This is a genomic window from Bacillus thuringiensis (assembly GCF_022095615.2).
Classification (GTDB): domain Bacteria; phylum Bacillota; class Bacilli; order Bacillales; family Bacillaceae_G; genus Bacillus_A; species Bacillus_A cereus_AG.
This window is the reverse complement of sequence record NZ_CP155560.1, coordinates 288,357-519,042: the sequence shown is the minus strand read 5'-3', so window position 1 is coordinate 519,042 and position 230,686 is coordinate 288,357. Positions and strand designations below refer to the sequence as shown.

The following is a 230,686-nucleotide window of genomic DNA, read 5'->3' as shown; positions in this document are numbered from 1 at the left end:
TATCAAAAAATGAAATTTCATTTTGTAAATATAGCGAATTTGCAATTTCGTTCGCTGCATTTAAAACAGCAGGTGTTGTACCACCAATTTTCCCGGATTCATATGCATAATGTAGGCAAGGGAATTTTTTGAAATTTGGTTTTTCAAAATGTAGGCTAGCTATCTCTAATAGGTTTAATTTTTTATAGTCTGATAGTAATCTAGTTGGATAATGAAACGCATATTGAATCGGTATTCTCATATCAGGGGCACCGAGCTGTGCCATGATAGAGCCATCTATAAATTCAACTAAAGAATGAATAATACTTTCTTTATGAATTAAAACATCAATTTTCTCATAAGGGATATCAAATAACCAACGTGCTTCCATGATTTCAAAGCCTTTGTTCATTAAAGTAGCTGAATCAATGGTTAGTTTTGCTCCCATTAACCAGTTGGGATGCTTTAAGGCATCTTTAGCTTGTAAGATTTCCATTTCCTCACGCGTTTTATCTCGAAATGCACCGCCTGAAGCAGTAACAATAAGCCTCTCGATTTCTTGAGTATTTTCCCCATTTAAACATTGAAAAATGGCAGAGTGCTCACTGTCTACTGGAATTAAGCGGCAGCCGTTTCGTTTCGCTAAATCTGTCACAATATGCCCTGCCGCAACTAATGTTTCTTTGTTCGCAATTGCTATATCTTTTTTCGCTTTTAATGCTTCAATTGTTGGAAGGAGACCAGAAACACCGACAACTGAAGATAATACAAGATTAGAATCAGGGTAAGTTGCAACTTCAATTAATCCATCTGTTCCATATGTGACTTTTGTGTCCTTCGAAATTCGCTTCCGAAGTGCATCTGCTAATTCTTTTGTGCTTACGCTTACAATTCGAGGGTGAAATGTATGTATTTGTTGTTCAAGAAGGTCAATATTGTGATTTGCTGTTAAACCAATAATTTTAAAATGTTCCGGATGAGAAGTGACTACATCTAATGCAGACGTACCAATTGAGCCAGTTGAACCAAGAATCGAAATATATTTTACCATGATAATTCCTCCAAAGTTGTATACTCCCTCTTTACACACCTATCCTACGATTCTATAGAAAGAATAGTGTATATTTCATTTTAGGCATTATATTATATTGAAATTTTATTCAATCTTTCCTGTGATTGACTATTAGTTCTAACAAACAGACCCTTATATAGGAAAAATGCCCCTATTATTACAATCATACCAATATAAACAGACATCATCGTAGGAATTAAGAATGCACCGACGATAATAGTCATTCTTGCAATTAAGTCCGCCCCAATATCTGATAGACTCGCAAAGGCTGAATATGATCCTCTCTTATCAGCCGGAATCATATTAGCTTGTTCTGCATTTCTAATTGGTGAGTAGACAAGTTCACCAACAGTAGCAATAAAGTTAAAAATAATTAGTACGTACCAGGTGTTTGCAGATGTAACTACCACATAACCTATCCCATAGAGCACAAGACCTAAAAGTAACGCTTTTTTTCCACTTAGATGATCTGTAAATTTATTTACAATAAATGTTAAACATACTACTAAAAGCATATTTTGTATGTTAAGAATACTTAGCATCCTCACTCCTACTATTTCAAAGTTCCCAATGCTTATTGGATTGAATGTTTCTGAAAGTCGTACACCAATATAACTGTTTAACGAAAACTCTGCTGCAAATATGCAGGTAGACCCTATGACAACTCTTAAAAATGCTCTATCTTGAATAGCAATTTTATAATTTTGAATTAGATCAAGTACTATATTTCCCTGCCTTTTTTCTAAGCACTCATTAACTTCTGCAACTAGCCAAATTTTATAAGCAATCGGTACTGTAGCAGAAACACAAGTCAGTAGTATAAACAACTCTTGTTGGTGATTAATGTATAAAAAACCACCTAATGCTGCACCAATTGCCATAGAAAGATTCATAAGCCAATAGTCAATTGTATAGACAGCCTTTCGATTTTCCGGTGTAGTTGAGTCTATGATGATAGCTTGCATGGATGGTCTCCCAAGACTGCTAGTTATAATAAAACCTACATAAGCGATTGCAAATAACCAAATTATCTTATTTGTAGGAAATAGGCTTAAAGTCATAAATAAAAACATTAAAGTACTAGAAAAAGAAGTTAATAATAAGATTTTCTTTCGTTGAAATCGATCTGAAATGTAACCTCCAATTAAATTTGAAAAAAAACTTAAAGTAACGGTTAAGATTAAAAATAACCCGGCCCATACTTTATTTATTTCTTGAGCAAAAAACAATGCCATGAAAGGCATTACTGCTGATGTGACAGCACGATTAAAAAACGATGTAATTAAGCGTACTTTTATATTTTGCTCAAAATCTTTCCAATTCATCGTATCTCCTCCCCTTGTCTAATGTTATATTAAACTAGACTTATCAAATTAAAAATGGACACCTTCAGAAAAACATGTCCACTTATAAAAGGAGATAGGAAAATGGATAAAAATTTACTGAATCTATGGCAATCATTTTCTTCAGGAAATATAAAAATACAAGACCTAGCAGATTTTTTAAATTTAAGTACAAAGCAAACAGTACGTTACCTACATAAATGGATGGATGAAGGTTGGCTGACTTTCATTTCTGGAAAAGGTAGAGGAAAGCCCTCCTCTCTCCAATGGTTGAAAAATATAGAACAAATCTATGAGTCACATGTAATGGAAATTATGGACCAACAGCCTGTTGAAAAAAGTAGTAAATATTTACTATATAATTGGTCTCCAAACAGCAAACTACGCTTGATGACTAAGTTTCATTCAAAATTTGGCTATATACATAATTCAGATGATAAATTAATTATTCCTAGAAGAAAGCCCTTTTTAACAACACATCCGCTCGAGGCTGCCGATGTACATAGTGCACATATTGTCGCGAACGTTTTCAATCGACTTGTTTATATGGATGAAAAGGGGAACATATTACCTGAAATAGCTCACAGTTGGGATTTAACTCAATCTACGCTTAGACTATATTTAAAAAAGTCTATAAAATTTCATGATGGATCCATCTTAACAGCGTCTGATGTGAAACTATGTCTCTCAAAATTACGCAGTCATACATACTATAAAGATTTATGGGCACCCATAGAAAAAATAGAAGTTGTTTCACCATTAATTATTGATATACATTATCCAAAGGGGTGTAGTTATTGTTTACAAATGTTATGCATGATAAATACAAGCATTTATAAAGAAAATAACGGTCAAATCATAGGAACTGGTGGTTTTTATATAGGAGAGAATAACCTGGAGAAAACATCATTAATAGCATTTCATGATTATTTTCAAGAAAGACCTTTGCTAGATATAGTAGAATTCATTCAGGTCCCCCTAGAATTTGATACTATTTATCAATCTTCCAAACACCATAAATGTAATTCTACCTTTCAAGTAGAAAGGAATTCAGGTTTTGGCGTTATAATTATGAATGCTTGGCGCGATTCTTCCATTCAGCACATAGAAGTTCGTAATTACTTACATTCGATTATCGCTAACAATATAAATCATATTCATGAATATGATTCTCAAAAAAAACCAAATATTAAAAGCTGTTTGAAAGACATAGATCATCAATTCAATATTCCAAAAAGAAAACGTCCCGAATTTAAAGAACCACTTATTATAAAAGCTACTCAGTATACAGAAGCGACAACAAAATGGTTAATGAATATCTTAGAAAAAGAAAATATACCTTTTCAAGTTAAATGGGTTCCATTTGAAAACTATCTTAAGGATGAAAAACTTAATGAACAAGTTGATCTTTTTATTCATGGTGAAGTATTCGAGATGAACCAAGAGATATCATTTTATTATTTTTTAACAGCTAGATATTCACCATTGGCTAAAGTCTTAAAAACAAATGAATCACTAAGAAAGCAACTATCTAAGTACAAGCATACACATTTTGAAAAGTGGGCTTTATTAAATAAGAATCTTGAAAAAGAACTGATAGAATCCTCTATCATGATTCCCTTATACTATGATACACGTCAAATTCCTTTTTCATCAGATTTAACGAATATTAAGATGAAATATTTTGGTTATGTGGATTTTTCTCAACTTTGGATAAGACCTTTAATTTAAAATAAAATCTCTTTTCTTCGGAGGGATGGTAACGTTATTTTCTAATTCCTATCCTATTTGCACAGAGATAATAAAGTCGTTACTTTTTATCTTGAATAGTAAGAGCCTTACTACAATTTGTGTGTAGTAAGGCCTTTTAAAGTTTCTTGAAAAATGCGAGTCGTTCTCTTAATAGTTATTTAGACCATTTTCCTTTAACCGCCACTGTTTCAATAATTTTTGTTTGGTTTGAATTTAAAACATCAGTAATTTTTCTATTTGTTTCTTTATGCGTGTATTCGAATACATACCATTGACAGACTTTTCCTAGGGTATATATATCCATTGATGGTGCAAGAATCACACCTTTTTCTACCTGTTCAGGTGCAAAAAAATCATAATCTTCCAATCCTTCAACTTTAACAGTTTTTACTTTTAGTTGATAGTATTCAGATTTTCAGCTTGATTTTTACTATTACAATTTGGGACATGGTTCTTCAGCCAATTTTCTAATAAATCTAGCTCTTTTAAGACCTTTGTATTCGTCTAAAGTTATATCTCTTATAATCGACCACGAACCAAGCCACATTGCTTCTCTAATATAACCATTCGGGATTTTAATTTGAGAAGTATCACAAGCATTCCTTCCACACATAACAAATAAAGCTTTATTGTAATCATCTTTATAATCTCTATTGAATTTATGATCTTTCATATATTGTTCAAATCCGCAATTACTACATTTAATTTGCACATTTCTCAGCCCCCTGACTTTTGTTGTTCCGCGTATCGTTTAATAGGTTTAATTAATAACTTTGGATGTGTTTGTCAGAAGAAAAGGATTTACATTGTTTGGTATTAGATCCAAGCTTACTAAGCCTACCATACCACCTCTCCCCTTCATTTATATAGATTTCGTTTACGATTTATATTTGTAATAATTAAATTTATGAAAAAATAAAGAGATGCCCTAGGACATCTCCTTATTTTTAATCATCTTATACATAACTTATCTAAATTTCCAACGTTTTTACTATCAAGGCTCTATTGTTATTTATTGACTTACTTTTACTACTTCCTTTAAATATTTTTGCATATTTTGATTTACTGCATAGACATAACATCCATTTATCCCTCGTGATAATAATACATAATAAATACGTTTAATATAGGCTGTTAACTCTTCATCATTTAAATCCGTCCCCTTAATAGGAAGGCCGTTTCGATCTTTATACTCTTTTGGATTGACGATGATTTTTGCTTTATTCAAATCATAGTCTCCATTTTCTTCACCTGTGTAATAACAATCAATTTCTGCTCCTAAAATCACACCAATATAATTTAAATCAGCACCCTGAGTAGTATGAATACATCCTATTTCCTCTACACTGTTTTTAAAATTAATCCAATCTTTTACCTTTGAGTTCCATATAAATGTATTACCTGTAACAGGATCTTTGATATCATATAGAGTCTTATCCTTTTGTGTAGCCCATTTCCAAGAATATCCTGAGACTACGCGACATAATTCATATTCTTTATTTAAAGATTTCATAGAATCATTTAATTCTGTAATAGAATCCATTACTTTAAAGTCATAACCCTGCAATAAGCCTTCTTCATAAACACCAACATTATTTGCTATTTGTAGATATTTACGCAGCCATGCTAGATATTGGTCTCCAGATTTCAAACGAAATTGTTTATGTAAGGGATGCCTCTTATAATTCACTGTCAACCGTTGAAATACATCTGTATCTATATCTGCAGGTCGAATTGTTTGGTATGGATCATAAACCACAGTTAAGTGATATGCATATGTTTCTATTAACGCCAACTCAGTTGTATAACCATTATCAGTGACTAAATGTTTTAAATCACGTGCTTGTTTACCAAAATATTGTTTCAGACGATGCGCTTCGTCCACAAAAACATATTTATATTTTGTACCCCTACTTTTTGCCTGCTTAATAAATTGTGAAGGTGACAGTACTGTAATACTTTGTAGACCTAGTTTGTTCATTAAACTCTTATATAAATTTAATGAGTGAGTTTGCGGAACAACAAGTGCTATATCTTCATAATTCAAGCCCTCTCGTGCTTTACCAGTTTCATTGTCATAAGCAAGCGCATATAAGATGTTTGTTAATACAATTGTTTTACCTGTACCTGGGTCCCCTGTAATCAAATGTCGACTATTTGATGTGGTAAGCATCGTATTAAAAATTTCTTTACAGACCTCAATTTGATTAGCCGATAGGTCTTTAAATGGTGAATATTTATAAATAAATTTATTATGTATCTCACCTAACTTCTCACTAGCTATCCCTTCTTCAATTAACTGATTCCAAATTGCCTGAAACATACTCTGAACATTTTCAATCCCGTTATAAGAATGAATCTTTTGGCCCCTTACTTTATTTAGTAAGTTAAATTTATCATCTGCAGATAGATATACAATTAACAATGTTTCAATATGCTTAATTGAACTTTCATTAAATAATTCACTTTTTATCACAATAACTTCATTGAATGTTTTACTTTCATCACTTATATGTGCAACAAAACGCTCATATATATCTGTGGACTTACCTACATATACATTTTTCTTATCTCTTTGAATATAGACTACTGGTACTCTATCAATTTCAAAGTCTTTCATACTGCCTTGCTCAAAATCTTTTCGCTTCTTCTTAATTATTTCAAATGAAGATAATTTTGCTGCAACTGATATCAATTAAATGACCCCCAATTTTTAAATTCAAGAATATTTGAGAATGATGAATATTGTATACCATTTGAATCCAATACACACATCCAATTCAAATTCCCATCCCTCTTCTTTTACATATTTATCTCAAAAAAACTGTAAAACGTTAATCGTTTTACAGTTCATTATATTTTTTATTTTTTCCAAATGCCTTTTCTACTGGATATTTCTCTGCATTCTTAAGTAGCTTAGCATGTACTGCCTCTTCTAAATTAATATTTAATTTATCACTTAACATCAGCAAATAAATCATTACATCCGCTATTTCTTCTTTTATTTCCTGCATTTTAGTTTCTGTTGCTTCTTCACTAGACTTCCATTGAAAAGTCTCAAGTAATTCTGCTGCCTCTAAATTTAATGAAATTGCCAGATCCTTTGCATTATGAAACTGACCCCAATTTCTCTCGTCTCGAAATTTTATTACTGCCTCTTGTAAATCTTGCATCACTATTAATCTCCTCTCTTTTTCATACTATCTTTTCAAAATAACACGCATTATAATATAGAACCTCAATTAATCCACCTTAATCCAGATATAATCGTCCTCATATTTAACATTTAATTTTAATCGGATTCCCTTCATATATTCCTCTAGTTGTTTTGAAAGGCTCTCATCACCAACTTGATCGTATCTATCCACATCTAAATATAACCTAAATACACTTCCATTCGTTAACTCAAATTCCCACTTTAGAAAGTTATGTAACATACTTTCCTTACTCATGTATTCATTTGCTTCCATATATTCTAGTAGCTCCTGTAAATTATAATATTCTAAGCTACTTTGCCTGAGATCATGACATTTTGGACAATATTCTCTATACCTATCTTGCAATTGCATAATCATTTCTGTACCACATTGACTACAGTTACTCATGTAACAATCTCCTTCAATTCTCTTATGTTCTTCATACAATTGAAATTATGAACTATACTATTTTGTTTTAAAAATATTCCTCTTATGCCACTTAAAGTATAATTTATTTTCTGGGCGAATTTCTACCTTTGCTTTGGGTTGTAATCCAAATATCAAATAATCTGTTTCTACTATTAATGGCGAAATATGCAATCGCCCTTGGCCATCAAATGTAATAAACCCTTTATCATACAAGGCATCATGATTACAGCAAAGTAACACACCATTATAAGAATTTAATCGCTCCATACTTGTGCTATCTTTCCATGGCTTTGAATGACTTGCTCTTAATAACTCTGGCAAATTTATTCCGCATAATGCACATTTTCCGTTCCATAGATCCATTAATGCTTTCCTGAATTTTTGCTGTCCAATTCGTATTGTAGCTTTTACCTCTGACTCCGTTTCAGATATCACAGGAATCAATGTATTATTTTCAGTCCTTCTTACCTCATCAACGGATAATTCTAATTGCTCATTTTTCTTCTCATAAATGTTTAAATCACTAATTAGTTCAATTAATTTGAGGGCTAATTCTTCATTACATGGATATAAATATCCTTGATTTCCTTTTGCATCTGATTGAAAAGGTGAATATTTAATTGGCAACAACTGCGATATCTCTTCAAATTTCTCACGTATATTAATTGGTTTTTCCAACTCATGATATTTTAAAGACACCAAATAGCCCTCATCATTCCATTGATCATGACTTTTCATAATCGACGGTTTATTCGATTCCTTACAATCTTCCTCAGCAATACTAACCGCTACAATATCCCCTTTTACATAATGAAAGATTCGATCTCCATTTTTTACATCCATCATTCTTTTCCATGAATGTGGTACATTACCGCCTCTATCCTTTTTAGGCGACCAAATAATTTCTAATTCTTTTTCCTCTTGATAAGTATGTCCTTGCATAACAATAAAATGATTCATATATTCTCTCCTAAGGCGTTAATTTACTACGCTGTATTCTAATTAATATAATACTAAAAAAACTCTTCTATGATTAGTAAATAGTCTGTTTAAGTGTATATTACTCATCTATCGTACATTTCTTAATTTATAAGACTTCCTCTCATGAAATTTACCTTTGCAATTCATAAATTAAATATATATCACAGAAATATCTACGAAGGCAGCACATATCCTATTATTAAATCACGTGATATAAGTTCTATTTCAATCCTAAACTATTCCCTCCTGTAACCACTAAAAAAACGTTGTAAATCCCTTTACTCAAAAATTGAATTTTTTCCAGCAGCAGAAACACCACCAAGTAATATGGCTTCCAGTTCTTTTTCTTACTGTGGATGTTTATTTAAAAATGATTCAATAATCTCATTATGTAGAGCCTTTTGTTCTATTACATACTCTCCATTAATTACATATCTTTCTCCAGTTGTTCTCACTTGGCCTTCTCCTCTTCTATAAAAGAATTATTAGGTTCTCTATAAATTTAGAGAACTCACTCTCCCCATGTACTTATAACTTTTGTCTCTTGTCTCTACTTAAGATCATCCTTAATGTGATTTCATATAGCTCTTTTCGTTAGATACTAAATGTTTTAATTCATCACTACACATTCCTTTTAAACAACCATATTTCTTTTTAGCTTAAAACCTACTTTATATACCCACTTAAACAAACCAAAAAGGACTCCTTTAAGTCGATTAATTGTGCATAGCAAAATAAGCTGTATACACTAATCGGCTCAAAGAAGCCCTTTCAAAATTGAAACAAGAACAAAACTTGCTTCTACAACTCAACCACAACACATAAGGTGTGGGAATAAAACGGAATCTAATAAACGAATAATATAATTATATATTACATAATAGAGTTATTTTTCTCAAGGATATTTCCTTAAAATATTCCTACAGTGCTTCTACGGTAGGAATATCAGCTGGTGCCCACTTTAAATGCTTTAAACCTTTATTACTCATCCATTTTAGCTCTGCATGCTCAAGAGCTTTAGGCTTACCTGCCAAGATCCTTGCTTTATATGTAGTAAGATGAACAATAATAGCTTTATACTCGTACTCGACTTCCTCTACCTTCTCATCTACAACAATTGTACATCCGAGCTCTTCTTTAATTTCACGAATTAATGCAGCTTGTGGCTCTTCTCCCTTGTTTATCTTACCACCTGGAAATTCCCAATAGTTCGGTAATGTCATTTTAGGAGAACGTAATGCACATAAAACTTCATTATTTTCATTAACAATTACCGCACCAACAACTGATATTTTTCTCTTCATACTTACTCACTCCCTTATACAGATTAATTAATACTTAATATCTTATATTAATTCATTTTTAAACACCAAATATTCCTTTTAATTTGTGATTAAACTAACAACTACAAAATCGCTTAAGAACGTTACGAAAATATATGGAACAAAACAATTCCAATTCTTACATCATCTCTTCAAAAGAGGATATTTGATATTTCACAAATATCAAGTATAGCCCTGAGGAGCGACCATTTTTTATTATTGTGTCGCAAAATGATCTTTCCATTTTCATTGTACCTAAATTAGCAGTAAAAACGTATTTTCTATTTTTCATTATAGAATTCATTTACTCTCTTTTCTACATAATGTGAACTGACTGTTCTTTTAATTTTAAAACTCAAGCTTTACTTTCGGTAAAGCATAAGAAAGATTATTATTTTAGTAATATATTTAATTTATGTATGCCGCCTATTTAGTTACATCTTTTTAACAGCTACCTTACCTTTCACTTTCTTATTTATACTTAAATCGTTTTCATCAGATGTATTATATATAGATAATAAATTCCCTCAAAAAATTTCTTTCTTTCTATAAAAACTTATATACATCTTTTTCTTTTCATGCTAATATACTAATATTGCAATTTTATTATTAACAATTTATAACAGGAGATGACAAGATGAAAGGACTTGAATTTTCAACTAGCTTATTATTCTTTTGGATAAAAGGTAGAGTAGACGTTGATAATCGGTTTGTAAAAACCAATTTATCAAACACATTATTAGGATTTATTCCTGCTGGTAAAGACCAACAAAACATTCCTCTAAAAAATATTTCTGGAGCTATGTTATCTACCAAGTATTTTTTCAAACCAATTATTTTAGGAATTCTGATCTTCTTATTTGGATTAGGTACATTGAGTGATAGTTTTATTGGTGGGTTAATTTTTCTACTAATAGGTATTGGAATTACAGGTAGCGGCATTCAAACAATTTTAAGAATTGAAAAAGCAGGAACACCTTATCATATTAGTGTCCCATTCTTTGAAAAAGAAAAAATGCAATTATTAAATGATATTATACACAACGCTTTAGCAGATGACACAGACAAAACAGATTTAAATTTATTCTTCGATAAAAAATCACAGTAAATATTATTATATTTAAAATAAAACCTTATAGCCGAATTATATTAATTAATTCGATTATAAGGTTTTTAAATTTATCTAATTAACAAATTTTTCTCATATGAATAGCCTGTACTTACTTATAATACAAAACGTTTTTTTATACGTAACAGTATATAAAAGCTGACACTTTACTATATAGAAATTAAATATAAGCTGCTTTAAAAGCTTGTTGGACAGCTTGTACTTCTGATGAATCTTTACCATACAGGAAACTTTTCACATACTATTAATCTAAAAGCCTAAGATTCCTACAATCTGACGAGCTTTAGCATTATCTATATAATAATGCATCTCTAATCCCTTTCTTTCTGCACGAAGTACAGTTCCCCTTAATTTTGATAAATGCTGTGAAACAGTAGATTGTGGGAGTCTTAATATTTCCGTTAATTGCGTAACATTACACATTTTATGGTGCATTAATTCATTTACAATTTGTAATCGAACCGGATGTGCCATTACTTTTAGAACATCTACGTCTTCTTCGCGGATTTCAGCTAAATCTCTATCAGTTACTACTGTTTTCATTTCGCATTCTCCTTTATTATTAATTTCTATTTTTCTTATTATCCTTATAAATAGTACTTATATATGATTACGATTTGTCCTGTTGAGAAAATATATTCTCTTCTTAAAACAAAAAGGACAACTATCCTAAAAACCGTTTTTTACATAACTTTGATCTATGATTAACACGCTTTACTAAGCAAAAGTACTTCTCCTATCCTTTGTTTAAAGCAAATAAAAAATTTTGCTTTTTCCTTCCCGTCCTGGAAAATTGATAAGCAGTATCCCCCATCTCACACTCTACAAAATAATCATTTTATTTCTCAACATGGATACCTGGAATTAAAATACCAAAAATGGTAATATGAAGTCACCTTCAGTTGTCAATTGTGTCCCTTTTTGAAAGGCCCTGTCTCTAATGACAAGGCCTTTTAAATTTTTTTAACCTAAAATATCCTTTTTATTTCGTTTTTTAGTTACCCCTAATAATATGTATCCCTCTTATAAGAAGGTCTATTTTTCTATGAAATTTGGCTTACGAATGCTAATTTATTCCCATTTAACTCTCTTTTATAGTAAAAATTAATCTTAGACACAATCTAATTAATAAACTGTGGTATAACGGGTATCGAAATTAAGTTTAATTTTAAATAAAAAGAAGAGTTAATTTTTTAATTAACTCTTCTTTTTTGCAATTTCCCGCTCATTACTAGCAATTAATTTACGAAAATGCTCTTCTCTATTTTCTTTTATAAACTTCATCATTTCTATTAGCCCTACCCAAATTAGCTCCTAGACGTAAATTTTTCATAATTTATTAAAATTCTACGCTACATGGTCAATATTTGTTTCTAACCAATTACTTACGTCTCCAATCACAAATAATAACTTCTCCTGTCAGTGTAAACCCTCGAAAAGGGTTAATTATTCACCAATATAAATGCGCCAGCCCTTATAATTAGCTGTTTGTCCCATTTTTATTTTATGTCCGCCTTTTTCAAACACATATTCCATATTTATATTTTTGACCAATTTATCAATCTCTTTGTCTAAATTTAAATCTGGGTATATCATAGTAATCCATCTTTTCGTCAATTCAATAGATGGTTTATGATTTTCGAAGCTAATAGCAAAATTATTACCGCCCTTTTCATCTATACTCAATGGTCCATACCAATCTTTATTTTCTTTTGCCATTTTAGATGAAGCTAAATGTAATACAGCACTTGTCTCCCAATACTTTATATCTAGATCATATTTCAAATTTATCTCATTAATGAGATCCTGCGCCTCTTTAGATATAGATTTACTATACACAGGAACAATATCAACCAACGATTTATCAAAAGTGAAATCATCTGTCACCATGGATCTCGGTATCCCCAACGGCATTACTTCAGGTTGTCCCGGCTTCTCTAACTTACGCATTGCATTATATAGAAACTGTGCATACTGCTCACGAGTTACTACTTTTTTAGGCTCAAATAAATTATCACCTGTGCCCACAGCAATTTTGTTCTCTTGTAGGGCACTAATCGCCTCAGTAGCCCAATAATTTTTTTCCACATCATTAAAAGTAGTAATAGATTGTTGCTTTAAATTAAATGTTTTTTGTAAAATTGCCGCTAATTGTTCACGAGTTAAAACATCATTTGGTCCAAATTCATTATCCCCATATCCATTCATAAGACCAGAACTGACAACAGCATAAATTTCTTTTTCAAACATAGTACCTTTTACATCTTTAAATTGATCTTCAAACCTATCACCTACAAGTAATGGCTGTAGATACACATAAAGCAGACGAGCTGCTTGTCCTCGCGTAATATTATCGCCTAATCCAAACATTCCATTTCCATAGCCAGCTATCATTTTTTTATCTTTTAGATGCATAATTGCATCATAAGACCAGTGATTTGCAGGAACATCTTTAAATACTGTATCTGCTTGTACATTCGCTAACGATGTTAATGTCGTCGTAGCAAGTGTAGCTCCTATTATAAGCATTTTTGTTAGTTTCATACTGTAATCCCCTTATTTCTATAATTTATTATTACAAATAATTTCATTTGCCTTATATAATTCATTTCCTAGCATATTAATATTAACATAAAATGCTATAATTGTTATATATTAATATACAATTAAATAATTCTCTTATACATTAATATTCTCTGTTCTACTTTCGGAATACCTCTGAACATGTATGTAAAAGATTTGTTGATAGTAAATAAAAAATTTGATAATAATCATTCATCTTTAATACCCCCTCCATACAAAAAATAAGAAGCCTCTTTTTGAGAGACTTCTTATTTTTAATACAAACGACATACATAGGCTAAATATACACAATAAAATTAGGATGCTGAACCTTATTGCACCTTTATTATAACATATAACCCTTATTTTTTGTTTAATAATTCCAAATTATACAACTTTATCAACAATTGAGTGTTTATTTACATACAATGAATGTACAATAAAAAAACAACAAAATATTCACTTATAGAACCAACGTATGTAAAAACCAGCTACCATCCCATTCATAGTTTTGAAAAGTTGTTCTCTCCTTCTATAAGAATACTTTAAACCTCGGATAGATCACCTCATATTGACATCTTATGTATGCAGAATTACATATCAATTTCAATTGAAAATCATTCTCATTGTAACTATAATGGTTTCAAGAAGTGATATTTTCACTTCCTTTTCAAATCTCACAATATATTAAAGGAGGAACTAGCATTATGAAAAAAGTTATTTTAGCAGGAGCATTAGGAATTGCAGTACTATCAGGTATGAACTTACCAGGAGCAGAGGCACCTAAAGCGAGTGCAGCAACTACAAATTTAGAAATTCAAGAAGTTACAAAATATTACTCTATGAGTTCCTATGAGGTTTCTCAAAAAGAATCATTTAATCTTAATAAAGGGGAAGAACTTACGGTCTTTGTACAAAATTCCGGGTTCCCAATTTCTTATACAGTCTTTGATGCAGATGATCAAGTAATTGGCACATATAATGCTAATTCACCATACGGTCGCGTATTCAAAGCACAAAAAGACGGTAATATTTCTGTTCAATTTCAAGCAGGAGTAAATTCTTCTTACATGAAGAAGATGAATTTCACAGCCAAATTTTCAGTGTCTAAATTTAACTAGCAGTAAAAATTTTCACTATCCTCTTTAAAGGCAAATTAAAAAGGTATATCCCTTTCATGGGATATACCTTTAACTTTAGTGAATTTTATATTGTCCTGATAACTGCTCTTGCGCCATACGAACTAAACGTTTTGTAATTTCTCCACCTACTGAACCATTTGCTCTTGCTGTTGAATCCGGTCCAAGAGTAACACCAAACTCCTGTGCAATTTCATATTTCATTTGTTCAATTGCACTTGCTGCAGCTGCTATTAAGATTTCGTTTGAATTATTATTTTCGCGAATTTGCATTTTTAAACACCTCCGTTGAATTTGGTAATATCATGCTCTATTTCCAACAAAATATGCAAAAAAATTATTCGTTTAGCTATTTTACATATATTACCTAAACTTCCCTCCCTTTTGTGGGAATAAATAAAGGTATATATCATACCCATACCGTGTCCTATCCTACTTACTCTTGAATTCCCCTATTAACTCCTGTAACTCTTGGGAGAGCCAATTCAAAGAATTTGCCAACTCTGCAATATCTTGTACATATAATTCTTGCTCTTTCATACTTATCTCTACATTACTACCGCTATTCACATATGTATTTGCAATGTATGATAATTCATTTACAATCTGAACAGTAGCTTGATTACCTTTTAAAATGTCACTTGAATTATTCGAAGTCTCTTTAATTTGATTTGTAACAGATTGTGCAGCTTCTGAAATCTTTTCAAAGAAAGCACCACTACTTTGAACAAGTGTTATTCCTGATTCTATTTCCTTTGAACCATTCTGTATGGATCTTACAGTCTCTTCTGTTTCAGCTTGGGTTTCACCAATTAATTTAGCTATATCCCTTGCAGATGCCTCGGTTCTTTCCGATAATATACGTACCTCATCCGCAACAACTGAAATTCCTTTCCCCATCTTTCCAGCACATGAGTCTTCAGTAGAAGCATTTAAAGCTAATAAATTTGCTTGATTTGAAATAGTTGTAATTACAGTAAGAATTTCATTAATTTCCTTAGATTTTGCTTCTAATGCATAAATACTAGAAGATACATCTTGAATTGAATCTCGGCTTCTTTTCATTTGATTCACAATTTGCTTAATCAAATCTTTTCCTTCTAAAGAATGCTGTTCCATTTCTTCTGAAGTATTCCTAACTTGTTCTGCAGCTCCTGTAATTTCTTTCAGCTTAATTTCCATTTCTTGAACAATTCCTAAACATTTTTGCACTACATATTCATGAGAATATGCTCCTAAATTTAATCCTGTAATAGCACTTGAAATTCCTTTAAAGGCTATGCTATTCTCTTTTGTACTTACCGACAATTCCTGTGAGGATGTTGAAACTTGTATGGCAGTCTGCCTTACTTTATCTATAATCCTATTAAACTTTTTAATAGTGTTATTGAAATAGATATTAGTTATCCCTATATCATCAGACCCTTCATTCAATTTAATACTTAAATCCCCATCACCAACTTTACGTAACCCTTCTTGTAAGTCCTTTAAAGGCGATAGAGATTTTCGTGAGATGAATATTTGAATTGTAATTGCGATTGTTAATGAAATGATTATAAATAGTAAACCATGCACTATAAATTCTTTCTTTGTAAGAGGAATAATAGAAGCGTCTAAATCCGCCGCAACAATTGCAATTATATTATTATCTTCATCTGTAATTGGCTCTAAAATTGTTACCCATGTACCTAGTACATCTTCATACACTTCTGTCATTTGTGCCTGTTTCGTTTTCATTACTTTGTCGTATGTCTTCTTCCAATGAGTAGGATGCTCATAATAGTCACCTGTTTTTACAGAACCTAGTTTTACAGAAACTGTATTTGCTAATTCTGTATCCAAAGCTACTAATTGTAATTCAGCTTTATCATTTAGTTTGGCTCCTGTAACATATGTTTGCCCGACACTTTTCATATCTTTTATAGCTTTATCTAATTGTTCCGTCAATTTTTCTGTCTTTACTTTTTGTGCTGAGGGGTCTTTTGCTACATCTCTTACTATTTCTAGATCTAATTGATTTATTATTGTATCTCCTGTTTCAAAAGACTGCCTTTCAAATATAGACATCATACTATTTTGAAACATGTTAAAGCTTAACAAGCCCATACTTCCCACAAGCGTTAGAATTATTAATACCGTTAGTAATACATTTTTCTGAAGCAACGATAGCTTATGCCAATATTTTTTCATTGATTTCACCTTTCTTATTTTCAACAATACAAAAACAAAGTAGTAACATATTAATAGGTTCTATTTATGTTATTAACTTAAACATTAAAATAGCATACTTGTCATTCAATCAAACGTTCCAATTTTTTTGTTTGATAGAGTTTCTTTCCTTTTATACTGATAGTTTCACTATAATTAAAGCGATAATTTAACTAATCTAAGAATTTATGTATATAAATACAAAAGGATGATACCATTGTAATCAACATAAAAATGCAGCTAATTTTCAACACCCTTTTATATAGCAGAACTAATGAAATAATAGTTATGACACTATTGAATAATAATGCTAAAGTTTAACTTCTATTTTTTGAAGCCGATTCTGATCTATTGTACAAATATCAGTTTCCCCATTTGCAATCTCATCTTTTATATATCCAGCTGATTTTGGAAATCTAATAGTAGGAAGACGTTTACCTTCTATTACTTCATCTTTTCCATTTGTACTGATACCTTCTAGATCCATTATGTTAAGTGTTAGTTTTAGACAAAGAAAAGAATTCTTAAGCTCTCATCTTTGGCCATCTTTATCTCGCACAACAAAAACAAACTGGAAAGTTCCTTCCAGTTTCCTATTTTATAACTATTTTCCTTATTTTTCTATAACATTTTAAAAAGTTAGCCTAAACCCTTTTAGCTTAATCCAATATATTTCTTCAATTATCTTAAAATCATCTGAAATAGCACAATCAGTAAATTCTTATTACGAAACTTATGTATTAATAAATACTAAAGGACATACTCCTAAAAAATAAGCCATGGATGTAATTGTAGTACGATTTTCATCAGTAATAAACGTACACATGTTAAACAAAAAAAGACTCAATTATTTATATGTCATTCCTTCTTTTAATATAAATCGACTGCTTTTTTCTTAAATTCTACTTCATCAGTGGTGCTAATTTTACTCATAGAAAACTCCCCTCCATAGTAAATAGGTTAATGTGTTCTCTTTATCCTATCTACTATAAGGGGAGTATAGCATAGCTTCTTTTTGTAAAAGGTCTAAGATTCTAGTGCAGTAATTAATTTCTGACGTTCTTTATCTCTAAAAATTTTAATTTCATGTTTAAACTCATAATTTCCTGCTTCAAATCTAACCCATTCCTTACTTGTCCAATATACAACATCTACATTCGCATCTAAAATTGCAGAACATATGTCTACTAATTCTTCCTCGTAAAATGGTGCTTCTTTCGCTAGTTCAAAAGCTAGTACTTTTGGATCCTTACTTTTAATTTGGAGTTCCCTTGAAGTTTGTCCTAGATACTGCCATGGAGAATCTAGGGATTGCACATAGAAATTTGGAGTTTCATTAAACTGTGATGGAGAATGCATTGTAGCAGCAAATGTAGGTTTACTCACTCCTATTGTTACGCCTAAAGCAATAGAACCAATAATAAGTTTTTTAATCATTTTTTCAGCCCCTTTAATTATTTTGGATATGCTTCATTTGTATACTACGTTTATGTTTGAGTAAATGAAGATGATTTGACATGATTCATCATTTTTCTCAAAAACTGTATATTAATTAATTGTTGTAAACTTACCGAAAACAAAAAAGTTTCCATAAGGAAACTTTTTGTTTTCGGTATACATTATATGTATAAAAATTAGTTTTAAAAATATTTACTTATTTGTTGATAAAATTGTATATGGCTATTGCTCCTACTATTATCTACATACATTTCATGCAAAGATTCACATCTACATGAACAAATTCATCTTATGACCGCTTTTCTTTTTACGAAATTAAGTAATTGTTTAAATAGCTGGTATAAATTACTTTCTTTCTCAGCTCTATTATTTTGTTCTTTCGCCTAAAATTCCAAAATCCCCATTACTTCTTTCGTAAATAGTTTAAAATCAGTTAAATGTTTTTCAATAATTTGACGAACAATATCTAAATTTACACTTTGATAATCATGAACAGCAATATTACGAAACCCAACCATCGCCTTTAACTTATTTGCTAGATCAGCGCTAAGTAATCCTGCTGTAACCAACAAATCAAAGGCTTCTCGACTAGATTGGGGTAGTCCTAATTTTTTCCCTGCAACAATATGCATCGCTAAATCAATACTCGCTTCACAAGCTCTTTGTATGTTCAATATTATTGAATCTTGTTTTGTAAAATCCTCTAAATTTTCAGGAGCATTTCCATACACATCTTGGATTCTTTTTATACAACGCTCTATTGTAGAAATTTTATTTAAAATAACCTCATTCTTCATATATTGAACCTCTTTTCTTTATATCATCAAATACTACCTGTCGTTCTTCATTCAATTTAGAATACATTTTTAAGGTTTTCATTTCAAAAACGACCTTACGTTTATCATCCGAACAAAATATTGTCTTTCCTGTATGTATAATCTGAGCTTGAAAAACTGTAGAAGCTTCGGATAAGTCAACTAAATCAACATCTCTATGAACAATGTTAGCTAACTCTTGTGCTAATAAAAAACGTTCATAGTTCCCTAAAGTTGCGTCACTTAAATAAGCTATATCAATATCACTATCTTCTCGTTCTCTGTTCTCAGCCATTGATCCAAACACAATTATCCAATAGGGATTCACCGTCTCTTGTAATTTTTCTATAATAGCTGTTTTCATGCTTTGAAAAATCATCTAATTAATCCCCCTTATTATACTTGAATTTTATTATATCATAACCAATCATAAATCCTTTAAACGACTACAAATCCTTAAACAAAATTAAGACTTTTTAGTACTTAACTCCTTACAAAATTTGAAGCTTATTTCTGACCTAAAATTATTATAATTCAGGAGTAGGTATATTGTAGCTTTGCTTCTTAAATAATTGTTAATAATCCCATACTTCGCCTGTTAAATGCCTTTTATATTTTGTCCTACAAAAGTAAAAGACTGACAATAACTGTCAGTCTCTTGCTTTTGCAACTCTAAAGAAATTTAGCCTATTTCCATATACATTCTAATAATTTGAGGATATATTGCTCTTATAAAGACTTATATATATTAATCCACTTTTAATTTTTCTTTCACCTTTGTAGGGAGTTCGTCTTTCTTAACCTCTTCCCAAGATTCCACACCTTTTTTTTCAGAGTAATATATACGTAAAAACGCTTCTTTACGAAGGTTTTTTAACGCTGTAAACTCCATTTCTTTCTCTTTACCATCTTTATCAAATCCAGATAATTTATATTCGTAAGTCGTATCCCCGTTTACATTTTTCTCTTTTAATTTTTCACCATCCTTGGTAATTTGCACATAATATGTATCTGTACCAAGACGGTTTAGGTTACAACCTGTTAATAATACTGTAAAGAAAACAAAAACACTACACATAAGCATAATTCGTTTCATATTATTCACCTCGCATCTCTTTTCACAAAAATTATATCCTAATCTTCTTAATGCAAAAATTCATTAACGTGACACTAACATTACGTTTTTGTAAGATACTAAAAAATTTCTAAACTATAACTAGACATCCAACGTATTTCAAGCTTCAATTTAAATTGTACATTTTCTAATAACCATTTTACTATGTAATATAAAAATCCTACCTTTATAAAGATAGGATTTTTATTTCATTAGATACTAATTTTTCATCTAAACCAGAAAGGTTAAACTCATTCCCCCTCACATACTCTTTAAATCGAGGTTCTCCTCTTCCATTTTTTTTAATCCTATTCTTAGTTGTTCTAACAATTGCGCAGGTGCGTTTTTAGGTGATCCAGTATTAAAAGGAGGTTGTGGATCATATTCCAAAATTAATTGAGCTGCTTTTCCTACTTCTTCTCCATATTCACATGCTACTAAATTTAGAGCCATATCAATACCTGCTGAAACACCAGCCGCTGTTATAATTTTATTATGATAAACTACCCTCTCCTCAGTTGGAATCGCTCCAAGAGAAGATAATAGCTCATAAGATCCCCAATGACTTGTAGCTTTTACACCATTTAATAAACCTGTAGCGCCTAATATTAAGGAACCATTACAAACCGTTGTAGTCCATTTCGTAGTTTTGTGTATTTGACGAATCCATTGTAAAGATTCTTTGTCATTCATAGGTGCCTTATAGCTAGGAGGACGACATCCAGGAATAACAAGAACATCAGCTGAGTGAATTTCAGAAAAGCTATAATCGGCATGCAAATAGCCCATCTTTGAATCAAGCTTAATCAATCCCTTTTTCTTTGCAACAAACTTAATTGTACTACTTGTTCCTGCAGCAAATACCTCATACGGCCCAATTGCATCTAATGCTGTAATTCCATCTTGAACTACCCCCACTTTCACTTCGTTTAGAAGTGAGGGATTCCTAAGTAAAAAGTTCTATCGAACTCTAATTGATTAGGCTAACCCCGCAATCCCTGCGGTTAGAAGTCTTATTGCTTCATTCTTTATATTGATACTTGCGTTAATATCCCTATCATGGTGTGTACGACAAGAAGGACAGTCCCATTTACGTAGGTTTAGATTTTTAACGTCTTTGTTTTGATATCCACAACAAGAGCATAATTGGCTGGAAGCAAATGTTTTCGATACGACAATGACTTGTTTGCCATACCATTTTGCTTTATATTCCAACATGGTTCGAAACTGTGACCAAGATACTTCACTAATTGCTTTTGCTAACTTACGATTTTTCAACATATTTGATACTTGCAAATCCTCTATACCGATAACATCGTGGTTTTTGATGATTTCAGTTGAGATTTTGTCTAAGTAATCTTTTCTAGCATTTGATATGTATTCATGAATTCTAGCTATTTTTACTCGTTGTTTATTCCAACGAGATGATCCTTTCATTCTTCTAGAAAGAACACGCTGTGCTTTCGCCAACTTATCTTCTAATAATCGGAAAAACTTCGGATTTTCATAGGGTTTTCCATCTGACAAAATAGCGAAATCTTTTAGTCCTACATCTATCCCAATGTAAGAATGAGTTTTCGGAAGTTCTTGTACTTCTGTTTCAACTAATAGTGACACAAAATATCTATCAGAAGGGTTTCGTCTAACTGTAGCATTTACAATACGTCCCGTTATTTCACGACTTTTGGCAAATCGAACAAGACCTAGTTTTGGCAATTTTATTTTGTTTCCTACAATGGCAATGTTTTCATTTGTTTGTTTTGTGATATAAGATTGTACGTTATTCTTCTTGGATTTGAAACGCGGGGCACTATTTTGTTTTTTGAAAAAGCGTGTATACGCATCCGCAAGGTTGCGAACAGACGACTGAATAGCGATACTATCCACTTCTTTGAGCCAAACAAACTCTTTCTTCATGGCAGGAAGTTTGGCAGAGCATGTACCATATGTTAAACCTTTTCCAGTTTCTTTATATGCGTGATCCCATAGGGATAGGAAATGATTGAATACAAAGCGAGAACAACCTATCGTTTTATTAATTAGAATTGCTTGTGCATGATTTGGATAGATACGAAACTTAAAGGCTTTATTAATTATCATTTGATTCACCTCCATTTCGGTATATGAATATTATAAACCAAACGTACATTCGATGGATAGTGAAGTAACACTTTATGTATGTCGAACAATTAAGATGGCTTCCTGCCATCTCTTGTTCGAAGCCAATTCATCTCCCACCTACTCACTTCGCGTTCTTTGAGGAAGGAGTCTTCTTGGCTAAAATGATAAATAGGATATGAATTCAACTTACTATTGAATTCATATCCTTTGTTCTTACTAAACTACTTTGTCGCATTATAGTGACGTCTTAAAAGTGCTAATTTCAAATTTACATATGTTAGAAATTCTTTTTAGTTCTATTAGAGATCAGTAATAATCCTGATATGATACATAAAATCGCCCAGAATAATGACCCCTCTTTCGCACCAGTGTTTGGTAATATAGGCTTTTCTTTTTTCAAAGATTCATCTTTTGATTGTTCCTTTGGATTATTTGAATCTTTTGGATCCATTGGAGCATTCGGTTCTTCCACCTTTTCATATACGTAAATGACCTCCGTTGATCCTTCTACATACTTACCTTTGGCGTTTTTCGGTTTTTCTATCAACTTGTAGCCTGGAATGTCTTTTGACTCTGTTTGATAATCGTTTCCGACTTTATCTGTTGTACTTATTCCCGGTATTATATCATTTCCATCCTTATCTACGTACTTCGTTACTACACTACCTTCTACCTCTGGTTTTGGTTCTTCTATCTTTTCATATACGTAGATTACTTCTTGCGTTCCCTCTACATACTTACCTTCGGCGTTTTTTGGTTTTTCTACTAACTTATAGCCTGGGATCTCTTTATTTTCTGTTGTGTACTCTTTTCCAACCTTATCTGTCGTTGTATTACGTTGTGCGATTTCTTTTCCTTCTTTATCTACGTACTTCGTTACTACACTACCTTCTACCTCTGGTTTTGGTTCTTTTATCTTTTCATATACATAGATTACTTCTTGCGTTCCCTCTACATACTTACCTTCGGCGTTTTTTGGTTTTTCTACTAACTTGTAGCCTGGGATCTCTTTATTTTCTGTTGTATAGCCTTTCCCTACTTGATCCGTTGTTGTATTACGTTGTGCAATCTCTTTTCCTTCTTTATCTACGTACTTCGTTACTACACTACCTTCTACCTCTGGTTTTGGTTCTTCTATCTTTTCATATACGTAGATTACTTCTTGCGTTCCCTCTACATACTTACCTTCGGCGTTTTTTGGTTTTTCTACTAACTTATAGCCTGGGATCTCTTTATTTTCTGTTGTATAGCCTTTCCCTACTTGATCCGTTGTTGTATTACGTTGTGCGATTTCTTTTCCTTCTTTATCTACGTACTTCGTTACTACACTACCTTCTATTTCTGGTTTTGGTTTTTCTATCTTTTCATATACGTAGATTACTTCTTGCGTTCCCTCTACATACTTACCTTCGGCGTTTTTTGGTTTTTCTACTAACTTATATCCTGGGATCTCTTTATTTTCTGTTGTATAGCCTTTCCCTACTTGATCCGTTGTTGTATTACGTTGTGCGATTTCTTTTCCTTCTTTATCTACGTACTTCGTTACTACACTACCTTCTACCTCTGGTTTTGGTTCTTCTATCTTTTCATATACGTAGATTACTTCTTGCGTTCCCTCTACATACTTACCTTCGGCATTTTTCGGTTTTTCTACTAGCTTATATCCTGGAATTTCTTTATTTTCTGTTGTGTACTCTTTTCCAACCTTATCTGTCGTTGTATTACGTTGTGCGATTTCTTTTCCTTCTTTATCTACGTACTTCGTTACTACACTACCTTCTACCTCTGGTTTTGGTTCTTCTATCTTTTCATATACGTAGATTACTTCTTGCGTTCCCTCTACATACTTACCTTCGGCATTTTTCGGTTTTTCTACTAGCTTATATCCTGGAATTTCTTTATTTTCTGTTGTGTACTCTTTTCCAACCTTATCTGTCGTTGTATTACGTTGTACGATTTCTTTTCCTTCTTTATCTACGTACTTTGTTACTACACTACCTTCTACCTCTGGTTTTGGTTCTTCTATCTTTTCATATACGTAGATTACTTCTTGCGTTCCCTCTACATACTTACCTTCGGCATTTTTCGGTTTTTCTACTAGCTTATATCCTGGAATTTCCTTTGATTCTGTTTTGTAGTCTTTTCCTACTTGATCCGTTGTACTTGTTCCCGGAACTAACTCTTTTCCTTCTTTATCTACGTATTTCGTTACTACATTTCCTTCTACTTTTTCATATACATAGACTACTTCCATCGTTCCTTCTTCATATTTACCTTCGGCATTTTTCGGTTTTTCTACTAGCTTATATCCTGGAATGTCTTTTGACTCCGTTTTGTAGTCTTTTCCTACTTGATCCGTTGTACTCGTTCCTGGTACTAACTCTTTTCCTTCCTTATCTACGTACTTCGTTACTACGTTTCCTTCTACTTTTTCGTATACATAGATTACTTCCGTCGTTCCTTCTTCATATTTACCTTCGGCATTTTTCGGTTTTTCTACTAGCTTATATCCTGGAATGTCTTTTGACTCTGTTTTGTAGTCTTTTCCTACTTGATCCGTTGTACTTGTTCCTGGTACTAACTCTTTTCCTTCTTTATCTACGTACTTTGTTACCACGTTTCCTTCTACTTTTTCATATACATAAATTACTTCTGTTGTTCCTTCTTCATACTTACCTTCGGCATTTTTCGGTTTTTCTACTAACTTATATCCCGGAATGTCTTTTGACTCCGTTTTGTAGTCTTTTCCTACTTGATCCGTTGTACTTGTTCCCGGAACTAATTCTTTTCCTTCCTTATCTACGTACTTTGTTACCACGTTTCCTTCTACTTTTTCATATACATAAATTACTTCTGTTGTTCCTTCTTCATACTTACCTTCGGCATTTTTCGGTTTTTCTACTAACTTATATCCCGGAATGTCTTTTGACTCCGTTTTGTAGTCTTTTCCTACTTGATCCGTTGTACTTGTTCCCGGAACTAATTCTTTTCCTTCCTTATCTACGTACTTTGTTACCACGTTTCCTTCTACTTTTTCATATACATAAATTACTTCTGTTGTTCCTTCTTCATACTTACCTTCGGCATTTTTCGGTTTTTCTACTAACTTATATCCCGGAATGTCTTTTGACTCCGTTTTGTAGTCTTTTCCTACTTGATCCGTTGTACTTGTTCCCGGAACTAATTCTTTTCCTTCCTTATCTACGTACTTTGTTACCACGTTTCCTTCTACTTTTTCATATACGTAGATTACTTCCGTTGTTCCTTCTTCATACTTACCTTCGGCATTCTTTGGCTTTTCTACTAACTTATATCCTGGAATGTCTTTTGACTCTGTTTTGTAGTCTTTTCCTACTTGATCCGTTGTATTGGTTCCTGGAACTAACTCATTCCCATCCTTATCAACGTATTTCGTTATTACGCTTCCTTCTACTTTTTCATATACGTAGATTACTTCCGTTGTTCCTTCTTCATACTTACCTTCGGCATTCTTTGGCTTTTCTACTAACTTATATCCTGGGATTTCTTTGTTTTCTGTTTTGTAGTCTTTTCCTACTTGATCCGTTGTACTCGTTCCTGGTACTAACTCGTTTCCATCCTTATCAACGTACTTCGTTACTACATTTCCTTCTTTTTTAGGCTCCACTTCAATCGATACTTTCGGTTTATGCGGATTCTCAGAATCTTCCAGATCCATCACGATTGCCATATTTTCAATCGTTCCCGCTTCTTCCATCGTTACTTTTGCTGTAAAAGTTACTATAGCTTCCCCTACACCTTTGATTTGTGGAACTGTTACTTTTAAACTATTTCCTTCTACTTCAGCTGCTACTTTCTTTCCATCCAACTGTATGCTTGATGCATCTAACTCTAAACCTTCTGGCAATGTATCTTCAATCACAACATTTTTTGCTGTTGTTTTATCTAATACATTTTTTGCGATAATTGTGTATGTTATTTTGTCTCCTGTTTTTACTAAGTTTTTATCCGCTAACTTTTCAGCTTCAATCTTTCCTGGTACACAATCAATCGCATTCGGATTAGGTGCCACCTTTATAGTTGGAATTTCAAACTTTTTATCACTGGACACCAGAAAACCTCCAGTAACCTCAGATCCATTTACATCAGGTTTTGTTTCTTTACTCTTATAAATAAGAGTATATTCACCTTCCGGTTGCTCCTCTAAATCCCAAATCAACTGGTTATTTTTCACAATCGGCTTAGTGCTCATACCATTCGGTCCTTCAACACGAATATCCATAACATCTAAATCACGATTAAAGTCTAAAACCATTTTATCCTTCTCGCTTTTAGTAACTGAGCTTACTGTTTGAATTAAACTTTTAGAAAACTCATCAATGTTATTTGATAGAACAAACCACTCTGGCTTTGTAGCCATGCTTTGAAGCGCTTGTCTTGATGCTGGTCCAACTTCACTTTCATACTTATCATAGTAATTATTTGGTGCTGATAGTGCTGCTTTATTTTCCCAAAAGGCCGTTACTAATTTATAGCCTTTACCCTTAATGTCATTTGCTATGTTAGTAACTTCATTCATTGCTCCTTTATAATCTTGATGATATTCTCCTGAATAAGCTTTTCCTGTCCAATCACTTACTGTATTAGATGTCTTATAAATGTATCCATCCAATTGAACATTCGCTACTCCATCCGTTACAAGTAAGAAAATTGTTTCTCTATCTGGATCATTTTCTCCTTTTTGCTGTTCATATTGCTGCATTGCAAACTGAAGACCACTTGCAGTTGGCGTACCACTAAATGGAGTAATATCATTAATTCCTTTTTTAGCTGAATCCATCCCACTATTCAAACCCGAATGTAAATTCGTTTTCACGCCAGGGCCGCTATTATTTAAGGTTCGACCATTTATTCCTTTGTATCCTTTATAATCTTGATAACTAGTTACCATTACTCTATCTGTCTTAGGATCTAGTTTATCTACTGTCTGTTCTAATGCACTTTTAACACTACCTATAGAATCTTTAAAACTTCCACTCGCATCCTGCACAATTACAAAATCTATTTTCTTTTTATGCAATGGCCATTGAAACTTTAAATGCCCTTCATGCTGTCTGTAACACATATTTTCTGTTTCATTTGTTTTTAGTGTATGGTCTATTCCCTCTACTGATTCAGCAAAAATATTAGATCCGGGTAACACCAACTGAATTAACAAACACAGTGCCATAAATATTGATAGATTTTTTTTCATACCCTACTCCCTTTTACTATTGTATATTCTAATATTCCTATGTTAAATTTTTAATCCTATTAGAATATCAAATTAAAAATATCTTCCTTTATTAATGAATTCTTCTCCTTTCTAATCTCACAAAACCGAACCGGTCGGTCTGGTTCGGTTATTATCATACAATAATTCCCCTTGTTTCTAAATGCTTTTTTATTATTTTATAAAAATTATGCAATATTAATAAAAATACGTATCATTTAAAATGTGTATTAATAACCGATGTACCAACGAATATACCAACACTTTCAGCACTTGCTTTTAACAACCACGTATATAATAATATGGAAGTAACATTCCATTTTATATCATGAGAGAAGCAATATACTCATGGCTTACTACATACTCATCATTTAGGATTAAACATATGTAGCAAAAATTAATACTAAAAACTTCTATTAAAATATAGAAAAATTTCTACAGAAGTGTAAAAATAATAATTCCGAATTTTCGATTTGAGAGGAAAATAAATTATGACTAAAGTTGATACAGTAAAAGAAAAAATAATCGAAACAGCTTTGTATCTATTCAATACGCAAGGAATTTCCCGTACATCCATTCAAGATATCATGGACGCTGCTTCTCTGCCTAAAGGCGCTATTTATCGCCGATTTAAAAGTAAAGATGAAATTGCATTGGCTGCATTTCATAAAGGTGGAGAAATCATATGGAAACATTTTTATGCGGCTATAGAAAATAAAGAGAATGTTATAGATAAAATCATCGCCATCTTCCTTGTATACCAAGATGCGGCAAACAATCCTCCAATAGCTGGTGGGTGTCCTTTACTTAATGTTGCAATTGAAAGTACAGATGTCTTCCCTGAATTACATGCTGCAGCTGCAAAAGGATATGATAATACAGTAGTACTAATGGAATCTCTTATTAAAGAAGGAATAGAAAAAAATGAATTTAAAGATGATATAGATGTTATATCACTTGCTTCTTTTCTTTCTTCTTCGATGGAGGGAGCAATTATGGCTAGTCGAGTATCAAAAGATAATGTACACCATCATCATTTTATAGAACAAATAAGACATCTTTTGAATTCATATGCTAATTAAGCCTGCTTAAATGGAGGTGCATTTTAAAGTAAAAAAGACACCATAAGGTGTCTTTTTTTAATATGTCCATTGTAATGACTAATTTGTTAGATGAAATAAAATATCCAAAGAAATACTTTCCTCTTCATTTACATAAAAGTACAATAGATAGACTCTTATGCTACAACACATATGAGCTTATTTCACTAGTATTGGTAGTAATCCGTACGGGCTCCAAAGCAGACTCTCAAAAGACTAAATCTCCCCCTAACGATAACAAAAAATAAAGATTTTGCAGTTTTTTTATAAATGTATCCTTCTAGATCAATGCACTCATTCCCCTTGATCCTCATTCTCTTCATCAATTAGTAAATATCTCGGGGAAAGCATTATCGTTCATTAGACCGTTAATACGTAGCTCTCGTATTTGAGATTTCGCCACAAGTAATCTTTTAAGTGTATGCATATTAGTTTTCACCTTTCGTGCAGAAACAGAATGATGTTACTTTAAGTTCTCTTTTTTCTTGGAGAGACATGAAAAGAAAGTCTTGCAGACTCCCCTTAAAGACAGGCTCCCCGTTCGAATATGCGATAATAGTTTTACTAAGATTTCTCATTGTACGCGCAGACATTAAGCTTTTCATTATTATTTACTCCCGTTTTCCATTCAGACTTTATAATAAACCCGTCTAATTTCTAGTTGGTTATATCTTCTGTTCCCCTTGTCTAGCCACACTTGCCCAGTGATTATGATGTTCTCAATCAGTGTAAGCCTTCGTATTTTCTCCTTATCAAGTAGCTCGGAATGGGTGATACCCATGTCCACTAGAAATTCTAAACGTTGGTTACTTGTGATAAATCCTTTCCTTTCAAGGACGTTAAGGCCTTCTAAAACTTTGTCCTACTCTTGCTTTATCATCCTAGGACTTGCTCTTTTCGAGCGAATCCTATATAAATACTTAGGTACTTCTCAACGACTTCCCCAAAAGCCTTACAAAGAATTTCCTCCGAGCCATCACCTTTAAAAAGCTTCCACACGTTATCTACATTACAAAATTCGATTTCCATTATTTATTTATTTATTTATTTATTTATTCTTTTAGATAGTTACTCGTTAACATTTTTAAGATATTCGGCTTTTGTTATCGTTCCAGTGGCGCTAATAGTCACCTCTAGTTGATCATGTCCGTTCAAGTAGATTTTCTTCATAGCTCCACCACTCATAGGTACGGTACTGTCAGTCCAAGGCATATGAGCATCATCAATCTCCGCAAATTTAACTCCTACTTTTGCATGTTTTAGCATGTCCTCACTAGCCCATCTATTAAGCTTATCGTCCGTTAGCTGTTTATATGTCTTAAGAGCTTCTTCACTCCATCCAGTAGTACCCTGATATGCTTTCTTTTTGCGTTCTGTTTGCTGCTCAACTTTGAGAGCTTCTTCTCTATCCTGATTAGATTCCTCTTCCACAGGGATTGATTGTGTTTCCTCCTCTTCAGCTTTCTCAAGAGGGCGCTCCTCAGGTGGGTTTTCCTTTGCATAGATTTCACTCTTCATCTTTGTGTTTTCCTCTTTGACTTCCTTATGCAGTTTCACTAGCTCATTATGTTTATCTACTAGTTCGTTATAATCGCTTTGTTCACGGGCAATAGCTCTGTCATATCTGTTATTGTGACAACTATTAAGTGTGAAGAAGATAAAAGCACAAGCGCCAATCTTAGCCCAGCTTTTCCCGTTGATTGATTTAACCTTTTCAGCGATTTTTAATTTGTCAAATTTCATTGTTGCTTTCCTCCAAGTTACTTATTTATTATTTATATATACATTTAGTTACATATATAGTATAGTGACCAGATGACTAGATGTCTATGATATTCATTTGGTCTTGAGATATAGTTTTTACTTTACTCAAGTAAGTGGCTCATCATAACTACTATGATATAGCCGAATGCAAACATGCTTGAGCTAACTACTACTGCTTGATTGATTTCACTTTTTCTCATTGCAGTGAGTGTTCAAATAACCCTTGCTCAACACAAAAAGATTCAAATTCCCTAAGAATTCCCTTATTAGACTTTATTGTGTGAAAACTTAAATTCTTAATCTCTCTATCATCTAAAAACTCCTTTATCGCAAATTTAAGCAACAAAAAATCCCCACTCTTTCTTCTATACAGAAAAAAGAATGAGGACCTACCTAGGGCAGATATTTAATAATGAGTTTTAAGACGCTTAAAAACTCATTATTCTTGATTGCGCGGTAGACGCTTTCTGAATTATTATAAACAACTAGTTATATATGATTCTTTTATACTGAATAGGAGGTATTTCTATTATTCTGGGAAAATGAAGTTAGAGTTTCCTTCACTATTATCGGAATCCTCTTTCGGGAACGTAATAGTAGAACCTTGATTCCCTTTATTTATTTCTTGCTCCTCAGGAAATACAATGGAAGAATCATTACCTACGTTTGGTGAAAAACCAAGTTTAGATAAAATGGCTTTTAAATCAGGTAAAACACCAATTTTATCATTAATTGGATCATTAGATTTCGTTCCGGTACTAGAATCACTTAAAATATCCCTAAGCTGGCTTGGTGTATATACTTTTCCCTGATTATTTTTTGCAATTCCTTGAATTGATGCAGCAGCACCAGCAATAATAGGTGATGCACTAGATGTTCCACTAAAGCTAGATGTATATAAATTTGTTGTAAATTCACTTGGTTTAGCATCTGTTGTATCTACTGCATTCCCCCATCCATACACATCTACCCTACTACCATAATTAGAGAAATATGAACGTTTATGAGGAACCCTTGCAGAAGCTGCCCCAACCATAATTGCCCCTGAATCTTTAAAATCAGGACTATTACGATTGAGAACTTGTTTACCATTACGGTCTCTAAATTGATCTAAATCGTTTCCGCCGTTTGCACCTGCTTCAATAATAATAATTCCTTTATTTGCTCCCATACGAATTGCATCAAATATATCCGGTTTTACTTCTACAGGAAGATAGTTCTTATCTCCATATCCATCATAAGTAGCTTGGGCTTCTAATAAAAGGATATCTCCAGCTTGCATATTGTTAACTGCACTTAAGATCGCATCAGCTGTATTGTACCTACCATTATCTCTAATCTGAGATACAACCTTTACCTTAGCTTTTGGTGCAATCCCAATTCCACCTATGTTATTATCTTCTGCCGAAACAATCCCTAAGACTGAGGTACCATGATCATGGTGTTCACTCTTATTCTGTCCGGATATCAATTCAATCTTTTGATTCACTAAATCCTCATGACTAAATAACCAGCCATACTCCATGTCTACAAAAGTAGTTCCTTTTCCATCTCCACCTTTTATGCTCCAGGCATAAGGTGCATTAATTCCTAATGGTGCTGGTTCAAGGTAACCTTGTCTTGTAAGTCTAGGTTCATCATATGGATTAACAGATAAATTTGGTAAACGCTCTTCTGGTGGCGCCTCTTCTTCCTGTAAATACGCCGTTTCAACAAGAGATAATTTTTCAATTTTTGTAAGTAATGCTTGTACATCTATATTATCTTGAGTTTCTACAATATAATAGTTTAGCAAATTAGAAGAAATTTGATCGGAATCTTTTATTTCTTTACCTAGATTTTTAATTTCTTTAGGATTTAAAGAACTAAAAAGTCGATTTATAGTTACATTTGGGTATTCAGCTAAAATTCTAATTAATTCAGGATCTTGTTTTTCTTCTTTAATGAATTTTTCTATTCCATCCTGATATGGTAAATTCGCTTCATTTTTAAATTTTAAAATTAATTGTTTAGTAGCTTGCTTATGTACAGTAGAATTCAATTGCTTATTTGAATAATTGTAAGTAGCTGCGTAGGCAACTTCTGATTTTTCACTTGGAAGTATACCGCCTACTCCATTAAATGCTGTTAATGCAATTGAAGAAACTAGAATTCCCTTAAAAATTTTCAAAACGTGCACCTCTTCTTATCAATATATAATTATAAAAAAATGTATATTACCTAACTTCTTTTTATCAAAACGTTTTATATGTAGGACTGTATTTTCAACTCCATTCATTCTTTAATATTTTTTTATACATCATAAATACAACTAATTCATACCAACAATTTTATTCATTCAGCTGCATTACTGTAACAAGTATAGTTACACCTTTGCGAAATAGTCAACCTTAAATGCAATTTTGCATGTAAAATCATACATACTTCTATTAACTTGTCCCCAATTATTTCAAAAAAAGTTGGGCTTCTATCATTTTGAGTAATTGCATATATGTAATATAAAACATATAAGGAGGTTAAAATGTGGTAATCTCAAGACAAGATTCCTGGACTGATGATAACGATTTACTTCTCGCATCAACAGTACTTCAGAATGTTCGTAACGGTGGAACACAGTTAGCTGCATTCAAAGAAGTAGCAAAACTACTAGCTAGAACACCCGCAGCTTGTGGATTTCGTTGGAATTCATATGTGAGAAAACAATATCAAGAAGAAATACAACAAGCAAAAAAAGAGCGAAAAGCGGGAAACAACATTCCCTTCTCTCCACCAGAAAAAGAAACAAACTCTTTACCTATTACATTAGATGACATTATTCTCTTTCTACAAAATTATAAAGATGTGAATGAATTGACAAAGTTACAAAATCAAATCGAAGATTTAGAAGCTGAGAATCAATCCCTTCTACAACGTTTAACTATGTATGAAGATGAGTATCGTATGTTACTGAACCATATCGATAAGACAAGAAATTTAATTGTAGTGGATTAAACAGCATAACTATATCGAGTTTCAAGTAGAACCTTTACCCTACAAAATCACTAATTATAAAGAAAATTCAGATTATTATAATTGGTAATAAGTAAAATACACATACATAATGTATGTGTATTTTTAATTTGACTATTATTAAGAGAAATACTTAGCCTATATTACATCTTTTCTAATATTTCTTGTCTTTCACACCATTTAGTTAGCTTTTCTAATGCTTTTTTAGATAAACGTTTTGTTTTATGATTACAAAATCTCGATAATGTAGACGGAGAAATACTAATTTCATCTGCTATTTCACGAATGCTTACCTTTTTTTCATTGTGTACTTTCAGTATTTGGTCACGAATCTTTTTCTCTATTTGCTCGACCGATTCTACTGTCTTCTTTATCTCTTTAACAACTGTTACTTCAGGTAATTGTTCCTGAGGTTCTTCTATGCTCTTCTTTCCAATTACCCTATCCATTGATTGCAGCATTTCCTCAGGTGGTAAAATCGTTATTCCTAAGTTAGTGTAATAATTTTTAAACCAATTACGTTTTCCAATTTGTTGTTCATCAAGTGGATCACTATACTCCCAATGAGAGATTACTTTTTCATTTTCTAAATCCATTAAAACATTTTCTAACTGTTCTCTAATACGATTTGGCTTCCAATCTTTTGGGATATCCATTACTGCTAGCAGCCCTTTGTCCCCACCTATAGAATATGGCTTTTTCAATGATGAATACATTTGTCTAATTCTCCATTGCCATGTTAAGTATCGAATTAACCTTTTATGATATTTATGTCTATAGCTATTGTATTCAAGTGCTTTTTTAGACAATAATGCTGTTGTATTATTTGATCCGTATAAGTAATTGGTTAAAAAGCTGCCTGGCTTAATACGACAAGATTCAATGCCCATATATTCATTTGTAACACTATGTCTCCACAATACAACCGAATCTAATACAAATAATCGTTTAACAACCTCACGCTTTAATTCTAGTCGTTCCCCTTCATCTTCACGGTCATTTAATACTACGACTTCATTTTCATCATTTAAATAGATAAAAATACTTGCTAAAGCCGCAATTCTTTTTGCTATTTTAATTTTATCTTCAGCTCGATAATATTCTTTATTTTTAACGACTGTCTTTGGAATATTGCACATTTCTAAAACTTGCTCATATGAAAAATCAATAAACTCATCTGGAGATTTTGCTTCGTTGATCCACTGTATTGTAATTGCATCTAAACAATCTGCTGTTAAATCATCCATATTACTCATTACATCATCAACAAGGGTATTCCATCGGGCAGCCTCTTCAATATTTGTAAGTCTTAAATCCTCGTCTTTATGTGAAGAAAGTTGAGCCATCCCATTAGAAGATTTCGTTTCAATAGGATATTGTAAAACTTTGGTATTGTCATCCTCTTCAAATTGATTCTTTGCAATACCATCTCTTAATTTATAATAAACAGCAGAGTTATTTACCTCGTAATAATCCTCATGGTTCACTATATTTGTCTGATCGATATTTTGATCATTTTCTAATATTACGGAATTTGAAGGTGCTACATTCTGAAATTCTTTTTCTATAAATCCGTCAATTTCTGTATATATTTCTTCCTTATAAGAATCAATTTTCGCATAAATTTGTAACAATGTAATACCGGACTCTTGCTTTTTCTCTAACCACGATACTAATGCAGTAAATGATGAAGAAGCATAATTTGAGGTTAGTACTTTATTATTATTGCTTTCAACATCTTTAAAGTATGCATTCCACTTATTCCACAATGGCTCATTCGTTTTATAAATTGGCTCAGAGATTAGCAATGCATCTCGAAACATTTGTATTAAGTTATCCACTTTATATTCCTCCCTAAACCATGGATCACAACAAAGTAGTTTTCATCATAAAAATATTTACTACTATTATATTTAATTTATTGTAACAGATATTTATAAAGTTTGCGCTTTGCTTTCCTTAACTCTTCAACTTGCAACATGTCTGCTCTTTCCTTTACCTTTTCTCCTTTACCTGTATTCTTTTTGCGCTTTGCTTTCCTTAACTCTTCAACTTGCAACATCTTTGCTCTTTCTTTTACCTTTTCCCCTTTACCTGTATTCTTTTTGCGCTTTGCTTTCCTTAGCTCTTCAACTTGCAACACGTTTGCTCTTTCCTTTACCTTTTCTCCTTTACTTGCATCTCTTTTGCGCTTTGCTTTCCTTAACTCTTCAACTTGCAACATCTTTGCTCTTTCCTTTACCTTTTCTCCTTTACTTGCATCTCTTTTGCGTTTTGTTTTCCTTAACTCTTCAATTTGCAACATGTCTGCTCTTTCTTTTACCTTTTCTTTTTTACTTGCATTCCTTTTGCGCTTTGCTTTCCTTAACTCTTCAACTTGCAACATCTTTGCTCTTTCCTTTACCTTTTCTCCTTTACTTGCATCTCTTTTGCGTTTTGTTTTCCTTAACTCTTCAATTTGCAACATGTCTGCTCTTTCTTTTACCTTTTCTTTTTTACTTGCATTCCTTTTGCGCTTTGCTTTCCTTAACTCTTCAACTTGCAACATCTTTGCTCTTTCCTTTACCTTTTCTCCTTTACTTGCATCTCTTTTGCGTTTTGTTTTCCTTAACTCTTCAATTTGCAACATGTCTGCTCTTTCTTTTACCTTTTCTTTTTTACTTGCATTCCTTTTACGCTTTGCTCTCCTTAACTCTTCAACTTGCAACATCTTTGCTCTTTCCTTTACCTTTTCTCCTTTACTTGCATCTCTTTTGCGTTTTGTTTTCCTTAACTCTTCAATTTGCAACATGTCTGCTCTTTCTTTTACCTTTTCTTTTTTACTTGCATTCCTTTTGCGCTTTGCTTTCCTTAACTCTTCAACTTGCAACACGTTTGCACTTTTCTCTCCCCTTACTCTTCAACTTGCAACATGTTTGCGCTTTTCTCTCCCTTTACTCTTCAACTTGCAACATGTTTGCGGTATCCTTTCCCTTTAATCTTCAACTTGCAACAGTATGATTTATTTCTCAAGTTAGTAAATTACATACAAAATCATGCTATTCTCTAAATTTCTAAGTGATTTTATTATATTTGCAGCAAGTTATGCCTCAAACATGCAACATGTTTGCGGTATCCTCACCCTAACTTTTTTAACACTTTCACTCTAATCCCTTATATATCAACAGGTTAGAGGGTTTTTTACTAATTCGTATACATATAACTTAACTTGCAACACGTTTGCGGTATCCTTTCCCTTATTTTTCACATAATATGCAACACTGTTTGCGGTATTCTTTCCCTATTCCAATTCATATAACTCTAATAAAACCTTTAAAATCAATAATAATCGGCATAATTTATAATTGATTAGTATACTTCTTAACTTGCAACACGTTTGCGGTATCCTTTCCCTATCTTATTTATCACTTCAACTCAATTTCCTTATATATCAAGGGGTTAGATGTATTTTTACTTACTCATACACACATAATTCAACTTGCAACACGTTTGCGGTATCCTTAACACAAAAAAAAATAATAAAATCCTCCAATCCCTTGGTACGCTTGGCTTTATAGGCTGTTGCAAGTTGCTATTTTTCTTCTTAAAGGAGCACCTTTCGTCAATTTTCGATTTGCTATAATCAAAATTGGTATATTTTATAGTATTCTGGCATACATATCGAATTTTGCAGAACGGAGGTGAAAAAGATGGGGAAATCATTTATTATTCAAAATCAACGTAGCTTAAATGGAGAAAAGACAAACGCAGTTTTAGTCACACTAAAATCTTGGCAAAAATTTGTGGAAACATTTGAGGAGAAGTACTACAGCTATAAAGATACCTATTTAGAAGATATTCTGCAGCACATGACATACGAAGAACGTATTGCTGACGTAGAAGGCTTTGTCGAAAAAGCCAAGCCATCTTTTTCACGTCGCACAATGTCTGCAATTGAAGAAAAAACAGGAAGAAAACATAAATTATACGGTATTACGAATGCTGATCTTGAAGTATTCTTATACCTACATAAAAAATGCTATACAAATGGCGTCATTCCAAATGTAACAATACATATGATGTGGGAAGATTACAAGCAATATAAAGAAGAATTTGCTTATATCCAACACTCTCAATTCTATATTGCATTAAAGAAATTAAACTTACATAACATTATCTCCATTGAAAACGGAGTAGATGGCCGATATACAATCAAGCTGACTCATTTTATGAATGAGGAAACAAAAAAAGCAAATCCATACGTATATATTAGTCCTATTGTATTTACAAAGGCTTTCTTTAAGCTATCTGTAGCAGCTAAGAAACTATTCTTAGACATTGCTATGCAACAACATACAGAAACAACTTTAAAACGTTCTTTGGACAAGCAGGACGAAAGAGGAAATAAAACACACTTTGGCGGGATGTATCGTTTCTTACATAAAAAATATCCGCATCAAATCCGCGCGGTTATTGAAGAATTAACAACTGCTTTACCATGTACGGGGAATCCCCTATTCAAAATTTGTAAAATGCAAAAAGGGGTAAAGCATACAAAACGATATACAACCTTATATCTATCTATCCATTCGGACTTCCTATGTACGAAAGAAGCTGGTGAAGAACAGCACAGAGATCCATTTACACCAAAAGCTACCTATGCTCGTAAAGCGAAATTCATCGAATCAGTTCTACAAGAAATGAATATTGGTGAACTGTCTTCAGACATGAATAAGTTCATTCATGTCTTAAAGCATACTTGTCATCGTCAAATTCGCAGTGTCATTCGTGGGCTTCGTGATATGGTTGATCGAAAAGAAGGATATCCAACAAAAATTGTATATACATTGAAAAAACTATTACATCAAACATCTCAATATCAAATCCTTGATACTGCAGCGAAAGAAGGTATCTACCCTCTTATTGCGCAACACATACCAAAAGAGAGAAATAGTGAACGTGAGCAAGCTGTCTTTAATTTTGGTCTACATTATTCTATGTACTCTCTTCATAACATTAAGAAGATGTTTAAAAATGTACATGCACTACTGAAACAGAAGTTTGCGGTACCAGTGACGGAAGAGTCTTATCACCGTAATTATCTAAAATACCAGGAAGAAACGTTATTTAGAAAATATGCATATGATCAGGGAGTAAATCTTCATGCATATATCGCTTTAGAAATTGAAATGCGTGAAAAACTAAAAGTTCGTGGTCATAAAGACCGTACTATCCCAAGTGATGTGCGTGAATGGTTTATCGAAGCAATTGATAAACTCCCACAAGAGCAGCTGCGTGTGATTGAGCTACCAAAACAGTTTAATTTACTAGAGTTTATGCGTACCTTCGAACGTTTAGTACGTGCTGGTGTAACAATAACAGCTCCAAATCAGGTGCTAAACGCAATGGAAATAAAATAATAGCAACAAGCTCTCTATTTTTGAAAAAGTCAAAAGTGGAGGGCTATTCGTGTTTGTTTTATTTCCCCTCCTTTTATACTACTCTATTTATAAATACAAAATCCGAAGGACTTCATGTAAAATGGAGTCTTTTTTTATACATTTCTATACAAAACCTCTTCTATGTATAGAAGAATCTCCACACTACAAATTGAAAATCCTTCCTGTGCTCTAAAAAACACCATTTTATATCTACAAAAAATCAGAAGAATATTTATAAAAACAGTGGATATGAGGACAATTATGATCAAATGTGAATAATATTTTCCCAATATCCTTGATAATACTAAGGTGATTAATTTCATCTAATAAAAATCACCAATAATAATGTGAGTTATGTGTAAATGCTGAGTTATGTTAACAAATAGCTACATTATCTGAACAAAATGTGGATAATTGGACGCTAGATGCTGCTCTATTTACCAAAATAAAGAAATTAAACCCTATATCCATGGCTGAATAAATATAATGTGATTTGTATCTATTTCTTTCCGATTTCATGTAGAAACATATAATTTTCTTTCTGCTTTTTTGTAGAATTGAAAGTCTAATAAACACTGAATCTACGAATACATTTTCTACTATTTATGATATTTTACGTTCTAACATCAAATTTTCCCTTGTGGGAGTAAGTCTTTTCCCTATTTTTGATAGCCTATAAAAGTTTTATCTTTATTTCTTTTTAATATATAAGATATATATTTATAATAGATTTTATTATTACTAGTATGCTTGTTAATAAGATGTCAGACCTAATTGAAAATATTTGTTAATTCAGTTATAATAATAGTAATTTAATGTATCATTACCCACATACTAAAGGACAAACCTACGTATCCCTACCAGGGCGAGGTTTGTCCTTTTTTCATTTTAGTAAACAATTAATATTGGGAGGATCAAACATGGCTGTACTAAAAGATACAACGTATATAGAAACGAATACGTATAACGAGATTAAATTTTTCAAGGGGATTATCTGGGGATTAGTCTTTGTAATGCCTTTTTGGAGTATTATAATAGTCGTATTCATTTGGCTTTGTAAATAATAATCAACATATCAAAAAAGCAAAAAGCGGTAGCAGGTCTTCTCCCTACTTTCTGTTATAATATCCCCCTCTTAGTATGGATAGAAACGCTTGTATAATAAATTTAGTAGTAAACTATGGGTTGTCCTTACAAGAGCTTGTATCGCTTAATATGAGCCATATACAGTTTGCTAGAAACACTTTAATTGTTCCAGGAGAAAATGGTATGGCTAGATCTGTCTCTTTAACGGAAGAGAATACAATGCAATTATATAAATATTATAAAACGATTCCAGAACCGATAAGATCTCGACAATAGACAGATAATCCTTTGTTCATAGCATTTGATTTTAATTGGGGAACATATCGATGGGTCTATGAAAATGATGTACCAAAGGTATTATCCGAGGTTGCTGTGCAAAAAATGATACGATTTGAAGTAAAACGTGCATTCCTCTGGCCTTCAAGTGCTTCATATATTTGATTTATCTCTAAATTGCACATAAATTGAAATAGCTTATAGTCATGATGTGATTCCTCAAATATTGGCTCAGCCTTTGTAAGCAGAAACATGTAATGCCTAGTATTTATAAACATTGCGAATTGGATAGTTTTAAATGTCATCATAACAAAAGAAGGAGACATCAAAATATGCCTCCTTTACGCCCCCTTTTATATTTAATTTAGAAACCTAATCCCACTTAGCTTATACTCTTCTCTAACTCTTGTTACTAAATACTCACCTACAAATATGAATTTTGGATGAATACAGTAAAAGTTAGTTACCCTGTTTCTATTTTTCTTATCTCTATGAATTTATTCAAAAAAAGACATTGAACCATGTCGTTCAATGCCTTCTCTCTTCTTACATATTTGTGTACTCGAAGTACAATTTCTCCGGTTTTCCATACTTATTAATTTCATCCTGATATACAGCAGCTAATTGTTGTGACATCTCAATACTCTCCATATAGGACAATGAAGTAACTGCTTCTATTTTTTCTTTAATGCTATTAGGAATAACTGAATAAGATAATCTATCCATCTTACTCCCTAATTTAGTTTCTGTAGCAGCCTCGTAATAAATCTCAGTAATTATAACTTCATTATCATCTGGATCGTACATATACCCTCGGTTAACTGTAATCATATTATATGACTCCTCTCTGGTTTACAAATCCTAATCTTTAGTGTTTTTAGCATTGCAATAAATACCCTATTTCTATATACATTCTCTAGTTTTTAATTTTTATATTCCACTCTTTATCTAGTTTACTATGAATTAGAAATTAATCTCTTTTTTTATGTCAAATTCAAAAATCCTTAACAATAATAAGAAACGCTGTAAACCTAGTGGTGTTATTCACATTATTTTTTATTTGTATTACCTGTGTGCTTAACTTTTAAACATTTAGGTACCTTACACACTCGCAGACCTGATATATTGCTGTTAAAAAAAGACCCATTGTTTTTAGGTTATTATGAGTACTAATAACTCTCATATTCTTTTTCTTATGCCATACTTTGTAAAATTCCATATACTCTCTCCTCTAAATGAAACAAAAAAGCAAAATAGATGAACTTTTTTATTTCGCATATTATTAGCCCCGAAGGTCTATGTACAAGTGATTCGAAACTTAAAGACAACACAAAAAGGGCTTCTTTAAGTCGATTAAAAATGTGCATAGCAAAATAAGCTATAAATACACTAATCGGCTCAAAGAAGCCCTTTCAAAAATGAAACAAGACGTAACTTGCTTCTACAACTCAACCACAACATATAGGGTGTGGGAATAAACGGAATCAATTAAACAATAAATATAAGTTTATATTAATCTATTTTTATATGATATTCAATTGTTTTTAATAGAATGAAGACAAGAAGGGACCTTCTATGCATTTGTTATATGTATTAATAATAGCTCCCTTGTTTCCTCTGCTGAAAATCCCCTCTTATTTTCAGTTCTTGGTATTAGTCCATGTACTGCATTTCAAAATAAAGTTTTTCTGGCTTTTGATTTTGGTCTAAATAACAAAGTATTTCTGGAATGGTTTGTTCTTCTACTTCCATACTTTCCATATAAGACATACTTTCATTTTCTTGAACTTTTTTAAAAATGGAAGTAGGTAGTTTGTCTGCAGCAAACACACTCATTTTACTTCCTAGCTTTTGGTCAGATGCAGCGTTGTAGAAAATTTCGTTCACAATGACCTCATTATCATCTGGATCGTACATGAACCCTCTTTGTATACGTAGCAAAGTAGTGCTCCCTTCTTATGTATTCCTTCAATAAAAAGACGATATTTATATATATTGCTATTCCGGAAGAAGGTTTCAAAGAATATTATTTCTTAAAATCCGCACTTTGTATAGAGGTAGATACAGAATAATTGGTTTTCTTAAGGTATTTTTAAATATTTCATTCTTTAAAAAACAAAGTTAAACCCACCACATCTGTGAAGAATTTTCTTCAATTAAAATAGATTGAAGATTTTTTGTTGCACGTTTAAAACCTTCTTGAATAGACATGAGTGGGTCTTCGTGTTCAATACTTACAACATAATCATATCCATATGTACGAAGTGCACTCATCATTTGCGACCATTCTTCTAAGCTGTGGCCACAACCAACAGAACGGAACGTCCAAGATCTTGTTTTCACCTTACCATAGGGCTGCATATCTGTTAATCCATACATATTTACATTCTCTTGGTCAATGTAAGTGTCTTTTGCATGAAAGTGATAAATCGCATCTTCTTTCATCAATAACTTAATAGCAGCGACAGGGTCAATTCCTTGCCACCATAAATGACTAGGATCTAAGTTGGCACCTATCGCATTACATGTCTCTTCACGTAGTTTTAGTAATGTATATGGCGTATGTATTAAGAAACCACCATGAAGTTCTAAACCAATTTTCACACCATGTTCTTTTGCAAATTCACCAACTTGTTTCCAATAAGGAATGAGCTTTTCTTCCCATTGCCATTTTAAAATATCGTTGTATTCATTTGGCCATGGTGCAACAGGCCAATTCGGGTATTTTGCGTTTTCATGGTCTCCTGCTACGCCTGAAAAACAATTCACAACAGGTACGTCTAGTAGTGAAGCTAGTTGAATGGTTTTTAACAATGTTTCATGGGATTCTTTTGCAAAAGCAGTATCCGGGGATAAAGGATTTCCGTGACAACTAAAAGCGCTAATGATTAAATCTCTTTTTTGTACATGTTCTATATATGTGCTTCTGGCTTGTTCGCTTTCTAATAATAAATCTAAGTTACAGTGCGATCCTCCAGGATAACATCCTGTACCAATTTCTACAGCATTCAAACCGGCCGTTTGTACATAATTTAGCATTTCTTCAAACTCCATATGAGAAAAAAGTGTTGTAAATACTCCTAATTTCATTTATCTTCCCGTCCTTTCTACATGTGTGTTACTACTCTCGTAAATTGCATCAATAATTTGTGATACTTGCAGCGATTCCTCAGGTTTTACAATTAATTCCTCGTTGTATAAGCAAGCTTTTATAAAGTTTTCTGCTTGCAAAATTCCAGGATCACTGTTAGATCCTATCCAAATGGGTTCACTATTTAATAGCATATTATGTTTTGTTGTATATAATTCGATTGGAAAAACATTCATTCCACCGTTTACTCCGGAGATACTTACTTGTTCTTCATCATTTTTAATATTTGCTGCCCAAGAAGTTTCAAATATTAATGATGCTCCATTTTCAAACTTTATGTATGCGGTAACATGATCATCAACTTCAAATGTTTTATAATCATATTTCCCCCACATGTTTATTTGATTTGGTAGCTTACTAACTGCATTATAGACACTACCAATGACTTCTGTTTGTTTTGGATTTCCAATTAACCATAGTGCTAAATCAAGAAGATGACAGCCGTAATCTATTAAACTTCCTCCACCTTGTAATTCTTTATTTGTGAAAACGCCCCATCCTGGCACTTTCCGGCGACGGAGTGCTTTTACACGAACAACAAGAGGCGTTCCAATCTCATCTATCATTATTTTTTTTGCAACTTGTGACTCCTTCATGTAGCGGTAATGATAAGCGATAGCAAGTTTTTTACCGCTGTTTTTTGCAGATTCTATCATTTGTTCACATTCTGTCGTCGTTAAAGCCATCGGTTTTTCACATAATACATGTTTCCCTGCTTGTAATGCTGCGATAGAAATCTCAGAATGAAACTTATTTGGTGTACAAATACAAACAGCGTCAACTTCTTTAAAGACTTCTTCATATGTTTTAAATACATAGGGAACGTTATATGTCTTAGCGATTTGTTGTGCGCGTTTTATGCTTCTATCGTGTATAGCCGTAATCGTACAATATTCATGTAATTTTACAAATGCAGGGATATGGCGATTTTGTGCAATTCCCCCTGCCCCTATTATTCCAATGCGTAGTTTTATCATGTCTTCCCCTTTTCTCATAATGGAATTGTAACAATCTTTTTTGTTTCACTTGATTGTATGGCTGCTAAAATGACTTCTAACGATTTCATTCCATCTACACCATTAATTAATGGTTCCTTATCAGATAGGATAGACACTACAAATTGCTCAATCACATGTGAATTACTTTGGCCAACTGTGGCGTTTGATTGAATTTTATTAAGCTCATATTTTACAACTTCCCCAATTTTATATTGGATAATGAGTGAGTTAGTTGGGTCATCTTCTAGTCGAAGAGTTGCCTTTTCTCCATAAATAATTGTTGAATTATCTTCTTTGCTAACGTAAGACCAACTTGCTGCAAGTGTTCCGATAATACCACTTTCGCTTTTTAATATGCATATAGCACAATCATCTACATTCGAAAATGTTTTCGCGCTTGTCTCAACAAAGGCACCAACCTCTGTAATTTCTTCATTAAGAATATACCGAATTAAATCCGCTTTATGTACACCTAAATCACCCATTGCACCAAGAAAAGCCTCCTCTTTTTTAAAGAACCAGCTCTCTTTTCCATCTACACTCCAATTTTCAGGACCACTATGACCAAACGCTGTACGAAAGCTATATATTTTGCCGATTGCACCACTTTTAATCAATTGTTTTGCTTTTTGATGAGAAGCAACAAAACGCTGGTTATGGCCAATCATTAACTTTTTACCGCTTTTTTCAGCAGCTCGAATCATCATTTCCGCGTCTGCTTTTGACGTTGCCATTGGCTTTTCACATAGCACATGGATACCTGCTTGTAATGCAGCGATAGAAATTGATGCATGTAAATGATTTGGTGTACATACACTCACTGCATCTAACTCTTCACAATTGATAAGCTCGTTATAGTCAGTGTACATATTTACACCATAATTATTGGCAATCTTTTTTGCACGTTTTTTATTACTATCACAAACAGCCACAATCTGTACATATGGGTTTACTTCATATTCTGGTAAATGACGATGCTGCGCGATGCTTCCACATCCAATAATACCTACCTTTAAAATATTCAAGATCATATCCTCCTTTTGCTTGATTTGAAATTATTATAGAAATTTTTTGATTGAAAAAATATGCTATATATCGTTATGTTTTTATCAAATGTTGCCCTTTTTTATAAGAAATAAGAAAACTTTTGATAAAAGTGTTATATTGCTAACAAGGAGGTGTAAACGACTATGACAGAAGGGAATTGTAATAAACATACTGAAGCAATTGAAGAAAAGGTCATTTATCAAAATCCATTACTATTTTTAAAGGTATGGGACATTGTTATGGAAACTTCTTATTATGATCAAATCGAGAGGGCGCCTTGGCATTATCATGAAGAGATTGAGTTTTTAGCAATTATAGAAGGATATTGAGGCATACAAAGTAAAGATAAGTATATTGTTCTTGGCCCTGGAGATGTTTTTATTTTAGGGAAATCTGAGTTGCATCGGTCACATAAACCTTCTGCAGATTCTTTACACTACGTTGTGTTCCAAGTGAATTTAAAACAACACTTTGACCGAAGCATTATACAATATTTACATTGCTTTTCAGAACGAACTAAATCCTTAAATGAGTTAAACTATATTTTTGAACAAAATGAAGTAGTAAAACATGAAGCTTATGCTCTTATTATAGAAATTTTTACAGAATCAAAAAAGAAAATAAACGGATATGAAATCGCTATTAGTGTTGCTATTAAGAAATTACTCTTAATACTATTAAGAAACGACAAACATAACATTTTAAATTATAGTGAACAAGACGATTTGGCTCGTTTAAAACCAGTACTTGATTATGTAGAAGATCATTTAGGAGAAAAGATAACCGTAACCAAAGCATGCGCTTTAATAAATTTAAGCTATCATTATTTCATAAAATACTTTAAAAGAATTATGGGTATTTCTTTTTTTGATTATGTGAATTATAAGCGCATCAAACAAGCAGAAAGTTTATTAATAACAAGCGACCTTAGTATTACAGATGTTGGATGTGAAGTTGGAATTGCAAACATGTCACAGTTTTATAAGTTGTTTAAAAAAGAGAATAACTGTTTACCAAAGGAGTTTAAGCAGCGAATACAAAGCAGTAAACAAGCCACCCTTAAAAAAAATAATAGCTTGTAAGGGTGGCCTATTGTGTTGCGAATAGCTTTGTATTTAATTGTTTAATCTCCCCTTCTGCGAGAGGCTGATAAAAAGCATGCTGTAACCCTTCTGAATGTAATGCTTCTCCTATACAGAGCAATACTTTACCGGGGATTAAATCAAGCAGTAGTTCATTATTAATTTGCTTTGCTTGTTTTTCAGTAGAAACATAAATTATTAAGATTGTAGGGTTATTCCCAAATCCCTGCACAATAACATCTTTTCCTGATTCTACAAAAGTTTTCCATCTAGCAATTATTCGTTTTAATCGATCCTTTTTATCAGATAACAAGGTGGAGTATACAACAAAATTAATTTTACAATCTTCTCCGCTGTTTATTATAAAACTTAAAGGAGGGGTAAAAACCCCTTTACTAATGGATGGATGCATAATATGCCCTAAAAAGGATGGAGTGTAGCGTAAGTGACAAAGTAAGTCTATATCATGCCAATAACGCATGTGAACGTATTTACCATGATTATCAAGCCTCTCTGGAGCAAAGAAGAACATATTTCCTTGCCAGTATTTTAAGAGTTTATAACCATTATTGGATAACGTATATGTTTCTTCGCAGATTTCTATATCAAGAATTTCTACTTGCCATTTTTCAATCAATCGATAATAAAGTAACCCTTGAAGAGCATTTATAATTTTTTTCCGCGAAAATTTATTTTTGAATAGATATAATAAATGATTAAACCGAACCGATGTATGAACACCGATGAAATTGAGTATAGTATACTGTTCCTCTGTTAAACGCTGCTTGAACTTAACTAATTCGTCATAAGATTGGAATACATAGGTTTTATCCAAATCATGTACCCGATATATTTGATATCCTTGTGCATCCTCACTTGATAAATGAGGAATAGAAGGGATATAGGTAGACAATGGTTTTTCTACTGTACGCATAGTCATTCATTAAAATTGGTAAATTGACGAATTAGATTTTTTACTTTGGCCCTGCGGATAATTCAAAATACGAACAGTTCCTCTACGTTTTTTCGGATTAATATTTAGCAGCTCACACGTAACAATTGTTTGATTAATTGCATCCTCTGGAGTTGGATTAGCAAGATTACGGCTCTTTAACCCTTTAAATTGAATACCAGGTGCAACTTCTACAAAAATACCAGCAATTGCATCTACACCTACAATCTTACCTACAAAGCGGTCACGGCGTTTGTTTAGTTCTAATAGCTTGTCCATCGGATCTGTTTCTAATATTTTTTTATTTCCACTAAACTCATAGCGACCATTTTTTTCTACCACTTTAGCAATAACAAGTTCTATAACATCACCAATAATAATATCTTCCGGACGAACGAATGAATGGGACCATTGCGAGTATCGCACTCCTACTGTTACGCCATGAATTTCAACTAAGACCGTTTGTGCAGATGGGATATGCCCTGAAACGGTTCCTGTGTATACTTTATTTCCTTCTCGCGCTGTTACTTCTTCATATAATCTTTTTTGAAGTGCTACCTCCCCTGCTGTGATAGATACAACAGCAAAGTTTCCTTCCTCAGTTTTTTGAAAGTGTTCAATAATAACAGGCTTTGTTCTACCCACAAGCCATTGAGGATTTTTAGGAATGTTTATACCTGCCTCTGTAATTGGGCAATATGCTGTTGTATGAGTACCAATTTGCATTGTAAGCACTTGTATACGCTCAGACTTTCCGTTTTTAGCCGGGAATAGCTTTTCGGATACGACTGTAATCAAACCTTTTCCTACAGTACGCTCACGTTTCATACGGGCTAATTCCTCTAGTTCATGATCACGTACTCGCTCAAATTGATTAAAGTTTGTTTCTAACACTGTGTCACCTTGTGGGTTCACTGATTCAAAAGCCATTCCTAGTTCTTCTACAGTTGGAGTGTTTGTCTTATCTTCTGCCATTATATTTTCCTCCTAGAACGTAAAAAAGGACACACCTGTACCATTGGGATGGTACGTAAGGTGTGTCCTTCACGTAAATTATGTTTTATTTATATAGTTGTTAATACAAATATAATGGTGTTTCTGCTCAAATGCAAGAATAATTTTAAAATCATAAGTTTGCTATAGGTTGAATCAAAATCTAGAATGCAGTCTTACTAGGGGTACCGCCAGCATCTCGGAAAACTCCCACGCTAAGAGCATGCAAAATTTTATACAGTTTTTCGGCAAATCCAGTAACAAACTAGCATCCTAAAACCGGGCTAGAATAGGAATGTATAAAAAAATGTATAGATCCATAGAACAAAAAAAGAAGGTTCCCTTGTGAGAGTAGTGTTTCTCTTTTTCTTTGCTACCGATAATGAGACGTTATGTTAACCCAGCATGTATGAAATATACATAAATAAATCAACGAAAATCCATAAAACCCTTTCCAAAGACATGATAATATTTTGTTATGGGAGGGAGAGAAGAAACATGGCTGATTATGTAAAAGAATTAAGGGGATTTATAGGTACAAGGCCAATTATTGTAGCTGGTTCTACAATAATTGTCTTTAATGAAAAACAAGAGTTATTGCTTCAACACCGTTCCGATACAAACGATTGGGGTTTACCGGGAGGGGCAATGGAATTAGGAGAATCTTTTGAAGAAGTAGCTAAACGAGAACTCTATGAAGAAACAGGTTTGCTAGCTGAAAGTTTTGAACTAATAGATATTCTCTCTGGCGAAGATTTTTATTACAAATATCCACATGGAGATGAAGTATACAACATTATTGGTCTGTATAAAGCAAAAGGAATTACAGGTAATTTAAATATGGAAGATGGAGAAAGTATTGATTTAAAATATTTTCCTTTGAAAAACCTCCCTATTTTGCTTGAGGGTAGAGCTAAAATCATAATTGAAAAGTACTTCAAAGAATTCTAGATACATTTACTTCCGCTTTCGATAATTATGTAAATAAGCTGTCCATATGGACAGCTTATTGTATTTTTTGCTTAGCGTGGTTTTTTTTCTGAAATGCTGGCGATACCCTTACTAGATTTAATTTGAGGGTTACCAACTATTAATCAAAGAAATTGTTCAATTCTTTACTCATTACGTTCGACGTTTTTTGCTTTGGTTTCTCAATTTTATTAAGCAGCGACTGTGTAGTATTATTCATATTTTCTTGCTGAGCTTTTAAGTGCTCTTCGCGTTCTTTGTAACTCATACGTTTATATTCTGGTTGCTTCTCATTATTTCTTGAATTAACTTCCCTATTTTTTTCTAGGTTTTTATGAACAGTGATACTAATAGATTCATAAACTTTTGCTACATCTTCATCTAGCTTATTTACGTGGGTATGATTAAGCGTTTCTTCAATTGGAACCGTGTTGATTTCTACATGTGTTTCATCTGGCACTGATATTGTAACTGGAATTGAAGCAGATTCTATACTTGTTTCTGCAGTTCCTATCATTGTAGCGGTAAGTTCAGCAGATGGGAATTCTTCTAGTAGTGGTTCAGTCTTATCAGGAATCTCGGAATAAATAATGGAATCTTTATCACAATCTTGCTCTAACATACTAATGGATAATTCTTTATTCAGTTCTGCTACCTCAATGTTTATTTCATGGCATTCGTACATAGGAGGTAATTCTATATCTATGATTTCCCCAATATCTTCTTTCATGACTGGTCCGTTTATTTCAGTGCTTATACTCTCTATATGTGTTTCTTCTGCTATAACAGGCAGTTCACCATTTCGTTTTAGAGCTTCTATTAATCTCGATGCACGTGTATAACTAATTTTAAATGTGTCTTGTAGTACAGATATAGAGGCACTCCCCGATTCTTTCACAAAACTTAAAACATTGTCGTATAGAATATCCTTAAAGAAGCTAGCCTCCTCTTGTACGGTTCCTTGGTGTTCGCTTCTAATCGCTACTTCCTGTGAAATTGTATTATTAGATGAATGAGTAGTATTAACAATTGTTTCTTCTGACATTCTACTATTATTTGAAATTAATACTTTACGAGGTCCATCCCCAGTGTAAGAACTTACAACTTGATTTTGTTCTAATTTCTCAACACATTGCATAGCCTTCATATAGCCAATCTTGAATTTTCTTTGAAGAAGAGATGGCGAGACTTGTTGTGATTCAATAATAAATTCTTTAATATCTTCATACAACTTATTTTCAGCTTCATCATCAGCATTTCCATGCTGGTTCATAGCTGCGGGATCATTAGATAAGGTTTCATTTTGAGACTTGTGTTCCTTATAATCCTCTATTGATACAATGTGTTGATGCTCCCCGTTTGTTTCCATGGAGTTGTTCTGTTCAATCTCAACTTCTCGGATAGGCGGTAACGGTTGTATTGTCTTCATGTTCTCCGCATCTACCTGCTTTATAGGATTTGCTTTTGCAATAGATTCATTAATAAGACGAAGACGTTCATTTTCCCAATATCGTCCTATCTCTTCATCTACCTGTGTAATAGCTTGAGCAAATTCTTCTTTTGGTACAAAGTTACTCGTAATTTGTTGTACGGGTTGGACATGATTGTCTTGTACAATACGAGCAGCACAAATGAATGCACCTTGTGCCATGATATCTCCTGGTGACATAACAACTTCTTTTGTTTTTTGGTAGGTTGATCCTAATCGACTAACAGGATTCTCTTGCATAGGAGAAATACCCTGTTCGGATTCTGCCTCTTTAAATTCCTCTTTTTCACCAAACATATCAGAGAAAATTTTTGCATCATATGGTGTTACATCTCCAAATATCATTTTGTTACGGAACGAACCTAGTAAAGTAAACATGTATTGCTCTGTGAAGTCGAGAGCTAATTGGGAAAGTGTTTGGCTAGCAATTGTTAGAATTACTTTATATTTACGAGATTGTGCAGGGAATTCTTTAAACGGCCGCACAACATAATCCGGGAACTCATCGACAATTATGTGATGGTAAGGTGAAACGTTTGGTTCTCTCCGGAATACCGCATTCTGCATACTCAGCAATACAAATTTTCCTAATACATTTGAAAGGTCTGCTAATTCCCCTTTCGCAGTATTAACAAGTAGAATGCCACCTTGCTCTAAATGGACATCAAAATCAAAATTAGATTTTCCGAATAAAACACGTCTTATTAAAACGTTAGATGCTAAATCTTTTAAGATGTTGCGTAAACCTTTTACATATTCTTCTTCCCTGTCATAATGCATCGGTTGTCCGCGGTATTTTCCTGATTTATAAACCGCTGGTTCCCCTTGAAAATCCATTTTTTCACGAATGGTATTATCAAACCATTCATCAATACCTTTTATAATTTTATATTCATTTTTTTGATCACGTGAAGCTTCTCCACCTTGAACAAAATCATATAGCTTCTCGACCTGTACCTTTAATAATTTATGCATACGGTGAACACGTTCTACATCGTCATACATCTCAATCAAATCGTCGAAGGTGACATCTTTTTGCGGGTTATGAAGCTTTAATAAATAGATATGTTGTTTAAGGTGGTTACGTTGAGCTTGTTCAAAGAATGCGTTGTTAGATTCAGACAAGCCTTGAATAACCATTGCGAAAACCTCTGCTACTTTATCAACTGGTCCCCGCAGAATGTTTATATTTTTGGTATGAGGATTAGTTGGATCAATGTAATAAACGGAGCTTGATGGAACCTTATGTGCTTGTACCAATTTAAATACTTTTTGACACAAATCATTACTGGGTTCAATAACAGTGACACCATTTAAAAATGTTCCTTTTACGTCTTCTGTATCATAATCATTCTTTTTATACGCAGTTTCAAACTTATTTATGAAACGCACCATCCAGTGCAAATCTTGATTTATCATAGGAATAATTAAACTTGATGTTTTACCAGAACCAATTGGACCAATAATGATACCATTTAACGTCCTATCTTTCCCCTTAATTCGCACCATTTCTTTATGCTCAATATGCGGTCCAATTTCTACATCAGGATATATTTGTTCTTCTTGGCTATTAAACCATTTTTGTAACTTGTGATTTTTATACTCGTATTTTTGTACCCACTTTAATATTTCTTCTCGGTAACGGACAATATGGCCACTATACCAAAGTGTAAATAAAATCATAAATACTGAAGGTAAAAACACAAAAATCATAGTAAGTGTGTGAAAATTTCCTGTTAAAACATGACCTAAGGCCTCATACTCACCAAAATTTAAATGCTTTGATTTATCCGTAAGATATGGAATAACCTTTGCATGGATCGGAGCAGTTGCAAACCATAAAAATTGAATATCAACCGCAATATGAGAAGCAATCAAAATTATTATTTTCCCATTTTTTATATGCAAAGCAGGAATACGGCTGTAAAACCTAAAGCTGAACTCTCCTAATAGTAAAGAAAAGAACATTAAAAAGAGCGGTATATATGTAATTTCTATAGGATAAGACGGTGGTTCAAATGCATAGTAAAGTAGTTTTATGTAGTTTACTAAACCGAACCCAAATGAAAGAATAAACCCGCTAATTAAACCAATTGTAGTAAATAGAGGTAATCGTTGTTTAAATGTCTCCATATAGGTTCACCTACCTCTTACAGATATAATTGAGCTTTATGATGGAGTGTAAATCGATTATTGAATTCTTGTTTAAATTGTTCTTTTGATTTTTCTAAAAAGAATTTCGCTGCATCTTCGGTTTGTTTTAGATATAAATCAATGCTATTTCTTTCGCATAGTTGCTCGTACTCTTCTTGTGAAAGTACCGCAATATTTACTTCTATTTTTTTATTCGTTGCCGTTTCAATTATTACATCATACCAAAAGTAATTCGGTTTTCCTGGGATTTGGATATCTTGTAGAGAAACACTAAACGTTGCCCCCTCTTCTGTCATATGTTTTAGGACAAGTTCTGGATTCTTAAATGCTTCTCTTGCAGAGAGCACTCCTCCATTCGTTGTTGATGCAAATTGTAAATTCATTATTATTTTCCACCTTTCTCCATATAAAAAAAGACAAGCGACACCCACTGTAAAAACAGCGTGTGTCGCTTGCCTTAATTTCATATGTTCTGATTTGATTGTAATTTTTATTATATGTTCAATCGCTATTCTAACACCTTAAAAAATAGAAATCAATAAAATTGTATAGAAGTATATAAAAAATAATGGATTAATATAATTCTACAAGTTTACGTCTCTTTGGATGAATGTTATTTGCAGTACGTGCCATGATCTGTTCATTCGTGTCTATAGTGATACTCTCATTTTGTAAGGATAGTAGTAGTACGTTGTTATAAGTGTTCATTAAAAGAATATCTCTAGGTTTCTCACGTTTCGGATAAATAACAACAAGTGGAACGCCTTCATCCCCTTCTTTTCTTGAAAATACGACATCGTCTAGTCTAGCAATCATCCTGTAATCATTTTCATTTCCGAAAATAAAGAAGAAATCTTGGACCACATCTTTATCTCTCCTATACGTTCGTCGAAGTCCCCCATCTATTGGTTCTTTAAACGCTTGTACCTTTTCAACAAATGCGTAACGCCAATCGGCATCCCCTACTGTACGTTGAGATAAAGATAAAAGAATATCTTGTTCGAAGTTTTGATTATCATCTTTTTCAAGGATGATATCTGAAATTATATCTCCAGCATTTTTAAGTGAGCAGACGTGTACATGTAGATTGGTTTGATTCATTAAAATTTCATGATATTTCCGCATAGAAAATAATAGATTTTTCATCCGCACGTATGGTGGTTCAGCATCTTCTGCAAGGAACATAGTTTTGTCGTACATAACAAAAACAACGGTTATATTTTCATTCGTTTTTTGTGCGAAGTCTATGTACTTACCCACTTTTTCAACTAAGGTAGTATTTGTTTCTTTACACATATCCATCTCGATATAGATATTTTTACCTTGATATGAAATATGTTCATCAGGAATCAAAGGCAACTGGTCATCCTCAATTTTCATATTTTGTTTCTGGTAAAAAGAACGAATATCCATTTTATATAATAATTCATTGGTTTGATTTTTCTTTGTAGTCGCTAGAAGAGTACGCATAATGACTTCGCGTGAACATACTGTGTGAAAAGAAGTTGCTCGTGAGTACCTTCTTTTGGACCTTTTTTTGGGAATTCTCCCTATCCCCATTAAAAATTCAATTGTTTTTTCTTTTAAGGAAAATAAGGCACGTTTCGTAATGCTGTCATCCCTTTTATCTATTTTTTTAGTTAGCATAGCCCCGTATTGTGAGTATCGGTCAAGTTTTGTAAATATGCTAGCTTCAGAACATTCTCTTTCCTCAAATGCACTATATAACATTGTGATTTGTCGTGTTGTAAGAGCTCTTTTGTAATATAAAACTGTTAACATAAAAACATCGGCTTCTTTTAAGTGAAAATGTTTTTTGGTACCTGGTCGTTTATATTTATACACTTCTCCGTTCAAAGTATACACCTCTTATATTGAATTAGACTTAAATTAAATAATTATCATTTTTAATATACTATTACATTGATATGGTTGTTGTAAAATAAGAAAACATGAATAAGAGGTTTTGCTTTTCAGAGATACCCTATTTTGTACACCAGAGTTGGGATGGTAACTACTATTATAAATCTATTAAAAATTATGGCTGTATATGGATCTATTAAATCTTTCATGTTGTTAGGCCGATATACTACTAGACATCTAACAATAGTTATGATGAAATTTTGTTATAAAAATAATGTTTTGACGTCCTAACATTTATTAGATAGGAATAATAACATTTTGATTGATTACAACTATTCAAGAATTATAAAGAGGAGTTTTCTCTATATTTACTTAGAAAGTAAACTCTTTGTTGAAGTGCCCTCTCCTACTTTTGTTACTGATTCATTGTAAAAATTCAACTTATTCTTTTAGGTAATTTTTATCTTATTATACTTATTAATTTATTTAGACAAAAAAATAATGAGTGTTTCTACATAATTGTTGGTACGTTAAAAATGTGTCTACATGTGCTTAACATGAAGGTTCCATTCACATGAAATCAATTAGTTGTTAATTTTATGTGAAGTTCTAATTGCTATCATTATTCGTACTAAATTAATAAAACTTTTAGTGTAATGTAAGTATCACCTTGATGTTAATAAGTTAAGGATTTTCTGTTAATAATCTAATTTACATAAAAATTTCTTTTTTCATAGCAGTGATGCATTTTTTTAGCATAATACTATTAGAATGTCTTAGTTTAAGAGATTATTCACAGGGATTTTAAGAACTATTGCATCAGTCATCTTAACCTTTAATCCTCTTTTTAACATGTTAATTATAATTTGAGATGATCTCTGTTGTTCATATGAAATTAACAGCCGCTCCTAATGGCTTTCTAAGAATGACTGAAATTGACAAGGAATTGAATTTTAATGAGGCACAGAGTAAATTTTTTCTGTCAACAGATACATTCACGTGAACTAACAAGTAATAGATAAAGAACAGTGCATTAACATAACATTTACAATTGTCATCCTTATAAGAGATGAATCCCTTCAAAACAACTAAGTAATAAAAAAACTTTATGAAATCTTCTTAGTAACATATATATACGCAAGTATGACGTTTATTGTTTGAATATTGAATATTTTTCACGTGATTTATATAAGTTGTATAAATAAAGTTTATATATAAAACTTATATGAGAAGCTTACAAAAAAATAATAGAATATTACGTTGTAAATAAAATTTTATTTATCTTTGTTATAAAGGCGTTTATATATACGACCTATATATAAGATTTATATATAAGTCGTATATAATTAATTGTGAGTTTCATGTTAATAAAAACGAGTGATTTATCCTGTGTTTTTATCAGTTTTTTTTATAGTATTTTATTACCCGTAATTAAAATGTAAATTACATGAAATTTAAGATTGATATAACATATATACACGTTATATATACGCTGTATATATAAACCCTTATAAAACATAGATTCTTTATGATTTAATAGATATAAGGCTTATATATAAGTCCTATATATAAGTTTTATTTATAATGACTTGATATACAACGTGTAATGATGTACTATATTTCTAGGAATAATTAACCAATGCTTTAAGGGGGGGACAACTTGAACGAGGTTTTAAGTGAAAAATATCAAACAATCAAGTTTGCAGATGAAGTAGTAAACATGTTTGCTGATATACTTGAACAAGATGAGATACTCTACAGTGTATTTCTATACATAGGAAACGTAGTAAATAAACAATTTCAAGAGACAAAGTACATGAGAGGCATATCGATTAATGAAATAGTGGAAAATGTAGTTATTGATAGGAGAGTAAAGAAGAAAAAAGGTAAATCCTATTCATTAGAAGTTGAACGCACGAATATATCTAGACGTTCAGCAGAAATAAGTGTGAGTACGCTATCATCAATGTCTTTAATCTATGAAAAGACTATGCATCCATATAAATTTTTAATCTCGACTTATAGAGGGCAACAAGTACTTATTGAGTTAGGGAAAAGAAAAAAGGTAAATAAGGAGAGATAAAATAATGGCAAAAAACTTCTTGAAAAATGAAGTAGCAGTCAAAATGACAATGGTTGGATTTGGTCAAGCTGGTACTAGAATGGTAGATAAATTTGCGGAATATACACATACAGATGGCACAGCAGTATATAATTGCTTAGCACTAAATAGTAATGATGGAGATCTAGCTGAATTAAAAAATGTACCAAAAAGTAATCAAGTTTCACTTAAATTAGGTGGTTTAGGTAAAAACCCTGAACGTGCGGTAAAAGTTCTTGATTCAAATGAGGAAGCAAAAGATAAATTAAAAGAATTTATTACTGAACGTGTAAGACCTTCTGATGAACTTGTTCTATTCTTTGCGGGTTTAGGTGGAGGAACAGGAACTTCTACAATCATTAAAGCTATTGAAGAATTTTCGGCTTTTCATAACAAACCAGTAATCAGACAAGAATTACAAAAAGTTGCGCAGCAATATCCAATGTCTGAAATCAAAGCAAATCAAGCAAAGTTTGCTAGAATTGCATTTGAAAATGCTATTGAGCGCAAAGATTTTATTAAAATGGGGATTGTTGTAACACTTCCCGTACGAGCAGATGGGCCGGATGTATTACGACAAGTAAATAAATTTTCACAGGAGATTTGGAAATTAGCAAATGATAAATCCAAAGGTATAGCCTTTGTAGTATTTGCTGATAACCAGCACTTCTACGATGAATTTAAGGGATTAAATGAAAATGAGAAAAAAGGTATCGCCAATTCACGGGATTATGCAAATCAACGCATTAGTGAAATTATTCATGAGCTAAATACCGCTGCCAATGGATCTGGTACATCTGTAATACTCGATTCTCAAGACTTTAAGCGTATTTTACTTGAGAAAACGGGCTGTTTAGTAATTAATAAGGTTTCACGTAATATGAACCAGATAGAAAATAGCCATGCAATTATCGAGATGTTCCAAGAATCATTAAGAGGTAGCTCTTTCCATCCCCCAATTGATTTGATGAAGAAGAATAACGATGGTTCTGTAGAAGCGTCAAAAGTACATCATTTTGGTATGCTTGCTATCTTAGATGAGCAAAAAAATATTAATGATTCCTTTATGGATGATGCAAAGGTAGAAGTTTCAAATAATCTCCCAATAAACGGTACAGTGTTTAATGGATATTTGGTAAGTAAAAATGATTTCTTAGGAAGTGTATATACGTTCTATAAAACTGATGCATTACCATCGAGATTATCTAAAGGTTTAGTTGAAGAATTTAATGAGTTTAAAGAAAGACAAAGCCAAATTCAGTTTACTAAGTCTCAAATTAGTACTATCGAAAGTATTGATGAGGATGAGGATTTAGGCTTTGCATTTGGAGATTTTATCGATATGGGTAGTGACGAAGAAAATAATAATGCTGGAGCAAATGAAGAAGAAGATTTAGCAGATTTTCTAGATCCTGATAAGATGTTTGGTACTACAAAATAATAAAAAGTCTGGACTAAGCTCCAGACTTTTTTATTATTCCACAGAATTCATAAGAGATTTTATATAATCAATTATATTATCCTGTATATACTGTTCAATGAAGAGTTGTTTTTTACCCAAATCTTCCTCTTTTTTAAACCATCCTACCTTTCTAGTACGTTCCTCTTCAGCTTTACTATTCCACAGGCCTTCAGCCTGCTTTCTTAACTCCTGACGTGCCCTATGCTCAATAATGAAATTATCAAGTCTATCTTGGCGCTGACGTAATTTTATGGTTTCTGCATCTTCGGGTTGTGGTAACTGTTTAAGTATACTGTCTACCCTCTCTTCGTAACGAGACTCAATATGTTTTATTTTTTCTTCTAACTGTTTAGCTACCATTTTTTCAATGATTTCTGCAGTGGCCTGAAGGTTTAATTCAGTAGACACTTCATTTGATTGATTTTCTGGTGATACAGGTCTTAAATCGAATTGGTGTGGTAATAGGTCAATAATTGCATCTAAAGACCATTTCTCATCCCTTTTTTGCTTAATAAATAGAGCAATTTCAAGATCTAATGTATTATAAAGTTTTTCATTTGTATTTTGGGTTCTTAACGTTTCGTGGAGCCCTTTTTCCTCTAAAATATTGAACCAATTATAAACAGTATTGTGATGACGTCCAACTAGTTTAGAGAATTCAGTTATTCGCCATGCCTTTTCAAAAATATTATCATCTAATATGTCATCATCGTTAATTTGATGGTCATGTGATTCGCTTTTTTGTTCAATCATTGTAACAACCTCCTTAAAAATCAGCTCATGAACACTCAATTTGAAATTAACATGTGGACTGAAATTAACATGTTAGGTAGTATTTCGCTAATATGTATGCAAATCCCTATGTATTCAGTAACTCACATGAAATATAAAATTAACATGTAATCGAATATTTGTTAACAGAACATTACCTATCTAAATAGTATACGCTGGACTTGTTGATACTATTGTCACCCTAAAGTATATAAATGGCAATGTTCTATCAATGGATAACACTATCTTTTATGTTAGCAAGATTACTGATAGTTGCCATGAGATTAACAAAATACGTTACTTAATACTAATGATAAGGAAATATAGGTATTTTGTAAACAAGTTATGAGGAGATAATCAATGATAGTGCGGAAAAATCAACTAATGTAAGCTAGGGAATTTAAATAATAATGTATAATAGCTAGAAAAAAAGGTAATAATATAACCAAATTAGCAATATTTGTCCTTATAAAATACTGCTAGGAATATAGGATTAGAATTAATGTGAATCGACTTTAAGGTTTAATGCCTACTCTATGTCACGATCAATAGGATATTTACGTGTATTTTAATAGTGTATGGAATATTTAAGATAGATTTATGTCACCGTGTTAACACTCGCGATTTTCAAACAATCACAAGCTGTTATTTGTTTAATTTTCAACAAGACAGCTGTTGTTAAAGGTTGAAATCACTCATTTTGGATGAAATTTCACCCTTACTGACATTAATATAAGATGTGACATTGACATAGAACTGGTTTTTGGTGGATAAATATCAATGTCTTGTCAACTGAACCATCATTAGCTATCGTTGTATTGGTGATGTTCTTATGTATATGGAATCAAATATAAGAAAGACTCATCCAAATTAACCGAATAAGCCTTTTAACACCTCTTTAATAATGCTTAATTTAGCGGATGAACGAACATATAATTAATTATTGACTGATTCTGTTACAAAGATCTAAACTTCTATTATTAACATGAGATCGATATTTAAACACATTACTATAGTTCATTGTCAATTTCATGTCAACCAAACGAATAAAATGTAAATGCGGTAGTTGTATATAGGTTATTGATAACTTGAACTTTTTACATGGTTAGAAGTTCAAGTTACAGAATTAATAGCTATTGGCAATACCCTATTATAAATTGTTTTTAATAGAGCTATTAATGAGTATTTGTACTTATTGCGTTGCAGTTGTTGATATGAAATTAACATATCACTTTAAGTTACGGCATTACATGTCAATATCAGCTTATATGTCAATGTGAGTGTGTGTTGTGAAGAAGATGTTTTTTGTTTATAAAACATCGATAACAGAGATAACGTAGCTTTGAGAATTCAATCGTTTATAAACAATGTGGTATTTTGTAGAAAAGCTTCAGGTCTCTTGAAATGGTATAAGTAGTACGCTATAAGGCTTGATTTACATGTAAAAGTTAGCTTAAATGAAAGTGGCGAGGATCTGAATGTATAATTCCTCAAATCTATACTCCTATCGTTAACATGAGATTGATATTAAAACACCTTACTAGAACCTAATGTCAATTTCATGTCAACCATAGTAATGAAATATTAATACGATAGTTTCATATAAAGTATTGATAGATGGAACTGTGTACATATGATTAGAAGTTTTATATCTTGTGATAAGTATTTAAGTAATTAATAAATAAATAAATAAATTTATTTATTAGAAGATCGAGTTACAGAATTGATAGCTATTAAAAAAGTGTTTTCCTATAGGGTTGTTAATAGATATTTATAGTTAATGTACCTAGTGTATTGATATGAAATTAACATTTATGGTAGGTTTTATGATTGCATGTCAATGTCAGTTGATATGTCAATGTGAGTGCGTGTTTCAAAGGGGGATTTTCTTATTCAAATGACATCAATAATAGGGATAATGTAGTTTTGAAAGTTCAAATGGTATATAAACATCTTGGTATTTTGTACACAAGCTCCAGGCCTCTTGTAGTAATCATTTAAATAAGTAATGCATTAAATGATTTGAATGACATGTGAAAGTTAGTTTAAATGAAAGTGACAAGAATCTGAATGTATAATTGCTTGATTTCGTGTGTATAATTAACATGTAAACAATGATTGGTTGGATCTGTTGCAAATATCTGCACTACTATTATTAACATAAAATTGAATTTAAATACTTTACTATATTCTATTGTTAACTTCATGTTAACCAAAAGGATAAAATGTTAATGTGATAGTTTATTAATAGATTGAGATTTGCATTTGATTAGAAGTTTTATATTTAGTTAATAAGCAATTAATTTATTAAATGTTTATATTACAGCATTAATAGCTATGAATAATATTACCGTTAAAACGTATTTTTAAATTATTAATGAGTATTTGTATTTATTGCATGAAAACTGTTGATATAAAATTAACATTTCTTTTCGGTTTTCGTTCGACATATCAATGTCAGTTGATATGTCGATGTGAGTTTAGGGTGCGAAAAGGGGTTTTCTTGTTCATACGACATCAATAACAGAGATAATGGAGTTTCAAAAGTTGAATAATATATAAAGATTATAGTGTTTTTTACGAAAGCTCGAGATCTCTTGGAGTAATCTTTTGAATATAGTGGTCTGTTAAGAGAATTTATTGAAATGTAATAGTTTTTCTACATGAAGATGATAAAAATCTAAATGTATATTGCTATTAACAGATGGTTATTTAAAATTTATTCTATTAAGAAGTGTATCTTATAAGATATTAATGATATCTAATATATACTTATTCTATTAAAATGTTGATATGAAATTAACAATTCTCCTTGGATTTTTCTTTACATATTAATGTCGGTTTATATATGAATGTGAGTGTACTTAATAAAATAAGCTTTTTATTGTTTACATAATATTAATATGGAGACGATTGTATGTTAAGTAGTTTTAAAAAAATAATCGTAAATAAAATTACGAGATTTTGTTATAATAATTGCAGATTTTTAGTAAATAATCTTCTGTACATTGTATTATTTTAAAAATTGTTTGATTAATATAGAAGTTTGTGTAATTAACTGTATTTTTGAGTTTAGATACATGGAAGTATAGAGAAAGAGGAATAGTTATATGTGCACAAGAATGCAATAAAGCTATTGACTTTTAAAAATTATAGCTTTATTCTTATGTGTGAATGACAATTATTCAAGATTAATATACAAATTAATAGATTTAATTTCTAGCTAAACGGACACACCGAAGGCACATAACCTGCCATTGGTGTGTCTTTTTTTGTATATATAACATTTGAGAGGGAGAATCCAGGCTATGAATGAAATTATAAACCTGAGTAAAAAGAGATTTACAAAGTATTGTGAGGATAATACAACATTTGAGGAAAGTATTAATCGAATGATTAATCATTACTTTTTGCAGTTAGGTAATAGAACGAATATCTTACAAGAAAGAGAATTTAATAACGAAGTTGAAGAACAAAAATTTAAAAATAATGTAAAACGTTTTGAAACTTTATTCCCAGCAGCAGCTAAGAATGCGTTTTTAAAAGGGTATCAACTTTGCCTAGAGTTTATACATCATCCTGAAACACAAATTCCAGACACTTTATATACTGATCCTAACTTTATAAAAGATATTCCTTTTGCCTTAGCAAATGCATCTGAATTTGAATTATACGAGATCATTCGAACTGATGAAACACAGGAGTTCTGTGTGTTTGCCGTACGAACATATGAGGGGATTCATCCATTACTAGAACAAGTATTCTGTGAAATCGCATTCGCTGGTGCTGAATGTGCTTTTGAACATGAGCGATTGGAAAAAGGTTTTGAATTAGAAAAAGGTGATATTACCTCGTTAACCAAAGCTCCTATAGATCGTCTTTTTGCTATTACGCCTTCAATTAACGGAGTTGTTGTGCATGTAGAAGAGAATTGTGAGATTTGGAATTTAAATTGGAATAGTAAAGTAACAATTGACGATCCTTTTATTGAGGTTGCTGAGGTTACATTTATTTATCAAACAAAGGATATTATTCAAAAAAATATTGAAGATGGTGTTTTATACTACAGCATTCTTTTTCTTGATACACCTTTACATGAGATACAAGATCGATTAGAAATACGAGTAAAACTAAATTCTGATTTTGGGGCTCCACGTCCAATGGAACAAGTTGAAATCGAGTATATTCTGAATGAGATTATTGGGAAGATTCATCTTCAGGCACAGATTCCAATTGAAAATATGATTTTAATCCAACGTTAGAGTTTGTAGGAGGTTAAGTATGTTGAAAAAAATCGTTTTAGCTATTAGTGATACTGTATATACGGCATATTTACGTGAGGATTTTACTGGTGCGGGATTTGAAGTAGCTGATAGTGATGTGATGCACATCAAGTATCTTGATGAAATTCTAGATATGGAACAACCCGATATTCTATGTATTAATGACAAACGATTAAATATTGATGCGGGACATGAGGAGAAACGTGAATTAATTATTTTACAGAAACTAAGAGATATTCGATTTAATCGGGATATTCGTATAGTGGTATTTACAGAACGTGAAAATGATGATGAGTTTTTGGCAAAACTGATTTATCTAGGTATCTATGACATTTTTAACTCTCGTAAAATTGATATTGATAATAAAGTAATCCCGCAGCTGCTACAGGAGTCGGATATTAAAAATGTAGCAGAAATTGTAGGAGCAAGTCAGGCACCACAACAAACAAAGTTGCCCGAAATTCCTGTTGATGAGGAAGAAGAGGAAGTATCAAGTGAATTAAAGAAAGGTGGCAACAATGAACCTTCCTCTAATTCCAACAAACTATTTAAAAACAAACAAAAGCGTAAGTCTGTTCCAGATGAGACGCCAAAAGCACCCATTATAAAAAAACAGTATAAATTGGCTTTTGAGCCGGTATATGAAAAACAAATAGGTATTGCTATTCCGAGAAGAACAATTGTTATTGCCAGCATGAACAGAAGAAGTGGTGCAACTTTTGTTTCACATCTTTTAACTGCTTACTTAAATGAACTACAGATTGATGTGAATTATATAGAGAATCTATATGATGATGGCTATACTTATCCTTTATTAAAGGGATATACAGAAGCACCAGAAAACTATCGTAGTGAATTTATGTTGCAGCGATATAAGGAGATGCTACAGAAGGAATCTGATATATTATCAATTCCAAAATGGAAGCAAGGAAGAATAAATTATATTGTAAAGAATCCTATAGTGGACCAAGAGCTGAAAAACGAGACAGAGCAGGACTTTGACCATTTTATTAAGGTTTTATTGGCTAACCAAGAAGCACCTATATCTATTATTGATGCGGGGTACGATTGGGATAAAGATTTATACCATGAAGTATGCGAAATGGCAGATTATATCTTCTTTGTAGCGGAACCAGATCTGCATCAATTGCTAAAGATAGCGCATCCCCTTACACAAAAAGAGAGAAAGCTCGTTTCTTACTTAGCTTTAGAGAAAACGAGAATCATTGGGAATAAGTTTTCTCCTGCACTTTTAAAGCATGAAGTAGTAGAGGAATGTTTAGGAGATAAGTTATTAACTGCTTTACTATCATATGAGATAGAAGATGTATTTGAATCTCAATTAAATAGTAGTACGTTGCTATCTAGTCGGAACTATTATAAAGAGCTTGAAGAAATAATGAAGGAACTAGCAGAACTATTGCTACCAAACCAATTGTTGAACCAAAAGAAAAGTTCCATTTTAAGTGGATTTCGTTTTCGGAAGTCTGAAAATTAAGGGGAGTGAAGAGAGATGCAAAAATTTATTATAGGTGCCGCCTCATTATTATTATTTGTTGGCTGTTTATTCTTAATGACAGATATGATTATTGGAGATACAACACACACAGATAATAAGTCTGCATTAGAACGCGCTGGAAGTACAGCAATGGATAAAGCCGTAAAAGTAGGTGTTCTACGAGCGCAAGAAGAAATTACTATTGAACCAGAAATCGCAAAGAAAGAATTTGAAAAGTCTTATAACCAAAATGCAACATTTAAAGATCCGGCATCAAAACGAGAGTTTTCTGTACATGCTGTACAAGAGCAACCTGCAATGATTGCGGTTGAAGGAGAAGCCGAAGCTGCTAGTTATACTAAACAATTTGATGAAAAGAAAGGCAGCATTAAGAGTAACGCAAAACACATATTTATTTATGAAGCGGATTCTGACAACAAGAAAGCTGGAGGAAACGTGAAATAAATAAGAAAAAGTAGGTGTGTAAGAAATGCAAAATACAGTAACAACAGCGCTTTTTCTAACGCTTTCTTTATTATTGATAACTCTTATACCAGAAGGTGTACTGTATGGAATGCAGTTAGTAAAGGCACATGATTTTGCTTCTAGTACAGTAGAGTTAGCAGAACAAACAGGTGGTTTTCAGTACACATATGAAGGGAAAAACGTAAATCTAATTCCTGATATAGAGAAGAAAATGAAAGAGCAGAATATGGATGGATGGAAATATGAATATACTAAAGGGCGCGTAGATCATAATCAGCCATTAAATTTTAAGATAAAAGCTGAACATCACTTCTTTATTTTTAAAATGATAGGGATTGATAGTGTGAAAGCGCCGATATGGGCTAACAAAGATGGAATGGGACAAATCTATTTCCGTTGAAAATACTAATATGTATAAAAAGTGGTAAAAAACTATACTGAAAAGTGTAGTTTTTTTGCCAGAAAAATATATCTAAAAATAAACATATAAAAATACTTTACAAGCCTATTTCTGTATGGTGATATTTTCCATATAGAACAGCGGTTATAAAAAAATATAAATTCGTTAATTTATATGTTAAAGTATCTGGATTTTATATTTAAATTCGGTACAATAAAGGAATCTATGAAAAAACTAATATATTTGGAGGAACTAACAATGGCAAACAAACTTTTAAAAACAGCAACAGCATTAACAATTATGGGTACATCATTACTAGGAGCAGGAGCTTTTACTGCTAAGGCTGATAACACAGACTCATTAAAATTCAATGATGTTCCAGCAAATCATTGGTCTACAAAAGCAATCTATGATCTAGCAAACCGTAAAGTAGTAGCAGGATACGGAAATAATGTTTTTGGATTTGGTGACAATGTAACTCGTGGACAAGTCGCTCGCATGATTTATGCATATGTAAAACCAGCAGATGCAGATGCTAGCTTCAAAAATCCATTCAACGATATTAAAGGACATATGTTTGAGAAGGAAATCTTAGCACTTGCTAAAGCTGGTCTAGTAAGTGGGTATGGTGAAGGGAAATATGGTCCAGATGATGTCTTAACTCGTGAACAAATGGCGCAAGTACTTACAAATGCTTTTAAATTTAAAGCTACTAAAACAACATCATTCACTGACGTGGATAAAAACTCGTGGGCATATAATGCAATTAATGCATTAGAAGAAAATAGCGTTACAATTGGTACAGGCGGTAAGATGTATTCACCCTATGCACATGTAACTCGTGAACAATATAGCCAGTTCTTATATAACTCTATTAATGCAGTAGAAAAAGAGACTAAGCCAGAAGTAAAGCCAGATCCAAAGCCTGAAACAAAACCAGAAGAAAAACCAGAGGTGAAGCCAGATCCAAAACCTGAAACGAAACCAGAAGTAAAGCCAGACCCAAAACCTGAAACGAAACCAGACATTTTAGATGAAAAACTAATATCAAATGAGTTCACTTTTAATAAAGAATGGTATGAATCTTCAAAGGTAGTTAATAACTCAAGCTCCATTCAAGCGCAATCTTTAATTAATGAAGTAAATAAAAAGTATAATACTAATTTAAAATACGCGGAAGTTGGTGGGGTTGTAAGATTGGTGGATAATGGAATGTACTTGCCAGAAGGTTCATTAAAAGCTCAATTTTATATTGTTCCAATAAATGAAGATAGTTTTAAAATTATTTTCTTAGATAATAATGATGCGACAGTAGCTTTGGCAATGAAATGGCCGACTCTATTAAAATCAGATCTAAATTTAGATGAAGAAATTCAAGAAACAGTCGAATCTCATGTAGTAAATACTTATGAAAAAGGAAAATATAAAGTTCGTATTGGAAACTCAACAGCTGATCACATGATGTATGTTCAAGTTGAGAGTAAGTAGTAGAATGCATATTGTTTCTTTTGGTAGATAATGACATATTTAAGTGTAATATAAAAATAATTAAATAATATTGAATTTACGTGAAGGACACACCTTACGTACCATCCCAACGGTACAGGTGTGTCCTTTTTGTGTTTAGGAGGAGAAATGTGATGAAATTGAGAAAAAAACTTATAATACTATGTACTTCTACTATTATAGGTATGCCTACTTTAGCTAATGCACAAAATAAGGATGTGCCATTTTATAATGGCAATGATAATACATTTTTAAGGTCTGGGGAGTTACAGATGCCAGGTAAATATTTTCGTGCTGGCAGTGAATATGCACCACCCGGTGTGGATTTATTGTATAGAGGTGACCTTCATTACCCAGCTGTATATAATGGTTCTTTTAACTTTGATAAGCCGCATGATAATCTGGTGAAAAATGAAGATCTTTCTGAACCTTATGTTCGAATCTCAAATGAAGGTTATTGGAATAGTGCAATTCCAGTAGGTGACCGCATGGTAACAGAAGTGGAACGAATGAATGAAACCATTATTTCTACAAAGTATTGGGGTAATCCTGAATTCGTATTGCATAATTTATTTTCGCACCCTATTAATAATGATGCCCTCCCAATAAATTATGGTATGTTCTATTGGATCCGTGATGTTGCCTATCTTTCTGGTGGATATGCAGGTGCAGGTGGAGTAAGTGGCATAAATAGATATAGTTTATGGTATGTGCGTACAAGTAAGCCTGAAATAAAAGATTTTAAAGTCTCTAGTGGTAAGAAGGATACACCTGTTAAGTTTATATTCAATGGTTTTGAGTATGTAAGTAAAGATAAGGGATATACTGAACGTGGTTCCAAACTTGATGCAGGTAACCCTTATTCTCATATAGCAGGGGAACGAAATCGTGTAAAATGGATGCTGGATATTACAAAAAGTGGAGAAAAAGTTCATCACCAAGAAAACTACTTGCGTTCAACACCACAAAAAGATAATCAAAAACCAAATGAAGGCGATGCAGCAAGATTTACAAAAGAAGATATAAGTTGGCAACCTCAGATGTGTGGTCGTTATACTGCAAAATTAAAAATTATTGATGGGGTTCAAAGGGATTCAAATGAGAAAACAGTTGATTTTATTGTAGATGGTAACTGTGGGACAGAGGTAACACCTAATCCAGATTCAGGTAATGAAGATGACTATAAATATAAAATTGATCTTTCGGCTGATCGAATTGAAGGAGAAACAGCACGAGAAGGAAAGAATATTAAAACAAGAGTAGATGTATCACGTGATAATTTTAAACCAGAACGTGACCAATATAGAGAAAAGGTAAATAATAATATTAATAAATCTCAGCAGGAAGTATATAGTTCTGAATCCGCTAGGGATAGTGCGCAGTCTAGTTTAAGCTATTGTCGTCGTAATCCAATTCATGAGAAAGACGAAGAAGGTCATGATTACTATATTGATAGAGACTGCTCTTGGGAAGAAAATAGATTAGACGATGCTGCAAGTAGGCTAGATACAGCAAGACAAAAACTAGAAAAAGAGAAGAACAAAATTAAAAAGTTAGATGCACTAGAAGTGAAATATGCAAATCCCGAAACAGTAGTCGTGCTAAAACATAACGGACAGGAAGTAGCATTAGAAAAGGTAAGATTAACAGAGGGAGAAAAGAAAACGTTGAATCTTGATTGGCAGCATAAAGGGAAAGGAACAATTCAAGCGGAAATTAACCCTGCTGGTAATCGTAAAGACATAGAAGAAACCACATACAAAAATAATTCAATTAAAACGGCTATCTATGCACCATCGCATGAAAATGGGATGTGCGGTGTAACTAGTGTAAAAGGTGTGGTAGAAACAGTAAGTGAACGTGTATCAAAAGAAGACACAGTGGGAGAAATGTATTATGAAACATTAAGTGGGAGTGTTGATAGTTTAGCACCATCTAAGCTCCATTCTGGGTATGGTTTTTCTTATGAAGTTAACGGAAAATACAAAAATGATTGGAATACCAATTATCCAGGTGTATTTACAAAAGCAACGGCACAGTATCCATTTGCAGATGAAGGACTAAAAACAACATATGATTTAGAGAGTGTCTCTAATAATGGCTTAACATCAAAATTCCTACCTAAAAATATGTATTTGTCTGAAGTAACAGGACATGTCTTTGATAGTAAAAGACCAACTAAGTCTTTATATTGGGATGGGAAGGAAAAAATTATTGATGGCCAACGCAAATGGTATGCGCCATTAAAAACGAAAGATGGAAAATATTCATTCAATGTTGAAACAAACCCAGCAGGTGTGAATGAAATGAGTTTGTGCCTGACAAATGAAGTGGAAATTAAAGGTGTTGCGTACGATGATTTTAAAAAGAGAAGGGTGCTTGCGGATCTTCCATTCCCTGTGCAAACACCAGGTTGGAATTGGGTTGGAAAGGAAAATATTATTGCTGATTTATCAAATTGGTACTATATGAAGAATAGAAATTAGTTAAATAGTATAGTATAATGACTTGAATCGACAAAAGTATATAATCCTTCTTGAACTAGTAGCTGAATGGATAAACCAAAGGCACACCCCTTAATGGGGTGTGCCTTTTTTCATAGAAAGGGGAAATTTGAGTGGATAAAAAGAAAAAGCGGCGTGTAAGACGAGTGATTTTTCTAGGAGTAATCGCAATGATTGTATCGTTATATATTGGAAATGAATTTCAGGATCGAAATGGTACAAGTTATGCACCTGCAAAGTATTTTGAAACAGGAACAAAATTGATTTCGTTTTAATAATAATGTCTTTTTAATCAACTATCGTGGATAAATCCTCATGACATGTACAATAGTTGATGTTATAATAAGTGTAGAAGTATTATAACAATAGTTTTAGCATAAACTAAAGAAGACGAGATGCTCCAACATCTCGCCTTATGTAACTGTTACCGCAAGGTGGCTAATTGCTAAAAAAGTTTATTTTTTCTTAGAACCGCCCTTCACACGCTTGCAGGCATTGTGGGTGGTTCTTTTCGTTTTTCGTCGCTTTTTTTGTGTTTTCTTCCAAGACGTTGATAGGTATTTACCTACTCGTTTTGAAAAACACAGCGACTTCTCTAGCAATTACTTTTAAAATTTCAATTGCTATAGTGAAAAGAATATCCGTTTGGTCACCGCCTTTCCCTATAAAATGAAAGAGAAAGGATAGCAACGGACCACCCTGAAATATTCAGTTACGTTAGATTACTTATACCATGTTTATGAGATGTTTTATAGCTTGAAAACCTTGATATGGCGACGTTTTAAGGATTTTTTATTTTTAAAATTAGAATTTTAGAATGGTAAAAATAATATTTTTTTAGAAATGATTGACATAAAATGCTATATATCATAATATTGAAATTGTAATATTAAAGAAATCAAATTCAACATTTTCATATAGACTTTAGATTAGCTAAAAGGACACACCTAAGGCGCATTATGCCATAGGTGTGTCCTTTTTTTGCGTTTAAAGGCTACATAAGGAGGAATACAAATATTGAAGCCATCTAAGTTTCAAAAGAAGAAGATTATAGCGGTAGGTTTAGCTACTGCAACAGTAGCGGGTATCTATGGATACAATCATTTCGCAGTAGAAAATGCGGTAAAACCAACCAAGATTGTTGTAGCCGCAAAGGATATACCTGCGCATACAGAGATTAAAGAAGACATGCTAGTGGAGCGAACATTACCTGGTGATGCGATTCCCCCAAATGTATTACGTGTAAATAAAAAAGATGTTGTAGGTAAGTGGACTAATGATGGGCAGCCAATCACAGAAAATAGCTATCTCTTTAAAAACAAAGTAGTAAAGAAAGAAGAGTTACCGGACTCTGCCATTTTAAATTTGAAAGATGGAGAAGTTGCTTTCCCGTTACTCGTTGATCTGGAAACAAGTTCAGGGAATAGTATTATTCCAAATACGTATGTGGACTTGTATTTCAAACAGGTTGTGAAAGAAGGAGACAATGAGAAAGTTGTATTCGGTGGCCTTTTCCAACGTGTACGTGTGACTGCTGCAAAAGATAGCAATACAGAAGATGCATTTGTGCTAGAAAAGAAAGAATCAAAAGAGGAACAAGAAGGGAAACAAAAGCCGAAGGTAACCCGCTTATATACATTGGCCGTTTCGCCAGAACAACTTCAATATCTAAACCGTGCAAAAACACTTGGAGATGTAATCCCTGTTGCAGTCGGGCAAAAGATTGAACAAACAGGGAAAGAGATACAACCAGCAGAAGGGTTCTCACAAATATCAGATCAGAAGAACATTTTAGATTATGTAGAGAAACATTCAACAAATCCTATTTCTAAAAATGTAAAAGAATATGTTGCACAGTATTTGAATGAATCCAAATAAGAAAGGGGTTATTAAGATGGAGGGGCAAGTAAGGGTAGTTGCCTTTTATGCGACAAACGAAAACGTAGGAAAAAGTACGTTAAGTATTGCAATGGCAAATGAGTTAGCACATTTAGGGAAAAAAGTACTTTATGTAGAAGCAGACCAAGTAAGGCCAAGTTTTGCAGTTGGAACCGGTCTTAGTCATGAGAGTAAAAACATCTTAGAGCTTGTTAGAAAAGAAAATGAATACAATCTCTCGCAGTATATTTGTACCAAGCAAGATTTGTTAGAGAAAAAAGGGAATCCAAGGTTGATGCAAAAATTGCACGATAAGATGGATTTTCTGGTATTTCCATCAGGTTATAGCGTAGTTCAATTCCCAGAGATTCAAAACAAAGAACTGTTTGTAACGACATTTATAGAATCGCTTGCAGATACAGAATACGATTATATCATTCTATCGGTACCAACTGAATTATCCGAGGTGCTGAGTTATCCAATCCTATATCAATCAGACCTTGTTGTTCATGTGTTAAATGGCAACCCTCGTGGTGCAATAGCAATTAAGAGAGAATTACAACTAATAGAAGAAGCAAAGCTAACAATGCCTCGTATGATTCATATTTTAAATATGGGAGATGAGGATTATGTAGAAGATATTGAAAAGCTTTCTTCCCGAAAAATTGAGGTGACAATTCCGTTTGACAGAGATCGTACGAGTTACGAATGGGGGATGCAATTTGGTTCCCCACAAATTAATACAAAGGTCCATCACATTATGGAAGCAGCTGGTCTTGATATCCCAACCCAGCATACATCCTCTATGAAAAAGGGTCTCTTTGGTTTAAGAAATTAAAAAGGAGGCAAGTAGTATGTGGGGCTATTTACAGGAAAAACAAGTCGCCTTAAAGCGAAATCGAGTTGATTTATATCACTTTGGTTATATGATTCGTTCCAAAACGGCTCGAAGGTTAGGAACAACTACAGCTCAACAAATTAAAGATATAACGGATGAAATTCGTGCGTTTTTAGTAAAAGACCATCGTAATATCTTAAGCGAATCCTTTATGAATAAAGAGAAGAGGAAAGCTGTAGAACAAATCATTAAAAGCTTTTTACTAAGCAATCAAGTCGTTGTTTCAGATGTACCTTCTGAACAGTTACTAAATATGGTGTGTGACGATATTGTTGGATTTGGGATTATAGAGACTTTGAAAGAGGATAAGGACGTAACCGATATTTATATAAATGGTACAAAAGAGATAATTTACGAAAAAATTGGGGAGGGAGAATGTACATTTCCTTACCGATTCGAAACGGAAGAAGAAGTCAAAGCTTTAGCCTACAAGATGGTAAACAGTACTTCAGAATCCTTAAATACAGCTAAACCCTATGTAGACTGCGTATTTCCCTATATACGTATCAATATTGCATTAGATGAACTTGGGGGATTGGGTACAACAATAACAATTCGTAAAAATGCTGATCATCTTCGTGCTTCTGAAGAGCGTATGTTATCTACGAATCAAGCAACAAAAGTAATGCTAGATTTCTTAGCTGCAGCTGTGAAAGCAAAAATGAATATTCTAGTGGCGGGAGCAACAGGTACAGGGAAGTCAGAGTTTATGAAATATCTTGCTTCTCATATTCCGAAAGGGAAGAAAAAGGAACGTACTCTGGTAGTAGAAGATAACCCTGAACTCTATTTACATCGCATATTTCCAGAACATCATTTTGTTCCGATGCAGTGCAGGGCATCCGAAGTAGAAGAGAATGCAATTGATTTTGATAGATTGTTAACGAATGCGTTACGTCAAGGGCCAAAGCGATTAATTGTAGGGGAATCAAGGGGAAAAGAAGCATTAAAAATGCTGAACTTCTTCCAAACAGGACACCCTGGCTTTACTTCTGTCCATGCAAGAAGTGCGAAAGAGGCAGTAAGACGTTTAATGCTCATGTGCCTGCAAAGTGGTGCGAACATTGATGCTAAATATTTATATGAATTAATTTCACAGACATTTGATGTGATTGTCTTTTTAGAGAAGAAAGATGATGGAAATCGCTACATTACAGAGGTGATTGAATTATTGGATTATCAAGATGATATACAGTTCAATCAACTTTCTCAGTTTATACCTATAGGTGAGGAATATGATGAAATGAATGAGAGAGTAGGAAAGATTCATGGAGATCATATCACTACAGCGACAATGTCGGCTGATATGGAAAGGAAGTTCCGTTCTTCTATTGTAAATCCAGCTCTTTACGCATCATTCCTTTCACAACAGGAGGTGCAGTATGTATAGTTTGTTGGCTTATGGATGCATGTTCTTAATCTTTATTAGTGTAGTATTGCTCGTTTTACTTTTTGCAAAATCAAAGGGTTCTGCTCTTTCTCAATTTGTACAAGAAAATGAGAAAGAAGAAAGGCGCTTGGAATTAAGGAATATCAAAGGGATGCGGATGTATCTTCCACAATCCGTTATCCAGGAAGCTCAAAAGTACGAGTGGAAATTGACGAAAAGCATGTACTGGGTATATACGATTCTGTCCGGAATGAGTATTGCAGCATTATTCTACTTCTCTTTTGGAAGAGATCCTTTTACACTGATTTCTGTTTTATGTGGATTTTTAGTTCCGAGATTTCTTCTCTATCGAAGAAAAAAACATTACTACTTGGTTGTCATTGACCGTCTTGCTATCTATATGAAGGCCGTAGCGAATGCACTTCAAATAAGTAATAACGCAAAACGTGTGTTACTTCAGGTGAAACCGATGATGCATGAAAGTATTCAAGACGAAATAGAAAAAGTTTCTCTTTTATTAGAAGGTGGAACAACGATGCACCGTGCATTTAGAGGGTTTAATGAAACTTTTAACTTTAGAGAATTGGTTTTCTTCCATGAAATGTTGGAAGTATCTAGTCAAGAAGGTGGAGCAAATTCGGTGCAAGTCTTACTAGATATTGCAGAAGATTTCGAAAAACAAAAGCTATACCTAGCAAGATTGCGTTCTAGCTTGTCGCAAGCGCAACGCGCCTTTGTACAGAACTGCTTAATAGTCATCGCCATGCCGATTGTTATTATGATGATGTCAAAAGAAGCATATGGATTTTTAGCAGGTTCTATGATGGGGAAAATCGCATTAGCAGTAAATATGTTTATTGTATTTTTCCTGGCAACTCGTGTAGAAAAGATTGCAAATTATAATCCGACAGAAAGGGGGGAATAAGATGGCTGCGTTTTTAAGTTTGGTCATATTTGTTGTCATGTATTGGGTATTCTCCACCTTTCTACAAAGTAAAAAAGATAGTGGGAGTGTACTTACTCATTATGTAGAGAATGCGAAGCGTATTGAAAAAAAGAATTTAAATCAAATGATGCTTGCTCCTTTCCGATCGTTATCATATAAGTATTTGATAGAAGAAAAGAAAGAGCAAATTCAGAAAAAATTAGAAGAAGCTGGTTTGGATACGAAACCAGAAGAATACTTGAAAATGAAGGTTGCGTATCCTATCATTTTTACTTCGGTTTTCTTGATATGTACAGTGTTTCATGATTACTACTTATTTAAAGTTGGCGTTTTAATTTCACCGCTGCTTTATTTCTATCCTGATTATCTATTAAAGAAAAGAAAAAAGCAGGCGATGGAAGCGAGAAGGTTCGAATTACCAGAGTATCTAATTCCGATGCTGCAGTTGTTAAAAACACATACAACATTAGACGCAGTAAAAAAGGCGCAGATATATGCCGGGAGACATCTTCGCCCGTATGTATCTACCCTTACAGCGGAATTAGAAATGTATGCGGGTTCGGATCAACCGTTTAGGAACTTCGCAGCAGCTTTAAATAGTCCAGAAGTAAATACCTTTACCATTGCGTTGCAACAGGCACAAAAAACGGACAAGGTACAAAGTCTTCGTATTATGGATGCACAAATTAAAATGATGCGTGAGTTAAAACATGAGAACTACAACCGCTTGATTCAAAACAAACCAATGGAAATGAATAAATTTAACGTTGCCGTTATTGGCTGTATTGTGATTTATCCAATGGTTATTGTTATTCAATCCTTAATGCAAGGATTTGCAAGTATATAAGAAGCTAGTACCCAAAATTGAATAAGAAGAGGAGTAATACACATGTTAACAAAAATGAAGAATTGGTTAAAAAACGAAGACTCACAATTATCATCAGAAAACGGTATGTTGATTGCCTTGGCGGTAATTATTGTATTAGTGATTGGCCCGTTTGTTTGGAAAGCAATTCAAGGCGGATATGACACAATTCTAGCTAGATTTACAAAAGCATCAAGCAATGCAGATGTGAATTCTTGGAACAAACAATAGAAGTTTTAAATTAATGATGTTTATTACGTACAGCTTAAATAAGTAGATAAGGGAGTTCTAATCATGTTAACAAAAATGAAAAATTGGTTAAAAAATGAAGATTCACAACTATCATCAGAAAACGGTATGTTAATTGCCCTAGCGGTCATTATCGTATTAGTGATTGGTCCATTTGTATGGAAAGCAATTCAAGGTGGCTATGATACAATTTTAGCTCGATTCACAAAAGCATCGAAAAATGCAGATGTGAATTCTTGGAACAACTGATGTGGAATTTAGATAAGTAATTTCTTATTTTTGTAGATTCTTAAAATCGATATATAAAGGAGATGAAATGCAATGTTAGCAAAAATGAAGAATTGGTTAAAAAATGAAGACTCACAATTATCATCAGAAAATGGTATGTTAATCGCCTTGGCTGTCATTATCGTATTAGTGATTGGTCCATTTGTATGGAAAGCAATTCAAGGTGGCTATGATACAATTTTAGCTCGATTCACAAAAGCATCAAAAAATGCAGATGTAGATTCTTGGAACTAAATTTAATTTCTTATGGTTGTAGGTAATGGGAGTCACGATTTAAGTGGCTCTTTCTATTCTAAAAAATATGGAGGGCTAATGATGAAATTTTGTAAAGTAATGATTCCTACATTGGCAACAATTGCACTAAGTATATCAGTAATAGGTACACCTGCAAGCGCAGCAACAACAGCTGAGACAAAACTAAATCAAAGTATAACGGGTGGTGAGCATATTATTGCGGTTACACCAATTAGTAACTTTAACTCCGTAACGCTAAGTGGAGAAACCCAAGTGACAAATGCCAATCCTGGAGTACTTACAGTGACAGATGCGACGGGTTCAGGAAATGGTTGGAGAATCAACGTAAAAGCAGATCAATTTAAAGTAAGTGGAGATGCAAAGTCAAATCGGACACTTCCAAAGGGTTCTTTAGTTTTAAATAGTGGTGGTGCTGCTATTACGAAAATTGGTGGGACAAGCTCACCTAATCCGGAGTTTAAAACAACTAACTTTATAATAGATACAGATAATCAGGTTACAATTTTAAGTGCGAAAAAAGATGAGGGTATGGGAAAGTATAACGTGAGTTTTAATGATAAGTCTAAGGTGTTAACTCTAAATCCACATAGTACATATGTAGAGATTAAGGCTGGTGCTACCTCATATGAGTCGAAACTTACCTATTCCATTATAATAGGCCCCTGATTAGAAATTATAATGCAGAAGAGATACATATTATAGATATGCTTCTCTTCTGTGTATAGAAAGAAGGTGCAATATGAATAGTTATGCTTATAAAATTTCTATGAGTATATTAGTGGGTATTGTGTTTACTTTGAGCTTATTCCTAAAACCTTTTCATCTTGTTTATGCAGAAGAAAAACAAGAAAGTCTACCATTTGATGTAAACATTCATGTTCCAGATAATCAATTAGGTGATATCAAAAACTATTTTAATTTGCATGTGAAAAAGAAACAGAACCAAACAGTGAAATTGGATGTACACAATAAAGCTAATACTCAAATTAAAGTGAATATAAAAGTGGCCAATGCTCTAACCTCTACAAATGGTGGTATTATGTATGTGTCAAATCGTGAGGTTTCACAAAGTACGTTAATGGATACAGATTTTTATATGGATCAGTATGTGCAAGCTCCTTCTACTGTTACTTTAGAAGGAAATCAAACCAAAACCATAGAGATACATGTGACGACACCTAATCAAGATGGAGTATTTTTAGGTGGATTATTATTTCAATTAGCGCAAGATATAAAATCACAGGGGCTTGAAAAAGATGGATTGAACTTCTCTGTACATAACAGGATTGAATACGCGGTGGCAATACAGCTGAATGTAGTTGAGACTGAAAATTCTGTTAATAATTTATCTATGAAGTTAAATGGCACAGCGATCGAATCATATCCAACACAACCGCAAGTACATGCACTTATTCAAAATACAAATGCAAATATCGTGAGGGATGTGGCAGTTTACTATAAAGTTTTATCTAAGGATAACGTTCTATTTCATGGGAATATTCCAGCGTTCAATGTTGCCCCGAAATCCAAGGTAGGATTGGCTATTCCATGGAAAGCGAAAGAATACAAAGATGGAAAGTATATGCTAAAAGTCACAATAAAAGAGAATGGTGTACCAAAACATATACAGAAGAATTCCAAATAACTGCTTCTCATGTGACCGAGTACGCGGAACAAACAGGTGAAGTAAAGGTATTACCGAAGTATTCTAATCAAACATATATGATAGTGGCTGGTGTTGTAATATTAATCATTTCAATATTTGTATTTGTATGGTGGAGAAAGAAGCATTCTACACAGTGAGAAGAACAAAAATCCTCATAAATACTAATAAAGTGAGGGAGAGGATAGGGTGAAACGGGTGAAGATTTTCACTTCGGTCATGCTTTTAACCGCTGCATGCTTATTTATAGGTATAAAAGATAACAATGTATTAGCTGATCAAGCAGTAAATAAGCAGAATGGTATTCCAACACTCACTGCAAGTGGGAAAGAGAATGAGGTCAAATTAGAATGGGCAATTGATATCTTAGATCAAGATGTACTATGGAAAATTGATTTTAATAATCCTAAAGATGTCAATTTAATGAATGGTTGGGGAGATTTTTATGGAGATGGGAATCAAAGTCTACAATCTGAGGTCTTTTATCCAAATGGTACAGATACCAGCGGGTACAAAGTATTTGATACAAAATTAGGAGGGAATCGAGTCTTATATCCCTATACTGTTAGAACAGATTCTATCGCTGTTTTTAAGAGGTTAAACGTCCCTAATAATGCTTATATTTCCGCTACTTTTAAAGCAAAGTCACAAGGGGTGGGGAAAATTAGCTTTTATGGTGATGGAAGTTGGGAAACAGGGAGAAAGTTTGATTATTACAACACTACTGTTTTAAAAGATGTCCCATCCGGTTCGAAAGAATTAGAAATTAGTAACACTTCTTTGTTTCCAGAGAGGGAACCAGGTACCAACATACCAAGGGATAGAAGACATATAACGTCGGATATAAACAAAGATGTGTATCAAGATTCGCCCATGATAGATAAGGTAATACCTTACCAGGATGGATCTGGAAAAGGGAAGTTAATATTAAATAGTCCTATTGTTACTCCGATGAAACAAGGAGACCGCTTAAAAACGAGAAAATGGGCAGCACCTATACAATTACCGAATAATCGTACGGTCACAAAGAATGATTTGAACAAAGAAATAAATGGATGGTCTACATTTAGTATGAATACTCAAGTTGCAAATAATCCTTTTTATATCACCGAGCAACGAGGCGTAACTTTTTATATGCTTGCCTATTCAGAAGGAATTACATATGTAGACGAGTTAAAAGTGGGATATGCATCAGAAGCAGAAGTATACCGAGGGAATCAGCAAATATATAAGGGTGGACTCTCTGATTATGTAGATAAAGAGGCAAGGGATCAGGCAACACCAACCGCACCTGAAGGTTTTCAAGTTGAAAATAGAGAGCTAAAGGAAACAAAAGTCACATTTGATTCCGCGAAAGATGAAGGAAGTACCTATCATTATAAAATTCGTGGAGTTGGTAGGAATGGCGTTTCAGACTTTTCTAAGGAGGTCCCTGCAACTGTAACAAGCGCAGTAAAGGGCTATGAATATGTAGTAAATGATAAACCGGATATATCACTTGATAATGTAAATGGTATTCAGTTCACAAGTCAGACTAGCATTCAGTTTCCGATGGATTATTCGAAACCACAATATGTACATATCCGAACGGTAGATAAAGCTGGGAATAAAAGTGCGACAAAGCATATTTCTAGCACACAAAAAGGACAGGTGGACATGCTCACTGTACCAAAAAGTGTTCAGTTCAGCCCGATTCAATTAAATGGAGAAAAACAAAATTCATTTGGCACATTAGGGAAACTCATGATACATGATAGTCGAAATCAAGCGGATGGATGGAGATTAATTATGACTATTTCGCCATTTACAGAGTCGAACATAGCAAAACAATTGCCAAAGGGTTCTCTATCCTTAAAAAATCAAGTGAGTGTAACAAAAGTAAAAGGCCTAGAGACAGGGAAGCCTATTGTACAGATTCCTAATATACCTATTGATAATGGGGCAGCACACACTATTATCCGTTCTTCGAAAGATGTAGCAATTGGAGAATATCAAGTCGATTTTGGGCAAAATGGATTACAACTGCAGTTAGATCCAGGGACAACTTACGTTGGGAAGAATAGGCAAGCCACTTATACTTCTACAGTCACTTGGTCTTTAGTGAGTGGACCGTAATAACAATCAAAACAGGGGAAAATAAGGAGAAAGAATTATGAGTATGTATGTAATAGGAATACTAATAGGATATATGGCCCTAAATGTATTTACTGATTTGAAATATAGAAAAACGAAAAATATATGGCATTTGCTATTTTTAATTGTAGGTATAGGGATCACGTATTTTGCTGGAATAAGAACAGGGAAAGAGATTGTGATTGTACTAGCCATGGCCTTAGCATGTGGTTTGTTGTTAGAGACATTTAAATTTTCTTCACCAGGTGATACAAAAATGATTATTGTTGTAGCTTTATATATTAGTAATGTAGTAAAAGAAACAGCTATCCTTACCGCTATTACATTAACAGCTTTCCATTTACTATTCTTTTGGATTGCTAGTGTGTATCGATTAATTAAAATTTTAGGGTTTGTAGGAGCATTTGAAGACCAATTGGAGCATGCTGCTTCTATATTTGGGGCAAAACTACCGAAAAAAGAAATACAGCTGATACAGAGTTTTCCAGGGGCTTGTTCTATTTTATTAGGAGCGATTGTGTATGTTGGTTTCACTATTTATCAAAACGGAGGTATGTTGGATTGAATAGTAGAATCATTCATCAAAGAGAAACGTATATTTATTTTACAATATTTTCACTAGTAGGGGTACTTATTACAAATATGTTTATTAATATGGTTTTTATACTAGCGTATCCGTTACTTATCGGATTAATTGTACAGGTTGTCCTGCTTCAGAAGATAAAAAAACCGTTTTATCGGAGCGGAAAAGAATTAACGGAACAGTTAAAACTAAAAAATATATTCCTAGTACAATCAAATATTTTAGGAGATGAAGAAGGAAAAGTCTATGAGGTGCATCAAATGCCTTTTACATTCTCGAATGGACTAATTAATAAAGAGAAGGGTTATAAGGTAGTAAAACAAGATTATGAAAGAAAAGTAAAAGAAGATTTAACGAAAATTGCAAAATGGCAAGTTACAACAAAAGCTAGACTTGTTACGACAACCCATTTTCGTTTATATACAATTTGGCAGAAAAATAGTACAGGCTATCAATTAAAAAAAATAGAGGATTGTATTGATCCATATGCCAAGATGAACAGTATACAATGGATGATTGCTTCATTCTGTACGACTGGTCGTATTAAGTACGATAAAAAACCAAAAGAGTGGGCAAGTTATGAATGGATTACTTTAAGGTAAATAAAAAATAGATGAAAAAACTAAATAGTTCAGTTATTGTGGGGAATTTATTAAAATGCTGTTTGTATTTGGCATATCTTTTAATGATTTAATAGGATTAATTATGCAGGTTCTCTTGCTACAGAAGATAAAAAAGCCATATTATAAATATAATAATAGCGTGTTTATTGGCGACATTCTGCCTAAATAATGTAGGATGTTCTAATAATATGGGGGCACTAAGCGATAAGTCTAAAATTGAACATCTATGGAGTTTAAATGCATTCAAAAAGCTTTTTACAAGCCTATGTAATAGTTTAAAGGAAACTGAAATGCTTAGTGCTAAAGGTCATAAAAAACAATTCATTTGGCTAATAACAGATGATGCAGATCAAAAGAAAAAATATAATACAATTACATCTGAATATGAATAATTAAAAGAAAAAATGGTCTAGATTTAGACCGTTTTTTTTGTAAATATTTTTCATAGAAATAACATCAAAGTGTGCGTTTTTCCCACTAGGAACACTTTAATTTTAATAATATGTATTGGAATTCCATTCGAATATTATTTTGTACATTGAGAAATACATTACACCTCTTTATTTAAACGCAAAAAAACTAGGGGGACTAGGCCTTTTTGACAGAATGAAAATGATTCAAAAAAGGACTTTTATAACGCGATATACGAATGTTTCATAAATGTATGGGAAAAGTGATGGAAATCGTAATTTGAATAAAAAAATGGCCTTTACTATTACGTAAAAGCCCCATGAACAGAGAAAAAAGTCATTTGTGAACCTATATGGGATTCACAATAAAATTTTAACACTTAAACATATAGTTGTCTATATCTCTTGAGTGCGATAAAACTGAACAAAAATTCTATTTTATTAGAAAAGGAGAATGAAAAATGAACTTAAAGGAATACGTCGTTTATAAGAGTGAATCATTCGTATGTCTCGGGACCATAAAGGAATGCGCTCAACATATGGACGTACTTCTTAAAACGGTTCGTTATTATACAATACCAGCTTATCAGAGGGAGTTAGCGAAGAGGAAGATTAGTATAAAAGGTTCATTTTGTATGTATTTGAAATACGAAAAGAGCACTTAATAAAGTGCTCTCGTGACGTGATTGATTTTATAATGACTATTTCAATTTATAAAGAAAGGAACACAGTACACTATATGTGCGTGTAGTCAATTGTGTTCGTTTTTTACAAACAAAGAGCAGCTAGCAAAAGCTAACTGCTCGATTCTCCAAGGGGAACAAGGAGAAAATCTAATGTCATATATATTATTGACGGAATATTAAGTTTTATTCAAGGGGGGACTAATTATGTAGGTTACACGAGAAGCCCTATTAGCGTCCAGGCTGTCCCAATCAGAATTAAAGTTTCGAATGTAATCCAAAACTTTCTTTTTTCGGGTTTTTGAAATTCTTTGATTACAGAAAATATGGCACTTATTCCTATAAGAGTGAAAATGACAATTCGGATTGTTTCAGTCATTTACATCACCACCTAAGATTTGAATAGTTTAATTATATATTAATTACCATTTTACGGAAACTTAATAACATAATCCTTTTAATAGAAAGTGAGGAATAACAAGGGGAATCAGAAAATGCGAAATGGCATTTGAAATTCTTATCAATCTAGTACATGAAATGTAGTAACGAGGCGGAGTGGATTCTATGAAGCCTTAAAAGTACAGTAGATTATGACGGTGTGTATAAGGGAGGAGCTATCGCATTTGAAGCAAAATCTACAGAGAATCCTACACAATTTGATTTAAAGAACATTGCATAGCAACAATTAGATTGCCTGGAGAAAGCAGACAAGATAGGAGCGATTTGTTTCTTCCTAATTGAATTTAGTTTAAATCGCCATATCAATATCTTACAAGTTCATTAAATAGCGGAAGTATTGAGCTAGCCTTACGGAGTATAAACGAGAAGGTTGAGGATACTCTTGAATTGGAAGAGGAACTTATCTTTTTATTTCTCTCTATTAGATAGGTTAACTATAGGAAATTCAATAAAACATATTTTTTGAATTATTTAATACAAGAATATATAATTAAATAGATGTATATTAACTAGTTAATAATGGGGAAAGAAAAATGAAGATAATATTTGATGTGGTTAAAGATAAAAATTTTGATTTTACTTTATTAGAAACAAAATTGCTAAAAACTTTTAAAGAAGTTGATAATGTAGCAATAGTTGAGAAGGTTGAAGATAAAATTTTTGAAAAAGGTGATGTACCAATCCATTTGGCGGAGATTACTATTAATGTTACAGGAAAGAATATCGGATATAGATCAGTTTCAGCTAGTATATTTATTGTGCTTGAAAGTCTATCAATGAAGTTATTCAATATTAATATTAGTATACATTAAGCATCCAATACGGGTGCTTTTTTCTTCGTTATATAAAAATTACACATTAAAAGTGAATTTTAAAAAATGGATATTTAGATTAAAGGGTCAATAAATAGGTAGAATCTAATTATTTGGTTCACATCTTAATCCAAGGGGTACAAATTCGATGCGACGTGAAAAGAATTTGTTGAAACAATGGAAGGCAGATTTACAAGCTATTCAAGAAGAAAAAAGGCTGAAGAATAAGGCAAAGAAAACGAATAAGAAATATAATATTCCTGGTAATACCGCTGACTTCATAAATAGCAAGAACACTTATTATAGAGAGAATAGGGTATGGAAGCAAAAAAATAAATAATGTTAGGATAAAGTAGTTTGATTAAGTTCATAGCAATTATCGTAGGATCTGCCGTAATCTGGGTGGCGTCTTGTTTGTAGTTAATGAAACATAAGGGGAAATAAAAAAGAGAGCTAATGCTACTTGAAGAGAAATCTCTAATCTAGCAATTTCGATACCAGCTACTGAAAGAACTAAAAAAGGTTATCCGTTTACAAACACAACGCAACTATCCGTGGTTACGCCTACTTTCTAGCAATCTACTATAGTATATGAATGTAACTATAATATGTAATTAAATCAATAGATTTAATAAAATTGATAGATTAGCCTATTTAAACAAAACAAACGAAAATAGAAAATAATAATGTCTCGTTATTTTGTCTAAACGTTGATAATTTAGATGATGCGGGAAAATGATGTGGAAAATCGTACCTTTAATCCATCTGGGAGTTAGTCTGAAATAGAATATATAAAACAATGATAGCTTTTAAATAGTATTAGGGAATGATTGATGAAATTAGTGGGATATGTAAGAGCTAATATAGGAGAGCAAGATTTAGAGTTGCAATTTAAAACGATAGAAACATATAGTTATACAAAAATATTCACTGGAAAATAACTTAAAAATTTTAAGGAAATATAAATTTATTGAAATTTTAATATGAATTCATTAATATGGAATTATATTTTTTGTTTAATTGATTCCGTTTATTCCCACACCTTTTTTGTGTTGTGGTTGAGTTGTAGAACAAGCTGCGTCTTGTTTCAATTTTGAAAGGGCTTCTTTGAGCCGATTAATGTATATAGCTTATTTTGCTATGCACATATTTAATCGACTTGAAGAAGCCTTTTTGTGTTGTTTTCAAGTCTGTATACTTTGATACAGCAATTAAGTTAGATAAGAAGAGAACAAATAAGTATTGGTCTACAAATCATGAGATGTTTGCTAGAGCATTTGAAGCATATGTAGAATCGGCTTTGCTAGATCAAGAACATAGAAACGATTATTTAGTTTGTGATACATATTCTTTTGTATATCCGTTAGGAGAACAAAGATAATATCTAAATAGAAGTATAAAGAGTTTAATGGAAGTATCTGTTCCATATATAATAAACACTATACAAGGAGTGGGGAAAAATGAATTATAACATTCAAAAAGGTCAATTTCGTTTAACAAGTGCTTATCCAAGAGGTAGCTGGTGGGAATTTTATCGTGTTACGTGTCCGATTTGTCATGATACAGGTAATTGCATGCTTCATGTTTCGCAAGAGAAGGTAGCATGTACCCGTGTAGAAAGCAAATGGGTCTATGGGAAAAATACGAGCAATCCAAGCTACATTCACTACATAAATGGAAAAAATGAGTATCAATTGCCTGAAGTGGATGAAGTTCAGGTTCATGATAGGAAAAGCAATATGGAATTAAATGTGTTTAATCGTAAGTTAATGGATTTCATACCATTACAAGAGCATCATCATACACATTTATTACGAGATAGAAAAATGACTGAAGAACAAATACAAGTACGTCAATATCGTTCTTTCTTAAAACAACAAATTGAGTTAGAAGAGGATAATACATATACGACAGTTTGGGAAAAGTTATTTAAACAGATTGGGAATAAAAATTACTGGCAGGGAATTCCGGGATTTTATGAGATGAAGAAAGGTCAGCTTTCTCTTCGTTTGATGTCAGGTTCTCCTGGTATAATGATTCCGTTTCGAAACCAGTACAATCAAATTGTTGGATGGCAAGTTCGTGTGGATGAAGTGAAAAACTCCGTTCATGTGAAATCGGCACCTACTGGAGTTCAAGCGGAATTAATCGAACAGCCTAATGTTGTAAAGATAACTAAAAATGGTGATTGTATCTTTGAAGGCGAACTAGAAGTGAGCAAAAAGGTAGAGATTCCATTTCATGAGGAACGAATTGTTGTAAAGATTCATAAAGGGCAAAAATATTTATGGCTCTCATCAGCAAACAAAAATCAAGGAACTGGTGCAGGTGGTAGTGAACATCCACTTCCTGTACATGTAGCGGTACCAAGCTCTCATTTAAAACACTGGAATTCTGGTGCCTTACATCAAACGAAATCAGTAATGATCACAGAGGGCCCCATGAAAGCTGATTTGATTGCTGATTTGATTCCAAAGAGATTTAATAAAGAGGAACTTTCTGAAGTAGGGACAACAGTTCTTGCGATTCCTGGTGTAAATGCATGGAGGATTGCTATGCCTGTATTAAAAGATGTGGGTGTAGAGAATGTGTATTTAGCATTTGATGCCGACTTGGTTGAGAATGAAAAAGTAAGAGCTGCCTTAATTGCTTTTGCGACAGAGTTAAAGAAAGAGGGCTATAACGTAATTATTGCAGCATGGAACCCAGCACAAGGGAAAGGTCTGGATGATGCGATGCAAGCTTCTTTCAAACCCATTTTCCGCACAATATAATAAATCGTAAGATTTTAGCAAGGGGATTTTTTATAATAGAAAGGTGTGTATTAAGTAGATGAATCTTATGCAACAATTAATGGATGTAGACAAAAAAGCTAGGGAACAAGAAAGAATGGAATTAATTCATAAATTTTATAATGAAGGGGTTTCTATTACGACGATTGCAAATGCGACAAATATGTGTGAAGAGGATATTTCATATATATTAAACAACTAGTAGCCATATTTGGTGAGGTGAATAGAAGGGGAAAAAGATAGAATTGTAATTCTATCTTTTTTTATTCCTTTAAATAAAATTTTTAAAAGTAGAAAGGTAGAGGGAAAATATGAGTGTATATGTAAAAAAGAATCTAGTGAATTTACGAATTGATTTTGCTTTTAAGCGCTTGTTTGGAGTAGAAGGAAACGAGGATATACTCATTGGTTTTCTTAATGCGATATTACAATCCTCTTTAGATGAGAAAATTATCTCTTTGCATTTAGATGATCCGCATCTTCCAAGGGAGCAAAAGGATGATAAATTATCTATTTTAGATTTGCGAGCTACCCTTAATAGTGGTATAAAATTAAATATAGAGATACAGGTTCGCGACAAAAAAGACATGATCGAGCGATCTTTGTTCTACTGGGCTGGCATGTATTATTCCCAAATGACTCAGGGGATGAAGTATACAGAATTAAGACCAACTATTTGCATTAATATAGTGGATTTCATTCTGTTTCCAGAAGAAGAAGACTTTCATAATGTCGGTGTAGTCATGAACAAAAAATCGGAGCACATAATTTCTGAGAATATGCAATTGCACTTTCTAGAGATTCCAAAAGTAATTCGAGAATGGCAAGAAGAACGAATGGATCCGTGGGATGCTATATTAGCACGTTGGCTACTATTATTTCCTGCATATGAAGATGATAAATTAACTACAATCCTGGAGGGAATCGCGATGGAAAAAGATCCAGTTTTGAAAAAGGCAATAGAGGATTGGGAGCGTCTAAGTAGCGATAAGGATTTTTTACGCTTATATGAGGCGAGAGAAAAGGCAATAAAAGATAGAATATCTGAAATAGAAACGGCAGAAGAAAAAGCTGCAAAAAAAGCCAGAGAAGAAGCCACAGAAGAAGCTACAATTGTAACTAAGATAGAGATAATTCACAATTTAATTAAAATGGGGTTGCCTATAGAACAAATTGCGAAAGCTGCTGATTTAAGTGTGGAAAAGGTTAATGAAATTTTAAAAAGTAAGTAGTATTGTGAGGAACATAAGAAGGTAACAAAAATTTCAGGAGAGATTGTAATAGAAAAAGAATCTATTTTCAAACAAGAAATAGAAGATTGGGAACGTTTAAGGAATAATAAGGGTTTTCTGCGTTACTATGAGGCAAAAGAAAAGGCGATTAAAGACAGAATATCTGAAATAGAAACAGCAGAAGAAAAAGCAAAGGAAAAAGTTAAAAAACAATTAGTCAAAAACATGATTAAAGTGGGAATATCTATAGAAAATGCTGCGGAAGCTGCTGGAATTAGTATAGAAGAGGTTAATGAGATTTTACAAAAATAAAGAGTAGATATAAGTAAAAAAAACAGGTGATTGTGACATACACACAATTACCTGTTTTTTTATGTTCTTTTCTCATAAATCAAAAGTATATTTATTGGCTACGCTATAATTAAAGGTAGATTTATTTTTTGAGGAGAAAGAATAATTATATTATACTTGTTAAGTATGTAATTTTTACATACTTATTTACTTAATTATTACTACATTATGCAGATGCTAGGGGTTATTATGAAAAAGAAAAAAGAAGCATAGTATATACATGTATATACGCTAAAGGACAAAACTACAAAATCTATAAAAATAGAAACATGGCGTTCATTTAAAGAAGAAAAGCAAGATGGTAGGAAGAACGTCTATCTGGCTTCTATTTTTGCTAAATATGTAAAGAAAGTCTTGTCTTTTTAATATTGTATCGCTATAATATAAAAGTAATAAGATTTTACAATAAAATATAAAATTAATCAGTTCGCATATAAGAGAAGACCTCAATATGCGCCATGTCCTTAGGGGACGTGTGCGTGTATTGGGGTCTTTTTGCGTTTTGCGAGCAAAAAACACCCGGAGGTGCAGGAATTATGTTGAATTGGTTGTCTGCAAAACTTATGACAACATCAGTAGGAGATTTCTTACTGGCAAAAGGTAGTTTTGAGAAGGGGCTTACTGGGCACACCAGTGGTGCAGATGCTACCACTGTACAAAAAAGCATGAATACCCTTGTAACAACACTAATTGGTTTTGGAGGAATTTGGGTAGCAGCTTGCGTTGTATTTGCGGCTATTAAACTATCTGGTGCACAAGGTAAAAACCCTGAAAACCGTACACAAGCCATGATTGGTTTAGCTTGTGCGGCAATTGGAGGCTTTGTCATGATCAAAGCATACGACATCGCTTCTTGGGTTACAAAAATTTAACATAAGAGTTTGTAAAAGCTCTCCTCTATTTGGGGAGAGCTTCTCTTATACAAGGGAGGAAACAAAATGAGAAAAGTAACTGTTCCTGTTGATATGACTTCGGAACAAAAAACACTATTAGGTGTGCTGAGCAAACGCCAATTGATTTATCTATTGGGTGGCGGAGCATCCCTTTATTTATATGTACCATTTTTATGGCGGCTATTTGCGCCTTTTAATGCGGCTGTAGCATTTTTTATTTGCTTAATTTTAGCAATACCAACAGTAGTAGTTGTAATAACGTTTGCTTTTATTTATAAAGAAAAACAACACATGTATTTAGATAAATTTTTACTTATCAAAATGCGTAGCCGTTCTGAAAAAGGAAATTGGAGAAAAGGGTACGAGCCAATTACATGGGTAAAGGAGAATTTATAGATGTTAGAAATGATATATTTTGCGGTGGTAGCCATTGTAGGATTTTTCTTTTATAGGAAAATGAATGGAAAACCGCTATTTAATATAAAGAAAAAGGGGAAAAGTCAGGGCGGTGTAGAGAAACGTACTGCTGAAAAAAATGGAAAGAAAAATAAAAAGAATACGCCTGCTACAGAGGAAATTGATGAGGATAATGTGGATTTCTTTAGTGCTTTTGTAGAAGACATTAAGGAAGTTGAAAATCATATGATTCGTTATCATGATGACACGTTTGTCCTAATCGCGGAGGCACACCCAGTAAACTATTACCTACTTTCAAATGCGGAACAAGAAGCGATTGATATCAAAATTGAATCATGGTTAACCACATTAGAATTTAATACGAAGGTATATATCCAAAGTAAGTTTGTAGATTTAACAGATCCTGTACGAAAAATGACAGAAACAATGAAAGGTGCGAAGGACCTTACACCAGAGACAGTACTTTATGGGCAAGAAGTTATCGACAACTTAGAGTATTGGCAACGTTCGCAGCCACGATATGAACAAAAGCGATATTTAATTTATCCATACAAAGTTGATATTAGTACGATTACAGCTGATACAGAGGAAGAATTGGAAGAAAAAATTGTAGATAAAGCGTTTAACGAATTATATCGTCGCTATAATGCTTCCCGAAATCTACTATCGAAAGCAAAAATTAGTGTAGAAATGTTAACGAAAGATAAATTAATAGAACTCTTATACGTAGCGTTTAACCGTCGTAAAGCGGTGAAAGCACGTTTCCAAGATTTAATTGAAAATGAGAACTTCTCTCTGTATTCAACAAGTGAAACAAATGAGAGAAAACTAGAGTTAATGAAGAAAGTTCTAGCGGAAGAAAAAGCTAAAAAATCAAATAATGGGGTGGCATAAGTATGAAATTGTTTGGAAAGAAGAAAAAAGAAAAAAAGAAATTAGAAGCTGAAAAGAATGATGAATTGGAACTAGAAGAGGAAGAGCACGAACAAGAAGAAGTTCCACCTCAATTAGACAATCAAACAACTGTGTTTGATGTCATTGCCCCAGAAGGAATGAAAATTGATGCAGAAGACTATGGGGTAATTAAGCAGTCTTTAGGAAGTAATACTTTCTTCCGTCCATTTTATATTCCACGTGATGGATACCCTCGTATGATGCAGACCAATTGGCTGAACATGTTAACTTCAGCTGGAGAGGTTGATGTCATGATTGATATTCATAAAGAGCCAAAAGCAAAAGCGATGCGATCGTTAGATATGCAGCTAACAATGTTACGTTCGAACCTTTCCTTCCAACGTACACGCGGAAATATTGACCAGGAAAAAGACTTAGATGCAAAAATTCAGGATACAAACAATCTAATGGATGAAATTCAATTTAATGAAAATGACTCCTATATGGTAAGTACGATGGCGGTTGCGTATGCTGATTCAAAGAAAGAATTAGATGTTTTATGTGAGTATATCGAAGATGAAATGCAAGCCTCTCACTTTAAAATAGCGAGTACTTGGAATCGTGTGAAGAGTGGCTTGAAAGCGGTTATGCCACTAGGTGCACCAAATACTCTGCAAGATACATACCGAAATATCGATAGACGTGCTTTATGTACATTTGCCCCCTTTGTATCAGGATCCGGAAGATTTAACGGTGGTATACCAATAGGAAAGAACAAAATTACTGGACAAGTAGAATTTTTAAATTCATTTGGTAACGCAGATTATCGTCCACCAAACTATAACATTGGTGTGACAGGGATTTCAGGTTCCGGTAAAAGTTTACTTTTAAAAATGAAGCTAGCTCGTGAAACATCACTTGCAGATACACATGCGATGATCATAGATCCAGAGGGAGAATTCGTAAAAATCACCAAACGACTAGGTGGCATTAACTTAAATATTTCACCTGAAAGTAATATCATTATTAATCCTTGTGCAATTGCAGTAACAGAACTTCAAATTACAGATAAAGATGAAGAACTAGAAGCACTTGAACAATACGATAAGAAAGAACTCGTAGAACGTGATGGCGTGAAGTATGTAAGATTTGTACCAATTTTAGAGAAAATCAATGAAATACTAGGATTCTTTGACATTATTATTCGCGGGCAAGACTTTGATCAACCTGGATTAAATGTATTCCAACGCACGATGCTAGAAGATGCGATTCGTGAAGTGTTTGAGAGACATGGTATTACTTCTCACCCTTCATCTTTATATACAGATGAAGTGAAGAAAGTAGATGGACAATTAATTCAGTCTCAAGTGAGAAAGCCAGAGCCAGAGTTAAAAGAAATTTACGATGTAATAGTAGAAAACCATGGAGATGATGTGAAAGCAGAAGAGTTAATTGCCGCGATTCGTCCGTTTTTACGTGATGGCTCAAAACCATTATTTGATGGGCAAAGTAATTTTGGACGCGGTGTAGAAACACAGTTAAATGAATCGCGTGTTGTTAACTTTAATATTAGTCATTTAGAAGAAGGGTTTTTAAAACCAATCGCCTTCCACGTTATTCTGAACTATATCTGGGAGCATTGGATTAAGAGTCCAGAACATGCAATCAAACGAAAAGTGTTATATGTGGATGAGATGTGGCAGTTTATCGACTATGAACAAACTGTTAATTTCTTAGAAAAAGTAGCACGTCGTTCACGTAAAAGAAATGCCGGTATGTGTTGGGCAAGTCAGGACTTTGTTCGTATTTTAGAAAATGTGAAAGCACGTGGTATCTTGCAATCTACTTTCTCTTATTTCTTCTTAGAGCAAAATAAGATTGATAAGAAAAAGATCCAAGAGAACTTTAACTTAACTGCTGGAGAGCTTGATATTATTCTCAACAATCCAGGAAAAGGTGAAGGGATTTTCCGTATAGGAGATAGTTCTGTTTGGATCCAAACAGATCCATCAGATAAAGAAATGATGTTCATTGAATCCAATGAAGCTGTACTACAAGAGCTTTTAAATAATATGAAGAAAGTACAAGGGTACGGAGGATAATAGCGTACCTTTGAAAAGGAAGGTGAAATTATGCTTGAGAAAATAGTAGAGTGGGTCGGAGGGCTCATTATTGTTTTGGTGAAGGCTTTTCTTAGTCCAGTGTATGCAACTATGGATCCGCTACCGGTTTTAGTGTTTGGAGGAGAGGGAAAAGAAGGAAAAGGGACAAACTTAGATTTCTTATTTTCGGGTGATTCTCTAACCAAGGTGTTAGACACAGGTATGCCTGTAATGTTTAAGCTTGTTGCCTTTTGTGTCCTTGTCAGTGTAGTTATTACGGCGGCAAAATACTCAGCAACGGCCATTAATCCAAATAATAGAACTGCATTAATAGAGTACGCGAAGGATTTGATGATCATTTCAATTTGCCTTTGGCATCTCGATTACTTTTATACACTCATATTTGAAATCAATTCATGGGTAATAATAGAATTCAGAGATGCTATCAATGGGGTAAGTGGAGGGAATTTCGACCCAGATAAGGGTACTAAATTTCTAGAACCTGGATTTGGTGGGGCTGGGCTTACCATTACTGAGCTGAGTTTGAAAGGTCATGAAAATGACTATATGTTTATTATATTTGGTTTGTTTGTAGAAGCTGGTCTCATCGTCTGGGCAAATTTTTACTATTTAATGCGAGCGGTGTCACTATACATTTTAATGTTAATGGGTCCTTTAATGGTAGGTATGTGGCTATTTCCACAAAAGAAACAACAGACATTATATTGGATACGAGAATTTATAGGAGCAGTGTTCATACAAGCAATTCATGCGATTACCTTATGGCTCATTATTTCTCTTATTGGATCAGCAAATAGTCCGTTAATCAAATTGTTTTTACTTGCCATGTTTATCCCAGTTGGTGAAATTGTGAAAAGTTTTATCGGCCTTAGTACCAATGCATCAGGTGGTATTCATAGAGCGGGTACGATGTTGGGTATGGGGGCTTTAGCAAGTGTGGCCGGACTGGTTAAAGGTGTTCGTGATGACTACCGTAATTCAAAAGTAAAACCAGATATTAAGGGGGATAAAGAAAAGACAAAAGAAGATGCTGATAACCCGAAAAATGCATTAGGAGCGAATTTAGGGACAGATTTAGGTACAACATCTCGTGCAGCTCGTATGTTAAAAGCAGGGCAAATTGGAAGTTCAATTGGTAAAGCGGCTGGTGGACTTGCAGGTATGGCAACAGGAGCTGGGCTTGGACCAGAAGGAATGGCAATAGGGACATTGGCTGGCAGTAAAGCGGGCGGATTTACTGGCGCGGTTGCTGGAAGATCTGCCGCTACATTGAGCGAAGGAGCTGTAGCTTTGGGAAAACGTATTGGTTCCAGTGTGAAGAATGGTATGAATACGTATAAAGGGTTAAATGGAGAACAATATCCAGAGTTAACAGATGAAGATATTGCACAAGACTTAGCAACGAAGGATTTTGAAAATTGGAAAGCGGATAATCCGGATTCTGCGGTTGCCAGTCGTTTGAAACAAGCATTTCCTGGCTCTTCGGATGCAGAGATTGCAAAAAAAGTAGCGAAAACAAATAGTGATCAAATGTCTCATTTCAAAAATCAGCGGAAACAAGATGTACAAAATATGAAGAAGAACGCTACACCATATGGAAATGCTAGAGATTTAGTCAACGCTGCGACTAACGCATTCCAAAAAGGATATGAGGCAGACCATAAAGATGCGTTTATGAGTCAATTACCAGAAAATATGTCAGCGGAAGAGAAAGAGAAAAAATGGAATGACCATCTGAACTCAAAAGTACAAGGATTTAGAAACCATGCAGAACAGGCTGCAACAAAAGCTGGTGCAATGCCAGTTGATGCAAAAGATAAGCAAGGGAATAATCTATTTGATAAGTCCTTTGTGAATAAGGATGCGTTTGCTTCTCAACTGGCATTTGGAAAAGTAGGAAAAGCAGTAGAGGGTGTGCAGGGAGAAACACTAGAAAGTGGCCATCAAAACATGGGACAGGTTGGTGCTCTTGTAGGGGCTTCCACTGCTGCATTTAAAAAGGCATATACTGAAGATCATAAGGCAGGATTTATGAAACAATTTCCTGCAGATGTACCACAACAAGAAAAAGAGGCTGCATGGAACAAACACTTGAGTCAAAAAGTGCAAGGATTTAAAAATCATGCACAGAAAGCTGCCGAACAAGCAGGGATTGTGCAACAAAAAGATGGGACTAGCTATGCTAATAAGGAAGCTTTTGCTTCTCAGTTATCGCAACAATTACAAAGCAATCCAAATATAAATGCAATGGGTGTATCTAGTGTTTCGGGCATTCAAAAAGCGGTAAATGGTGTGAAAACACATAGTTTAGCAAATGGATATGGAAACCAGAAACAAAAAGATGTAAGTAATGTGGGGAACTTAGTACAAGCATCTACAGAATCCTTTAAACAAGGTTATGCAGCAGAGAACAAAGCAAACTTTATGAAAAACTTGTCTCCAACTATGTCTCAAACGCAAAAAGTAGAAGCTTGGCAATCTCATTTAAGTGATAAAGGTAATGAATTTAAAGCAGTCGCTCAGCAAGCAGCGGTACAATCAGGAGCGATGCCTGTGCAGGCAAAAGATACAGGTGGTAAGAGTTTGCATGCGCAATCTTATATTAATAAGGGGGCATTTGCTTCTGAATTAACCAAAGGTCTACAAAATCATGCGACTCTTGGAACGGTAAGCCAACAAGTAAGTTCAGGGATTACAAGTTCTATTCAAGGAGTTAGATCTCACGGTGTTGCGACAGGTGGCGCAATTAATAAGGCTGTGTATGCAGCTACTCAAACACAAGCAAGTATGGCACGTGCAGGGAATTTGTCTACTTCTGAAATTGAACGTTCGTATGCAGACGCATCAGCTAGTGTAGCAAGTATTGCACAAAGTGCTGGCAAAATGTCTATCCCAACTTCAGCTGTGGGACGTATGACACAGCAAAGTACGAAGGTTGGCATGAGTGTGATGGAAGGTGTCAAACATTTTATGCCTACAAATGCACTAGAGAATGCTTCAAAAGCATACTTTAATGCGTCAGACAATGTTCAGCAAGCTGGTGGAAATGCAGTACAAAGAGTGATAAGCGGAACTGCAGCTGCTGTTCATACTTCATTAGGAGGTAACGCAGCAGAACGCCATTACAATGTGACAAAAGGATTAAGCTATGCAGCAGGTGTAATTGGTGGTACAGGTGCTTATCAAGCGACTGCACGTATGGTAAGTAAACATAATCCCTATAATAAAGCAGTTCAAACAGAAGCAAAAGAAATTCAAGAGATTCAGGGAATGGTCCCAACAATAACAGATGCTACTGGAAGACAATCAGTTGCTCAAGGTGCAATACGTCTTGTTACGACAAATAATAAATCATGGATTGAAGCGAAAGATTCCAGTGGAATGACACAAGTTGTATCTCGTTATGGTAGTGGAGATAGTAGCATTCGTTCGGGACAAGTGGTATATCAAGATTTAAATGTTTCAGATGGTCAATTAACACAGCATCGTAATGGTATGAAAGCAACGCCAGCGTATATTCAAGATTCTAGTGGCGGGAAAATTAGTATCAATCGTTCTATCAATATTAATCCAAATCAATTAGTAGGAAATCAAAATCAAAGACCTTTACAACAGAAACCAGTATTTAGTGAACCACCACTTACAGCGAATCATAAGGTAGACAATGGTCATTTCTATATGTCTGATTTGGACCAAGGTGGCTATCAAAATGTACAAATGGTTGTTGAAAGAAATCGTAGTTACATGGTTGCGACAACTACAGACGGTACAGTGTCACGTATTTCTCCGTACGGAAAAGGAGATACACGATTACAAGCAAACCAAAGGATTGAAAGAGTTTGTGAAGTGAAAGATAGCAGTATTAAGCCGAGAGAAGAAATCCTAGTAACTCAAACACATGAAGAAGTTGTACGTTCGGAGACAAATTTAAATTTATCAGAACATGATCCACAAAATCTGATTCCATTTGCGCCAAACCCTCGCTTAGCACAGCGAAAAAGAAGAAATAATGAAAATGGAAAGTATGGAGTGACAAGTCTATGAGTCAAAATCCTAACGATCCAAATGAACAGAAAAAAAGTAACCCTTTAAAAGATGTAGCTTCACACTTTATTAAGAAAAAAGGGATGCAAGCGCGCGGGAAAATGGTAAAAATGGCAGGTAAAGCAGGAAGGGCGGCAGCGAAAGCTGCTGCCAAACTGCTAAAAGCTGGTGTAGTGAAAATTGTCGGAGCTATCGTGGGAGCAGTAGGATTGCCTGTTGCTCTCATTATGGCTCTTATTATTACCGTGTGTGTTATTTTAGCATCTTTTGTACCATTTACCGATGATGAAAGTAAAACAGAAGAACAAGTGAAAAAGTATATGGAAATTTCAATGGCGCTAAACGTGGACTGGAAAGAGGTTGTCGCTTTTGACATGGCGCGATTTGATAATGATTTGACTGGTAAAGATCCTCACGATGCTATATCATATTTTTTGGATATCCAATATGAAGAATATACAGAAAAAGAGGTATGTGAGGCAGGACCGAATGGCCCTTGTGAAAAAAAGAAAAAGGAGATGCAAAAAAACAAATCTGAAAGTTATTCCGGACCAGATGTAAAAAAGATATTGGGAGATACAGATTTTAAGAAAAAAATAGATGAAATTAATGCCAGCGGAAGTAAAAAGGTAACAGTATCTTCTCACGGTTTAGAGAAAGCGATGGAACTTGCAAAATGTAGTGAGAGTCAAAAAGATCGTGCTCGTGAGATATTAGCTGCAGGGATGTTAGAAGGTCTATATGGACATCTTGCTCCTACTACTGGTGGATTTATTGGTGGTATGTGTGTTGGTAATGTGAGCCCTGGTGGAGAGCCTGTTAACCTTAATGCCAAAGTTACAGGATACCTTCCTAAAATTAAAGAAATGGCAGAAAAACATGGTGTAGCTCAATATGTTGGTATTTTGGCTGCCCAAATGATGCAGGAATCACAAGGAGAGGGAAGCGACCCGATGCAGGCTTCTGAGGGGCATTATGGAGACATGAGCACATCTTGTATAGGTGTAAAAGGGAATGCACGTGTAGGATGTATTAAAGATCCAAATATTTCTATTGAAGCAGGCGTACAAGAATTTAAAGATGTTTTAGGTCAGGCGAATGGAGATATAGCCCTAGCCTTACAATCTTATAATTTCGGGTCAGGATTCATTAGCTATGCATTAGCGAAGGGTGGTTATTCAGAAGAAACAGCCATTGAGTTCTCAAGAAGTAAGAATCATTTAAACCCAGCTGGTTGCTCCGATCCGAATAACTTCAGGACAAAGGTTAACGCATGCTACGGAGATTACACGTACGTTTCTAAAGTTTTGAAGTTTTACAAAGATTTAGGGTGTGTGGCAGACGCATCAGGCGAATGGATTTCTGATAAAGGTTGGAAATGGCCAACGAAATCAGGTCGTATTACAGATACGTTTGATGCAGTTCGTAAGGGAATACAACATAATGCTGTAGATATTGGGGCCATGACTACCGGAAAAGCTGGAGACCCAGTATGGTCGATGGAAGTAGGTATTGTAACAGCCCAAACAGGAAATGTAAATGGTGGTGGTCTAGGTGTTTATGTAGACCATGGAAATGGTATTGTATCTCGTTACTTACACTTAAATAAAATATTAGTTGCACCAGGAACCATGGTAACAAAAGGACAAATAATTGGGGAGATGGGCGGTTCTAATTATAGTAAAAAAACTGGTTTACTTGATATGAATGGATATGCTGTCCATTTAGATTTCCAAATTCGTATTAACGACCAACCAACGGATCCAATGAAATTCTTTAAGAAAAATGATGATCCAGGTCTATCATCTGGTGGTGCTCCTACAATGACAAATGCTAAACGACAAAAGGTATTGGAAGAAGCAAAAAAATGGGTTGGACAAGGAAAAGTGAGCTATGTATCCGGCGCTAGAAATCCAGCTGCAGGTACTGCAGATTGTTCTGGATTCACACAATATGTGTTTAAAACTAGTATAGGTGTCCAGCTAGGAGATTGGACAGGTGCTCAAATTGGACAAGGAAAACAGGTGCCAGATATCGGTCGTGCACAACCAGGAGATTTAATTTTCTATGAAAATCCTAACCATGTATCTATTTATTTAGGGAATCAGAAAATGATTCATATTGGTGATAATAAGGGTGTACAAATTACGGGTCTAAACTATACGGCAAGAGGACAACATATGTCGCAAATCCGTAATGTAATAGACTGATAAGGGATGTGAGTCGATGAAGAAAATAATCAACATTTTATCCAATATGCCTCGTAAGTACTTGGTCATATTAGGGATTATCGTACTAGTGGCAGGTGTTGCCACTTATAATACCATTCATGATTATATGCTGAAATCACAATCGCAAGAGGAAGAACAAGTAAATCAAGATGAAATCGAGATATTAGGAGATAAACCAAAGGGATTTGATACAAAAGAAGAAGAATATATTGCGAAAACAAAAACAGTTGAGGATTTACTACGAAAAATTTCTAATGGTAGTTATGATGTACCGTATTTATTTACAAAGGCTGGATTCGGTATTGAGCCAATGAAAATGACAAGTAATGAACGTATGCTTGCCGCAGAAGCTGTGCAAAGATATTTCCTAAATGGGGATAAGTTTTACAATGCACGTATTACCAAAATTGACCGCGGGAAAAAAGTAGATACATTTCATATAGAGGTTTTAATACAACAGGTAAACTTCTTGGAACCACGACAATTTAAAATTCAGGTAAATCAGTATGCGCAAATTCTAACGCCAATTGAACAAATACCACATGGACAAGAAGAAGTACCTGTGGATTAACTGAAAGATAAGGGTTGTGACTAGAAATCACAACCCTTATTAAAAAATATAAAGAGTACCTAAAAATATTTATTTAATATTCGAAATTTTCTAATATAATAAAGTCATGGTTAAATAAAATTTGTATATATTAGTGAAATGAAATAGATACGGAGGTAAAAAAATGCGATTACTATTCGGAACTGCAGCAAATTATTTTGCAGGATATTCTTCTGGAAGAGGTTCAGGACTTTTAGGGACTTTATTTGGATGGGCTTTATTAGTAGGTAGTGGATACCTGTTGATCACAAATTGGGATAGTATCACAGTTTGGATGCACAGTTTAGATATTGTAACAGGATTAGATGGTTATGAAGACATGAGCAATGGATTTATATTTATCTGCTTGCTTGTAAGTGGTTTCATTTTCATGTTATTGTTACCAGTCTTCGCAATTGTATTAATAGTGGGTGTGGTACTCCTGAATATTGTCATCTGTACAATTGTATTTTTAGTATCACCAAGTACATATAAAAAAAATAAAGATGTGGAGAGTGAATGGAGATGAGTACAATTCTTGTTTTAGGTGGTTCAAATGGTAGAACATTAGAGAAGTTAGCGAAAAAAAGAGATTGTCAGGTGATTTTTCACGATGGAAAAAATCAAGGTGGTGTAAAGAAAATGTTTCGTAGTGTCATAAAAAAATGTGATGTTATTGTAGTGCAGAAAGGTGCATGTGGCCATGTGTCTATTGATGTAGCAAAAGAATACGCAAAGAAGTATGATGTCCCGCTTTTATTTAATCAGGGGTTTGGAGGAACAGGCGCGTTAGAGATTAGGTTAAAACATTTGCAAGCAGCCTGAATACGTTTGATAGTACAGAAACATTTGTTTTATTATCATATAATCAATATATATATAATAAATAAGACGCCAAAAGTGAAAGGTGAATATAATAAAATGAATAATAGTAATTTACATAAATCAGGTTATATCATACTCATATATTTTATAATGACTCAATTTGTTGGAATAATAGGAGTACAATTGCTAGCGAAGACAGGCTGGTATGATATTCAGGGGAATCAACAGCAAGCAATTCAGCAACTGCTTGTTCATTGGGAACTAATAGGATTTTCACTCATATTAATATTCTTTTTTCTTATATATAAGAAAGAAGTGATGAATGATTCGAAGTTATCGATTAAATTTTCAAGAGTATCATTTGGTTGGATTTTAGTAGGAATAGTTGCAGTATTCTTAGCGCAGACAATTGGTAGTATTTTGGATGAAAGTATATTTCACTTAACTACACAATCAGTAAATACATCAAGTAATATTGAATCGGCAGCAATTTCTCCTCTTGCTCTTATATCAATTGTAATTCTTGCTCCGCTAGTTGAGGAGCTTGTATTTCGTTACGCGGCCATAAATATATTGAGCCGTAAATTTAATAAAATTGGGTGTATATTAGTTAGTTCCTTGTTTTTCTCAATCATGCATTTTGAATTTCCTTTTGTATTTGGATATTTTTTAATTGGAGTTGTACTTGCGGCAATATATGTACGTACTAATAGGTTACTAGTATCATTTGTCGTTCATGCTACTATGAACTTAATAATTGTTATACTTCAGATTTTTTGATAGAAAATTTGAAGTTAAGGAGAGAGTAACTTGGCGAAAAAAAGGCAATATTTTTAGAACGCGATGGAGTCATTAATCAAATACTTACAGATCGTGTTAGATTTGTAAATAAACCAGAAGATATTTTCCTGTTACCTGGTGTAGCTGACGCAATTGCTACATTTAATAGAAAGGGGTATACGGTCCTAGTCACGACAAATCAAGCGGGCGTCGGATTGGGTTATATGACTCAAGAAGAGCTCTTTGTGATTTGAACCATAACTTTGCCGTTCCGGCAAGGTTATGGTTCTTTTTGTTTGCGGCAAACTTATGCATCCAGAATCTGAAGAATATTCTTAATGTCGCTTTTAAAAAGTCACGATTTTTATAAAAAAGTTACAATGTTTTTGCCTTTTAATTAAAGAGTTCTGACTATACTTTATTTTAAAGCAACAATAATTCCTTGATAAATAGAATTATTGTAAAGTAATGATAATTAAATTATATATTATTTGAAAGTGATGAGAGGAAGTAGTAACAGGTATTTTTTCTTTTAGAGAGTCGGTGGGTGGTGCAAACCGATAGAAAGAACTTGTGAATCTGTCCTTGAGCGAAATGTGGAACACTTCAATGTGAAGTTAGTAATCGTTTCCGGTTAAAAACCGTTAATTTTTTAAGTGGAAAGCTTATATTTTCTATGCTTTCAACTAGGGTGGCAACGCGGGGTAACTCTCGTCCCTTTTATAGGGACGGGGGTTTTTTAGTGAAATTCCCTACCTTAAAAATTTAACGTGAACGAAGAAGATGGCATTATTCACTTATTAAAGGAGAGATAAGATGTGTGGAGGTAAAAATTAATTAGACTAATAGAAAATTAATAAACATGGTGATTTTTGGGGTTATTATTTCAATAAAATCATGAGGTTGGTATGTGAAAGGGGGCAACAATAACAAGTTGCTCCTTTTTTTAATAATTCTATGAACAATATTAATTTGTTTTCTGAAATATTTTTAGGGCATATAGAAAGAAATTTTAGAATTTTTGAAATTCCGAAATAGGAAACTAAACTTTCTATAATTGATAAATGTTACATTTGAATAAGAAACTATTAGCAGATCTAACATGTACACTTTATTTATGGGGATGACAGCATGCAAATCTAATGATTTAGCCAGCACAGCTGAAAAATCAAATGTGCAATAGAAAAAGGATATGCCAATGCCTGTAAAAGAAATTAATACAACAACTAATGCAGGATCCTTTAAATGTAGACTTAATATAGCTTTGAAATAAAGTCGTATCGTCTTATTCTTTTAATAATAAATTGGTAAGAAATGTAAAACTATAGGTAAGGAAGAGGGACATCTAAAGCATGCTCAACATAAATATGAACCTTGACATGTCAGTAAGTGTATTGTAGATTAAGTTAATTACTTAAACCATTAACCATATAACATTAGAGGGAAATAGTTACAGTAGATCTGGAGTTCTGCATTTGTACATGTTATAGAGTTATCTAAAATGTCATTTCAGATGGAACATATACTTTTAGTGACCAGTACAGTACAAGTAATCGAGACTTTAAACTATTTGCAGAGCACTTATTTTAAATTCGTATCTTGACAAGTTAATGGGGGTATAGTAGATTTGGTTAGTGGCTTAAATCATTAACCATATAACGAAGGGGGAAGTGGTAATAAAGGTATATATTCTCTGTATTTGTACAGGTAATAGAGTTAAATCAAATATCATTTCATTTAGAATATAAACTCTTATTGATCTAAACAATATAAGCAATTAAAACTTCAAACTACTTGTAGAGCACCTAAATCCAATGAGGATATTGACAAGTTGATGGGGATATTGTAGATTTGGTTAGTGACTCAAATCATTAACCATATAACAATGGGGGAAGGAAGTGCTCATGAGAACTGAGAAACCCGTATTTGCACAGGTTGCAGAGATGATTGAAAATGATATTTTATCTGGTACATATAACCCAGATGACTTAATTATTTCAACCACTCAGATTTCTAAGCTTCTCTCAGTAAACCCAACTACATCGGTAAAGGCTGTTAAGATTCTCGCAGATAAAGGAGTGCTCTATAAAAAGCGAGGAATTGGAATGGCAGTAACCAATGAGGCAAAGAAAATCATATTGGACGAGCGAAAAAAAGAGCTGTTAGATACGATACGACAATCGATGAAAATTGGTATATCACGAGAGGAAATAATTAAATTAGTAATGGAGGAAAACGATGATTAATTTATTCAATGTAACTAAAGATTATGGGAAAAATGAAGGGTTGCGGAATTTCTCCGTAACCTTGGATTCACCTGGTATTTACTGTTTGCTAGGTAAAAATGGGGCAGGAAAAACTACCTTTCTCAAATTAATTGCGGGTCACCATAATGCTAGTGCTGGTGAAGTCAGAGTTGAGGGGAACCTCGTAAATATGATGCGTATGCCAGAGCAAGTATATTTTGTTCCTAGTGATGCAGAACATTTTAATATGCGTATCAGGGACTTATTCAAGACTGCAAAAGAATTGCACAGTCAATTTGATCTCAATTTCGCAATTGAAATTGCGGAAAAATTCAAACTGGATTTAAACAAAAAGTATGAACAAACATCATTTGGAATGAAGGTTATGGTCAACACAATCCTTGGAATGGCTAGTAACAAGGCTGTAATTATTCTAGATGAACCAGTTTTAGGGTTTGATGCTATTACACGTAATAGTTTTTACGATTTATTACAAGTATGCAACGAACAGAAACCAAAAATTATTATTGTGTCCACACACTTAATTGATGAAATTTCTAAAGTTGCAGAAAAGCTTCTTATCATTGATAAAGGAGAACTGAAATTATATGCAGATACCACTGATATTGATGAGATGGCTTATTCTGTAACAGGTCCAGTTGATATCGTCGAACAGGTAACGAAAGGTCTAAATATTATTGGTAAAAAGAACGTGGGTGGATTTGTATCGCAATACATTTTTGACAAACCAATTGAGGATACAAATACAGTAATGATATCACCTTTGGGCTTACAAGATTTCTTCATCAGTCTTGTTGAAGAAGAATAAAAAGAATTTGATTGTGAAAATATAAAATTAGGAGGACTTAAGATGAATGCACTTGCTGTAGCAAAGCTAAATTTTAAGAAAGTAAAATTATCGTACGTTATTTTTATCGCAGCTATTGTCTTACAAATAATTAGTTACGTAATTAATGATTTATTAGGAACAACAAATAAAGGACAATTTTATTTAAGTTTTAGTTTTTACTCTTATATCATAATTTTAATGAGTGCGGTGCTCATTCCCGCTAAGAATTTCCGGAAAATTATGAATCTTAATGTAAAAAAGCTCGATTATATGAGAGGGATCCTTATAAATTATATTTGTTTCGCCCTTGTTATTTCGCTATTTACAGCGCTTTGCTATCTTTGTTTAGATAAACTATTACCTGTAGGTAATAATGGATTTGTAGCCAATCCATTTGGTGTTTTTGGTTGGGATAAAAATGGAGTTAGTATTGCCTTCATTCGTCAATTTGTATTTATTCTGATGGTTGCTTTGATTGTTCATACATTAACTACCATCCAAGGTACTTGGTATGGTTGGCTTACAGATATTATCATTGTAGCTATCATTTGTGTATTTACACCTATTGCTGCACTTCGAAAAGTATTAAGCTTGATATTTGAAACACTAATCTTTACTCCTAATGCAGTTATTCAAATAATAAGTTGTATTGTAGTATCTGTCATTGTCTATATATTATGTGTTTTGGTCGTAAGTCGGAAGAAGATTTAAATATTAATAAGTTATCATTTATTAAAGGATAGAGGCAGTAAAGGCGAAATGAGCATCCGTTATATTTTGCTGAGTATAAGTAAAATAGGACAGGATAGAAAATAAAAATACCCATCTTAACTATTATAGGCCGCTTTATACTCACTGAAATTACTAACTAGAGATTTAGTGGAGGGATTATTATGTTTACCAAGCGTATTGTGGCAAGTGCAATAATAATTTCACTTGCAGCTTGTGGTACAACGCCTGAAAAGCCGGATAAGAATTCACAGAACCAAAATGTTACGCAAGGCACAAAAAATTTTGATGAGAAGGATTTAAAAATAAAAAGTGCAGCCTATTTAGAGCAATTTCAGAAAAATGATTTTGATCAACTTTATAAAAATGGAACTCATGAAATGAATAGTAAATTACCTAAGGATGAGTTTGCCTCTAAATGGAATGCTTTAATATCTCAATTAGGACCTGCTCTAGATACAGAATCAGAAGTATTTAGTTCGAAAGATAAAAATGGAAAAGTGGCCATTACCACGGTACATCGTAAAAATAATTTGCAAACTACTTTTGTATATACAAAAGATGGGAAGGTAACCGACGTTCAAACTCAACTACAACCACTTATAGTTAAACCGGTGAAAGGGGAAAAATGGGAAGAATCTTCGATTAAAGTTGGTTACAATGAAAAAAAATTGAATGGGTTGTTAACTCTTCCAAAAGGAGTAGAAAAGCCGCCGGTTGCAATTTTGCTTCAGGGGTCTGGTCCCAATAATATGGATTCTATCATTGGTACGGGTCTTAATCGTCCTTTTGCGGATATTGCACACGGTCTTGCCGAAAATGGAATTGCTTCTATCCGCTATGACAAGCGCTCTTATGCATATCCAAATGATGTCTCTGACGTAGAAACAGAATATTTGTATGATGCTAAAGAGGCTGTGCGACTTGCTAAAGAAGATAAAAGAGTAGATAGTAGCAGAATTTATCTAATTGGACACAGTCAAGGTGGCCTATTGGGACCAAAAATAGCACAGGATAATCCAGAAATAAAAGGTTTTGTCTCAATGGCTGGTACCTTACGTCGTTTAGAGGATATAGTGTTGACACAGACTACATTGCGATTAGAACAAGAAAATCTATCGAACGAGCGTAAAAAAGAAGAACTGGACAATACAAAAGCGGGAGTAGATAAAATTAAAAAACTCAACTCCTCTGATAAGACAGAAGTTATACTTGGCTATCCGGCTAGCTATTGGAATAGTTTGAATAAAATTGATGGAGCAAGCATTGTTAAAAATCTTAGTATTCCAATGTTCATTATACAAGGTACAACTGATTTTCATGTCTTAGAAAAAGTAGATTATAAACTGTGGCAGGAAACACTTGAGGGTAAAGACAATGTTAGTTTCAAGGTGTATGCAGGACTGAGTCATTTGTTTATGCCAGGCGGTTCCGCAGATAAATTTGATGGTAGTATTTACAACAAACCAGCTCATGTAGATTCTCAAGTAATAAAGGATGTCTCAGGATGGATTAACGCTCAACATTAATTAAGTTAAAATGAGAGCGAAATATTATTCTCTTGCCAAGAAAAGTATGGATTCGGTCAAAATATAAATATTTTGGCCGAATTCCTAAGGTGAAGATTTATTCATTAAATCATAAAATCGTAAAAATGAAGATTAAATTATGTATTTATTTAGAAAGTGGTGTTACAAATCATGAAAAAAGTTTTTAAAAATGTCTTACCTTTCACTGTAGTTGTTAGCTCAGTATTAATTTTTACTTCTGCATGTACAAATGATGCTAGTTCTGATAAGAAAAATAGTTCAATAAAATATGAGGAAAAGAGCTATTCAATAGAAGCAGATAAGATTTCCAAAATATCTCTAGCTGCAATGGATCGAAGTGTCGATGTGGTAAAATCAAACGATAACGTGATTCATATTACGTATTTTGATAATGATAAAGAATCCTATGCGATAAGTGTTTCAGATGAAAAGAATTTAATTATGCAAGCCAATACCGATAAAGAATTGAAAGACTATGTGGGCCTTAATTCCGACAAAGCACATAGGAATATAAAGATATCAGTTCCGCGTGGTATTGAAAGTGGTATTGAAATAAAAACATCTAAAGGGGATATTAATCTTTCAGAAGTAAATATATCTGGTACTATCGATGCAAAAACTTCAAATGGAAAAATAAAAGCTTCTAATGTAGAAATTGAGAAAAGATTCAAATTGGAAACCAAAAATGACGATATAAATCTATCCAATGTTAAGGTGAAAGGTTCCGTTGATGCAACAGTTTCAAATGGTAACCTAGATATAGAAAAAGTTACAGTTGAAGATACATTAAAATTAAAATCAAAAAATGGTGGTATAAATGGAACTATAGTAGGATCGTATGATGTATTTAATATTGCGAGCCAAGCTTCTAAAGGTAAAAACAATCTACCAGAAAATAAAAGTGGTGGTGACAAAAAATTAGATGTCAATGCTAATAATGGAGACATAAACCTTAAATTTGTCCGTTAATCTTAAAATGGTTTTGGTGCAAAAACTCTAAAGCTCTTGCCAGTAATCTCCTAAACTTGGACATACTGATAGTATTACTCTAAAAAAGGTGTGTGATCGGTATGGAAAAGAGAAATTTGTTCAAATGGAAGCATTATCAGCCGGAACTAATCTTATTAACAGTATGGTGGTACCTAAGGTACAATTTGAGCTTCCGTAACTTGGTGGAAATGATGGAGGAAAGAGGATTATCCATTGCTCACACAACGATTATGCGCTGGGTTCATCAATATGGACCTCAACTAGAAGAGAAAGTACGACATCATCTAAAATCAACAAATGATTCATGGAGAGTCGATGAAACCTATATTAAAGTAAAAGGGCAATGGATGTATTTATATCGTGCCGTTGATTCAGAAGGGAATACCATTGATTTTTATCTAAGTAAATCAAGAGATAAACAAGCCGCCAAGTGTTTTTTCAAGAAAGCCCTGACTTTTTCGTACGTTTCTAAACCTCGCGTGATAACAATAGATAAGGACCCTGCCTATCCTGTAGCAATTCAAGCGTTGAAAGAAGAAAAACATATGCCTGAAGGCATAAAGCTAAGACAAGTTAGATATCTCAATAATATAGTGGAACAAGATCATCGTTTTATTAAGAAACGTGTGCATCCTATGTTGGGGTTTAAGTCATTTAAAACTGCAACTTCTATATTGAGTGGTGTTGAAGCCATGCATATGATTAAAAAAGAACAGATTGATTTACGGGACCAGTCTGTCCAAAATCAGAAAGAATTCATCCATCAATTGTTTGGGCTAACAGCATAAAATACAATTCCGCTCGAAATATATGCGTTATATTCTCTTTTATTTTATCTTTGCACCAGAACCAGAAAGATATACGAACAGTTGAACTTATTACAATGGTTCGAACCACATGCCTATAAAAAAGTTTTGTTAATATTAGAAAAGGAATTTAGCAAAGTAGATGTATTTAATGAAAATTAATCGAAAGGAATGTTTTTGAAAAAAACGAGCCAAGCAATAACCTATTATATTAGTGAAATACTAATCGATATAGGGGTACGGAAAATGAAGATTGCTGTATCGGAGTGGAAAGCATTAAAAAAAGAGACAAAGTTAAAGCTATTGCGCTATGCGATGTTAAAAAGTAAGTATAAGTATGCAAAATAAAAGCTCTTCATTTGCAAGAAGCAAACAAAGAGCAAAGTCATGAGTGACCGTCTAGGAAAGAAATTGGCAGGTTTCTTTTTTCTATATTTTAACATATAAAAAGTTGTAGAGAAAAGGGGCATGTAGAATGGAAGAAGGGCGTATTTCCTTTCAGCAAGGGTTTAAAGAATTTCTTATTATGATGGTCTGCTTTTGGTTCATTATGTTTCTCATGTATGGTGAAAGCCTGTTACAATAGAATGGAGTCGAAAGTCTAAATACCCTAAGGTAGCTCTCATAGGTGTACGATCTATGGGGGCTTTTTTAACAAGGAAATATAAAATTTCACGTATCATAATATTTAATAAAAAAAACAAACTAAAGAATCAATAGTCTACATTTAATTTTTGTACCTAATCAATCCGCTTAATGGATTCGGTCTCGTCTTTTTTGGATACTATTTTGTGTGAAATGGAGATATTATTTTTATTTTGGATAGATTTCTTGCGAAATATGTATCTATAGCCGTATTTCAATTAAAATGTGATACGATAGTTATATATTCGTTTTGCTTGTAAAAGGGGATGAGTGTCGATGAAAAACCACATAAAAGTAAATGGAAAAATCCTTCAAACAAATAAAAAATGGTCACATCTCAAGCAAAGACAAAGACAACATATTTCTAATTGGTTACGTAGAGAATATTCACAGTTTATAAAAACACATTATAGAAGACCTAAAAAGTATGAACATGATGAGATTCTCCATGAAGTGATGAATCAAATACAAGAACGTGAAATTTGGATTCCGTATAGTGAAATAAAAAGATACTATGTAAGCAATATAGGAAAATGGTTTAGAAAAATAGAAGATGAATGGGAAATACAAATGGACAACAAAGAGATGCAGCAAGCATTAAAAGAAAAGTAGATACAATTAGGGGGCGTATTTCATGTATAACTTACAAGAAGATATGTATGAATAATTAAAAGAAAGAAAAGGGGAAGTTACTGTATTTTTAATGAATGGCGTTCCAATACGTGGGCAGATCCTTGCAATGGATAAATTCACCGTTCTTATGATAGTTCATGGTAAGCAACAACTAGTCTACAAGCAAGCTATTTCCACAATTCTTAAGTAATTCTTGTTCTTTTTTCGAGGAAAGAGGAACTAACAAAAAAAAGAAGATTGAAATCAATCTTCTTTAGAAAAAGGAACAGATGACAGATTAGTACTCCAACTCATAATCAATTATAAATAAGGGTACATATATATTCAACCCGTTCTGAATTTTCTCAATATATTTGTCTTATTTTTAAATTATAATATAAGTAATTCTTTTAATTATTATATATTTGTTCTTTCCTGTTGCAGAACCCTTATAATAAGGGTTCTCTTTTTTGTATTATAAATTAACAAAAAGAAAGATAAGATCGGAGAGTAGGATCTTATCTTTTCACAAGGAGAAATATATTGTAAACTATCTTATTATTTATAATATTATATTCCGTGTTTTATTTCCATATATATTCCACGATTAACAATAATATCTATATTGGGGTACAGCCCATGCCCATCAAGCTAATCTTATATTAGTTTAATTTCACGCGAGATTTCTTCTTTTTTCTAAAGATCCCGTGTAAGTTTTTTAAAGAATTGCATATCAAATAAACCCTATTGGGTTTCGATTTTTTGAATTACGCTACATGATTATGAGACATGGAAAAGTTGTAGACGACGTCTAAGATATCAAAGACTGTTTTCTTCTCATACCTATGGGATTTTTGTCCGTTTTTCTGCAAAAGATTGAACAGCCGAAACAATATCTTTGTTAATTCTTGGGTGTCTTTTTGCAAAGATTGATAAATAAGTAAGAAATAATCTTTTATGATATAAGTTGCTTTATATTCGCTTAATTCTCGTTTCTTCTTGATGAGGAGTAGTTGGCGCATTTGAAACATGGTGGAGGAACAAAGAAGGATACTTATTAATTGTCCGTATAAGTGACATTCTAGTCTATCTAATTTTACAGAACTACATTTATGAATACGAAAAAATGTTTTCCATGTTTTAAAGATAAGTTCAATTTGCCATCGTAAGGAGTAAAAATCGTATACTTGCTCTTTTGGCAGATATTCCAATGGAATATTTGTAACGTAAAAGTTAATTGCACTAAGTCGTTTACTGCGTTCTTTATAGGTAATTTGCTTCTTATGTTCTTTAGAAGCTAAATCCTTTTGTCTACGCTTCATTTGCGTTTCAGTTAATTTATACATAATTAGTCTTGCCGGAAGCTTTTGATACATTCCAATATAGATTTCAGGAATTTCATATGTTTCACCTGACTGTAATTGGTCAATAAATTGCTCCATATCTAATTGGATGTACTCAGATTGCTTTTTTATGGTTCCATTTTGAAAGTATTCAGGTTCTTTATTCTTCTGATATATACGTGTATTAAGCTTTAATCGCGAAATAAAATAAGCATCACACTCGCTTATAGTATGTAAATCTTTTAAGTCGAAATATCCTAAATCACGTATACATACATCGTTCGGTTGAAGGGATGTTAAACAAGTAGAAGTATACGTTTTATCATTGTGTTTTCCGGATCCTACATGAACATGAAGAAATTGACCACTTAGTAAATCATACTCTAGTTGAATTTTTACTCCAGCACTTTGACCGCTACCACCTGAACCTTGATATGTAGAAGTGAATTTATCTGGAATTTGAAAATGGGTAGAATCCAAGATGCGGATACGTCGAAAATATTTTGTATACAAAGTTGGAATCTTGCTAGAAGCACAAAATTGTTGGTGAAGTAAATGTGCTAAGAGTTGTTGTAAAAACTGTACAGCTCGAGAATTAAAGCGTTGATTGAGTCCTTCTGGACTCATAGAAATACCTGTGTTAGCTTCTAATCGACTACATAGTTGTGTCAATGAAGTATTTGCTATGTTTTCGCCTAACCAAACACAAAGAGCTACTAAATCTTGCGCACGATATTTACTTTTTCTTTGAACAAATCCTATTTCTCTAGCTAATTGTTCTAGAGCACCAGGTGACATATATCGTTGTAACTTTTTAGAAAACAACTCTAATTTATCAAAAGTCGATAAGTTCATACTAAAAACGCTATCCTTTCCTATGTTTTTACAAAAAGAATAGCGTATTTTTTCATTTTAAGGAAATTTAGTTTTGTTAGCTTGATAGCGATGAGACGGTACCACAAGTTAAAGAATATGTTATTAAAAGTAAGAATTTCTTATTCATTTGAATATATCGGTAAAATATGGTAATATATCAATCTAGTTTAAAAGATGTAAGGGGGAAAAGGTATGCAAATACTATTAATTAGGCACGGGGAATCGGAAGCGGATATTTTAAACGTACATGAAGGAAGAGCAGATTTTGAATTAACGGAGATGGGTAGAAAACAAGTGAAAGGTTTAGTACATAAAGTGAAAAATGACTTTCCACCAGATTTTATATGGGCAAGTACATTAAAGAGGGCGCGAGAAACTGCTGAAACATTAGCGAAAGCAATTGGTTGTCCAGTGAAATTTGAAGAAGAATTAATGGAATTTAATAATGGTATACAGGCTGGCATGTCTTTCGAAGAAGCGAAAAAGTATCCAGAGCCAAAATTTCTTCATGATCGTTTTGAAAATGGGGAATCATTCATTGAGTTTCGAATGAGAATTGAAACGATATTTTCTAAAATTGTGACAGAAAATAAATATGAACGGATTGCAATTGTAGCTCATGGCGGGGTAATTACTAGTATATTACGTGCCTTTTTCCAAATGCCAATTAACATGGATTACTATTTTAAAGTAGGAGATACAGGGATTAGTATGATTGAACTTACGGATAAAGAAAAAGTAATTCATTTTATCAATGATACGAACCACTTAGAATGTATATAGTCGAAGATTCCATTATATAAAGTAAACGTCAAGTAACCCTAAAATATAGTACATCGTAAGTGTATTATATTTTAGGGTTACTTGACATTTGTTTCATTCATCATTTGAAGAAGATATAGTTGAAAAATCAAAAACACATTGGAAAATGGAATAACGTAGCAAATCTTTGTTAGAACTGGTAACGTAACAAAAACAACTCATTTTTTCGTTTTGGGGAAGAATGTATTTCTTAACTTGATGGCGATGGGGTGGTACCCCTAAATAATATTATTATCTAATACATAAGTATTAAAGGTTTGTTAAAATACATATTTTAATAAAGAAAAGACACCTAAGGTGCCTTCCTCTGACTTGAACCACTTTAATTTTAATAACATCATTTTACAATCACAAATATATCTTTAATCTTTCATATGATATTTTATCATTTTTTTCAGTTAAATGCATGAAACTGGTGAAAAATAGGTTACTTTTTGTAAATTCCTTTTCTCCATATCCATTCAATGGGACCATAGCGGAAATATTTACTCCAAATTTTGCTGAACATAATTTGCACAAAGACAATTAAAATCCCGAAGATACATAGTTGCCAGTAATATACCTGTGAGACATCTTTAAAGTACAACGAAAGAATGACAAGAGTTAGTATACTTTGGCTAATGTAATTCGTTAAAGCATACTTGCCTACGTTCATAAAGGGTTGCAGCCGCTCTATATATTTTTTATTCTCACAAACCCTAAGTAGAGTACAAATATAGAATATAGCTAGCGTTTTCCCTCCAAATAGAATCCATAGTTTAATATCCTGAGAGTAATAGACATCCATTTTTATAAAATAGTAGATAATAGGACAAGAGAGAAGACATGAAATGCATAACGAACTCCACTGGATAAATCTAATTTCCTTTATTAATTCCGGTACCCTTTTAAAAATATCTTTCTTACCAGCCCATAAACCGATTAAAAATAAGCCTATATATTCCGGAATTCCTATTAGTAACTGTTGGAATTCCTCGGTCATTAAAAAGAACAGACGAGCTTTTACTTGATGTGAATAATGTGTAAATAGATTTACAGTGTGATTGGTAGTGTGACCAGTAAACATATATTGATAGTAACTTGGTACTGCAGAAATAGAAGAACCTGCTTGTAAAAATAAAATAGCATGTAGTGTATAGCTAATAAGTAGGGCGATGCAGCCAAATATAAAAATAAGCTTTGTAGAACGCTTATAAAAGAACAATAGGACAAAGGCAGCTAAGGCATATGCGTGTAGAATATCTCCATACCATAGAAAGATAAAGTGGAGTAAACCAAAGAGTAGTAAGATACACAATCTACGGCTAAACAGCTTATACATTGAATAGCCTTTTACTTCAGCATTTTTTATAAAGATATAAAACCCTACTCCAAATAAGAACGCAAAAACAGTATAGAATTTTGCCTGTATAAACAAATCTATTAAAAAACGAATCCCTTTATCTGTATCGGAGTAACCGGCCTGGTTAAAGGGATCTAGTCCCGTCATAGTAGGTAGATTAGCAAATAGGATACATAGTATGGCTATACCCCTTATTATGTCTAAAGAATAAATACGGGCGTTTTGTTGCATGTAAATTCCCCTTTCTTACAAAGAAAAACGAGCACTATATTAACTAGCGTTCGAATTACGTCTCGCAAAGAATCCGTCATATGTAGCAGCTGACACTGCCCCTTCTAGGCGTTCAACTTCTTTACCTCTATTGTAAGCTACAATAACTGGAGTACCAGGAATGTCGAACTCTTGGAAGGCACTTTGATTTTCCGGCGTAGAGATATCAATGCGATAGATGGTTCTATCATGTTTATTTGACATACTATTGATATCTGGTGCAGCCTTTTTACAATAATGGCAGGTTGGTTGATAGTAATACGCAATAAATTCTTCATGGGATTGTATCTTTTGCTTTAATTCTTCTTTTGAAATATTTTTTATATTTTTTGATGCACTTTCTGCATCTACAGCAGATACAATTGTTTTTTCCGGTGTTACTATTTCTGTTTTGACTGATTCATTTTTAGTTAAAGTAAAGATCGTGATACCAATAACACATAAAGTTGTTATAACTGCTCCGATTTTGTAGATTTTTTTCATAGTAAATTCCTCCTTAAAGTAAAAAAAGGACAAACCTCGCCCGAGTTAACTGGGCGTAAGGTTTGTCCTTCACGCTACGTACAATAGAATATAAACAATGGTAATAAATTTTCTACTTATATTTTAACACAAAATCCATATAAAATACTATGCAAATGTTTAGGCGGAGAAACAAAAATCAAGAAGCCATTAACAATTTCACGTACCGCATGATTAATAAAATAGAATCCAAATAATAAATTTTATTTTATTAAATGGGGTCCCGCCAACCAAATGACATAAAACCCACGCTAATACATTTTATGGAAGGTGAAAAGCCGATTTTCCTACGTTAAGGAATTTCGGCTTTTATGCTTTATTTCGGAGTGGTCGTGATGATTCTAATGTAGTTGATTGCTTAAATTTAAATTTATATTCACCAAGGAAGGTGATATGTTCCCAGCCAAGCGGTGAAATATGATGTAACAGTTTTTCCCGCAAGACACCGTTCTCTTTTTTATCTTCTATCGCCTTGGTTAAATATACCGTATTCCATATACTAATGGTATTAATAATAATATTTAATGCACTAGCTCTTTGAAGTTGATCCTGCAGTGCACGTTCACGCAACTCTCCACGTTTTCAGAAAAAAATAGATCTAGCCAAAGAGTTCATAGCTTCACCTTTATTTAATCCACGATGAATTTTTCTCCTTAATGTTTCACTTGAGATGTAATCTAAGATGAAAATCGTTTTTTCAATCCTTCCCATCTCACGAAGTGTTGTAGCCAAACTATTTTGCCGAGCATAAGAACCAATCTTTCCCATAATAAGAGAAGCAGATACCGTACCCTTCCGAATAGAATGAGCTAATCGTAATACATCATCGTAATTTTTTTGAATAACATTTATATTGATTTGACCGCGCAATAATTTTTCTAATTGTGGAAAATCACTAGATTTTCCTATCGTGTAAAGCTTTGAGTCAGCTAAATCTCGTAAACGCGGTGCAAAATGAAAAATTGGTTAAAAGAAGGAATACTTTTGTACTTTAAAGAATTTTATACTTATCAAATATTTAATAAGTAAGGGGCTCACTGCCAGTTAATATAAGTTTTGCTACTAAAAAAAGAGGTAAATTAGAGTCGATAATGAAGAAAGAAACCAACTTTAACTCATCGTTGAAACCGAATGTACAAAGCAGAAATCTAGTTTCAGAAATTACACATTTTCCTAGTACCTACGTGATTTTTATTTTTGGTTTACTTATTTCTAGGATAGGTGATTCCCTTTATACGTTTGCGCTTCCTTGGATTGCTTATAAGTAAACTGGATCAGCAATAATTATGAGTTCGCTTTTTGCTATCTGCGTGTTACCTATTGTTTTATTTGGTCCAATCGTAGGAGTGGTAGTAGATCGCTTTGATCGGCGGAAATTAATGTGGGTTGCTGATCTAGGATGTATTATTTTAGTAGCCTTAATTCCTATCCTGTATAATTTGAGCATACTTCAACTCTGGCATCTATATGTTGTTTCTTTTATTTTAGCCGTACTATCGATGTTATTTGACGTAGCAACTATTACAGTAATTCCACAAATCGCAGGTCAATCGTTAACAAGAGCCAATTCCGCATACCAAATAGTTAACCAAATTGCTAGTTTAGCAGAACCCGCATTAGCCGGTATTATAATTGTTATAATAGGTGGGATTAATACCATCTCTTTTATAGCTACTCTAGTTGCTGTATTACTATTGCCGAAATCATAAAAGAAGAAACCTACAGATAGAGCAAAAACACTATTGCAAACTATAGGGAATGATATGAGAGAAGGGCTTAAATGGTTAATAAACGATCGTCTTAACATTGCTTTATCTCTTCAAGCAATGGTCGAAAACTTTGGTGCTAGCGCTGTATTAGGTGGGCTTATGTATTATTTACTTTCCACATTAAATCTATCTGCTGAAGAAAGTGGGATTAATTATACTTTAATTGGGTTAGGTGGTCTTTTAGGAAGTATCATTGTTATTCCACTTGAACAACGATTTCAGAGGGGAATCCTTATTCCAACCCTCCTTGCTGTGGGAGCAATTGGATTGATCTATGCAATATGGAGTGAATATTGGCTTGCGCCGGGCATTTCATTTGGTCTTGCTATGATTTGTAATATAGCCTGGAATATTATTGTAGCATCCGTCCAACAGGAAACAGTCCCCACCGATATGCAGGGAAGAGTTTTAGGGTTTTCACGTGTGCTTACTCGTTTGGCTATGCCATTAGGAGCACTAGTAGGTGGATTAATTTCCGATTTTAATCCGGTTGCAATATTTATTTTGGCATCAACTACAAAGGTCATTGAAGTTATTATCGCGCTGACTAGTCCTATTCGTAAACTATGAGCAAAAGTGTTTCTTCATTAATGACTTTCTAACTAATTAAAAACTAATAACGTGTATAATATATTTTTTCTTAATTTAATTATATAAGGATTATGTAATGTTAATTTTATATTAAAACACTTTTAATCAAAATATACACTTTTTTAAAAATTTTTGCTTTATTTAATACTATTTATTAACTTTAAAAGACCAAAGAACCTACCCACTTACCTACAATATAACCCATATAAATAAGCAGAGCTCCTGTTAAGATATAAAAACAAGATTTAAAATACATACTCTTTTCAATCGTATCACCAATTTGATGAAACATTTTTGACATAAAGAAAAAACCACCTTTTTAAAATTACTAGAGCACACAGAGATATTATCAGAAAATAACTAATTAACACAACACTTATTGGAATAATAATGTATAAAATAATAACAACGTTCACAAAAATTTAAAATTTATGAAATGAATTACTTTGCAGTTAATATTTAGAATTCAAAAGGTTTATTAGGTAAAAATACGTTATATTACAACTAATTTTTTATATGTATTAAACTTTCAAACCTGAGTGAAACCGATTTATTTAAAAAATATTTTGATTTTTACTGGATAAAAATTCCAATGGAGGCTCTAATGCAAATATATGATAAATTATATAGGATTAAACATACTTAATATAATGACCTATTAAGTAGTTACTCCAAATAGCTAATGTTGTATATAATTCACATCCCCACATAGTACTTATATACTTTTTAATAAAAAGATAATCTCTTTTAAAAAATTTCTTTTACTATTATACATTTAAGATTAAATTACCTATTGGTATCCTTTTTCTTCTCTCAACTACTCGATAGCCATTCAATAAGCAAAATTCTTATCAGTAGGGGGATAGCAAGAAGCTTTGAAACACGAAAAGACCACAAAGCTTTCTTAAGAATTTGCTTTATAGCCTTGTTGTCTTATGATTTATTAAGATAAACCTCAATTTTATTTCCTTCAGAATCCTGTTTTTAATATAACAATACCCAGTGGCTACATTCGGTATACTCGCAGGAATATTTAATACATTCCCCGCAAAATTTTCCTGAAATGATATAGTAATTTTTTTATATAAAAAAAAAGACGGTAAACCCGCCTTCTATATTTATTACCATTTAATATCAGATGATTTGTAAGCATAGTAGGCTTCTAAAGTTTTTTTGCCACTATGTAATTGTAAATCATATTCTCCAGCTCTAACTCCTTGTGAATAATTATTATTACTGTTCCATTCAAGTTCCTCACCCGGTTTAAGTTCTTTACCTTCTATATTGATTTTACTAGTTCCCTTATGTTTAAGGTTAACCGTTAAATTAGAATCACCTGTATTTTTAACATATACTTTAAGATGCCCATATCCTCCAGTAACATTGAATTTTACGTTCTCAATACCATCTTTTTCATATAGAGTATCTGATCCCATATCTTTTACCTCTGCACTAGCACCTGTAGGAAATGATAGTGCAGTAACTCCACCGACACCAAACGCTAAACCTAAAGAGAGTAATACTGGAAATAGTTTGTACTTTTTCATAAATTAATCCCCCTTATTTGCTTTATTTAATGCATCTCAAGTATAAACTGAATTACATAAAAACTTAATATTGGAATGTTGTTTTATCAATACAGTTCAGAATATTCTGTGTTATATTCCCTCTTAGGAAGAAGAACAAAGTTTGATTACCGCTTTTAAAAAGGAATATTGAAAGTAATAGTAGGCTTAATCCTTGTGTTTTACTCTTTACAAACTTGTCACAAAAATAGAAGAGAAGTATTGATATAATAAAAAAACAATTCAAATGAAGGCTTTAATTTAAGAAAAAGAATAATATTTATATAGCATACATGCAATAATGGAATGCAGTATAGATTATTATACAAGCATTTTCTTTATATATGCACACTATTTATATCATGAGTATTTCGCTCATTAGCATTACACTAAGTTAAATATATAAATAATACAATTTAATTGTAACAGTAATTTTTTTGAAATAATAGACTATTTTTGCATTTATTACATGATAACATTTAGATATAGAGTTAATAAATTGTTTTAATTCTAAAAAAACACATTTTTACAAAAAAACGGAGGTAATTTTAATGTTGAAAGAATCTTTATTAGTAAACACAAAAAATATGTCAGTAGAAGAACTTTCTTTTGATGAAACTCAAAAAATTGATGGCGGTGTAAATCCTTGGGTTGTTGCTGGAACTGTAGGTGGTGTAATTGCATTAGGAAATGAAGTGTATAAATTTGGTGGCGGAGTAGTAGATGGTTGGAAAGCTGCTGGGAAAAGAAAGAAAAAATAATTTTAAAATAGAATGGGGATACATTATGAATTTAGTAAATAATAACGTTGAAGTATTATCTGAAAAAGAATTTATGGAAATAAATGGTGGAGGTAGAGATTTATCTACAGATGTTGGTAAAGCAGTTGGATGGGGATTGAAAATATGGGATGAAATGAGTAGAAGTTCTTGGGAAACTTGTAAAAAGCGTGGAATTACATCCCGTAAAGATTGTTAATTAGTGTATTTTTTGTATTTTTATTGATAAAAAAAACTTCCTATTCAGGAAGTTTTTTTATCAATACATTATTAATTTTTACTGTATTTATCATTTAATTTATTTTTATTAGTTATAAAATAGCCTAAAATAGATCCGAAGTATAAAGTACCTCCAAAAGTTGAAAGGTTAAATTTCTTATTTACTAATAGTTCTGCTAAGAAAGTAGTTAATAGTAATATGGTTAACAATATTACTATATATTTTCTTTTGAAAAAAAAGCTTAAAACATTGTCAATTATAGGATTCATTATTTAACACCATTTCCTTTTAGATTTTATAACAAAAAAGTAACATAAAAATTCAAAAGAATCTATGTTTTTTTATATTAAAGAATAAAGTAAATAATTTTTATTTGTTTTTAAGGAATGATTTTTATTTTTAAATGAATGTTTATTATTTATAATTTTAAGGTGGAAAGTTATGAGTAAATTTCCTTTTATTATGCAACATGATTTAAAAGATTGCGGTCCAGCATGTCTTGCTATGATCTCTAGACATTATGGACTTTCTATATCTATTTCTAAAATTAGAGAAATAGCGGGTACAGATTTACAAGGTACGAATGTGCAAGGTCTTTTAGAGTCAGCTGAGAGATTAGGATTTGATACAAAGGGAGTTAGAGTAAAGGAATTAAACGCTTTATATGAATTACCTCTACCAGCTATTGCACATGTTAATATGCCAGGTGGCTTATTACATTATGTAGTTATTTATAAAATAAATAAAAAGAAAGTATATGTTTCTGATCCAGCTAAGGGTCTTGTTATTTATTCTTTAGAAGATTTCAGTAAGATTTGGACCGGGGTTTTGGTATTACTTATTCCTGGTCAAAAATTTAAAAAAGGAAAAACATCACAAGGAAATTTGGTGAGGTTTTTATCCTTGTTAAAATTACAGAAAAAATTATTATTCTCTGTGTTTTTTGCTTCGATTTTTTTTAATATATTTGGTTTATTAGGAGCATTTTATTTTAAATTTTTAATAGATGATATTGTAACTAATCAGTTACTTCAGACATTACATGTTGTGTCTATTGGGGTTATTGTACTATATGTTTTTAAAGTGTTAATTTCTTATTTTAGAACTCATTTGATTTTATATTTGAGTAGACGAATTGATGTTCAATTAATGCTTGGATATTATCGTCATGTAGTAGGATTACCTATGAATTTTTTTGAGACAAGAAAAGTAGGAGAAATTATTTCTCGTTTTATGGATGCAGGTAAGATACGTGATGCATTATCGACGATAACAGTGACATTAATGATTGATACCTTGATGGTTACACTTGGAGCGATTTTGTTATATATACATAGTCCGATTTTATTTGGGGTTACGCTTTTACTAGTTCCTTTTTATATAATTATTATTTTGTTATTCCACAAGCCATATCAAAATATTAATTATGAGGAAATGGAGAGCAATGCTAAATTAACATCTTATTTGGTAGAGTCTTTAAATGGAATTTCTACTGTGAAATCTTATAATGCTGAAAAAGAAGTGTTTTTTCAAACAGAAAGTCATTTTGTTAATTTATTAAAACATGTATTTAAAAGAGGAATGTTATCTAATTTACAAGGTTCTATTAAATTGGGGCTTGAATTAATTGGGGGTACAGTGATTCTTTGGATTGGCGCTATACAAGTTTTAGAAGGAAATATGACTATTGGTGAATTAATTACATATAATGCACTTTTAGCATATTTTTTAGATCCAATTGAGAACTTAATAGGAATTCAACCTACTATGCAGTCGGCATTAGTTGCAGGGGAAAGATTAAATGAAGTTTTTGATTTAGAGTTAGAAAAATCTGAGAAAGAATTTAATAAAGTTTCTATTAAAAAGTTATCCGGTAATATTAAATGTTCTAATGTTACATTTCGTTATGGTACTAGAAAAAATATTTTAAATGGTATTAGTTTTTCAATTGATTCTGGAAGTCAAATAGCTTTTGTTGGAGAAAGTGGTTCTGGAAAAACGACTATTTCAAAGTTATTAATGGGATTTTATGATTCGAGGGAAGGCGAAATTCATTATGATGATTATCATATCAGAGAAATTAATAAAACATCATTGAGAGATCGTATCTCATATGTTTCTCAAGAATCATTTTTCTTTAGTGGATCAATTTATGATAATTTACGATTTGGATTAGATAATAAAGTTACATTAGAAGAAATTATAAAAGTATGTAAAGATGCAGCGATTCATGATTTTATTAGTGAATTACCGTTACGCTATGATACTTTGTTAGAAGAAAATGCATCGAATTTATCAGGTGGTCAAAGACAGCGTTTAGCAATTGCAAGATCTTTATTGAAAAATCCGGATATTTTAATTTTAGATGAAGCGACAAGTAATTTAGATTCTACAACTGAGAAATTGATTACTGATATGTTAAAAGAATTAAGGCATAAAGGAATTACAGTAATTATGATTGCTCATAGATTAAGTACAATTCAACATGCAAATAAGATTTTTGTTATGGAAAAGGGAATGGTAATAGAAGAAGGTTCTCATGAAGAATTGTTATTTATTAAAGGTGAATATTATCGTCTATGGAAAAATCAAACGATTCATGCTGAACATATAGATTCACAACTTCATGTAATGCGAGGAAATCAATATGAATAAAATATATTCTTTTGATCAGTTATCAGATAGTGTTGAACTATTAGAAAAAAAACCTCCTCGTGTTATAAGTTGGTTATTAGGTTTTCTTTCTTTAATTTTTATAGTTTTTTTTATTTGGGCGTATTTTAGCAAAATAGATATTGTTAGTAAGGGTACAGCAATTGTACAAGGTAAATTTGAAGTAAGTGTAATGCGAAATCAATCGGCTGGTATTGTTGAAACGGTTCTAGTTCGTTCTGGTGATGAAGTAAAAAAAGGAGACACTTTAGTTCAATTAAAAAACAGAGAATTGGAATACAAACAGAATCAATTTGATCAAGTTGTTAAAAATTTAGAACAACAAAAAAAGATGTTGGAAGAATTAAAGAGAAGTATTCAATTAAAAAAACCTATATTTTCTAATGAAGTAGATGAAAAGGTAAAAACTGAGTATAAAGCTTACGAAGAGGGTTATCAGTCTTTACAAAATGAAAAAGAGAACGAGATAAAAACATTGGATCATAGTAAAATTTCTAATGAGCAAGATGATGTTTTACAAGGATTAATTTTTGAAAAAGAAAATAATCAGAGAGAAATTGAATCTTTGATTAGACAAAAAGGAAAAGAGAATATTCTTAATGAAAAAAAAGAATTGTTGAATGATGAAATAGTATTACTTCAATCTCAAAAAGATAATTTAGTAAAGAGAATAGAACAGAGGTCATCATTTTTAGAAAGTGAAAGAAAGAAAGTTGAAGAAATTAAAAAAGGTAAACAGGATCAAAAAAAATATGGATTAAGTCAATATAAAGAAAATACTATTGTTTCAGTTAATCAACGTATTCAAACTTTAGAACAAAGTATTTTTGAAAAAAAACAAGAGGTTGATAGTGCTAATATTCAAGGAGAGACTATGAGTATTAAAGCTTTAAAAGATGGTATTGTACAATTACCTGTAGTTTTACAATCAGGTGATTTAGTTGATTCAGGCCAAGAAATCATTTCTATTGTTCCGAAGGAAAATGAGAAAAAGATAAAGATGTTATTGTCGGCACAAGAAATAAAAGGAGTTAAAAAGGGTGATACAGTACAATATTCTTTTCAATTAAAGAAAACAGATAAACAGGTAGGGAAAGTTACTTATGTTTCTGTAAATCCTATTTTTGATAAAACTTCAAAATCTTATATGTATGAAATAGAAGCAACGATTGAAATAGATGATTTAGGTGAATTGCATACAGGTATGATTGGAAGAGGATCTGTAATTGTAGGTGAAGAACGAGCTTGGAAATTTATATTAAAAAAATTTGATTTTATTTCTAATTAGTTAAAAATAAAATTAGTAATTTATGATAAAAATTTGTATGAATTATATGGATACAAACTGTAAAACGGAAAAAACATAATTGGAGGTTTTTATTTATTATTGTAGGTAATTATCGTTATAAAACGAATAGGAAATTACAAGACATAGGGTAATAAAATATCTTTAAAAAATAAACATACTAGAGCGCGCCCACCTCGCTAACAAGCTAACAAAATAATATCCCTTTAAGTTAAAAATACGCTATTCTTTCTGTATAGTTATAGGAAAGGATGGCGTATTTTTTGCTTTATGGATAATAAAAAATTAAATTGATAGGGATTTGTTTTGACTCCCAGTACACCAATTAATCAAAAATAAAATAATTCTTCAAATTTTTTATCTAGTGCTATACAAAGTACTAATGCTAACTTTGCAGTTGGACAAAATTGTCCTGTTTCAATAGAACTAATTGTTTGCCTAGATACTCCTACCATTTCAGCTAATTCACCCTGTGATATTTTTTTCTCAGCTCTTGCTACTTTCAAACGATTTTGCAGTACTAATTCATCTTTCAATTATCATCCCTCCAGAAAGAAAGCTATGGCACTTGCAATTGTACTCATTATTGCTAGGATGCTTGCAATAAGAAATTTTTGTGCTTTCAATTTTTTAAACTTATAAAAACTTGTACTAGCTATATAACCAGAAAAAATTGAAATTAATTCGTAACTTTTAATACCATGCATCAATTTCCAAGAACCAAAAAATAGGACTAAAACAAGCACAGCTATTAAACCGTAACTAGATGAATCTAATTCTATAAGTTCTTTACGTTCATCTCTCCCCATTTTTTTGTATTTTCTTAATATCTCTTCTTTTTGCATTATTAGTAACCACCCCTTATTAATTATATTTTTATTGTACAGTTTTATTATCATTATGACAAGTTAACTTGTCATAATGATAATAAAACTTGTCTTCGAGGTGCATAGTAATACAATTTGTATAGATATAAAATTTTCATTCTGGGGGTAATTAAGAATCTTAGCTTGATAGCGATGTGGTGCTACCCCATCGCTATCAAGCTAAGATTATGCAAAGTCAATTTTAGGCGAGATTGTTTCTTTTTTCTAAAGGGCAAGTGTAGGTGATTAAAAGATTTGCATACGAAATAACCCCTAACGGGTTTCATTTTTTGAATTAAGCGGCTTGATTATCAGACATGGTACAATTGTAAACAACACCTAATATATCAAAGACCGTTTTTTTCTCATATCGATGAGATTTCCGCCCGTTTTGCTGTAGGAGATTGAACAGGCGAAGTAACACCTTTGATAGCTCTTGGGTGTTTTTTTGTATAGTTTGGAATAAAAGAAGAAAATAGTCTTTGATCATATATATGGCTTTATACTCACTAAGCTCTCGTTTTTTCTTCATTAGGAGCAATTGTCGCATTTGAAACATGATAGAAGAACAGAGTAGAATGGCAATCAATTGACCATATAAATGGCACTCCAATCGTTCTGGTTTTATCTTTTTACAATGATGAATTTGAAAGAATGACTTCCACGTTTTAAATAAAATTTCGATTTGCCAACGTAAAGAATACCAATCATGTACTTGTCCCGTCGGGACAATATCTGTTGAGGTGTTTGTCATATATACATTGAGACCACTGAGTCGTTTACTACGAGGAGAATACTCCATTCCTATCTTTTTTTCTCTTACAGCTTGATCTTGTAATCGTTTTTGTTGCTGTTGTTTTGTTAATCGATGAACAATTACACGAGCTGACACTTTATCAATCATTCCTACATAAGCATCAGCTATTTCACATGTTTGTCTTGGTTGAAGGGAGTTCATTAACGTCTCCATATCTATCTGTATATACTCTGTACCTTTCTTAATTCTTCCATCTTGAAAATAATCAGGGGTAGGATTTTTTTGATAAATACGTGTATTCGACTTGATACGAGAGATATAGTAGGCCTCTTTATCTTGTATATATTGAAGGTCTTTTAAATGAAAATAACCTAAATCTCGGATACATAAATCATTCGCTGTCACAGTTGGAGCACACAGAGAGCCGTAAGTGCGATCACTGGACCTGTATGAATATGAAGGAACTGTCCACTTAACAAATCATACTCAAGTTGAATTTTTATCCCAGCTGTATGGCTGCTTTATTAAATCGTTGGTTCAGTCCCTCGGGACTGATGAGCACTTCTGTCGAGGCTTCTAAACAGCTAGATAACTGAGTTAAAGACGTCGTAGCGATATTTTGGTTCATCCATACACATAAAGCGACTAAATCTTTTGCTTGGTACTTACTGGTTCGTTGTACGAAACCAACATCTCGAGCAAGATTCCGTAAGGTATTTGGAGATAAAAAACGTTGAATCTCTTGAGCAAATAGTTGTAATTCATCAGACACAGAAACAGACATAAAAAACGCCATCCTTTCCTATAATTCTACAGAAAGAATAGCGTTTTTTTCTTTTTATGGATACATTTTTTTAGCCCAATAGCGATGTGGTGTTACCTCAAATATAATTATTTTATTTGAAGGTCTCTTTTAAAATTTTTATCAAATCTTTTCATAGGTTGATATACAAGGACGTGTAATGATAAACCTATCACGGCAGTAATGTTCAAAATAATACTTATAATCATTAAAGACCATTCTATAACTGGAGAAAAGTATCCGTTCGTGCTTAATGTAGAAGAACTGATACCTAGTAGTAAAATCACTATTAGTAAAGGTAAGTTTTTAACCAATTTGAATCCCCCTTTTAAATATAATATCTTTATATCATTATATCACGCTAGATTATGTAATTAATATAAGATAGTTATCTATGAGAATTTAACGTATTTTCTCTTTTTTGGGGTGACCTACTTCTTTAGCTTGATAGCGATGTGGCGGTAGCCCATAAAGAAAAGACCCCCTTATAAGAGTATCTTTTCCGATAGTTTTTTAGCAGAAGCAAGAAGCTATAATCTTAGCTACATATGCAGATCAACATACGCAGTTAAATTTTGCAGGTTTATCATTCTTAGTTATGATTATCCCTGCTTATATCCATGGTACAGAATCGCTGGTAAGTCCTATGTGGTTAGTCATTAGCTTCCTCTTAGTAGTAATCGGGGAACTTTGCTTATCACCAGTAGGTTTATCCATTACAACAAAATTAGCACCAGCTGCTTTCTCTGCTCAAACAATGAGCTTATGGTTCTTAACTAGTGCTGCTGCACAAGCAATAAATGCTCAACTTGTTCGTTTATATAAGCCAGAAACCGAGATTATTTATTTTGGTGTAATTGGAGGATTATCGATCCTATTAAGTGTCGTGCTATATTTTATCAGACCTAAAATCAAAGAACTTATGAAAGGTATCAACTAAAAAAGATGTGCCACAAGAGTGTTGTATAAAACTCTTGTGTGCACACCTTTTTTAGTATTTGATAGCACCATTCCCTAAAAATTTACCTTTATAAACAATAAAATTAAAGTTAGGGCATGTATGAAACATTTAAGTAATAATCGTTCTATTTTTATATAAAATTATTATACTTATAAGCTTGCGAAATATACTTTTAAATAATGCGTCTGTTCGTTCATTACAAATTATATAAATGTATATAAATTGTAAGTCATATGTCCAATTATTCCTGGAATTATTGAGTTAGTTTTCTTATAGAGTAAACCATAAATTATACCCATTAGAGTTGTAAAAATAATGAATACAAAATCATAGTTATGAGCTAAACCAAATAATAAACTGGATATTATCAACCCAGCAAAAAAAGAATACTTGATTTCTAAAAATCTGAGAATAATTCCACGATATAGAAGTTCTTCTAAAAGAGGTCCGATTAATACATGTGTTGATATAGCAATTATGTATATGCTAAAAGATTGTTCGGATAATGTGTCTATGCCTAGATTTGTTGCTTGTATATTTGCTGAATCACTCGAGATGAGACTTGTTGTTGTACCGAATAAAACAACAAATATATTTGCAATCAATATAGATACATATGTCCTACCGCGATTTAATGATTTAATATTAAGTGTAGATAATATTAGATTATAAAAAAAATCTCGTGTGAAAATGTAATAAATGGAAAACGAAAGTATAGAAAGGGTTAATGAAAAAATTTTCGTTATTTCTAAACTGTCATTATTATCAAAAAAATGTTCAGTAAAATGTAATGAGAATACTATTTTTAATAATAATCCAAAAAGAAATGGTGCAAACATCGATATTAGTAGCGTTCCTAAAATAAATTGTTTCAATGAAGTCAGATTTTGATTGTGTAAATTAGTCATAGATGTTGAGTCCTTTATATCTATTTTTTTAGGTTTTAAGAAATTTTATGAACAAAAAAATTATGTTATGAATGTTCATTTTGAATTTTAAGTTATAGTTTTATTATAACTTAAGGTTTTTAAAAATAAAAAAATTTAATATTATATTGTATTAAAATTTCCTTCCAGGTGCACCGTGTTTATATTGACTGATAAAATAGCTTCTTTAAAAGCGCAAACAAATAGTATTGAAAAGCTTATTAAACAGCGAAAAGAAACTTTAGAATATGAAAGAAAAAAAGTGGATGTTACAAAAAAAGGAAAGGAAGAGAAAAAAAAGAATGCTTTAAATCGCTATAAAGAAGATGCTGTTATTTCCATAAATCAGCGCATTCAATCTTTAGAACAAGAGGTGTTCATTAACAAACAAATGAAAACATTGCCGTTGTAGGGAACAAAATAAAGTTTCCGAAACTAGGCCTTGTTCGATTTGCCAAAAGTCGTGAAGTAGAGGGACGTATTGTAAATGCGACTGTCCTTCTTGTCGTACACACCATGATAGGGATATTAACGCAAGTATTAATATAAAGAATGAAGCAATAAGGCTTCTAACCGCAAGGACTGTGGGGGTAGTTCAATTCTTTACTTATTCTCACTTATCTCTTTATTCACCATTTCTAACAGCTGCATTGGAATGTTAAAATGATTTTGTGCGAGATGAAGTTCGGTTAGCTTTTCTTCCTCATTTGATTTTAATTCGCGTACTTCGTGATGAAGAGCTTCCATTTTCAAATCTAATTCGGTCGCAACTGTAGCGGCTTCTTTTAATTCTGAGGTGAGTCTTTCAGGAACTGTATTGTTATATTTATAGTAGATTTTGTGTTCCAAACTTGCCCAAAAGTCCATGGCAATCGTCCTAATCTGTATCTCTACATAAACTCTTTCTTCTCTGTCTGACATATATACTGGTACTTTCACGATTAAGTGTAGGCTTTGATAACCGTTTGATTTTGGCTCTTTTATATAATCCTTACATTCAATAACCTCAATATCCTTTTGATTGCAAAGCATCTCACTCAGACGGTAAATATCCGATCTAAATGAACAAGTAATTCGAATACCTGCAATATCTTTCACTTGATCCTTTATTGCTAGAAAAGATAACTCGATGTTTTTTCTTAATACTTTATTAAAAATACCTTCGGGAGATTTTAAGCGTGAAGTTGTATGTTCGATTGGATTGTAATCGTGAATATGCTGAAACTCCTCTTTTAAAATATTTATTTTCGTATTCATTTCATCCAAAGCAAATTTATAGGCCAGCATAAATCTTCTCAATTTCGCTTTTATTGCATTCAATTTATTTATCTGGATAGATTTATTCATAGTTATATTCATTCCTTTCGTTCACGGCACAAAATGGAAGGGGATTCATTCGCATTGTGCTTTTTTTTATATTCCTAAATTACAGACATATCAGAAAACTACAAATCATGTGGAGGTGAGTGATCACCCTATTGCAGGATGATCATATAGTTATAAGAGTAGATTACTTTCCTAAGTACAAATAAATCGCTTAGAGCACTGCAGATTTATCTTTAATAAAACAACTCGTTTGTAGTTGGGCAATCAGCCTCTGCTGACTATCTCAGTACATCTTACAAAGGATCTCGGTATGGCTTTAAAAAGGAAACTTCCTGAACTGAAACCTTTGATTGAGGGGCACCTAGCTTTGTATAAAAAATCCACCGCGCATCTAGTAAAACGTGAAATCATAATAAAACAAGTAGCTAAAGATTTTAGACTTTCTCCACTCTTTCGTAACTTGAAGCTTACATACTAACAATTATCTTTATCTCAAATACGTGAGATTATGCTATTAATGGAGTAAAGTCGAGATACGTGTAAAAACTATTCATTCCTGTTCGGTAATCATAGCAAAGATTTGAATGGGCCAATTTTGGGGGCTGTGTAGCGATGGAAGCAAATCCCGCAATGAGCATTTTAAACGGACTATAATAAAAAGCGGACATTTAGTTGGTTGTATCTAAATAAAAAAGGTCATCAAGAATAAAAAAACACTAATCTTACATAAGATTAGTGTTTTTTTATTGTATTTTCCTCTTTTTTTGGGGGATGAGTGCCGGCTAATCTTGTGGGGGTAAAACGCCACGGATTTAACGTAACTTTATATAGTGTAAATGTTTCTTATTCGATAAATCCAGGCAATTGTACCTTCCAGATTTATGTAATGGTTTTTAAATCCACACCAATTCAAACTTCTTTATTACTTGATTTAAAAAGTATATACAACTTCTTGGCAAGAAATTGTGGTGTATACGGCATGTCCCTATGTAACCACTTTACAATTGTTCCAATTAAAGCTGAAGAACCGTACCAAATAACAATATCTTTTGGAATGTCTTTAGTAACGAGAAAGGGGTGACTTTCTGTTCTCTCTGTTATTTTGTCTGAAAGTGTATTTAACAAACGTTCTGTAAAAATCGGTGTTCGCCTAGAACCAAGAACTACTTTATAGAATTTAGCATTGTCAGCAATGTACTCAAGTAGGTCTACGAGTTTTAACCATTCTATATCCTCAGAGGAATCTGAGAGGTTTTCCGTGCTAATCAATACCTTCTCAATATCCTCGACCATTTCCTGTGCCATTTTCTCCAACATGTCATGAATATCGCGATAATGGAGATAGAACGTAACACGATTAATTGTCGCACGTTCTGCAATTTTATTAACTGTTATTTTGCTAATTTCCATCTCTTGTAGAAGATCTATTAAAGCCTCTTTTATTAACTGGCGTGTACGAATGATTCGAGGGTCTACACGGGACTTTGGATGGTTTGTCATATCTAATCACCTTTCCTATTAATTAGAAATTTACAATATTCTAAGTTCTGTCTATTATCTTAGACTTTATTAACAGAAAGCATAAGAAGTGATAACTAATAGACATTTATTAAGAAATTGTCTGTTGTCATAATAATCTATAATAATGTAATTTATATAGTGTAAATTATTCAACACTTTGTAAAAAAAGTCTATGTTAAAATTAGAAAGGATATGAAAAAATTGCATAATCAGACTAAAACAGTCCCAAATTCGATAAAAAAAGGACCTATTATGTTCATTATGATTTTAGGTGCTTTTCTTGCAACCTTAAACCAAACACTCATGAGTGTCGCTACTCCTGAACTTATGGTTGAATTTAAGATTTCGGCTACAACAGCCCAGTGGTTAACAACCGGTTACATGCTAGTAAACGGCGTCTTGATTCCTATTACCGCTTATTTAATGCAACGGTTTACCACACGTGAACTCTTTCAAACTTCGATGTTTATATTTCTAGCTGGAACCATTGTTTCAGCTGTAGCAACAGGATTTCCTGTCTTGTTAACTGGACGTATGATTCAGGCAGCCGGTGCAGGAATCATTATGCCATTGCTTACGCATGTTATTTTGACCATCTTCCCTCGCGAAAAGAGAGGAGCAGCTATGGGAATGGTGGGACTTGCCGTCATTTTTGCGCCAGCAATTGGTCCTACAATTGCCGGGTACATTATTGATAACTATAAATGGGAAACGATGTTTTACGGAATGATTCCATTTGCTATCCTTGTTATTGTACTCGGATTCATTTATCTCCGAAATGTATCCGACCGAATTAAGACAAAACTTAATATCCTAAGTGTTATTCTCTCTACCATTGGTTTCGGTGCATTAATTTATGGTTTCAGCCAGGCCGGAAGCCTTGGCTGGTCAGATATAGAGGTAGCAGGTACGATTACTGTTGGTATTTTAGCCCTTGTCCTCTTTTCATGGAAGGAATTAAGATCACAAAATCCATTGCTTGACTTACGTGTATTTAAATATAATATGTTTTCTTTAACAACAATCATTAATATCGCAATTACTATGGTTATGTATGCAGATATGATGTTACTTCCGTTATATCTCCAAAATATGCGTGGTTTCACAGCCATTGAGTCGGGTCTTCTGCTTCTTCCAGGTGCGCTGGTCATGGGATTCCTTATGCCGGTTACCGGTAAGCTATTCGATCGCTTTGGTGCGAAATGGTTAGCTATTACTGGAATGACAATTACCATTATTACAACAATGGGTTTTATCAACTTGACGGAGTCCACTAGTTATATCTATTTGATTCTCATGTCAACAGGGCGTCGCATTGGTATGGCCTTAATGATGATGCCGATTCAGACTGCTGGTCTAAATCAATTGCCACAACGGTTAAATGCACATGGAACAGCAATAAGTAATACGATTCGTCAAGTTGCCGGTGCTGTCGGTACTTCGCTTCTCGTGACAGTGATGACGAGCCGTACGAAATCACATCTGCAGGATATGGTTCCTACCGCAGCAGCTAAAGGAATGAATCAAAAAGAGCTTGTTACAGAAGCCTCTATACAAGGGATTAATGACGCTTACCTTGTCATCATTGGAATTGGTATCATCGGATTAATACTTTCCTTCTTTATAAAGAAAGTTAAACAAGCTTCTGAATTAGAATCTAATATTTCCGCAGAGATGGTAACTACAGAGAAATTAAAAATAAATTAAAACCATTTGAATCTTCGAATCAAAAAAAAGAAATTTATACCAACGGTTAGTCATCTTATTTGGAGTAAATCGCTTCTATCTTATGCTGGCTAAGAATGAGATGTACTCCAAATATGACTATTTATAGATTGATTTATACAATTTGTATTTTTAAGGAGGAATATCAGTGAAAAAAGAGGTAATTGCAATTCAAGAAATCCCTAATTTCCAGACACGTACTGAAGAATTTTTCCCTTTAAAGTGGTATAAAGAAATGCTTTACAATCATTCTGTTTATTTTCACGAGGAAACGAATACATGGAATGTGTTTAAGTATGAAGATGTTAAGCAGGTATTAACCAATTATGAATTCTTTTCAAGTCAAGGGCCTAGAAGCGGTATTTTTGTCGGTGATAATAAAAATCAAAAAGACACTTCACCTATAACAATGATTACGTTCCTTGATCCTCCTGACCATCGAAAAGTACGATCTTTATTGGCAGCAGCTTTCACGCCCCGCAGTTTAAAAGAGTGGGAACCCCGTATTCAACAAATTGCAACGGAGCTTGTAGAAAACATACAAGAACATTCTACGATTAATATTGTGGACGCTTTGGCATCCCCTTTACCTGCTCTAGTAATAGGCGATTTATTTGGCGTACCTGCACAAGGTCAAGGTCAGTTTAAAAATTGGGTTGATATTTTGTTCCAACCATACAACAAAGAACGGTTAGAAGCCCTTGAACAACAAAAACAAAAGGCAGCGAAAGAATATTATGAATATCTTTATCCTATTGTAGTTCACAAGCGTTCGAACCTTTGTGATGATATTATCTCTGATTTGATTCGAGCTGAAGTAGATGGGGAAAAACTTACGGATAATGAGATTGTACAAACAACTATGTTACTCTTAGGGGCAGGTATTGAAACAACTAGTCACGCAATAGCCAATACATTCTATTCATTGCTTTATGATGACAAGTCATTATATGAAAAACTAAGAAAGGATATAGGTCTAGTCCCTAAAGCCGTTGAAGAAATGCTTCGATATCGCTTTCATATTTCAAAAAGGGATCGTACGGTCAAAAAAGATAATAATCTATTAGGGATTGAGTTAAAAAAAGGTGACGTAGTCATTGCTTGGATGAGTGCATCCAATATGGATGAAAACATGTATAGCGATCCTTTTTCTATAGATATTCATCGCTCAAATAATAAAAAGCACTTAACTTTCGGAAGTGGTCCACATTTTTGTTTAGGTGCACCCCTTGCACGATTAGAAATGAAAATTGTATTAGAGGTATTCTTACAAAGGTTTTCTTGTATCGAACCAGTTGAAGGATTTGAATTAGAAAAAAACCTAACTGCTTCTGCTACGGGACAGTCCTTGACTTATCTACCAATGAAAGTTAATGGGATTCACTCTTACTATTGATTAAAGGCACGAAATATAAAAGAAGAGACACTGTATAGTGTCTCTTCTTTTATGTTGATATAGCTCTAAAGAAAATGTAGTGATTAATCAAAGATTGTTGGATGCTTCTTGGTTAATTTTATTATAACATTAATCTGATTGTTTATATATAAAGATTTACATTTGTTTTTTCGAATGATACTTTTTTGTTTTATGCACAACAAGAATATTGAAAAAGGGCTGATAAGAATATCAAACCCTATTTAATATGTATAATTATTTCACTGCCTCTTTTAATTCTTTTCCAGCCTTAAAAGCAGGTATGTTTAGAAACAAAAAAAGACACTCTCAAGAGTGTCTTTTTTTATCAACCAGCCGTCGTAACTACCACCATAGACCATATGAATCCCTTTTTTGAATAATAGGAGAAAAAATAGAGGTCGCACATGTAAGTGTACGTTAATGAATACACCTTACTGTATGTTTTTACGGATTAAATGAGCAGGTCCTTTTGAAAATAAAGAAAAGACATCCTTGTCTTCCTGCCACTATTAACAAATTACATATTTTTTCGAAAAACAATTAATTTAACTATAACAATAATAAGATTATTTAATATAATGTATTAATCCTAACAGAAGGGAGGAATAACCATGCAATTAGTTTGTTTCCAAGTAGTAAGTGGACAATACTTCTTAGTTGTAGAAGGTATCCAAATTCCTGTACCAATTCCAACGTTTGCTGCAGCTCTATTAATTGGTTTAGGAGTAATCCCGCTTTGTTCATAGTTTAAGGAGTTTCAAACAGTTCCACCTTTTAATCGGTAAACCCCTAAGTGTATGAATGCTTGGGGGTTTTTTATAATAAAAAAAGACACCTTAAGGTGCCTTCCTCCGACTTGAACCACGTTCATTTAGTATAAACTTATCCGTATTATCCCTTTGTTATACGTGTAAACACATACTATAAAACAGAATCATCTATATACATTAGATTGTTAGTTTACAAAATACAAGAGATTTGAGATCAGTATTAGAGTAACGCCACATCTTCTGTAATGATTGATATGTTACGCCTTTCAAAAGAATCTGCTTTATAGAATGTATCCACAATTTATATTTTACTACATGTAATATTTATTTGGTGTATTTTATACGACTATGTATAATTGCATAAAGTTTTGAAAAAATGAGAGTATAATTTGGTATTGTGTCATAAAGATAAGGCCCGCCTATAATCGTAGGTGAGCCTTATCTTTATGACTATCTCATTGCACAAAAGGGAATTTATATTAACATAATAGCATATTCTTGGTGTTCTTATATTGAGAAAAAAGAAAAGACACCCAAAGGTGCCTTTTCCAATAGTATTTTAGCAGAAACAAGAAGCCCCAATGATGATTAATAAAATAAATAATACAACTAATAAAGCGAAGCCTCCAGCAAAACCGCCACCGCCGCAACTACCGCAGCTACCACCGTAACTCATATTAATCTCTCCTTTTAGTAAGAGGCGAAAAAAATGAAGTCACTCATGTATTTTAATGGATTCTCTTTATCTTATGTTTTTAAGAGTTAATTGAGCAGGTCCTTTTAGGTAGATAAGATTTAGTTTTCCAATCTAAAGAAATTTTGTATCAACTCTTTGTGAATATATCATAATATCTGATTGATTTATTATGCATTATTACATATTTTTTTACCCTCCTCTATTTTTAGTTTGATAAAATATAATCCTAATATTACCAAAATTTAAATAAATATTTCTACATATTCAAAATATTTACATAATTAACAAAGATGATACAGTTAAGTTGTAAGCTATAAAAACTATTAAAGGGGGATTTATTATGTTCAAGAAATTAGTAGTAGGAGTATTAGCAACTGGTATTGCATTAACAGGAGGAATTGGGGCAGCTTCAGCTGATACGCAAAAAGCTGTGAGCTCTCCGAAGCAAGCAACATGTTCAATTCCTTATGAGTATTCTAATGGTAAATTCAAAAGAACTCTTTATTACTCAAATGGAGTATATGCTAATAGTTTTAATGAAAATGTTTGTGGCGGGACGATTACGTGGTATTTAAAACATGTTCAAAATGGAGTTGCTTTTTACGAAGGTAATTTAAAATAGTAGATTTTTTGAACCTCATTTATTGAGGTTCTTTTATTTTTGGTTTTCAAATTGATTCTCCATAAAAAAAGAATTCAGTAAAACTCTGAATTCTTCTACATGTATTTTTATTTTTTAATCCATTTAGAAATAATAGGATAATGAAAGTCTTTTTCTTGTAGCACATATAAAATTCCTTTTATAGGTCCGAAAATTAACAAAAGAAGCAGTATTAGATATAAGGGAGCTATTCCGAAAATAATCAAAGCGTTGTTTGAAGCAAAGTCTAAATTAGATAAAGCTAACATTAAGATTCTTATTACGAAAAGATTCCAAACCATTGTAATTATCCAAATGAATAGTTGGTAAAAAACAGCTTCAAGAATATTTTTTCGAATGTCTTGTGATTTGCATAGGAAATAAAAAATCAATGGTATATAAAAAATTGTGACACTAAAGAAAATAAGAATAAAAACAGACAATACGGTAAGAAAATGCATAATTAATTTTATGTTTTTTTCTTGAGTTAGGATCATTAAGGTCCTCCTATATGTATGAGATTTGTTGTGCCTATTAAAATATGTGTCGTAGATAATTATAACATAAGAATTAATTGTAATAGGATACTGCATCGAAAGGGACACATATTAAATTAAACAAAAGCGTTATTTGAAAACAAGAATCCCTAGAGTTAGGGCTCTAGGGATTCTTGTTTTGGTATTCTCACATGGTTCTTCAAAAAGAATAGAACATACTGAAGATAACATGTAAATGTTTCATAAATGTATCAAAAAAGTGAACAAAATTGCGATTGCAGAAGAAGCAGAAATGAAGTTTCTAATACGTAAGTACGTGAAAGGTATTATTTTCAGTGGATAAAATGTGTATGGGGCACCTAATCATTATTTTATCGGAGGAAAAGAGTATGTTATGAACTTGGTTGAATAAAAAATGAAAATTTTATTTTTAGAGTGAAACTAAACAAAAACGCTATGTTATTAGAAGAGGGGAATGAAAGATGGACAAGAAAAAACGGATTGAAATTGTAAATAAACTTATCAATTACTTAGCGAATTATGAGAAAGATTTCTTTCAAACTAAAAATAAAATAGATCATTTTCATCATGATGGTAGAAATCTATGGTTCGTTGATGGATGTACAAATGTTGAGATGCGTATAATACGAAATTCATATAAGAATAAAAAGCAATGTCAGTACTTCTCGAGAGGTGGGACAATGTGGGGATTAGTTAGAGATTTCACGGATTTTATATTTGGTAATGATAATTCGGATGGCATAAATGGTTATGACGGATTGTACTGTACACATTGGGGATGGCCAGAGGAAGAATTGAAAAAGATGCGTGATTATGCAAGGGAAATTGGTTAATTAAAATCTTAATAAAAACGTTATTTTAATTGAAAGAGCATCCAACCTTTATTTAAAGGCTCTTTGATTTTAACTTCAGATGTGTCTCTAATTGAATAGTTATCACGAAAATTTACAACAGCAGAAACTTTTTGCTTTTTATTATCTGCCACATGTCCGTATAGGTGGATTTCATGTGTTCTATATTCTTCTGAAGGCTCAATTTTTTTAATTATAATATCAAGATCCTTTTCTTTTTTAAAGTAACCGATAGTTACTAGTTCAGTAGTTTTACTTACTTCCGGCCATTCTTCACTGTATTCTTTTGGAACGAATTGAGATGAAACAAAGTGTATAAATAAAATAGGGATAGTAATAAAAGCTATACATACAATGCCATAACGCATTAAGGAATTTCTCATAAAATGTCACCTACTAATGATTTTTTGTTTAATTAAGTTAACAATCTATAGGTTAAACCAATATTATTCAAGTAACCATGCATTTAGGTGACACCAACCTTACAAATTTGTAAGTTTTATTAAAAAAATAGCTTAATAGAAAGTCGAATAAAATAGTTGTTTAAAACTGGTCATGAAAAAGAGCACTATCGAAAGTGCTCTTAGAAAATCTAGTTTATATTCTGTTTTGAGCTACGATTTTAATATTCTCTGGTGGAATGATATCTTGAATTTTTTCTTTTAAATCTACGTGGACCATTTCTTCAAGATGCTCAAGTGAAACTTCATAGTTTATGCATTCCGCAGTTGCGATGTTTAATAAAGAATAATTTTCCTTCTTTTTAACAACAAGATATTGTGATTGATCTGTAATTACAATACATCCTTGTTGAATGCCTAATTTACGATTATCTTCAAAAGTCATAAATATATCTCCTAACACTTTTCTGATAGGAATTGTACTACAGAAAAATGTTAGTGTCTAGTTAGTCTTATGTAAGAAATACAGTCAAACAAAAGCGTAATTTAATAGAATTTTGATAAAAAGCGATTATCATTAAATCGCGCAATGATAATCGCTTATGTACTGATAAGCTATTCAGTTATTTGAAATATAGTTTCATCAGGTTTGGAGAATCCATACAATTTTCTTGCGAACTTTAAAATACCTTCTTCACTCTCTGTTAAAGTTTTAATATCGTTTTCAAAATAGCGTCCTATAAGTTCTACTTCAGATAATCTTTTCTTTTCTTTATTAAGTGTAATTTGTTTTTCTTGAATCATTTGTTCTTGCTTATAAATGCAGATTTGAATGGAAATAACCATAGGTAGCATAAAAGCAAGTGCTAAGAAAAGACGACGTCTTAGCTTTTTATTCGTTTGTTGCTTCTTATTAGGATTAATTTGTTGTTTTGAGATTGATTGTTGAGGGGGTAAATTTGGGACAATCCCCATATTAATGCCTCCATTACTTATGTATAGAATTTAAATTGCTAAAAGTATTATATATGCAAAATAGATAATTTTGAACCTATTTGGATAAAGAAAGGTTTTATGAAATTTAAATAAAATAGTTATTTGAAAAAAGACCTCTTACGGAAAGATAAGAGGTCATCAAAAAGATGTTGTATTTGAAACACGTGATGTTTCACAAAGTAATCATAACGTTCATTAATATATTACGTATATATAATATTGAGAACGAAATGAATAAAAGTATATAAAATCCTTATATAAAATTAAAAAAGCCCTAGAGGACTAGGACTAAGATTGAAGTATCATCTTTAAAGTGAAAGTAAAAAGAATGATATGAGGTTAGTTTAACATAAATCTTTAAATTAGGAAATAACGATATTAATAGGATAGTTAATTTAAATAAAAAAGAGCCCTGCATAAGGGATGCAGAGCTTCATAAGGTAGAGTTATGTCGTACTCACAAGGGATTTTAACATGAATGTTGTGGTAAACATACTGGTAAATGTATCTAATTTATTTAGAGCTGCTATTTTATAAAAAAAGAGAAGCCTTTAATCAGGTCGCTCCTCTTAATGCCAATATACAATAACTCTTCCATTATAATGTATGGGCGTAAAATATTTAATAATTATCTTTATGGTAAAAATTTCATTTTGTCATAAATAAAAAGGCAGTTGTTTCCGCAACCACCTTTTTAAAAAACAGAGCAACTTTTTCAGAAATAAGATATGAATGATTTCTGAAAAGGTTATAGGATATAATCCCATTTTTATAATTCAAGTGACGAGCTTAATTCATAAGAAAGGAATGACTATATTATATGAAAACTTATCTAAAGGGGTTACATATAAAAGAGCAGCTAGCAAAAACTAACTGCTCCATACAAGGAGATACAGAGAAAACTAAATTGATTTTGGCGTACAGCCTATCAACATTATGGACATAATATTCGGTTTTATTCGAAGGAATGTATGTTTTATAAATTAGATTATGATAGTCGATATTCTCCATATTGACCAGAAAAGAACCATGAATTCTAGTAAAATTCCAAGTGTTCTTTTCCTAGTTTTTTGAAATTCTTTTACTAAATAGCCAACAGCACAAATTGCTAGAAGAATGAAAAGAATAAGTTCTAGTGTAACTGGCATTTGATTTACTCCTAATCTCGTATTTTAATTTAGTATATAACGATTATAAGATGTTTTTGTGGTTAATGGTGAAAAATTAAACAAAACTATCTCTATATGAAAAAAGGCCCTGATGTCTCCAACAGAACCTCTTCTAAAATGGCAAAGAGTAACTCTTACCTTACTCTTTGTTTATATACTACAGAAGTGTTAATGAAAATCCAAGTCTCCTTATGTTGAGAAATAAAGAAGAATCGGTTTAAAGAATTTTATCATTGTTATAAATAAAGGAGCAGTTAGCCAAAACTAACTGCTCGGCTGGTTCTCCAAAAGGGGGAAAGGAGAAAGGTTAGGGACTTCATTAAATGAGTTATGGCCATCGCCTATCTATATTATTGACGAAATATTAAGTTTTATTCTAGCGAACCTAAAAAGAGCACCTTTAAAAAGTGCTCTTTAAGGGAAAAGTGAGATGTTAAAAAGTAAATTAGGGTTTTTTACTTCGAGATAATATATGACCATTTCATCATAATGTGACGATGAATCACAAAAGAGCAGCTAGCAAAAGCTAACTGCTCGGTTCTCCAAGGGGGAACAAGGAGAAAGTAACTTAATGGGTTGTCTACATTATTGACGGAATATTGAGTTTTATTCAGAAGAAAATTTAAAAGTTTTCGTTTGAACCTATTCTATATCCCACAAACAAAATAAGTGCTAAAAACAAAGACAATGAAAAATGCTAGTAGAATCATCGCTTTCCAATTATTTATCTTAGAGAATCTTACCAAAATAACAAAAAAAGTTCCTATTGTTAAGGATAGTAAAATAAATAAAAGAGGAAAAGATCCTGAATTTATAGGTATATTCATTTTAGGTGACCATACTTCAAGATATAAAAAGAATAAGCCGATACAAATGAGTGAAAAAATAAAGTACCGTAGAGCTATATTATGTTTCATAGGTTTCTCCTTTGTTATCGAAATATTTATATTAAATTTTAATGGGAAGTATAAGAAAAAGCTAGTGTTTATAAATTAGAATGGATTTTTTAACAAAATAATCCTTTTAATAGAAAGTGAGGAAATAACAATGGGCTTAGGAAACAGAGGAATGCATTTTGAGAATCTTATCAATTTATCGAATGAAAATGTATCAACGAAAGGGAATGGAGCTTACAAACAAGCGTGCAACTCCTGTAAAGGTTTTAAAAAGTGCTGGTGGACGAGTATTAAATGGATTCTATGAAGCTAAGAATACAGTAGACTATGGCGGCGTGTATAAAGGACGAGCAGTAGCATTTGAAGCGAAATCAACGCAAAGTCTTACACGATTCGATTTAAGTAACATTGCACAGCACCAATTAGATTAACTGGAGAAATCAGAAAAGATGGGGGCAATTTGTTTTTTCCTTATTGAGTTTAGCGTGGACAAGTCAGTATTCGTGGTACCACTATCAGTCATTCAATCTTACGTAAGAATGTCGCAATAGCCAAAAGGCTGTATTAAAAGAAATTGATGAAATTATTGATGAAATTAATGCAGAAGATTATTTTAAAAATTAAGGATCCATAACGGTTGTTTTTTTTTTGTTATATAGAAATTACACATTAAACATATTTTATAAGTCCTAGGTATAAAGATAATTGATAATCATACAATGATAGGGAAGGGTCTTTTCTAACGTGTTAGTTACCTCAAAGTATATGTATCTTTTGGCGCCTGGGCGAGGGTGCTTTTTTTATTGCACACTATGATAAGGACAAGCATATATTAAAGTGTAGGACAAGTTCACTCACGTGTATCCTATTTCAATACTCATAGAAAACCCCTTATCACATTAGGAGCACCCAGTCATTGGATGCTCTTTTAAAATTATCTTATTCATATCGAAAATGTTTTAACATACAATAAGGTGAGAGTAGGCAAAAGAGTCAACGATACTCTAATAATTCGAAAGAGCGTCCATTGCAGGCGCTCTTTTATTTTGAATAAAATGGACATTTGGTTTAAACGAGTATATAAATAGGAAGAATCTAATTATTTGATTCACATTTAAACCAAGGTGTACAAATTCGATGTGACGTGAAAAGGATTTGGTGAAACAATGGAAGGCGGATTTACAAGCTATTCAAGAAGAGAAAAGGCTGAAGAAGCAGGCTAAGAAAAAGAATAAGAAATATAGCATTCCTGGTAATACAGCTGACTTCATGAATGGCAAGAATACTTATCGTAAAGAGAACGGGGTATGGAAGCAAAGAAATAAGTAATGTGAAGATAAATAAATTTATAGCAATTATTGTAGGCGCTACCGTGATCTGGGTGGCGTCTTGTTTGTTGTTAAGGAAAGAAAACAGCCAAAGAAATGGACAAAGAATCCTTACTTTCTACAATTTTATGGAGAAATATGTAGCTGGAACAGTATTTTGATTTAAATATGATACGATAGTTATATGGTAAGAAGGATTAGAAGGGAAATATATATACATAGGGGGCATTTTTCATGTATTACTTACAAGAAGATACGTATGAACAATTAAAAGAGAAAAAAGGGGATATCACTATATTTTTAAAGAGTGGCGTTCCCATACGTGGGCAAATCCTTTCAATGGATAAATTTACTGTTCTTATGATAGTTCATGGTAAGCAACAACTAGTCTACAAACAAGCTATTTCAACAATTCTTAAGTGATTCTTGTTCTTTTTTTCAAGGGAAGAGGACCAAACACAAAAAAAGAAGATTGAGATCAATCTTCTTTAGAAAAAGGAACAGATGACAGATTACTACTCCAACTCTTAATCAATTATAAATTACCGTATAGGAATATTCAATTCGTTCTGAACTTTCTCAATATATTTGTCTTATTTTTAAATTATAATATAAGTAATTCTTTTTATAATTATATATTTGTTCTTTCCTGTTGCAGCATCCTCGTTATAGGGATGCTCTTTTTTATATTACGAATTCAAAAATAAAAAATCTAAACTTTCATGCAAGCGATCCTATTCTAATTAATTTATGTTCTTTAATTCTTCTATACATTTTTGAACAAGTGTGACTGCTTGACTCATAGTAGGACCACAGCCAAATGCTGCAGTTACACCAATGCTTTCTAGGATTTCTTGTTCAGAAGCTCCTTGATCGATACATCCCTTTGTATGATATATAATACAATACTCATCCTGAGAATAAAGACTAATACCTAATGCAATCAATTGTTTTTGCTTTTTTGCTAGTGCACCCTCTTTAAAGCACTCTTCCGTAAATGAATTAAATTGTTCAGCAAGCTTCGGCATCTTCTCAGCAAATACTCCCAAACCATATTTATACTGAAGTAGTGCATCTTCTGTTGAATTTCTACCTTTATGTTCCATTTTATATTCAACTCCATATCCATCATGTATTAAACACAGATTAGTATGGGCCTAAACAGTTTTGATTACTCATAATCAGTAAAAGAAGACAGGTTGCAAAGAAAATTGAATGATATTTTTCTTCAATTTCTATTGCTGTAATGAACCCGAAATACTTATTCATGAAAACTCCACATAATTTTACTAAAAAGAAAAATACTAATATTTGTTTCAATGCTTTACTTCAAAGCATTGAAGCAAATTTACTAACTATGATACAAGGAGGCAACACTTTGGACATTCGTGAAGGATTAATTCCAACAGCTCTAGGTACAGCAGTGACAGCTGCAGGTTATGCTCTTAAACAAACTCGTGGAACTAATAAAATGATTGCAAATACAGTATTTGGTTTTGGTTTAGCTCACGTCGTTTTAGGTGTAATTGATCTTGTTGAACATCGTCGTTAGAACGAAAGGCAAGCATTGATATATGCTTGCCTTTTTAGTAGTGCATTTATTATTCATTTTTCAAAGTATGTTTGTATGATGTAATCATTATCAATGAAATTAAATAGCTACACTACATGTAAATTAGAAAGTAAAACTTTGCGCAATGAATTTTATGAAATGAGATGGTGATAGAATGGAATTTTCTTCTGAAAGTAATACGTATCATGCTGGTGACATTGTCTATATTTTTTACAGAAATCCTCATACTCAAGACGTAGCTAATATACAAGCTGCAGCAGTTGTAAATAATCCTGAAAGGCCTAATGAATTAGCACTGTTTCTTTACGAAACGTATTATCCACTAACAAATGAGATGGCTGTATATGCTACCGAAGATGAGGCAAACCAAGCGTACACTTACTATTATGGTGATATTTCAGAGGGGATGTTGGAATGAATAAGCCATTTATGCCTAAGCTCGTATATTTTGAACCTAAAGCATTAGATTATCCTTTGGGGAAAGATCTGTTTGAGAAATTTTCAAAGATGGATGTTGAAATTCGACATACTACTTCCCATAATCAAGTAAGAGATTTGCCAGGCGATAATGATTTCCAAAAGTATCGAGTAGCAAAATCTACGCTTGTTGTTGGTGTTAGAAAAACACTGAAATTTGATACTTCCAAGCCTTCAGCAGAGTATGCAATTCCTTTTGCAACGGGATGTATGGGACATTGTCATTATTGTTATTTGCAAACAACGATGGGAAGTAAGCCTTATATACGAACGTATGTAAATGTTGAAGAAATTTTAGATGCTGCTGACAAATATATGAAGGAGCGTGCACCTGAAATAACAAGATTTGAAGCGTCGTGTACTTCAGATATTGTAGGAATCGATTATTTAACGCATACCCTAAAAAGGGCTATTGAGCATTTTGGAGAATCTGAATATGGGAAATTGAGATTTGTTACGAAATTTCACCATGTAGATCATTTACTTGATGCTAAACATAATGGAAAAACAAGATTTCGCTTTAGTGTAAACGCTGATTATGTAATTAAAAACTTTGAGCCAGGAACATCTCCCCTAGCAAAACGAATTGAGGCAGCAGGAAAAGTAGCTAGAGCAGGATATCCACTTGGTTTCATTGTAGCGCCTATATATCTTCATGAAGGCTGGCAGGATGGATACTATCATATGTTTGAACGTCTAAATGCTGAATTACCTCTTGACGCTCTGGATGATATTACATTTGAATTTATTCAACATCGTTTTACAAAGCCAGCTAAGAGAGTGATTGAAAAAAACTATCCGATGACAAAATTAGAATTAGATGAAGAGAAAAGAAGATATAAATGGGGGAAATATGGAATTGGAAAATACATTTATCAAAAAGAAGAAGAAGAGGATATAAAAAATCATCTGTATTCTTATATGAAACAGTTCTTTCCTAATGCAAAGTTAGAATATTTTACATAAAAAGAGAAGAACAATGTTTTTTTCTTCACCAATCTAAGAAATTACTCCCTCAAAAAAAGAAAAAATAGATTCTTAACCAAAAGTTCGTCTTATTATGAACCAAACCAAAAAGGTTAAACAGAAAAATTAAGCTGTTATTTGAATATGAGTCCGGTATTGTACCGGGCTTATTTCTTTCAACTTTGCTTTAATTTTATTGTGATTATAACATAATTATCTAATTCTAGTTCGAAATGTTCCATATTCTCAAATTTTTCAAGTTTATGATTTATTTGTTATACAAATTTTTAATGTAGTTGTAGAAATTTCAAAAACACATTCAAATATACTCTCTTCGAGGCCTGGAGATGTACATCCCCCCCCTAAAATCTGTTATTATATCTATGTACTGCATATAATATAAATTTATTAATATGCAGTTTAAATAATATATTTTCTATAAATGGAAGGGGATATAATATGTTAACTGAATTGCAAAAAAAATTTTTCTCAAAATTAAAAATTAAGCAAAAAGAAAATGTAGAATTTGAAGATTTGCATGCAATTCTTTTACAAATGGGGCACTTATTACCGTATGAAAACATAGACATCATGGAAGGAAACATGCAAGATTTTTCTAGGAATAATATTGAAGAAAAACTCCTTTTAAAGAATCGTGGTGGATTATGCTATGAGATTAATTCTTTATTATATTATTTTTTGTGCGATTGTGGATTTACTGTGTATCGAGTAGCTGGAACTCTATATGATTCAAAAATAAGAAAATGGAGCCCTGATGATGGACATGTACTTATCGTTTTACAGCACAAAAATGAAAACTATATAATAGATGCTGGTTTTGCAGCCTATCTTCCTTTACATCCTGTTCCTTTTGATGGTGACAGTGTAACTTCTGTGACGGGGGAATATCGTATTCGTAAAAAAAACACAGAGAAAGGGACCTATGTATTTGAAATGAAAAAAGGAGAGAATGGAGAAACTTCTCATTTTCTTGATTCAGATCTTACTGATACCTGGTCGATTGGTTACGCTTTTTATCTAGACACAATTAATGAAAAGAAAGTTAATGATATACAAAATATGGTTATAGAGCATCCAGAATCACCAGTAAATAAGGGGACTATTATTTGCAAACTAATTGAACACGGTCATATTGCACTTACTACGCAAAGTTTTACAGAAACACAACATGGAAATAAATCTAAAAGGGAAATAACAGAGAAACAATACTATCAGATACTTAAAGATAAATTTAATATTTTTTAGACAAACAATATATAGGGGTACCGCCACACATCCATCAACTTAACGTATATTTTTATACAAAATGCGGTCTTTCCACGTAGTTTTTTTATTATCTTTTATAGATGTTATAAAAGTAGACACATCAAATAAAACCCTGACGGGTTTTAAATTTTTCACTATGCTACCTGATCGGCAGAAGTGGTATACTCATACACAACACCTAAAATATCAAAGACTGTTTTTTTCTCATATCTGTGAGATTTTCGTCCGTTTCGCTGTAGGAGGTTAAACAGACGAAGGAGAATCTTTGATAATTCTTGGGTGTTTTTATGTAGTGCTTGATGAAAAAGTAAGAAATAATCTTTAATTATGTACATCGCTTTATATTCACTTAGTTCTTTCTGTTTCTTACGTAACAGGAGTTCTCTCTTTTTAAACATAGTAGAAGAACATAATAGGATACTAATGAGTTGTCCATAAAGTTGGCATTCTAATCGCTCTTGTTTAATAGATTTACAACGATGAATTTGAAACCAAGATTTCCATATTTTAAATAACAGCTCAATTTGCCAACGCAGTGAATATAAATCATAGATTTTCTCTTTCGGTACCCATTCCGTAGGAATGTTTGTCATATATACCGTAATTCCTTGTAAAAGTTTCGTACGCTCAGTATATGTAATCCCTTTTTTCTTTTCACGAATAGCTCGATCATGTAGACGTTTCTGTTTTTGCTCCTCTGTACATCTATAAACCACAATGCGAGTGGGTAGTTTGTCTTTGCTCCCTACATATACATCGTGTAATTCATACACTTGGCCAGGTTGTAATTGGTTCATGATGTCTTCCAAATGAATTTGTATATATACCGGTCTCAATTGAGCAGGTTTTGTTTTAAATACCACTGTTTCGAATTCTTTTCTATATATTTTAGTTGGTAATTTAAGATGTGATAAATAATACCCTTCCTTATCTTGGCTCGATTTAAAGTCTTGTAAACGAAAATACCCTAAGTCACGAATATATAGTTCATTCTTTTGTGTCATGTCCATTCGATTCGCCCCATATGCCTGATCACTTCGTTTTCCTGGTCCAATTTTCACATCAGAAAACTCTCCACTCAATAAGTCATACTCTAATTGAATTTTCACACCAGCTGTATGACTACAGCCTCCGGCACCAGGATAAGTAGCTGCGAATCGATCTGGAACTTGAAAGGTTGTAGAATCAAGGATGCGAATCCGCTCAAAGTAAGCAGAAAGAGAATGAGAAATTGTAGATGATCCTCCAATTTTAGCTTGTAGAAGTGTAGTAAATACATTTCGAAAGAAGGCTACAGAAGCCGAGTTAAATCGTCGATTCAGTCCCTCAGGACTTAATAAAATTCCTGTTGAAGTTTCTAATTGATTACAAAGTTGAGTAAGAGAGGTTGTAGCGATTTGTTGATTTAACCATACACACAAAGATAAAAAATGGTGCCCATGGCACTTACGTTTTCGTTTCATTCCACCTGCTTCTATAGCTAATTGATTAAGTGTAGCGGGAGACATATATCGATATAACTCTTCGGCAAATAAAGACAGCTCTTGTTTTTGATGCATATTCATAAAAAGCACGTCACCCTTTCTCATTAACATAAGAGAATAGTAACGTGCTTTTAAGTTTAAGAATAGTCTAAATCCTTAAGTTGCTGGATATGTATGGTGACCCCCCATAGCCAAAGAAGTAAGAAGATATTTAGAAGTGCAACAAATTTTGAGGAAGTGCTTGTGAACCGTATCATAAATAAATGAGGTTTTGTATGTTCGATTTTTAAATAATACCCAAGAAGGAGTGGATTGCAGTTATAGTAATACTCTATTTTTTGTATTTTCTATAATAGACAATTTTTTTAAAAAACAGAATTATCTTGACAGTTATTGAATGGATTGATAAGGTTATAAAAAAATATTTCTTATCCAGAGAGGTGGAGGGACTGGCCTTATGAAACCTCAGCAACAGGTCTGCTTAAGTAGACACTGTGCTAATTCCAGCGGGTGAAAATCCTGATAGATGAGAGCTTCCGTTTTTATTTGTCAGTAGCGCCCTCTTTTTTAGAGTGCGTTTTTGTTTTTTCTGGATAGTAACTAAAGGAGAGTAGAAATGGAGAACAAAAATGGGCAAGGATTTCAAAGGAAAATGCAAGCACGTCATTTAGTCATGCTATCACTTGGTGGCGTGATTGGAACTGGCTTATTCTTAAGCCCAGGTTACACTATTCAACAAGTTGGCCCATTTGGAACAATTCTATCCTATCTGATTGGTGCGCTAGTGGTTTATCTAGTTATGCTATGTTTAGGAGAGCTTTCCGTACATATGCCTGAAACGGGCGCATTTCATAGTTATGCAGTTAAATACATTGGACCGGGTACAGGGTATACAGTAGCCTGGTTGTACTGGTTAACTTGGACTGTTGCTTTAGGTTCTGAATTTACAGCCGCAGGATTACTTATGAAGCGATGGTTTCCATCGATTAATGTTTGGGTATGGAGTGCTCTTTTTGCCATCTTGATCTTTGTAATAAATGTCCTGACTGTTAAATTTTTCGCCGAATCCGAATTTTGGTTTTCATCGATAAAGGTTATAGCTATTGTGATTTTTATTGTTTTAGGAGTAGCGGCAATGCTAGGGTTTCTTCCGATGACTCATTCAAAAGCAGCACCATTCTTTTCTAATTATACAAGTGGAGGTTTATTTCCCCATGGTGCTACGGCCATTATAATGACCATGCTTGCGGTTAATTTTTCTTTTTCGGGAACAGAATTAATAGGCATTGCAGCTGGAGAAACAGCGAACCCGGAAAAAATGATACCGAAGGCCATTCGAACTACTCTGTGGAGATTGATCATCTTTTTTGTAGGAACGATTGTTGTTTTATCTGCGTTATTGCCTATTTCCAATGCAGGGGTATTAGAGAGCCCTTTTGTTGCAGTACTAGAACGAATTGGGGTGCCATATTCAGCTGACATAATGAATTTCGTTATCTTAACAGCCATTTTATCTGCGGCAAACTCAGGCCTTTATGCCTCTTCTAGAATGCTTTGGTCGCTTGCTAATAAGAATATGATATCCCCGATTTTTGGAAAAATGACGAAGCAAGGTGTTCCAATCAACGCCGTCATTTTCAGCATGGTGGGTGGAGCTTTGGCTTTGCTCTCAAGTATTGTGGCACCAGATACTGTCTATATCGTACTTGTTTCCATTTCCGGTCTAGCAGTAGTTGTAGTTTGGATGAGTATTAGTGCTTCCCAGTTCCTATTTCGCAGACAATTTTTGAAAGAAGGAAATTCTGAAAAGGACTTGATTTATCGCACACCACTATATCCATTAGTACCAATTGCTTCTTTTATCCTTTGTCTGGCATCGTGTATTGGAATTGCATTCGATCCAACACAGAGAATTGCCATATATTGCGGCATACCGTTTATTTTGTTTTGCTATGGAAGTTATTATCTAACAAAAAATCTAAAAAAGAAGGGCGTAGATTATGTCGAACAAAATCAACCCAATTGATGATATTTTATCCCAACATTCCATTATGCTTCTTGACGGAGCATTAGCTACAGAATTGGAGGCGCATGGATGTAATTTGGGCAATCCCCTTTGGTCGTCAAGTGTGTTACTAGAAAATCCGGAACTAATTTATCAGGTTCATTCAGACTATTTTCGTGCTGGAGCGGACTGTGCCATAACAGCAAGCTATCAAGCTACTATTAGTGGTTTTTCCACGCGTGGAATACAAGAACAGGAAGCTTTGGAATTAATTAAGAAAACGGTGTTACTTGCAAGAAGGGCAAGAGATGATTTTTGGAAGGAAAATAAGCAAACGAATAGGCCTAAACCATTGGTTGTTGCATCAGTTGGGCCGTACGGGGCTTACCTTGCAGATGGTTCAGAGTATGTAGGCAACTATGGTGTGACAGATAAAACATTAGCAGACTTTCACCGTTCGAGAATGTCTGCGTTAATCGAAGCAGGTGCAGATCTATTGGCATTTGAAACGATCCCTTCCCTGCAAGAAGCAAGAGTATTAGATACATTATTGCGTGAGTTTCCAGAAACATATGCGTGGCTTTCCTTTTCGCTAAAAAATGAGAAAGAGATTAGTGAAGGTATGAAACTCGTGGAGTGTGCACGAGCTTTTGAGAAAAGTGAACAAATTGTAGCGATAGGTATCAATTGTGCGCCAGTAACTGTTGTGACTGGTGCAATCCAAGAGTTGAGGGCAAACACCAAAAAACCGATTATTGTTTATCCAAACTCTGGTGAAACTTATAATCCAGAAACAAAAACATGGCATGATCATGAACAATGTAACGCGTTGGATATTCAATCTGAAGAATGGTACCAAGCAGGTGCACGTTTAATAGGTGGATGCTGCAGAACGACACCTTATCACATTGAGCGGATATCGAACAAGTGGCGTTCTTCCGAGTTTTTCTATTCGAACGAAGCAAAATAGTAATGTAATGGATGATAATCTATCTTTGTGTGTATTTTCATGATTTAGCTTGTTCAGGAATCTACAGTTACGTCTAGTGGCACAAAATGTCTTTTCAGAGACACAAATGTGGATGGTAGCCTCGGGAATCCAGTGGACTTTTGGGTACCTTAGGTATGGAGAGGAATCAGGGAAAATAAAAACCGCTAGTTTAATAGATATGGTAAATAACATGCTGAATTTTTTAATGAAGATGTAGTTGATCCAATTGAAGGTGAAGGGGACCATTTATTCGTAATTAAAGTTAACGAAGAGATTAATTTAGTTATTCAAAAAATAGTTCAATAACTATATGAAAATTTGTTGTGGTAAAAATCCTTGTTGTAGTAGTAAATATGGTCATATTGTTGTAAAAAAGGATAGATGTAAACAGGTATACTCTCCTATTCATCTATCCTTTCTTTTTTACCTTATAAAATGTGTGACATTATATTCAATCGTATAAATATAGGATTTCATTACTATTTCCTTGACTTTTAATAAAACGATAGTGTTTATTTGGTATGCGTATTATTAAAAGTATTCTTCTATTTTAGGAATGCTTTACCCCACAAAATGAAAGTACACTTTGTTTCCATTCTTAAGTTGATGGATGTGGGGTACCGCTACATCGCCATCAAGCTAAGATTTTAGAGCACTCCCAAATTGAACTACCCCCATTTTTACTTCGTTTAGAAGTGAAAGTGGGGGTAGTTCAATGTATCTATATGACATATTCAATGAAAATAAACAAAATCTATATCGTATAAAAATTTTATTTTATTTAGAAAATAAAATATACTAGACCATAAATCAACTTATAGAATGAGGTATAAAACATTGAATAAACGACATATGTTTATAGGTGCTGCAATGAGCAGTATTTTATTATTATCTGCATGTGGTAATTCAGATACTCTTGTTACATCTAAATCAGGAAATTTAACACAAGAAGAATTTAATAAAAAGTTAAAAGAGACAGCAGGAAAACCTGTTTTACAACAAGTAATGTTAGACAAGATTTTATTAGATAAATATAAAGTTTCAGACGATGAAGCGAAGAAAAAGGTTGAAGAATTAAAAAAACAAATGGGCGATAATTTTAAAGCCTATTTAACACAAGCTGGTGCTAAAGATGAAGAGGAACTTAAAACGAAAATAAAAACGCAAATAGCCTTTGAAAAAGCTGTTAAAGCTTCAGTTACGGAAAAAGAAATGAAAGATTACTATAAACCAAAATTAAAGGCAAGTCATATTTTGGTAAAAGATGAGAAAGCAGCGAAAGAAATAAAAGAAAAACTAAATAATGGAGAAGATTTTGCAGCATTAGCAAAACAATATTCAGAAGATCCAGGTTCAAAAGAAAAAGGTGGAGAATTACCTGAGTTTGGTCCAGGTGAAATGGATTCTAAATTTGAAGAAGCTGCTTATAAATTAGAAGCTGGACAAGTAAGTGATCCAATAAAATCTTCTTATGGTTACCATATTATTAAATTAACAGAGAAAAAAGAGTTAAAACCTTTTGATGAAGAAAAAGATAATATTCGTAAGGAATTGGAACAGAAGCGTTCACAAGATCAACAATGGCAACAACAATTCTTTAAAGATTTATTCAAGAAAGCAGATATAAAAATAACAGATAAAGATTTAAAAGATACTTTTAAAGAATTTGAAAAGTAAAGCTATGTACAAAAAAAATAACCCCTAGGGGTTATTTTTTTTGTACATAGCATTAAACTAATGAAATAAAATCTACTTACTTGCCTTAAAAATAAGTAGGATTATTTATTTCATTGTTATTATAACATTTTATATCTCAATTATTTACTTGTATAAAAACTAGCTATAGCATTGTCATATTTATATAGAATAAGTGATTTTTCTACATGGCAATCAAGCTACGTAAATATAACTACCCCCAGGATGAAATTTTGTGCTAACTTGTAATAAAAAACTCTTTTTTTGTAATTTTAAATTCTTTAGATGATGGCAATGGGGTATTGCCATCATCTAAGAAAAAAACACGCTAAGAGTATGAAAAATGCATAAATCTATAGAACAAAAAAAGAGGTTCCCTTGTGAGATTAGGGTTCTACATATTTCTTTGCTACAGATAATGAGACGTTTGTCTACAAATCTTGTATAGATTATCCATAAAAAACTTTAAAACTATTACTAACTCAAGTCATGATCTTCATTGGTATATTTATATGTTTTGTTTCCGTATAACACTTTATTTGGATTTACAACAATGATTAAAACCGCAACTATAAAATAAAAAATTGCATTGTACATGATTAATTCAATTAATTGACCATTTAATATGCCTATAAAAAAATTAAAGAAAAAGTGGGTGATAATTGGAATAATCAAATTGCGATTTAAATTATAAAATGTTGTCATGATTATAGTAGTAGATATAATTGCAATCATAAAAAATAAAATATATTTGATTAAATTAAAGCCTGTAAAACCTGTAGTAAACCATATAGGCAAATGCCACATTCCCCACCAAAACCCGATAATTATTGAAGATTTTAATGGAGAATACTTTTTTTGAAGTTCCATTAGTGCAAAACCTCTCCAACCTAGTTCTTCTCCTAAAGGTCCGGACACAATAGTTTTAATAAAGTAATAAATTAACACACCCCATGAAGTTCTATTAAAAATTGAATCTGCTTCACTGTTAATTGACACGAGAAACAACATCGTCAAAAATATAATTACTTGAATCGTACTTACAGTAAGAACTATAGGTAACTTAATTTTATTTTTAAATCTATCTTTTACGAATTGAATGAAACTCTGACCAGGATAGAGTTTCTTAAATAGCAAGATAAAAGCAAAGGTGGAAGACCAAGCTGATATACATAGCACTACATCAAAAATCCAAAATGGAAAATCTAATAACTTTATAATTCCTACAAGAAGAAACAATGGCCAAAAAATAATGTTGGTTAATAAAATAAAACTTACCACTGGTTTTTTTAGTTTTGCATCTCCATTCACATAGAACCCCACCTTTATTTGAATTTTTATAATTTACTTTTCAGTATATCATTAAAATAACGCCAAATTTCCTTTCTATTATAGCTGTATTTTTTGAAAATATTACTAGTTAATTCACAATTCCTATCTCTTGTTAGATCCTTTACTACTTTTTATAGATGGTATCGATGGAGCTTGTTCAAAAATAAAGCAAAAAATGCGCAACTGTCGCATTGGATGTTTAATAAGTGATCGTTAGTACTATTATATTTAGCAATATTATAGATATCCCCCATTATAATAACGATAAAATATTGACTAGCGGATTTATTATCGTTATTAAATTTCAAATGGGAGATATTTATTAAGAGGATAAGGGGGAGAATAATGTTGAAAAATAGTAAAAATATATTATTATTTGTTCTATGTTTGGCGGTTCTTAGAGGTTGTTTTACAAGAGAGGGAACGATTGTTGGTGGTAAAGTTCATGGGGGATCAAATAGTATAGATGGGAAGTATAAAAAGTTCACTGGTTTTGCAATTCAAGATATGAATGTGAGAAAAGGCGAAAGCTGGATTTTCTCTTTTGATGATAAAGCTAAGCAAGGAACCATAAAAGCTTATGTTCTAGATTCAAATGATAATACATTACTGGAAGTTACTAGTGGAAAAGGTAAAAATAATATTAAAGTATCTAAAGATGACACATATAAGGTTAAAATTATAACAGAAGAACATGGAGGGGAATTTAGAATATCATAGAAAAAAGAAAAATAGCTAGGTTAATAATGAGAGGACTATTATTTTGTTCTTAGGATTTGAAGGGTTTCCAAAAAAAAATGGGAAGAAGAAAAGCTTTAGAAAGCAAAATAAGCTGATAAACATTTATTTGGAAAATGAATTAACTTCGCATAAAAAAAGAAAATTCGAATTGCTAGCGGAATTATAAAACAATAGAAGTACCCCAATATTTGGGGTGATTTCGAATTCTTAAGTTGATGGGTATGGAGGTGCCATATCATAAATTTCTACGGCGATACTTTAAGTTTTAAAAAATAACAATACTGGAGATATAAAAGAAGAAATGAACAAAGAAACAATTGACCAGTTTATAGGAGACATTCGCAAAAACTCTCCAATTATAAGTATGCAGTTAGTGCATTAATCTTATAATGTATAAAAGACACTTTATAAAGTGTCTTTTATACATTGACATACTATGAAAGAAAATGTAGTGATTAATCATAATGTGTTGGTTACTTCTTGGTTAATCCTAGTATAACATTGAAACAGAAAATTTTAAATATATTTATATATATATATAGATTTTCTTATATTCATGCATATCTCTCATCATCTTCTTTTCGTTTTCATAATTTGTTATTCTGATTTGTAATAACGATAATGAGTTAGTCAATTAAAATCAAATAAAGATTATAAAAAGAACCATGGGAAATAATATTAATTATAGGTTCTCTTTAAAGGAGGATATGATGGATCTTTTAATTAAAGAATTAGAAGTAAATGATTTAGACAATTTACAAGAAATTGATGATAGTTTTATAGTGAATTCTCGTTTAATTCTTTCTCTTTCAAAAGTAAATAAAAAGATAGAATATACAGTTGAAGACGTTTCAACTTATGAGGAAGGCTATTTACATAATCAATATGATGTTGAATTAGCATACACTTAATAGTTATTCAAAAAAACTGTGCACAAAAACTTGCATTATAACAAGTTTTTGGCACAGTTTTTTTATTTTATGCCTTTCATTAAAACCTGAATCTTTGGGGCCATAAAATATAAAACTACACTTAAAATGATTGAAAGGCCACCAATTGCACCGAAATAAATAATTTCTGTTTCAGGATTATATAATCGAACTAGTTGAGCATTTATAGCTTGTGCAGCCGCACTAGTTAAGAACCACAGACTCATCGTTTGAGCAGAGAAGGCAGCTGGTGCTAATTTGGTTGTAATTGATAAACCTACAGGTGATAAACAAAGTTCCCCGATTACTACTAATAGGAAGCTAATCGCTAACCACATAGGGCTTACAAGGGATTCTGTACCATGGATATATGCAGGGATAATCATAACTAAGAAAGATAAACCAGCAAATAATAAACCAATAGCAAATTTATTAGCCGTACTTGGTTGACGTGAATTAAGCTTTACCCATAACCAAGCGAATACCGGTGCTAACAAAACAATATAAATAGGGTTTAATGATTGAAACCATGAAGATTGAAGTTCCACCCCGGCCAACTTTAATTGAGTACGCTGATCAGCATATGAAGCTAAAATGATAGCACCTTGTTCTTGAATGGCCCAAAACATTGTAGCAGCGATAAATAATGGTATGTAAGCAATTAAACGAGACTTTTCAATTTTTGTAGTTTTCGGGCTACGATACATAAAAATAAAGTAACAAGTTGGAATGAGAATACCTAAGATACTTACTAATAAAGTGAATCGATTAATAGTTAAAATACCTGTTGGTATCGTTAAAATACAAAATAGTACTATAGCTAATGTACCAATACTAAACTGTATAATAACTTTTTTTCTTTCGATGTCTGTTAAAGGATTTGGTACTTGTGTTCCTGCTAAACCAAGATTTTTCTTTTTTGTAAGAACAAAAATAATTAAGCCTAATAGCATACCAATTGCAGCAACACCAAAACCTAGGTGGAAGTTATACTTTTGACCAAGTGTCCCTATAATAAAAGGAGATAAAAGAGCTCCTAAATTAATACCCATATAGAAAATACTGAAACCTGAGTCACGTCGAGTATCTGTCTCACTATATAAATCACCAACAATGCTAGATACATTAGGTTTTAATAAACCTGTACCAAGTACTAAAAACACCATAGATATGAATAAAGTACTTATAGTTCCTGGTAGTGCTAAAATCAGGTGACCTATCATAATTAAAACTCCACCCCAAAAAATCGTTCTACTTGAACCTAATAGACGATCTGCAATCCAGCCACCAATAATGCCAGACATGTAAACGAGAGATCCATAGATGGCCATAATTGACGCTGCGGTCGCATGATCCATCCCTAAACCACCTTGTGAGATTGAATAATACATATAGTAAAGTAATATTGCTCTCATCCCATAGTAAGAGAATCGCTCCCAAAACTCTGTAAAGAATAGGGTAAACAGCCCCTTAGGGTGTCCGAAAAAACCGCTTTGCGGAACAGTACGAATAATATCACTTTTACTAAGCTTCTCCATATGAATGCACTCCTTATATTTAAATATAACAATACTAAATTAGTATAAATCAATAATTAGAAAATTAAAATAAAAATTCACTTAGTTAATTATTAGAATTTTTATAAAAAACAAATTTTGTGTTGATTTTAATTTGGGTTTTATTTATATTATTTAATAAAGATATAATGATAGTGTATAAATATTAATACAAAATGTAGGAGGATTTATATATTGTTAATGAAAGAAGTTGCTATAGAAGATATTTATCAGGAAATATTAGATGGAAAAAGAAATAAATTTCCTCCAAATACATGGAAAGAAGATAAAGATAATAAAATGGCGCGGAGGGTAATAACTTATTTACTTAACAGTATTTTAAAATGGAATAAGGAAGACATAAGAATAAACTGGAACACAAAATTAATTGTTAAGTATAGGCTACGAGGATTACTCAAACATAGGTATGAAAATAGCCCTTTTAAAGCAATTAATGATTTGTATCCAAATCAGTTCAAAGAATGGGAATTTGGTATGACTCCTTTAAATTTTTGGACTAAAGAAAAAGCATTAACAATTTTGAAATGGATTATTGAGGAAAAAGAGGGCCTTTCACAAGAAAAAATCTTAGGAGTATACGGGAAAAAATGGTTGGAAAAAAATAAGCTTAGTGCACCTCTGGCTATGTATTGGAATAGTAGCCCGTATGCAATGATTAATGATCTTTATCCAAGGCGTTTTAAAGAATGGGAATTTGGTATGACTCCTAATAACTTCTGGACTAAAGAAAAAGCATTAGAAGCATTGAAATGGACCATTGAAGAAAAAGAGAGATTAACTCCTAAACAATTGCTTGATATATACAATATAAAATGGTTAAAAACCCATGGATTAGCATCAGTATGTCAACTGTTTTGGGGGAATAGTCCGTTTAGAATGATTAATGATTTGTATAGAGACCGTTTTAAAGAATGGGAGTTTAGAGTTACTCCTGTTGGATATTGGTCTAAACGTAAAGCATTGGAGGCGTTAAGGTGGACTATTGAAGAGAAAGAAAAATTGGATGAAAAACAGCTATTAAAAGTATTTAATCAAAAATGGCTAATAAAACAAAAATTATGGACACCGTTAAAACGATATTGGAAAGGAAGTCCATATGAAATGCTTATTGCCCTATATCCAAATCGTTTCTCAAAAAATATGTTAAAAGGATATATGTGAACTACCCGCCACTTAACGTCCTAATGGATTGTTTGAAGTGGGGCTTCTCGGTTAGTCGTTACTTTTGATAGCTAACGAATTCGTCCTAAGACAACCGAGCTAACTCCCTCGTTCCAAAGGTTATTTTATTGCTATCTATGCCAACGCTAATAGGCGTATTGCTTCATTTTTGATATTGATAGCTGCGTTATAATCTCTATCGAGATTTACACCACATATACAAGAATACACTCGCTCAGACAATGACATGTTTTTCACATTTCCACAACTGCTACATGTTTTTGTAGAAGGAAACCATTTGTCTATTTTCACAAGTTGTTTGCCTTGTTCGTGTAGTTTATAAGCTAAAAAAGAAGTGAACATACCCCAACTATTGTCAGCGACACTTTTTCCAAAATGAAGTGCTTGCGACATGCCTTTCATATTTAGATCTTCAATAGCTACAACATCAAAATGAGTAGCTAACTCTTTAGACTTATGATGAAGGAAGTTCTTACGCTGGTTCGCTACTTTTTCATGTAACTTAGCTACACGGATACGTTGTTTATTCCAACGAATAGAACCTTTTGTTCTTCTTGATAATACTCGTTGTGCTTTTGCTAATCGGTCTAACATTTCACGATAGAACTGAGGATAATTGGCTCTCTCATCCTCAGAACTAACGTATAATTGATCCATCGCAAAGTCTAATCCAACAACTGTTTCTACTTCTTTTTGTACAATCTCTTTTTCGTATTCAGTCAAGATAGACACATAGTATTTACCAGTAGGTGTCATAGAAATCGTACATGACTTGATTACATGGTCTTATGGTATTTCTCTATGCTGATTGATATGTACCATTTTCAGTTTTGGCAATTTAATATGACCGTTAAGCAACATAATATTTCCGTTCACTACATTCGTTGTATAAGACTTTCTGTCTTTTTTGCTTTTGAATGTTGGGAAGTCATTTTGACCACGAAAGAAATTCTTATAGGCAGTTTGCAAGTTTAGTTGAGCATTTGCCAATGCTAATGAATCAACTTCTTTTAACCACTCAAATTCTCCTTTGTATTTCGCAGGAGTGGGAAGCTTTTGTTTCTTGAGTTGTTCCTTATCATCTTTGTATTTTTCGTACACTTCTTTTCGTTCAGCTAACATTCTATTATACACGAAACGTACACAACCGAAGGTTTTACGCATAAGATATGCTTGTTCTTCTGTTGGATACAAACGGAATTTATATGCTTTATTCTGCTTTGTCATATCATTTCACCTCACTTTTCACCTTGATTTTCAATATATTTTTTTACTACGTCTATTGATGAACCACCAGTAGTTAGTAAGCAAAAACTTCTTGACCAAAACATCTCTTTCCATAGTTTTTTTCTCACTTGTGGAAAGTCTCTCTTGATGAGTCGAGAGCTTGCACTTTTATAAGCATTGATGAATTTTGTCATTTCTGTATTAGGGTGTGCCTTGAACATAATATGAACATGATCTATATCATGATTCCATTCAACTAATGTAATGTTATAGCTTTCAGATAGTCGAACAAACATATCTTTTGCATAGTCTGACATATCATTATCAAATACATTTCTTCTGTATTTCACGACCAATACAAGGTGATAGTACAATGAGAATACTGAATGATTATTACTATCTAATTTCATTAATATACCAACCTTTATCATTTATAAGACTGATTATATCAGAGGCAACATAAAACGCAAAACGCAAAACGCAAAACCTTTTGGCTACGCCAAACCGAAATTCATCTCCCACCTACCGTTGGTCTACGCCCTTCACACGCTTGAGGAAAGAGAATTCTTTCGGGGAATTCGTTAAAAGTAAAGATTAAATTAATAATTATTAAGAAAGTTTATGATTTAACATGCAGTTATTAATTTGGAGAAAGACACCTTAAAGGTGTCTTTTCTTTATGCATAAAAAATAAAATATCACTTAGTGTAAAAAAATCAAAATGCTACAGGGAATTCTATTAATAATTAAATAAAATTATTCATCCATTGTTCAATCTCTTTTCCTATTAGAACCAAATTTTAGCTAATTGAGATACTCCTTTTATTATCTCTTCTTCACATAAATCACCAAATCCAAGTTGAATATGCGGATATTCTGGTAAATATTCTGAGAAATATTTTGAGCAAGGATAAACAATAATACCGTGATCATGTGCTCTTTGAATTAGCATTTTTTCACTCATTTTTGTTTTCACTTCAATAATAACGAAAATGCCGGAGCTACCACCTTTAATCTTGACATATTCCTTAAAGTGCTTTGATAATTCCTTATTTAATAGATTCATTTTACGTTTATACAAAGCTTTCATCTTTCTTAAGTGCGAGTACCAATATCCTTCATCCATAAAAGTTGCCAATGTTTGCTGATGAATAGATGAGGATGTTTGTTCAAGTAAAGGGAGTATCTTTTTATATTCATGTATTAGCCGCTTAGGCAAAACCATATAACTGACACGGATAGAGGGAAGGAGTGCCTTTGAAAAAGTTCCTAAATAAACCACCCTATCATTGGAATCTAAGCTTTGAAGAGACGGTATAGGTTGATGGATATATCGAAATTCACTATCATAATCATCCTCAATAATATAGCCTTCCACCTTTTTTGCCCAATCAAGTAACTTTAGTCTTTCATTGACAGGAATGGTCACTCCATAAGGAAAGTGGTGAGTAGGAGTGACATATAAAAGTCTAGAAGGCGATTTTAAAAGAAGATCGACTTGAATGCCCCGTTTTTTTACAGGAATTGGATCAATACTAAATGATTGAAGAACAAAAAGTTCCCTTGCCACGTCATACCCAGGATCTTCTACTGCCATAAAATGATATTCTGTCTTTAGCATCAGTGACGAAAGTAATAACAAATATTGTGTACTACTACCAATAATAATTTGTTCTGCAGAAGTATTCACTCCTCTTGATTGAAATAAGTAATCTGCTAGTGCTTTCCTTAATTTAATGTCGCCTTGTTTTTCTCCGTATGAAAACATGCTAGAGTCTTTAATAATTTTGTTTGTAATCATTCTCCATTTTTTCAAAGGGAAGTTTTCTTGATCCACTGTCCCAATCTTAAAATCAATAGTTTTCATGGCAGTATGATTTGTTTCATGATGCAGTTCTCTGATAGGTTCAAAATTTAGTGTTTCATCCGATATAATAGCCTCTACAAAAAAACCTTTTTTGTTTTCACTTCGAATATATCCTTCTGATTGCAGTTGTTCATAGGCAACCTGGGTTGTGTTTCTGCTGACCTCTAATTGAGTAGCGAGTTGTCTAATTGATGGCAACTTTTTACCTTGTTCTAATTTACCAGATAAAATCTGAGTTCGTATATATTGATAAACTTGTTGATACATAGGATTTTTACATTTTCGATTTATGTTAAATATTAGTTCCTTCATTATTTGAATACCTCATCTGTCATTTGTATTTATTGTAAACTGTACCTTTTAGAAATGACAGTATAAATAAATAATGAATTTATAAAAAATTTAATCTAGGAGAAAGTTTATGACAATATTTATGTACATATTTTGTTTGATTGTATGGGGACTCAACTTTATTGCAGTAAAAATTCAAGGAACTCCTGTCAGCTTAGAACTATCCTTAACTTATCGTTTAGTTATGACAGCTTTTTTATTTTTGATTCTTATTTGTTTCCTTCGACCAAGAGGGATGCCAACAAAAAAGGATATTTTATTTGTAATGATTTTTGGTATATGTAACTTTGCATTAAGCTATTTATGCCTTTATTACGCTACAATTTTGAGTTCTGCGGCAATTGTAACGTTAATTTTTTCATTAAAGGTGATTTTGACCCCAATTGCTCTTCGAATTTTCTTAAGAGAAAAGTTACAGTCACGCGTTTTGGTTGGTGGGATTTTAGGTGTATTAGGAGTATGTATACTAATCTATCCGAATTTGAATGGCTTTCAAGGGTTTAATGATATAAAAGGAATTATGGTTGCAATCTTAGGTACGGTTCTTACTGCAATAGGTGATGCGAGCTCGGCACGAAATGCAAACAACAAGGTGAATCCTATCTATGCAAATGCAATTGGATTTACAGTAGGTAGTATATTGCTTGGGGGAATTGTATTATTTCAAGGAGGAAAAGTTACGTTTCCCACATCGTTTTCATATGTAAGTATGTTGCTCTATTTAACTCTGTTTGCTTCATTTGTAGCTTGGTTATTCTATTTGAAACTTGTAGAAAAAATTGGAGGAGCTCGAAGCGGATATATGGTAGCACTTTTCCCTCTAATTGGAGGAATATCTTCCGTTTTAATCGGTGAATCAGATCCATCCCCGTATTTGTTTATTGGATGTTTTTCTAGTTGTATTGGAGCTGCTATCGCATTAGGGTTTAGAACTCAAAAGCAAGATTCGAAATTAACTCTAAAAAGAGTTAATTAAGATAGGAATAAGTGTAATGGATTAGAAAATAGAGTCCATATATTTTTTGTTATTTATATATGAATTGTGAAGGTTCTTTTGCAAAAAAAGACGTCATAAGTCACTTGAAAACTGTGTAGATAAAGGTATGTTTTTTCTGATTTAAAGAAAGTATGTATCAGCACCCTTGGGAATGTATCTTAATATTCGTTCAATTTAATGTGTATTATTTCATACTCTTTTTTAAACTTCTATTTTCATAAAAGATTTAACATTGAAGTGGATACAAAATTGCAGAGATAAAATTCAGAAAGTGTATAAGAAGTGTGTTAGTTTATTGAAAAAAGCCCTACAGGGGACGTAGGGCAAGTCTAAGGGTATTGAAGAATTGTCGATTCTAAAAGTAAAGGACTTCTTGGAATAAAGTTTAACACATAATCCGTTAAAACCTTATATAATAATGTTACAGAAATGTGAATTGCTGATTCTAAAGCACCGTCATTTAAAGCTGAAAAAGAATTAAGAGAAGCAGTGAAATAATTATACATAGTAAAAAAGGATTTGAAATTCATATCAGATCCTTTTTTCATTATTGGTTTAGTATAATTGCTCATCGTGGCTTCTTAACAAGGGTCTAGAAACTAGATATTTTTCAGGTACTACAATCTAAAACTAATAGTTTTCTTTGTTTGTGGTATTTACTTTTCCTAGCTTAACGGACATGGGTGCACTAGATCATAAAAAAAAAATAGATGTTTAGTATTAAATAAAATTAGTATCAATACAATCTTGGTCCTTTAAGGGAACCAAATTAGAGAGCAACATTTCAAAGAGTATCCTGTGATATAACTAAGTAGAATTTTAAACAAGGGGATGATGAGATGAATAAATTGAAGGGGAAAGTTGCATTAGTAACAGGGGCTAGTAGGGGAATAGGACGGAGTATTGCCTTACATCTGGCACAGGCTGGTGCGTTAGTTGTAGTTCACTATAGTACAAGAAAAGAAGAAGCAGAAAGTGTAGTGGATAAAATTAAACAAGATGGCGGTGCCGCATTTGCAATCAGTGCAGATTTAAGTACTTTTAAAGGCATTAATAACTTGTATTTAATGATGGATCAATCTCTTCAAAAACATATAGGTAATACTGCATTTGATATTCTTGTAAATAATGCTGGAATTGGGCAGATTTTAACGTTAGAGGAATCTACAGAGGAGTCTTTTGATGAGGTTATGAATATTAATGTGAAGGCTCCATTTTTCATTATTCAAAAGGCTTTGCCACGTTTAAAAGATGGAGGACGGATTATCAATATTTCATCATTTGTTACACGAGTAGCCTCCCCAAGTGTTTTTGCCTACAGTATATCTAAGGGGGCAATTAATACACTTACTCATACTTTAGCAAAACAACTTGGTGCTCGTGGTATTACAGTAAATGCAATTCTCCCGGGTATAATTAATACAGAAATGAACGCTGAGACATTGGGGAATAAAGATGGCCAAAAATATGCTGCAGGTTTATCGACTTTTAATAGGTGGGGAGAACCTAAAGATATAGCTGATATTGTAGGTTTTCTTTCTTCATCAGACAGTCGTTGGATAACTGGTGAGTTAATCGATGCTAGTGGTGGATCTTGCTTATAATGCTAGAGGAAAAGCCGACTTAATATGAGTTGAATTAGCAACTCTAGTCTTTATTTGTTAAATAACCGAACTAGGCACCACTGATTAGCACTTACAAAAGCCAGCTTGAAATGAGTCCAAATGTAGTAAATCAATCAAGGTAGAGAAGCAATTAAGCTGTAGTAGGGTTAATGGTAAGTGCGAATAGTAAAAATGCAATGAATATGCACAATTTCATATATAAATAGGTACTTTTTGTTAACTCTTTCACATGGAACGAAATGTATGAAATTAGTATGATAGAATCAATTTGTATTAAATATAAAGGGGATGAGTGTATGCTAAAAAGAATGATTTTAGGAGTTTCATCATTAGTAGTGGGAGCAACAGTTGGTTTAGCGACAGATGTATCTGCAGCACCTGCACCACCATTAACATCATTAAATGTAGTAAAAGTTGAATCTCAATTAGGCGGAGTTGAATTTATAGGTCCAAACAATTTAAGTACAGTTAAAGATCATGGAGGAAGTTATTTATACATTTATACAAATGAAATGGGATATGGTAGAAATCCGATTGCTCAAATGAGTGGTCAAAAACTAAAAAAAGTAGATTCTAAGATGATTGATATTAATGGTGATAGAACTGTTGATGGATGGGAGTATAAATGGGATGCTTCGGGACAGCAAAATGGACAATTCAAATATCAAAACACATCTACAAATGCACCTTGGAATACATTATCTACGTCATTAAATATTAAATAAGCTAACAGAAGAATCTTATGTTAATTTTTTGGTCGGTTGCAATATTTAATGTTTAGGTAACTAAAGGAGTCTACGTTTTTTGTGGACTCTTTTAATCTATTGAAAAGACACGTACAAATTGATAAGCTATTTTATCTAATTATCACGATTTTTGTTTACATAATGTTATTTCCGTAAACAAATTTAGGGTTAATAGTGTGAGTAATTAAGGAAATAAATCTATTGAAATATCATGAAATGTCAAAGAAGTCTTTCAGTATAATAATCTAAAACTATTTATGAATTTTTATAATATTTTTAGCAAACATTTAATCACAAATCATACGATTTTATTTCAAAATACTATAATTTGATTAGTAAAAGTAGTGAAAAAAACATTAAACATAACTAGGTAGCGTAGCTAATGTTATTTTTTTACATAATTTGTTTAATAGTATGTAAATCGTTATTATTCAATGTAACTAATATAATTTAAAAGGAGATTGGAAGTTATGTTTAAAGCTAAAACAAATGGAAGAATAAAAAAGATTGTTATGTTTACTGCGGCTTGCACCATGATGTCAATGTATGGGGCACCAATTTCTAGTACAAAGGCAGCAATCCGATCTCATGCCCCATCAGTTTATGTAACACCACAAAATACTGCTGCTTCAGATATTATTAGCATAGACTGGTCACCAGTCCAAACAGCTCCTTATACGTATTGGGCTGTGCATAATTGGAATCAGGGGGGAGAGGGTGGTGGTTATGCTGGCTTCCAACAACAAAGTGGTTTTGATCAAACTGGTAAACGTACCCTTCACTTTGCGCTTTGGGATCCAATAGCATCAAACCAAGCAATAAAAGCTGAATATTTATCGCCGACTTCAGAAGCCAGTAGATTTGGTGGAGAAGGAACAGGTCTGAAGGTACAAACAACTTATAATTGGAAAGATAGTGAATGGTATCGAATGACTCTACGTTCTTGGCAAGAAGATGGCCATACAAAATTTGGCCAGTGGATAAAAGATAATAAATTAAATCAATGGAAGTTAGTTGCTATTATGGATCATCCAGTTGCAAATGTTGCATTTAATTATGGTCTATCGATGTTCCAAGAGGACTGGGCTGGTAATGGACAAGATGTAAGAGAAGCACGCTTAAAAAATGGATACAGTAGAAAAGTTTCAGATAAACAATGGAATTCTTGGAATAATCAGCGTATCAGTGGACAACATGATACATCTTATCAATACGATGGAGGAGCAACTTCAGAATATCTATGGGTTAGGGCAGGAGGAAATACTCAATCAACTATTGGTACTGGAAAAACTTTTAATATAAATCAGCCTAGTCAACCAGAAATGGGAAATTTAGATTTTGATATCCAAAATACTCGCTTTGAAGCTGGAAAATTAAATGTTTCATGGAAATTGAAAGAACAAAGTACTCCACAGTTTAAAGGGAAAATTGAAATCTATGACAATGAAAAGTTAATGGGACAACCTATAAAAGTAATTGATAATATTAAGTCCTACCAAACTGAGGTAAGTCAAACTATGCAATTGCCTCAAACAGCTTTTGCTAAAATTATATTAACAGATATATTTGATCGAACTGTAGAGAAAAAAGTAGGAATTACAAATGGAAATTCTGATATTTTAGTAGGGAATCGATTTGCATGGTCCCTAAAAGGAATTAGTGATTTTGAGTTTGCAAAAATCAATTTCAATAAGTCGACAGAAGAAATGCAAATTGACTTAGAAGCAGGCGTACCGCATCATTATTTTAATGAAACCTATGCGAGTATTAAAGTACAAAATGCATCAGGAAAAGTAGTATATAATAAAGATATTTATGGAAACAAACAACAAAATGCTGAATCGCAAAAAGTTCCAGTCAAAGTAGGAGATTATATTGAATTAACACATCTTGAAGGTGTACATAGAGCGAATTTCACAAATTTAGACAACAGTAAACAAGAAAGCTTTGGAAAAAAAGCAATGTATGAAGTCACACAAGAAGGCATGAAGAAAGTAGAAAAAATGCCAGAAGCAACAATTTTAGACGGAAATCAATTTACATGGTCCCTAAAAGGATATAGTGATCGAGAAATTGCAAAGATGGATTATAATAAAGCGGCAGAAGAGCTGAAAATCAAATTAGAAGCTGGTGTACCGCATTCTTACTTCAATAGCACATATGCAAGTATTAAAGTCCAGAATTTGTCTGGTAGCGTTATGTACAATAAGGAAATCATAGGAAATAGACAACAAAATGCTGAAACCCAAACAGTGCCCGTAAAAGTGGGAGATTACATTGAATTAACTCATATAGAAGGAGACGCTGTAAAGGAAAAAACACGCGCAACATTAATGAATCTTGAAAATAACAAAAATGAAACTATTGGAAAGACAGCAAGATACCAGGTTACAAAAGAGGGCTTAAAGAAAGTAGAAAAAATGCCAGAGACAACAATTCTAGATGGAAAACAATTTGTATGGTCATTAAAAGGATATAGTGATCGAGAAATTGCAAAAGTAGATTATAATCAAACAGCAGAAGAGCTGAAAATCAAATTAGAAGCAGGCGTACCGCATTCTTACTTCAATAGTACATATGCAAGTATTAAAGTCCAGAACTCGTCTGGTAGCGTTATGTACAATAAGGAAATCATGGGAAATAGACAACAAAATGCTGAAACCCAAACAGTACCTATAAAAGTGGGAGATTATATAGAATTTACTCATATAGAAGGGGAAGCAGCAAAGGAAAAAACAAGAGCGACTTTAACTAACCTTGAGAATGAAAAACAGGAATATATAGGAAAGAAAAGAACATATCAGGTTACATCTACAGGATTAATAAGACAATAAAAGTATAAAAAAGTTGGGGGAATCCTCAACTTTTTTGTCATTTTAGCCAAGAAGACTCCTTCCAAGCTGTGAGGTTTATAAACTGTATTTTCAGAAATATTACGAGCGTGTAAGAAAAGTGTAAGGTAATTCAATATGAGAAAAATAATCTTACTACTACAATGAATAACAGATACATTCATGAAAAAATCTGTGGTGTGATATCAAGTTATTTTAGTGCTTGAAACATTTGACCAAGTTTAAATAAGGAAATTCAAAACTAGACCATCAAATGTGACAAGATAAATGAAGATTCTATTTTTCTTACGGATTGTAGTGGTATAATCCACAGCAATTTGGCATTTCTAACTTTGCACGAATTAGGGCATGTCTGTGATTCAAAGCTCGATTGTTGTATTAGTAATCAATATATAAAATGCATAGGTACAAAATTATATTCATAAAAACAGAGGTGTAAAATGAACATTATTTTCAGTCTAATCGCTAGTTATGCGATTCCTACGATACTACTCACATTATTGTTACTACTTTTATTTGTTTTTAGTTATTTTGTAGTATACAAAAAGATATGTAAAAGAGAAAAAAAACTAACTGTACAACAAATTATATTGTTTGTTTTAATAACAGGATACTATTCCCTTGCATTATCAGCTACTTCATTTGGTCGTTCAGATGATATGGCCTTTGCAAGAACAATTGACTTTGATGTACTTAGTGTCTATAAAAAAGCATGGAATATATTTTCATTTTCTTCCTTTTTCCATATCATTGTGAATATAGGTATGCTTTTTCCGTTAGGAATTTTATTACCTTTATTTAGTAAGGTTTTTCAAAAAACAAAATGGATGTTAATCATCTCAATTATAGCAAGTTTATTGATTGAAATTCTTGAATTTACACTGCAACGAGGAAGTATGGAGCTAGCCGATTTACTTCATAATACTTTAGGCATGATGCTAGGATATTCTGTGTTAAACATAGTTCTTATATTTTTGAAAAAAAATGAAACAGATACAAAAATAATCAAATATTTATACCTTCCCATTACAGTAAGTTTCGTCGCACTCGGAATAATGATTTCGTATCAAATGAAGGAATTTGGAAATATGCCTATTGATCCCATTACAAAAACTGATATGTCTCAAGTTACTATAAAAACATCAATAGAGTTAAAAGACGAAGGGGAAAAAGTGCCTGTTTACAAATATTACGGTACAAAAAAATCACATGTTCGAGATGTTGAAATTCTTTCTCCAAAGGAAGCATTTCAAAAACTGAAACAAGGAGAATTTGATCCTATAGGATCTTTCAAAGCAGGTGATACATTATTCATTACAAAATATAATATGGATTACTACACTGATACAAAAGGTTTCTCTCAACCTATATATGTTTTTAAAGTACATTTAAATGATAATGACGAAGAGATTTGGTCTCAGCCTATTTCTGCAAGAAAATAACGTAAATTTGGTTCTGTTGCAAAGTTTTTTTAGAAATATTATGAAGAGGCTACTAGTACTGGCTGTAATTCATGATAAATCGAAAAGGCGGAGTCTGTTTGAAGACTTCGTCTTTATTTGTAAAGTGCATGCAAGGGTATGGAAATGATTTAGGAGATAAGGGGCATCTTTTATCAAATCTCACTCTTAGTGTGTACATTTGGAGGGAATTTCTCATATGAAATTAGTAAAAGTAAAAGATCTTAGTAAAGAATACAAAGGGAAGGTTTCACATACGGCACTTTCAAATATTAATTTAACAATTACAGAGGGGGAGTTTGTTGGGATTATGGGCCCATCGGGTAGTGGGAAAACAACATTATTGAATATGATTTCTACTATTGACTCGCCAACATCAGGCAGTGTATTCATTCATAATAAAAATCCGTATCAACTCTCACCCAATGATTTGGCCTTATTTCGCAGACAGGAATTAGGATTCGTCTTTCAATCCTTTAATCTGTTGCATACTTTAACAGTAAAAGAAAATATGGTTATTCCACTCGTATTAGATGGCATGGATGTGAAGAGAATAAATAAACGAATAGAATCAATATCGGAGAAGTTAGCAATCAACGAAATCTTAAACAAACGAACTTATGAAATATCAGGAGGCCAAGCACAACGAACAGCGATTGCCCGTGCACTCATTCACTCTCCTAAATTGGTTCTGGCGGATGAGCCAACAGGAAACTTAGATTCTAAAGCCTCTCAAGACGTTATGGAGCTATTAACACTATTAAATAAAGTAGAAAAGGCTACAATGATGTTAGTAACGCACGATCCAGTTGCTGCAAGTTACTGTGACCGCATTATTTTTATTAAAGATGGACAGCTATACAATGAAGTTTGCTACAATGATGATCGTCCATTATTTTATAAAAACATTATGGATAATCTTTCTAAGTTAGGGGGGAATAAACATGACTTTTAGGCAGCTTGCAATCAATAATGTTTTACGGAATCAACGAATATATCTTGGCCATTTTTTTAGTAGTACATTTGCGGTATTGATTTTTTTCACTTATGGATTACTTGTCTTTCATCCGAACCTACAAGGCGAACTGACTCATGTAAGTACCATCATGAGTACATTTGGAAAAATAGGATTTCATTTATCGTATTACTTAATCTTTGTCTTTTCTTTCTTATTTATTTTCTATTCTGTTAGTGCATTTTTAAAAAATAGAAAAAAAGAGTTTGGATTATTAATGTTACATGGAATGTCTCATCAACAGCTTCATCGATTAATTTTTTTCGAAAATATGTTGATTGGAATCCCTTCTATAGTAGTAGGCATCGGACTTGGGATGGTTTTTTCTAAATTATTTTTACTAGTTAGTGGGTCTTTATTAGGAGTAGAGAAAACGTTAGCATTTTACTTTCCATTAAAGGCAATGGTAGTAACAGCAATGTCTTTTTTTATTTTATTTCTACTCATTTCGTTATTCACATCAAAAATGGTGAAAATGAATGAGCTTGTAGAACTCATAAAATCAGAGGAAAAACCAAAACCTGAGCCAATAGCGTCTGTTTGGATCTCCGTGTTGGTCATTATTTTATTTGGAGCGGGTTACTCCTGCGTTCACCACAGTATCGCCGCGGCCGATTATATGAGTTTAAATTCATTATTCCTACTCGTAGGAGTAGGTGTCGTATTAGTTGTATTTGGAACCTATCTTTTCTTTACTCAATTGTGTGTATATGTGTTATCCGCTTTAAAAAATAGAGAAACAACATTCTTTAAAAAAACCAACCTTCTTGTTATTTCAGAATTAACGTATCGAATCAAAGATAATGCGAGAACGTTCTTTATCGTCACAATTATTTCTGCAGTTTCTTTTACAGCAATTGGAGTTTGTACGGCTATCGCAAATCCTGAATTGGCAAAACATGAGACTCCATATGCATTTACCTATAAATCCGATAAGGGGAACACACAAGAAAAAAAGCATATTGAAGAGATAAAAAAACAGTTAAAAGAATCTGGACTTTCTTATAAACTTGTAGCAACAGAATTTAAAAGGATAAACGGAGTGCCGTTCATTAACCTTTCTACGTATAATGAATACGCTAAAACATTAGGATATAAAATAGAGAAATTAACAAATGAGAATGAAAGTATCAGAATAATATCAAAGAAAAACCAAAATACTGTAGTATATTTAAAGCCTTTTGAATTAAAATATAGTGAACTGGAAGAATCATTTTTTGTTCAAAAAGCAATCCTTATCCCAGAATTAGCAAATGCATTTGAAAAACCTTATATTATCTCCGATGCTGTTTACAATAAGATGTTAAATAATCAACAAGAAGGCCCACTCAGAGATTACACGATTTACGGATTTATCGTTAAAAATTGGTCTGAAACAAGTGCGATTTCTACAAAGCTTATAAAGTTCATTAGTACGAGTCAAGAGGATTATTATTCCTTTTCATCTTTGTATTTAAAATGGATTGAATTGAAACAACAAAACGGATTACTTTCTATTTCAAGTGTAATGGTGGGGATTGTATTTTTCGTATTTACACTTAGCTTTTTATATTTCCGTCTATTTACTGATTTAGAACGTGATCAAGAGCAATACCAAATGATTTCAAAATTAGGTTTAAGCCAAAGTGAGTTAAAGCAAATCGTGACAAGACAGATGATGTTACTATTTTTTTTACCAATTGTAGTGGCTATGATTCATAGCAGTTTTGCATTTTTAACTTTTCATCAATTAGGACAAACTGTGAGTAAGGAAATGTCTGTTATTCAAAGCTCAATTGTTGTATTAGTAAGCTTTATTTGCATGCAAGTGATTTATTTCCTTATTATTAGACATCATTATTTAAAACGCATATGTACAAAAATGTATTTATAAAAAAGATAAACAAAAAATTCAAGGTGTATACTCTATCACTAAATTTGGTAGGATATGCACTTTTAGTATGTTGAAAAATATACCAAGATTAATCTATGTTTGTCCCAATTTCCCTTGACCTTCTTGATTTAATCATTTGTGAGTGGCTCCAAAAAAATCGATGCCGTACCCCTAAAACAAACGACAGTAATAGCCAATGGCTACCAAAATAATAAATTGCTTAAATTGCTCTCCTTTAAAATATCTCATGTATGATTTTCCTAACTCTATTTTGCGAAAATTTAGCTTAGGCTTTAAAACTTTACAACAGAACCTTTTAAAGTAAACTTTTGAATACAGATTGTCTTTAATGACAATAGAAATGAAAAAAGAATTTATAATTTGATGCTTATAAAAAAATAAAAATCTCCATTTCATTTCTATAGGATGAGATGGAGACTCCTTTGCTATTTATTTGATGGATAATGGAATGGTAACCCAAAATTGTACGCCTTGTTTTGTATTACTCATAGAATACGTGATAAAAAGGGATTCGAAAATTTGTTTTACAATATATAACCCTAAGCCACTCCCTCCCGTATTTCGATTTCTTGACTTTTCGATTCGATAAAATGGTTTGAAAATATGTTGTATATCTTCTTCTTTTATTTTGATACCTGTATTGACAACTTGCATTTGAATGTTGTTTTGTTTAGACTCCTTTGTTAACTTTATATAGACTTTTTCGTTGTGCGGTGAATACATAATTGCATTATGAATGATGTTTTTACAAGCTTTTTCTAAAAGAACACAATCTGTATAAATAAAAATGTCAGAATTGATTTCTTTTATTATTTGAATGCCTTTTTGAGAAGCGAAAAATTCGAGATTTTTTGTGATTGTATCTATTGATTTCGAAAGATTTACTTCTTCCACTTGAAGTTTAAAGGTATGCTGTTCCAATTTTGACATGCTTAAAATTTCGCGAACCAGTTGTTCCAGACTTTCAATTATTTGATAATTTTTCTTTAAATACTGGTCACGATTTTGATAAGGGCCGATATTATATATCATTCCTTCTAAGTATCCTTTCATAACAGTAAGAGGAGTTTTTAATTCATGTGCTACAATAGCAAAGAATTCCCTTCGCTTTGTTTCTATTTCTCTTTCTTTTTCAATATCACTTTTTAATTGCTGATTCGCTTTTTGTAAATCAAAAATTGCCTGTTGTAAATTTATGGACATATCATTCAAGCTATTGGACAATTCCCCTAATTCATCCATAGAACGAATCTCAATTTTTTCGGAGAAATCCAAATTTGCCATCTTTTGTGCACCTTTATTAATATAAATAAGTGGTTTAGTAATAAACCTTGAATAGAGATAAGCACTTCCTAAACCAATAACCAGTACAATGATACTAATATAGGGTAGAAAACGTACCAAAACCTGTGAAGCTTCATCGATTGGTTGAAATGTTGCGAACACCACAAGCGTTAAATTAACATCTTGGAATTGTATTGGCTCAGTAACCTCATATGAATTGAGAGAATATTCCAAATTATTTATTGGTACTGCTTTAGCGTAACCTTCTTGAATAGTACCTCCTTGGACAGTACTTTGAAGAAAAGGAGAATAAATAATTGTTCCTTTATTATTTTGGAGGTAGATCATTGCGTTATTTTTTTGTGCGTATTCATCAATAAGTGGTGTGGCATTTTGAATCGTAAGATCTTTAGATTTGGAAATTATTTCTTCTGTTCCTGTTTGAAGCTGATTTGTTTTATACTGCTCATAAAATGTAGGGAGAAAGAAGTATAACGTTAAGTAAATTAGTGTTGCAAAGGCTAACAAAATGAGGGATGTAGTCATAAAGAGTTTATAGGTAATTTTCTTCATCTTCATGATTTTTACAATCCTATTCATCAATTTTATAACCAATGCCCTTTACAGTTTTAATATAGGGTATATCTAATTTTTTTCGTATGTTTTTCATATGCGTATCAATCATTCGTGTGTCTCCGGCATACTCATATCCCCAAACTTTTTCTACGATATTTTCTCTTGTGAGTACCTTTTTTTCATTTTGAAGTAGTAGTTGCAAAATTTCAAATTCTTTTGTCGTTAAGGGAACTTCAGCTTTATTTACATATACTTTATATGCATCGCCATCAACATGCAGTTCTCTAAATACAAAATGATTATCCGTACTTTGATTATTACTTCTTCTCAGTACTGCTTCGACTCGTCTCATCAAAACATGAAAAGAAAAAGATTTCGTAGTATAATCGTCGATTCCAAGATCAAACCCTTTCATTTGATCTTGTTCCTCTTCTAGCGCAGTTAGCATAATAATTGGTATATTTGACTGACTTCGAATCATTTTGGCAACTTCAAATCCATTCAGGTTTGGCATCATCGCATCTAGAAGAATTAAATCGAAGGATTGCTTATTAAATTGTTTCATGCCCTCTAATCCATCTGATGCAACTATAACTTTATACTGTTGTGTCATTAAAAATTGTTTGATTAATTCTTGTATTTTTTGATCATCTTCTACCACCAGAATGTGATAGTTCTTCATAATATCACCTCTTGTAGCCAGTATAACCTTCCAATCTGGATTTGATATGGAGATGTATTAGAAATAATATAAAAACTTCACAAGAAAACTACATGTATTTCAAATCATCTCTAGATGCATGAAGATGGGTTATATACATAACAAGGCAGAGGGAGGTAATTAAGATGTCCCTGGAAGCAAACATCATTCTTTCTTTATTAGATATACAACTGTGGATGGCCCCTCATTCGAATAATAGACGCTTAAAAATAAAAATTAAAATCAGAACAATACCTCAATAAGTCTTCAAGTGTTAATAAAAGAAAACTGTATAAGTTGAGGGAATAAAGATTCAACACCAATGATTATCAATAATTGAAGTGCTAATGATTATATTAAAAAAGAACCTTCAATAGGTTCTTTTTTATAGTTGGTAAATATGTTATCAACAATAGATGGTAATAAAGATAGAAATCTAGACACTTTTTATTAATGGGCTAAGTTTTCTTAGGAAGAAATCTATTTCTCATGACTGATCGCTAGATATAATAAGATATATCATTTATTAATTTGGGTGGGTGATTTAGCTTTTTGAGTTTACCACACTTAAATTTAAATTTTGTTTAGGGACAAAATGTTAAAGTTATACATTCTGAATTAACAGAAAATTAAGGTGGTAAAAATCCTATTAAATCTTTTATCAGGTAACTCATATTTCTTTGGCCTTATTTTCATGGTATTACCGAACATTTATATGTCTCTAAGGGAAAGAAATACTTTAAGTTATATTACCATCTAATGTTTGATTAAGATGGTAACATGAAAGTAAAACGTTTACAACCAGAAAATAAAGAAAAAATATAAAAATCCGACTTTTTTCGACATCACTACTATGAGAGAAAGAATCTAAATTAAGTAAATCTTATATTTAGAGGGGGTATTTATCTTATAAATAACGGTTAAAACATTTACAAATGTTTCACGAGTAATTAAAAACGTCTAATATAAAATTATATTGTGACAATTTTAAACGAACATACTTTATAATTCATACTTAGACTAATAAATTAATTAATAATAAATTAAATATGCTATATTTAATAGAGTATAATATGGAAAATTTAACTATAATATTCCATATTATATATAATTATAAATCATTTAACATATTTGTTGCGGGAAATTTTGACATAAGATATTTTAAATATTAAGCACAGAAACATTTCAAAGAAAAAGAGCTATTTTAAAATGTACCCTAAAAACGTTTTCCTAAAAAGTAGTAAGATTTTGCAAATCGTTTCTGTGCCTAATTAAATGAAAATAATATAATAAATTGTTTAAAAGAGATGAAAAAAAGTTACTTTTATGGAAAAAAAATATATCCCGTACTATTAGAATTATGTCAAATTGCAATATACAAATTATATTTTTCTATCTTACAAATTGCACAAATACCATTATAGGTAACTTGCCTAAGTTTTAACATCACCTTCATCACTTTTTTTCCAATAAGATTAATAGGGTCAGAAAAATGTGTCGCTATCTACTATGAAAATATAAGAAATATGAAGAATTATTTATAAAAAAAGTAATATAGTAATAAAATTATTCGGCTGTTTATAAGTTGATTTTTAATGTTTTTGACGTTTTTCAAATGATTTTCATTTATTTTTATATAAAGAGGACATTTGTTGTGTTGTTTAAAGAGAAGGGCATAGGTGTTAACAGGTCATTTGTATATAAAATGTAAACAGTTGAGTTATTTATTCAAAGTATAACCACAAATAATCTATAAATTATTATATATTAATAAAGAGGTGTTAATGTTCATTATGAAATTAATAAAAGGAATATTCGTTTCTACGATTGCACTTACATCTTTTACAGGATTAGAGTTAATTAAAATTAATGAAGATCCCAATGTAGTGTATGCAGATTCGAAAGATTCTTCACAAAATATAAGTCAATTCCAGGGGGATATTAAAGAAGGAAATAAAATTATTTTAAAGTTTAAAAGTGAAGTGAATTTCCCGTATAAGGATAGACTCGAAAATCAAATAAAAGATGAAGATAGCGATTCGGAATTAGTAAAAATCTTCTCTGAATTTCCGCAGCTAACATTAAAGCGTTTATTTACATCTGTAAATCCGAAAGAGATTGAAAACATCGATAAACATACGAGGGAAACTGAAAATAATTCATCTTCTAATTTACTAGATTATTATATTGTAGAAGTGCCTAATAAAGTAACAGCTGAAACATTGATGGACAAGTTTAAGAAATCTCATCTTGTTGAACAAGTATATATGCAAGAAAAACCAACTCTTTTACCAGAAGTCCAATTACCTACTGTATCGCTTAACCCTTACGACGATCCAAGATTTTTAAACCAGGGATATCTTAAGGAAGCGCCATATGGGATTAATGCATCTTATGCATGGAGCATAAAAGGTGGAGATGGAAAAGGAACTACTTTTGTAGATATGGAGTATGGGTGGTTATTAGACCATGAAGATTTAGTAAATCAAAAAGTTGAGCTTATATCTGGTAGAAATATAGATCAACACGTTGGCCATGGAACTTCTGTACTTGGGATTGTTTCTGCTGAAGATAATAAGGTTGGTAATATAGGAATTGCACCAAAGGCTAAGGTAAAAGTTGTATCCCAAATAAGAGGTGATGGGTCGTATAATACGGCTGATGCGATAGTAAATGCTGTACATAATTTACAAGCTGGGGATATTTTATTATTAGAGGCACAAGCTTCTTATGATGGATATGGAGATAAATATTTACCTGTTGAAGTACAGCCAGATATCTTTGATGCAATACGAGCTGGAACAGATAAAGGAATTATTGTGATAGAAGCCGGGGCAAATGGTTCTAATGACCTTGATCAATTTAGAGATAGGAATGGAAAACAGGTATTAAATCGCAATAGTCCGGACTTTAAAGATTCAGGAGCTATAATGATTGGAGCCGCATCGTCAACTGTTCCTCATAAACGTTTATGGTTTTCAAATTATGGTAGTAGAATTGATGTTTATGGTTGGGGGGAAAACGTAGATACAACTCGTGCTGAACCTAATAGGATTACTAAAAATCTCTATACAACTGGCTTTAGTGGTACATCTAGTGCTTCTCCAATTATTGCTGGAGCAGCGACTTCAATACAAGGTGTAGCTAAAGAACATTTAGATCGTCCATATAAACCAGCTGAATTAAGAAATATACTAAGTAATCCAAATACAGGTACAAAATCTCAAAATCCGTTAACAGATAAAATTGGTGTTTTGCCAGATTTAAAGTCAATCTTGTCAAATTTGGGATATAGCCCAGATATATCAAATAATGTTTTAGAGGGAAACCAATTTGTATGGTCAATGAAAGGAATAGGAGATTTTGAGTTTGCAAAATTAGATTTTAATAAGACAAAAGAAGAAATACAAATTCAATTAAAAGCAGGTGTACCACATCATTACTTTGATAGTACATATGCGAGTGTGAAAGTCCAAAATTCATCTGGAAAAGTTGTATATAATAAAGATATTTATGGAAACAGGCAACAAAATGCTGAAATACAAAAAATTCCGGTGAAAGTCGGAGACTATATTGAGTTTACACATTTAGAGGGTGGAAACCGGGCAACTCTTATAAATGTGGATAAAAATATACAGGAGAGTTTTGGTAAGAAGATAGTGTATCAAGTTACAATTAATGGTCTTAAGAAAGTTGATCAAATTATTAATCCTAACCCAGATACGGAAGCTCCTACACGGCCTGAAGGATTACAAGCAACCAACATTACTTCAAATAGCGTAGAGTTAAAATGGAATTCATCAACAGATAACGTAGGTGTGAAAGAATATCAAGTAATACGTGACGGGAAATTCATTCAAACCGTACAGGGAACTACATTTACTGATAGTAAACTGACTGCTAACATAGAATACAAATATACTGTGAAGGCTATAGATGCAGCTGGAAATACATCGATTCAAAGTGATATTCTTCCAATTAAAACAAAAGATCAAAATGTATCTTATGAAAAATGGGATCCAAAGAAGGCATATACAAAGGGCGATAAAGTAGAACATCAAGGGAAAGTATATGAGGCGATTCAAAATCATCAAGGAAATGGTGACCCGAATTGGATATTTGCTTTATCGTTATGGAAACCACTTTCTTTGAATTTTTAAATTGAAGGGCATGGGAATTATTTTATATAAAGGAGAATCATGGAGCAGTCAAAGGTCAAAAACAAAAAAGGGAGGAAATTATTTTGAAAAAGATTTCATCTTTATTATTAACTATGCCGATTATTTTAGGAAGTATTGCTACGATTCCGCATACAAAGGTTTCAGCTGAAACAATGTCATTCAATCAAGAAACTTTCACTTTAGAAACATTGAATCAACAGACAGATCAAGCTATTGCAAATGGTAATTTTGGAGCTCATTTGAATAATCTCACAGCATATTTGAATGGAAATGTTGGGGATATGACTGAAGAGGACTTGAAAAAGAAGCTTGCAGACCCAGTATTTTCAGCAGCTTTGGCCCAGTGGCAATTTATATCACAAACAGGTGCTGCAACAATGAATGTATTTGCAAAAAAAGATGCTGATCATCAGAAATTTCTTAGCTGGGCTATGAAAAATACAAATGTGATGAATACCTATCTTGAGGGTGGTAGTCCAACTGGAAAAAATCCTGTAAATGCACTTGAGATATGGAATGCAATCTGGAATGCGGATGCAGATTCTCACGAAGGGTTGTTTTTGAGATTAGCGATAGCTACATCGTTAGCTCATGCTGAACCTATAAAATATTGGACAAACAATAAATCTATTAATCCATTAACAAGGTACCAACATTATAAATTAGCAGATCAAAATAATGAGTTACTTCCTTGCTTTAGAACATATGATGTTTGGCATTTAAGATTAGTAGTGAATACTTGGTCACCAGAAGAAGATTTAACCTGGGCAAGAAATATGATTAATACGGAACATCCGGAACTTAAAAATCAAGATAAGGTAGGAGAAAGTGCATATTTAATTAATTATGTAACCCATAACAAAGATGGAGTTAGCATTCATACCGGAAATGATGCATTCTACGGTTTAGGTTGGAATCTTTCTTCCATTTATAAATTTGGTGGGGTATGCGGTAATATTTCGAAGTTTGGTACGCAAGTAAGCCAAGCATTTGGAGTAGCAGCTATGCCTGTTGGACAACCTGGACATTGTGCACTTATATGGAATAACAAGCCATCTTCTTGGAATTTAGGAAATGATATATCTGGATGGAGTCAGTCGAGCCGTCATGATGCAACTGTTATTCCTTGGTCAGATAATAGCCCGACAAATCAAGTGCCGTATATGTTACTATTTGAAAATGCTGAACGTGACCCAGTAAAACTAGATCAATCAGAGCGATTACGCTGGTTAGCGAAAGCGATGACTTCAACAGATAATAAAATTGCAATTTATAAAATATCCACCAATATTTTACCAATCAATTTTTTAGTATGGAAAGATTACGTTTCTCTTATGTTACAAAATCCAAATGTAACAGATGCTGATTGGAAAGAATTAAATAACAGTATCATTTCTGTTTTTGCGAATGAACCGCGACCGATGATGGATCTTATTACTCAAATAAAAGACCATGTACCAAATACAGATGGTATCTTAGAAGGAGACCAATTTGCATGGTCACTGAAAGGGATTGGTGATTTTGAATTTGCGAAAGTAAATCTAAATAAATCAACAGAAGAAATGCAAATTGATCTAAAAGCAGGTGTACCACATAACTATTTTGATAGTACATATGCAAGTATTAAAGTGCAAAACACATCAGGTAAAGTGGTCTATAACAAAGAGGTTTATGGGAATAAACAGCAAAATGCTGAAACACAAAAAGTTCCAGTAAAGATCGGCGATTTTATTGAACTTACACATCAAGAAGGCAGAGAGAGGGCAACATTAATAAATTTAGATAATAATAAACGTGAAAGCTTTGATAAAAAAGCGATGTATGAAGTTACAAAGGATGGCTTGAAAAAAGTAAATCAAATTGTTAATCCGAAACCAGATACAGAGGCTCCCACACAGCCACAAGGATTATATGCAAGCAACGTTACTCCTAACAGTGTAGAGCTAAAATGGAATCCTTCTTCAGATAATGTAGGTGTAAAAGAATATCAGGTATTACGCGATGGACAATTGATTCAAACGGTACAAGGAACGACGTTTACTGATCAAAATCTAACAGTTAATAAGGAATATAAATATGCAGTGAAGGCTGTAGATGCAGCTGGAAATACATCAATTCAAAGTAATATTCTCCCAATAAAAACAAAAAATCAAAATGAATCTTATGAAAAATGGGATTCGAAGAAGGCATATAAAAAGGGAGATAAAGTAGAACATCAAGGGAAAGTGTATGAAGCTGTTCAAAACCATCAAGGAAATGGTGACTCGAATTGGATATTCGCTTTAGCATTATGGAAGCCACTTACATAGGAGACTGATATATATTGAAACTATGCTCAAATGTTTATGGTAATTATGGAGGTTCTTCGTTTTAAGTAATGAGATAGTTTGATTCACCTTTTATACATTATTTGAAAAAGAACTTGTAGTGATTTCTACAAGTTCTTTTTGTTTTGCTTATTGTATTTAGAGTAGAAATTTTTAAATATAGAAGCCATGAAGAAATATGATATTAAGTGTTCTTTATTTTATAGACTTGCTAAACAGTATGAAGAAGTAAAAAAAGGGAAACCTAACGAATAATTAAGGTAACAATTGGGGATTACGTTCTGTTTTTATATCATTAACATCCTAATTTACAATTAACCGGATATGTAGTGGGTGTTCTTCAGAATACAATTGTTGTAGATATTAAAGAGATAATGGGAATTGAAGTAGATGATGTAACTTTACCCATAAAGTGCCGCTAAAGGAAGCATATCTTTGCCGGAAATCACATGTTTTTGAGGAGATTTAGTTGATTATTCGCGGGGAAAGGAAGTATATCTTTGCCGTGGATTAATTATTAACCCATAAGCTTGCCGTGAATGCTGTTGGTTTGTAATAAAGTTTGATCAAAAGCATGCTACAAAAATTGATTTTTCAACAGAAGAAACCCAAACATTTCGAAAAAAGTTTGATCAAAATGCTTGGGTTATTTGTTGCTAGTGAATAATTTTTTATAAAAAAGTTTAATCATTTTTCTACCTGTGTTTGCTCAACAATCGCGCCCTTTAATGGAAGAGTGATCTACAATATCAGAGTGAAATAGTCACCTGATTCATAGAAAAACCCCGGTTTATACTGTAATCCGTGCCATAACAAAGCATTAGCCAGTTCCCATTTGTTCAATTAATTGAAATGCTGTCGGAGGTGGACCATTTTCGAGCCTCAAGCGAATTAAATTAGCACACTCTTCAGGGTTTAGTACTGAAGTATCGATTTCTAAGTCATAAATACCGGGCTCATGGACGGACTCTTGCCATAGTTTTACTGGTAATGGGATTGAACCACCTTCTGAGTAACCAACTTTCCATGTTTCTATCCGTCGTTTCATAATAATTTCAATTGGACAATGTACCCCCACAAACATAACTGGCAGTCCCTTTAGTATCTGTGCACATTCGGGCAGAATTCCCCGTGGGACGGAATAATTGTCATGATGACCGACATCAACTACGACGTTTATCCCTAAACGACTGTGTGTAGCAATAGACTCATACATGGCTTTATACATAAGTATAACCAAGGGCTCAATATCGGGGCGCTCGCCACCAGGACGTAATCCAATACCTGGCTGATAGCGTTCTGGGGTCATTTGCATGAACCAATCTACTCCTAAGTTCATCCACACACCTTTAAACGTGCTCTGGATTACAGTGGCGATGCTGGATTTCCCAGATCTAGGGGTGCCGTTCATAATAACAATTTGACCAGGTTTATCCATTGGTAACATACAGGAATACCCCTTTCATGATTCTACCTTGTAATCTTAACTCCGATTTTCCCTTTAAAGGAATAACTTACAAATTCAAGAATAATCCTCAATAGTCCTTTCTTATTTCACAATCTGGCCCTTTAGTGGAGTAACTTTATTGCTACTCAACAGTTCCTTAATCCGCCTTTCAGTTCAGATCCTCTTTTCACTATAAAAACATCCCTTTAGATAAACAGATCCAAAGGGACAAAACATCGCGTCTTTTTTATAAACACTGTGACTTTATTTAAAAGAGACATTAAAAATATTCTTCAAATCCTGGAAGCATAAGTTTGCCGCAAACAAAAAGAACCATAAGCTTGCCGTTCCGGCAAACTTATGGTTCATATCACAGATGATGTTAGGCAAGTAGTAAAACACGGTTACTATCATAAAGTGGATCAAAGGCAAATAAAAAATAATGTTTCATAAAAGTGCTCGTAGATATATCTAAGAGCACTTTTTATGATGAAGTTACTGGATTTTTGGAGATGATGAATACCAGCTGTTAAATAGTAATATATTCATTTAGCAAAAGAATCTAAATAGAGCCTTTTTTTCGAGTATGCTTAATATTTACAAATTGAGAACAAGTTTTACAAAAGATACAAAATATGATGCCGAATATGGATGGTATTGAGGCGTGTATGAATTTCAGGGAAGACCGCAATATGCTTATCATTATGCTATCTGCAAAATCAGAGGATATAGACAAAATTCAGGGTTTAGCCTCAGGTACCGATGATTACTTATCAAAACCGTTTAACCCATTGGAATTAATCGCTAGAGTGAAGTCCCAATTAAGAAGATTTAAAAAATACAATACGTCAATAGAACATAATAAAAGCATTCATTTTGATCTTCTTGGCTTAATCAGTTGTCAGTGGCTCAAAAAAAGGAATCATGGTCTTACCCCTTTTAGATAGCCCTAATGGGTATAAAATTTATAAGTTTTTTAGTTAATATGTAAAATGGATATTATATTTAATGAAGCGCCCTGTAAACAGGGTGCTTTTTCAATTATATCCTATCCTACTCCTCCAATTGGAGAATCAACATACTATTTTAAGTAAAGAAAAAAAGATGGATACCATCTCTATTACGTTTATTAATTTAGAAACAATAAATATACACTTTAATGGATACTTATTGCGTTTTAGGGAGGATATAAGATATCATCTTTTTTAAATAAGTAAAATATAAAACACTAAACGAACTTTAAAAATTACACCTAAATTAAAGGAGATTACGAAATGAATACAATCATGATTGTAGAAGATGATATGAAAATCGCTGAATTACTGGGAACTCATATAAAAAAATATGGATACCAAAGTGTTATTATAGAGGATTTTGAAAATATCTTAGAAATATTTCAAAAGATAAAACCAGATTTAGTGCTATTAGATGTAAATTTACCTAATTTTGACGGTTATTATTGGTGTCGCCAAATACGAGCTATTTCTACATGTCCAATTGTATTTCTATCTGCAAGGAGTGGAGAAATGGATCAAGTTATGGCTTTAGAAAATGGCGGTGATGACTACATTACGAAACCTTTTTATTATGAAGTTGTAATGTCTAAAATCCGTAGTCAACTCAGAAGAGCATACGGTGAATATGCTCCCAAAGTAAAAGAACGAATAGTTGAGCAATCAGGACTACACCTGTTTCCAGAAAGAATGGAACTTCAACTAGATAATAAGACAATTTTACTTACTAGAAAAGAAACAACTTTATTGGAAATATTGATAACAAAGTCTCCGCTCCTTGTAAAACGTGAAGTGATTTTAGAACAACTATGGGATAGTTCATACATAGACGAGAATACATTGAGTGTAAATATAGGTAGAATTAGAAGGAAATTGCAGGATTTAGGTATTGAAAACGCACTGGAGACAGTTCGTGGTGCTGGATATCGATTGCATGCTACTTGGGAGAAGGAAGGGAAGGAATAATGAAATTATTTTTACAAGAACATATTCCACTCATTTGCTATACATTTGCCCAATTGCTTATCATTCTTTTTATATATTGGTTCGATGGTTATCCACATATTTTGACAGCATTATATTCTGTATTTTTGGGTATTTTTTTATTAATGGGTTATTTAATATATCGTTATTATAGTCATCGTTCATTCTACAAGCGTCTATCAACACCAATGGAAGCTTTAAATGAATCAATAAAAGATAGTGATTTGACTCCCTTATCAATGGCCTTAGAAACATTACTACAAACTCAATATCAATATTATCAAAACAAATTAAAAAAATGGGAACGAAAACAACAAGAACAAATGACTTTTATGAATCAATGGGTCCATCAAATGAAAACACCTCTTTCTGTTATTGAGTTAATTACACAGGATGCAGATGACTCTCGATTTGACAGTATTAATGAAGAAACGGAAAGAATCAAAAAAGGATTAGAAATGGTCTTATATGTTGCTCGTCTAGAAACATTTGAACAGGATTTTCATGTGGACAGATTGCAGTTATTAGGAATGATTGATTCTGCTATTCATGAAAATAAACGTCTATTTATACGTAGTTATGTGTATCCAGAGGTAAAAGTAGATCCGAATCTTATTGTAGAAACAGATAAGAAATGGTTTCGATTTATACTCAATCAAGTACTGTCAAATGCAATAAAATATTCATCAAGTAAGAAAGAGAAAGTAATAGTATCGGCGTATTCAAAAGGAAGAGCAATTATTTTGGATGTAACAGATAATGGAGTGGGTATTCCTACCACTGATTTACCTCGTGTTTTCAATCCATTTTATACTGGAGAAAATGGTAGGAAATTTAAAGAGTCTACGGGAATGGGATTATATCTTGTTAAAGAAGTATGTGAAAAATTAAATCATAAGATTGAGATAGAATCTGAGGTGGGTAAGGGAACAAATGTTAGAATCATATTCCCATTTGCATCTCGTTAACCGATGAAAGGTGTACCTTTCATCGGTTTTTTCTTTTGAATCTTACAAACTTGTTAGATAAATGTTAGGGAAATCGATATTAGACATACTATATATAGGTTACACTTCATGTATCGAAAAGAGAAATGGAAGGTGAAATACTTGTGGAGATACTACATGTTTCAGATTTAGGGAAAGTTTATCCAGGGAAAATTTCTTATACAGCATTATCCCATATTGATTTAAAAATAAACAAAGGTGAATTTGTAGGAATTATGGGACCATCTGGGAGCGGTAAAACAACGCTTTTAAATATGGTGTCTACTATAGATGCACCAACATCAGGAGAAGTATTAATCCATGGAGAAAATCCATATCTGTTATCTCCAGATCAGTTGTCTTTATTTCGAAGACGTGAATTAGGGTTTGTTTTTCAATCATTTAATCTCCTTAATACATTAACAGTGAAAGAAAATATTGTTCTTCCACTTACACTTGATGGTGTAAGCCCTAGAGAAATGGAAGGGAAAGTTGAAGCTATTGCTAAAAAACTAGGGATAACTGAAATATTAGATAAACGTACGTATGAAATTTCAGGTGGGCAGGCACAAAGAACAGCAATCGCGCGTGCTACTATTCATAATCCAAAATTATTACTTGCGGATGAGCCTACAGGAAATCTGGATTCAAAATCTGCTTGTGATGTGATGGAATTATTGACAAAGCTTAATAAAGAAAATAGTACAACGATGATGTTAGTCACTCATGATGCAATGGCTGCCAGTTATTGTGATCGAATTGTGTTTATCAAAGATGGACAGTTATACAACGAGATTTACTGTGGAGATAATCGTAAAGTATTCTATCAAAAAATTCTAGAGGTTTTAGCATTATTAGGAGGAAATGCACATGACTTTTCGGCAGTTCGCGCTTAACAACATCATTCGAAGTAAACGAACATATATGGCTCATTTTTTTAGTAGTACATTTGCTATTATGATTTTCTTTACTTATGCACTACTTGCATTTCATCCTAATTTACAAGGGGATCTTGCTGCCAGTGTAACAATCAATACATTTGCAAAATCAGGATTACAGATATCGCAGGGATTAATATTTTTCTTCTCATTCTTCTTTATCCTATATTCTGTAAGTGCATTTTTAAAAACAAGAAAAAAAGATTTTGGGATACTAATGCTGCATGGGATGTCACGTTCACAACTGAATACATTAGTATTTATTGAAAATATAATAATTGGCATCGTTTCTATTTTAACAGGAATTACAATTGGATTGGCGTTCTCTAAGTTTATCTTAATTATGAGCAACAATCTATTAATGATTGATAAAGGACTCCCATTTTACGTACCCTTTCAAGCAATTGGAATAACATTTGGAGCTTTCTTGTTGCTCTTTTTATTTATTTCTCTATTTACTTCTCGACTAGTAAATGTAGAACAACTAGTTGAATTAATAAAAGCAGAGGATAAGCCAAAGCCAGAACCTAGAGCATCCTTGTGGTTATCCTTATTAGCCCTCATTTGTATTGGACTAGGATATGCGGCTGTTTTCCATAGTGTTAAAGCAATACATTACAAGGATATAAATTATTTATTAATCATGTTGGCAATAGGGGTGAGCTTTGTTGTACTTGGGACTTATCTTTTATTTACACAGCTCAGTGTGTATGTGCTACGTACATTAAAGAAAAGAGATAATATTTTCTTTAAGAAAACAAATATACTCACCATCTCAGATTTAGTGTATCAATTAAAAGATAATGCAAAAATGTTTTTTATGGTCACAATTATATCAGCTGTTGCCTTTACTGCAGTGGGGACTTGTATGGGGTTAGGGAATTCATCCATGGCGGAATCGGATAGTCCCTTTGCATTTACTTATCAGTCTAATAATAAAAATTCTTTAGAAAAAGAGCATCTAAAAAAAATAAAAAACGAACTCAATAATAGTGGGTTTAATTTCAAACAAGTAACTTATTCAATAAAACAAATTCCAGATACCATTTATAACAGTAATATATTATTAAGCGTTATAAAACTAAGTGATTATAATAAGTTAGCTGAGGCATTTGGTTTTGAAAAAGAAAGTTTAAAAGAAGAAAATGATAGTTTTGTCATTCCTTCAAGAAAAGTAACTAAAACAAAATCTAATCAAAATAACTATCGATTGTCGCATAGAAATATAAAAATAGATATGCATGTAAATAAAACACTAACGCCAAAAGAACTACAAGATACAAGTATAACGACAGTTATTATACCAGATGCTGTATATAATAAAATGATAGTGGACCCAGAGGATCACCATAGTGAATCCACTATTAATGGTTTTATTGTGAAGGATTGGGAGAAAACGCAAAATGTTGCAGAAAAAATTATATCTGCAATTCAGAAAGATAATGAAGGTATAAAAGAGCCTATAGTATACAACGAACAATATACATTCTTTTCTTTAATTTCTAAATGGATAGTGATGAAGCAAGGTTTTGGACTTGCATCCATCATGAGTGTATTAATAGGGATTGTTTTCTTTACGTTTGCTGCAAGCTTTTTATATTTCCGATTATACACAGACTTAGAACGAAATCAGCAGCAATATAAAATGATAGCAAAAGTTGGTTTAAGTAAACCTGAATTAAAGAAAATTGTGTCACGTCAACTTGCATTACTATTCTTTTTACCCATTGTAATAGCAATTACACATAGTGCAGTAGCTTTTACGGCCTTACAAGAATTAGCCGATTTTTCAGTCTTGGGTAGTTCAATTATGGTATTAATTTGTTTCTTAGTTTTGCAAATTATATACTTTTACGTTGTTCGTGCTCAATACTTGAAAAAAATGTATAAAACAATTTTTTAATTCAAATATAATTAAACGAAGGAGAATATAGGTTGAAAAAAAGACTTGGATTATTAATAGTATCTGGTATTTCGATTGCCATGTTAGGAGCATGTTCATTATTTGGTACAAAAAATTCCCCAGCAAATGGGCTTTCAATAGAGGTAGAGCAGTTAAATGAACAAACAAGAAATTCTATTATAGACCTATACAAAGATATAACCATATCACAAGACGAATTCAAAATAAAAGAGGGTAGCATTGATAATAACAAACTAAACATAAAGCTCCCAACACAGTTTGGGGATGCTGGGGCGGATACTCCTAGTAATTTACTATTTATTAGTAGAACAACTGCTGAAAAAATGGTCAAGAAGGGGCTTATACTTGAAAGAGATAATAATCAGGGGGACATATCTTCAGATCCTGTGGATTCATTACCAAAATCAAAAAAAGGTGAAACTATCTTATTTGCAAATAAAGAATATAAGGATTTAAAAGAAATAACATATGATGCGAAAAAAATGAGTACACAATACGCAGGTGATGTATGGCTAGCGCCATATCGTGGTGGATCCAAAGTAATCCTATTAATAGTAGATGATACATTATTTAAAGAAATAAATGGGAAAGAAAAGACTAGACAGATCCTATCTTTTAATAAATCTTTTGGGAATCTTAATTTAGTCAATCAAGGGAAAGCACCAGAATTAAAAAAGGAAATAGATAAAGTGAATAAGGCTTTAGGCACTGAGGACAAGGGAGCCGTTCATTTTGTAAATATTACAGAAAATTAAAAGAGTAGAAAATGTTTAGAAGATATTAATCATCTTTGAAAAATGATTTATTGATTTTTCAAAGGTGATTATTTTTAAGGATAAAAATAAGTGGACCTGATTTTTTAGTCATAATAAAAAATTTAAAACTTAACAAGTACGCTCACAGACTGAATTAGAAATGAAAAAATTGATTGGAATGATTTATGTTAATCGTGATAATGAAAGTAATGGATCAATTAAACGATACAAAAAAGATTTGTTTCATTGGTATAAGTATATAATTCAAACAAATGGCGAAATTATTGTTTGATAAAAAACATTTTAGACTATTAGGGGTGCGGAAGAGATTCTGCCTATAAGGCGAAATTATTTACAAAAACAGTTAAGAAGACCTTATGTTATATTTTAGAGAAAGCATTCGTAGCGGATGCTTTTTTCTTTTTTTAACTGTTTAATTGCTATAGGATAAGCCGGATTCTTATCGATTGTTATCACACGTGGCTTTGAAACATAAAAAGACCGCAAAGCTTTCTTGAAAAAGTGCTTTGCAGCCTTTTGGTCTCTTGTTTTGCTTAGACAAAAATCGATTGTGCTTCCTTTCGAATCAACAGCACGGTACAGGTACAGCCATTGTCCTTTAACTTTTATATATGTTTCATCAACTTTCCAAAGATCATTGTTTTGCTGCAGGTGATGACGAATTCGTTTGTCCAATTTAGGTCCATACTGATGAAACCAACGCATAATCATGGTATGAGAAATGATAGCGTTTTTTTTCTTATCTTTCTATGCAATCATAAACCATTTATCTCGAAAAAGTGAGTGGGGAAGAGAACGAATGAAAATCATAACGCGTCAGCTTATGTCAATGATATTCTTGTCTTTAATTAAATTAGTCTTTATATCTATTCATAGTGTGTACTTTATACTGTCCATTGGCGTTAATTACAATGGTAATATAAAAAAATAAACAAGGGAACAAATGAAACTTGTATCTTGTCTATATATTGAAACCATAATAAAAGTGAGGGCAGTTTTTATGTTTATTCAAATAAGTTTGAGGTGTGAAAATGGAACAGACGTTTATTGAAAAGTGTAATCATGATGAGCTGGACTATGTTATAAAAGACTATTGGCAAGATGTATGGAATTATTCATTTATTATTACGAAAGATCCACATTTATCAGATGATATCACGCAAGATGTATTTATAAAGATGTTTAAAAATTGGAATTCATTTCGAAAGGAGTCATCTATTAAAACGTGGATATTAAAAATCACAAGAAATACGGCAATAAACTATTTGAAATCCTCTTATTTTAAAAGGATATCTTTAATAGGATTTTTTAGTGACGATAAGCAATCCCTGTCAGCAGAACAAGAATTTTTTAACCAAGAAGAGATGAATGAGGTGTGGAAGGTTGTATTAAAACTACCTAAAAAGCACCGTGAAATAATTATATTGGACGCAAAATATGAATTATCATATGAAGAAATGGCTGAAACATTAGGAGTATCAATTGGAACAGTCAAATCTAGATTAAGCCGAGCAAGAAGTAAAGTTTCAAAACTAATAGGGGAGGGTAGTAGTGATGAACAGTAAAAAAAATCCTGACTGGTATAGTAAATTGAAAAAAGGCCCAATGGAGCATCGGAAAGATGAAGAAGAATTTATTTATAAAATAAAGCAATCGGTATATCAAAATAGTGAAGTGGATTCTGTAACAAATAAGAGACCATTTCGTAAAAAAGTATTGCCTGTTGTAGTTGTGTTGGTTTGTACAATGTTATTTTTTATTGTTCAACAACCTTGGCCGGATGATAATAAATCACCGGTAGAAAGTAGTACTCAAATTAACCCTAAAACAAAAGATGAATCTGCTCAAGATCCATCATTAAAACAATTTATGAATGATTTATATCAAAGCACAAATTCAAAAAATGAAAATGACCTGTATAAAGCGTTAAATGATGAAGTTCTATTTAAAGGGAAGAGTTATAAGAAGGATGAATTGAAGTTTGATGAAGATATTTTTCATGAGTTGCAAGTTGCCCTTGCAATGGGGGGAGAATTTGTAAATGATAAGAAGAAAGTTTACAAAGTGCCAAGTGGAATGACAGAAAGTAATCAATCAAAGCAAGAACACTATATATATGCAACTGTTACTGGAAACAAAACGAAAATTTTAGCTGAACCAAAACGAGAATCAAAAGTTTTATATGAAGTATCTAATGAAATGGTAAAAGCTTGGATCCCGGAAAAAGTGCAAAATGATAGATATATTAAAATATCGACTATTAACGGTGATACTACTGGATATGTACAAAAAAAGTACGTGTTAACTGATATTAAATATTCATTTATGCTCGAAAAGAATAATGAAGGTATATGGAAAATAATAAATATAGATTCTATATGGTAAAAGAGGAAGGTTCACTTTTATGAACCTTCCTCTTTGTTTTTATTCTCTTTTTGAAGTGTATGCCAGAACTCTAAAACTTCTGCTGTAACGAGAGCAGCGATGTTTTTTTCTGAATTACTACCAGGAATAACGACAGAAATGGCGATTTGTGGATCTTCGGTAGGAGCATATGAAATGAAAAGAGAATGATTTATCATTCTTTCTTGCTCATTGGGAGAACCTGTACTACCCGTTTTACCTGCGACATGAAAAGGTAAATTTTTAATTTCTTCTATATTTTGACTCATTCCACCTTGCACGACACGCCAAAATTCCATAGGATAACGGTTTGAACTTTCTAAAATGGGTTTAAACTTTTTTGTTTCCTTACCGTCTTGACCAATAGTAGCACCTACAATTTGAGGTTTGTATTTATCACCTTTACTTGCCAAAGTTGCTGCATATTGAGCGAGTTGAAGAGGAGTATGCACTTCATTTCCGCCCCACGAGGCATTTAATAAAGCGGAGATTCCATTTTCAAACTTATTAGAAGGATGGAATTCATATTGTCCGTCTTCTTCAAAGGGTAAATCAATCCCGGTTTTAGAACGTAGGCCGAATTGCATTAAATAATCTGTCCATATATGTGCCACTTTCTCTACATTTCCATTATTTTGGTTAAATAATGGTAGAGCTACTTTTGCTGTCATAAATGTATTAGATGAATTAATGATAGCTTGCCTCGGTGTAATCTCACCTGTGGGCGTTCCAGGTGCATTTGTAATGTTATTTTGATTATCATACTGAAAAGTACCTTTATCTAAATAAGTATCTTCAGGTTGAAAAAGCTTTTCGTTTAATCCAATTAAAATAGTAAGTGGCTTTATAGTAGAAGCCATATTTACATAAGATTCACCATACTTTAATTTTTGAATTGCTTTATTTTGCGAAAGTGATTTTATGTTATCTATTTTAGTTGATACATGTGTATGTAATATATTTGGATCAAAAACTGCTGAGTTGGCCATAGTTAAAATTGCGCCAGTTTTTGCATCGCTCACTACAGCATAACCAGCTTTAGCATCAGGTGTTTTCTTAATTTGAGATCTTAATGCTTCCTCTGTTTTTTGCTGCAATTTAGAGTCTAGGGTTAGCCGGACATCTTTTCCTTTTTGTACGTTTTGAATGTTCCAGAAGAAGTTTTTATTACCAATCTTAAAAATAAGAGTTTTTCCTGATTTTCCTTTTAAATCATTTTCATATTGCAGCTCAATCCCACTTTTTCCAACAAGCATATGCTTTGAATTAAGGTCATTTTCTACATACCCAACTACCTGTGAACCAATTTCCTGTTTAGGATAATATCGAATCCATTCGTCTTCAATTATTACATTATTAGGTTTGTTTTTGTTTATGAATGCAAGTTCATCCTCAGTTATATCAGAGTATAACGGTATATCATTCATAGTTTGCTTTTTACAAGATTGTTGTAATTGTGATTTTATGTCCTCTACCGAAATGTCATGTTGAAATTCTTTTGAAAATTGATTGAAAAAAGCTAATGTGTTTGATGCATCTTGTTTCGATAGCTTTTTATCATTAGAAGTGCAATATAGAGACTTAACTTTCTTATTTATAGCTAGTATTACACCATTTTGATCAAAAATCTTTCCTCTTTCAGCTGAAGAAGTTGCGATAGTAATTGAAATGAAGTTGATTTTTAATAAAATTAGTAAAATCAAACCTACAATAGAAAGAACCACAAAAAATCTCCATCTTTTTGTATGTAACATATAACCCTCCCTTATGTATCCTATTTCATCTTATAGTTAATTATTTTTTTTGTAAATGTGGAACAACCTTATTACTTAGGTTTTCTATTAAGTATTACAGCGTGAAGAAAGGAATAATTAGCATGAAAAGTTACTAACAAGTCTATTTATAAGTTTAATATGAGTCAGACAGACTATAACTTGGGTTTAGAAAACAGTTTTAAAGTGCTTTCTAAAAGACAATACAAATTTTTAACGATTATTATTTTATAATTTATGCTTAATTAAATACGAAAATTTTCTTCAAAAGATACACAGATTGACTATGTACTGTTTATATCAGGAATGTAACGAAACATAAGCACAATATGTACAATTCTCCAACTGCGCTAGTATGGTGATTTTTATTAACGGCAAAATAACTTTTAAAATACGTAAATATGTTTATATGAGTCAATAAATTTAATAAAATCTTTAAAAAATTTTTAGATAAAATTTCTTTTTTCTTTCTATATTTATTCTATAATTTATGCATAAATATGAAAAATGCTTTTAAAAGATCCACAATTTTCTGTAGTGTTTATATCGGAAGTTTAAAGAAAAGTAAACAAAATATATTTACTTCACTCACTACACTAGTATAGTCATCTATATTAATAACAAAAGCTATAATTTACAAGGAGAACACCTTATGAGTAAGAGAATAAACGAATTAGAATCAAATGAGGACTAGCGGCTATAACAGTTATATTTGGACATTTTTGTTTAATGATAACATAATTTGGAGATGCAAATTTTCTTGTTTTGTGTATTTGCTTTTCTTGGCTTGATTGTGAGGGGGTCTTACCCCTTTTTAGTAGACAAAAAGAAAAAGACTAAGTTATCAGTGTGTTTTGATATTCAATTGGGGCACAATGGTTTAATTTTTGGTAACTGTGGAACAAATTTATTACTTAGATTGTCTATTAATTGTAATCCTAAAAATATAGTCGAACAGTAATAATGGGGTGATTTCTGCTAAAAGTAATGTGATAAGAACAATATTTAAAGTTAGATTACCTAAAAAAAGAGTTCAAAAATTTAAAGTTTACCCTACTTTTTATTTTAATAGTTCCTTCTATCCTATACGTATATATGTACAATTCTCCCACTACACTAGTATAGTGGCCTTTATTAACAGTAAAATCTACAATTTACAAGGAGAAGACTTTATGAGTAAGAGAATAAAAGAGTTAGATTCTATACGGGGATTAGCAGCTATTACAGTGGTAATCGGACATTTTTGTTATTAGCTCAAGAAATGCGCATCTTTATCGTGTTTCCCTTGTTATTCCTTCTGTTTTATAAACAGAGTTGGAAGAAAACGATACTGTTTGCTATGAGCTTTTCTTTAATTGGTATTTTCCTTAATATGTTGCATATTGGGAAAGCTGAGGGATTTTATAATGGTTATGCCGATACACTGCATTTCACATCTATGTTTATGGTCGGAATGTTACTTTTTAAGCATCAGGAAAAACTTATCCATTTATATAGAAATATGAAAAATTTAAAAAGAAATCTTCTTATCACACTAGGAATCTTTCTATATGTATACTCTACTGGAATTTTGCTGATTTCTCGTAGTGATACGGCTTTCCTATTAAAGGATTGGGGTGTCGTAATTGGCGTTAGTATACTGATTATAATGGCCATGAATAATCTAAAGGTAAAAGAAATTTTAAATAAGAGTGTATTTGTTTACTTAGGAGAAATTTCATATAGTATCTATTTATGTCATTTTCCAATCATGATGGTACTATTTAAACTTTTGTATACAAAAATACCTATCCTTTTCCTTCTTATCTTATGTATTACAATGACAATACTTTGTTCTATAGTATCGTATCATTTAATTGAAAAGAAATGTATCAATTGGGCAAAACAAAGAACAGCAAAGTTCAAAAAAAGTGTGACATTTGTAGGGGTACGGAAACGATTCAAAGAATAACCCGCTTTGAAAAAACCTCCAATTCAGGCGGTTGTTTTTTCTTTAAATTCCTATATTAAACTTTACACCTAAAAAAATAATTTTGAGTCCAAAGAGGTACGGATTTTTTATAGGAGGAGGAGTAATGTATGAAGCATACGATTAAAAAACGATTTATTATATTATTCTTTATTAGTATTTTAGGTTTAGGAACCATGTCTGTAATATTTTATGTTAAGCATAAAACCAATATTCAAAGAAATAAAGCGATTGCTACCGAACAACGTTTATTGCAATATGAGCTAACCGTGAAAAGAGAATTAGAAAAATATAATTTAGAAGGTAAAACAGCAGTTTTATTAGGAATTATGTACCAAGAGAGTAGAGGTGGGGGAAACGACCCTATGCAGTCTTCTGAATCACTGGGATTAAAGCCAAATGAAATTCAAGAGACAAGCTTGAGCATTGAACAAGGGGTCAAACACTTTGCTCAAATGTACAAATATGGAACGGAAAAAGATGTTAGCATGGAGACAATTATTCAAAGCTATAATATGGGACCAGGGTATATTGATTTTATTGCTAGTCAAGAAGTTAAACAACACTCGGAAGATTCGGCCAAAAATTTTTCTAAGATGAAAGTTGATCAAAATCCAGAGATGTACACTTGTGGTGGAAATAAAAAAAATTTTAGGTATCCATATTGTTATGGTGATTTCACATATGCAACAAGGGTGAATGAAAAAGCAAAGCTTATTGAAGAACTTCTCCGAAAAAATTCAAAGAGTAATTCAGAAAAATTATAATGTAAGAATTTTAAGATTCGTGTGAGGTATTTATTAAACCAGGTCATAGTGATACCCGTATTCTAAAAATGGTCTGACTACATGCCTGGTTCAGATGAGTTTGGAGTGACTCATGCAAAGTAGACAGGACTTAAAAAGCACTCCACCAAGTCACGAGAATTTAGGTTTTACCGTAGGTACCATTTCACGTTCAACAAAATAATATTAGGCTCATAATGTCTCCATTTAAATAAACTTTCCTTATCCACACTAATCAGTCACCCTTTAAAGTAGCCTCATCAGTATGGATAATTTTGAGAATGTTCAATATCTCCTTATTATTGTAAAATTATATTAATAAATGTTAATGTACACATAAAAAACAGGATAGTTCCTATAAGAAGTAAATACCACAATGTCTAGGGGGTTGAAATGGTGGGGAAAATAGTTTTTTTAAAAAAATTAGATAAGAAACTAATATTCATTTTATTCATATTATGTATCACCAGTATTGTTGCAATATACAGCAGTCAGCAAACCGGGCAATATGGTAACCAAAATTTTGCTATGAAACAAATGGTAAATTACGCCATAGGTTTTGTTCTATTATTAATTGTTGCCAATATCGATTTAGATCAATTACAAAAATTAGCTTGGCCGATTTATATTGTGGGGTTCATCTCAATTATCATTTTAAAGGTATTACCAGTGTCAAGTTTTACACCTGAAATATTAGGGGCAAAAAGATGGTTTAGATTTCCAATTATTGGTGCTATTCAACCAGCTGAATTTTTTAAGCTTGCCTTAATTCTTCTGGCCGCAAGTTTAGTCGTAAAACATAATGCACAGTATATGGCACGGACATTTCAAACTGATTTACTTTTGATTGGTAAAATATGTTTGATAACTATTCCACCTGCGTTACTTGTATATAGTCAACCCGATACGGGAATGGTGTTCCTATATATAGCAGCCATTGCATGTATTATATTTATGTCAGGAATCCAAAAAAAGTTAATCGTACTATGTGCAGGAATTCCGATGACTGTATTGTCTGCTTTAATATTTATATACGTAAAATATCCAGATATTTTCTTCAATAAGTTAGTTACTTTATTAAAGCCCCATCAACAATCGCGAATTTTAGGCTGGTTAGATCCATTTCAGCATACAGATCAGGGATATCAAACTCAACAATCAATTTTAGCTGTTGGTAGTGGGGGGATAGAAGGAAAAGGCCTCGGTTCTGGAAATGTTTATATTCCAGAAAAACATACTGATTTCATTTTTGCCACAATTGCCGAAGAAGGCGGTTTTATAGTTGCCACTTTTATAATATGTATATTCTTCTTAATGCTTTCCCGAATACTTATAATTGGTAATTCCGCAGATAATTTATTCGGCACCTTACTATGTGCAGGAATTGTAGGCGTTCTAATGTTACAATTTTTTCAAAATATCGGTATGATTGTGGGATTAATGCCTGTCAAAGGTATTGCACTTCCATTTTTATCATATGGAGGAAGCTCTTTATTTTCGAACATGTTAATGATGGGGCTTATTTTATCCACACGAAAAACATACAAAGAATATATGTTTTCAGTGAATCAGCACTAAATATCAAATAAGAAGTACTTATACCTTAAACTATTCGTAGAATAATACGTGATGAATAAAAAAGGTTACAGAGCTATAATCAAGTATTGTTAATAGACCGAGGGAGGAGAATAATAAACATTCTTCTCCCTTTGTCTGTAATTAGAGTTTGCATATATAAATATACGTTGTAAGGAATTGCAGGAATGAATTTTAAGGTTACAAAGGGGGAGCACGCACATTTTAACGTTTTTATACGCTAAGGGATTCTCAAAACTCCATAACGCGAGTTAAATTGAGAATCAAATTACATCTAGTTTGATTCATAAAAGATTGGCGTCATAGACTGCTGGATAAAAACACAGGGTTTTATCTCTGTGTTTCTTCAAATTTTCGTTTTTGAATATAAGCTTGAGCATGGATAATTTCTTCCTGAAGTTCTTTTAATTCTTTCATAGATTCTGTTTCAATAGTCATGTAGGTAGTAACTAAACTAATCATCATATCCATCTTCTCTACTATATTTTGAATGACCTGTACAGATTGCTCTTTTTTAGGGTGTTGTATTGCTGTTAATACATCTTCCATATAATTGTTCTTTCTTTTCTGGATATCATAAATAAACTGTTTTGTGTTTGAGTTCAGTAGTTTTTCCTCCTCTTTAGATATCTTTCTATTCTATCATATTTAAATGGGAAACATTGGATTTTGTGGAATTTACACCAGCCTAATTGCTTAACGTAATCTATATATTTCTAAAGAGATGATAAATATATATTTTTTATCAAACTTGGAACTTTATCATGATTACTGTCCAATATATATAGTGAAATCAATTTTAAGGAGGTTGCCTGTTTGGCTAGTAATGACAACATAAGCAACTGGATAGACCGTCTGTTATCCGGTGACGAAGAAGATTTTGAATATATATTTGATTTAACAATTCAGTGAATATATGACACCGTATTTGCTATAGTTAAAAATGGTTATGAAACAAATGAATTTGTAAATGAGGTTTACTTTCAACTATGGAAATCAATCTTAAAATATGATCAATCTAGGCCTTTTTATTTTGGTTAAATGGCATTGTCTATAAACAAATTAGTCAATGGCGTTTACATAAATAACTGTAGAGAGAAAAACTTTGTTATGGGGGTGTTTAAAATATTAAGTTGATAGGCAAGGGGTAGCACCACATGCCCATCAAGCTAAAAATGGATTTTCTATGAAAATCCATTTTTTTAGTTGTGCCACGATTACCGTTTCTGTTTCGTTATCAGATAAGCTCAAATTTCTTCCTCATCTTAAAGTGGAACAAATTTATTACTTAAATTGTCTATTTAGTACACTTTTTAAATATGAATATATTTCTTAAAGTGGCTTCAATAATTTTAAGTAAATCAACAGGAGAATTGAAAGGCAGGAGAATATAGCATGTTAGAAAATCATCGTTCTAGAGAGGAGCGACGACAAGTTAAAAAGAAAAAACAGCCAGCTTCTAAAAAACAAAAACCAAAGGGGAAAACTCCGTTTTTTCGTAAATTTTTAATTAGTTGTTTATTACTAGGTATTGTGGGGTTAGTCGCAGGGGTTGCTACTTTTTTCGTTATGATCAAGGACGCACCAAAACTTGAGAAAGCAAAACTTGTTAATCCGTTATCCTCAAAAATTTATGATAAAGATGGGAAATTGATATATGAATATGGGAAAGAAAAACGAACGAATATTATGTATGATCAAATTCCTAAATTAGTAGAAAATGCGTTTTTAGCGACAGAAGATGCACGTTTTTACGAGCACAGTGGCGTAGACTTTAAAGGTACTGCACGTGCAGTTTTAGTCAGTCTAAAAGGTGATTACGGCTCTCAAGGTGGAAGTACGATTACGCAGCAAGTTATTAAAAATTACTTCTTATCGATGGAAAAAACGTCAAAGAGAAAGGCGCAAGAAATATATTTAGCGTATAAGCTGGAACAACAGTATTCAAAACATGAAATTTTAGAGATGTATTTAAACAAGGTTTACTTAGGCAACCGTTCATACGGAATCGCAACAGCAGTACAAAACTATTATGGTAAGGAAATAAAAGATTTAACACTACCAGAAGTTGCGATGCTTGCCGGTTTAATGAAAGCGCCTAATAACTATGATCCAACGAAAGAACAAAATATTCAAAAGGCAACAGAAAGAAGAGATGTTGTTCTTGAATTAATGAATCGACATGGTTATATTACAAAAAAAGAAATGGATGAAGCATCAAAAGTTCCAGTAACAGAAGGACTTAAGGGAGCAACTGAACAAAAAGAAATGCCATATCCTGCGTTTATGGATGCTGTTGTGAAAGAAATTGAAAAAGAGTTGCCAGAAGCTAGTATTGGATCTGATGGTTTAGAAATTTATACAACTTTAGACCAAAAGGCTCAGGATTTTGCTGACAAGCTCTTAAATGAAGATATTATTAATTATCCAAATGAGAAATTCCAAGGGGCTTTCACATTTATGGATACGAAAACAGGAGAAGTTCGTGCAATTGGTAGCGGCCGTGGTGAAAATAAAGCTGTATTTAAAGGACATAATATTGCGATTGAATTAAATCGCTCAGCAGGTTCAACGATGAAACCAATTTTTGATTACGCTCCTGCAATTGAATATTTAAAATGGGCTACTTACCATCAAATTGATGACTCTCCATTTAAGTATTCAACAGGACAAGAAGTTAGAAATGCAGATAGAAAGCATTTAGGACCAATTACAATGCGTGATGCATTGAAGACGTCTCGAAATATCCCGGCAATAAAAACTGCAAAAGAAGTAGGAATTAATAAATCAAAAGGTTTCTCTGAAAAGCTAGGTATTACTTTTAATGTAGCACCGACCGAATCAACAGCGATTGGTACAAATGAAGCGTCTCCAACTGAAATTGCAGGTGCTTATGCGGCATTTGGGAATGGTGGTAAGTATACGAAGCCGTATTTTGTCAAGAAAGTCGTTTATCCAGATGGAAAATCAAAAAACTTTGAGCAAAAAACAAAACGAGTTATGAAGGATTTTACTGCATATATGATTACTGATATGCTTCGTACGTTTGTTTCATCTGGTTTGGGTACAACAGCCAATATAGGTTATTTAGATATAGCGGGTAAAACAGGTACAACAAACTATTCTTTAGAACAAATAGCACAATATAATCTACCAGAAAGCGCAACTCGTGATAGTTGGTTTGCTGGTTATACACCACAATATACGATGGCAGTATGGACCGGATATACAAAGGATAGTAAAGAGGATTATATTAGTAGTAAAAATACGAAAATAGCTCAATTGATTTTTAAAGAAATGATGAGTAAGTTTGCTACAGATAAGTCGCGATTTAAAATGCCGAACAGTGTAGTTCAAGAAGGTAGCGAATTACGTATTAAAGGTGAGAAGCGTGATTCTTCTCCAAATACAAAAATAGCAAATACGACTGAACCGCCGAGTGAAAATAAGCAAAAAGAAAAGCAAAAGAAACCTGAAGAATTAAAGAAACCAGAAGAGCAAAAGCAAAGTAATCTAACTAATGGAAGTGATCGTGGAAATACAACGCCAGCAACTAATGGAAGTGACCGTGGAAATACAGTACCACCAACCAATGGAAGTGACCGTGGAAATATAGTGCCACCAACCAATGGAAGTGACCGTGGAAATACAGTGCCACCAACCAATGGAAGTGGCCGTGGAAATACAGTGCCACCAACCAATGGAAGTGACCGTGGAAATACAGCGCCACCAACCAATGGAAGTGACCGTGGAAATACAGCGCCACCAACCAATGGAAGTGACCGTGGAAATACAGCGCCACCAACCAACGGAAGTGACCGTGGAAATACAACGCCACCAACTCATGGGAGTGACCAAGGAAATACAACGCCACCAACCAATGGGGATGGCCATGGAACGCTAACGCCACCAAGTAATTATAGGAATACAGAAGAGGCTCCAGCTAATAATGGATAATAAGTAATAGGAAGAAATTTTTAGGTCTGTTGCAAATTTTAAAAAAAGCATATATAGGTGGTTAATGAAGAATAATGTTCAGGAAGTAGCTGGTAATTGCTGAAGTTCATTGTATGTTGAAAAGGCAGAGCCTCTTTGTATAGTGATTCCAAATTTGTAATCCTTATTTAAAATAAGGATTATTATAGAAAAGGAGTGTCTGATGAAAAAGTTTTTAAGAGTAATTCTAATCTTATTGGTGATATTTATAGGAATTATGTTGGGATGCATAATTGTAAATAAAACATATCATACAGAGTATAAGTCTTTAAATGAAACGGATCAAAACATGTTAAAAGAACTATCTACTATTTATAAGAGTTTCGAAGAATCGAATGATAAACTTTGGAATAAAGATTATCATTTCGAAAAAAAGCCATTATTATTGATACATAGTAATAAAGATGGGGGATTCTTTAGACAAGAAGCTTATGCAGTTAATGTAAAAGGAGTAGAAAATAGTATTTTTGCTAAAGAAATAAAAGTCCCAAATTCTTTGCATCTACCTAAAGTCTATCGCTTAACTCGTTTTGATTTTAGAACTGTTTCTACCTGGATGCCTTGGAACTTTGGGACAATAAGTATTAACGATATGGATGTATTTTATTTTAAATATTATCCTAAAATGTTTGTTAATCCAGATTTATATTTTGATTTTTCGTCTTTCTTATTACATGAGGCTTTTCATGCTTATAAACAAAAAGATTGGACATATGATTCAAATGGTGGAGAGTATATTCACGAATATCCGATAAATAAAGAAAATTATGCATTAATGGGATTAGAATTTAAGTTATTAGATAAAGCAATGGTTGATACGAACCCAGAAAATATTAATCAAGCATTATATGACTGGACAATTGTACGTAATTATCGCTATAAAAAATGGCCACAATTGATTGGAGAAACAAAAACTGAAGCAATAGAAGGTTCAGCACGATACTTAGAGTATCGTTATAGTAAGTTAACTGGTGGGAAACTTATGGTACTTGCAAAGAAAGAGAAGCCATATCATGTTACTTTTATGGAGGCGTTTAACTTCATTGCTAATGGACAGGCAGAATCTCCAAGGTTTTTAGAGCGGAATATGAGATATGAGACTGGTTCAGCTCTGGAATTAAGCATGGACAGAGCAAATATTCCATGGAAAGAAGCTATTGAAGATAGTGCAACCAAACAAGGGAAGACACCCTATGAAGTATTAGATACGTACTTTAATATAAATAATACGTCTACAATTGAAAATAAGATTAAAGAAATTAAAGAAAACAATGACTATGACACACTTTTAGAACAAGGAGAAAAATTGGAGAAAATAAGTAACGAGTAAAGAAAAAAATTGAAAAAAATCTCCTTTAAAATGATATAGAATACGTAGTAATAGATGAGAAGAAGGGGGATTATGTGAAAAATAAACTAGGAGATGCTTCTAAAGAAGAAATGGAGCAGCTGAAAAAAACACAGGAATTAGAGTAAGAGAGTATCATTTAGTTATAAGCAAATAATGGCTTTTGCAAGTTTCCTGTTTTTCAGCATATTGCTTACTTGTAGATTCTCATTACCAATTACTATATAAATATTGTCTTACTGCTTATTTTTTTCTTTTGAAGAAAATTTAGGCATAAAAAACTGTACCCCAATTCTTAGACTGTTGAAGTGAACTCTAAAAGTTAGACACGAATGCTAGGCAGCTTTCTAGGCATGAGTCCAGTATTAAACGAGGGCACTGAAAAACTTGCATTTTTTATAAATAAATTCATTTTAGAGCAAGATAGGTAGTAGCTATTTGTTAATTTGAACATACACAAAAAGATAAGAAATGGTGCCGGTGGCACTTGCGTTTTCGTTTCATCCCGCATGTTGCCATAGCTAATTGATTAAGTGTAGCGGGAGAAATATATTGATATAGCTCTTCGGCAAATAAAGATAACTCTTGTTTTTAGTGCATATTTTGTTTGCAATATATCTAATGTTTAGAGAACTCAAAGAGCTCACTTTATTAAGTGGGCTCTTTGCATGTTTTAAGATGGAATTAGACAACAGCATATTAAGTATGTGAAGCATTGAAAAAGGATGCATACAAGTATTGATACACCTTAATAAATCAGAAAAAATAATTGTGTTCTTAGTGAGATGTAACATAGTACCAATTTTTTTCTATTTTCTTTATATCTTTAAAGATACTATTAAAATCGTCTTCATTTGGTTTTACATCATTAGGCGAGTAAATAAATCCAGAAAAGTTGTCTATTAGGCCACGATAAGTATAGAAGAAAACTGAAGCATTTTTCTTTTCATAGTGGACAATTACATCTCCTCCCCCCTTTGAGGTAGGTTTAAATTTTTGGGGCAAATGAATTTGGTTATTATCATAGGATACATTAGGGATTAATTTTTTATGTTCTATAAGTGCTATAACTTGTTTACGATCATCTTTGTAAATTAAAAAATCTAATTTTATATAGATTTTTGTAAAGGGGGTATATATCCAAATAATTATTATGATTAATTGAATAATTAAAGGTTTCGGATTGTTATATCTAGCAAGATGTAAAATTGATAAAATTAATACTATGAAAAACCATCCATGAATTGCTATTGAAAGAAGTGGCATAACAAATGGAGTAAGGAATTGAGTTAAATACCATTTTAAAAAGTGATAGAATATTAATACAATACCGCTTATCATTGTAATTTTGGTTAAATTTTTTTTCATGTTTTGTATGTCCTTTCACTCTTAAATAATATGTGATTTTAGTGATTGATTTTTTATTTATTCCTTGAATGCCGAATATATATCAGTTTAATAATATTTTAAACTAAAAAAGAACAAGTTAAAAATAAACTTGTTCTTTTTTTTAAAATGTATATAAATTAATATCCTTTATTATAATAATCTATGCCTACTTGAATCATTTCTTGGTCTCTAGGGTCATCAAAAAACGTTTTGTAGTATTCCCATTCCCAAGTATTGGAGAGTACCTGATAAAAACCAGCTCCACCTTTAAGTTCAATGTCAGTAAAACCAATTGCTTTACCAACATATCCATAGTGGAAGTTTCCAAGATCCTCCCCAGTTAGTGTTCTGTTATCAAATGTATATGTAGTTTTAGGCCCATATTTCAATTTATAATCCCAAGGACCTCCAGATTTCACTAATTTAGTGAAAACTGTGTATCTGTATGCTCTAGATGCAACAGCACCTTCAACAGGATTACTACTACTTTTTGCAATTTTTTCCGCTGATGCATCTATAATCTTCATACGATTCTTATTTGCCTTCATTATACTAGTAAAATCACTGGTAAGATCCGTATAAGTTGGCTTAACTCCATCACTTCCTGGACTAAAGTTATATGGTTGTAATTTTAATTGAAGCCCTAATTCTTTCTCTTGTCTTAAGGTATCTTTAGCGATTTCATCAGCTAATTTCTCCGCTTGAAGTTTTAATTCGGGAGATAATTCGTAATTTTTTATATCTTGCAATTGTTGTTCTGCTGAACCTTTAATTGAAGATTCAGTTGCTGCTGAAACTGGCGTTAAAGTAAAACTAGAAAAGAAAACACATGATAATCCTAAAACTGCAATACTTTTCTTCATGACTCCACCCCTATTAATCTAATTGTTTACCATAAATTGTATTATATTTTAAGTTAAATATATTTTCAATATATTTATTTTAATGAATTATTTGAATATTATTCTCAATATCTATTTATTTAATAAAACATTTATGGTATATTCAGGATATTAATGTAAAATAATAGAATTTAGGAAAGAGGAACATGTATGAATAAGAAGCGTTTATTTGTTTCTGTTAGCGCGCTTTTATTAGGATTTTTGTTAAGTGATCCAATTAATTCAAGAGCAGACGAAACAGTAGAAATTGTAACAAAAGAAGATGCACAAATTAAAGCAGAGTATTATTTAAAAGGTATAAGTAAAAAATCTTATCCAGAATGGAAAGAGGCTAATTTTAGTGAAAGTAAAACTTTGTATGATTTAGAGGGAAAAGTTAAAGGGTATGTATTTCAAGTAAAAAAAGATAATAAAGATTTTGGATACATTATTGTTAACAGCGATAAAAATGGTACTCCAATTATAGAGTCTACAAGGGAAGGTACTAATCCGTATAAAGGGGTAGAAGAGGGAAAAGCAATATATACAGGACCTATTCAATATTTAAAGAAAGAAAAAGAGAATGTTACAAGTATTTCAGGCGATCAAACTCTGAGCATTAAAGAAGCTAAAAAAAATGGGGAAGAAAAAGAGTTACAGCATAATAATAATAATTCCAACAAAAAAAATAAGACCTTTATGAAATTTGCACCTGCATCCGATAATGAAGAATTCAAAAAAATAGAAGGTGTACCAGATTATAATTGGTATAAAGGATGTACACCTACAGCGCTAGCAAATTTAGTTGCTTATTGGGACAAGCATGGATATCATAATTTAGTAGCAGATAATGTAAGCGTTGATCAATTGATAAGTAATTTAGCAATTGAATTAGAAACAGATGATAAAGGATCTACATACTCATCTAAAGTTGCTCCAGCAGTGTGGAAATATTTTTCTAATCTTGGATATTTCCCACAGGCTTATCAGGATAATAGTCCGTCATACGATAGATTTGTAGGAGAGATTGATATGGGGAGACCACTCTTAGTCGCTACACAATCTGACCCAATTTATAAAAATCATATGATGACTGGTGTAGGATATCAAAAAGTATTTATTCCTGAACTGAATGAAGAGTTTAAAGAACTAATTGTCCATGATACCTGGAATACGACTCCAGTAGATGTACATATAAACTATGATCAATATTCTAAATATATTTCCAATTATCAAATTATTAATCCGTTCCCAACTGGTTGGCTTACAAATTCTATTTATCAAGAGGTAAAAAAGGAACTGGAATATAATTATCTTAATGGTAGTCCGTTTGGTTTTAGAAATGATGATTTTATGGCTAAATATGATCAATCACAGACATTACGGGCTGGAGACTATTTTTTCCAAGCCCTTGCAGATGATTATGTAAGAGTTAATTTTGATGGGAACTTAATTATCGATGGATGGAGTGATAGTTCCACTGGGGTTATTCAACGTGCATTAGTTACAAACTTAAACAAAGGGCACCATTATATTACTACAGCATTCCAAGAGAATAAGGGAATTGCAGCAATCTTTTCTCACGTTGTACCCTTTGATTCTTGGTTGGCCTATTATTATAATAATAAAGATCTAGTAGGGGCACCTTATAAGTCGAAAATAATTGCACCTCAAGGCCTAGAAAAGAGCCTAATTGAAGATAATGGAAGCGGATTTCCAATTTGGGGCATTAACCCTGATAATTTCTCTGCAAAATATACAACAGTAAAGCGCTTACCTGCAGGGGATTATATAATTCGAGGAAAAGCTGACGACGGTATTCGTGTATATGTTGATGGTAAGCTTGTTATCGATCGTTTTTATGCAGCTGGCGGATTCGTTGAAGATGCTAGAAAAATTACCATTCAAGATAATGCAGCAAATGGATTATTTGGGAAGAAAAATGAGAAAGATGTACATCTTATAGAAGTACAGTATTTAGAAGAAGGCGGTAACAGTAATTTAGAGTTTAACATTGAACCATACAAAGAATCTGTGGAACACTCTACTTGGACAGCAGAATATTATAATAATACTGAATTAAGTGGTACTGCAATAGTGACTGGCGGAGAAAACTCTAATGCGAGAATTGATAAATTAAACTTTGACTGGGGGTCCAAATCACCAGGTGCAGTACAGGTAGATAATTTCTCTGCAAGATTTACAAAAACAGAGACATTTGAACAAGGAAATTATTATTTTGAAGCAATGGCAGATGATGGAGTCCGTGTATACGTAGATGATAAAAAAATTATTGATTCCTGGGGATCAATAGGAGGAAACGACGTAAGGTCGGTGACAGTACCTATTACAGCCGGGGATCATAAAGTAAAAGTAGAATATTTAGAGTTAAGTGGAAACGCTAAGTTACGCGTAGATTATAGAAAAGTAAACTAGTATTTATAAGTTTTTTAACGGAAATAAAGAGGGAAGCGATTCTCTCTTTTTTCTGTTAAAAGAATACAGTTAAACTAGCTTAAATTTTTAAAGAACTATCATTAGGAATCTTCATTCTTTTATTTCCTATTATAATTACAAATGAAAGTAAACATAGTAGAGGAAGAGTAAAGGGAATGTTTAACTGTATTAGATATATAGGAATTGCTGTAGGATTAATTGTTTTATGGTTAGTATTAACAAATTTCAAACTTACATTTGTATTTTGTACATTCTCATAATTTCATCTTGTTCTTTTTTGCTTGCTTATTTGAATTAGCAAGAGATTTATTAAAATTATACTAAATAAAAGAATCTGTTCAAAATAAAGGGCTAGTCTATTGTAAGGTGTATTTTTGTGAATAAAGTAAGTTGAAATTCCATTTTATAGTGTATCTAAGTAATTATAAAAGAAATAAGATGAAGTTAAAAAATGAAAAAAGCGTAGTTAGGTTTTATTCCTACGCTTTTTTTATTTGATAACAAATTTATTGCTACTATAAATTTGTTATATAAGACTTTACAGCTTGTAATAAAAACTCTTCTTGCCCCATACCAGATTCAGCAGCCATTTGAATTACTTTTTGCTTAAATTCATGATCTGCATGAAAAGTTAATGGCTCTACATTACTTTTAAAATAAATACCTTCAACATGAGGGAGTATTGAGCCTGACTCCATATGAGAATGTAAATACTTAATCTCTTCTTGGAACTGTAATGGATCTACCTGTAAAACAAATGGTTTAATTTCCAATCTGATGGTATCTTGTGTAGTAGTCAATCGCATATTTGTGACACCAAGCTCTTTATAAAATAAATTTATTAGATTATAAGTTATAGAATTAAATAATTGTGGCTTTTTAAATGTAAAAGATAAATATCCTCGCTTCGTAATCACTGTGTGTTTTTTGAAGGGGGCAAGGGAATAATCATGTTCTTTATAAGCTGATAATGAGAAAATTTCTTCATCTTCTGTAAGAACCTTTCCATCGAATCCATTAATTTCTATTACCCTAGCTTTTTTTTCTGTATGTTGCTGTATTAATAGTTGATATAAATAAATGTCTGTATCCTTAATCTTAGTAATGAATGTTTTACGTTCTTTTGTTGTAGCTTTTTCATAATTAAGCTGGAAATTTTCTAGTTCTTCTTCATCAATGACATATACTTGTTTACCCCGCTTTTCTACCATCGTGGCTTTTAATTTTCCGGATTTAATATATGTAAAAATAGTGGAGGGTGCTACGTTTAGAATTTCTGCTGCTTTTTTTGTACTTAATCCTTTTATTTCATCGTTATTCATTAACCGTTCAATATCTTCTAAATAGAATATTTTACTTCCGAATTGCTTCCAATTATCTTTATATACACATTCTATAAGACCTTCTTTTTCTTTTTTTAAAATGGTCTGAACGGTAACTCCCATTAAATCTGCTGCTTCTTTTGTCGTTACTGTAGGTTTTGTGATAAACAGTAAATCTTGTGTCATGAAAGTATACCTCCTTATTTACTCACGATAATTAATAAATTATGTATATATCATATCAGATTCTTAATTAGATATAAAATAAGATTTAAATATAAAATAAAATATCATAAAACAAATATGTTAATGTGCTTTATAATTTTATGTAAATGAAAGGCAAAGTTAAATGTCTATTAATATGTAGATATTTTATTAAGTTGTATAAATTAACGTAACATGTTTATCTATTCAATAAAAAATTATTAGAAATTATATGCATAATTAAATATAGAAGAATATAGACTTATTACAGAAATAATATGATTATTAATTTCTATAATTGATGTAAGTGATATTAAAATCATAGTATACTTAATAAACATACTAAAGATTAAAATCTATACAAGAAGAGGTGATGTATAGGTATGGATGATAAAAGTCAAAATGAAATTTTACCTATTTTAAAAAGTCAAAGAGAATTTACAAATATATATTTAAATAAAATAAAAGGTATATCTTCATTTATGTATAACAATCGTTATATGAATGATTTAGAACAAAAGATAGAGGAGGCAGAAAAAAAAGGAAAGGGAAAATATGCATTTCTAGGTGATCTTGAAGTGATATATCATTTTGTAAATTTACAAAATGATATGGATGAAAAGAAAAATAGAAAGGATGATACAAAAAAGAGTTATGTGTCTGAGATACTATCATTTTGCGAATGTATGGTACAGCATGCAGAAGAGTTTGAAGTGAATGGGGAAGAAGTTCAGCGAAATGCTTCCTTATTAAAAACATTACAGCCTTGGCATATTCGTAAATATAATTACTGGTTAAAAAATATACAAAATGGTCGAGCTGGGAATACGTATGCTGTTGCAACTTTGGCGAAGAAAACGGTATTGATTCGTTCTTTTTTTAAACATCTTCATGTATTCGGGTATATTGAAAAACCACTTCATGAAGAATTACAGCGTGCAAATGTAAATGAAAAAGATCGGCCGAATCGAGATTTATCCTATGAGGAAGTCATGAAAATATTAGGTTTTTATAAAGAAAGAGGACATTTAATAAACTATACAATAATACTTGCATTAGCTAGTACTGGTGCACGTATTCAGGAGTTGTGTACTGCAAGAGTAAAAGATTTACACTATGATGGAAAGTATTGGTTAAAGGTTAGGGGGAAAGGGGACAAAGTGCGTGAACTTTTCGTTTCAGAACATTTATACCAATGTATTTGTGAGGTGAGGAGAAGAAGGGGGTTCCAAACGGTATTGGAAAAAGGGGATGAGAGTCCGTTATTTATAAATCAAAGAGGAAGTGCATATAACTCTAAAACACTATCAAACCAAGTAACAGATATGATAAAGAAGACAAACTTAGATTTCTTACAATATCGTGAAAATCCAGTAACCGCACATACATTTCGACATGCTTTTGCAATTATGGCAGTAGAACAAGGTAATGCAGATTTATATCATTTAATGCAAACACTTGGTCACGAAAATATTCAAACCACAAAAATATATTTAGAAAAGCATATGAAGCGTAAAAATAACGTTGGATCTAATTTCGCTGATATGTTGATATGAGTTTTATAGTGAGAATCAACTGTATTTAATTATGTATTTTTTACACAATTAAATACAGTTGATTCTCATTTAATTTTAATTAATATGAGCGTTCATCAGACTTAATTAAAGATAAAAAAATACTTCTATTATATACAAAGTTATCCATAGTGAAAAAACACATAAAAGTACATAGAGTCAAGTAGAATTGTTAAATATAATCTCTATGAATAGTAAATGATAGATTTGATTAAATATAGAAAAACCAGGATGATTTTAAAAAGTTATCCTGGTTTTTTGAATGAACATAATTAGTAGGTTATCTTGTGCAAATTATAAGTCAGTAGAAAATTTCCTTATTTCAAGATTAATATTAGTTTATATTTTTAGTGGTGAATTTTTAGGATATATGAAACTATTTTTCGTTGGAAGTATTTATTTGATGGGTGGCTATAGTGCTATACTTCTTATTCATAACTATATAAATCCAACCAATAACTGATAAGATAACTGGATAGAAAATAGCCCAACCACTAAATGAGTATACAAAAATACATATAATTAGAGATAGGAAGGCCATCCACCAACCTATATCACGCACTTTTAATAATTTAAGAGCAGCTAGCATTGTAAAAATATATGAGGTAATAAATATTACACTAGGACCTTTAAGAAGCATTTCTAAATTTGGTCGTGCCATACCATAAAAGATTAGAATACAACTAAAAATGCCTCCTAAAACTAGTAATACCCTAGTTGGAGTTTGAAATTGAGAGTGTAACTTAGCAAAGAAGGAAGGGAAATGTCCTTCTCTAGCTTGAGCGTAAATCATTCTTGAAAAACCTGCAATGTTAGCATGTACAGCACTAAACGAAATAAAAATTGCTAAAATAGTTGTTATATATGTACCTATTGGTCCTAATCCTTTTGATATTAGAATACTAAGGGAAGCTATCTGATCCTTATCACCATATGAGTGGGTCCCTATTGTTACAAAAGATATTGCAATGTACATAATGGAGATACAAATTGCTCCTAAAAATAAACTAATCGAAATATCCTTAGCGGGCCTTTTAAATTCTTCAGCTAATGGGGTGATCATTTCCCACCCTACAAATGAGAAGAAGATAATTACAGAAGAAGCGCCAACGGAAGACCACCCGTTTGGTACAAATGGTGTAAAAGAACTTAATTTTACATATGGTATAGAAACGATAACAGCGACAACTATTAAAAGTGAAATAATACAAATTACAAACACACTAACTTTTGATGATAGCTCGATACCTTTTATATGTAAGAGTAAAGAGGTAATTAAAATTAATGCTGCAATTCCTATAACACTAAGATTGCTTATTGGAAAAACATATCCAATATAATGGGCACCTGTTAAAGCAATAATCGGTACTCCAATAGGAATAGAACCTAACATAATCCAGCCTAGGATGGCACTTGTATTTGCATTAAATGCCATTTGAACATAAGCTGTAATTCCTCCAGCACTAGGAATCATTTTAGCAAGACGCGCTAGAGTCGCTACAATAGGAAAAGCTAATATAGACATGATAACCCAAGATAAAATTGAAGCTGGTCCAGCGCTATTTGCAGTAATTGAAGGTAAAATAAGGATTCCACAACCTAACACAGCTCCTATGGTTAATGCGGTTCCCTGTACCCAAGTAATTGAGCGTTTCAATGATTGTTGTGTCAAGATACTCAGCCTCTCTTTCATTAATTGATATTAATTATATAAAGTTTTAAAAAAGGATAACATGCTATAATTTATGTATTAATTATAATTTTCTTAAAGAATTTAAGAATTATTAAATGTTTTCTTAATTAATCAAGGGGAGGCCCAGCAATGGATGATACAGATTTAAAGATTCTTTCTCATCTTCAGGAAAATGCACGTTTAAGTATGGTTGAAATAGGAAAACTGGTAGGTCTGAGTTCCCCTTCTGTCACAGAGCGAGTTAGAAGACTAGAAGAACAAGGGGTAATTATAAGTTATCGCACAATTGTTAATCCGAAAGGATTAAAAAAACATATTACTGCGTTTGTTTTGATGGAACCAAGGGATTGCAACAAATATAAAAAGTTTGCAATGGAACATTCAGATGTGGTTGAATGTCACCGTATTGCCGGTATGTATAGTTATCTAACAAAGGTAGTGACGGAATCTGTACATACACTCGAAGACTATATCAATTTGTGCTTAGAGTATGGAAAGCCTACAACCTTAATAGTGCTTTCTTCTCCAGTAGAACATAAATCATTTTTTACAGAGAGTGAAAAACTTTAATTACATATGAGCGATTATTCTAAATAAAAAGCGTAAAATTAATACCTAATGGGAAATAGAGTCCTATTAGGTATTAATTTTCAGAAAATTATTTAGAAAATTTAGATAAAAAATAATATTTGACATATTCTTACTTTCGGTGGAATAATGAACATTGTATTTTAGAAAAATTAAATTCTTAGTTAATTGGAGGTAGGATTATTATGAAATATGCAGTGCTTACAAATGACTTACAGTACGATTTGGTTAATAAAAATGAGGATAGAATTGCAGCTGTAGAGGCTTTTACGCCTAAAATGGTTTCTTTCTTAGATACTATGAGAGAAAATGATGTTTCTATTATTCACCTACAGTTAATTAACTTAGAAGATGATCCGAAAGCTGAACGATATGGTGATTTTTTACCAGTCACAAAGGGATCTAAAGGTGCAGAAATCTTACCTGAGTTTCTTCATGAAAAAGATATTATTATGGAGAAAAATAAGGATAGTGGTTTTTTTGAGACAAATCTTGATGAAACCTTAAAAAAATTAGGAGTAGATACAATTATTATTACGGGTATGCAAACTCAAATTTGTGTACAAACAACTGCAGCAGATGGATTTTTCCGTGGTTATAATGTAATCGTACCAGAGGATGGAGTTGTTTCAGCGCAGGCTGAAGATAAAGAACGAGCTTTAAAATGGTTAGGTTCATATTGTGCAAAGATTATGAGTATCGAGGAAATCTGCAATTCGATTTCTAAAAATGAAGATATTTCTTTTGATGGAGTTGCAATTCCGTAAGTAAATACGTTGTAATATCACTTGTTCTATGTAGCAAGTGATATTATTTTTCAAAAATAAAAATGAAAAGGAGTTTTAACAAATGAAATTAACTAAAGATTTAGAAAATATAATTTTAGATCATGGAACAGGTGGACTATTGAGTCACGATTTAATTAGTTCAATTATTACTGCAAAACTAGAAGAAGTTCATCTTGGAAAAATGGAGGATAGTGCCATTCTTGAGGTAAGTAGTAGAAGATTGGCGATGACAACAGATTCTTTTGTTATTGATCCTATCTTTTTTGGTGAGGGAAATATAGGTAAAGTAGCTGTTTGTGGAACGGTTAATGATTTAGCGGTTAGTGGTGCAAAACCACTTTATCTATCATTGGCGTTAGTACTAGAAGAGGGTTTTCCAATTAGAGATTTGGAAGAAATATTAGATTCTATAAGAGAGACAGCGAAAGAAGCTGGAGTGTATATTGTTGCTGGAGATACAAAAGTTGTCAAAAAAGGTGAAGTAGACAAAATTTTTATTAATACAACTGGAATAGGAGTTTTTGAAGGAGATGTATCACCATTTTCGGTAAATTCTATTCAAGAAGGTGACGATATTATTATAACAGGACAACTAGGAAACCATAGCATACATATCCTTTCTATAAGAGAAGGATTAGGGTTTGAACAGAGAATAAATAGTGATTGTGCACCATTAAATCATATGATTACAGAGTTAAAAAACCATTTTGGTAATTCTATACATTGTATGCGAGATATTACAAGAGGCGGGTTAGGTACAGTTTTAAATGAAGTTTCAGATACAATTAATACTGGAATAAAAATACAAGAAAAAGATATTCCTATGTTAGCAGAAACTATTATGGCTGCCGACATGTTAGGTGTTAATCCAATGTATCTAGCTAATGAGGGGAATGTTTGTATGTTTGTGTCTCCAGAGGTAAGTGAGGAAGTAGTGAGGGTATTAAAAAATACTAAATATGGTAAAGAAGCTGCGGTAATTGGTAAAGTTACTCAAATACAAGAAAGACAAGTGCTAATGGAAGCAAAATCAGGTGAATTGAAACTCATTGAGTTATTATATGGGGCAGAATTACCTCGATTATGTTAGGAGACAATTTATGAAAAAAGTAATAAATATGTTTATAAAAAAGTATCAAGTTAAAGGCATTGTACAAGGTGTTGGTTTTAGACCTTTCGTATATAGAATAGCAAAAAAGTATCAACTAAACGGATGGGTGTTAAATGATTCAAATGGAGTGTTAATAGAAGTAGAAGGGGAACAAGATAATATTACTCATTTTATTCATGATATAGAATTTAATTCCCCAGAATTGGCTTATGTGCAAGAGGTTAAATTGATAGAAGAACAAGAATCTGACAATCGTTATAGCTCTTTTAATATTTTGAGTAGCCAAAAACATAGTAGTAGGCAAACTTTAATATCTCCTGATACTTATGTATGTAATGAATGTTTAGAAGAATTATTTGATCCAACGAATAGAAGGTTTCGTTATCCATTTATTAATTGTACAAATTGTGGACCTAGATATTCAATAATAAAAGATATTCCTTATGATAGACCATATACTACAATGGCCAAATTTCCTATGTGCAAAGAGTGTGATAAAGAATACAAAGACATATTGGACCGGAGATTTCATGCCCAACCAAATGCTTGCTGGAAATGTGGACCACAAGTTCAATTGAAAACATCAGATGGTACAAATGTCCCCACTGATAATCCCATAGAAAAAACAATTGATTTGTTGAAAAAGGGGAAAATCCTAGCTATTAAAGGGTTAGGTGGATATCACTTAGTTGTAGATCCAATGAATCATGAAGCTGTAAAAGAATTAAGAAAAAGAAAAAAACGGGATGAAAAACCTTTTGCTTTAATGTCATCTGAATTAGATGATGTGAAAAATTTTGCTGAAATAACAAAAAATGAAGAAGCTTTATTAGTATCTAAAGAACGGCCAATTGTGCTATTGAACAAAAAGAAAAATGAGTATATTTCTTCAGATATTGCACCTAATAATAATACCTATGGGGTAATGTTAGCCTATACACCACTTCATCATCTCATTTTAAGAGGGAATTTTATTGCATTAATAGCTACGAGCGCCAATGTTTCTGATGAACCTATTGTATATAAAGATGTAGATGCAATTGAGCAGCTAAAAGGAATTGCAGATTATTATTTAGTACACAATAGGGAGATATTCACTAGAGTAGATGACTCTATTGTTAGGGGTATTGATTTAGATGAAGAAATAACAAAACTACAAATAATTCGTCGCGCTAGAGGTTATGTACCAAACCCAATTGATTTTAAAGAAGGGTCAACTAATGTACTTGCTTTAGGAGCAGAATTAAAGAATACGATTTGCTTAACTAAAGGTGAAAAAGCTTTTATTAGTCATCATATTGGCGATTTAAAAAACTATAAAATTTATGAATCATTTAAAAATACTATAGCTCATTTACAAAAAATCTTTGAAATCAGTCCTTCCGTAATAGCAAGTGATCTTCATCCTGATTTTTATAGTACAAAATATGCATTTGATCAAAATGCTTTACCAGTTGTACAGGTTCAGCATCATCATGCCCACATGGCTTCTTGTATGGTTGATAATCAATTAAATGGTCCTGTTTTAGGAGTTATTTTAGATGGCACGGGTTATGGTGATGATGGGAACATTTGGGGTGGAGAGTTTTTAATCGGTGATTTTCTTAATTATCAAAGAGCGGCATATATCGATTACTTTCAGCTACCAGGCGGTGATAAAGCCGTTAAAGAACCGTATAGAATCGCTTTAGGAATATTGACGCAAATATATGGTGAACAAGTCAAAGAATTACCAATAAAGCTCATTTCAGAGCGAAATAGTTTTGAACTAGATGTACTTATAAAAGTGATTCAAAAAGGAATTAATTCTCCTCTTACTTCAAGTATGGGAAGGCTTTTTGATGCTGTTTCAGCACTATTGGGTGTCCGAGAAACAATCCAATATGAAGGACAGGCTGCTATTGAGTTGGAGCAAGCGATTGATATCAATGATTCTTCCAATCCTTTATTATCATATGAAATAGTTGCTTCGAATGGAATTAGAAAAATCGATATAAAACCTATGTTTAAAGAGTTGGTATCTTTGATAATTAAAGATAAGTATACCAAGGGTGAATTGAGCTATCGTTTTCATTATACAATGGTTCAAATGATTACAGAAACCTGTAAACAAATTCGTCAAGAAACAGGGATTAATAAACTAGTTCTTAGTGGGGGAGTATTTTTAAATAAGTTTTTACTTGTAGAAGCCTATAAGTCACTTAAGGCTTGTAAATTCGAGGTTTACATGCATAAACAAGTACCTACTAATGATGGCGGAATCTCTCTTGGTCAAGCAGCGATAGCAGCTCATCGTTATAAAGATACGCATTCAGTATAAATTTACAATAGTGATTATATAACTTTTCGTTATTCTTTGTGAGTATAGTAAAAACGAAAAATTAGGAGGAGCTCTTATATGGTAGTTAGTTCAAAAATGGATATATTTAATGAACTGGAATCCCAAGTACGAAGTTATAGTAGAAGCTTTCCAACAATCTTTACTAAGTCTAAAGGATATAAATTATGGGATGTAGATGGAAAAGAGTATATTGACTTTTTCTCAGGTGCTGGGGCTCTTAATTATGGACATAATGATGAAAAAATGAAACAGGTATTAATAGATTATCTTATAGAAGATGGTATCATTCATAGTCTTGATATGGGAACAAGTGCTAAAGCGAATTTTTTAAAGCAATTTAACAAAATTATTTTGGAACCACGTGATTTAGACTATAAAATTATGTTTCCTGGTCCAACAGGTACAAATTCTGTTGAAAGTGCACTGAAAATTGCTCGAAAAGTGACTGGAAGAACAAATATCATAAGTTTTTCTAATGCTTTTCATGGAATGAGTTTAGGATCACTTTCGATAACGAGTAATCATTTTAAGAGAAAGGGTGCTGGAGTACCACTAAATAATAGTATTATCATGCCGTATGAAAATTATTTAGATTCTCTTAATTCTTTATCATATTTAGAAAAAGTATTAGGCGATAGTGGAAGTGGAGTGGATTTACCTGCTGCAATTATTCTAGAAACAGTTCAAGGTGAGGGTGGTTTAAATACAGCTAGCTCCCAATGGTTAAAGGGAATTGACAGACTGTGTAAAAAATATAATATATTATTGATTGTTGATGATATTCAAGCAGGGTGCGGACGTACGGGTACATTTTTTAGTTTTGAACCTGCGAACATTAAACCAGACATAATTTGTTTGTCAAAATCTATAAGTGGCATTGGCCTTCCGATGGCTATTACACTAATTAAACCAGAATATGATAAGTGGGAACCAGGAGAACATAATGGAACGTTTCGAGGGAATAATCTAGCATTTTTAGCAGCTACAGAAGCTTTGAGTTATTGGCAAGATATAGAGTTTATTAATGATTTAAAATGGAAAAGTGAAAAAATCACTAGTTTTCTTAATAAAATTAGTATAAACTACCCACAACTTCAAGGGGCAGTGCGAGGGAGAGGCTTTATGCAGGGAATAGCTTGTAATACTTTTGGAATAGCTAAAAAGATTTGCTCAGTTGCATTTGAAAATGGTTTGATTATTGAAACGTCTGGGCCTAAAGATGAAGTAATTAAGTTGTTACCTTCTTTAACAATTGATATAGAAGGCTTAAGTAATGGATTTGAATTATTAGAAGAAAGTATTTCTAATATTATAAAAGAGTAACTGGGTAATGAATAATAATATCACCAAATGAGGTAAGAAGAGTGCTTCGGGATATTGTGATATTCCAAAGGATTAGATTATTTCAAAGTGAAGAAATAAAATATAAATAAGCATTTTTACTTACCATCTAGCATTTGGCTATACGTAAACGTTTATGAGTAGGAGTCATATTTTTTATATTTAGAAGTTCCATTATATGCAAAATCGTTACTTATTAAGCGTTAAGGAGTGCTTGACCAGAGCGCTCCTTAACGCTTATAACACTTATAAGAGTATATGAGTTCATTGAGTAAATATGTTTTTTAAAAAATCTATATTTAACGATAAATGTGTAGAGCATCTTGAGAAGAACATGTTCTTAAGATGAATATTATCTTATTCTAAGTAGATAGGTATTGTGAAATCTTGAACTACCCCCACTTTCACTTCTAAACGAAGTGAAAGTGGGGGTAGTTCAAAAGAGAAATAAATTAGATTTAAAGTAATGAATACTGCTAAAATATTACTTTATGTTTAGATCCACAAAAGAAGTTCCTCTTTTCTGATAATAATTATTAATACATAATTCATAATTAATATACGTAAGTTGTTTTATATTTCATTCATGTATTCCTTTCTAACTACGTGGATCATTTAATGCAACAGCTTTCACGTCCAAAATAAGATGTTCCAACAAAGGACTATATAAATATCTTTATAAGGATTTTCCAATATAATCAAAGTGTTAATGAAAGGAACGCTGTGTTATTTTTGCTTTTCTATTAACTAATACAGCTTCAAACAAAGGACATAATTGCAACATGCTGAGTGTAATTTATTACCCATTCAATATTCTGTTTATTCAATCTTTCTAAAAATAAAAAAACATTGAACTCATAAATATACAAGTTATAATGAGGGCGTCGACAGATAGTTTATTACCTCTAGATAAAATATCAATTCTAGTATTGGTACAAAAATTCTAAAAGCCTTACAAGTAATTTTCTTAAATTGAACATACTGATACGATTACTCTATAAATAATGTGTAATCAGAAAAGAAATTTATACAACATAAAAGAAAGCGCTATCAACACTGTCGTATTTTGAATTAATTATTCTAATAACTAAGATTCAACTGCAATTAAAAATCATAAATTATGGGGGTGCTTATATGAACATAAATGTAGCATCTATTAAAGAAAAAAAGGTTGTTAAATATAAAAGTTGTTTTGACGTGATTGGTCCAGTAATGATAGGTCCTTCGAGTTCACATACTGCAGGGGCTTTGGCAATTGGTACAGTTGCAAATAAATTATTTCAATGTCTTCCAAAAAAAGTCGTGGTTAGGTATTATGAATCATTTGCTGAAACCCATAAAGGACATGGAACTGATTTTGCGATTATTGCTGGGATATTAGGATTTGCAGCTGATGACAGCAAAGTGCCAGATGCTATTAATATAGCAGAATCTAAAGGAATCGACATTACCTTTATTGAAAAAGCAGGTGATAGTCCTGCTAATCATCCAAATACGGCAGATATATATTTAGAGGATGGAAGTCGAAGTATTAGAACAATGGGTATTTCTGTTGGCGGTGGATTAATTGAAATAAAATATGTTGAAATTGACGGATTTAGTTTAGATCTGCAGGGGCCATTGCCAGTTGTTATTGCGATTTCAGAAAGAGCTGACTTTGAATTTGTCTTACGCAGAATCTTTAAACAATATGATGTTGAAATTAACAACTTTCATAGTTTGAAAGATAAAACCAAATATTTATATGCATTCGCTTTGGATTCGTTATTGCCTGGTAATGCTCAGAAGGAATTAGGGAATTTAAGCAATATAGCTAATCTTATTATTCTTTAGTTACATTAAGGAGTGAAAAAAATATGTATATGGCCATAAAAGAAATTGTGGATGCAGCAAATAAAAGTCAAAAGACAATTTATGAATTAGCAATTGAACAGGAAATTGAACAAACTAAAACTTCTTATGAAGAAGTTTGGAGTAAAATGGAACAAAATTTAGCGACTATGCAAAATGCTATAAGTAAAAGTATCGAGGGCGACGGTGTATTTTCTCCTACCGGTTTAACTGGAGGTGATGCTGTTAAAATTAAAAACTATCGAGAAAATAGGAAAACTCTTTCTGGAGACTTGATGGTGTTAGGGATTCAATGTGCTATCGGTGTTAATGAAGTAAATGCTGCATTAGGAGCTATTTGTGCAACGCCAACAGCAGGTGCGAGTGGGACGATTCCGGGAGTACTATTTAGTATTAAAGATACGTTGCAGTTAAGTCATGAAGATATGATACATTTTCTATTCACATCAGCATTATTTGGAACGATAGTAGCAAACAACGCTTGTATTTCAGGAGCGTATGGAGGATGTCAAGCTGAAGTAGGCAGTGCCTCAGCGATGGCGGCTGCAGCTGCGGTAGAAGCTGCAGGTGGAACGCCACAGCAATCTTCTGAAGCTTTTTCGATTGCATTACAAAATTTACTCGGTTTAGTTTGTGATCCGGTCGCTGGTTTAGTAGAAATTCCTTGTGTAAAGAGAAACGCCATTGGAATGGCAAATGCTTTAGCAGCAGCGGACATCGCATTAGCCGGCGTAAAGAATATCATCAATGCTGACGAAGTTATTGAAGCGATGTATAGAGTTGGAAGACAGATGCCTCGCGAATTAAGAGAGACAGGTTTAGGTGGAATTGCGGCTACACCTACAGGGATTGCCATTAAAAATAAAATCTTTGGGGAGAAACAATCAAATTAATGAACAGTTATCGTCTGTATTGTGAAATAGTTAACAATCTTTTTTCTATTGTTCGCTTAAGGATTTCTGGATATTGGGGGAATTATCAATAATATATCCTACTAAATGATTAAAACATTTTGTAAGTGGTAACTAACTCGTCAGGTTGATGCTTCGTTATTTTTTGATTTTGATCAACTTAGAAGAAAGAAATACGATGTGGCGCACTTTATAAACAATTCATTATTAAAGAACGGTCTATATTCCTATACCTTAAATAAAGACGTAAAAATAAGAAATAAGGAGGAATTATTATATGAATGGGAATACTGCAAAAAACATAGAATTTCAAGCTGATAATATTACAGGAAAAAATGAGAAATATCTAGACCCTAAAAAGTGGCATAAACAAGATACTACATGGGCATTGAGTCTATTTGGAACAGCAATTGGAGCAGGAGTACTCTTCTTACCTATTAATGCAGGTTCAGGCGGTTTATTATCATTGCTGATAATTACCATACTTGCATATCCTGTTATGTATTACTCACATAGGGCGCTTGCTAAAATGATATACGCTTCGAATTCTGCCGACGAGGGGATTACAGGAACAATAAGAGAGTATTTCGGTAATAAAGCAAGTGTTATTTTTAACATCGTATATTTCGTCTCAATTTATACAATCGTGCTGATGTATTCGGTTGCACTTACAAATACTGCAAGTAGTTTTATTGTGCATCAATTACATATGCCAGAGCCTCCAAGGGCCATTTTATCACTTATATTAGTAATCGGTCTTATCACTATACTGAATTTTGGTCAAGATATTACTGTAAAGATAATGAGCATGTTAGTATATCCTTTCATTGCTTCTCTACTTTTTATTGCAATATCTTTAATTCCACAATGGAATACTTCAATGCTAAGTTTTTCAAGTGTTTCTACTGCTTCAACTGGAATGGGATATTTCGGTATGATTTGGATGATACTACCAATCATTGTATTCTCGTTTAATCATTCTCCTATGATTTCGTCATTTGTTATGAAACAGAGAGCTACGTATGGAATAGACGCTACTGATGCCAAGTGTGCTCAAATACAAAAAGTTTGTTATATCATGACATTCGTTGTTGTTATGTTCTTTGTTTGGAGCAGCACTTTAAGTTTGACTCCAGATGATCTTAAAGTGGCAAAAGAACAGAACTTGTCAATCCTATCATATCTTGCTAATGAACTTAATTCGCCAGTAATCACTATTGCAGCTCCTATCATTGCGTTTGTGGCTATTACAAAATCTTTCCTTGGCCATTATATAGGAGCGTATGAGGTAATGCGTGACATGATTATCAAGTCCGGTAAAAAACGTGGGAAAGATATAGGAGAAAAAACAGTTAAGACAATGATTCTTACTTTTGTTGTACTAACATGCTGGTATGTTGCTTATACAAATCCAAGTATTCTTGGAATCATTGATGCCCTTAGCGGTCCGTTAGTAGCTGCTATATTATGTCTATTACCGATGTATGCGATTCGTAAAGTACCAGTACTAGCAAAATACAGAGGGAAAATGAGTAATGTATTTGTAATCATTATAGGAATACTTACTGTTCTAGCAAGTATTAAATCATTATTTTAATTTACTATTGTTAGTTTAGATGTAAAAATAGTGAGATATGAAAAGAAAATGAAAGATTCCTAGCGGATCTAAATTATATATTGTTAAACCACAAAGATTATGATTTTGGACAAACTATTCACCTTAAATAGTTTGTCCTTTTTTTATTAGAGGTATAGCTTCTATTAAGGGTACCGCCACATGCCGATCAAGCTAATATTTTGAGTACCCCCAAAACAAAAATTTTATCTCTCCACAGTTAGTTGTCTATGAGAATTCAGTTCGGTTTTTGTTTTGGGATATTTGCTTTTCTTAGCTTGATAGCGATGTGGCGGTACCCCATACCTATCAAGCTAAAATTTTATATATCCCCCCAGAACTAAATTTTTTGCTAACTTGTAACAAAAAAGCTCATTTTTTCGTTTTGGGGTACCGTCAGGAAAATGCGGATTTACAACGTTAAGGAAATTTAATGTGAAAAAGCCGGATTCCAATAGCTATGGAATCCGGCTTTCATGACGTTTTTTAATAAAACCCATTATTCAACTATCGCGTGTTCGTTAGCTTAAGGTACTTCCGCGATATGAGTAAACAAAGCAAACGAGGTCATTATTTAATTTTATTTAAAGGAACGACTAATTCTAATTCCTTTATTTCTTTACTAAATCCTTCACTATTTGTTCGACTTGGCTTGAGTGTAAATGATTTTGGTATGGTATCCATTGGAGGCAATGTCAGTACCATATGATGACCATAGTTCCCAACAGCCATGCCTTCCTGTAGTTTTAGCTTATCATATACCTGACCATTATTATCGACTACAGAGAAATTAAACCATGGCCAACTATCGTTTTTATCCATTTCGGCAGGGTAATCAATCGTTAGGTCTATTCTTGTTGATAAAGGTGAGAATGTTACTTTGTCGGCTGTTAGTGTATACACTTCATCAACCGTTTGAGTTGTAACTTCTGGATAAAACTCAAATACATCACCTTTTATTTTTTCAAGTGGGAAAGCCACCTTCAACTTACCTTCATAGCCAAATAAATCTTTTCCATGGACCTCAATCTCAATGTTATCGCCATATTCATTATACTTAGAAAAGGTAAATTGATGATGTTCAATTATTGTTTTCGAGTTTACGTCATCTTGCCCTATTGAACCCATCGCTGGTTTAATTTCTTGTTGTCCATTAATTGTTATATAGCTAAATCCGGCCTTTTCTTCTTTCATCGAAAGTTCTTTTTGACCTGTGTAAACAACTGTTACGATTAACCGGTTTCCATCATAAGCTGCTTCTTTTACAGTCATTGTTAAGCCGTTTTTACTATCTTGTTTATCAATTACTGTCGTAAGTTGATCGTGTTCAATTTTATCTGAGGCAATGTCTCTAAAATCTTTATAAATTGGACCAATTAGGGGAACATTTGATAAGGCTTCCGCCATGCCTGTTGAAACAAATCCAGAACCAAGCAAAGATAGACATAACCCACATGCAACCAAGATTGACCGTTTTGTGGTTCTTTCGGCTTTTCTTTTTTTCTTGGCTTGAAAGATAGCCGCCTTCTCCCTAGCCATTAGCTTTTCAACAGGTACATTTATGTTGTCGATGGATCGATTGAATTTGTCTTTATTCATAAAGATAGCCCTCCTTTAAAATGGGTCTTAACTCTTTTTTCGCCCTATTTAAGTGTGATTTCACGGTTCCTTCCGGGTAATTTATGATGGTGGCAATTTCCTTAATGGACAAATCGTGATAATACCTCAACAAAATAATGGTCTTAACAGTAGGATTTAAGAATTTAAATGCTTCTGATAAATCCATCGAATGCATGATAAAATCAACATTTTCAGAAGCGATTAATTCAGTAAAGATTTCCTCATTATCTGTAGTAAAATGGCGAGACTCTTTCCGAATAAAATCAATCGATTTAAAAACTAAAATTTTTGTAATCCAACTCGAAAAATGTTCAGGCTTTTTTAATGTCTTTATTGAAATATAGGCTGTATAAATTGTTTCTTGATAGACATCAAGAGTATCTTGTTCATTTCTAACATATGCATAGGCTGTTCGATACAGCTTTTGTCGAACAGAATCAATCAGTTGTTCAAATGCTTCATCATCACCCTTTTTTGCTTTTTTCACTAATTTTGCTATATCCATTTTGGTTCTCCTCTCCGTTACACAATAAAGTCGAATGAGGAAGTAAATTGGTTGCAAAATAATTAAATATATTAAAATTGTTATCCATTATCTTTTTCCATTTCCTTTAGCCTACGATAAAATGCCGCCTGACTGATTCCTGTAATTGCACATATCTCCTTTACAGTTTTATTGGTAGTTTTACGTAATTCAATGGCATGATTCATACCTTGATGCTTATCTGTATATTTTTTAACTCTTCCTCGATATTTCCCCTTTTGCTTGGCCAATTTAATTCCTGAACGTTGCTTCTCTTTAATCATTTCTCGATCTAGTTCACTAAAGGCTGCCATTACTGTTAAAAAGAATTTACCAGTTGGTGTTCTGGTATCTATTCCTAAGTTTAAAATAACAAAGTGTATATCTCTTTCTCTAAGTTGTTCAACTAACTGCAGTAACTGAATAGTGTTTCGACCAAGACGATCCATTCGTGTCACAACTAATGTATCATTAGGAGCTACCTTGGAAAGAAGTTCATCTAAAAGTGGCTTTTGTTTAGAAACGCCACTTATTTTCTCTTCCACAAGTTCATCTACTCCGTATTTTGTAAGTTGATCAATCTGGCTATCTAGATTTTGATCTTGTGTACTTACTCGAGCATATCCATAAATCATTTTTATCCCTCTTTTAATCTATAATTTTGATAAGTGTTATTGAGAGTCTATTAAGCTAATAATATCAAGGAGCCAAAATTCTATCAATAGAGTACACTCTATTGATATATAATTGAACTAATTAACTGAATAATTGAAGAAATGAGATGATACTATATGAAAATTGCGAGAGGTAGAGAATTACTTACACCAGAGCAGCGACAGTCTCTTATGCAAATCCCTGAAGATGAATGGGTGCTAGGAACCTACTACACTTTTTCAAAACGAGATTTAGAAATTATAAATAAACGAAGAAGAGAAGAAAACCGTTTAGGGTTCGCCGTTCAATTAGCCATTCTTCGGTATCCCGGTTGGCCATACACTCATATCAAAAGCATCTCAGATTCAGTCATATATTATATATCGAAACAAATCGGTTCTACTCCATCTTCGCTTAGTCTTTATCCTCAAAGAGAAAATACACTTTGGGATCATTTGAAAGAAATTCGTAATGAATACGACTTTGTAACTTTTACTCTAAAAGAATATCGAATGACATTTAAACACCTTCATCAATTAGCTTTGGAAAATGGTGATGCCATTCATCTACTACATAAATGCATAGATTTTCTAAGAAAAAATAAAATCATACTGCCTGCTATCACTACACTTGAAAGAATGGTGTGGGAAGCAAGAGCAATGGCTGAAAAGAAGCTATTTAATACGGTTAGTCAATCTCTATCAAATACGCAAAAAGAAAAGCTTGAAGAGATCATTACTTCGCAGTATCCATCCGAATCCAATAAAACCATATTGGGATGGTTAAAGGAACCACAGACTCATCCTTCACCTGAAACATTTCTAAAATTAATAGAACGACTTGAATATATACGGGGAATGGAATTAGAAACGGTACAAATTAGTCATTTGCATCGCAATCGTTTGTTACAGCTATCTCGCTTAGGTTCAAGATATGAGCCATATGCATTCCGTGACTTTCAAGAAAATAAACGTTATTCGATATTAACTGTCTACTTATTACATCTTACTCAGGAGTTAACGGATAAAGCTTTTGAAATTCATGATAGACAAATACTCAGTCTGTTATCAAAAGGCCGTAAGGCTCAAGAAGAAATTCAGAAACAAAACGGTAAAAAGCTGAATGAGAAGATTATACACTTTACGAACATCGGACAAGCCTTAATTAAAGCAAAACAGGAAAAATTAGATGCCTTTGAGGTTTTAGAATCCATTATTGAATGGAATTCTTTTGTCTCTTCGGTGGAAGAAGCTCAGGAGCTTGCACGTCCTGCCGACTATGATTATTTAGATTTACTTCAAAAAAGATTTTATTCACTAAGGAAATACACGCCAACGCTATTAAGAGTATTGGAATTTCATTCTACAAAGGCAAATGAGCCACTTTTACAAGCTGTAGAGATTATCCGAGGAATGAACGAATCCGGAAAGCGAAAAGTACCTGATGAATCACCTGTAGATTTTATTTCAAAACGTTGGAAAAAGCATTTATACGAGGATGATGGTACAACTATCAATCGTCATTACTATGAGATGGCTGTTTTGACAGAACTTCGAGAGCATGTTCGGGCAGGAGATGTTTCTATTGTTGGTAGTAGACAATATAGAGATTTTGAGGAATATTTATTTTCAGAAGATACATGGAATCAAACAAAGGAGAATACGAGATTATCAGTTAGTTTAACATTCGAAGATTATATGACAGAAAGAAACAACAGTCTTAATGAAAGGTTAAAGTGGATCGCTACCAATTTCAACAAATTGGATGGAGTTTCTTTTGAAAAAGGAAAGCTATCTCTTGCACGCTTGGAAAAAGATGTTCCAGAAGAAGCAAAAAAGTTTAGTGCATGCCTGTATCAGATGCTACCAAGAATAAAATTAACTGATTTACTTATGGATGTTGCTCATCTAACTGGCTTTCATGAGCAATTCACTCATGCTTCTAATAGTCGGAAACCAGATAAGGAAGAAACAATCATTATCATGGCTGCCCTTCTAGGAATGGGAATGAATATTGGATTAAGTAAGATGGCCGAAGCCACACCAGGACTTACATATAAGCAACTAGCCAATGTGTCTCAATGGCGTATGTATGAAGACGCAATGAATAAAGCTCAAGCAGTATTAGTGAATTTTCATCACAAATTACAATTATCTTCTTATTGGGGAGATGGCACAACATCTTCATCGGATGGAATGAGAATGCAGTTAGGGGTTTCATCTCTACATGCAGATGCAAATCCACATTACGGAACTGGAAAAGGAGCCACCATCTATCGATTTACGAGTGATCAATTTTCTTCCTACTACACAAAGATAATTCATACTAATTCAAGAGATGCGATTCATGTGTTGGATGGTTTATTGCATCATGAGACGGATTTATCCATAGAAGAGCATTACACAGACACGGCCGGTTATACGGACCAAATTTTCGGATTGACTCATTTATTAGGATTTAAATTTGCTCCAAGAATAAGAGATATATCAGACTCAAAATTATTTACAATAGATAAAGCAAATGAGTATCCAAAACTTGAAACCATTTTACGTGGACAAATAAATACGAAGATCATTAAAGAAAATTATGGGGATGTTTTGCGATTAGCTCATTCTATAAGGGAAGGAACAGTTTCAGCATCCCTTATTATTGGGAAACTAGGTTCATATTCAAGACAAAACAGCTTAGCTACAGCCTTACGTGAGATGGGACGAATAGAAAAAACGATCTTTATTTTGAATTACATATCGGATGAATCATTAAGAAGAAAAATACAAAGAGGATTGAATAAAGGCGAAGCCATGAATGGATTGGCAAGAGCCATTTTCTTTGGAAAACAAGGTGAGCTTAGGGAACGAACCATACAGCATCAATTGCAAAGAGCAAGTGCCTTAAATATAATCATTAATGCCATCAGTATCTGGAATACCCTGCACCTAACCAAAGCAGTTGAATATCAAAAAAATTCAGGTGATATTAATGAAGAATTATTACATCATATGTCCCCTTTAGGATGGGAGCATATCAATTTACTAGGAGAGTACCGTTTTAATTCTGAAAAAATGGTTTCGGTAGATTCTCTAAGACCACTAAAATTGTCTTAACATTGTTCAAATAGGGGGTAATCGTCAGAAAAATGAGCTTAGCGTTGTAAATCCGCATTTTCCTGACGGTACCCCGTTTTGGAGTAATTCTTAATTCTTAGGTTGATGGGCACGGGGGGTAACCTCTATTTGAGAAAATTTTTCATTTCATTAAAAGCCAAGTCTCGATGGCCAGCCTGACAGTGTTGTTCACCACCGGTTTCTTTGGTAAAGACTTTCGTAGTAATTGAAGCTGCATTACACAGTTCATGCTGGATTTGCGGTAGACGACTGATTGGAACATACTGATCATCTTCTCCAGCCAGAAGCAATACATCCTGATTAATAAACTGACTTATTCCAGCCATCATATTTTCAATCATTGCATTGACATCAGCTGCTTTATTAGCAGTCAAAAGGGTAGTCAGCCTATTCCAGACGTCATCCGGCATCCGAATTTTTAATGCATCAAGACCGCTATAGAAAATATTAAATGCAATCACTTTGTCAATCCTTTTTTCAAATGCAGCAGCACGCATTGCTAAATAGCCTCCCCAGGAAGCTCCCATAATGCTGACACGATTTAATTTAAAGTAGTCAATTATTGCAGCAACTGGTTTTTCCCAGTTATGAATGAATTTCAAACCACTTTTTAATGCTGACCCTTGCCCAGGACCATCAAAGACGATAATATTATAGTCAATTCCTCTAATGAAATTCATCATCTTAACCATTTCTTCCATATAGGAATCATAGCCACCAAATACCAGTAACGTTTTATTGGCACCAGGCTCAATTAATTTAACTGCTGGAAGTAAGGAATTCTCATATGGAACTTGATAGGGTT

176 protein-coding genes, 34 pseudogenes, 1 riboswitch and 1 other annotated feature (2 of these 212 only partly in view) are annotated in these 230,686 nt (G+C 32.6%); of the genes and pseudogenes, 123 read left to right on the top strand and 87 right to left on the bottom strand.

Features of this window, described 5'->3' with window-relative positions; translation table 11 throughout:
* Together KZZ19_RS29265 and KZZ19_RS29260 are read right to left on the bottom strand one after the other, a co-directional pair.
* A protein-coding gene (locus KZZ19_RS29265) for a 1-deoxy-D-xylulose-5-phosphate reductoisomerase (RefSeq protein WP_237982286.1) crosses the window boundary here: on the bottom strand, positions 1-1,030 show its 5' portion. Its footprint begins 125 nt before the window's first position; the window shows 1,030 of its 1,155 coding nt (coding positions 1-1,030); it begins with the start codon at positions 1,028-1,030; its stop codon lies beyond the left edge, outside the window.
* Positions 1,031-1,122: 92 nt separating this feature from the next.
* The gene (locus KZZ19_RS29260; RefSeq protein WP_226546110.1) at positions 1,123-2,376 is read right to left on the bottom strand and encodes an MDR family MFS transporter; all 1,254 of its coding nucleotides are present in this window, start codon (positions 2,374-2,376) and stop codon (positions 1,123-1,125) included.
* 102 nt (positions 2,377-2,478) lie between these two features.
* On the opposite strand from KZZ19_RS29260, the gene KZZ19_RS29255 reads away from it, so the two are divergent.
* Positions 2,479-4,125, top strand: a complete 1,647-nt coding sequence (locus KZZ19_RS29255) for an ABC transporter substrate-binding protein (RefSeq protein ID WP_237982287.1) — start codon at positions 2,479-2,481, stop codon at positions 4,123-4,125.
* A 175-nt stretch (positions 4,126-4,300) separates the two neighbouring features.
* Here the strand turns inward: KZZ19_RS29255 and KZZ19_RS29250 are convergent, their stop codons facing one another.
* From KZZ19_RS29250 to KZZ19_RS29215, 8 genes and pseudogenes are all read right to left on the bottom strand, one after another.
* Positions 4,301-4,513, bottom strand: coding sequence for a hypothetical protein (locus KZZ19_RS29250; RefSeq protein ID WP_237982288.1), 213 nt, complete (start codon positions 4,511-4,513; stop codon positions 4,301-4,303).
* 66 nt (positions 4,514-4,579) lie between these two features.
* Positions 4,580-4,858, bottom strand: coding sequence for a hypothetical protein (locus KZZ19_RS29245; protein WP_237982289.1), 279 nt, complete (start codon positions 4,856-4,858; stop codon positions 4,580-4,582).
* 300 nt (positions 4,859-5,158) lie between these two features.
* A complete protein-coding gene (locus tag KZZ19_RS29240; protein WP_237982290.1) occupies positions 5,159-6,841 on the bottom strand; it encodes a DUF2075 domain-containing protein in 1,683 nt (560 codons plus the stop codon).
* Between the two features lie 148 nt (positions 6,842-6,989).
* Entirely contained in the window at positions 6,990-7,319 is a 330-nt protein-coding gene (locus KZZ19_RS29235) for a nucleotide pyrophosphohydrolase (RefSeq protein ID WP_237982291.1), read from the bottom strand.
* Between the two features lie 69 nt (positions 7,320-7,388).
* Positions 7,389-7,751: a hypothetical protein gene (locus KZZ19_RS29230; RefSeq protein ID WP_097815722.1), complete on the bottom strand. Its 363-nt coding sequence runs from the start codon at positions 7,749-7,751 to the stop codon at positions 7,389-7,391.
* A 57-nt stretch (positions 7,752-7,808) separates the two neighbouring features.
* Positions 7,809-8,732: an HNH endonuclease gene (locus tag KZZ19_RS29225; protein WP_088083639.1), complete on the bottom strand. Its 924-nt coding sequence runs from the start codon at positions 8,730-8,732 to the stop codon at positions 7,809-7,811.
* Positions 8,733-9,034: 302 nt separating this feature from the next.
* Positions 9,035-9,208, bottom strand: a pseudogene (locus tag KZZ19_RS29220) (zeta toxin family protein); the annotation flags it as partial.
* Positions 9,209-9,673: 465 nt separating this feature from the next.
* Positions 9,674-10,057, bottom strand: a complete 384-nt coding sequence (locus KZZ19_RS29215; RefSeq protein WP_237982292.1) for a (deoxy)nucleoside triphosphate pyrophosphohydrolase — start codon at positions 10,055-10,057, stop codon at positions 9,674-9,676.
* 655 nt (positions 10,058-10,712) lie between these two features.
* On the opposite strand from KZZ19_RS29215, the gene KZZ19_RS29210 reads away from it, so the two are divergent.
* A complete protein-coding gene (locus KZZ19_RS29210; RefSeq protein WP_237982293.1) occupies positions 10,713-11,183 on the top strand; it encodes a hypothetical protein in 471 nt (156 codons plus the stop codon).
* Between the two features lie 181 nt (positions 11,184-11,364).
* Here the strand turns inward: KZZ19_RS29210 and KZZ19_RS31270 are convergent.
* From KZZ19_RS31270 to KZZ19_RS29200, 3 genes and pseudogenes are all read right to left on the bottom strand, one after another.
* Positions 11,365-11,442: pseudogene (locus KZZ19_RS31270) on the bottom strand (M4 family metallopeptidase); the annotation flags it as partial.
* Positions 11,443-11,453: 11 nt separating this feature from the next.
* Positions 11,454-11,747 carry an ArsR/SmtB family transcription factor gene (locus KZZ19_RS29205; protein WP_088047567.1) on the bottom strand — a complete coding sequence of 98 codons (294 nt, stop codon included), beginning with the start codon at positions 11,745-11,747 and terminating at the stop codon, positions 11,454-11,456.
* Between the two features lie 903 nt (positions 11,748-12,650).
* Positions 12,651-13,748, bottom strand: a complete 1,098-nt coding sequence (locus tag KZZ19_RS29200) for an S-layer homology domain-containing protein (RefSeq protein WP_226546118.1) — start codon at positions 13,746-13,748, stop codon at positions 12,651-12,653.
* 725 nt (positions 13,749-14,473) lie between these two features.
* Here KZZ19_RS29200 and KZZ19_RS29195 point away from each other — a divergent pair.
* Entirely contained in the window at positions 14,474-14,887 is a 414-nt protein-coding gene (locus tag KZZ19_RS29195; RefSeq protein WP_226546119.1) for a hypothetical protein, read from the top strand.
* Between the two features lie 75 nt (positions 14,888-14,962).
* Here KZZ19_RS29195 and KZZ19_RS29190 read toward each other — a convergent pair whose 3' ends face one another.
* The 9 genes from KZZ19_RS29190 to KZZ19_RS29150 form a co-directional block, all read right to left on the bottom strand.
* Positions 14,963-15,178, bottom strand: a complete 216-nt coding sequence (locus tag KZZ19_RS29190) for an alpha/beta-type small acid-soluble spore protein (RefSeq protein ID WP_001167047.1) — start codon at positions 15,176-15,178, stop codon at positions 14,963-14,965.
* A 159-nt stretch (positions 15,179-15,337) separates the two neighbouring features.
* A complete protein-coding gene (locus KZZ19_RS29185) occupies positions 15,338-17,095 on the bottom strand; it encodes a methyl-accepting chemotaxis protein (RefSeq protein ID WP_226546120.1) in 1,758 nt (585 codons plus the stop codon).
* A gap of 1,044 nt (positions 17,096-18,139) precedes the next feature.
* Complete coding sequence (locus tag KZZ19_RS29180; protein ID WP_237982294.1) at positions 18,140-18,550, bottom strand: hypothetical protein; 411 nt, start codon at positions 18,548-18,550, stop codon at positions 18,140-18,142.
* Positions 18,551-18,954: 404 nt separating this feature from the next.
* The gene (hepT, locus tag KZZ19_RS29175; protein WP_016093854.1) at positions 18,955-19,368 is read right to left on the bottom strand and encodes a type VII toxin-antitoxin system HepT family RNase toxin; all 414 of its coding nucleotides are present in this window, start codon (positions 19,366-19,368) and stop codon (positions 18,955-18,957) included.
* Entirely contained in the window at positions 19,358-19,765 is a 408-nt protein-coding gene (gene mntA, locus KZZ19_RS29170) for a type VII toxin-antitoxin system MntA family adenylyltransferase antitoxin (protein ID WP_237982295.1), read from the bottom strand. The genes hepT and mntA overlap by 11 nt, the downstream gene beginning before the upstream one ends.
* A 369-nt stretch (positions 19,766-20,134) precedes the next feature.
* Positions 20,135-20,482 carry a YxeA family protein gene (locus KZZ19_RS29165; protein ID WP_237982296.1) on the bottom strand — a complete coding sequence of 116 codons (348 nt, stop codon included), beginning with the start codon at positions 20,480-20,482 and terminating at the stop codon, positions 20,135-20,137.
* 279 nt (positions 20,483-20,761) lie between these two features.
* Complete coding sequence (locus KZZ19_RS29160) at positions 20,762-21,424, bottom strand: DJ-1/PfpI family protein (RefSeq protein WP_226546122.1); 663 nt, start codon at positions 21,422-21,424, stop codon at positions 20,762-20,764.
* A gap of 54 nt (positions 21,425-21,478) precedes the next feature.
* Complete coding sequence (gene tnpB, locus KZZ19_RS29155) at positions 21,479-22,600, bottom strand: IS200/IS605 family element RNA-guided endonuclease TnpB (RefSeq protein WP_226546123.1); 1,122 nt, start codon at positions 22,598-22,600, stop codon at positions 21,479-21,481.
* A 298-nt stretch (positions 22,601-22,898) separates the two neighbouring features.
* Positions 22,899-27,854 carry a MucBP domain-containing protein gene (locus tag KZZ19_RS29150; protein ID WP_348638060.1) on the bottom strand — a complete coding sequence of 1,652 codons (4,956 nt, stop codon included), beginning with the start codon at positions 27,852-27,854 and terminating at the stop codon, positions 22,899-22,901.
* Between the two features lie 509 nt (positions 27,855-28,363).
* Here KZZ19_RS29150 and KZZ19_RS29145 point away from each other — a divergent pair.
* A complete protein-coding gene (locus KZZ19_RS29145; RefSeq protein ID WP_237982815.1) occupies positions 28,364-28,954 on the top strand; it encodes a TetR/AcrR family transcriptional regulator in 591 nt (196 codons plus the stop codon).
* Positions 28,955-30,040: 1,086 nt separating this feature from the next.
* Here KZZ19_RS29145 and KZZ19_RS29140 read toward each other — a convergent pair.
* Both KZZ19_RS29140 and KZZ19_RS29135 read right to left on the bottom strand, forming a co-directional pair.
* Positions 30,041-30,715, bottom strand: coding sequence for a hypothetical protein (locus KZZ19_RS29140; protein WP_237982814.1), 675 nt, complete (start codon positions 30,713-30,715; stop codon positions 30,041-30,043).
* Between the two features lie 550 nt (positions 30,716-31,265).
* Positions 31,266-32,906 carry a S8 family peptidase gene (locus tag KZZ19_RS29135; RefSeq protein ID WP_226546213.1) on the bottom strand — a complete coding sequence of 547 codons (1,641 nt, stop codon included), beginning with the start codon at positions 32,904-32,906 and terminating at the stop codon, positions 31,266-31,268.
* Positions 32,907-33,259: 353 nt separating this feature from the next.
* Here KZZ19_RS29135 and KZZ19_RS29130 point away from each other — a divergent pair, with 353 nt between their 5' ends.
* Entirely contained in the window at positions 33,260-33,727 is a 468-nt protein-coding gene (locus KZZ19_RS29130; RefSeq protein ID WP_237982813.1) for an RsfA family transcriptional regulator, read from the top strand.
* A gap of 161 nt (positions 33,728-33,888) precedes the next feature.
* On the opposite strand, the gene KZZ19_RS29125 is transcribed toward KZZ19_RS29130, so the two are convergent.
* Both KZZ19_RS29125 and KZZ19_RS29120 read right to left on the bottom strand, forming a co-directional pair.
* Entirely contained in the window at positions 33,889-35,586 is a 1,698-nt protein-coding gene (locus tag KZZ19_RS29125; RefSeq protein WP_098343308.1) for a helix-turn-helix domain-containing protein, read from the bottom strand.
* 77 nt (positions 35,587-35,663) lie between these two features.
* A complete protein-coding gene (locus KZZ19_RS29120) occupies positions 35,664-36,617 on the bottom strand; it encodes a hypothetical protein (protein ID WP_237982812.1) in 954 nt (317 codons plus the stop codon).
* Between the two features lie 817 nt (positions 36,618-37,434).
* On the opposite strand from KZZ19_RS29120, the gene KZZ19_RS29115 reads away from it, so the two are divergent.
* The 3 genes and pseudogenes from KZZ19_RS29115 to KZZ19_RS29105 form a co-directional block, all read left to right on the top strand.
* Complete coding sequence (locus KZZ19_RS29115; RefSeq protein WP_348638059.1) at positions 37,435-39,144, top strand: hypothetical protein; 1,710 nt, start codon at positions 37,435-37,437, stop codon at positions 39,142-39,144.
* 941 nt (positions 39,145-40,085) lie between these two features.
* Positions 40,086-40,229: a hypothetical protein gene (locus KZZ19_RS29110; RefSeq protein ID WP_237982655.1), complete on the top strand. Its 144-nt coding sequence runs from the start codon at positions 40,086-40,088 to the stop codon at positions 40,227-40,229.
* Between the two features lie 61 nt (positions 40,230-40,290).
* A pseudogene (locus KZZ19_RS29105) lies at positions 40,291-40,665 on the top strand (integrase); the annotation flags it as partial.
* On the opposite strand, the pseudogene KZZ19_RS29100 reads toward KZZ19_RS29105, so the two are convergent.
* The 6 genes and pseudogenes from KZZ19_RS29100 to KZZ19_RS29075 all read right to left on the bottom strand — a co-directional run.
* Positions 40,659-40,853, bottom strand: a pseudogene (locus KZZ19_RS29100) (hypothetical protein); the annotation flags it as partial. The pseudogenes KZZ19_RS29105 and KZZ19_RS29100 sit on opposite strands and share 7 nt — an antisense overlap.
* A gap of 220 nt (positions 40,854-41,073) precedes the next feature.
* Entirely contained in the window at positions 41,074-41,358 is a 285-nt protein-coding gene (locus KZZ19_RS29095; protein WP_098343310.1) for a hypothetical protein, read from the bottom strand.
* Positions 41,359-42,180: 822 nt separating this feature from the next.
* On the bottom strand, positions 42,181-42,444 hold the full coding sequence (locus KZZ19_RS29090) for a hypothetical protein (protein ID WP_226546363.1): 264 nt from the start codon (positions 42,442-42,444) through the stop codon (positions 42,181-42,183).
* A 204-nt stretch (positions 42,445-42,648) separates the two neighbouring features.
* Positions 42,649-43,617, bottom strand: a complete 969-nt coding sequence (locus tag KZZ19_RS29085; RefSeq protein ID WP_226546217.1) for a sugar phosphate isomerase/epimerase family protein — start codon at positions 43,615-43,617, stop codon at positions 42,649-42,651.
* Complete coding sequence (locus KZZ19_RS29080; protein ID WP_432442732.1) at positions 43,618-44,655, bottom strand: Gfo/Idh/MocA family protein; 1,038 nt, start codon at positions 44,653-44,655, stop codon at positions 43,618-43,620. It lies immediately after the preceding gene.
* Positions 44,656-44,669: 14 nt separating this feature from the next.
* Complete coding sequence (locus KZZ19_RS29075; RefSeq protein WP_237982657.1) at positions 44,670-45,701, bottom strand: Gfo/Idh/MocA family protein; 1,032 nt, start codon at positions 45,699-45,701, stop codon at positions 44,670-44,672.
* A 165-nt stretch (positions 45,702-45,866) separates the two neighbouring features.
* On the opposite strand from KZZ19_RS29075, the pseudogene KZZ19_RS29070 reads away from it, so the two are divergent.
* Positions 45,867-46,805: pseudogene (locus KZZ19_RS29070) on the top strand (helix-turn-helix domain-containing protein).
* Positions 46,806-46,812: 7 nt separating this feature from the next.
* On the opposite strand, the gene KZZ19_RS29065 reads toward KZZ19_RS29070, so the two are convergent.
* Both KZZ19_RS29065 and KZZ19_RS29060 read right to left on the bottom strand, forming a co-directional pair.
* Positions 46,813-47,739, bottom strand: coding sequence for a hypothetical protein (locus tag KZZ19_RS29065; RefSeq protein ID WP_237982658.1), 927 nt, complete (start codon positions 47,737-47,739; stop codon positions 46,813-46,815).
* Positions 47,740-47,748: 9 nt separating this feature from the next.
* Positions 47,749-48,732, bottom strand: a complete 984-nt coding sequence (locus tag KZZ19_RS29060) for an RNA-binding protein (RefSeq protein WP_237982659.1) — start codon at positions 48,730-48,732, stop codon at positions 47,749-47,751.
* Between the two features lie 516 nt (positions 48,733-49,248).
* Between KZZ19_RS29060 and KZZ19_RS29055 the strand changes: the two genes are divergently transcribed.
* Positions 49,249-49,701, top strand: coding sequence for an NUDIX hydrolase (locus KZZ19_RS29055; protein ID WP_226546224.1), 453 nt, complete (start codon positions 49,249-49,251; stop codon positions 49,699-49,701).
* A 139-nt stretch (positions 49,702-49,840) separates the two neighbouring features.
* On the opposite strand, the gene KZZ19_RS29050 is transcribed toward KZZ19_RS29055, so the two are convergent.
* From KZZ19_RS29050 to KZZ19_RS29040, 3 genes are all read right to left on the bottom strand, one after another.
* Positions 49,841-53,341, bottom strand: coding sequence for a DNA translocase FtsK (locus tag KZZ19_RS29050; RefSeq protein ID WP_226546226.1), 3,501 nt, complete (start codon positions 53,339-53,341; stop codon positions 49,841-49,843).
* 17 nt (positions 53,342-53,358) lie between these two features.
* A complete protein-coding gene (locus tag KZZ19_RS29045) occupies positions 53,359-53,745 on the bottom strand; it encodes a hypothetical protein (protein ID WP_016135720.1) in 387 nt (128 codons plus the stop codon).
* A 190-nt stretch (positions 53,746-53,935) separates the two neighbouring features.
* A complete protein-coding gene (locus tag KZZ19_RS29040; protein ID WP_237982660.1) occupies positions 53,936-55,219 on the bottom strand; it encodes a replication-relaxation family protein in 1,284 nt (427 codons plus the stop codon).
* Positions 55,220-56,885: 1,666 nt separating this feature from the next.
* Between KZZ19_RS29040 and KZZ19_RS29035 the strand changes: the two genes are divergently transcribed.
* Entirely contained in the window at positions 56,886-57,308 is a 423-nt protein-coding gene (locus KZZ19_RS29035; protein ID WP_016089810.1) for a hypothetical protein, read from the top strand.
* Positions 57,309-57,312: 4 nt separating this feature from the next.
* A complete protein-coding gene (locus KZZ19_RS29030; protein WP_098342726.1) occupies positions 57,313-58,767 on the top strand; it encodes a cell division protein FtsZ in 1,455 nt (484 codons plus the stop codon).
* A gap of 33 nt (positions 58,768-58,800) precedes the next feature.
* Here KZZ19_RS29030 and KZZ19_RS29025 read toward each other — a convergent pair whose 3' ends face one another.
* Positions 58,801-59,541 carry a hypothetical protein gene (locus KZZ19_RS29025; protein WP_016089808.1) on the bottom strand — a complete coding sequence of 247 codons (741 nt, stop codon included), beginning with the start codon at positions 59,539-59,541 and terminating at the stop codon, positions 58,801-58,803.
* 3,326 nt (positions 59,542-62,867) lie between these two features.
* On the opposite strand from KZZ19_RS29025, the gene KZZ19_RS29020 reads away from it, so the two are divergent.
* The 7 genes from KZZ19_RS29020 to KZZ19_RS28990 all read left to right on the top strand — a co-directional run bounded on the left by KZZ19_RS29020 (position 62,868) and on the right by KZZ19_RS28990 (position 70,511).
* Positions 62,868-63,821: a hypothetical protein gene (locus KZZ19_RS29020; RefSeq protein WP_237982661.1), complete on the top strand. Its 954-nt coding sequence runs from the start codon at positions 62,868-62,870 to the stop codon at positions 63,819-63,821.
* 19 nt (positions 63,822-63,840) lie between these two features.
* Complete coding sequence (locus tag KZZ19_RS29015; protein WP_237982662.1) at positions 63,841-65,340, top strand: hypothetical protein; 1,500 nt, start codon at positions 63,841-63,843, stop codon at positions 65,338-65,340.
* A gap of 15 nt (positions 65,341-65,355) precedes the next feature.
* Positions 65,356-65,805, top strand: a complete 450-nt coding sequence (locus KZZ19_RS29010) for a hypothetical protein (protein ID WP_237982663.1) — start codon at positions 65,356-65,358, stop codon at positions 65,803-65,805.
* 25 nt (positions 65,806-65,830) lie between these two features.
* Positions 65,831-66,226, top strand: a complete 396-nt coding sequence (locus tag KZZ19_RS29005) for a DUF4320 family protein (RefSeq protein ID WP_001181745.1) — start codon at positions 65,831-65,833, stop codon at positions 66,224-66,226.
* Positions 66,227-66,451: 225 nt separating this feature from the next.
* A complete protein-coding gene (locus KZZ19_RS29000; RefSeq protein ID WP_348638058.1) occupies positions 66,452-67,714 on the top strand; it encodes an S-layer homology domain-containing protein in 1,263 nt (420 codons plus the stop codon).
* Positions 67,715-67,866: 152 nt separating this feature from the next.
* Positions 67,867-70,218, top strand: coding sequence for a hypothetical protein (locus tag KZZ19_RS28995; protein WP_237982667.1), 2,352 nt, complete (start codon positions 67,867-67,869; stop codon positions 70,216-70,218).
* A gap of 131 nt (positions 70,219-70,349) precedes the next feature.
* Positions 70,350-70,511: a hypothetical protein gene (locus tag KZZ19_RS28990; protein ID WP_237982668.1), complete on the top strand. Its 162-nt coding sequence runs from the start codon at positions 70,350-70,352 to the stop codon at positions 70,509-70,511.
* Between the two features lie 180 nt (positions 70,512-70,691).
* Here the strand turns inward: KZZ19_RS28990 and KZZ19_RS28985 are convergent.
* Positions 70,692-70,902: pseudogene (locus KZZ19_RS28985) on the bottom strand (hypothetical protein).
* A 351-nt stretch (positions 70,903-71,253) separates the two neighbouring features.
* On the opposite strand from KZZ19_RS28985, the gene cpaB reads away from it, so the two are divergent.
* From cpaB to KZZ19_RS28910, 15 genes and pseudogenes are all read left to right on the top strand, one after another.
* Positions 71,254-72,114 (top strand): Flp pilus assembly protein CpaB, encoded by an 861-nt coding sequence (gene cpaB, locus KZZ19_RS28980; RefSeq protein WP_237982669.1) that lies wholly within the window; start codon positions 71,254-71,256, stop codon positions 72,112-72,114.
* Positions 72,115-72,130: 16 nt separating this feature from the next.
* Complete coding sequence (locus tag KZZ19_RS28975) at positions 72,131-72,952, top strand: AAA family ATPase (RefSeq protein ID WP_226546243.1); 822 nt, start codon at positions 72,131-72,133, stop codon at positions 72,950-72,952.
* Between the two features lie 16 nt (positions 72,953-72,968).
* The gene (locus tag KZZ19_RS28970; protein ID WP_348638057.1) at positions 72,969-74,402 is read left to right on the top strand and encodes a CpaF family protein; all 1,434 of its coding nucleotides are present in this window, start codon (positions 72,969-72,971) and stop codon (positions 74,400-74,402) included.
* Entirely contained in the window at positions 74,395-75,327 is a 933-nt protein-coding gene (locus KZZ19_RS28965) for a type II secretion system F family protein (protein ID WP_237982792.1), read from the top strand. Before KZZ19_RS28970 ends, KZZ19_RS28965 begins: the two co-directional genes overlap by 8 nt.
* Before the next feature lies 1 nt (position 75,328).
* Entirely contained in the window at positions 75,329-76,195 is an 867-nt protein-coding gene (locus KZZ19_RS28960) for a hypothetical protein (RefSeq protein ID WP_237982791.1), read from the top strand.
* Between the two features lie 42 nt (positions 76,196-76,237).
* Positions 76,238-76,444, top strand: a complete 207-nt coding sequence (locus KZZ19_RS28955; protein WP_000956354.1) for a hypothetical protein — start codon at positions 76,238-76,240, stop codon at positions 76,442-76,444.
* Between the two features lie 63 nt (positions 76,445-76,507).
* Complete coding sequence (locus KZZ19_RS28950; protein ID WP_226546249.1) at positions 76,508-76,711, top strand: hypothetical protein; 204 nt, start codon at positions 76,508-76,510, stop codon at positions 76,709-76,711.
* 72 nt (positions 76,712-76,783) lie between these two features.
* Positions 76,784-76,984 (top strand): hypothetical protein, encoded by a 201-nt coding sequence (locus KZZ19_RS28945; protein ID WP_000879950.1) that lies wholly within the window; start codon positions 76,784-76,786, stop codon positions 76,982-76,984.
* An 81-nt stretch (positions 76,985-77,065) separates the two neighbouring features.
* The gene (locus tag KZZ19_RS28940) at positions 77,066-77,671 is read left to right on the top strand and encodes a WxL domain-containing protein (RefSeq protein WP_237982790.1); all 606 of its coding nucleotides are present in this window, start codon (positions 77,066-77,068) and stop codon (positions 77,669-77,671) included.
* A gap of 73 nt (positions 77,672-77,744) precedes the next feature.
* Positions 77,745-78,808 (top strand): annotated as a pseudogene (locus KZZ19_RS28935) (WxL protein peptidoglycan domain-containing protein).
* Positions 78,809-78,887: 79 nt separating this feature from the next.
* Positions 78,888-80,783 carry a WxL domain-containing protein gene (locus KZZ19_RS28930; protein WP_265413195.1) on the top strand — a complete coding sequence of 632 codons (1,896 nt, stop codon included), beginning with the start codon at positions 78,888-78,890 and terminating at the stop codon, positions 80,781-80,783.
* 37 nt (positions 80,784-80,820) lie between these two features.
* Positions 80,821-81,366, top strand: coding sequence for a hypothetical protein (locus KZZ19_RS28925; RefSeq protein WP_237982787.1), 546 nt, complete (start codon positions 80,821-80,823; stop codon positions 81,364-81,366).
* The gene (locus KZZ19_RS28920; protein ID WP_237982786.1) at positions 81,363-81,986 is read left to right on the top strand and encodes a hypothetical protein; all 624 of its coding nucleotides are present in this window, start codon (positions 81,363-81,365) and stop codon (positions 81,984-81,986) included. The genes KZZ19_RS28925 and KZZ19_RS28920 overlap by 4 nt, the downstream gene beginning before the upstream one ends.
* Before the next feature lie 209 nt (positions 81,987-82,195).
* Positions 82,196-82,399 carry a hypothetical protein gene (locus KZZ19_RS28915; RefSeq protein ID WP_237982785.1) on the top strand — a complete coding sequence of 68 codons (204 nt, stop codon included), beginning with the start codon at positions 82,196-82,198 and terminating at the stop codon, positions 82,397-82,399.
* Between the two features lie 479 nt (positions 82,400-82,878).
* Positions 82,879-83,082 (top strand): hypothetical protein, encoded by a 204-nt coding sequence (locus KZZ19_RS28910; RefSeq protein WP_237982784.1) that lies wholly within the window; start codon positions 82,879-82,881, stop codon positions 83,080-83,082.
* Positions 83,083-83,314: 232 nt separating this feature from the next.
* On the opposite strand, the gene KZZ19_RS28905 is transcribed toward KZZ19_RS28910, so the two are convergent.
* Positions 83,315-83,479 (bottom strand): hypothetical protein, encoded by a 165-nt coding sequence (locus tag KZZ19_RS28905; protein ID WP_237982783.1) that lies wholly within the window; start codon positions 83,477-83,479, stop codon positions 83,315-83,317.
* Between the two features lie 175 nt (positions 83,480-83,654).
* On the opposite strand from KZZ19_RS28905, the pseudogene KZZ19_RS28900 reads away from it, so the two are divergent.
* The 3 genes and pseudogenes from KZZ19_RS28900 to KZZ19_RS28890 form a co-directional block, all read left to right on the top strand.
* A pseudogene (locus tag KZZ19_RS28900) lies at positions 83,655-83,863 on the top strand (Holliday junction resolvase RecU); the annotation flags it as partial.
* Between the two features lie 229 nt (positions 83,864-84,092).
* A complete protein-coding gene (locus KZZ19_RS28895) occupies positions 84,093-84,371 on the top strand; it encodes a hypothetical protein (RefSeq protein WP_237982782.1) in 279 nt (92 codons plus the stop codon).
* Between the two features lie 148 nt (positions 84,372-84,519).
* Positions 84,520-84,711 carry a hypothetical protein gene (locus tag KZZ19_RS28890; protein WP_237982781.1) on the top strand — a complete coding sequence of 64 codons (192 nt, stop codon included), beginning with the start codon at positions 84,520-84,522 and terminating at the stop codon, positions 84,709-84,711.
* Between the two features lie 108 nt (positions 84,712-84,819).
* On the opposite strand, the pseudogene KZZ19_RS28885 reads toward KZZ19_RS28890, so the two are convergent.
* A pseudogene (locus KZZ19_RS28885) lies at positions 84,820-84,912 on the bottom strand (DUF3956 family protein); the annotation flags it as partial.
* Positions 84,913-85,560: 648 nt separating this feature from the next.
* Between KZZ19_RS28885 and KZZ19_RS28880 the strand changes: the two are divergent.
* The 23 genes and pseudogenes from KZZ19_RS28880 to hfq (KZZ19_RS28770) all read left to right on the top strand — a co-directional run.
* Positions 85,561-85,842 (top strand): annotated as a pseudogene (locus tag KZZ19_RS28880) (LPD1 domain-containing protein); the annotation flags it as partial.
* Entirely contained in the window at positions 85,832-87,145 is a 1,314-nt protein-coding gene (locus KZZ19_RS28875) for a DUF3854 domain-containing protein (protein ID WP_237982780.1), read from the top strand. The pseudogene KZZ19_RS28880 and the gene KZZ19_RS28875, both read left to right, overlap by 11 nt.
* Positions 87,146-87,203: 58 nt before the next feature.
* On the top strand, positions 87,204-87,365 hold the full coding sequence (locus KZZ19_RS28870) for a hypothetical protein (RefSeq protein ID WP_176535853.1): 162 nt from the start codon (positions 87,204-87,206) through the stop codon (positions 87,363-87,365).
* A gap of 109 nt (positions 87,366-87,474) precedes the next feature.
* A complete protein-coding gene (locus KZZ19_RS28865; protein ID WP_237982779.1) occupies positions 87,475-88,395 on the top strand; it encodes an Rpn family recombination-promoting nuclease/putative transposase in 921 nt (306 codons plus the stop codon).
* 887 nt (positions 88,396-89,282) lie between these two features.
* Positions 89,283-89,618 carry a hypothetical protein gene (locus KZZ19_RS28860; RefSeq protein ID WP_098342730.1) on the top strand — a complete coding sequence of 112 codons (336 nt, stop codon included), beginning with the start codon at positions 89,283-89,285 and terminating at the stop codon, positions 89,616-89,618.
* A gap of 66 nt (positions 89,619-89,684) precedes the next feature.
* Positions 89,685-90,035, top strand: coding sequence for a PrgI family protein (locus KZZ19_RS28855; protein ID WP_098342701.1), 351 nt, complete (start codon positions 89,685-89,687; stop codon positions 90,033-90,035).
* On the top strand, positions 90,036-90,950 hold the full coding sequence (locus KZZ19_RS28850; protein WP_348638056.1) for a hypothetical protein: 915 nt from the start codon (positions 90,036-90,038) through the stop codon (positions 90,948-90,950).
* Positions 90,951-90,952: 2 nt separating this feature from the next.
* Entirely contained in the window at positions 90,953-93,052 is a 2,100-nt protein-coding gene (locus KZZ19_RS28845) for a VirB4 family type IV secretion system protein (protein WP_348638055.1), read from the top strand.
* 30 nt (positions 93,053-93,082) lie between these two features.
* Positions 93,083-97,117: a hypothetical protein gene (locus KZZ19_RS28840; RefSeq protein WP_348638054.1), complete on the top strand. Its 4,035-nt coding sequence runs from the start codon at positions 93,083-93,085 to the stop codon at positions 97,115-97,117.
* Entirely contained in the window at positions 97,114-99,327 is a 2,214-nt protein-coding gene (locus KZZ19_RS28835; RefSeq protein WP_348638053.1) for a lysozyme family protein, read from the top strand. Before KZZ19_RS28840 ends, KZZ19_RS28835 begins: the two co-directional genes overlap by 4 nt.
* A 16-nt stretch (positions 99,328-99,343) precedes the next feature.
* On the top strand, positions 99,344-99,919 hold the full coding sequence (locus tag KZZ19_RS28830; protein WP_237982866.1) for a hypothetical protein: 576 nt from the start codon (positions 99,344-99,346) through the stop codon (positions 99,917-99,919).
* A gap of 163 nt (positions 99,920-100,082) precedes the next feature.
* Complete coding sequence (locus tag KZZ19_RS28825) at positions 100,083-100,466, top strand: hypothetical protein (RefSeq protein WP_237982867.1); 384 nt, start codon at positions 100,083-100,085, stop codon at positions 100,464-100,466.
* The gene (locus tag KZZ19_RS28820; RefSeq protein ID WP_237982868.1) at positions 100,457-100,762 is read left to right on the top strand and encodes a DUF2325 domain-containing protein; all 306 of its coding nucleotides are present in this window, start codon (positions 100,457-100,459) and stop codon (positions 100,760-100,762) included. Before KZZ19_RS28825 ends, KZZ19_RS28820 begins: the two co-directional genes overlap by 10 nt.
* A 96-nt stretch (positions 100,763-100,858) precedes the next feature.
* Positions 100,859-101,542, top strand: coding sequence for a CPBP family intramembrane glutamic endopeptidase (locus KZZ19_RS28815; protein WP_348638052.1), 684 nt, complete (start codon positions 100,859-100,861; stop codon positions 101,540-101,542).
* Positions 101,543-101,589: 47 nt separating this feature from the next.
* Positions 101,590-101,793, top strand: a pseudogene (locus KZZ19_RS28810) (HAD-IIIA family hydrolase); the annotation flags it as partial.
* A gap of 240 nt (positions 101,794-102,033) precedes the next feature.
* Positions 102,034-102,264, top strand: a binding site (T-box leader).
* A gap of 1,182 nt (positions 102,265-103,446) precedes the next feature.
* Entirely contained in the window at positions 103,447-103,788 is a 342-nt protein-coding gene (locus tag KZZ19_RS28805; RefSeq protein ID WP_002160770.1) for a GntR family transcriptional regulator, read from the top strand.
* A complete protein-coding gene (locus tag KZZ19_RS28800) occupies positions 103,781-104,617 on the top strand; it encodes an ATP-binding cassette domain-containing protein (protein WP_237982827.1) in 837 nt (278 codons plus the stop codon). The genes KZZ19_RS28805 and KZZ19_RS28800 overlap by 8 nt, the downstream gene beginning before the upstream one ends.
* A 42-nt stretch (positions 104,618-104,659) precedes the next feature.
* Positions 104,660-105,349 carry a permease gene (locus KZZ19_RS28795; RefSeq protein ID WP_237982828.1) on the top strand — a complete coding sequence of 230 codons (690 nt, stop codon included), beginning with the start codon at positions 104,660-104,662 and terminating at the stop codon, positions 105,347-105,349.
* 182 nt (positions 105,350-105,531) lie between these two features.
* Positions 105,532-106,896 (top strand): alpha/beta hydrolase, encoded by a 1,365-nt coding sequence (locus KZZ19_RS28790; protein WP_237982829.1) that lies wholly within the window; start codon positions 105,532-105,534, stop codon positions 106,894-106,896.
* Between the two features lie 171 nt (positions 106,897-107,067).
* Complete coding sequence (locus KZZ19_RS28785; RefSeq protein ID WP_237982830.1) at positions 107,068-107,886, top strand: DUF4097 family beta strand repeat-containing protein; 819 nt, start codon at positions 107,068-107,070, stop codon at positions 107,884-107,886.
* Positions 107,887-107,987: 101 nt separating this feature from the next.
* Positions 107,988-108,695, top strand: coding sequence for an IS6 family transposase (locus tag KZZ19_RS28780; protein ID WP_237982833.1), 708 nt, complete (start codon positions 107,988-107,990; stop codon positions 108,693-108,695).
* A 939-nt stretch (positions 108,696-109,634) separates the two neighbouring features.
* On the top strand, positions 109,635-109,970 hold the full coding sequence (locus KZZ19_RS28775) for a transposase (RefSeq protein ID WP_237982831.1): 336 nt from the start codon (positions 109,635-109,637) through the stop codon (positions 109,968-109,970).
* Positions 109,971-109,992: 22 nt separating this feature from the next.
* A pseudogene (hfq, locus tag KZZ19_RS28770) lies at positions 109,993-110,181 on the top strand (RNA chaperone Hfq).
* A 556-nt stretch (positions 110,182-110,737) separates the two neighbouring features.
* Here the strand turns inward: hfq (KZZ19_RS28770) and KZZ19_RS28765 are convergent.
* Positions 110,738-112,168, bottom strand: a complete 1,431-nt coding sequence (locus KZZ19_RS28765; RefSeq protein WP_237982832.1) for an IS4 family transposase — start codon at positions 112,166-112,168, stop codon at positions 110,738-110,740.
* A gap of 213 nt (positions 112,169-112,381) precedes the next feature.
* On the opposite strand from KZZ19_RS28765, the gene KZZ19_RS28760 reads away from it, so the two are divergent.
* Positions 112,382-112,972 carry a histidine phosphatase family protein gene (locus tag KZZ19_RS28760; protein WP_048543746.1) on the top strand — a complete coding sequence of 197 codons (591 nt, stop codon included), beginning with the start codon at positions 112,382-112,384 and terminating at the stop codon, positions 112,970-112,972.
* A gap of 466 nt (positions 112,973-113,438) precedes the next feature.
* On the opposite strand, the gene KZZ19_RS28755 is transcribed toward KZZ19_RS28760, so the two are convergent.
* From KZZ19_RS28755 to KZZ19_RS28745, 3 genes and pseudogenes are all read right to left on the bottom strand, one after another.
* Positions 113,439-114,584, bottom strand: a complete 1,146-nt coding sequence (locus KZZ19_RS28755) for a DUF418 domain-containing protein (RefSeq protein ID WP_348638051.1) — start codon at positions 114,582-114,584, stop codon at positions 113,439-113,441.
* 39 nt (positions 114,585-114,623) lie between these two features.
* Positions 114,624-115,106 (bottom strand): thioredoxin family protein, encoded by a 483-nt coding sequence (locus tag KZZ19_RS28750; RefSeq protein ID WP_237982689.1) that lies wholly within the window; start codon positions 115,104-115,106, stop codon positions 114,624-114,626.
* A 348-nt stretch (positions 115,107-115,454) separates the two neighbouring features.
* Positions 115,455-116,105, bottom strand: a pseudogene (locus KZZ19_RS28745) (Tn3 family transposase); the annotation flags it as partial.
* Positions 116,106-116,236: 131 nt separating this feature from the next.
* On the opposite strand from KZZ19_RS28745, the pseudogene KZZ19_RS28740 reads away from it, so the two are divergent.
* A pseudogene (locus tag KZZ19_RS28740) lies at positions 116,237-117,484 on the top strand (MFS transporter).
* 181 nt (positions 117,485-117,665) lie between these two features.
* Here the strand turns inward: KZZ19_RS28740 and KZZ19_RS28735 are convergent.
* Both KZZ19_RS28735 and KZZ19_RS28730 read right to left on the bottom strand, forming a co-directional pair.
* On the bottom strand, positions 117,666-117,806 hold the full coding sequence (locus KZZ19_RS28735; protein WP_237982690.1) for a hypothetical protein: 141 nt from the start codon (positions 117,804-117,806) through the stop codon (positions 117,666-117,668).
* Positions 117,807-118,626: 820 nt separating this feature from the next.
* Entirely contained in the window at positions 118,627-119,052 is a 426-nt protein-coding gene (locus KZZ19_RS28730; protein ID WP_237982691.1) for a hypothetical protein, read from the bottom strand.
* Positions 119,053-119,621: 569 nt separating this feature from the next.
* Between KZZ19_RS28730 and KZZ19_RS28725 the strand changes: the two genes are divergently transcribed.
* The 4 genes from KZZ19_RS28725 (at position 119,622) to KZZ19_RS28710 (ending at position 124,030) form a co-directional block, all read left to right on the top strand.
* Positions 119,622-119,831: a class IIb bacteriocin, lactobin A/cerein 7B family gene (locus KZZ19_RS28725; protein WP_098537578.1), complete on the top strand. Its 210-nt coding sequence runs from the start codon at positions 119,622-119,624 to the stop codon at positions 119,829-119,831.
* Positions 119,832-119,856: 25 nt separating this feature from the next.
* The gene (locus KZZ19_RS28720; RefSeq protein ID WP_237982692.1) at positions 119,857-120,048 is read left to right on the top strand and encodes a hypothetical protein; all 192 of its coding nucleotides are present in this window, start codon (positions 119,857-119,859) and stop codon (positions 120,046-120,048) included.
* A gap of 462 nt (positions 120,049-120,510) precedes the next feature.
* Positions 120,511-122,724, top strand: coding sequence for a peptidase domain-containing ABC transporter (locus KZZ19_RS28715; RefSeq protein ID WP_237982693.1), 2,214 nt, complete (start codon positions 120,511-120,513; stop codon positions 122,722-122,724).
* Positions 122,717-124,030 carry an HlyD family efflux transporter periplasmic adaptor subunit gene (locus KZZ19_RS28710; protein ID WP_237982694.1) on the top strand — a complete coding sequence of 438 codons (1,314 nt, stop codon included), beginning with the start codon at positions 122,717-122,719 and terminating at the stop codon, positions 124,028-124,030. Before KZZ19_RS28715 ends, KZZ19_RS28710 begins: the two co-directional genes overlap by 8 nt.
* A gap of 347 nt (positions 124,031-124,377) precedes the next feature.
* Here the strand turns inward: KZZ19_RS28710 and KZZ19_RS28705 are convergent, their stop codons facing one another.
* From KZZ19_RS28705 to KZZ19_RS28690, 4 genes and pseudogenes are all read right to left on the bottom strand, one after another.
* Entirely contained in the window at positions 124,378-124,584 is a 207-nt protein-coding gene (locus tag KZZ19_RS28705; protein ID WP_000651002.1) for a helix-turn-helix transcriptional regulator, read from the bottom strand.
* 3 nt (positions 124,585-124,587) lie between these two features.
* Entirely contained in the window at positions 124,588-124,893 is a 306-nt protein-coding gene (locus tag KZZ19_RS28700) for a DUF6442 family protein (RefSeq protein WP_201039216.1), read from the bottom strand.
* A gap of 316 nt (positions 124,894-125,209) precedes the next feature.
* A pseudogene (locus KZZ19_RS28695) lies at positions 125,210-126,455 on the bottom strand (IS4 family transposase).
* 112 nt (positions 126,456-126,567) lie between these two features.
* A pseudogene (locus KZZ19_RS28690) lies at positions 126,568-126,787 on the bottom strand (hypothetical protein).
* A gap of 203 nt (positions 126,788-126,990) precedes the next feature.
* Between KZZ19_RS28690 and KZZ19_RS28685 the strand changes: the two are divergent.
* A pseudogene (locus KZZ19_RS28685) lies at positions 126,991-127,413 on the top strand (MFS transporter); the annotation flags it as partial.
* A gap of 224 nt (positions 127,414-127,637) precedes the next feature.
* Here KZZ19_RS28685 and KZZ19_RS28680 read toward each other — a convergent pair.
* Positions 127,638-128,342 (bottom strand): CPBP family intramembrane glutamic endopeptidase, encoded by a 705-nt coding sequence (locus KZZ19_RS28680; RefSeq protein ID WP_237982696.1) that lies wholly within the window; start codon positions 128,340-128,342, stop codon positions 127,638-127,640.
* 181 nt (positions 128,343-128,523) lie between these two features.
* Here KZZ19_RS28680 and KZZ19_RS28675 point away from each other — a divergent pair.
* Positions 128,524-128,751: pseudogene (locus KZZ19_RS28675) on the top strand (hemolysin D); the annotation flags it as partial.
* Positions 128,752-128,963: 212 nt separating this feature from the next.
* Here the strand turns inward: KZZ19_RS28675 and KZZ19_RS28665 are convergent.
* Entirely contained in the window at positions 128,964-129,647 is a 684-nt protein-coding gene (locus KZZ19_RS28665; RefSeq protein WP_237982706.1) for a GTP pyrophosphokinase, read from the bottom strand.
* A 948-nt stretch (positions 129,648-130,595) separates the two neighbouring features.
* Positions 130,596-131,186, bottom strand: a complete 591-nt coding sequence (locus tag KZZ19_RS28660; protein ID WP_237982697.1) for a TetR/AcrR family transcriptional regulator — start codon at positions 131,184-131,186, stop codon at positions 130,596-130,598.
* A gap of 213 nt (positions 131,187-131,399) precedes the next feature.
* On the opposite strand from KZZ19_RS28660, the gene KZZ19_RS28655 reads away from it, so the two are divergent.
* From KZZ19_RS28655 to KZZ19_RS28645, 3 genes are all read left to right on the top strand, one after another.
* Positions 131,400-132,914, top strand: coding sequence for a DHA2 family efflux MFS transporter permease subunit (locus KZZ19_RS28655; protein ID WP_237982698.1), 1,515 nt, complete (start codon positions 131,400-131,402; stop codon positions 132,912-132,914).
* Positions 132,915-133,080: 166 nt separating this feature from the next.
* The gene (locus KZZ19_RS28650; RefSeq protein WP_237982699.1) at positions 133,081-134,328 is read left to right on the top strand and encodes a cytochrome P450; all 1,248 of its coding nucleotides are present in this window, start codon (positions 133,081-133,083) and stop codon (positions 134,326-134,328) included.
* A gap of 632 nt (positions 134,329-134,960) precedes the next feature.
* The gene (locus KZZ19_RS28645) at positions 134,961-135,095 is read left to right on the top strand and encodes a hypothetical protein (protein ID WP_265413189.1); all 135 of its coding nucleotides are present in this window, start codon (positions 134,961-134,963) and stop codon (positions 135,093-135,095) included.
* Between the two features lie 583 nt (positions 135,096-135,678).
* Here KZZ19_RS28645 and KZZ19_RS28640 read toward each other — a convergent pair.
* Complete coding sequence (locus KZZ19_RS28640; protein WP_237982700.1) at positions 135,679-135,795, bottom strand: YjcZ family sporulation protein; 117 nt, start codon at positions 135,793-135,795, stop codon at positions 135,679-135,681.
* Between the two features lie 361 nt (positions 135,796-136,156).
* On the opposite strand from KZZ19_RS28640, the gene KZZ19_RS28635 reads away from it, so the two are divergent.
* Entirely contained in the window at positions 136,157-136,438 is a 282-nt protein-coding gene (locus KZZ19_RS28635) for an LCI fold-containing protein (protein WP_060629797.1), read from the top strand.
* A gap of 107 nt (positions 136,439-136,545) precedes the next feature.
* Here KZZ19_RS28635 and KZZ19_RS28630 read toward each other — a convergent pair whose 3' ends face one another.
* A complete protein-coding gene (locus KZZ19_RS28630) occupies positions 136,546-136,953 on the bottom strand; it encodes a DUF4870 domain-containing protein (RefSeq protein ID WP_237982701.1) in 408 nt (135 codons plus the stop codon).
* Positions 136,954-137,435: 482 nt separating this feature from the next.
* Here KZZ19_RS28630 and KZZ19_RS28625 point away from each other — a divergent pair, with 482 nt between their 5' ends.
* The gene (locus KZZ19_RS28625) at positions 137,436-137,807 is read left to right on the top strand and encodes a hypothetical protein (protein ID WP_237982702.1); all 372 of its coding nucleotides are present in this window, start codon (positions 137,436-137,438) and stop codon (positions 137,805-137,807) included.
* 20 nt (positions 137,808-137,827) lie between these two features.
* On the opposite strand, the gene KZZ19_RS28620 is transcribed toward KZZ19_RS28625, so the two are convergent.
* From KZZ19_RS28620 to KZZ19_RS28605, 4 genes are all read right to left on the bottom strand, one after another.
* The gene (locus KZZ19_RS28620; protein ID WP_237982703.1) at positions 137,828-138,208 is read right to left on the bottom strand and encodes a phosphoglycolate phosphatase; all 381 of its coding nucleotides are present in this window, start codon (positions 138,206-138,208) and stop codon (positions 137,828-137,830) included.
* A gap of 214 nt (positions 138,209-138,422) precedes the next feature.
* A complete protein-coding gene (locus tag KZZ19_RS28615; RefSeq protein ID WP_237982704.1) occupies positions 138,423-138,671 on the bottom strand; it encodes a hypothetical protein in 249 nt (82 codons plus the stop codon).
* Between the two features lie 170 nt (positions 138,672-138,841).
* Entirely contained in the window at positions 138,842-139,201 is a 360-nt protein-coding gene (locus tag KZZ19_RS28610; RefSeq protein WP_237982705.1) for a septum formation initiator family protein, read from the bottom strand.
* A 1,004-nt stretch (positions 139,202-140,205) separates the two neighbouring features.
* The gene (locus KZZ19_RS28605) at positions 140,206-140,370 is read right to left on the bottom strand and encodes a hypothetical protein (RefSeq protein ID WP_076542668.1); all 165 of its coding nucleotides are present in this window, start codon (positions 140,368-140,370) and stop codon (positions 140,206-140,208) included.
* 1,068 nt (positions 140,371-141,438) lie between these two features.
* On the opposite strand from KZZ19_RS28605, the pseudogene KZZ19_RS28595 reads away from it, so the two are divergent.
* The 3 genes and pseudogenes from KZZ19_RS28595 to hfq (KZZ19_RS28585) all read left to right on the top strand — a co-directional run.
* Positions 141,439-141,835: pseudogene (locus KZZ19_RS28595) on the top strand (Holliday junction resolvase RecU); the annotation flags it as partial.
* A 610-nt stretch (positions 141,836-142,445) separates the two neighbouring features.
* Positions 142,446-142,616, top strand: a complete 171-nt coding sequence (locus tag KZZ19_RS28590) for a hypothetical protein (protein ID WP_237982425.1) — start codon at positions 142,446-142,448, stop codon at positions 142,614-142,616.
* Between the two features lie 233 nt (positions 142,617-142,849).
* A complete protein-coding gene (gene hfq / locus KZZ19_RS28585; protein WP_226546295.1) occupies positions 142,850-143,038 on the top strand; it encodes an RNA chaperone Hfq in 189 nt (62 codons plus the stop codon).
* Between the two features lie 320 nt (positions 143,039-143,358).
* Here hfq (KZZ19_RS28585) and KZZ19_RS28580 read toward each other — a convergent pair whose 3' ends face one another.
* A complete protein-coding gene (locus KZZ19_RS28580; RefSeq protein ID WP_226546297.1) occupies positions 143,359-143,721 on the bottom strand; it encodes a carboxymuconolactone decarboxylase family protein in 363 nt (120 codons plus the stop codon).
* A gap of 272 nt (positions 143,722-143,993) precedes the next feature.
* Between KZZ19_RS28580 and KZZ19_RS28575 the strand changes: the two genes are divergently transcribed.
* The 3 genes from KZZ19_RS28575 (at position 143,994) to splB (ending at position 145,631) form a co-directional block, all read left to right on the top strand.
* Positions 143,994-144,167 (top strand): hypothetical protein, encoded by a 174-nt coding sequence (locus KZZ19_RS28575; protein ID WP_000354585.1) that lies wholly within the window; start codon positions 143,994-143,996, stop codon positions 144,165-144,167.
* A gap of 175 nt (positions 144,168-144,342) precedes the next feature.
* Positions 144,343-144,606 carry a transcriptional regulator SplA domain-containing protein gene (locus KZZ19_RS28570; RefSeq protein ID WP_098344183.1) on the top strand — a complete coding sequence of 88 codons (264 nt, stop codon included), beginning with the start codon at positions 144,343-144,345 and terminating at the stop codon, positions 144,604-144,606.
* Complete coding sequence (gene splB, locus KZZ19_RS28565; protein ID WP_237982424.1) at positions 144,603-145,631, top strand: spore photoproduct lyase; 1,029 nt, start codon at positions 144,603-144,605, stop codon at positions 145,629-145,631. The genes KZZ19_RS28570 and splB overlap by 4 nt, the downstream gene beginning before the upstream one ends.
* A 126-nt stretch (positions 145,632-145,757) precedes the next feature.
* On the opposite strand, the pseudogene KZZ19_RS31265 reads toward splB, so the two are convergent.
* Positions 145,758-145,888 (bottom strand): annotated as a pseudogene (locus KZZ19_RS31265) (IS3 family transposase); the annotation flags it as partial.
* Between the two features lie 202 nt (positions 145,889-146,090).
* On the opposite strand from KZZ19_RS31265, the gene KZZ19_RS28560 reads away from it, so the two are divergent.
* Positions 146,091-146,897, top strand: a complete 807-nt coding sequence (locus KZZ19_RS28560; protein WP_237982423.1) for an arylamine N-acetyltransferase family protein — start codon at positions 146,091-146,093, stop codon at positions 146,895-146,897.
* Positions 146,898-147,052: 155 nt separating this feature from the next.
* Here KZZ19_RS28560 and KZZ19_RS28555 read toward each other — a convergent pair whose 3' ends face one another.
* Complete coding sequence (locus tag KZZ19_RS28555; RefSeq protein ID WP_237982422.1) at positions 147,053-148,483, bottom strand: IS4 family transposase; 1,431 nt, start codon at positions 148,481-148,483, stop codon at positions 147,053-147,055.
* Positions 148,484-148,827: 344 nt separating this feature from the next.
* A riboswitch (SAM riboswitch) is annotated at positions 148,828-148,935 on the top strand.
* 83 nt (positions 148,936-149,018) lie between these two features.
* Between KZZ19_RS28555 and mmuP the strand changes: the two genes are divergently transcribed.
* The 3 genes from mmuP (at position 149,019) to KZZ19_RS28540 (ending at position 153,075) form a co-directional block, all read left to right on the top strand.
* Positions 149,019-150,428, top strand: a complete 1,410-nt coding sequence (gene mmuP / locus KZZ19_RS28550; RefSeq protein ID WP_237982421.1) for an S-methylmethionine permease — start codon at positions 149,019-149,021, stop codon at positions 150,426-150,428.
* A complete protein-coding gene (mmuM, locus tag KZZ19_RS28545; RefSeq protein ID WP_237982420.1) occupies positions 150,403-151,377 on the top strand; it encodes a homocysteine S-methyltransferase in 975 nt (324 codons plus the stop codon). Before mmuP ends, mmuM begins: the two co-directional genes overlap by 26 nt.
* A gap of 858 nt (positions 151,378-152,235) precedes the next feature.
* On the top strand, positions 152,236-153,075 hold the full coding sequence (locus KZZ19_RS28540) for a peptidylprolyl isomerase (protein WP_237982419.1): 840 nt from the start codon (positions 152,236-152,238) through the stop codon (positions 153,073-153,075).
* A 495-nt stretch (positions 153,076-153,570) separates the two neighbouring features.
* Here the strand turns inward: KZZ19_RS28540 and KZZ19_RS28535 are convergent, their stop codons facing one another.
* Positions 153,571-154,404 carry a CPBP family intramembrane glutamic endopeptidase gene (locus tag KZZ19_RS28535; RefSeq protein ID WP_237982418.1) on the bottom strand — a complete coding sequence of 278 codons (834 nt, stop codon included), beginning with the start codon at positions 154,402-154,404 and terminating at the stop codon, positions 153,571-153,573.
* A 366-nt stretch (positions 154,405-154,770) separates the two neighbouring features.
* On the opposite strand from KZZ19_RS28535, the gene KZZ19_RS28530 reads away from it, so the two are divergent.
* Together KZZ19_RS28530 and KZZ19_RS28525 are read left to right on the top strand one after the other, a co-directional pair.
* On the top strand, positions 154,771-155,145 hold the full coding sequence (locus tag KZZ19_RS28530) for a hypothetical protein (protein ID WP_348638049.1): 375 nt from the start codon (positions 154,771-154,773) through the stop codon (positions 155,143-155,145).
* A 731-nt stretch (positions 155,146-155,876) separates the two neighbouring features.
* Positions 155,877-156,071, top strand: a pseudogene (locus tag KZZ19_RS28525) (GNAT family N-acetyltransferase); the annotation flags it as partial.
* A gap of 68 nt (positions 156,072-156,139) precedes the next feature.
* Here KZZ19_RS28525 and KZZ19_RS28520 read toward each other — a convergent pair.
* Positions 156,140-157,633, bottom strand: coding sequence for a peptide MFS transporter (locus KZZ19_RS28520; protein WP_098342261.1), 1,494 nt, complete (start codon positions 157,631-157,633; stop codon positions 156,140-156,142).
* Positions 157,634-157,846: 213 nt separating this feature from the next.
* Here KZZ19_RS28520 and KZZ19_RS28515 point away from each other — a divergent pair, with 213 nt between their 5' ends.
* A complete protein-coding gene (locus KZZ19_RS28515) occupies positions 157,847-158,833 on the top strand; it encodes a DUF4046 domain-containing protein (RefSeq protein ID WP_237982416.1) in 987 nt (328 codons plus the stop codon).
* A 135-nt stretch (positions 158,834-158,968) separates the two neighbouring features.
* Here the strand turns inward: KZZ19_RS28515 and KZZ19_RS28510 are convergent.
* The 3 genes and pseudogenes from KZZ19_RS28510 to KZZ19_RS28500 all read right to left on the bottom strand — a co-directional run bounded on the left by KZZ19_RS28510 (position 158,969) and on the right by KZZ19_RS28500 (position 162,260).
* Positions 158,969-160,081, bottom strand: a pseudogene (locus tag KZZ19_RS28510) (RNA-guided endonuclease TnpB family protein).
* An 11-nt stretch (positions 160,082-160,092) separates the two neighbouring features.
* Positions 160,093-160,491, bottom strand: a complete 399-nt coding sequence (tnpA, locus tag KZZ19_RS28505; RefSeq protein WP_016136354.1) for an IS200/IS605 family transposase — start codon at positions 160,489-160,491, stop codon at positions 160,093-160,095.
* Positions 160,492-160,868: 377 nt separating this feature from the next.
* Entirely contained in the window at positions 160,869-162,260 is a 1,392-nt protein-coding gene (locus KZZ19_RS28500) for a PLP-dependent aminotransferase family protein (RefSeq protein ID WP_237982415.1), read from the bottom strand.
* 109 nt (positions 162,261-162,369) lie between these two features.
* On the opposite strand from KZZ19_RS28500, the gene KZZ19_RS28495 reads away from it, so the two are divergent.
* The 5 genes from KZZ19_RS28495 to KZZ19_RS28475 all read left to right on the top strand — a co-directional run bounded on the left by KZZ19_RS28495 (position 162,370) and on the right by KZZ19_RS28475 (position 169,961).
* Entirely contained in the window at positions 162,370-163,275 is a 906-nt protein-coding gene (locus KZZ19_RS28495; RefSeq protein WP_237982414.1) for a DMT family transporter, read from the top strand.
* Positions 163,276-164,135: 860 nt separating this feature from the next.
* On the top strand, positions 164,136-164,900 hold the full coding sequence (locus tag KZZ19_RS28490) for an SDR family oxidoreductase (protein ID WP_237982413.1): 765 nt from the start codon (positions 164,136-164,138) through the stop codon (positions 164,898-164,900).
* 260 nt (positions 164,901-165,160) lie between these two features.
* The gene (locus tag KZZ19_RS28485) at positions 165,161-165,646 is read left to right on the top strand and encodes a DUF4879 domain-containing protein (protein WP_002001753.1); all 486 of its coding nucleotides are present in this window, start codon (positions 165,161-165,163) and stop codon (positions 165,644-165,646) included.
* Between the two features lie 491 nt (positions 165,647-166,137).
* Positions 166,138-168,501, top strand: coding sequence for a putative mucin/carbohydrate-binding domain-containing protein (locus tag KZZ19_RS28480; protein ID WP_237982412.1), 2,364 nt, complete (start codon positions 166,138-166,140; stop codon positions 168,499-168,501).
* Between the two features lie 458 nt (positions 168,502-168,959).
* On the top strand, positions 168,960-169,961 hold the full coding sequence (locus KZZ19_RS28475) for a VanZ family protein (protein WP_226546314.1): 1,002 nt from the start codon (positions 168,960-168,962) through the stop codon (positions 169,959-169,961).
* A 38-nt stretch (positions 169,962-169,999) separates the two neighbouring features.
* On the opposite strand, the pseudogene KZZ19_RS28470 reads toward KZZ19_RS28475, so the two are convergent.
* Positions 170,000-170,095, bottom strand: a pseudogene (locus KZZ19_RS28470) (IS6 family transposase); the annotation flags it as partial.
* An 83-nt stretch (positions 170,096-170,178) separates the two neighbouring features.
* Between KZZ19_RS28470 and KZZ19_RS28465 the strand changes: the two are divergent.
* Both KZZ19_RS28465 and KZZ19_RS28460 read left to right on the top strand, forming a co-directional pair.
* A complete protein-coding gene (locus KZZ19_RS28465; protein ID WP_237982411.1) occupies positions 170,179-170,934 on the top strand; it encodes an ABC transporter ATP-binding protein in 756 nt (251 codons plus the stop codon).
* On the top strand, positions 170,924-172,867 hold the full coding sequence (locus KZZ19_RS28460) for an FtsX-like permease family protein (protein WP_237982410.1): 1,944 nt from the start codon (positions 170,924-170,926) through the stop codon (positions 172,865-172,867). The genes KZZ19_RS28465 and KZZ19_RS28460 overlap by 11 nt, the downstream gene beginning before the upstream one ends.
* A 180-nt stretch (positions 172,868-173,047) precedes the next feature.
* On the opposite strand, the pseudogene KZZ19_RS31260 reads toward KZZ19_RS28460, so the two are convergent.
* From KZZ19_RS31260 to KZZ19_RS28450, 3 genes and pseudogenes are all read right to left on the bottom strand, one after another.
* Positions 173,048-173,116 (bottom strand): annotated as a pseudogene (locus tag KZZ19_RS31260) (IS6 family transposase); the annotation flags it as partial.
* 201 nt (positions 173,117-173,317) lie between these two features.
* Positions 173,318-174,751: a sensor histidine kinase gene (locus KZZ19_RS28455; RefSeq protein WP_237982409.1), complete on the bottom strand. Its 1,434-nt coding sequence runs from the start codon at positions 174,749-174,751 to the stop codon at positions 173,318-173,320.
* A 13-nt stretch (positions 174,752-174,764) separates the two neighbouring features.
* Positions 174,765-175,430 (bottom strand): response regulator transcription factor, encoded by a 666-nt coding sequence (locus tag KZZ19_RS28450; RefSeq protein WP_237982408.1) that lies wholly within the window; start codon positions 175,428-175,430, stop codon positions 174,765-174,767.
* 1,811 nt (positions 175,431-177,241) lie between these two features.
* Between KZZ19_RS28450 and KZZ19_RS28445 the strand changes: the two genes are divergently transcribed.
* From KZZ19_RS28445 to KZZ19_RS28435, 3 genes and pseudogenes are all read left to right on the top strand, one after another.
* Positions 177,242-179,608 (top strand): putative mucin/carbohydrate-binding domain-containing protein, encoded by a 2,367-nt coding sequence (locus KZZ19_RS28445; RefSeq protein ID WP_237982407.1) that lies wholly within the window; start codon positions 177,242-177,244, stop codon positions 179,606-179,608.
* A gap of 83 nt (positions 179,609-179,691) precedes the next feature.
* Positions 179,692-181,938, top strand: coding sequence for a putative mucin/carbohydrate-binding domain-containing protein (locus KZZ19_RS28440; protein ID WP_237982406.1), 2,247 nt, complete (start codon positions 179,692-179,694; stop codon positions 181,936-181,938).
* A gap of 269 nt (positions 181,939-182,207) precedes the next feature.
* A pseudogene (locus KZZ19_RS28435) lies at positions 182,208-182,378 on the top strand (DUF2187 domain-containing protein).
* A gap of 398 nt (positions 182,379-182,776) precedes the next feature.
* On the opposite strand, the gene KZZ19_RS28430 reads toward KZZ19_RS28435, so the two are convergent.
* Positions 182,777-183,403, bottom strand: coding sequence for a chloramphenicol phosphotransferase CPT family protein (locus KZZ19_RS28430; protein ID WP_226546325.1), 627 nt, complete (start codon positions 183,401-183,403; stop codon positions 182,777-182,779).
* Positions 183,404-183,778: 375 nt separating this feature from the next.
* Between KZZ19_RS28430 and KZZ19_RS28425 the strand changes: the two are divergent.
* The 8 genes and pseudogenes from KZZ19_RS28425 to KZZ19_RS28390 all read left to right on the top strand — a co-directional run.
* Positions 183,779-183,856 (top strand): annotated as a pseudogene (locus KZZ19_RS28425) (DUF2187 domain-containing protein); the annotation flags it as partial.
* A gap of 182 nt (positions 183,857-184,038) precedes the next feature.
* A pseudogene (locus KZZ19_RS28420) lies at positions 184,039-184,275 on the top strand (response regulator); the annotation flags it as partial.
* A gap of 402 nt (positions 184,276-184,677) precedes the next feature.
* Positions 184,678-185,382 carry a response regulator transcription factor gene (locus KZZ19_RS28415; RefSeq protein ID WP_237982405.1) on the top strand — a complete coding sequence of 235 codons (705 nt, stop codon included), beginning with the start codon at positions 184,678-184,680 and terminating at the stop codon, positions 185,380-185,382.
* A complete protein-coding gene (locus KZZ19_RS28410; RefSeq protein WP_237982404.1) occupies positions 185,382-186,368 on the top strand; it encodes a sensor histidine kinase in 987 nt (328 codons plus the stop codon). The genes KZZ19_RS28415 and KZZ19_RS28410 overlap by 1 nt, the downstream gene beginning before the upstream one ends.
* Before the next feature lie 143 nt (positions 186,369-186,511).
* Complete coding sequence (locus KZZ19_RS28405) at positions 186,512-187,282, top strand: ABC transporter ATP-binding protein (RefSeq protein ID WP_098654308.1); 771 nt, start codon at positions 186,512-186,514, stop codon at positions 187,280-187,282.
* Positions 187,257-189,227: an FtsX-like permease family protein gene (locus KZZ19_RS28400; protein WP_237982403.1), complete on the top strand. Its 1,971-nt coding sequence runs from the start codon at positions 187,257-187,259 to the stop codon at positions 189,225-189,227. The genes KZZ19_RS28405 and KZZ19_RS28400 overlap by 26 nt, the downstream gene beginning before the upstream one ends.
* A gap of 32 nt (positions 189,228-189,259) precedes the next feature.
* Positions 189,260-190,003, top strand: coding sequence for a lipoprotein BA_5634 family protein (locus KZZ19_RS28395; protein WP_237982402.1), 744 nt, complete (start codon positions 189,260-189,262; stop codon positions 190,001-190,003).
* A 142-nt stretch (positions 190,004-190,145) separates the two neighbouring features.
* Positions 190,146-190,295, top strand: a pseudogene (locus KZZ19_RS28390) (6-phospho-beta-glucosidase); the annotation flags it as partial.
* Positions 190,296-190,411: 116 nt separating this feature from the next.
* Here KZZ19_RS28390 and KZZ19_RS28385 read toward each other — a convergent pair.
* A pseudogene (locus KZZ19_RS28385) lies at positions 190,412-190,747 on the bottom strand (IS6 family transposase); the annotation flags it as partial.
* Between the two features lie 308 nt (positions 190,748-191,055).
* On the opposite strand from KZZ19_RS28385, the gene KZZ19_RS28380 reads away from it, so the two are divergent.
* Complete coding sequence (locus KZZ19_RS28380; RefSeq protein ID WP_237982401.1) at positions 191,056-191,589, top strand: RNA polymerase sigma factor; 534 nt, start codon at positions 191,056-191,058, stop codon at positions 191,587-191,589.
* The gene (locus KZZ19_RS28375) at positions 191,579-192,409 is read left to right on the top strand and encodes an SH3 domain-containing protein (protein WP_226546330.1); all 831 of its coding nucleotides are present in this window, start codon (positions 191,579-191,581) and stop codon (positions 192,407-192,409) included. Before KZZ19_RS28380 ends, KZZ19_RS28375 begins: the two co-directional genes overlap by 11 nt.
* Positions 192,410-192,426: 17 nt before the next feature.
* Here the strand turns inward: KZZ19_RS28375 and KZZ19_RS28370 are convergent, their stop codons facing one another.
* Complete coding sequence (locus KZZ19_RS28370) at positions 192,427-194,181, bottom strand: peptidoglycan D,D-transpeptidase FtsI family protein (RefSeq protein WP_348638048.1); 1,755 nt, start codon at positions 194,179-194,181, stop codon at positions 192,427-192,429.
* Positions 194,182-195,448: 1,267 nt separating this feature from the next.
* Here KZZ19_RS28370 and KZZ19_RS28360 point away from each other — a divergent pair.
* Positions 195,449-196,150, top strand: a pseudogene (locus tag KZZ19_RS28360) (acyltransferase family protein); the annotation flags it as partial.
* A gap of 128 nt (positions 196,151-196,278) precedes the next feature.
* A complete protein-coding gene (locus KZZ19_RS28355; RefSeq protein ID WP_050845111.1) occupies positions 196,279-196,935 on the top strand; it encodes a lysozyme family protein in 657 nt (218 codons plus the stop codon).
* Positions 196,936-197,105: 170 nt separating this feature from the next.
* On the opposite strand, the pseudogene KZZ19_RS28350 reads toward KZZ19_RS28355, so the two are convergent.
* Positions 197,106-197,183 (bottom strand): annotated as a pseudogene (locus KZZ19_RS28350) (IS6 family transposase); the annotation flags it as partial.
* 163 nt (positions 197,184-197,346) lie between these two features.
* Here KZZ19_RS28350 and KZZ19_RS28345 point away from each other — a divergent pair.
* Positions 197,347-198,531 (top strand): FtsW/RodA/SpoVE family cell cycle protein, encoded by a 1,185-nt coding sequence (locus KZZ19_RS28345; protein ID WP_016083336.1) that lies wholly within the window; start codon positions 197,347-197,349, stop codon positions 198,529-198,531.
* Between the two features lie 348 nt (positions 198,532-198,879).
* On the opposite strand, the gene KZZ19_RS28340 is transcribed toward KZZ19_RS28345, so the two are convergent.
* Positions 198,880-199,155: a hypothetical protein gene (locus tag KZZ19_RS28340; protein WP_050845109.1), complete on the bottom strand. Its 276-nt coding sequence runs from the start codon at positions 199,153-199,155 to the stop codon at positions 198,880-198,882.
* A gap of 210 nt (positions 199,156-199,365) precedes the next feature.
* Here KZZ19_RS28340 and KZZ19_RS28335 point away from each other — a divergent pair.
* The 3 genes and pseudogenes from KZZ19_RS28335 to KZZ19_RS28325 form a co-directional block, all read left to right on the top strand.
* Positions 199,366-199,625 (top strand): annotated as a pseudogene (locus tag KZZ19_RS28335) (sigma-70 family RNA polymerase sigma factor); the annotation flags it as partial.
* A 319-nt stretch (positions 199,626-199,944) separates the two neighbouring features.
* The gene (locus tag KZZ19_RS28330) at positions 199,945-202,506 is read left to right on the top strand and encodes a transglycosylase domain-containing protein (RefSeq protein ID WP_348638047.1); all 2,562 of its coding nucleotides are present in this window, start codon (positions 199,945-199,947) and stop codon (positions 202,504-202,506) included.
* A 202-nt stretch (positions 202,507-202,708) separates the two neighbouring features.
* Positions 202,709-203,875, top strand: coding sequence for a hypothetical protein (locus KZZ19_RS28325; protein ID WP_098343992.1), 1,167 nt, complete (start codon positions 202,709-202,711; stop codon positions 203,873-203,875).
* Positions 203,876-204,048: 173 nt separating this feature from the next.
* Here the strand turns inward: KZZ19_RS28325 and KZZ19_RS31255 are convergent.
* From KZZ19_RS31255 to KZZ19_RS28310, 4 genes and pseudogenes are all read right to left on the bottom strand, one after another.
* A pseudogene (locus KZZ19_RS31255) lies at positions 204,049-204,114 on the bottom strand (RNA-guided endonuclease InsQ/TnpB family protein); the annotation flags it as partial.
* Positions 204,115-204,337: 223 nt separating this feature from the next.
* A pseudogene (locus KZZ19_RS28320) lies at positions 204,338-204,493 on the bottom strand (IS4 family transposase); the annotation flags it as partial.
* Between the two features lie 177 nt (positions 204,494-204,670).
* A complete protein-coding gene (locus KZZ19_RS28315) occupies positions 204,671-205,261 on the bottom strand; it encodes a hypothetical protein (protein ID WP_098343994.1) in 591 nt (196 codons plus the stop codon).
* 158 nt (positions 205,262-205,419) lie between these two features.
* Positions 205,420-206,145, bottom strand: a complete 726-nt coding sequence (locus KZZ19_RS28310; RefSeq protein ID WP_098343995.1) for a polymorphic toxin type 44 domain-containing protein — start codon at positions 206,143-206,145, stop codon at positions 205,420-205,422.
* Between the two features lie 189 nt (positions 206,146-206,334).
* Here KZZ19_RS28310 and KZZ19_RS28305 point away from each other — a divergent pair, with 189 nt between their 5' ends.
* Positions 206,335-208,599 carry a PA14 domain-containing protein gene (locus KZZ19_RS28305; RefSeq protein WP_237982518.1) on the top strand — a complete coding sequence of 755 codons (2,265 nt, stop codon included), beginning with the start codon at positions 206,335-206,337 and terminating at the stop codon, positions 208,597-208,599.
* A 536-nt stretch (positions 208,600-209,135) separates the two neighbouring features.
* Here KZZ19_RS28305 and KZZ19_RS28300 read toward each other — a convergent pair.
* A complete protein-coding gene (locus KZZ19_RS28300) occupies positions 209,136-210,128 on the bottom strand; it encodes a helix-turn-helix domain-containing protein (RefSeq protein WP_237982517.1) in 993 nt (330 codons plus the stop codon).
* A gap of 401 nt (positions 210,129-210,529) precedes the next feature.
* Here KZZ19_RS28300 and KZZ19_RS28295 point away from each other — a divergent pair, with 401 nt between their 5' ends.
* The gene (locus tag KZZ19_RS28295) at positions 210,530-211,702 is read left to right on the top strand and encodes a tyrosine-type recombinase/integrase (protein WP_237982516.1); all 1,173 of its coding nucleotides are present in this window, start codon (positions 210,530-210,532) and stop codon (positions 211,700-211,702) included.
* 394 nt (positions 211,703-212,096) lie between these two features.
* Here the strand turns inward: KZZ19_RS28295 and KZZ19_RS28290 are convergent, their stop codons facing one another.
* Positions 212,097-213,392, bottom strand: coding sequence for an APC family permease (locus tag KZZ19_RS28290; protein WP_237982515.1), 1,296 nt, complete (start codon positions 213,390-213,392; stop codon positions 212,097-212,099).
* Between the two features lie 150 nt (positions 213,393-213,542).
* Here KZZ19_RS28290 and KZZ19_RS28285 point away from each other — a divergent pair, with 150 nt between their 5' ends.
* The 8 genes from KZZ19_RS28285 (at position 213,543) to KZZ19_RS28250 (ending at position 223,941) form a co-directional block, all read left to right on the top strand.
* Entirely contained in the window at positions 213,543-213,983 is a 441-nt protein-coding gene (locus KZZ19_RS28285) for an Lrp/AsnC family transcriptional regulator (protein ID WP_098343999.1), read from the top strand.
* 203 nt (positions 213,984-214,186) lie between these two features.
* Positions 214,187-214,768: an isochorismatase family cysteine hydrolase gene (locus KZZ19_RS28280; RefSeq protein ID WP_098344000.1), complete on the top strand. Its 582-nt coding sequence runs from the start codon at positions 214,187-214,189 to the stop codon at positions 214,766-214,768.
* An 82-nt stretch (positions 214,769-214,850) separates the two neighbouring features.
* Positions 214,851-215,879: a hydrogenase expression/formation protein HypE gene (gene hypE / locus KZZ19_RS28275; RefSeq protein ID WP_237982514.1), complete on the top strand. Its 1,029-nt coding sequence runs from the start codon at positions 214,851-214,853 to the stop codon at positions 215,877-215,879.
* A 10-nt stretch (positions 215,880-215,889) separates the two neighbouring features.
* Positions 215,890-218,220, top strand: coding sequence for a carbamoyltransferase HypF (gene hypF / locus KZZ19_RS28270; RefSeq protein WP_237982513.1), 2,331 nt, complete (start codon positions 215,890-215,892; stop codon positions 218,218-218,220).
* Between the two features lie 78 nt (positions 218,221-218,298).
* Positions 218,299-219,564: a diaminobutyrate--2-oxoglutarate transaminase gene (gene ectB / locus KZZ19_RS28265; protein WP_237982512.1), complete on the top strand. Its 1,266-nt coding sequence runs from the start codon at positions 218,299-218,301 to the stop codon at positions 219,562-219,564.
* Positions 219,565-220,716: 1,152 nt separating this feature from the next.
* Positions 220,717-221,415 carry an L-serine ammonia-lyase, iron-sulfur-dependent subunit beta gene (gene sdaAB / locus KZZ19_RS28260; RefSeq protein WP_237982511.1) on the top strand — a complete coding sequence of 233 codons (699 nt, stop codon included), beginning with the start codon at positions 220,717-220,719 and terminating at the stop codon, positions 221,413-221,415.
* Positions 221,416-221,438: 23 nt separating this feature from the next.
* Entirely contained in the window at positions 221,439-222,326 is an 888-nt protein-coding gene (gene sdaAA, locus KZZ19_RS28255) for an L-serine ammonia-lyase, iron-sulfur-dependent, subunit alpha (protein ID WP_237982510.1), read from the top strand.
* A gap of 295 nt (positions 222,327-222,621) precedes the next feature.
* The gene (locus KZZ19_RS28250; RefSeq protein ID WP_237982509.1) at positions 222,622-223,941 is read left to right on the top strand and encodes an aromatic amino acid transport family protein; all 1,320 of its coding nucleotides are present in this window, start codon (positions 222,622-222,624) and stop codon (positions 223,939-223,941) included.
* Positions 223,942-224,529: 588 nt separating this feature from the next.
* Here KZZ19_RS28250 and KZZ19_RS28245 read toward each other — a convergent pair.
* The 3 genes from KZZ19_RS28245 to KZZ19_RS28235 all read right to left on the bottom strand — a co-directional run bounded on the left by KZZ19_RS28245 (position 224,530) and on the right by KZZ19_RS28235 (position 226,737).
* Positions 224,530-225,558 (bottom strand): DUF4179 domain-containing protein, encoded by a 1,029-nt coding sequence (locus KZZ19_RS28245; protein WP_237982508.1) that lies wholly within the window; start codon positions 225,556-225,558, stop codon positions 224,530-224,532.
* On the bottom strand, positions 225,551-226,084 hold the full coding sequence (locus tag KZZ19_RS28240; RefSeq protein WP_237982507.1) for a sigma-70 family RNA polymerase sigma factor: 534 nt from the start codon (positions 226,082-226,084) through the stop codon (positions 225,551-225,553). Before KZZ19_RS28240 ends, KZZ19_RS28245 begins: the two co-directional genes overlap by 8 nt.
* Before the next feature lie 80 nt (positions 226,085-226,164).
* Positions 226,165-226,737, bottom strand: a complete 573-nt coding sequence (locus KZZ19_RS28235; protein ID WP_097815844.1) for a recombinase family protein — start codon at positions 226,735-226,737, stop codon at positions 226,165-226,167.
* Positions 226,738-226,893: 156 nt separating this feature from the next.
* Between KZZ19_RS28235 and KZZ19_RS28230 the strand changes: the two genes are divergently transcribed.
* A complete protein-coding gene (locus KZZ19_RS28230) occupies positions 226,894-229,860 on the top strand; it encodes a Tn3 family transposase (RefSeq protein WP_237982506.1) in 2,967 nt (988 codons plus the stop codon).
* Positions 229,861-229,985: 125 nt separating this feature from the next.
* Here KZZ19_RS28230 and KZZ19_RS28225 read toward each other — a convergent pair whose 3' ends face one another.
* Positions 229,986-230,686, bottom strand: the 3' portion of a protein-coding gene (locus tag KZZ19_RS28225) for an alpha/beta fold hydrolase (RefSeq protein ID WP_237982505.1). 313 nt of this gene lie beyond the right edge of the window; only the last 701 of its 1,014 coding nucleotides appear in the window; the start codon falls outside the window, past its right edge — the gene reads right to left on this strand; it ends in the stop codon at positions 229,986-229,988.

What these genes read in the sequence shown, in the direction of transcription:
- KZZ19_RS29140 (WP_237982814.1), bottom strand. Translation starts at nt 30,715, where the DNA reads ATGAAATTTGACAAATTAAAAATCGCTGAAAAGGTTAAATCAATCAAC.
- KZZ19_RS28300 (WP_237982517.1), bottom strand. Translation starts at nt 210,128, where the DNA reads ATGACACAAGATTTACTGTTTATCACAAAACCTACAGTAACGACAAAA.
- mmuP (WP_237982421.1), top strand. Translation starts at nt 149,019, where the DNA reads ATGGAGAACAAAAATGGGCAAGGATTTCAAAGGAAAATGCAAGCACGT.
- KZZ19_RS28640 (WP_237982700.1), bottom strand. Translation starts at nt 135,795, where the DNA reads ATGAGTTACGGTGGTAGCTGCGGTAGTTGCGGCGGTGGCGGTTTTGCT.
- KZZ19_RS29225 (WP_088083639.1), bottom strand. Translation starts at nt 8,732, where the DNA reads ATGAATCATTTTATTGTTATGCAAGGACATACTTATCAAGAGGAAAAA.
- KZZ19_RS28460 (WP_237982410.1), top strand. Translation starts at nt 170,924, where the DNA reads ATGACTTTTAGGCAGCTTGCAATCAATAATGTTTTACGGAATCAACGA.
- KZZ19_RS28615 (WP_237982704.1), bottom strand. Translation starts at nt 138,671, where the DNA reads ATGACTTTTGAAGATAATCGTAAATTAGGCATTCAACAAGGATGTATT.
- KZZ19_RS28825 (WP_237982867.1), top strand. Translation starts at nt 100,083, where the DNA reads ATGCGATTACTATTCGGAACTGCAGCAAATTATTTTGCAGGATATTCT.
- tnpB (WP_226546123.1), bottom strand. Translation starts at nt 22,600, where the DNA reads ATGATAATTAATAAAGCCTTTAAGTTTCGTATCTATCCAAATCATGCA.
- KZZ19_RS28485 (WP_002001753.1), top strand. Translation starts at nt 165,161, where the DNA reads ATGTATGAAATTAGTATGATAGAATCAATTTGTATTAAATATAAAGGG.
- KZZ19_RS28750 (WP_237982689.1), bottom strand. Translation starts at nt 115,106, where the DNA reads ATGAAAAAAATCTACAAAATCGGAGCAGTTATAACAACTTTATGTGTT.
- KZZ19_RS29195 (WP_226546119.1), top strand. Translation starts at nt 14,474, where the DNA reads ATGAAAAAAGTTATTTTAGCAGGAGCATTAGGAATTGCAGTACTATCA.
- KZZ19_RS28430 (WP_226546325.1), bottom strand. Translation starts at nt 183,403, where the DNA reads ATGTTACCAATGGATAAACCTGGTCAAATTGTTATTATGAACGGCACC.
- KZZ19_RS29005 (WP_001181745.1), top strand. Translation starts at nt 65,831, where the DNA reads ATGCAAAATACAGTAACAACAGCGCTTTTTCTAACGCTTTCTTTATTA.
- KZZ19_RS28755 (WP_348638051.1), bottom strand. Translation starts at nt 114,584, where the DNA reads ATGCAACAAAACGCCCGTATTTATTCTTTAGACATAATAAGGGGTATA.
- KZZ19_RS29090 (WP_226546363.1), bottom strand. Translation starts at nt 42,444, where the DNA reads ATGTACGATCCAGATGATAATGAGGTCATTGTGAACGAAATTTTCTAC.
- KZZ19_RS29150 (WP_348638060.1), bottom strand. Translation starts at nt 27,854, where the DNA reads ATGAAAAAAAATCTATCAATATTTATGGCACTGTGTTTGTTAATTCAG.
- KZZ19_RS29205 (WP_088047567.1), bottom strand. Translation starts at nt 11,747, where the DNA reads ATGAAAACAGTAGTAACTGATAGAGATTTAGCTGAAATCCGCGAAGAA.
- KZZ19_RS28400 (WP_237982403.1), top strand. Translation starts at nt 187,257, where the DNA reads ATGACTTTTCGGCAGTTCGCGCTTAACAACATCATTCGAAGTAAACGA.
- KZZ19_RS28450 (WP_237982408.1), bottom strand. Translation starts at nt 175,430, where the DNA reads ATGAAGAACTATCACATTCTGGTGGTAGAAGATGATCAAAAAATACAA.
- KZZ19_RS28960 (WP_237982791.1), top strand. Translation starts at nt 75,329, where the DNA reads ATGGCTGCGTTTTTAAGTTTGGTCATATTTGTTGTCATGTATTGGGTA.
- KZZ19_RS28375 (WP_226546330.1), top strand. Translation starts at nt 191,579, where the DNA reads ATGAACAGTAAAAAAAATCCTGACTGGTATAGTAAATTGAAAAAAGGC.
- KZZ19_RS29080 (WP_432442732.1), bottom strand. Translation starts at nt 44,655, where the DNA reads ATGATAAAACTACGCATTGGAATAATAGGGGCAGGGGGAATTGCACAA.
- KZZ19_RS28355 (WP_050845111.1), top strand. Translation starts at nt 196,279, where the DNA reads ATGAAGCATACGATTAAAAAACGATTTATTATATTATTCTTTATTAGT.
- KZZ19_RS28730 (WP_237982691.1), bottom strand. Translation starts at nt 119,052, where the DNA reads ATGAAAAAGTACAAACTATTTCCAGTATTACTCTCTTTAGGTTTAGCG.
- KZZ19_RS28475 (WP_226546314.1), top strand. Translation starts at nt 168,960, where the DNA reads ATGAACATTATTTTCAGTCTAATCGCTAGTTATGCGATTCCTACGATA.
- KZZ19_RS28720 (WP_237982692.1), top strand. Translation starts at nt 119,857, where the DNA reads ATGAATTTAGTAAATAATAACGTTGAAGTATTATCTGAAAAAGAATTT.
- KZZ19_RS28725 (WP_098537578.1), top strand. Translation starts at nt 119,622, where the DNA reads ATGTTGAAAGAATCTTTATTAGTAAACACAAAAAATATGTCAGTAGAA.
- KZZ19_RS28715 (WP_237982693.1), top strand. Translation starts at nt 120,511, where the DNA reads ATGAGTAAATTTCCTTTTATTATGCAACATGATTTAAAAGATTGCGGT.
- KZZ19_RS28530 (WP_348638049.1), top strand. Translation starts at nt 154,771, where the DNA reads ATGTTGAAAAATAGTAAAAATATATTATTATTTGTTCTATGTTTGGCG.
- mntA (WP_237982295.1), bottom strand. Translation starts at nt 19,765, where the DNA reads ATGATTTTTCAAAGCATGAAAACAGCTATTATAGAAAAATTACAAGAG.
- KZZ19_RS28630 (WP_237982701.1), bottom strand. Translation starts at nt 136,953, where the DNA reads ATGATCCTAACTCAAGAAAAAAACATAAAATTAATTATGCATTTTCTT.
- KZZ19_RS29255 (WP_237982287.1), top strand. Translation starts at nt 2,479, where the DNA reads ATGGATAAAAATTTACTGAATCTATGGCAATCATTTTCTTCAGGAAAT.
- splB (WP_237982424.1), top strand. Translation starts at nt 144,603, where the DNA reads ATGAATAAGCCATTTATGCCTAAGCTCGTATATTTTGAACCTAAAGCA.
- tnpA (WP_016136354.1), bottom strand. Translation starts at nt 160,491, where the DNA reads ATGAAATTAGATAGTAATAATCATTCAGTATTCTCATTGTACTATCAC.
- KZZ19_RS29085 (WP_226546217.1), bottom strand. Translation starts at nt 43,617, where the DNA reads ATGAAATTAGGAGTATTTACAACACTTTTTTCTCATATGGAGTTTGAA.
- KZZ19_RS28945 (WP_000879950.1), top strand. Translation starts at nt 76,784, where the DNA reads ATGTTAGCAAAAATGAAGAATTGGTTAAAAAATGAAGACTCACAATTA.
- KZZ19_RS28890 (WP_237982781.1), top strand. Translation starts at nt 84,520, where the DNA reads ATGCGACGTGAAAAGAATTTGTTGAAACAATGGAAGGCAGATTTACAA.
- KZZ19_RS28830 (WP_237982866.1), top strand. Translation starts at nt 99,344, where the DNA reads ATGAAGAAAATAATCAACATTTTATCCAATATGCCTCGTAAGTACTTG.
- KZZ19_RS28345 (WP_016083336.1), top strand. Translation starts at nt 197,347, where the DNA reads ATGGTGGGGAAAATAGTTTTTTTAAAAAAATTAGATAAGAAACTAATA.
- KZZ19_RS28865 (WP_237982779.1), top strand. Translation starts at nt 87,475, where the DNA reads ATGAGTGTATATGTAAAAAAGAATCTAGTGAATTTACGAATTGATTTT.
- KZZ19_RS28635 (WP_060629797.1), top strand. Translation starts at nt 136,157, where the DNA reads ATGTTCAAGAAATTAGTAGTAGGAGTATTAGCAACTGGTATTGCATTA.
- KZZ19_RS29215 (WP_237982292.1), bottom strand. Translation starts at nt 10,057, where the DNA reads ATGAAGAGAAAAATATCAGTTGTTGGTGCGGTAATTGTTAATGAAAAT.
- KZZ19_RS28415 (WP_237982405.1), top strand. Translation starts at nt 184,678, where the DNA reads ATGAATACAATCATGATTGTAGAAGATGATATGAAAATCGCTGAATTA.
- KZZ19_RS29200 (WP_226546118.1), bottom strand. Translation starts at nt 13,748, where the DNA reads ATGAAACTAACAAAAATGCTTATAATAGGAGCTACACTTGCTACGACG.
- KZZ19_RS28560 (WP_237982423.1), top strand. Translation starts at nt 146,091, where the DNA reads ATGTTAACTGAATTGCAAAAAAAATTTTTCTCAAAATTAAAAATTAAG.
- KZZ19_RS28940 (WP_237982790.1), top strand. Translation starts at nt 77,066, where the DNA reads ATGAAATTTTGTAAAGTAATGATTCCTACATTGGCAACAATTGCACTA.
- KZZ19_RS28235 (WP_097815844.1), bottom strand. Translation starts at nt 226,737, where the DNA reads ATGATTTATGGATATGCTCGAGTAAGTACACAAGATCAAAATCTAGAT.
- KZZ19_RS28795 (WP_237982828.1), top strand. Translation starts at nt 104,660, where the DNA reads ATGAATGCACTTGCTGTAGCAAAGCTAAATTTTAAGAAAGTAAAATTA.
- hepT (WP_016093854.1), bottom strand. Translation starts at nt 19,368, where the DNA reads ATGAAGAATGAGGTTATTTTAAATAAAATTTCTACAATAGAGCGTTGT.
- KZZ19_RS28310 (WP_098343995.1), bottom strand. Translation starts at nt 206,145, where the DNA reads ATGAAGAAAAGTATTGCAGTTTTAGGATTATCATGTGTTTTCTTTTCT.
- KZZ19_RS28570 (WP_098344183.1), top strand. Translation starts at nt 144,343, where the DNA reads ATGGAATTTTCTTCTGAAAGTAATACGTATCATGCTGGTGACATTGTC.
- KZZ19_RS28915 (WP_237982785.1), top strand. Translation starts at nt 82,196, where the DNA reads ATGGGGGCACTAAGCGATAAGTCTAAAATTGAACATCTATGGAGTTTA.
- KZZ19_RS28965 (WP_237982792.1), top strand. Translation starts at nt 74,395, where the DNA reads ATGTATAGTTTGTTGGCTTATGGATGCATGTTCTTAATCTTTATTAGT.
- KZZ19_RS28785 (WP_237982830.1), top strand. Translation starts at nt 107,068, where the DNA reads ATGAAAAAAGTTTTTAAAAATGTCTTACCTTTCACTGTAGTTGTTAGC.
- KZZ19_RS28325 (WP_098343992.1), top strand. Translation starts at nt 202,709, where the DNA reads ATGAAAAAGTTTTTAAGAGTAATTCTAATCTTATTGGTGATATTTATA.
- KZZ19_RS28305 (WP_237982518.1), top strand. Translation starts at nt 206,335, where the DNA reads ATGAATAAGAAGCGTTTATTTGTTTCTGTTAGCGCGCTTTTATTAGGA.
- KZZ19_RS28410 (WP_237982404.1), top strand. Translation starts at nt 185,382, where the DNA reads ATGAAATTATTTTTACAAGAACATATTCCACTCATTTGCTATACATTT.
- KZZ19_RS28295 (WP_237982516.1), top strand. Translation starts at nt 210,530, where the DNA reads ATGGATGATAAAAGTCAAAATGAAATTTTACCTATTTTAAAAAGTCAA.
- KZZ19_RS28950 (WP_226546249.1), top strand. Translation starts at nt 76,508, where the DNA reads ATGTTAACAAAAATGAAAAATTGGTTAAAAAATGAAGATTCACAACTA.
- KZZ19_RS28245 (WP_237982508.1), bottom strand. Translation starts at nt 225,558, where the DNA reads ATGAATAAAGACAAATTCAATCGATCCATCGACAACATAAATGTACCT.
- KZZ19_RS28800 (WP_237982827.1), top strand. Translation starts at nt 103,781, where the DNA reads ATGATTAATTTATTCAATGTAACTAAAGATTATGGGAAAAATGAAGGG.
- KZZ19_RS28655 (WP_237982698.1), top strand. Translation starts at nt 131,400, where the DNA reads ATGAAAAAATTGCATAATCAGACTAAAACAGTCCCAAATTCGATAAAA.
- KZZ19_RS28910 (WP_237982784.1), top strand. Translation starts at nt 82,879, where the DNA reads ATGAACTTAAAGGAATACGTCGTTTATAAGAGTGAATCATTCGTATGT.
- KZZ19_RS28975 (WP_226546243.1), top strand. Translation starts at nt 72,131, where the DNA reads ATGGAGGGGCAAGTAAGGGTAGTTGCCTTTTATGCGACAAACGAAAAC.
- KZZ19_RS28700 (WP_201039216.1), bottom strand. Translation starts at nt 124,893, where the DNA reads ATGCAAAAAGAAGAGATATTAAGAAAATACAAAAAAATGGGGAGAGAT.
- KZZ19_RS28455 (WP_237982409.1), bottom strand. Translation starts at nt 174,751, where the DNA reads ATGAAGATGAAGAAAATTACCTATAAACTCTTTATGACTACATCCCTC.
- KZZ19_RS28240 (WP_237982507.1), bottom strand. Translation starts at nt 226,084, where the DNA reads ATGGATATAGCAAAATTAGTGAAAAAAGCAAAAAAGGGTGATGATGAA.
- KZZ19_RS28555 (WP_237982422.1), bottom strand. Translation starts at nt 148,483, where the DNA reads ATGAATATGCATCAAAAACAAGAGCTGTCTTTATTTGCCGAAGAGTTA.
- KZZ19_RS28465 (WP_237982411.1), top strand. Translation starts at nt 170,179, where the DNA reads ATGAAATTAGTAAAAGTAAAAGATCTTAGTAAAGAATACAAAGGGAAG.
- KZZ19_RS28480 (WP_237982412.1), top strand. Translation starts at nt 166,138, where the DNA reads ATGTTTAAAGCTAAAACAAATGGAAGAATAAAAAAGATTGTTATGTTT.
- KZZ19_RS29030 (WP_098342726.1), top strand. Translation starts at nt 57,313, where the DNA reads ATGGCAAAAAACTTCTTGAAAAATGAAGTAGCAGTCAAAATGACAATG.
- KZZ19_RS29180 (WP_237982294.1), bottom strand. Translation starts at nt 18,550, where the DNA reads ATGATTAAAAAACTTATTATTGGTTCTATTGCTTTAGGCGTAACAATA.
- KZZ19_RS28380 (WP_237982401.1), top strand. Translation starts at nt 191,056, where the DNA reads ATGGAACAGACGTTTATTGAAAAGTGTAATCATGATGAGCTGGACTAT.
- KZZ19_RS28875 (WP_237982780.1), top strand. Translation starts at nt 85,832, where the DNA reads ATGAATTATAACATTCAAAAAGGTCAATTTCGTTTAACAAGTGCTTAT.
- KZZ19_RS28765 (WP_237982832.1), bottom strand. Translation starts at nt 112,168, where the DNA reads ATGAACTTATCGACTTTTGATAAATTAGAGTTGTTTTCTAAAAAGTTA.
- KZZ19_RS29210 (WP_237982293.1), top strand. Translation starts at nt 10,713, where the DNA reads ATGAAAGGACTTGAATTTTCAACTAGCTTATTATTCTTTTGGATAAAA.
- KZZ19_RS28995 (WP_237982667.1), top strand. Translation starts at nt 67,867, where the DNA reads ATGAAATTGAGAAAAAAACTTATAATACTATGTACTTCTACTATTATA.
- KZZ19_RS28625 (WP_237982702.1), top strand. Translation starts at nt 137,436, where the DNA reads ATGGACAAGAAAAAACGGATTGAAATTGTAAATAAACTTATCAATTAC.
- KZZ19_RS28735 (WP_237982690.1), bottom strand. Translation starts at nt 117,806, where the DNA reads ATGTCAAAAATGTTTCATCAAATTGGTGATACGATTGAAAAGAGTATG.
- KZZ19_RS28520 (WP_098342261.1), bottom strand. Translation starts at nt 157,633, where the DNA reads ATGGAGAAGCTTAGTAAAAGTGATATTATTCGTACTGTTCCGCAAAGC.
- KZZ19_RS28495 (WP_237982414.1), top strand. Translation starts at nt 162,370, where the DNA reads ATGACAATATTTATGTACATATTTTGTTTGATTGTATGGGGACTCAAC.
- KZZ19_RS29190 (WP_001167047.1), bottom strand. Translation starts at nt 15,178, where the DNA reads ATGCAAATTCGCGAAAATAATAATTCAAACGAAATCTTAATAGCAGCT.
- KZZ19_RS28860 (WP_098342730.1), top strand. Translation starts at nt 89,283, where the DNA reads ATGTTGAATTGGTTGTCTGCAAAACTTATGACAACATCAGTAGGAGAT.
- KZZ19_RS28855 (WP_098342701.1), top strand. Translation starts at nt 89,685, where the DNA reads ATGAGAAAAGTAACTGTTCCTGTTGATATGACTTCGGAACAAAAAACA.
- KZZ19_RS29015 (WP_237982662.1), top strand. Translation starts at nt 63,841, where the DNA reads ATGTTGAAAAAAATCGTTTTAGCTATTAGTGATACTGTATATACGGCA.
- KZZ19_RS29185 (WP_226546120.1), bottom strand. Translation starts at nt 17,095, where the DNA reads ATGAAAAAATATTGGCATAAGCTATCGTTGCTTCAGAAAAATGTATTA.
- KZZ19_RS28660 (WP_237982697.1), bottom strand. Translation starts at nt 131,186, where the DNA reads ATGACAAACCATCCAAAGTCCCGTGTAGACCCTCGAATCATTCGTACA.
- KZZ19_RS28905 (WP_237982783.1), bottom strand. Translation starts at nt 83,479, where the DNA reads ATGACTGAAACAATCCGAATTGTCATTTTCACTCTTATAGGAATAAGT.
- KZZ19_RS28930 (WP_265413195.1), top strand. Translation starts at nt 78,888, where the DNA reads ATGCTTTTAACCGCTGCATGCTTATTTATAGGTATAAAAGATAACAAT.
- KZZ19_RS28955 (WP_000956354.1), top strand. Translation starts at nt 76,238, where the DNA reads ATGTTAACAAAAATGAAGAATTGGTTAAAAAACGAAGACTCACAATTA.
- KZZ19_RS28250 (WP_237982509.1), top strand. Translation starts at nt 222,622, where the DNA reads ATGAATGGGAATACTGCAAAAAACATAGAATTTCAAGCTGATAATATT.
- KZZ19_RS28280 (WP_098344000.1), top strand. Translation starts at nt 214,187, where the DNA reads ATGAAATATGCAGTGCTTACAAATGACTTACAGTACGATTTGGTTAAT.
- KZZ19_RS29025 (WP_016089808.1), bottom strand. Translation starts at nt 59,541, where the DNA reads ATGATTGAACAAAAAAGCGAATCACATGACCATCAAATTAACGATGAT.
- KZZ19_RS28805 (WP_002160770.1), top strand. Translation starts at nt 103,447, where the DNA reads ATGAGAACTGAGAAACCCGTATTTGCACAGGTTGCAGAGATGATTGAA.
- KZZ19_RS29065 (WP_237982658.1), bottom strand. Translation starts at nt 47,739, where the DNA reads ATGCGTACAGTAGAAAAACCATTGTCTACCTATATCCCTTCTATTCCT.
- KZZ19_RS28845 (WP_348638055.1), top strand. Translation starts at nt 90,953, where the DNA reads ATGAAATTGTTTGGAAAGAAGAAAAAAGAAAAAAAGAAATTAGAAGCT.
- KZZ19_RS29115 (WP_348638059.1), top strand. Translation starts at nt 37,435, where the DNA reads ATGGGGAAATCATTTATTATTCAAAATCAACGTAGCTTAAATGGAGAA.
- KZZ19_RS28610 (WP_237982705.1), bottom strand. Translation starts at nt 139,201, where the DNA reads ATGGGGATTGTCCCAAATTTACCCCCTCAACAATCAATCTCAAAACAA.
- KZZ19_RS29045 (WP_016135720.1), bottom strand. Translation starts at nt 53,745, where the DNA reads ATGAATTTACAATTTGCATCAACAACGAATGGAGGAGTGCTCTCTGCA.
- KZZ19_RS28925 (WP_237982787.1), top strand. Translation starts at nt 80,821, where the DNA reads ATGAGTATGTATGTAATAGGAATACTAATAGGATATATGGCCCTAAAT.
- KZZ19_RS28665 (WP_237982706.1), bottom strand. Translation starts at nt 129,647, where the DNA reads ATGCTGGCCTATAAATTTGCTTTGGATGAAATGAATACGAAAATAAAT.
- ectB (WP_237982512.1), top strand. Translation starts at nt 218,299, where the DNA reads ATGGTAGTTAGTTCAAAAATGGATATATTTAATGAACTGGAATCCCAA.
- KZZ19_RS28820 (WP_237982868.1), top strand. Translation starts at nt 100,457, where the DNA reads ATGGAGATGAGTACAATTCTTGTTTTAGGTGGTTCAAATGGTAGAACA.
- KZZ19_RS29235 (WP_237982291.1), bottom strand. Translation starts at nt 7,319, where the DNA reads ATGCAAGATTTACAAGAGGCAGTAATAAAATTTCGAGACGAGAGAAAT.
- KZZ19_RS28790 (WP_237982829.1), top strand. Translation starts at nt 105,532, where the DNA reads ATGTTTACCAAGCGTATTGTGGCAAGTGCAATAATAATTTCACTTGCA.
- KZZ19_RS28330 (WP_348638047.1), top strand. Translation starts at nt 199,945, where the DNA reads ATGTTAGAAAATCATCGTTCTAGAGAGGAGCGACGACAAGTTAAAAAG.
- KZZ19_RS28970 (WP_348638057.1), top strand. Translation starts at nt 72,969, where the DNA reads ATGTGGGGCTATTTACAGGAAAAACAAGTCGCCTTAAAGCGAAATCGA.
- KZZ19_RS29110 (WP_237982655.1), top strand. Translation starts at nt 40,086, where the DNA reads ATGGCTGTACTAAAAGATACAACGTATATAGAAACGAATACGTATAAC.
- KZZ19_RS29260 (WP_226546110.1), bottom strand. Translation starts at nt 2,376, where the DNA reads ATGAATTGGAAAGATTTTGAGCAAAATATAAAAGTACGCTTAATTACA.
- KZZ19_RS28315 (WP_098343994.1), bottom strand. Translation starts at nt 205,261, where the DNA reads ATGAAAAAAAATTTAACCAAAATTACAATGATAAGCGGTATTGTATTA.
- KZZ19_RS28500 (WP_237982415.1), bottom strand. Translation starts at nt 162,260, where the DNA reads ATGAAGGAACTAATATTTAACATAAATCGAAAATGTAAAAATCCTATG.
- sdaAB (WP_237982511.1), top strand. Translation starts at nt 220,717, where the DNA reads ATGAACATAAATGTAGCATCTATTAAAGAAAAAAAGGTTGTTAAATAT.
- KZZ19_RS28490 (WP_237982413.1), top strand. Translation starts at nt 164,136, where the DNA reads ATGAATAAATTGAAGGGGAAAGTTGCATTAGTAACAGGGGCTAGTAGG.
- KZZ19_RS29165 (WP_237982296.1), bottom strand. Translation starts at nt 20,482, where the DNA reads ATGAAACGAATTATGCTTATGTGTAGTGTTTTTGTTTTCTTTACAGTA.
- KZZ19_RS28710 (WP_237982694.1), top strand. Translation starts at nt 122,717, where the DNA reads ATGAATAAAATATATTCTTTTGATCAGTTATCAGATAGTGTTGAACTA.
- hfq (WP_226546295.1), top strand. Translation starts at nt 142,850, where the DNA reads ATGTATTACTTACAAGAAGATACGTATGAACAATTAAAAGAGAAAAAA.
- KZZ19_RS28870 (WP_176535853.1), top strand. Translation starts at nt 87,204, where the DNA reads ATGAATCTTATGCAACAATTAATGGATGTAGACAAAAAAGCTAGGGAA.
- KZZ19_RS28370 (WP_348638048.1), bottom strand. Translation starts at nt 194,181, where the DNA reads ATGTTACATACAAAAAGATGGAGATTTTTTGTGGTTCTTTCTATTGTA.
- KZZ19_RS29010 (WP_237982663.1), top strand. Translation starts at nt 65,356, where the DNA reads ATGCAAAAATTTATTATAGGTGCCGCCTCATTATTATTATTTGTTGGC.
- KZZ19_RS28445 (WP_237982407.1), top strand. Translation starts at nt 177,242, where the DNA reads ATGAAATTAATAAAAGGAATATTCGTTTCTACGATTGCACTTACATCT.
- KZZ19_RS28815 (WP_348638052.1), top strand. Translation starts at nt 100,859, where the DNA reads ATGAATAATAGTAATTTACATAAATCAGGTTATATCATACTCATATAT.
- KZZ19_RS29000 (WP_348638058.1), top strand. Translation starts at nt 66,452, where the DNA reads ATGAAAAAACTAATATATTTGGAGGAACTAACAATGGCAAACAAACTT.
- KZZ19_RS29060 (WP_237982659.1), bottom strand. Translation starts at nt 48,732, where the DNA reads ATGGCAGAAGATAAGACAAACACTCCAACTGTAGAAGAACTAGGAATG.
- KZZ19_RS29230 (WP_097815722.1), bottom strand. Translation starts at nt 7,751, where the DNA reads ATGAGTAACTGTAGTCAATGTGGTACAGAAATGATTATGCAATTGCAA.
- KZZ19_RS29095 (WP_098343310.1), bottom strand. Translation starts at nt 41,358, where the DNA reads ATGATTACAGTTAACCGAGGGTATATGTACGATCCAGATGATAATGAA.
- KZZ19_RS28285 (WP_098343999.1), top strand. Translation starts at nt 213,543, where the DNA reads ATGGATGATACAGATTTAAAGATTCTTTCTCATCTTCAGGAAAATGCA.
- KZZ19_RS28850 (WP_348638056.1), top strand. Translation starts at nt 90,036, where the DNA reads ATGTTAGAAATGATATATTTTGCGGTGGTAGCCATTGTAGGATTTTTC.
- KZZ19_RS29050 (WP_226546226.1), bottom strand. Translation starts at nt 53,341, where the DNA reads ATGGAGACATTTAAACAACGATTACCTCTATTTACTACAATTGGTTTA.
- KZZ19_RS28605 (WP_076542668.1), bottom strand. Translation starts at nt 140,370, where the DNA reads ATGCCAGTTACACTAGAACTTATTCTTTTCATTCTTCTAGCAATTTGT.
- KZZ19_RS28680 (WP_237982696.1), bottom strand. Translation starts at nt 128,342, where the DNA reads ATGACTAATTTACACAATCAAAATCTGACTTCATTGAAACAATTTATT.
- KZZ19_RS28775 (WP_237982831.1), top strand. Translation starts at nt 109,635, where the DNA reads ATGAAAAACCACATAAAAGTAAATGGAAAAATCCTTCAAACAAATAAA.
- KZZ19_RS28895 (WP_237982782.1), top strand. Translation starts at nt 84,093, where the DNA reads ATGAAGATAATATTTGATGTGGTTAAAGATAAAAATTTTGATTTTACT.
- KZZ19_RS29145 (WP_237982815.1), top strand. Translation starts at nt 28,364, where the DNA reads ATGACTAAAGTTGATACAGTAAAAGAAAAAATAATCGAAACAGCTTTG.
- KZZ19_RS28645 (WP_265413189.1), top strand. Translation starts at nt 134,961, where the DNA reads ATGCAATTAGTTTGTTTCCAAGTAGTAAGTGGACAATACTTCTTAGTT.
- KZZ19_RS29055 (WP_226546224.1), top strand. Translation starts at nt 49,249, where the DNA reads ATGGCTGATTATGTAAAAGAATTAAGGGGATTTATAGGTACAAGGCCA.
- sdaAA (WP_237982510.1), top strand. Translation starts at nt 221,439, where the DNA reads ATGTATATGGCCATAAAAGAAATTGTGGATGCAGCAAATAAAAGTCAA.
- hypE (WP_237982514.1), top strand. Translation starts at nt 214,851, where the DNA reads ATGAAATTAACTAAAGATTTAGAAAATATAATTTTAGATCATGGAACA.
- KZZ19_RS28780 (WP_237982833.1), top strand. Translation starts at nt 107,988, where the DNA reads ATGGAAAAGAGAAATTTGTTCAAATGGAAGCATTATCAGCCGGAACTA.
- KZZ19_RS28760 (WP_048543746.1), top strand. Translation starts at nt 112,382, where the DNA reads ATGCAAATACTATTAATTAGGCACGGGGAATCGGAAGCGGATATTTTA.
- mmuM (WP_237982420.1), top strand. Translation starts at nt 150,403, where the DNA reads ATGTCGAACAAAATCAACCCAATTGATGATATTTTATCCCAACATTCC.
- KZZ19_RS29020 (WP_237982661.1), top strand. Translation starts at nt 62,868, where the DNA reads ATGAATGAAATTATAAACCTGAGTAAAAAGAGATTTACAAAGTATTGT.
- KZZ19_RS28835 (WP_348638053.1), top strand. Translation starts at nt 97,114, where the DNA reads ATGAGTCAAAATCCTAACGATCCAAATGAACAGAAAAAAAGTAACCCT.
- KZZ19_RS28580 (WP_226546297.1), bottom strand. Translation starts at nt 143,721, where the DNA reads ATGGAACATAAAGGTAGAAATTCAACAGAAGATGCACTACTTCAGTAT.
- KZZ19_RS28840 (WP_348638054.1), top strand. Translation starts at nt 93,083, where the DNA reads ATGCTTGAGAAAATAGTAGAGTGGGTCGGAGGGCTCATTATTGTTTTG.
- KZZ19_RS28230 (WP_237982506.1), top strand. Translation starts at nt 226,894, where the DNA reads ATGAAAATTGCGAGAGGTAGAGAATTACTTACACCAGAGCAGCGACAG.
- hypF (WP_237982513.1), top strand. Translation starts at nt 215,890, where the DNA reads ATGAAAAAAGTAATAAATATGTTTATAAAAAAGTATCAAGTTAAAGGC.
- KZZ19_RS28620 (WP_237982703.1), bottom strand. Translation starts at nt 138,208, where the DNA reads ATGAGAAATTCCTTAATGCGTTATGGCATTGTATGTATAGCTTTTATT.